General features: G+C 66.9%; 205 protein-coding genes and 3 tRNA genes (2 of these 208 running past the window's edge). 111 read left to right on the forward strand and 97 right to left on the reverse strand.

Annotated features, from left to right (window positions below):
- Together ACFWF1_RS02195 and ACFWF1_RS02200 are read left to right on the forward strand one after the other, a co-directional pair.
- Positions 1–758, forward strand: the 3' portion of a protein-coding gene (locus ACFWF1_RS02195) for a DUF475 domain-containing protein (protein WP_379283347.1). It extends 343 nt beyond the left edge of the window; 758 of the gene's 1,101 nt are visible here — the last part of the coding sequence; its start codon lies beyond the left edge, outside the window; the stop codon is at positions 756–758.
- 107 nt (positions 759–865) lie between these two features.
- Positions 866–1,489, forward strand: coding sequence for a Tellurium resistance (locus tag ACFWF1_RS02200; protein WP_379283346.1), 624 nt, complete (start codon positions 866–868; stop codon positions 1,487–1,489).
- Positions 1,490–1,509: 20 nt separating this feature from the next.
- On the opposite strand, the gene ACFWF1_RS02205 is transcribed toward ACFWF1_RS02200, so the two are convergent.
- Positions 1,510–2,409, reverse strand: coding sequence for a DMT family transporter (locus ACFWF1_RS02205; RefSeq protein ID WP_379283344.1), 900 nt, complete (start codon positions 2,407–2,409; stop codon positions 1,510–1,512).
- 83 nt (positions 2,410–2,492) lie between these two features.
- Here ACFWF1_RS02205 and ACFWF1_RS02210 point away from each other — a divergent pair, with 83 nt between their 5' ends.
- Together ACFWF1_RS02210 and ACFWF1_RS02215 are read left to right on the forward strand one after the other, a co-directional pair.
- Positions 2,493–3,023 carry a CGNR zinc finger domain-containing protein gene (locus ACFWF1_RS02210; protein ID WP_379283343.1) on the forward strand — a complete coding sequence of 177 codons (531 nt, stop codon included), beginning with the start codon at positions 2,493–2,495 and terminating at the stop codon, positions 3,021–3,023.
- Positions 3,024–3,137: 114 nt separating this feature from the next.
- Complete coding sequence (locus ACFWF1_RS02215) at positions 3,138–3,854, forward strand: alpha/beta fold hydrolase (RefSeq protein WP_379283342.1); 717 nt, start codon at positions 3,138–3,140, stop codon at positions 3,852–3,854.
- Between the two features lie 8 nt (positions 3,855–3,862).
- On the opposite strand, the gene ACFWF1_RS02220 is transcribed toward ACFWF1_RS02215, so the two are convergent.
- From ACFWF1_RS02220 to ACFWF1_RS02240, 5 genes are all read right to left on the reverse strand, one after another.
- On the reverse strand, positions 3,863–7,468 hold the full coding sequence (locus ACFWF1_RS02220) for a BTAD domain-containing putative transcriptional regulator (protein ID WP_379283341.1): 3,606 nt from the start codon (positions 7,466–7,468) through the stop codon (positions 3,863–3,865).
- Between the two features lie 304 nt (positions 7,469–7,772).
- Positions 7,773–8,438, reverse strand: a complete 666-nt coding sequence (locus ACFWF1_RS02225; RefSeq protein ID WP_379283340.1) for a response regulator — start codon at positions 8,436–8,438, stop codon at positions 7,773–7,775.
- Positions 8,405–9,535 carry a sensor histidine kinase gene (locus tag ACFWF1_RS02230; RefSeq protein ID WP_379283339.1) on the reverse strand — a complete coding sequence of 377 codons (1,131 nt, stop codon included), beginning with the start codon at positions 9,533–9,535 and terminating at the stop codon, positions 8,405–8,407. Before ACFWF1_RS02230 ends, ACFWF1_RS02225 begins: the two co-directional genes overlap by 34 nt.
- Positions 9,536–9,539: 4 nt before the next feature.
- Entirely contained in the window at positions 9,540–10,037 is a 498-nt protein-coding gene (locus tag ACFWF1_RS02235) for a hypothetical protein (protein WP_379283338.1), read from the reverse strand.
- A 73-nt stretch (positions 10,038–10,110) separates the two neighbouring features.
- Positions 10,111–11,496: a glycosyltransferase family 87 protein gene (locus tag ACFWF1_RS02240; protein ID WP_379283337.1), complete on the reverse strand. Its 1,386-nt coding sequence runs from the start codon at positions 11,494–11,496 to the stop codon at positions 10,111–10,113.
- 170 nt (positions 11,497–11,666) lie between these two features.
- Between ACFWF1_RS02240 and rpsF the strand changes: the two genes are divergently transcribed.
- From rpsF to ACFWF1_RS02275, 7 genes are all read left to right on the forward strand, one after another.
- A complete protein-coding gene (gene rpsF, locus ACFWF1_RS02245) occupies positions 11,667–11,954 on the forward strand; it encodes a 30S ribosomal protein S6 (protein WP_150400327.1) in 288 nt (95 codons plus the stop codon).
- A gap of 89 nt (positions 11,955–12,043) precedes the next feature.
- A complete protein-coding gene (locus ACFWF1_RS02250; RefSeq protein WP_379283336.1) occupies positions 12,044–12,601 on the forward strand; it encodes a single-stranded DNA-binding protein in 558 nt (185 codons plus the stop codon).
- A 59-nt stretch (positions 12,602–12,660) separates the two neighbouring features.
- Complete coding sequence (gene rpsR / locus ACFWF1_RS02255; protein ID WP_014989074.1) at positions 12,661–12,912, forward strand: 30S ribosomal protein S18; 252 nt, start codon at positions 12,661–12,663, stop codon at positions 12,910–12,912.
- 17 nt (positions 12,913–12,929) lie between these two features.
- Positions 12,930–13,382 (forward strand): 50S ribosomal protein L9, encoded by a 453-nt coding sequence (gene rplI / locus ACFWF1_RS02260; protein WP_379283334.1) that lies wholly within the window; start codon positions 12,930–12,932, stop codon positions 13,380–13,382.
- A gap of 656 nt (positions 13,383–14,038) precedes the next feature.
- Positions 14,039–16,672 carry a replicative DNA helicase gene (gene dnaB, locus ACFWF1_RS02265; RefSeq protein WP_379283333.1) on the forward strand — a complete coding sequence of 878 codons (2,634 nt, stop codon included), beginning with the start codon at positions 14,039–14,041 and terminating at the stop codon, positions 16,670–16,672.
- A 155-nt stretch (positions 16,673–16,827) separates the two neighbouring features.
- Positions 16,828–17,745: an alpha/beta hydrolase gene (locus tag ACFWF1_RS02270; RefSeq protein WP_379283420.1), complete on the forward strand. Its 918-nt coding sequence runs from the start codon at positions 16,828–16,830 to the stop codon at positions 17,743–17,745.
- Positions 17,746–17,973: 228 nt separating this feature from the next.
- Complete coding sequence (locus ACFWF1_RS02275; RefSeq protein ID WP_379322148.1) at positions 17,974–18,495, forward strand: hypothetical protein; 522 nt, start codon at positions 17,974–17,976, stop codon at positions 18,493–18,495.
- 41 nt (positions 18,496–18,536) lie between these two features.
- Here ACFWF1_RS02275 and ACFWF1_RS02280 read toward each other — a convergent pair whose 3' ends face one another.
- On the reverse strand, positions 18,537–18,932 hold the full coding sequence (locus tag ACFWF1_RS02280) for a MerR family transcriptional regulator (RefSeq protein ID WP_379283331.1): 396 nt from the start codon (positions 18,930–18,932) through the stop codon (positions 18,537–18,539).
- A 69-nt stretch (positions 18,933–19,001) separates the two neighbouring features.
- On the opposite strand from ACFWF1_RS02280, the gene ACFWF1_RS02285 reads away from it, so the two are divergent.
- A complete protein-coding gene (locus ACFWF1_RS02285; RefSeq protein ID WP_379283330.1) occupies positions 19,002–19,730 on the forward strand; it encodes an SDR family oxidoreductase in 729 nt (242 codons plus the stop codon).
- Between the two features lie 106 nt (positions 19,731–19,836).
- On the opposite strand, the gene ACFWF1_RS02290 is transcribed toward ACFWF1_RS02285, so the two are convergent.
- The 3 genes from ACFWF1_RS02290 to ACFWF1_RS02300 form a co-directional block, all read right to left on the reverse strand.
- Complete coding sequence (locus ACFWF1_RS02290; RefSeq protein ID WP_379283329.1) at positions 19,837–20,463, reverse strand: hypothetical protein; 627 nt, start codon at positions 20,461–20,463, stop codon at positions 19,837–19,839.
- A gap of 106 nt (positions 20,464–20,569) precedes the next feature.
- Complete coding sequence (locus ACFWF1_RS02295) at positions 20,570–21,298, reverse strand: DUF6193 family natural product biosynthesis protein (RefSeq protein ID WP_379283328.1); 729 nt, start codon at positions 21,296–21,298, stop codon at positions 20,570–20,572.
- Positions 21,299–21,370: 72 nt separating this feature from the next.
- Positions 21,371–21,940, reverse strand: a complete 570-nt coding sequence (locus tag ACFWF1_RS02300; RefSeq protein WP_379283327.1) for a TetR/AcrR family transcriptional regulator — start codon at positions 21,938–21,940, stop codon at positions 21,371–21,373.
- Between the two features lie 81 nt (positions 21,941–22,021).
- Between ACFWF1_RS02300 and ACFWF1_RS02305 the strand changes: the two genes are divergently transcribed.
- Positions 22,022–22,951 (forward strand): NADP-dependent oxidoreductase, encoded by a 930-nt coding sequence (locus ACFWF1_RS02305; protein ID WP_379283325.1) that lies wholly within the window; start codon positions 22,022–22,024, stop codon positions 22,949–22,951.
- Between the two features lie 34 nt (positions 22,952–22,985).
- Here the strand turns inward: ACFWF1_RS02305 and ACFWF1_RS02310 are convergent, their stop codons facing one another.
- Entirely contained in the window at positions 22,986–23,876 is an 891-nt protein-coding gene (locus ACFWF1_RS02310; RefSeq protein WP_379283324.1) for a hypothetical protein, read from the reverse strand.
- Positions 23,877–24,001: 125 nt separating this feature from the next.
- Here ACFWF1_RS02310 and ACFWF1_RS02315 point away from each other — a divergent pair, with 125 nt between their 5' ends.
- Both ACFWF1_RS02315 and ACFWF1_RS02320 read left to right on the forward strand, forming a co-directional pair.
- A complete protein-coding gene (locus ACFWF1_RS02315; RefSeq protein WP_379283323.1) occupies positions 24,002–24,184 on the forward strand; it encodes a hypothetical protein in 183 nt (60 codons plus the stop codon).
- A 290-nt stretch (positions 24,185–24,474) separates the two neighbouring features.
- Complete coding sequence (locus tag ACFWF1_RS02320) at positions 24,475–24,960, forward strand: hypothetical protein (protein WP_379283322.1); 486 nt, start codon at positions 24,475–24,477, stop codon at positions 24,958–24,960.
- Positions 24,961–25,065: 105 nt separating this feature from the next.
- On the opposite strand, the gene ACFWF1_RS02325 is transcribed toward ACFWF1_RS02320, so the two are convergent.
- The 5 genes from ACFWF1_RS02325 to ACFWF1_RS02345 form a co-directional block, all read right to left on the reverse strand.
- Positions 25,066–25,554, reverse strand: a complete 489-nt coding sequence (locus tag ACFWF1_RS02325) for an SRPBCC domain-containing protein (RefSeq protein ID WP_379283321.1) — start codon at positions 25,552–25,554, stop codon at positions 25,066–25,068.
- A 91-nt stretch (positions 25,555–25,645) separates the two neighbouring features.
- Complete coding sequence (locus ACFWF1_RS02330; protein WP_379283320.1) at positions 25,646–26,863, reverse strand: RNA polymerase sigma factor; 1,218 nt, start codon at positions 26,861–26,863, stop codon at positions 25,646–25,648.
- Positions 26,860–27,195, reverse strand: coding sequence for a YciI family protein (locus tag ACFWF1_RS02335; RefSeq protein WP_379283319.1), 336 nt, complete (start codon positions 27,193–27,195; stop codon positions 26,860–26,862). The genes ACFWF1_RS02330 and ACFWF1_RS02335 overlap by 4 nt, the downstream gene beginning before the upstream one ends.
- Before the next feature lie 44 nt (positions 27,196–27,239).
- Complete coding sequence (locus ACFWF1_RS02340) at positions 27,240–28,079, reverse strand: class I SAM-dependent methyltransferase (RefSeq protein WP_379283318.1); 840 nt, start codon at positions 28,077–28,079, stop codon at positions 27,240–27,242.
- A 93-nt stretch (positions 28,080–28,172) separates the two neighbouring features.
- Positions 28,173–28,751: a helix-turn-helix domain-containing protein gene (locus ACFWF1_RS02345; protein ID WP_379283316.1), complete on the reverse strand. Its 579-nt coding sequence runs from the start codon at positions 28,749–28,751 to the stop codon at positions 28,173–28,175.
- Positions 28,752–28,847: 96 nt separating this feature from the next.
- Here ACFWF1_RS02345 and ACFWF1_RS02350 point away from each other — a divergent pair, with 96 nt between their 5' ends.
- Positions 28,848–30,440: an MFS transporter gene (locus ACFWF1_RS02350; protein WP_379283315.1), complete on the forward strand. Its 1,593-nt coding sequence runs from the start codon at positions 28,848–28,850 to the stop codon at positions 30,438–30,440.
- Between the two features lie 165 nt (positions 30,441–30,605).
- Complete coding sequence (locus ACFWF1_RS02355; RefSeq protein WP_379283313.1) at positions 30,606–31,253, forward strand: hypothetical protein; 648 nt, start codon at positions 30,606–30,608, stop codon at positions 31,251–31,253.
- 51 nt (positions 31,254–31,304) lie between these two features.
- Here the strand turns inward: ACFWF1_RS02355 and ACFWF1_RS02360 are convergent, their stop codons facing one another.
- Entirely contained in the window at positions 31,305–31,733 is a 429-nt protein-coding gene (locus tag ACFWF1_RS02360) for a hypothetical protein (RefSeq protein WP_379283312.1), read from the reverse strand.
- 66 nt (positions 31,734–31,799) lie between these two features.
- Here ACFWF1_RS02360 and ACFWF1_RS02365 point away from each other — a divergent pair, with 66 nt between their 5' ends.
- From ACFWF1_RS02365 to ACFWF1_RS02380, 4 genes are read left to right on the forward strand one after another with little or no spacing between them, the layout of a single operon-like run.
- Positions 31,800–32,117, forward strand: a complete 318-nt coding sequence (locus ACFWF1_RS02365) for a WXG100 family type VII secretion target (protein WP_379283310.1) — start codon at positions 31,800–31,802, stop codon at positions 32,115–32,117.
- Positions 32,114–32,401 carry a WXG100 family type VII secretion target gene (locus ACFWF1_RS02370; RefSeq protein WP_379283309.1) on the forward strand — a complete coding sequence of 96 codons (288 nt, stop codon included), beginning with the start codon at positions 32,114–32,116 and terminating at the stop codon, positions 32,399–32,401. The genes ACFWF1_RS02365 and ACFWF1_RS02370 overlap by 4 nt, the downstream gene beginning before the upstream one ends.
- A 15-nt stretch (positions 32,402–32,416) precedes the next feature.
- Positions 32,417–33,763, forward strand: a complete 1,347-nt coding sequence (locus tag ACFWF1_RS02375) for a putative toxin (RefSeq protein WP_379283308.1) — start codon at positions 32,417–32,419, stop codon at positions 33,761–33,763.
- On the forward strand, positions 33,760–34,458 hold the full coding sequence (locus tag ACFWF1_RS02380; RefSeq protein WP_379283307.1) for a HEAT repeat domain-containing protein: 699 nt from the start codon (positions 33,760–33,762) through the stop codon (positions 34,456–34,458). Before ACFWF1_RS02375 ends, ACFWF1_RS02380 begins: the two co-directional genes overlap by 4 nt.
- A gap of 7 nt (positions 34,459–34,465) precedes the next feature.
- Here ACFWF1_RS02380 and eccCb read toward each other — a convergent pair whose 3' ends face one another.
- Positions 34,466–38,815, reverse strand: a complete 4,350-nt coding sequence (gene eccCb / locus ACFWF1_RS02385; protein WP_379283306.1) for a type VII secretion protein EccCb — start codon at positions 38,813–38,815, stop codon at positions 34,466–34,468.
- Positions 38,808–39,176: a hypothetical protein gene (locus ACFWF1_RS02390; protein ID WP_379283305.1), complete on the reverse strand. Its 369-nt coding sequence runs from the start codon at positions 39,174–39,176 to the stop codon at positions 38,808–38,810. Before ACFWF1_RS02390 ends, eccCb begins: the two co-directional genes overlap by 8 nt.
- Before the next feature lie 180 nt (positions 39,177–39,356).
- On the opposite strand from ACFWF1_RS02390, the gene ACFWF1_RS02395 reads away from it, so the two are divergent.
- Positions 39,357–40,205: a hypothetical protein gene (locus ACFWF1_RS02395; RefSeq protein ID WP_379283304.1), complete on the forward strand. Its 849-nt coding sequence runs from the start codon at positions 39,357–39,359 to the stop codon at positions 40,203–40,205.
- Between the two features lie 4 nt (positions 40,206–40,209).
- Here ACFWF1_RS02395 and ACFWF1_RS02400 read toward each other — a convergent pair whose 3' ends face one another.
- The 5 genes from ACFWF1_RS02400 to ACFWF1_RS02420 all read right to left on the reverse strand — a co-directional run bounded on the left by ACFWF1_RS02400 (position 40,210) and on the right by ACFWF1_RS02420 (position 45,621).
- On the reverse strand, positions 40,210–41,196 hold the full coding sequence (locus ACFWF1_RS02400; RefSeq protein WP_379283303.1) for an SCO2521 family protein: 987 nt from the start codon (positions 41,194–41,196) through the stop codon (positions 40,210–40,212).
- Between the two features lies 1 nt (position 41,197).
- Positions 41,198–42,226 (reverse strand): SCO2522 family protein, encoded by a 1,029-nt coding sequence (locus ACFWF1_RS02405; protein WP_379283302.1) that lies wholly within the window; start codon positions 42,224–42,226, stop codon positions 41,198–41,200.
- Between the two features lie 2 nt (positions 42,227–42,228).
- A complete protein-coding gene (locus ACFWF1_RS02410) occupies positions 42,229–43,158 on the reverse strand; it encodes an SCO2523 family variant P-loop protein (protein WP_379322149.1) in 930 nt (309 codons plus the stop codon).
- Position 43,159: 1 nt separating this feature from the next.
- Positions 43,160–45,037: an SCO2524 family protein gene (locus ACFWF1_RS02415; RefSeq protein ID WP_379283299.1), complete on the reverse strand. Its 1,878-nt coding sequence runs from the start codon at positions 45,035–45,037 to the stop codon at positions 43,160–43,162.
- A 272-nt stretch (positions 45,038–45,309) separates the two neighbouring features.
- The gene (locus ACFWF1_RS02420; RefSeq protein WP_379283298.1) at positions 45,310–45,621 is read right to left on the reverse strand and encodes a DUF2268 domain-containing putative Zn-dependent protease; all 312 of its coding nucleotides are present in this window, start codon (positions 45,619–45,621) and stop codon (positions 45,310–45,312) included.
- Between the two features lie 373 nt (positions 45,622–45,994).
- Here ACFWF1_RS02420 and ACFWF1_RS02425 point away from each other — a divergent pair, with 373 nt between their 5' ends.
- Positions 45,995–47,677 (forward strand): cutinase family protein, encoded by a 1,683-nt coding sequence (locus ACFWF1_RS02425; protein WP_379283297.1) that lies wholly within the window; start codon positions 45,995–45,997, stop codon positions 47,675–47,677.
- Positions 47,678–47,807: 130 nt separating this feature from the next.
- On the opposite strand, the gene ACFWF1_RS02430 is transcribed toward ACFWF1_RS02425, so the two are convergent.
- On the reverse strand, positions 47,808–48,950 hold the full coding sequence (locus ACFWF1_RS02430; RefSeq protein WP_379283296.1) for a N(5)-(carboxyethyl)ornithine synthase: 1,143 nt from the start codon (positions 48,948–48,950) through the stop codon (positions 47,808–47,810).
- A 196-nt stretch (positions 48,951–49,146) separates the two neighbouring features.
- Between ACFWF1_RS02430 and ACFWF1_RS02435 the strand changes: the two genes are divergently transcribed.
- The 6 genes from ACFWF1_RS02435 (at position 49,147) to ACFWF1_RS02460 (ending at position 55,015) form a co-directional block, all read left to right on the forward strand.
- Positions 49,147–49,881, forward strand: a complete 735-nt coding sequence (locus tag ACFWF1_RS02435; protein ID WP_379283295.1) for an arginase family protein — start codon at positions 49,147–49,149, stop codon at positions 49,879–49,881.
- Between the two features lie 174 nt (positions 49,882–50,055).
- On the forward strand, positions 50,056–51,093 hold the full coding sequence (locus ACFWF1_RS02440; RefSeq protein WP_379322150.1) for a DMT family transporter: 1,038 nt from the start codon (positions 50,056–50,058) through the stop codon (positions 51,091–51,093).
- Positions 51,086–51,490 (forward strand): nuclear transport factor 2 family protein, encoded by a 405-nt coding sequence (locus ACFWF1_RS02445; RefSeq protein ID WP_379283293.1) that lies wholly within the window; start codon positions 51,086–51,088, stop codon positions 51,488–51,490. The genes ACFWF1_RS02440 and ACFWF1_RS02445 overlap by 8 nt, the downstream gene beginning before the upstream one ends.
- 29 nt (positions 51,491–51,519) lie before the next feature.
- On the forward strand, positions 51,520–52,173 hold the full coding sequence (locus tag ACFWF1_RS02450; RefSeq protein ID WP_379283291.1) for a class I SAM-dependent DNA methyltransferase: 654 nt from the start codon (positions 51,520–51,522) through the stop codon (positions 52,171–52,173).
- 133 nt (positions 52,174–52,306) lie between these two features.
- Positions 52,307–53,662, forward strand: coding sequence for a wax ester/triacylglycerol synthase family O-acyltransferase (locus tag ACFWF1_RS02455; RefSeq protein WP_379283289.1), 1,356 nt, complete (start codon positions 52,307–52,309; stop codon positions 53,660–53,662).
- A 228-nt stretch (positions 53,663–53,890) separates the two neighbouring features.
- The gene (locus ACFWF1_RS02460) at positions 53,891–55,015 is read left to right on the forward strand and encodes an NAD(P)H-dependent flavin oxidoreductase (protein WP_379283288.1); all 1,125 of its coding nucleotides are present in this window, start codon (positions 53,891–53,893) and stop codon (positions 55,013–55,015) included.
- Here ACFWF1_RS02460 and ACFWF1_RS02465 read toward each other — a convergent pair whose 3' ends face one another.
- Positions 55,016–55,987, reverse strand: a complete 972-nt coding sequence (locus tag ACFWF1_RS02465) for a DUF5996 family protein (RefSeq protein WP_379283287.1) — start codon at positions 55,985–55,987, stop codon at positions 55,016–55,018.
- Between the two features lie 125 nt (positions 55,988–56,112).
- On the opposite strand from ACFWF1_RS02465, the gene ACFWF1_RS02470 reads away from it, so the two are divergent.
- Complete coding sequence (locus ACFWF1_RS02470; protein WP_379283286.1) at positions 56,113–56,706, forward strand: SRPBCC family protein; 594 nt, start codon at positions 56,113–56,115, stop codon at positions 56,704–56,706.
- A gap of 15 nt (positions 56,707–56,721) precedes the next feature.
- On the opposite strand, the gene ACFWF1_RS02475 is transcribed toward ACFWF1_RS02470, so the two are convergent.
- A complete protein-coding gene (locus tag ACFWF1_RS02475; RefSeq protein ID WP_379283285.1) occupies positions 56,722–58,059 on the reverse strand; it encodes an ABC1 kinase family protein in 1,338 nt (445 codons plus the stop codon).
- Positions 58,060–58,196: 137 nt separating this feature from the next.
- Entirely contained in the window at positions 58,197–58,973 is a 777-nt protein-coding gene (locus ACFWF1_RS02480) for a GntR family transcriptional regulator (protein ID WP_379283284.1), read from the reverse strand.
- Positions 58,974–59,079: 106 nt separating this feature from the next.
- On the opposite strand from ACFWF1_RS02480, the gene ACFWF1_RS02485 reads away from it, so the two are divergent.
- The 5 genes from ACFWF1_RS02485 (at position 59,080) to ACFWF1_RS02505 (ending at position 64,512) form a co-directional block, all read left to right on the forward strand.
- Positions 59,080–60,570 carry an ABC1 kinase family protein gene (locus ACFWF1_RS02485; RefSeq protein WP_379283283.1) on the forward strand — a complete coding sequence of 497 codons (1,491 nt, stop codon included), beginning with the start codon at positions 59,080–59,082 and terminating at the stop codon, positions 60,568–60,570.
- 127 nt (positions 60,571–60,697) lie between these two features.
- The gene (locus tag ACFWF1_RS02490; RefSeq protein WP_379283419.1) at positions 60,698–62,341 is read left to right on the forward strand and encodes a flavin-containing monooxygenase; all 1,644 of its coding nucleotides are present in this window, start codon (positions 60,698–60,700) and stop codon (positions 62,339–62,341) included.
- A gap of 14 nt (positions 62,342–62,355) precedes the next feature.
- Positions 62,356–62,730, forward strand: coding sequence for a hypothetical protein (locus tag ACFWF1_RS02495; protein ID WP_379283281.1), 375 nt, complete (start codon positions 62,356–62,358; stop codon positions 62,728–62,730).
- Between the two features lie 233 nt (positions 62,731–62,963).
- On the forward strand, positions 62,964–63,755 hold the full coding sequence (locus ACFWF1_RS02500; protein ID WP_379283280.1) for a 2OG-Fe(II) oxygenase family protein: 792 nt from the start codon (positions 62,964–62,966) through the stop codon (positions 63,753–63,755).
- Positions 63,742–64,512 (forward strand): SDR family NAD(P)-dependent oxidoreductase, encoded by a 771-nt coding sequence (locus ACFWF1_RS02505; RefSeq protein ID WP_379283279.1) that lies wholly within the window; start codon positions 63,742–63,744, stop codon positions 64,510–64,512. The genes ACFWF1_RS02500 and ACFWF1_RS02505 overlap by 14 nt, the downstream gene beginning before the upstream one ends.
- Here ACFWF1_RS02505 and ACFWF1_RS02510 read toward each other — a convergent pair whose 3' ends face one another.
- Both ACFWF1_RS02510 and ACFWF1_RS02515 read right to left on the reverse strand, forming a co-directional pair.
- Positions 64,513–65,349: an SDR family NAD(P)-dependent oxidoreductase gene (locus ACFWF1_RS02510; protein ID WP_379283277.1), complete on the reverse strand. Its 837-nt coding sequence runs from the start codon at positions 65,347–65,349 to the stop codon at positions 64,513–64,515.
- A gap of 22 nt (positions 65,350–65,371) precedes the next feature.
- The gene (locus tag ACFWF1_RS02515) at positions 65,372–66,265 is read right to left on the reverse strand and encodes a polysaccharide deacetylase family protein (RefSeq protein ID WP_379283276.1); all 894 of its coding nucleotides are present in this window, start codon (positions 66,263–66,265) and stop codon (positions 65,372–65,374) included.
- Between the two features lie 207 nt (positions 66,266–66,472).
- Here ACFWF1_RS02515 and ACFWF1_RS02520 point away from each other — a divergent pair, with 207 nt between their 5' ends.
- Together ACFWF1_RS02520 and ACFWF1_RS02525 are read left to right on the forward strand one after the other, a co-directional pair.
- On the forward strand, positions 66,473–68,845 hold the full coding sequence (locus tag ACFWF1_RS02520; protein ID WP_379283274.1) for a flippase-like domain-containing protein: 2,373 nt from the start codon (positions 66,473–66,475) through the stop codon (positions 68,843–68,845).
- A 334-nt stretch (positions 68,846–69,179) separates the two neighbouring features.
- Positions 69,180–69,761: a TetR/AcrR family transcriptional regulator gene (locus tag ACFWF1_RS02525; protein ID WP_379283273.1), complete on the forward strand. Its 582-nt coding sequence runs from the start codon at positions 69,180–69,182 to the stop codon at positions 69,759–69,761.
- Position 69,762: 1 nt separating this feature from the next.
- Here the strand turns inward: ACFWF1_RS02525 and ACFWF1_RS02530 are convergent, their stop codons facing one another.
- Positions 69,763–70,101: a cupin domain-containing protein gene (locus tag ACFWF1_RS02530; RefSeq protein WP_379283272.1), complete on the reverse strand. Its 339-nt coding sequence runs from the start codon at positions 70,099–70,101 to the stop codon at positions 69,763–69,765.
- A 64-nt stretch (positions 70,102–70,165) separates the two neighbouring features.
- On the opposite strand from ACFWF1_RS02530, the gene ACFWF1_RS02535 reads away from it, so the two are divergent.
- Positions 70,166–71,590: a PLP-dependent aminotransferase family protein gene (locus ACFWF1_RS02535; RefSeq protein WP_379283271.1), complete on the forward strand. Its 1,425-nt coding sequence runs from the start codon at positions 70,166–70,168 to the stop codon at positions 71,588–71,590.
- A gap of 84 nt (positions 71,591–71,674) precedes the next feature.
- Here ACFWF1_RS02535 and ACFWF1_RS02540 read toward each other — a convergent pair whose 3' ends face one another.
- On the reverse strand, positions 71,675–72,649 hold the full coding sequence (locus tag ACFWF1_RS02540) for an NAD(P)H-dependent flavin oxidoreductase (RefSeq protein WP_379283270.1): 975 nt from the start codon (positions 72,647–72,649) through the stop codon (positions 71,675–71,677).
- Between the two features lie 342 nt (positions 72,650–72,991).
- Between ACFWF1_RS02540 and fadD5 the strand changes: the two genes are divergently transcribed.
- The 8 genes from fadD5 (at position 72,992) to ACFWF1_RS02580 (ending at position 84,453) form a co-directional block, all read left to right on the forward strand.
- Positions 72,992–74,563, forward strand: a complete 1,572-nt coding sequence (gene fadD5, locus ACFWF1_RS02545) for a fatty-acid--CoA ligase FadD5 (protein ID WP_379283268.1) — start codon at positions 72,992–72,994, stop codon at positions 74,561–74,563.
- 28 nt (positions 74,564–74,591) lie between these two features.
- Positions 74,592–75,197, forward strand: coding sequence for a cysteine hydrolase (locus tag ACFWF1_RS02550; protein WP_379283267.1), 606 nt, complete (start codon positions 74,592–74,594; stop codon positions 75,195–75,197).
- A 120-nt stretch (positions 75,198–75,317) separates the two neighbouring features.
- The gene (locus ACFWF1_RS02555; protein ID WP_379283266.1) at positions 75,318–75,749 is read left to right on the forward strand and encodes a hypothetical protein; all 432 of its coding nucleotides are present in this window, start codon (positions 75,318–75,320) and stop codon (positions 75,747–75,749) included.
- 305 nt (positions 75,750–76,054) lie between these two features.
- Positions 76,055–76,294 carry an acyl carrier protein gene (locus ACFWF1_RS02560; RefSeq protein WP_379283265.1) on the forward strand — a complete coding sequence of 80 codons (240 nt, stop codon included), beginning with the start codon at positions 76,055–76,057 and terminating at the stop codon, positions 76,292–76,294.
- Entirely contained in the window at positions 76,291–81,153 is a 4,863-nt protein-coding gene (locus ACFWF1_RS02565; RefSeq protein ID WP_379283264.1) for a type I polyketide synthase, read from the forward strand. Before ACFWF1_RS02560 ends, ACFWF1_RS02565 begins: the two co-directional genes overlap by 4 nt.
- Positions 81,150–82,859 (forward strand): fatty acyl-AMP ligase, encoded by a 1,710-nt coding sequence (locus ACFWF1_RS02570; RefSeq protein ID WP_379283263.1) that lies wholly within the window; start codon positions 81,150–81,152, stop codon positions 82,857–82,859. The genes ACFWF1_RS02565 and ACFWF1_RS02570 overlap by 4 nt, the downstream gene beginning before the upstream one ends.
- Before the next feature lie 62 nt (positions 82,860–82,921).
- Positions 82,922–83,311, forward strand: a complete 390-nt coding sequence (locus ACFWF1_RS02575) for a hypothetical protein (RefSeq protein WP_379283262.1) — start codon at positions 82,922–82,924, stop codon at positions 83,309–83,311.
- Positions 83,308–84,453, forward strand: coding sequence for a cation:proton antiporter (locus tag ACFWF1_RS02580; protein ID WP_379283261.1), 1,146 nt, complete (start codon positions 83,308–83,310; stop codon positions 84,451–84,453). Before ACFWF1_RS02575 ends, ACFWF1_RS02580 begins: the two co-directional genes overlap by 4 nt.
- A gap of 110 nt (positions 84,454–84,563) precedes the next feature.
- Here the strand turns inward: ACFWF1_RS02580 and ACFWF1_RS02585 are convergent, their stop codons facing one another.
- From ACFWF1_RS02585 to ACFWF1_RS02600, 4 genes are all read right to left on the reverse strand, one after another.
- On the reverse strand, positions 84,564–85,220 hold the full coding sequence (locus ACFWF1_RS02585; protein ID WP_379283260.1) for a hypothetical protein: 657 nt from the start codon (positions 85,218–85,220) through the stop codon (positions 84,564–84,566).
- Between the two features lie 184 nt (positions 85,221–85,404).
- The gene (locus ACFWF1_RS02590; RefSeq protein WP_379283259.1) at positions 85,405–85,824 is read right to left on the reverse strand and encodes an RNA-binding S4 domain-containing protein; all 420 of its coding nucleotides are present in this window, start codon (positions 85,822–85,824) and stop codon (positions 85,405–85,407) included.
- Positions 85,825–85,827: 3 nt separating this feature from the next.
- Positions 85,828–86,463 carry an NlpC/P60 family protein gene (locus ACFWF1_RS02595; RefSeq protein ID WP_357380208.1) on the reverse strand — a complete coding sequence of 212 codons (636 nt, stop codon included), beginning with the start codon at positions 86,461–86,463 and terminating at the stop codon, positions 85,828–85,830.
- A gap of 406 nt (positions 86,464–86,869) precedes the next feature.
- A complete protein-coding gene (locus ACFWF1_RS02600; protein ID WP_379283258.1) occupies positions 86,870–87,148 on the reverse strand; it encodes a hypothetical protein in 279 nt (92 codons plus the stop codon).
- Positions 87,149–87,307: 159 nt separating this feature from the next.
- On the opposite strand from ACFWF1_RS02600, the gene ACFWF1_RS02605 reads away from it, so the two are divergent.
- The 4 genes from ACFWF1_RS02605 (at position 87,308) to ACFWF1_RS02620 (ending at position 92,529) form a co-directional block, all read left to right on the forward strand.
- Positions 87,308–88,489, forward strand: a complete 1,182-nt coding sequence (locus tag ACFWF1_RS02605; RefSeq protein WP_379283257.1) for an AAA family ATPase — start codon at positions 87,308–87,310, stop codon at positions 88,487–88,489.
- Positions 88,490–88,652: 163 nt separating this feature from the next.
- Positions 88,653–90,608 carry an acyl-CoA dehydrogenase family protein gene (locus tag ACFWF1_RS02610; protein ID WP_379283256.1) on the forward strand — a complete coding sequence of 652 codons (1,956 nt, stop codon included), beginning with the start codon at positions 88,653–88,655 and terminating at the stop codon, positions 90,606–90,608.
- A 410-nt stretch (positions 90,609–91,018) separates the two neighbouring features.
- On the forward strand, positions 91,019–91,984 hold the full coding sequence (locus ACFWF1_RS02615) for an alpha/beta fold hydrolase (RefSeq protein WP_379283255.1): 966 nt from the start codon (positions 91,019–91,021) through the stop codon (positions 91,982–91,984).
- Positions 91,985–92,241: 257 nt separating this feature from the next.
- Entirely contained in the window at positions 92,242–92,529 is a 288-nt protein-coding gene (locus ACFWF1_RS02620; RefSeq protein WP_379283254.1) for a hypothetical protein, read from the forward strand.
- Positions 92,530–92,594: 65 nt separating this feature from the next.
- Here the strand turns inward: ACFWF1_RS02620 and ACFWF1_RS02625 are convergent, their stop codons facing one another.
- The gene (locus tag ACFWF1_RS02625; protein WP_379283253.1) at positions 92,595–93,818 is read right to left on the reverse strand and encodes an acetyl-CoA C-acyltransferase; all 1,224 of its coding nucleotides are present in this window, start codon (positions 93,816–93,818) and stop codon (positions 92,595–92,597) included.
- Between the two features lie 387 nt (positions 93,819–94,205).
- Here ACFWF1_RS02625 and ACFWF1_RS02630 point away from each other — a divergent pair, with 387 nt between their 5' ends.
- Genes ACFWF1_RS02630 through ACFWF1_RS02640 form a run of 3 tightly spaced genes read left to right on the forward strand, consistent with a single transcriptional unit; the run spans position 94,206 to position 97,756 of the window.
- Positions 94,206–95,036, forward strand: coding sequence for a hypothetical protein (locus ACFWF1_RS02630; protein WP_379283251.1), 831 nt, complete (start codon positions 94,206–94,208; stop codon positions 95,034–95,036).
- A 30-nt stretch (positions 95,037–95,066) separates the two neighbouring features.
- Entirely contained in the window at positions 95,067–97,007 is a 1,941-nt protein-coding gene (locus ACFWF1_RS02635) for a fumarate reductase/succinate dehydrogenase flavoprotein subunit (protein WP_379283250.1), read from the forward strand.
- 2 nt (positions 97,008–97,009) lie between these two features.
- Positions 97,010–97,756: a succinate dehydrogenase/fumarate reductase iron-sulfur subunit gene (locus ACFWF1_RS02640; RefSeq protein ID WP_357380199.1), complete on the forward strand. Its 747-nt coding sequence runs from the start codon at positions 97,010–97,012 to the stop codon at positions 97,754–97,756.
- A 48-nt stretch (positions 97,757–97,804) separates the two neighbouring features.
- Here ACFWF1_RS02640 and ACFWF1_RS02645 read toward each other — a convergent pair whose 3' ends face one another.
- The 3 genes from ACFWF1_RS02645 to ACFWF1_RS02655 all read right to left on the reverse strand — a co-directional run bounded on the left by ACFWF1_RS02645 (position 97,805) and on the right by ACFWF1_RS02655 (position 99,237).
- The gene (locus ACFWF1_RS02645; RefSeq protein ID WP_379283249.1) at positions 97,805–97,942 is read right to left on the reverse strand and encodes a hypothetical protein; all 138 of its coding nucleotides are present in this window, start codon (positions 97,940–97,942) and stop codon (positions 97,805–97,807) included.
- A 110-nt stretch (positions 97,943–98,052) separates the two neighbouring features.
- Positions 98,053–98,277 carry a DUF397 domain-containing protein gene (locus tag ACFWF1_RS02650; RefSeq protein ID WP_379283247.1) on the reverse strand — a complete coding sequence of 75 codons (225 nt, stop codon included), beginning with the start codon at positions 98,275–98,277 and terminating at the stop codon, positions 98,053–98,055.
- A 60-nt stretch (positions 98,278–98,337) separates the two neighbouring features.
- The gene (locus ACFWF1_RS02655; protein WP_379283246.1) at positions 98,338–99,237 is read right to left on the reverse strand and encodes a helix-turn-helix domain-containing protein; all 900 of its coding nucleotides are present in this window, start codon (positions 99,235–99,237) and stop codon (positions 98,338–98,340) included.
- A 357-nt stretch (positions 99,238–99,594) separates the two neighbouring features.
- On the opposite strand from ACFWF1_RS02655, the gene ACFWF1_RS02660 reads away from it, so the two are divergent.
- From ACFWF1_RS02660 to ACFWF1_RS02670, 3 genes are all read left to right on the forward strand, one after another.
- Positions 99,595–99,915, forward strand: coding sequence for a hypothetical protein (locus ACFWF1_RS02660; protein WP_379283245.1), 321 nt, complete (start codon positions 99,595–99,597; stop codon positions 99,913–99,915).
- Complete coding sequence (locus ACFWF1_RS02665) at positions 99,915–100,121, forward strand: hypothetical protein (protein WP_357380194.1); 207 nt, start codon at positions 99,915–99,917, stop codon at positions 100,119–100,121. Before ACFWF1_RS02660 ends, ACFWF1_RS02665 begins: the two co-directional genes overlap by 1 nt.
- A gap of 100 nt (positions 100,122–100,221) precedes the next feature.
- Positions 100,222–101,715, forward strand: coding sequence for an alpha/beta fold hydrolase (locus ACFWF1_RS02670; protein ID WP_379283243.1), 1,494 nt, complete (start codon positions 100,222–100,224; stop codon positions 101,713–101,715).
- Positions 101,716–101,827: 112 nt separating this feature from the next.
- On the opposite strand, the gene ACFWF1_RS02675 is transcribed toward ACFWF1_RS02670, so the two are convergent.
- Positions 101,828–103,036 (reverse strand): NAD(P)/FAD-dependent oxidoreductase, encoded by a 1,209-nt coding sequence (locus ACFWF1_RS02675; protein ID WP_379283242.1) that lies wholly within the window; start codon positions 103,034–103,036, stop codon positions 101,828–101,830.
- 307 nt (positions 103,037–103,343) lie between these two features.
- The gene (locus ACFWF1_RS02680) at positions 103,344–105,224 is read right to left on the reverse strand and encodes an ABC transporter ATP-binding protein (protein WP_379283241.1); all 1,881 of its coding nucleotides are present in this window, start codon (positions 105,222–105,224) and stop codon (positions 103,344–103,346) included.
- Between the two features lie 140 nt (positions 105,225–105,364).
- On the opposite strand from ACFWF1_RS02680, the gene ACFWF1_RS02685 reads away from it, so the two are divergent.
- Entirely contained in the window at positions 105,365–108,205 is a 2,841-nt protein-coding gene (locus ACFWF1_RS02685) for an FAD-binding and (Fe-S)-binding domain-containing protein (RefSeq protein ID WP_379283240.1), read from the forward strand.
- Positions 108,206–108,569: 364 nt separating this feature from the next.
- Positions 108,570–109,517, forward strand: a complete 948-nt coding sequence (locus tag ACFWF1_RS02690; protein ID WP_379283239.1) for a DNA-3-methyladenine glycosylase family protein — start codon at positions 108,570–108,572, stop codon at positions 109,515–109,517.
- Positions 109,518–109,529: 12 nt separating this feature from the next.
- Here ACFWF1_RS02690 and ACFWF1_RS02695 read toward each other — a convergent pair whose 3' ends face one another.
- Positions 109,530–110,261 (reverse strand): TetR/AcrR family transcriptional regulator, encoded by a 732-nt coding sequence (locus tag ACFWF1_RS02695; RefSeq protein ID WP_379283238.1) that lies wholly within the window; start codon positions 110,259–110,261, stop codon positions 109,530–109,532.
- A 126-nt stretch (positions 110,262–110,387) separates the two neighbouring features.
- Between ACFWF1_RS02695 and ACFWF1_RS02700 the strand changes: the two genes are divergently transcribed.
- Entirely contained in the window at positions 110,388–111,896 is a 1,509-nt protein-coding gene (locus tag ACFWF1_RS02700) for a DHA2 family efflux MFS transporter permease subunit (RefSeq protein ID WP_379283237.1), read from the forward strand.
- Positions 111,897–111,968: 72 nt separating this feature from the next.
- Here the strand turns inward: ACFWF1_RS02700 and ACFWF1_RS02705 are convergent, their stop codons facing one another.
- Together ACFWF1_RS02705 and ACFWF1_RS02710 are read right to left on the reverse strand one after the other, a co-directional pair.
- A complete protein-coding gene (locus ACFWF1_RS02705) occupies positions 111,969–112,964 on the reverse strand; it encodes an oxidoreductase (RefSeq protein WP_379283236.1) in 996 nt (331 codons plus the stop codon).
- A gap of 73 nt (positions 112,965–113,037) precedes the next feature.
- Positions 113,038–113,979 carry an alpha/beta fold hydrolase gene (locus tag ACFWF1_RS02710; RefSeq protein ID WP_379283235.1) on the reverse strand — a complete coding sequence of 314 codons (942 nt, stop codon included), beginning with the start codon at positions 113,977–113,979 and terminating at the stop codon, positions 113,038–113,040.
- A 127-nt stretch (positions 113,980–114,106) separates the two neighbouring features.
- On the opposite strand from ACFWF1_RS02710, the gene ACFWF1_RS02715 reads away from it, so the two are divergent.
- Positions 114,107–114,676, forward strand: a complete 570-nt coding sequence (locus ACFWF1_RS02715) for a TetR/AcrR family transcriptional regulator (RefSeq protein ID WP_379283233.1) — start codon at positions 114,107–114,109, stop codon at positions 114,674–114,676.
- Between the two features lie 6 nt (positions 114,677–114,682).
- Here the strand turns inward: ACFWF1_RS02715 and ACFWF1_RS02720 are convergent, their stop codons facing one another.
- Positions 114,683–115,753 carry a DNA polymerase IV gene (locus tag ACFWF1_RS02720; protein ID WP_379283231.1) on the reverse strand — a complete coding sequence of 357 codons (1,071 nt, stop codon included), beginning with the start codon at positions 115,751–115,753 and terminating at the stop codon, positions 114,683–114,685.
- 114 nt (positions 115,754–115,867) lie between these two features.
- Here ACFWF1_RS02720 and ACFWF1_RS02725 point away from each other — a divergent pair, with 114 nt between their 5' ends.
- Positions 115,868–116,464 (forward strand): DUF1707 domain-containing protein, encoded by a 597-nt coding sequence (locus tag ACFWF1_RS02725; protein WP_379283230.1) that lies wholly within the window; start codon positions 115,868–115,870, stop codon positions 116,462–116,464.
- An 87-nt stretch (positions 116,465–116,551) separates the two neighbouring features.
- Here ACFWF1_RS02725 and ACFWF1_RS02730 read toward each other — a convergent pair whose 3' ends face one another.
- The 7 genes from ACFWF1_RS02730 to ACFWF1_RS02760 form a co-directional block, all read right to left on the reverse strand.
- A complete protein-coding gene (locus tag ACFWF1_RS02730; protein WP_379283229.1) occupies positions 116,552–118,171 on the reverse strand; it encodes an FAD-dependent monooxygenase in 1,620 nt (539 codons plus the stop codon).
- A 94-nt stretch (positions 118,172–118,265) separates the two neighbouring features.
- Positions 118,266–120,620, reverse strand: a complete 2,355-nt coding sequence (gene lon, locus ACFWF1_RS02735; RefSeq protein WP_379283418.1) for an endopeptidase La — start codon at positions 120,618–120,620, stop codon at positions 118,266–118,268.
- Between the two features lie 164 nt (positions 120,621–120,784).
- Positions 120,785–121,594 carry a nucleotidyl transferase AbiEii/AbiGii toxin family protein gene (locus ACFWF1_RS02740; RefSeq protein ID WP_379283228.1) on the reverse strand — a complete coding sequence of 270 codons (810 nt, stop codon included), beginning with the start codon at positions 121,592–121,594 and terminating at the stop codon, positions 120,785–120,787.
- A 110-nt stretch (positions 121,595–121,704) separates the two neighbouring features.
- Complete coding sequence (locus ACFWF1_RS02745; RefSeq protein ID WP_379283227.1) at positions 121,705–122,652, reverse strand: type IV toxin-antitoxin system AbiEi family antitoxin domain-containing protein; 948 nt, start codon at positions 122,650–122,652, stop codon at positions 121,705–121,707.
- A gap of 216 nt (positions 122,653–122,868) precedes the next feature.
- The gene (locus ACFWF1_RS02750) at positions 122,869–123,138 is read right to left on the reverse strand and encodes a Txe/YoeB family addiction module toxin (RefSeq protein WP_379283226.1); all 270 of its coding nucleotides are present in this window, start codon (positions 123,136–123,138) and stop codon (positions 122,869–122,871) included.
- A 4-nt stretch (positions 123,139–123,142) separates the two neighbouring features.
- Positions 123,143–123,754 (reverse strand): type II toxin-antitoxin system Phd/YefM family antitoxin, encoded by a 612-nt coding sequence (locus ACFWF1_RS02755; RefSeq protein WP_379283225.1) that lies wholly within the window; start codon positions 123,752–123,754, stop codon positions 123,143–123,145.
- Between the two features lie 92 nt (positions 123,755–123,846).
- Positions 123,847–124,413 carry a dihydrofolate reductase family protein gene (locus ACFWF1_RS02760; protein WP_379283224.1) on the reverse strand — a complete coding sequence of 189 codons (567 nt, stop codon included), beginning with the start codon at positions 124,411–124,413 and terminating at the stop codon, positions 123,847–123,849.
- A gap of 232 nt (positions 124,414–124,645) precedes the next feature.
- Here ACFWF1_RS02760 and ACFWF1_RS02765 point away from each other — a divergent pair, with 232 nt between their 5' ends.
- Entirely contained in the window at positions 124,646–125,188 is a 543-nt protein-coding gene (locus ACFWF1_RS02765) for a hypothetical protein (RefSeq protein ID WP_379283223.1), read from the forward strand.
- On the forward strand, positions 125,185–126,231 hold the full coding sequence (locus ACFWF1_RS02770) for a PrsW family intramembrane metalloprotease (protein WP_379283222.1): 1,047 nt from the start codon (positions 125,185–125,187) through the stop codon (positions 126,229–126,231). Before ACFWF1_RS02765 ends, ACFWF1_RS02770 begins: the two co-directional genes overlap by 4 nt.
- Positions 126,232–126,236: 5 nt before the next feature.
- Here ACFWF1_RS02770 and ACFWF1_RS02775 read toward each other — a convergent pair whose 3' ends face one another.
- The gene (locus tag ACFWF1_RS02775; protein WP_379283221.1) at positions 126,237–126,950 is read right to left on the reverse strand and encodes a cupin domain-containing protein; all 714 of its coding nucleotides are present in this window, start codon (positions 126,948–126,950) and stop codon (positions 126,237–126,239) included.
- Positions 126,951–127,152: 202 nt separating this feature from the next.
- On the opposite strand from ACFWF1_RS02775, the gene ACFWF1_RS02780 reads away from it, so the two are divergent.
- From ACFWF1_RS02780 to ACFWF1_RS02805, 6 genes are all read left to right on the forward strand, one after another.
- Positions 127,153–128,508 (forward strand): hypothetical protein, encoded by a 1,356-nt coding sequence (locus ACFWF1_RS02780; protein ID WP_379283219.1) that lies wholly within the window; start codon positions 127,153–127,155, stop codon positions 128,506–128,508.
- A gap of 126 nt (positions 128,509–128,634) precedes the next feature.
- Entirely contained in the window at positions 128,635–129,426 is a 792-nt protein-coding gene (locus ACFWF1_RS02785) for a TIGR03084 family metal-binding protein (protein WP_379283218.1), read from the forward strand.
- Positions 129,427–129,812: 386 nt separating this feature from the next.
- Positions 129,813–130,496: a hypothetical protein gene (locus tag ACFWF1_RS02790; RefSeq protein ID WP_379283217.1), complete on the forward strand. Its 684-nt coding sequence runs from the start codon at positions 129,813–129,815 to the stop codon at positions 130,494–130,496.
- 22 nt (positions 130,497–130,518) lie between these two features.
- Complete coding sequence (gene lhgO, locus ACFWF1_RS02795) at positions 130,519–131,709, forward strand: L-2-hydroxyglutarate oxidase (protein ID WP_379283215.1); 1,191 nt, start codon at positions 130,519–130,521, stop codon at positions 131,707–131,709.
- Between the two features lie 180 nt (positions 131,710–131,889).
- Positions 131,890–132,360: an SRPBCC family protein gene (locus ACFWF1_RS02800; protein ID WP_379283214.1), complete on the forward strand. Its 471-nt coding sequence runs from the start codon at positions 131,890–131,892 to the stop codon at positions 132,358–132,360.
- A gap of 10 nt (positions 132,361–132,370) precedes the next feature.
- The gene (locus tag ACFWF1_RS02805) at positions 132,371–132,943 is read left to right on the forward strand and encodes a ribonuclease H (RefSeq protein WP_379283213.1); all 573 of its coding nucleotides are present in this window, start codon (positions 132,371–132,373) and stop codon (positions 132,941–132,943) included.
- A gap of 80 nt (positions 132,944–133,023) precedes the next feature.
- Here the strand turns inward: ACFWF1_RS02805 and ACFWF1_RS02810 are convergent, their stop codons facing one another.
- The 9 genes from ACFWF1_RS02810 to ACFWF1_RS02850 all read right to left on the reverse strand — a co-directional run bounded on the left by ACFWF1_RS02810 (position 133,024) and on the right by ACFWF1_RS02850 (position 142,564).
- Positions 133,024–133,839, reverse strand: a complete 816-nt coding sequence (locus ACFWF1_RS02810) for a hypothetical protein (protein ID WP_379283212.1) — start codon at positions 133,837–133,839, stop codon at positions 133,024–133,026.
- 132 nt (positions 133,840–133,971) lie between these two features.
- Positions 133,972–135,144, reverse strand: coding sequence for an MlaD family protein (locus ACFWF1_RS02815; protein WP_379283211.1), 1,173 nt, complete (start codon positions 135,142–135,144; stop codon positions 133,972–133,974).
- Positions 135,141–136,232 carry an MCE family protein gene (locus ACFWF1_RS02820; RefSeq protein WP_379283209.1) on the reverse strand — a complete coding sequence of 364 codons (1,092 nt, stop codon included), beginning with the start codon at positions 136,230–136,232 and terminating at the stop codon, positions 135,141–135,143. The genes ACFWF1_RS02815 and ACFWF1_RS02820 overlap by 4 nt, the downstream gene beginning before the upstream one ends.
- 8 nt (positions 136,233–136,240) lie before the next feature.
- On the reverse strand, positions 136,241–137,350 hold the full coding sequence (locus ACFWF1_RS02825) for an MCE family protein (RefSeq protein ID WP_379283208.1): 1,110 nt from the start codon (positions 137,348–137,350) through the stop codon (positions 136,241–136,243).
- Positions 137,347–138,345 (reverse strand): MCE family protein, encoded by a 999-nt coding sequence (locus tag ACFWF1_RS02830; protein WP_379283206.1) that lies wholly within the window; start codon positions 138,343–138,345, stop codon positions 137,347–137,349. The genes ACFWF1_RS02825 and ACFWF1_RS02830 overlap by 4 nt, the downstream gene beginning before the upstream one ends.
- The gene (locus ACFWF1_RS02835; RefSeq protein WP_379283204.1) at positions 138,345–139,388 is read right to left on the reverse strand and encodes an MCE family protein; all 1,044 of its coding nucleotides are present in this window, start codon (positions 139,386–139,388) and stop codon (positions 138,345–138,347) included. Before ACFWF1_RS02835 ends, ACFWF1_RS02830 begins: the two co-directional genes overlap by 1 nt.
- On the reverse strand, positions 139,385–140,842 hold the full coding sequence (locus tag ACFWF1_RS02840; protein WP_379283203.1) for an MlaD family protein: 1,458 nt from the start codon (positions 140,840–140,842) through the stop codon (positions 139,385–139,387). The genes ACFWF1_RS02835 and ACFWF1_RS02840 overlap by 4 nt, the downstream gene beginning before the upstream one ends.
- A gap of 39 nt (positions 140,843–140,881) precedes the next feature.
- The gene (locus ACFWF1_RS02845; RefSeq protein ID WP_379283202.1) at positions 140,882–141,745 is read right to left on the reverse strand and encodes an ABC transporter permease; all 864 of its coding nucleotides are present in this window, start codon (positions 141,743–141,745) and stop codon (positions 140,882–140,884) included.
- Positions 141,746–142,564, reverse strand: a complete 819-nt coding sequence (locus ACFWF1_RS02850; RefSeq protein WP_379283201.1) for an MlaE family ABC transporter permease — start codon at positions 142,562–142,564, stop codon at positions 141,746–141,748.
- A 560-nt stretch (positions 142,565–143,124) separates the two neighbouring features.
- Between ACFWF1_RS02850 and ACFWF1_RS02855 the strand changes: the two genes are divergently transcribed.
- Entirely contained in the window at positions 143,125–143,799 is a 675-nt protein-coding gene (locus ACFWF1_RS02855; protein ID WP_379283200.1) for a serine protease, read from the forward strand.
- Positions 143,800–143,869: 70 nt separating this feature from the next.
- Here ACFWF1_RS02855 and ACFWF1_RS02860 read toward each other — a convergent pair whose 3' ends face one another.
- Together ACFWF1_RS02860 and ACFWF1_RS02865 are read right to left on the reverse strand one after the other, a co-directional pair.
- A complete protein-coding gene (locus tag ACFWF1_RS02860) occupies positions 143,870–145,333 on the reverse strand; it encodes an MFS transporter (RefSeq protein WP_379283199.1) in 1,464 nt (487 codons plus the stop codon).
- Positions 145,334–145,393: 60 nt separating this feature from the next.
- Complete coding sequence (locus tag ACFWF1_RS02865) at positions 145,394–146,014, reverse strand: hypothetical protein (RefSeq protein WP_379283198.1); 621 nt, start codon at positions 146,012–146,014, stop codon at positions 145,394–145,396.
- Between the two features lie 231 nt (positions 146,015–146,245).
- Between ACFWF1_RS02865 and ACFWF1_RS02870 the strand changes: the two genes are divergently transcribed.
- The 8 genes from ACFWF1_RS02870 to ACFWF1_RS02905 all read left to right on the forward strand — a co-directional run bounded on the left by ACFWF1_RS02870 (position 146,246) and on the right by ACFWF1_RS02905 (position 155,201).
- Positions 146,246–146,785 carry a DUF6764 family protein gene (locus ACFWF1_RS02870; RefSeq protein ID WP_379283196.1) on the forward strand — a complete coding sequence of 180 codons (540 nt, stop codon included), beginning with the start codon at positions 146,246–146,248 and terminating at the stop codon, positions 146,783–146,785.
- A gap of 49 nt (positions 146,786–146,834) precedes the next feature.
- Entirely contained in the window at positions 146,835–148,103 is a 1,269-nt protein-coding gene (locus ACFWF1_RS02875) for a serine hydrolase domain-containing protein (protein WP_379283417.1), read from the forward strand.
- 42 nt (positions 148,104–148,145) lie between these two features.
- The gene (locus ACFWF1_RS02880) at positions 148,146–149,537 is read left to right on the forward strand and encodes a cytochrome P450 (protein ID WP_379283195.1); all 1,392 of its coding nucleotides are present in this window, start codon (positions 148,146–148,148) and stop codon (positions 149,535–149,537) included.
- Between the two features lie 301 nt (positions 149,538–149,838).
- Positions 149,839–150,744, forward strand: coding sequence for a L,D-transpeptidase (locus tag ACFWF1_RS02885; protein WP_379283194.1), 906 nt, complete (start codon positions 149,839–149,841; stop codon positions 150,742–150,744).
- Between the two features lie 170 nt (positions 150,745–150,914).
- Positions 150,915–151,844, forward strand: coding sequence for a carbohydrate ABC transporter permease (locus ACFWF1_RS02890; protein WP_379283192.1), 930 nt, complete (start codon positions 150,915–150,917; stop codon positions 151,842–151,844).
- 50 nt (positions 151,845–151,894) lie between these two features.
- Complete coding sequence (locus ACFWF1_RS02895; protein ID WP_379283416.1) at positions 151,895–152,707, forward strand: carbohydrate ABC transporter permease; 813 nt, start codon at positions 151,895–151,897, stop codon at positions 152,705–152,707.
- A 16-nt stretch (positions 152,708–152,723) separates the two neighbouring features.
- Positions 152,724–154,052, forward strand: a complete 1,329-nt coding sequence (locus tag ACFWF1_RS02900) for an ABC transporter substrate-binding protein (RefSeq protein ID WP_379283191.1) — start codon at positions 152,724–152,726, stop codon at positions 154,050–154,052.
- Between the two features lie 69 nt (positions 154,053–154,121).
- Positions 154,122–155,201: an ABC transporter ATP-binding protein gene (locus tag ACFWF1_RS02905; protein WP_379283190.1), complete on the forward strand. Its 1,080-nt coding sequence runs from the start codon at positions 154,122–154,124 to the stop codon at positions 155,199–155,201.
- A gap of 46 nt (positions 155,202–155,247) precedes the next feature.
- Here ACFWF1_RS02905 and ACFWF1_RS02910 read toward each other — a convergent pair whose 3' ends face one another.
- The 3 genes from ACFWF1_RS02910 to ACFWF1_RS02920 all read right to left on the reverse strand — a co-directional run bounded on the left by ACFWF1_RS02910 (position 155,248) and on the right by ACFWF1_RS02920 (position 158,603).
- The gene (locus ACFWF1_RS02910) at positions 155,248–157,275 is read right to left on the reverse strand and encodes a M13 family metallopeptidase (protein ID WP_379283415.1); all 2,028 of its coding nucleotides are present in this window, start codon (positions 157,273–157,275) and stop codon (positions 155,248–155,250) included.
- A gap of 85 nt (positions 157,276–157,360) precedes the next feature.
- Entirely contained in the window at positions 157,361–157,741 is a 381-nt protein-coding gene (locus tag ACFWF1_RS02915; RefSeq protein WP_379283189.1) for a DUF397 domain-containing protein, read from the reverse strand.
- A gap of 10 nt (positions 157,742–157,751) precedes the next feature.
- On the reverse strand, positions 157,752–158,603 hold the full coding sequence (locus ACFWF1_RS02920; RefSeq protein WP_379283188.1) for a Scr1 family TA system antitoxin-like transcriptional regulator: 852 nt from the start codon (positions 158,601–158,603) through the stop codon (positions 157,752–157,754).
- Between the two features lie 136 nt (positions 158,604–158,739).
- Here ACFWF1_RS02920 and ACFWF1_RS02925 point away from each other — a divergent pair, with 136 nt between their 5' ends.
- Complete coding sequence (locus ACFWF1_RS02925) at positions 158,740–159,249, forward strand: hypothetical protein (RefSeq protein WP_379283187.1); 510 nt, start codon at positions 158,740–158,742, stop codon at positions 159,247–159,249.
- On the opposite strand, the gene ACFWF1_RS02930 is transcribed toward ACFWF1_RS02925, so the two are convergent.
- Both ACFWF1_RS02930 and ACFWF1_RS02935 read right to left on the reverse strand, forming a co-directional pair.
- Positions 159,236–159,730 carry a DUF4190 domain-containing protein gene (locus tag ACFWF1_RS02930; RefSeq protein ID WP_379283186.1) on the reverse strand — a complete coding sequence of 165 codons (495 nt, stop codon included), beginning with the start codon at positions 159,728–159,730 and terminating at the stop codon, positions 159,236–159,238. The two genes, ACFWF1_RS02925 and ACFWF1_RS02930, sit on opposite strands and share 14 nt — an antisense overlap.
- Positions 159,731–159,916: 186 nt before the next feature.
- Positions 159,917–160,678, reverse strand: a complete 762-nt coding sequence (locus tag ACFWF1_RS02935) for a pirin family protein (protein WP_379283185.1) — start codon at positions 160,676–160,678, stop codon at positions 159,917–159,919.
- Between the two features lie 336 nt (positions 160,679–161,014).
- On the opposite strand from ACFWF1_RS02935, the gene ACFWF1_RS02940 reads away from it, so the two are divergent.
- Positions 161,015–161,479 (forward strand): NUDIX domain-containing protein, encoded by a 465-nt coding sequence (locus ACFWF1_RS02940; RefSeq protein WP_379283183.1) that lies wholly within the window; start codon positions 161,015–161,017, stop codon positions 161,477–161,479.
- 37 nt (positions 161,480–161,516) lie between these two features.
- The gene (locus ACFWF1_RS02945) at positions 161,517–162,887 is read left to right on the forward strand and encodes an MFS transporter (RefSeq protein ID WP_379283182.1); all 1,371 of its coding nucleotides are present in this window, start codon (positions 161,517–161,519) and stop codon (positions 162,885–162,887) included.
- An 8-nt stretch (positions 162,888–162,895) separates the two neighbouring features.
- Here ACFWF1_RS02945 and ACFWF1_RS02950 read toward each other — a convergent pair whose 3' ends face one another.
- Complete coding sequence (locus tag ACFWF1_RS02950; protein WP_379283181.1) at positions 162,896–163,471, reverse strand: hypothetical protein; 576 nt, start codon at positions 163,469–163,471, stop codon at positions 162,896–162,898.
- 254 nt (positions 163,472–163,725) lie between these two features.
- On the opposite strand from ACFWF1_RS02950, the gene ACFWF1_RS02955 reads away from it, so the two are divergent.
- Positions 163,726–165,255 (forward strand): DUF4185 domain-containing protein, encoded by a 1,530-nt coding sequence (locus ACFWF1_RS02955; protein ID WP_379322151.1) that lies wholly within the window; start codon positions 163,726–163,728, stop codon positions 165,253–165,255.
- A 1-nt stretch (position 165,256) separates the two neighbouring features.
- Here ACFWF1_RS02955 and ACFWF1_RS02960 read toward each other — a convergent pair whose 3' ends face one another.
- Both ACFWF1_RS02960 and ACFWF1_RS02965 read right to left on the reverse strand, forming a co-directional pair.
- A complete protein-coding gene (locus tag ACFWF1_RS02960) occupies positions 165,257–165,955 on the reverse strand; it encodes an allophanate hydrolase subunit 1 (RefSeq protein ID WP_379283179.1) in 699 nt (232 codons plus the stop codon).
- 32 nt (positions 165,956–165,987) lie between these two features.
- Positions 165,988–166,743, reverse strand: coding sequence for a LamB/YcsF family protein (locus ACFWF1_RS02965; protein ID WP_379283178.1), 756 nt, complete (start codon positions 166,741–166,743; stop codon positions 165,988–165,990).
- A gap of 167 nt (positions 166,744–166,910) precedes the next feature.
- Here ACFWF1_RS02965 and ACFWF1_RS02970 point away from each other — a divergent pair, with 167 nt between their 5' ends.
- A complete protein-coding gene (locus ACFWF1_RS02970) occupies positions 166,911–167,726 on the forward strand; it encodes a hypothetical protein (RefSeq protein WP_379283177.1) in 816 nt (271 codons plus the stop codon).
- Here ACFWF1_RS02970 and ACFWF1_RS02975 read toward each other — a convergent pair.
- Positions 167,723–169,183: a CCA tRNA nucleotidyltransferase gene (locus tag ACFWF1_RS02975; protein WP_379283176.1), complete on the reverse strand. Its 1,461-nt coding sequence runs from the start codon at positions 169,181–169,183 to the stop codon at positions 167,723–167,725. The two genes, ACFWF1_RS02970 and ACFWF1_RS02975, sit on opposite strands and share 4 nt — an antisense overlap.
- Positions 169,184–169,282: 99 nt before the next feature.
- Between ACFWF1_RS02975 and ACFWF1_RS02980 the strand changes: the two genes are divergently transcribed.
- From ACFWF1_RS02980 to ACFWF1_RS03015, 8 genes are all read left to right on the forward strand, one after another.
- Positions 169,283–169,819, forward strand: a complete 537-nt coding sequence (locus tag ACFWF1_RS02980) for an NUDIX hydrolase (protein WP_107659875.1) — start codon at positions 169,283–169,285, stop codon at positions 169,817–169,819.
- Entirely contained in the window at positions 169,816–172,470 is a 2,655-nt protein-coding gene (locus tag ACFWF1_RS02985) for a hypothetical protein (protein ID WP_379283175.1), read from the forward strand. Before ACFWF1_RS02980 ends, ACFWF1_RS02985 begins: the two co-directional genes overlap by 4 nt.
- Positions 172,471–172,731: 261 nt before the next feature.
- Positions 172,732–177,138 (forward strand): lipid II flippase MurJ, encoded by a 4,407-nt coding sequence (locus tag ACFWF1_RS02990; protein ID WP_379283174.1) that lies wholly within the window; start codon positions 172,732–172,734, stop codon positions 177,136–177,138.
- A gap of 386 nt (positions 177,139–177,524) precedes the next feature.
- Complete coding sequence (sigM, locus tag ACFWF1_RS02995; RefSeq protein WP_379283173.1) at positions 177,525–178,085, forward strand: RNA polymerase sigma factor SigM; 561 nt, start codon at positions 177,525–177,527, stop codon at positions 178,083–178,085.
- Between the two features lie 102 nt (positions 178,086–178,187).
- Positions 178,188–178,979 carry a hypothetical protein gene (locus ACFWF1_RS03000; RefSeq protein ID WP_379283172.1) on the forward strand — a complete coding sequence of 264 codons (792 nt, stop codon included), beginning with the start codon at positions 178,188–178,190 and terminating at the stop codon, positions 178,977–178,979.
- A 153-nt stretch (positions 178,980–179,132) separates the two neighbouring features.
- Positions 179,133–180,119 carry a thioredoxin-disulfide reductase gene (gene trxB / locus ACFWF1_RS03005; RefSeq protein ID WP_379283171.1) on the forward strand — a complete coding sequence of 329 codons (987 nt, stop codon included), beginning with the start codon at positions 179,133–179,135 and terminating at the stop codon, positions 180,117–180,119.
- Between the two features lie 88 nt (positions 180,120–180,207).
- Entirely contained in the window at positions 180,208–180,546 is a 339-nt protein-coding gene (trxA, locus tag ACFWF1_RS03010) for a thioredoxin (RefSeq protein WP_150400455.1), read from the forward strand.
- A 189-nt stretch (positions 180,547–180,735) separates the two neighbouring features.
- Positions 180,736–181,929: an N-acetylmuramoyl-L-alanine amidase gene (locus ACFWF1_RS03015; RefSeq protein WP_379283170.1), complete on the forward strand. Its 1,194-nt coding sequence runs from the start codon at positions 180,736–180,738 to the stop codon at positions 181,927–181,929.
- A 62-nt stretch (positions 181,930–181,991) separates the two neighbouring features.
- Here ACFWF1_RS03015 and ACFWF1_RS03020 read toward each other — a convergent pair whose 3' ends face one another.
- The 9 genes from ACFWF1_RS03020 to rpmH form a co-directional block, all read right to left on the reverse strand.
- Complete coding sequence (locus ACFWF1_RS03020; RefSeq protein WP_379283414.1) at positions 181,992–182,726, reverse strand: GNAT family N-acetyltransferase; 735 nt, start codon at positions 182,724–182,726, stop codon at positions 181,992–181,994.
- Between the two features lie 294 nt (positions 182,727–183,020).
- Positions 183,021–184,070, reverse strand: a complete 1,050-nt coding sequence (locus tag ACFWF1_RS03025) for a ParB/RepB/Spo0J family partition protein (RefSeq protein ID WP_379283169.1) — start codon at positions 184,068–184,070, stop codon at positions 183,021–183,023.
- Between the two features lie 70 nt (positions 184,071–184,140).
- Positions 184,141–185,103, reverse strand: a complete 963-nt coding sequence (locus ACFWF1_RS03030; RefSeq protein ID WP_379283413.1) for a ParA family protein — start codon at positions 185,101–185,103, stop codon at positions 184,141–184,143.
- A 3,900-nt stretch (positions 185,104–189,003) separates the two neighbouring features.
- Positions 189,004–189,792, reverse strand: coding sequence for a 16S rRNA (guanine(527)-N(7))-methyltransferase RsmG (gene rsmG / locus ACFWF1_RS03035; protein ID WP_379283168.1), 789 nt, complete (start codon positions 189,790–189,792; stop codon positions 189,004–189,006).
- A gap of 155 nt (positions 189,793–189,947) precedes the next feature.
- Complete coding sequence (locus ACFWF1_RS03040; protein WP_379283167.1) at positions 189,948–190,499, reverse strand: protein jag; 552 nt, start codon at positions 190,497–190,499, stop codon at positions 189,948–189,950.
- 105 nt (positions 190,500–190,604) lie between these two features.
- Positions 190,605–191,699, reverse strand: a complete 1,095-nt coding sequence (gene yidC / locus ACFWF1_RS03045; protein WP_379283166.1) for a membrane protein insertase YidC — start codon at positions 191,697–191,699, stop codon at positions 190,605–190,607.
- A gap of 4 nt (positions 191,700–191,703) precedes the next feature.
- Positions 191,704–192,102: a membrane protein insertion efficiency factor YidD gene (gene yidD, locus ACFWF1_RS03050; RefSeq protein ID WP_379283165.1), complete on the reverse strand. Its 399-nt coding sequence runs from the start codon at positions 192,100–192,102 to the stop codon at positions 191,704–191,706.
- Positions 192,099–192,515: a ribonuclease P protein component gene (rnpA, locus tag ACFWF1_RS03055; protein ID WP_379283164.1), complete on the reverse strand. Its 417-nt coding sequence runs from the start codon at positions 192,513–192,515 to the stop codon at positions 192,099–192,101. The genes yidD and rnpA overlap by 4 nt, the downstream gene beginning before the upstream one ends.
- 18 nt (positions 192,516–192,533) lie before the next feature.
- Positions 192,534–192,677, reverse strand: coding sequence for a 50S ribosomal protein L34 (rpmH, locus tag ACFWF1_RS03060; protein WP_005516618.1), 144 nt, complete (start codon positions 192,675–192,677; stop codon positions 192,534–192,536).
- A gap of 666 nt (positions 192,678–193,343) precedes the next feature.
- Between rpmH and dnaA the strand changes: the two genes are divergently transcribed.
- Entirely contained in the window at positions 193,344–195,398 is a 2,055-nt protein-coding gene (gene dnaA / locus ACFWF1_RS03065) for a chromosomal replication initiator protein DnaA (protein WP_379322152.1), read from the forward strand.
- 972 nt (positions 195,399–196,370) lie between these two features.
- Positions 196,371–197,546: a DNA polymerase III subunit beta gene (dnaN, locus tag ACFWF1_RS03070; protein ID WP_357380130.1), complete on the forward strand. Its 1,176-nt coding sequence runs from the start codon at positions 196,371–196,373 to the stop codon at positions 197,544–197,546.
- Here the strand turns inward: dnaN and ACFWF1_RS03075 are convergent.
- Positions 197,513–197,776, reverse strand: a complete 264-nt coding sequence (locus tag ACFWF1_RS03075) for a hypothetical protein (RefSeq protein ID WP_379283162.1) — start codon at positions 197,774–197,776, stop codon at positions 197,513–197,515. The two genes, dnaN and ACFWF1_RS03075, sit on opposite strands and share 34 nt — an antisense overlap.
- On the opposite strand from ACFWF1_RS03075, the gene recF reads away from it, so the two are divergent.
- The 8 genes from recF to ACFWF1_RS03115 all read left to right on the forward strand — a co-directional run bounded on the left by recF (position 197,769) and on the right by ACFWF1_RS03115 (position 206,563).
- On the forward strand, positions 197,769–198,950 hold the full coding sequence (gene recF, locus ACFWF1_RS03080) for a DNA replication/repair protein RecF (protein ID WP_379283160.1): 1,182 nt from the start codon (positions 197,769–197,771) through the stop codon (positions 198,948–198,950). The two genes, ACFWF1_RS03075 and recF, sit on opposite strands and share 8 nt — an antisense overlap.
- 149 nt (positions 198,951–199,099) lie before the next feature.
- The gene (locus tag ACFWF1_RS03085) at positions 199,100–199,657 is read left to right on the forward strand and encodes a DUF721 family protein (protein ID WP_379283159.1); all 558 of its coding nucleotides are present in this window, start codon (positions 199,100–199,102) and stop codon (positions 199,655–199,657) included.
- Positions 199,658–200,251: 594 nt separating this feature from the next.
- The gene (gyrB, locus tag ACFWF1_RS03090; protein WP_379283158.1) at positions 200,252–202,306 is read left to right on the forward strand and encodes a DNA topoisomerase (ATP-hydrolyzing) subunit B; all 2,055 of its coding nucleotides are present in this window, start codon (positions 200,252–200,254) and stop codon (positions 202,304–202,306) included.
- 52 nt (positions 202,307–202,358) lie between these two features.
- Entirely contained in the window at positions 202,359–204,881 is a 2,523-nt protein-coding gene (gene gyrA / locus ACFWF1_RS03095; RefSeq protein WP_379283157.1) for a DNA gyrase subunit A, read from the forward strand.
- A 42-nt stretch (positions 204,882–204,923) separates the two neighbouring features.
- Entirely contained in the window at positions 204,924–206,081 is a 1,158-nt protein-coding gene (locus ACFWF1_RS03100) for a DUF3566 domain-containing protein (protein ID WP_379283156.1), read from the forward strand.
- A 195-nt stretch (positions 206,082–206,276) separates the two neighbouring features.
- Positions 206,277–206,350, forward strand: a tRNA-Ile gene (locus ACFWF1_RS03105).
- Between the two features lie 29 nt (positions 206,351–206,379).
- Entirely contained in the window at positions 206,380–206,487 is a 108-nt protein-coding gene (locus ACFWF1_RS03110; RefSeq protein ID WP_357380124.1) for a DLW-39 family protein, read from the forward strand.
- A 3-nt stretch (positions 206,488–206,490) separates the two neighbouring features.
- A tRNA-Ala gene (locus tag ACFWF1_RS03115) sits at positions 206,491–206,563 on the forward strand.
- Positions 206,564–206,850: 287 nt separating this feature from the next.
- On the opposite strand, the gene ACFWF1_RS03120 is transcribed toward ACFWF1_RS03115, so the two are convergent.
- Positions 206,851–208,041 carry a hypothetical protein gene (locus ACFWF1_RS03120; protein ID WP_379283155.1) on the reverse strand — a complete coding sequence of 397 codons (1,191 nt, stop codon included), beginning with the start codon at positions 208,039–208,041 and terminating at the stop codon, positions 206,851–206,853.
- Between the two features lie 39 nt (positions 208,042–208,080).
- The gene (locus tag ACFWF1_RS03125; RefSeq protein ID WP_379283154.1) at positions 208,081–208,791 is read right to left on the reverse strand and encodes a YoaK family protein; all 711 of its coding nucleotides are present in this window, start codon (positions 208,789–208,791) and stop codon (positions 208,081–208,083) included.
- Positions 208,792–209,039: 248 nt separating this feature from the next.
- On the opposite strand from ACFWF1_RS03125, the gene ACFWF1_RS03130 reads away from it, so the two are divergent.
- From ACFWF1_RS03130 to ACFWF1_RS03145, 4 genes are all read left to right on the forward strand, one after another.
- On the forward strand, positions 209,040–209,969 hold the full coding sequence (locus tag ACFWF1_RS03130; protein ID WP_379283153.1) for an acyl-CoA dehydrogenase family protein: 930 nt from the start codon (positions 209,040–209,042) through the stop codon (positions 209,967–209,969).
- 789 nt (positions 209,970–210,758) lie between these two features.
- Positions 210,759–211,190: a VOC family protein gene (locus tag ACFWF1_RS03135; RefSeq protein WP_379283152.1), complete on the forward strand. Its 432-nt coding sequence runs from the start codon at positions 210,759–210,761 to the stop codon at positions 211,188–211,190.
- Between the two features lie 129 nt (positions 211,191–211,319).
- A complete protein-coding gene (locus ACFWF1_RS03140) occupies positions 211,320–212,327 on the forward strand; it encodes an ATP-binding cassette domain-containing protein (RefSeq protein ID WP_379283150.1) in 1,008 nt (335 codons plus the stop codon).
- The gene (locus ACFWF1_RS03145) at positions 212,324–213,172 is read left to right on the forward strand and encodes an ABC transporter permease (protein WP_379283149.1); all 849 of its coding nucleotides are present in this window, start codon (positions 212,324–212,326) and stop codon (positions 213,170–213,172) included. Before ACFWF1_RS03140 ends, ACFWF1_RS03145 begins: the two co-directional genes overlap by 4 nt.
- 46 nt (positions 213,173–213,218) lie before the next feature.
- Here ACFWF1_RS03145 and ACFWF1_RS03150 read toward each other — a convergent pair whose 3' ends face one another.
- Entirely contained in the window at positions 213,219–213,431 is a 213-nt protein-coding gene (locus ACFWF1_RS03150) for a hypothetical protein (protein WP_379283148.1), read from the reverse strand.
- Positions 213,432–213,696: 265 nt separating this feature from the next.
- Between ACFWF1_RS03150 and ACFWF1_RS03155 the strand changes: the two genes are divergently transcribed.
- The gene (locus ACFWF1_RS03155; RefSeq protein WP_375907562.1) at positions 213,697–214,224 is read left to right on the forward strand and encodes a peptidylprolyl isomerase; all 528 of its coding nucleotides are present in this window, start codon (positions 213,697–213,699) and stop codon (positions 214,222–214,224) included.
- Between the two features lie 4 nt (positions 214,225–214,228).
- Positions 214,229–215,095 (forward strand): rhomboid family intramembrane serine protease, encoded by an 867-nt coding sequence (locus ACFWF1_RS03160; protein WP_379283147.1) that lies wholly within the window; start codon positions 214,229–214,231, stop codon positions 215,093–215,095.
- A gap of 166 nt (positions 215,096–215,261) precedes the next feature.
- Here the strand turns inward: ACFWF1_RS03160 and ACFWF1_RS03165 are convergent, their stop codons facing one another.
- On the reverse strand, positions 215,262–215,759 hold the full coding sequence (locus tag ACFWF1_RS03165) for a PH domain-containing protein (protein WP_379283146.1): 498 nt from the start codon (positions 215,757–215,759) through the stop codon (positions 215,262–215,264).
- Between the two features lie 120 nt (positions 215,760–215,879).
- Positions 215,880–216,143 carry a cell division protein CrgA gene (crgA, locus tag ACFWF1_RS03170; protein WP_357380114.1) on the reverse strand — a complete coding sequence of 88 codons (264 nt, stop codon included), beginning with the start codon at positions 216,141–216,143 and terminating at the stop codon, positions 215,880–215,882.
- A gap of 175 nt (positions 216,144–216,318) precedes the next feature.
- Here crgA and ACFWF1_RS03175 point away from each other — a divergent pair, with 175 nt between their 5' ends.
- A complete protein-coding gene (locus ACFWF1_RS03175) occupies positions 216,319–216,963 on the forward strand; it encodes an aminodeoxychorismate/anthranilate synthase component II (protein ID WP_379283145.1) in 645 nt (214 codons plus the stop codon).
- 414 nt (positions 216,964–217,377) lie between these two features.
- Positions 217,378–218,547 (forward strand): dihydrofolate reductase family protein, encoded by a 1,170-nt coding sequence (locus ACFWF1_RS03180; RefSeq protein WP_379283144.1) that lies wholly within the window; start codon positions 217,378–217,380, stop codon positions 218,545–218,547.
- On the opposite strand, the gene ACFWF1_RS03185 is transcribed toward ACFWF1_RS03180, so the two are convergent.
- The 8 genes from ACFWF1_RS03185 to ACFWF1_RS03220 form a co-directional block, all read right to left on the reverse strand.
- Positions 218,544–218,963 (reverse strand): CBS domain-containing protein, encoded by a 420-nt coding sequence (locus ACFWF1_RS03185; protein WP_379283143.1) that lies wholly within the window; start codon positions 218,961–218,963, stop codon positions 218,544–218,546. The genes ACFWF1_RS03180 and ACFWF1_RS03185 overlap by 4 nt on opposite strands.
- A 104-nt stretch (positions 218,964–219,067) precedes the next feature.
- The gene (pknB, locus tag ACFWF1_RS03190; RefSeq protein ID WP_379283142.1) at positions 219,068–220,972 is read right to left on the reverse strand and encodes a Stk1 family PASTA domain-containing Ser/Thr kinase; all 1,905 of its coding nucleotides are present in this window, start codon (positions 220,970–220,972) and stop codon (positions 219,068–219,070) included.
- Positions 220,969–222,498: a serine/threonine-protein kinase gene (locus ACFWF1_RS03195; protein ID WP_379283141.1), complete on the reverse strand. Its 1,530-nt coding sequence runs from the start codon at positions 222,496–222,498 to the stop codon at positions 220,969–220,971. The genes pknB and ACFWF1_RS03195 overlap by 4 nt, the downstream gene beginning before the upstream one ends.
- Positions 222,499–222,529: 31 nt before the next feature.
- On the reverse strand, positions 222,530–223,999 hold the full coding sequence (locus ACFWF1_RS03200; RefSeq protein ID WP_379283140.1) for a peptidoglycan D,D-transpeptidase FtsI family protein: 1,470 nt from the start codon (positions 223,997–223,999) through the stop codon (positions 222,530–222,532).
- Complete coding sequence (locus ACFWF1_RS03205) at positions 223,996–225,486, reverse strand: FtsW/RodA/SpoVE family cell cycle protein (RefSeq protein ID WP_379283139.1); 1,491 nt, start codon at positions 225,484–225,486, stop codon at positions 223,996–223,998. The genes ACFWF1_RS03200 and ACFWF1_RS03205 overlap by 4 nt, the downstream gene beginning before the upstream one ends.
- The gene (locus tag ACFWF1_RS03210) at positions 225,486–227,003 is read right to left on the reverse strand and encodes a PP2C family protein-serine/threonine phosphatase (RefSeq protein ID WP_379283138.1); all 1,518 of its coding nucleotides are present in this window, start codon (positions 227,001–227,003) and stop codon (positions 225,486–225,488) included. Before ACFWF1_RS03210 ends, ACFWF1_RS03205 begins: the two co-directional genes overlap by 1 nt.
- Positions 227,000–227,467, reverse strand: coding sequence for an FHA domain-containing protein (locus tag ACFWF1_RS03215; RefSeq protein WP_014980860.1), 468 nt, complete (start codon positions 227,465–227,467; stop codon positions 227,000–227,002). The genes ACFWF1_RS03210 and ACFWF1_RS03215 overlap by 4 nt, the downstream gene beginning before the upstream one ends.
- Before the next feature lie 205 nt (positions 227,468–227,672).
- Positions 227,673–229,085: an FhaA domain-containing protein gene (locus tag ACFWF1_RS03220; RefSeq protein WP_379283136.1), complete on the reverse strand. Its 1,413-nt coding sequence runs from the start codon at positions 229,083–229,085 to the stop codon at positions 227,673–227,675.
- A gap of 227 nt (positions 229,086–229,312) precedes the next feature.
- On the opposite strand from ACFWF1_RS03220, the gene ACFWF1_RS03225 reads away from it, so the two are divergent.
- Together ACFWF1_RS03225 and ACFWF1_RS03230 are read left to right on the forward strand one after the other, a co-directional pair.
- Positions 229,313–229,395 (forward strand) — tRNA-Leu (locus ACFWF1_RS03225).
- 585 nt (positions 229,396–229,980) lie between these two features.
- Positions 229,981–230,686 carry the 5' portion of an NAD-dependent epimerase/dehydratase family protein gene (locus ACFWF1_RS03230; RefSeq protein WP_379283135.1) on the forward strand. The gene runs 209 nt beyond the window's last position, so 706 of the gene's 915 nt are visible here — the first part of the coding sequence; its start codon is at positions 229,981–229,983; its stop codon lies beyond the right edge, outside the window.

Raw genomic sequence — 230,686 nt, forward strand, 5'->3', positions numbered from 1 at the left:
GCGACCCGAGCTACGAGACGCTGCTCACCGACGCGCATCCGCAGATCGCCGCGTTCGGCGGTATGTTCCTGCTGCTGCTGTTCTTGAACTTCATCTTCGAAGAGCGCGAGATCACCTGGCTGTCCTGGCTGGAGCGCCCGCTCGCCAAGCTCGGCAAGCTCGACATGTTCTCGGTGGTCGTCGCGGCCGTCGTGCTGGTCCTCACCGCGGAAGTGATCGCCGCCGACGACAAGCGCGCCACCGTCCTCATCTCCGGTCTGCTCGGCATGGTCGTCTATATCGTCGTCGACGGTCTCGGCTCGATGTTCCACACCGAGGAGCACTCCGAAGGCGGGCCGTCCGAGCTGGTCAAGGCGACGGGTAAGGCCGGGTTCTTCCTGTTCCTCTACCTCGAGGTGCTCGACGCGTCGTTCTCCTTCGACGGCGTGATCGGCGCGTTCGCCATCACCTCCGACCCGATCATCATCGCGCTCGGCCTCGGCCTGATCGGTGCCATGTTCGTCCGCTCGATCACCGTCTACCTGGTGCGCAAGGGCACGCTGTCGGAGTACGTGTACCTGGAGCACGGCGCGCACTGGGCGATCGGTGCGCTGGCGATCATCCTGTTCGTCTCGATCGGCGTGCACATCAACGAGATCATCACCGGTCTGGTCGGCGTCGCGTTCATCGGTGCGGCGTTCATTACCAGCGTCATTCGCAACCGGCGTGAAGACGACGAAAAAGTGGACAGCGAACGAGAGCCCACCCCGGTAGGCTGATTTCGGCAAGCAAGCCGAAGAATCGTGCGGCAGCGGCCACTCCCTCGGGAGGACCGCTGCCGCTCTCATATCTGTGTCATGCACTCTGCCCGAGGGGGATCACGCCGATGGCGAACGACAGCAACGCCGGTGGGGTCAACCTATCGAAGGTGACCCTGTCGAAGGCGACGCCGAGCATCAACCTCACCAAACCCGGTGAGCAGCAAGGGACCATGCGGGTCAACCTGAACTGGTCCACCGGTTCGAAGGGTTTCTTCCGCCGGGCCAAGCCGGTCGATCTCGACCTCGGCTGCCTCTACGAACTGGCCAACGGCACCAAGGGCGTGGTGCAGGCGATCGGCAACAACTTCGGCACGCTCGACGCCGAGCCGTTCATCAAGCTCGACGGCGACGACCGCAGCGGCGCCGCGGCCGGCGGCGAGAACATGCACATCAATCTCGCTCGGCCCGAACTGTTCCGGCGCGTGCTGATCTTCGCCTTCATCTACGAGGGCGTGCCGAACTGGGCCGCCGCCGACGGTGTCGTGACACTGTTCCCCACCGCGGGCCCGCAGATCGAGGTCCGCCTCGACTCCCCCGTGGACGGCGCCCGCTCCTGCGCGATCGCGCTGCTGCAGAACCAGGGCAGCGGTATCACCGTGCACCGGGAGGTGCACTACATCAACGGCGCGCAGAAAGAGATCGACGAGGCCTACCGCTGGGGCATGAACTGGCACAGCGCCCGCAAGTAACTCAGCGCCCGCAAAGTAACTCAGCGCGCCGCGACCGCGAGGCGTGGTTCGGGAGTGGGCACCGCCGACGGTTTGCGTGAGGCGAAGACCAGGCCGATCAGACCTACCCCGAGTCCGGCAATGGTCAACGGCCGCAACGGTTGATCGATCAGCAGCCAGGCGAGCAGCGCGGTCACCGCGGGGGTGGCGAAGAACAGCCTGCCGACCCTGGTGGCATCCCAGCGCTGGAGCATCGAGTTCAGCAATAGGAACGCGACCATCGAGTTCACCAGCACCATCCAGGTGAGTGATCCGGCGAATCTGGTCACATCCATCACGTGCAGCTGACCGGTCAGCCAGGCCAGCACACCGGCGACCGGCGCGCTCACGACCACGTGCACCGCGGTGGCCGCCCGGGAATCGACCTCGGGCACGAAGCGCTTCTGATACACCGTGCCGATGCTCAAGCCGAGCAACCCGATCACGCAGAGCAGCAAGCCGATCCGGGAAAAGTTCGACTGATCCATGACCGCCATCGCGACGCCGACGCCGCCGATGCCGAAGCCGAACCACTGCCGCGCGGTGACCGTCTCGCCCAGCACCCCGGCGAACAACGCGATAACCACCGGATTCAAGCCCTGCACCAGCGCGATGACCGCGCCGGACACGTGCTCGCCCATCGCCGTGTAGAACGCACCGAACTGCACCGCCTGCATCAGCAACCCGGCGACCGCGACGTGGCGCCACTGACGGCCGCGCGGCCAGGTCGCGCGCACGGCGAAGGCATAGCCGATGAGCAGGACGCCGGCGATCGCGTAGCGCGCGAACAACACCATCATCGGCGGTGCGGCACCGACGCCGACGATCCCGGCGATGAACGCACTGCTCCACAGCACGACGAACAGCGGCTGTGCGGCCACCGACATGAACTGAGCCTTCACGAGCCCTCCTGAGCTAACCGCCTTAGATGGTTACTACCGTGACAGCTCGACACGTAACCTGTCAAGGTGGTTACTATGAGAAGGTGTTCACCTTCGTCAGCGGTAACCTCGCCCTGGATTTCGCGGGCACGGTCAAGGCCAGGACCGGCTCGTTCGACGATGCCCTCGACGCGCCCGCGGCCCTGGCCGACTGGCTGGTCGCCGCCGAGTTGCTCGACCGCGCGCCCGACTGCGACGCGGCGACCCTCGACCGCGCCGTGCGTTTGCGCGAGGCCGCGTACCGCATGGCCGTCGCGGTATCCCTCGGCGAACCACTCGCCGAGGCCGACCGTCGCATCGTGAACGACTGCGCCACAGGCGAACTCCCCGCGATCAGCCTGCGGCCCGACGGCACCGTCACCCGAACCGGCACGCCCGCCGCCGCACTCACCGCGATCGCCCGCTCCGCCGTCGAACTCCTCGGCGGCTCGGCCACGATCAAGGAATGCGGCCGCCCCGAATGCACCCGCCTCTACATCGACGCCTCCCGCGGCGGCACCCGCCGCTGGTGCGATATGACGATCTGCGGCAACCGCGTCAAGAGCGCGGCCTTCCGCGCACGGCACGCCGAATGACGCGCTGACCAGCGCGTTCGGTGGACATTCAGACCACGTTCAGTCGGCTCCCGATGCTGTAGGCGATCGATCGCCTACCCGTTCCGGCGATCCGACACGAACTGGAGGAAGCCGATGACCACCCCGAATGTGCTGCTCGTGCACGGCGCTTGGGCCGACGGGTCCTGCTGGAACAAGGTGATCGAGCGCCTGCTCGACCGGGGCTTCGACACCGTGGTGGCCAGCCAGCTGCCGCTGCGTGGCTTCGCCGGCGACGTAGCCGCCGTCACCCGCGACCTGGACGCGCTGACCGGGCCGACGATCCTGGTCGGTCACTCCTACGGTGGCGCGGTGATCAGCCAGGCCGGTTCGGGCCGGGCCGACGTCACCGGTCTGGTGTTCGTTGCCGCGTTCGCGCCTGTCGCGGGCCAGTCCGCGTTCCAGCTCAACCAGGAATTCGGGCAGGAGCTGCCCAGCGGTGCGGATCTGGTGAACATCGGCGCCGAGGACACCCCGGACCTGATCATCGCCCGCGACCGCTACCACGTCGACTTCGCCGCCGACGCCGACCCGCGCGAGGCCGCGCTGCTCGCCGCCACCCAGAAGCCGACTTCCGTTCTCTCCCTTGCCGGTTCGGGCGCCGCGACACCCGCGTGGGAGACGCTGCGGGACAACACCTGGTACCAGATCTCGGAGTTGGACGCGATGATCCACCCGGATCTGGAGACCAAGATGGCGTATCAGGTGGCGACCGAGGACCACATCGTGTCGCTGGCCACCGGGCACGCGTCGATGGTCACCGAGCCGGACGCGATCGCCGACCTCATCGCGCGGGCCGCCGCCGGTCGGTGAGGCTGCCGTCAGCCGGTGGTCACGCCATCGGCTGAGGGCATGGCCGCCGCCGCTCCGAGCGGGTCCCCGATCAGTTCGAGATATCTTGTGGCGCCGATGGTTGCGGCATGCGAGCGGGCTTCCCGGCGTAGCTCGGCGGCGCACTCGACGGCACCGTCATCGTGCCGGACCGCGGCCAGCTCCAGCAACGCCGGGATCAGCTCTACCGGCGAGGCATAGCGGCGCAGCTGGGCGACGGCCTGGTCGAGCAGCTCCGCGTCCACGCCGTCCGGGGCGGCCGAAGCCATTGCGCGCAAAGCCCTTCCGATGGTGCCCGGGGTATCCCACTGCCGGGCCAGTTCGAGTTCCGCGGCGGCGAGTGCGCGGGCCTGCTCGTGCTCACCGAGGCGCACGAGGTCCATGGCCGCGGAACTGCGCCACGGGATGTGGGCCGGGTTGCGAATGCCGACGGCGGCGACCCGGCGTCCGCAGTCGAGGTAGTGCGCGATCGCCTGGCGGGAATCGCCACGAGCGGTGCAGAGCATGCCCTTGACGTGGAGGACCACGGTCCACTCCCAGGTTTCCGGATTGGCGTGGTCGGTCACGCTGTCGAGCCACCGCTCGGCCTCGGTCAGTCGGCCGAGCCCGAGCAGGGCATGCGCGTATTGGGCGACCAATGCCAGTGGCGGACGGATGGATTCGTCGCCGAGGATGCCGACGGTCGGCGCGACCTCACGCAGCGCCTGCCGGTAGTCACCGCAGCGCAGCAGCACTTCCGAGCGCAGGATGAGGCGATAGACGTCGATGGTGCCGAAGTGGTGATCCCTGCGCTGTTCGCTGAGTTGCTTGGCCGACGCGAGGTCGCCGGACCACATGGACAGGTGCGCGAGGAGACCGATCAGCTGCTGCGGCAACACATCCCAGCCGCGGGCCGGATCCGGTCCGGCCGGGAAACGGGCGAGCGTCTCGCGTGCGGAGTGCCGGGCGCCGAAGGCGTCGTCCCAGGTGAGCACCGCCGTGGTGATCTGATCGGTCGATGCGGTGGCACGTAGCTCGGCGATGAAGTCGTGCCACGTCGTCGAGGTCAACCCCGCGACTGCCCACGACGCGGCCCGAATATTCTTGGCTGCCAGCGGGTCTCGCTCCTCGGTCTCGGCAAGTACCGCGCCGATCAGCGCCATCGCGGCACCGGCCTGCCATCGCGTCGACATCGTCCAGGCCAGCGGGATGAGCGCGGTCGGCGCGACGCGGCGGTCGCGCTGACTGTGCAGCGCTTCCTCCAGGTGGGCGCGAGCCGCGGCCGGGTTGGTCCACAACTCGAGCTGGCCGAGGCGGACGAGGATGTCGTCGCGGCCTTCGGGGGTGGTGATCCGCAAAGCCGCCGCCAGTTGTCGGACGGCGTCGGCGATCAGGCCGTGACGCAGGCATTCCTCGGCCGCGTCCAGTAACACCACCGTCCATCGCGAATAGCGCACCCCGACCAGGTCGGCCAGGTAGGCCGCGACCTGCCTGGCCGAATATCCGGCGCTGCGTGCCTGCTCGGCGGCGGCGATCCGGATCCGATCCGTGTCGCCGCGGCCACCGAGCCAGCGAATCGTGTTGCCGATCAAGGGATGCCGGAAAACCGGCGGTTCGACCGAAGCCAAAATGCCGGTGGTGGCGAGTAATTCGCAACGGTGGCGCACCACGCAGACCGGTTCGGCACAGGCCGCGGCGAGCACCTCGATGGTCGGTGTGACATCTTGCAGCACGGCAAGCGCGCGGAGCATGGTGACCCCACCCGGCGAGTACCGGTCGAGCAGCCGGTTGATCGAACGCGAATAGCAGCCCTCCGGTAGGTATTCCGGAATGCGGCCGTGGTCGCGGAGTGCGGCGAGGTCGGTGATCAACGCGCCGGCCAGCAACGGGACGTTGCCCGAAGCCCGCTGGATATCGGCGTCCAGCCCCGGCGGGCATACGGTGTCGGTGCGTCGTTCGTACAGTCCCTCGATCGCGGCGACGCTGAGTCCGCTCGGCCGCAACACCGCCACCGCGATCGGCTCCAGCCGTGCGTGCAGCGCGAGAATCGCCGGCTCCCAGGAGCGTTCGTCCAGCGTCAGCACGATGAGCACCGGCATGCCGCGCAGTCGCGGTGCCAGCGCGGTCAGTACGCGCGCGGCACGCTCGTCCAACTGTTCCGCGCCGTCTACCAGGACGACCAGCGGTCTCGCTGCCGCGTCCCGAATCAGTGTGGCGGACAAAGCTTCTACTACCTGGGCGTCGGTGTCGTCCCGCGATATCGCGGCGCCGAGCAGTTCCGAGACCAGGCTGACCGGCGCTGTGCCGTCACATGACGGCAGCAGGTCCACCCTGCGTGCACCGGGCACCCGCCGGGCGACCTCGTCCAGCAGTTGCGTCTTTCCGAAGCCGGGGCGTCCCGAGATCACCACCAGCCCACCGTTACCCGCGGCCGCGCGCTCCGTCCACGCCGCGATTCTGGTCAACTCCTGGTCACGCTCGAATACGACCGGCGCTGCCGAATCTGGTTTTGGCGCAGGCCACAGGGCTCCCACCATTGCCAGGCGGTGTTCGGCTCCGTTCACCATCGTTTCAGCCGACAGTTCTTGTGCAGCAAGTTCTTCCGACGAGATGACAGTCGAGCGCGACTCGATTGCGGCCACCGTGCGCCGAACTGCGCGTACCGGGTTATCTGCCGAGTCGGCCGTGGCCTCGCCATCGGTCCGGCCCGACATTTCGGCAGCTGGAGTTCGGGGCTCGCCAGCCACTGACCCGTCTGCCAGCACTTCGACAGGGGTGGTCCCGGTTGCCGGCGCGAGCGCGGCGACAGAGCTCGCCGGTCGCCCAACACTTTCACCCGCCAGGATCTGCTTGTGCAGCGCGCGAAGCGCTTCGCCCGGCTCCACGCCGAGCTGATCCACCAGCAGATTCCGGGTCTCGCGGTAGACATCGAGCGCTTCGGACTGGCGACCGTGCGAGTACAGCGCGCGCATCAACATCGCCCGCGGACGTTCGCGCAGTGGATGTTCCGCGGTCAGCATGCGCAGACGATCGATCGCCTCATCGGAACGACCAAGTGCGACAACAACATCGAGACTGTCCTCGACAACGGCCAGCCGCCGCTCGGCCAGCCCGGCCCGCTGTCGTTGCGCGAAGGGCCCGGGCAGCCCGGCCAAAGGTTCGCCGGAATACAGCGCAAGTGCCTGCGCGTACCGGTTTTCGGCGCGCACCCCATCGCCCACCTCGCGCGCTCGAGCCGCCTCGCCGACCAACCGGTCGAACACACCGAGATCGGTCTGCTCGTCCTCGATCCGCAGCTGATATCCGCCATGCCCGGACAGCAGCACAGCAGGCGGCGTCCGCGGCTTGCGGTCCGGTTCGAGCACTCGGCGCAACGCCGACACGTAGGTCTGGATCACGCCGACCCCACTGGCCGGCGGCACACCGTCGTACAACGCGGCGAGCAGGCTCGACGCCGACACCCACTGCCGCCGCCGGAACGCCAGGACACACAGCACCGCCCGCCGCTGCGGCGGACCGAGCGGGAGAACCTGTCCGCCAAGGTGCGCTTCCACCCCGTTGAGCAGCGTCAACCGCAGCACATCGGGCACGGGTGTGCCCGTGTCCGCGTGATCCATCCGTTCGCCACCGCCTCGATGTGTCGCCTGACCCCGAATCAGGGTAAGCGGACCGGCGTCCAGTCAGCACGACGCAGCCGCGGCGCATAGCTCGGCCCGCACCGAGGTGACCGGGCCCGACCGCCAACCCAACCTCTTCCTGAGCTGGGCATTCAGCAATCTGTGGGCAGTCGGCGACCACACCGCGATCCTGAAGGGCAGTGACACACCTCGCAGCGCAAAACCAGGAGTCGAAGCGACCGACCCCCTCGGCAGTCGAGGCGACCATCTATTACGTGGCAACCACAGCATGACCGGACTCGGGCTAGCTCAAGCCGAGCCGGTGGGCCTGGGCGATCGCCTGTGGCCGGTCGCGTACGTGCAGCTTCGCGAACAGCGAGTTGATGTGGCTTTTGACGGTGCTGACACCGATGAACAGTTCCTTGGCGATTTCGGAATTGTTGTGCCCCTTGGCTATCAACCTCAACACATCGAGTTCCCTTGCGCTGAGTCCTAATTCAGCCGCATCGGACGGGCCCGCCACCGACGACAGTGAAGCGACGAGACGCTGGCCGACCTCTGCGGCAAAGGTGGCCTGTCCGCCGGCGACGGCGCGAATGGCCGTGGCGATCTCGCGGCGGCCCGCGTCCTTGGTCAAATACCCTCGCGCACCGGCACGCAACGCGCCCGCGATCGATTCGTCGTCGGCGTAGGTGGTCAGCACCAGCACCGCGGTTTCGGGGTGATCCGAGGTGATCGCCGCGGTGGCGGCGACACCGTCCAGGATCGGCATCCGCAAATCCATCAGGACGACATCGGGCGCGAGACGGCTCACCAGCTCGACCGCTTCGGCACCGTCACGAGCCTCGCCGACCACCTCGATATCCGGCAGCAGCGAAAGCACGGTGGTCAACCCTTCCCGCACGATCGTCTGATCGTCGGCGACCACCACCGTGATCACCTGCGCGGCACCGTCATTCGCACTGTCCACCGGTCACCTGCCTTTCCCGCCTCGACCGTGCCGCCCAGTGCGCCGATCCGCTCGCGCATACCGAGCAGGCCCGCGCCCATCCCCGAAGCCGACAGGAGCCCGATCCGATCGGACAGCGGATTCGACGCGACCAGCTCCACCTGCTCCGCGCCGACCCGCAGCCGCACCACGACCTCCGCGCCCGGCGCGTGCTTGCGGGCATTGGTCAGCGACTCCTGCACGCCGCGCAGCAGCGCCACGTTCACCTGCTCGCCGAGGTGCTGGGTGTCACCCTCCAAGCGTAGGTTCACCCGCCCGCCCGCCGCACGATGTTCAGCCACCAGTACGTCGAATTCTGTTGGTAGATCAATTCTTTCGGCCCGCAACGCGCCGACGACCTGTCTCGCATCAGCCAATCCTGATGCCGCCAGCTCCCGCGAGGCGCGGACCTTGTCGGCCGCCCGTTCCGTCTCGCCCGCCTCCAGCAGCGCGTCAGCCGCGTCGAGCTGCAGCACCAGCCCGCCCAGGGTGTGCGCGAGCACGTCGTGCACCTCGCGGGCGATCCGCCCGCGCTCGGTCAGCGCGGCGGCACGGTCCCGCTCCGCGCGAATCTCGCGGCTCTGCTGCACCAGCAGCCGATTCTGTTCGGCGGTGACCCGGAACTGCCTGCGGCTCAGGCCGAGTAGCGCCACCAACAGCACACCGGCCAGCGTCCCGAGGTAGGCGCTCGGCGTGTGGTCGGCCGCCACCGACGACACCCCCACCGCGATCAGCTCGACGCCGATGATCAACGCCCCGAACAGGATCGAGTGCTGCACCAGGGCGAACCCGGCGAACGCGGCGACGAGCAGCGGGACCAGCGAGGCGCCCGCCTGCGCGACGGTCAGGCCACCGCACACCGCCATCACCAGGAGCGCGGCCCTGCTCAACCACGGCCTGCCTCGGGGATCCGCCGCCAACACCAGCATTGCGAGCCCGGCAAGACCGATCAGGACCAGGACCGCAATCCCCTGCCGCGATACCTGGTCATCGCGCAGCAGCACACCCATGGCGATGACCCCGGTCAGGCGCAGCAGCCTGACCGGGGTCGTCGGTGTGATGTCCGCGCCGGGCAGCATTCGCTCAGTCTGCCCGAACCATCGTGCGCGGCCCGGTCAGCCGTTCCGCCCGCGTCGAGATGACCAGCATGCGGCCGAGCCGGTTCACCGCGAGCAGCGCGATGATCGCGCCGACCGAAACGGCCGCCGACGCGCCGATGTCGACCGCGACCACGTCCACTCCGATGCGCACCGCGATCAGCACCACCCACAGCGCCGAGGCGACGACGCCGGTGCGCACCATCAGTTGCCCGTCCTGCCGACTGAACTTCGACAGCACACCCATCAGCGCGCCGACCCCGAGCCCGAGCACACCCTCGAAGACCAGCAGCGCGATGTCTACGGTGTGCACCGCGGGGGCGTTGTCCGAGGATGAGAAGAGCATTACGCCGACGATGCCGAGCACCAGCGGCCCGCGCCACATCCGCGCCGGATCGAAGGGCCGCCACTGATTCTGTCGATAGATGATCCAGCCGAGTATCGCGATCACCAGCACGGCGGTGAGCAAGTTGTTCGAGGTCATGCCCGTAAGACTCCGCGAATCGCCGGTTGCCCGGCACCACCCGAGGGTGGAAGAGCGGGTGGAATCCGCCGGTCTACCCGACCGGGATCAGCTCACCCGGCGCGAACCTCGGCACCGGCGGCGGCACCGGCCGGAAGCCGCGCGGCAGCGCACGCAGAAACAGGAAGAACAACGCGACCAACAGCACCGCCCGGCCCCACACCCCGAACTGCACGACCTTCTCCATCTGCTCCGCGGGCCGGCCCGTGCCGAGCGCGTAGAAGTAGCGGAACACGCCGATCCCGAGCGCCGCGTCGGCGACCAGGTACGCGCCGATCGCCGTCCACGGCACCTCGAGCAGCACCAGGAACGGCACCAGCCACAGCGTGTACTGCGGCGAATGCACCTTGTGGAACAACAGGAATCCACACAGCATCGCGCCGCTCACCCCGACCCACGGGAACACACCCGTCGCGAGATAGCGCTTCCAGCCGAGCCACATGGCGAGCGCGAACGCGGCAAGCACCAGCACGGGCGAGGCGACCGAAACGACCTGCTGGAACAGCGCCTCGCTCTGCGTGTCCGCGCCGAACAGCGGCCGAAGTCCCCAGTACCAAATGGAATTCGTGGTGATGTCGGCCTGCCGCAGCTGCTGGAAGGTGATCGACGCGCGCCAGCCCTCGTATCCGGCCAGCGCGAACGGCAGGTTCACCGCGATCACCGTGCCGAGGGCCGCGCCCGCCGTCAGCAGCGCGCCGCGCACATCCATCCGCCGCTCGCCGGGCTCGCGTTCGACACCGCCGGTGAGCACGTACGCTAGCAGTGGCAGCACGAAAATTCCTGGATAGAGCTTCAAGCAGAACCCGAGGCCGAGCAGGATCGCGGCCAGAATTCCCCTGGTACGCAACGAATATCGGGTCAAGGTCGCGACCACATAGACCGCGGCGACGGCCGTGAAAACCACCGGCAGTTCCCAGTTGTGGAAGGCGTAGAGCACCAGCGGTGGCCCCGCCGCCCACAGCAGCGCCGCACGGCCCGCGAGCCGGGCCAGCATCCAGGCGGTCAGCAGCGCGAACGGCGCGAGCAGCAGCGCGGAATGCCGCAGGAAGTCGGCGTCGTTGTGCGCGCCCAGCGCACCGAGCCACATCAAAGTGCCGCTGAGCACCGGGTATTCGACCGCGCCGCCGACCAGCGTGCCGTCGTCGGTGATACCGCCGTGCACGTACGGGAAGACATGCTCGTTGATGTCGCGGCCGAGCCAGAGGAACTGGATATCGGAGTAACAAACATCCGAATCCTTGTCGGTATCGAATACCGAGCTGCGACCGTCCGCGCTGAACGGCGCACCCGCACACCGCGCCTTGTTCGCATACCCGAGCACGAGCGTGAGCCCGCACAGCACCAGCACCACCGCCGCCAGCGCCGCGCGACGGCCGACGCGGCGCGCGATCAGGTCGCTGCTGGCGAGTCCGGTCGGCATGTGGACCACCCTAAGCGGCGAGATACGTCAATGCCCGCGTTCCCTCGCCGATGGGATCGATTTCGGTGGTCAGGGGCGGTTCATGTAGCCTAGTCGGGTTGCTGACGCAACGACCCTCCTGCCACGGAGAGCCCGTGGCCGTTTCCTAGTCCACAGGAGGTGATTGGTCCGTGCGTCATTACGAAGTGATGGTTATCCTCGATCCCAGTCTGGACGAGCGCACCGTAGCCCCGTCTCTCGAGACGATGCTCACCGTGGTTCGTACCGAAGGCGGCAAGGTCGACAAGGTCGATATCTGGGGCCGCCGCAGGCTGGCCTACGAGATCGCCAAGCAGGCCGAGGGCATCTACGCGGTGGTCGATCTGACCGCGGAGCCCGCGACCGTGAGCGAACTCGACCGCCAGCTCGGCCTGAACGAGTCGGTGCTGCGCACCAAGGTTCTGCGCCACGACAAGTAGTCCCGCAACCCTCGATTGCGTCGGTGTCTATCTCTAGGCTCTAGCGCAACTAGCGAGATGCGGACTGCACCCCGAGCAGGAGGAACCACATGGCAGGCGACACGGTCATCACCGTCATCGGAAACTTGACGGCCGACCCCGAGCTTCGATTCACGCCCGCGGGAGCGGCGGTGGCCAACTTCACCGTCGCGTCGACACCCCGGATGTTCGACCGTAATTCGAACGAATGGAAAGACGGCGAAGCGCTTTTCCTGCGCTGCAATATCTGGCGCGAGGCTGCGGAAAATGTCGCCGAAAGCCTGACCCGAGGTTCCCGAGTCATCGTGAGTGGGCGGCTGAAGCAGCGCTCCTACGAAACCGCTCAGGGTGAGAAGCGCACCGTCGTCGAGCTCGAGGTCGACGAGGTCGGCCCCTCGTTGAAGTACGCCACCGCGAAGGTCAACAAGACCAGTCGCGGCGGCGGTGGTGGCGGCGGAGGCTTCGGGTCCGGCGGCAGCGGTGGCTCCGGCGGTGGCGGCAACGCCCCGGCCGGCTCCGGTGGCGGCGGTGGACGTTCCGGCGGTGCCGAGGACGATCCCTGGGGCAGTGCGCCCGCGGCAGGCTCCTTCGGGGGCGGCGGCCGCGTAGATGACGAACCGCCGTTCTGATAACGGCAATTCATAGGTCTGCCTCGCGTGGACCATCACTGATTACGGAGTAAAAGACCATGCCTAAAGCGCCAGCGCGCGAAAAGGTGCTCAAGAAGAAGGCCTGCGCATTCTGCAAGGAAGCCAAGTCCGGAATCGTCAACATCGATTACAAGGACACGGCACTGCTGCGTAAGTACGTCAGCGATCGCGGCAAGATCCGCGCCCGCCGCGTCACCGGCAACTGCGTGCAGCACCAGCGTGACATCGCGGTTGCCGTCAAGAACTCGCGTGAGGTGGCCCTGCTTCCTTACGTGTCGACGGCTCGCTGAGTAAGGGAGACACGCAAATGAAGTTGATTCTGACTGCAGACGTGGACAACCTCGGTGCGCCCGGCGACACCGTCGAGGTCAAGGACGGCTACGGCCGTAACTTCCTGCTGCCGCGCGGACTGGCCATCGTCGCCAGCCGTGGGGCCGAGAAGCAGGTCGCGGGCATCCGCCGGGCCCAGGACGCGCGCAAGGTGCGCGACCTGGATCACGCCAACGAACTGAAGCAGGCCATCGAGAACCTCGATGCCGTCGCGCTTTCGGTGAAGACGGCGGGCACCGGCAAGCTGTTCGGCTCGGTGACCCAGGCGGATGTCGCCTCGGCCATCAAGTCGGCCGGCGGGCCCGTGGTCGACAAGCGCAGCATCGAGCTGCCGAAGTCGCACATCAAGTCGACCGGCAAGCACGGCGTCGTGGTGCACCTGCACCCGGACGTGGTGGCCAAGTTCGACCTCACGGTCGCTGCCAGCTGATATAGCACCACTGCGAAGGCCACTCCCGTGTTCGGCACGGGGGTGGTCTTCGGCTGTGCGACGCTGCCCACTTTTCTGAGTAACTAATTGTTTGCCCTATAGGCAGCTCTGCCATACGGAACATTCTTGGCAAATCATTGCTGGTCACCGGGGTTCCCGGTGGCGGGCCTGTGGATTACTCAGGAAACCGACCGGTGGCAATGTGATTCAGCTCATAACCGTTACCCGTGCTGTTAACTCAACACGCCCGGCCGTTCAACTTGGCCGACACGCCGCGACTTTATTCATCCACACGTGGATAGATCAGGAAATCGATATCTATCTGCGGGTTTTCGTAGGATGACCTGGGTTTTCCCCAAGTAGTACACAGGGGGTGCACACAGTTAGGTGAACAGTCCCCAACTTATCCACAGGTGTGTGCACAGTACGGTTTGTTGACCGCCCTCAGGTCGCCTAGGTTCGTCGCTACGACGTGAAACAAGCGGCCCCGAACGTCCGGATCCATCGATATCGCAACGGTAGCTGGAACTCGCAGGTGGCACCAACCATCACGCGGGTGGCAACCGCTGCCCTGCGGCAGACGTGTCGGAGCCCGAGAGTGGGACCAATCATCAATAGGGTGAGCCCGGTAGGTGGAGAGAGGACGGTCGAGTCTCATGGCAGTCGTCGATGACCGAGGGCACGCGAACTATCCGCCCGAGCCGCCCGGCGAGGACTTCGGGCGCCAGCCACCGCACGACATGGCGGCCGAGCAGTCCGTGCTCGGCGGCATGCTGCTGAGCAAGGACGCGATCGCCGACGTCATCGAGGTGATGCGCCCCGGCGACTTCTACCGTCCCGCACACCAGCTCATCTACGACACCATCCTCGACCTCTACGGTCGCGGCGAACCCGCCGACCCGGTGACCGTCTCGGCCGGCCTGGACCGCCGCGGCGAACTCAAGCGAATCGGCGGACCGCCCTACCTCGTCACCCTCACCCAGACCGTCCCCACCGCGGCCAACGCTAGCTTCTACGCCGAGATCGTCGCCGAAAAGGCCATCCTGCGCCGCCTCGTCGAGGCAGGCACCCGGATCGTCCAGTACGGCTACGCCGGCGCGGACGGCCAGGACGTCGCCGAGGTCGTCGACCGCGCGCAAGCCGAGATCTACGAGGTCACCGAACGCCGCACCACCGAAGACTTCCTCCCCCTCGAGGAACTCCTGCAGCCCACGATGGACGAAATCGACTCCATCGCCAGCCGCGGCGGCATCTCCCTCGGCGTCCCCACCGGCTTCACCGAACTAGACGAACTCACCAACGGCCTCCACCCAGGCCAAATGATCATCGTCGCGGCCCGACCCGGCGTCGGAAAAGCCCTCGCCCTCGACACTCCCCTGCCGACTCCCACCGGCTGGACCACCATGGGCGAAGTCCGCGTCGGCGACGAACTCCTCGACGCCAACGGCCGCCCCACCCGCGTCGTAGCCGCCACCGATATCCTCACCGACCGCCCGTGCTACGAGGTCGAATTCTCCGACGGCACAGTGCTCGTCGCCGACGAGGAACACCAATGGCTCACTGTCACCAGAGCCTCTCGGCGATCCGCGCAGCAGGCGGCGACCGGCTACAACCGTTATCGCAATCAGCGCACCTTCGCTGCGGTCCGCACTACCGGCGACATCGCGAGCACGCTGCGCTGTGACACTGCCGATCGCAGGCTCAATCACTCCGTCACCAATGCGCAGCCGCTCCAGTTGCCGACTCGCGATCTGTTGGTGCCGCCATACACCCTCGGTGCCTGGCTCGGAGACGGTACTTCAGCAGCCGCACAGCTGACTTCGGCCGATCCGGAGATCGTCGCCCGCATCGAAGCGGAAGGACTGGTGGCACTCCCGTCGCAGTCCGCATACCTGCGCTATCACCTGCAGCTGCCTGCTGATGAGCCGATCTCGTCGCGCGAATGCGTGGTGTGCGGAGCCGAGTTCGTTCCGTTCACCAGCGAGGTTCGTACCTGCGGCCGTTCGTGCGGCGGCAAGGCGCGGTTCCTTTCCGCCCCGGTCGCCGCGCCGACCTGCGCGTATTGCGGTGGCCCGTCGATCGGCCTCCGCTTGTGCCAGTCGTGCCGAAACACGGTGGGCAGCGTGCAAGCTCGGCTGCGGACGATCGGTGTGCTCGGCGACAAACACATTCCGATGCAGTATCTCCGATCCGCCGAGGCACAGCGCCGCGCGCTGCTCGCGGGTTTGCTGGATACCGATGGCACTGTGACCCATGGCGGTTCGGTCCAATTCAGCGTCACCAACGAGCGGTTGTTCCGAGACGTTCAGGAGCTTGTTGTCAGCCTCGGATACCGCTGCCACGTCTCCACGAAGCGGGTTCGTGGCCGGTCCGAGAGTTCGTCGACCGCTTACACAATGACGTTCGCCACCGACGACGAAGTATTCGGCCTATACCGAAAGGCGCTCCTGCACAAGGAACGCCGAGCGAGCCGCAGCACCGCGCGATCCGGTTCGCGCTACATCGTGGACGTCCGTCGCATCGACAGCGTGCCCGTCCGCTGCGTCGAGGTCGACAACGCCGACCATCTGTACCTGGCCGGGCGTTCGATGGTGCCGACGCACAACTCCACGCTCGGCATGGATTTCATGCGCAGTTGCTCGATCAAGCATGGGATGCCCAGCGTTATTTTCTCGCTGGAGATGAGTAAAACGGAAATTGTCATGCGTCTGTTGTCTGCCGAGGCGAAGATCAAGCTCGGCGATATGCGCGCCGGGCGGATGAGTGATGACGACTGGACCAAACTGGCGCGGCGGATGAGTGAGATCAGTGAGGCTCCGCTGTTCGTCGACGACTCGCCGAACTTGACCATGATGGAGATTCGTGCGAAGGCGCGACGGCTCAAACAGCGCCATGATCTGAAACTTGTTGTGGTGGACTACCTCCAGCTGATGTCCTCGGGTAAGAAGGTCGAATCCCGGCAGCAGGAAGTCTCGGACTTCTCGCGAAGTCTGAAGCTGCTCGCCAAGGAACTCGAGGTCCCGGTGATCGCGATCAGCCAGCTGAACCGTGGTCCCGAACAACGAACCGACAAGCGCCCCATGGTGTCCGACCTTCGCGAATCGGGCAGCCTGGAACAAGATGCCGACATGGTCATCCTGCTGCACCGCCCGGACGCCATCGAACGAGACGACCCGCGCGGCGGCGAAGCCGACCTGATCGTCGGCAAACACCGTAACGGCCCAACCGCCACCATCACCGTCGCCCACCAGCTGCATTTGAGCCGGTTCGTGGATATGGCCCGCGGCTAGGAAGCAAAATTCGGGTTCGACGATGTTGCCGTCGATGATCGTCGCGATGCTGGCCGCTCGGTGCGTAATCTTCGTCAGTTGCCTTCCACAGCAGGAGGATTCAGGTTGGCGCGGGCGGCGGTGTCGAGAGCAGCACAGTCGGTACGGTGGTATCCGTGCACCTCGGACTGGCCACTCTGATCGATCCTCGCCTCCGGCTTCTCGTTGCCGAGTCACGCGCCTTCTATGAAAAGCGCGCGGCCGGAAGGGGTCCGAACAGTTCGGCGGAGCTTCGCATAGTCCGAGCCGGTGTCGCCGAGCCTGCCCCAGCAAGTCCGCCAGCCGTCGAAGAGCTCGTCGTCGTCGACGGACGCAGCGTCCCACTGCGGATCCACACTCCCGTCGACACGGCGGTGAAAGGCGTGTTCCTGGAGATCCACGGGGGCGGTTTCTACATGGGGTCGGCCGCTGGCAGCGACGTCCGCAACCGCCAGCTCGCCGACGCACTCGGCGTCGTGGTCGCGAGCGTGGACTATCGGCTAGCGCCCGAATATCCGTGGCCAGCCGCTCCGGACGATTGCGAAACCGCCGCGCTCTGGCTCGTCGAGCACGCCCGGCACCGTTTCGGCACAGCGGAACTCGCTATCGGCGGCTTTTCGGCTGGCGCAACACTGGCGATGACGACGCTGCTGCGCCTGCGTGATCGGGGGGTAGCCGCATTCAACTGTGCTGTGCTGCAATTCGGGACCTATGACCTGAGTGCACATACACCGGCTGGACGTCTGATCGCCGACGAGTACTTCCTCGAGGCCTACGCCGGGACGGCACCGGACCGCACAAACCCGGACCTCTCTCCGATCTACGCCGAACTCTCCAACCTGCCTCCGGTCCTCATGGTCGTCGGAGACGCCGACATCCTGCTTCAGGACAACCTGGCCATGGCCGCTCGGCTATCAGCCTCCGGTGCAGACATCGATCTCCGCGTCTACCCTGACTCGCCCCACGGGTTCACGGGACACCCGACCCGGATGGCGCAGGCCGCGCTCGACGACATCCACACATGGCTCGGCGGTCAGCTGAGCCCGACACCTTGAGCCGGCAATATCGACATCCACGCCTTCGCCGGTGTCACCCACCAGATCTGTCTAATAAGCGGAACCTGATCGAGGCAGGTGCACAACTCTGAGTGGTCAAGGGCCACTGGGCCGTCCGCGCGAAAGTAGGTCGGCTGTTAACGTGCCCGGATGGAGACTGTGGGGGAGTTCGTTGTCGGTGTCGATACCGTAGCGGTTCAGAAAGCCCGTCGTCGGACGCTCCGGTTGATGACGACATCGGTGATTGTGGAATTGGTAAGTGCGGTGGTGATTTCGGCGTTAGCAGGGCTCATGGTGTGGCTCGCCGGGCCGATCGGCCTCTTGCAGTTCGCGGTGGTGGCCGTCTTCATTTTCGGTGCGCAACGGACCCTCCGAAACCGGCGGCGTCTGCGAGACAAGTGGGCCGCCGAGGGCATTTGTCCCAACGCAATGCGGTTGTCCGCCAACGGCCTTCGGCTCAGTATCGACGGTGCGCCGGACTCCGTCTTTCTGCCTTGGGGCACTGTGCAAGGGTTACGGGTGCATCGATGGCGGGGCCAGCAGTTGCTGGTGGTCGACCTGATTCCCGGAGTAGGCGTTTCCACTTCCGGCGTTCACGGCCTTGACCACCCCGACGCACAAGCGATGCTCCGGAAACGGACCCACGGCACCACCGGCCTCCGGACCGCGGTGCGTATCCTCACCCAGCCGTTGCCGGCCATCGATCAGGCCGCAGCGTACTTCACCGCAGGACGGGTCCGCGTTCACTGAAGCAATGCCATCGCGCTACCGCTGACCTGCACAGTACGACTTCACGCAGGCCGGATCGGAGTTACGGCCATCCGGCTAGGGGCAGTTTGTATTTCGGTGCGTTGGTCGGCGGCGGTGATCAGGTCGTCGAGGCGGTGCAGGGCGTTGGTCATGGTGACGAGGTGGCCGGCGAGGCGGCTGCGCTCGGCGAGTAGTTCGTCGCGCTGGGTGGGGGTGGTGTGGCCGGTGTCGATGCAGGGCAACAGCTTTGCGATCGTGCGGCTGCCGAGTCCGGCCGCGTAGAACAGTTGGAAGATGCGTACCCGCTCGACCGCTTCCTCGGTGTAGACGCGCTGGCCGGAGGCGGTGCGCTCGGGGATGAGTAGTTGCTGTTCCTCGTAGTACCGCAGGGCGCGCACGCTGACACCGGCGCGGTGGGCGAGTTCTCCGATTCGCATGAGATGTGCCCTCTTTCACGCTGGATCGGCTTGCCTCTCACGCCGACGTCAGGTTTTAGCGTAGCGGTCATGGAACTCGAGAACTCGATCGCACTGGTGACCGGCGCCAATCGTGGCATCGGCCGACGCTTCGTCACTGAATTGCAGAGCCGGGGTGCGTTGAAGATCTATGCGGCAGCCCGCAATCCGGCGGAGGTGGATCAGCCCGGGGTGATACCGCTCCGGTTGGATGTCACCGACGATGCGTCCGTAACGGCCGCGGCGGCAGCGGCGGGTGACGTGACGCTGTTGATCAACAACGCCGGCATGTCGACGTTCGCGAAACTGGTCGACGGCGCGATGCCCGATATCCGGCAGGAGATGGAGACCAACTACTTCGGAACCTTGCGCATGGTGCGCGCCTTCGCACCGGTGCTGGCCGCGAACGGCGGGGGTGCGGTGCTCAATGTGCTGTCGGTGATGGCCTGGATGGCCTACGAACATTCCAACAGCTACTCCGCCGCCAAGGCCGCGGCCTGGGCGCTGACCAACGGCATCCGCCTCGAGCTCGCGGATCAGGGCACCCAGGTCACCGGACTGGCCATGGCCAGCGTCGATACCGACATGATGGCCGGTATCGACGTCGACAAGAGCGACCCGGCCCTGATCGCGCGCCGCGCACTCGACGGCGTGCGTGCGGGCGCCCTCGAGGTGCTGGCCGACGCGCAGACCGTGGCGTGGAAGGCGCGCCTCGGCGAGGATCCGGCACTGCTCTATCCGCAACTCGTCCGCCGAGAAAGCGCTCCAGTTCCGCGGTGACGAACTGCAGGTTGTCTTGTCCCGCATAGGTAACGTCCTCCGCGCGAGCGATGTCGGTCGCGCGGAGGACCGACCAGACCGCCGCACCGGCATGGATACACCGGGGTCAGGAGGCGGCGATGTCGACGACGAGCCGGGTAGGGCTGGTGAGACTGGTGACGTCGAATCCGACGCGCCCGCTGTTCACGCCGATGAACTGCCTGTGCACGCCTTCGAACGATCCCGCGGGAAAGACCTCCGCGATCGCAGGTTCGGGCGAGTAGACGGGCTGGTACCGCGGGCCGTCGAAGGACGACGACGCGTGGTCGATACTCACCAGCAGAATCGATTGCCCGTGGAGTGCGATCGGCTTTCCGGATCCGTCCCACGTCGCCTCGTCCACCCAGCTCACGTACCACCCCGGCTTTCCTGGGCCCTCGAGGTCGAAGACGACCCGGGTGAATCCAGGGTGTCGGCCCGTACGCACACCGGTGACCGTCAACGAGGAATCGTCAGAAGACTTGCTTTGTTTCGGACCGATGTCCGTGGGGACCTTCCTCGGCGGTTCGGTACCGCGGGCCGGTGGTGCCGGATTCGCCGACGGCGGGGCAGGTTGAGCGGGCGATGCCGAAGTGGCCGCACCGGTTTCATGGCTGCCGTCATGCGCGGTGGACGGCCCCGCGCCGGGGGCCGTCGAGCAGCCGGACAGCACGATGCCCACACCGACAGCGCAGATAAGGATTTGAGTTTTCATGCTTGTAGAACCCCCCTAACTCTCTATGCCCCAACGGCTTCAGGCGGTTGGCGCATCAACTAGCAGGGCCCAGCATCTCACCCAGGGAGCCGTCGACGAAACTCTCTTACCGAGGCGGGTGTACCCGGGAGTTGAGCTCCTCGGGTGACGGGACGCCGAGGCGGTCCATCTCGGCCACGCACACCCGGACCGCCTCAGCGGCGTCGTAAGTGATGTCGGGTTCGACACGCTTATCCGGAACGACCGTGAACCGTCCGTCGCCCGCCGACCGCACCCACGGTCCGGGCACCCGATACTCGTCCGCGGTCGGTCGAAACGACATCCACCACAGCGTCGTGAACGGGAACATCCGCCGCAACCGCGGCTCCAGCATCGCTGCCTCGATGAACTCGGCCAGGTCGTTCTCGTGATAAGTGTGTGCGCGGTACATCTGCCACATGAGCTCGATCCGGTCGCCACTGTCGTACGCGTCGGCAACGTCGACGAAGTCGGCGAACGGCCACGTGGCGGCCAGCTCCCGCGCGGTGGCGCCGCTGAGCCAGACCGCAGCAGATCCGGTGACCTCCGCCAGGTCGGTCGTGGCGAGCGCGCTCAGAGACGCCCATCTGAGTGTGTTCAGATCCGCCGCCCGCACTTTGTGCTGCACGCGGAACAGGCGTTTGTTCACAAACGGCATGATCTCCACTGCGCGGTCGTGCTTGCTGGCCGTGACCAGGAAGCCACTGAAGGCACCCTCAGCTTCGTACCTAGCGATAGCGCAGTCGACACACGCGGCCCAAAGTACGGCCTCGAGGCCACCTCCGTCGACCAGGTCCTGGTACAGCGATTCGACCATGCCGTCCAAGTTACTCGCGGCGCCGCCGTCGATGTCGGAATACCAACCCCTACAGGAGATTCCGAGCTGCGGTCAGCACAAGGCGCTGGCCGCTCGGACTTCGGTGAGGGTGCGTCGGGCGAGGTCACCGAAGTTGTCGTTGTTGGCCGGGTCGGTCCAGCGCTCGTAGGCGAGCTTCCAGGCGAGTGCGCCCAGTGCGGCTGCCACGCGGGCGGTCAGGGTGGGCACGCCGCGGCGCTCGAGTGCCTCGACCATCGCGGCGGTGAGACCTAGGCCCTTCAAGGCCTCACGTTCGCGCAGTTCAGGATGGGCGGCCAGCACGGCCCGCCGCCGCGCGCCGAACTCGCGGCGATCGGAGGTGAAGGCTTCGCGCCCGATCACGGTCAAGGCGTGCGCCACCGCGTCGAGCGGTCCGGCTTCGGCCGGTGCTGCGGCGATCCCGTCGACCAGTAGTCCGGTCATCGTGCCGCCGCCGAAGAGGACCTCCCGTTTGTCCGGGAAGTGCCGGAAGAAGGTGCTTTTCGTGAGCCCGGCGCGTTCGGCGATCTCGATCACCGTCGTGTTTTCGTAACCCTGTTCCTCGAACAGCTCGAGGGCAGCGACGACGAGTCGCTGCGAGGCGTTGGGTTGCCAGCGGGCCATGGCAAACATATTACGGGACTTGGTCCCGTCACTGAGCGTACAGTGATGGGACCAAGTCCCGTTAGGTTGTTGGAGGTAGTCATGAGCCGAGCCGTCATCTACGAAACATTCGGCGGTCCCGAGGTCCTGGAGCTGCGGGAGGTTCCGCAACCGCATGCCGGGCCACGCGCGGTCCGCGTCCGCGTCACGGCCGCCGGTCTGAATCCCATGGACTGGGGTATCGCCGCGCGCCCCGAGGCCGCAGCACAGTTCGGCATCACCGTGCCGTCCGGCTTCGGTTACGACTTCGCCGGTGTCATCGACGAAATCGGCGACGACGCTACGGGTTTCGCGGTAGGTGACCGCGTCTACGGTGGTGCGTTGGGTAGAGCCGTCGCCGATTTCGTGGTTGTCGAGACACCTACGACGGCAGCCGAAATGCTGTGGCACACACCAGAAGGCATCAGTGACGAGGTGGCAGCCACGCTCCCGGTGGCAGGTATGACCGCCGCCGCCGCGTTGGCCGCGATCGACCTGCGGTCCGGCGACACCGTCCTGATCGGCGGCGCCGCGGGCGGAGTGGGCGTGTTCGCCGTACAACTCGCGAAACTGGCCGGCGCCAAGGTAATCGGGACAGCCTCGGCGAGCACGTTCGAGTTCCTGCGCGGGTTCGGCACCGAGCCCGTGGCCTACGGCCCCGGATTGGCGGACCGAGTGCGGACGCTGGCTCCCGAGGGCATCACCGCGGCAACCGATCTGTTCGGCACCGAAACAGCCGAGACCGCACTCACACTCGGTGTACCACCCGAGCGAATCTCCACCGTAGCCGCAGGCCCCAACCCGCCCGGCGGCGTCCGCGCGACCGGCGGCCTCGATGCGAGCCCAGATGCCATGGCACACATCACCGCCGCGATCCTCGCAGGCACAATCACCGTCCCGATCGCCGCAACCTTCCCGATCGAGAAGATCCGCTACGCCGTAACCCAGCAAGCTGAACGCCACGTCCACGGCAAAATCGTGATCACGCTATAGACCGCGCGCCCACTGCCCGGTCGAAGCCAACCTGCTACCGGGGGCGCTCGGCGATCACTTCGATGGTGTCGGCGTCGATCAGTAGCAGCGACGGGACCAGTTCGCTGCTTGTGTCCGGGGAGGTGAGTACGGCTTGTCTGATTTCCTCGACCTGGCCTGAGCTCGCTCCTGCGATGAGGATATGGTCTGGGCTGATGAGGCCTACGATCAGTCGGTCTTCACCGACTTGCTCGGCGCACTTTTCGTGGAAATCGTCGAGCAGGATCGCCGATGCCACGCAGGGGCCGTCGCGCTCCATGGTGGCCATGGTGCCGAGCTCCTCGTCCGGGGCCACCTTGAAGGTGAGGCCGGACTTCACGTTCCCGAGGGCTTCGATTGCCAGCTCCTCGAGCTGCTCCTCGGTCATCGATTCGAACTTGCTCCGAGTCAGATGGGACATGCCGATCCGGCCGTCGGGCGTGGTCGTCACCGTGGCAAAACCGAAGTACAGCTTGCCATCGACCAGCGGCAGGGAGGCGGAAAACGGCAGCGGGTCGGCGGTGCTGTGCAGGATCGGCAGCCATTCGCCGACCTGCTCGGCCCGCACGAACATCTCCTCGCTCCGCTCGCGCTGCTTGATGTTCTCGACCTCGGCCATTACCTGCCCCGCGTGTTCGAGGGCGGCGCTCCAGTCCGGGCCCTCGGGACGCTCGAAGATGTGGGTGTACTCGGCTGCGGGGAACGTCTCGGCCAGGAAGTCCTGGTCGGTGCGGGAGGGCTGCCAAGTGCTATGCACTCTGGTCACGTCCGAAGACCGGAGCTGGCGCTCCCGCTGGGCTTGCTGCCACGCTTGCCGGACGGAGTCCTGGTCCTGGGCGGGCGCAGCCGCGCTGATGAGGTCGTCGTCGTTCGCATTCAGTTGGAAGACAACGACATTGAAGGTCATATCCGGTGCCACGTGCGGTGCCTCTACTCAGCGGCCGCACCGGTCCGGCACCGCAAAAGTAGGGGCTGGGGGGATTGCTCGGACATCGCTACCGTGGTTTGGCTTCCTAACCAAAGGAGATTGGTATGCGTATCAGAAACAGTGTGGCTGTATCGGTATCGGCTGCCGCTTTCGTCTTGACGGCGCTGGTGGCCGCGCCGACCGCGGGCGCGGATCCGGCACCCGCGCCTGCGCCGAGTTCGGGCAGCGCGAACCTGCAGTGCTTGATCCAAGTCATGATCCACGGCGAAGTTCCCGGGATCTGCTAGCGCGCCAACCGTTTCCGAGATCGCCGCGCCCGGCCCAGCACGTCACGCGTGAAACAGGTGCCGACTCCGAGGCCCTACAGCAATCGCTGTAGGGCCTCCTTAATTTCCAGAGGCACTACATTATGGCTGAGAAGACACAGCGTCCGGTGAAGCAGCCGGGCACTGGAACCTTTGTCGGACAACGTGAAAGCCGCAGTTCATAATTTGCGGTGCAGGGCTGCGGCTTTACACAGGGGGAGTTAAGTATGGGGCGGTCCCAGAAGTTGATCGGTGCCATGACACTGGTGTGGATGCTGGGCAGCGCGGTAGCGGCGATGGCCTTCGCGGGCGGTGTGCTGAACCTGATTTTCGCGATAGTCCAGTGGACTGACTCGGAAGTCGCCATGGCACTGTTTATTCCGATAAGCGTCCTGGTGGGTATCGGTGGATGGATGATCGTGCTGGCTGCCGCATGGCGGGTGCGCCGGAATTACCTGCGGCGGACCGGGGTCGCGATGTCCGCCGTGGTGGTCGAATCCGATCTGCGACGCAAGCACGGTCGGGCCATGTTCAATTTCGATTTGTGGCAGGTGCAGGTCGAAGCGCAGTTCCCGCACCCGGACTCGGGTACGGATGCGCGCGTCCAGAAGCGGTACTTCTATCCGCAATTCCGCGAGGTCAAAGCGCGTGCACTGGCCGAGCGACTGAGCATCGGCAGCTCGGTTCCCCTTGTGGTGCACAAGAATTACGCAGTATTCGATATTCCCAAACGACCCATCTGGGCCGATATCTGGTGACCGTGATAATCGGCACGTGATGGCGCTGCCGCACCGCGCGCTCAGGTCGAGCCTCGCGCCGAAGCGGAAGTGAATCTCGACCTGTCGCGGGACCTACGGGTTCGATCAGTACTTCGGGATCGGTTGTCCGGTGCCGGTGGCGATCAGTTGCGGCAGGCTTGTTTCGATGTAGAAGGTCCAGCCGCGTGAGCAGGCCTCGAAGCATTCGGATTTCGCGGCGGTCAGGCCCTCGTGGGTGAAGTGGAGGGTGGTGCCTTCCGATGTGCGGGTGATGTCGAAGATGACGTTGGTGTCGGTCCACTCGTGCTGGTCGTCGATGAAGGTCAGGTATGAATCCACGACGTGCCAGACCACTCGCTCGCCGGGCACGACCTCGGTGAGGCGGAATCGGCTGAAGCGGATGCCCTTCTTCTCCTTGGCCGTCTCACCCGCGTATTTGCTGTCGTCGGTGAAGAAGAACTCGTCGTGCAGGGCGGCGGTGGCGCCGATGATGTTCTCGCTCCACCACGCACGCACGGTGGTGATGGCGGCGAAGACCTCGTCGGGGGTGTGGTCGACCGTGATCGTGGCGGTCAGGTGATCGGTGTTCGACATCGTTCTTGCCTCTCTGTTCGGTGGTGTTTCCCCACCGACGAAGCAGGCCGCCGCAGATCGACATCGACCCGAATCTTTTTCGTGACGGAGCTCAGAGTTCGCGAAGGCGACCGGTCAGGTAGCGACGTTCGGCCTCGGTCGGCGCCAGCGTCAGCGCTTCTTCGTACGCCGCAGCGGCTTCGACCGAGCGGCCGGCCCGGCGGAGTAAATCGGCACGGGTCGCGGGTAGCAGGTAGTACCCCGCGAGCGTGCCGGACTCGGTGAGCTCATCGACCCGGGCCAGACCTGCCGGGATGCCGTCGGCCATGGCGATGGCCACGGCACGGTTGAGTTCCACCACCGGTGAGGGTGCCAACCGCGCGAGTTCCGTGTACAGGATGGCGATCTGCGGCCAGTCCGTGGCGGCCGCGTCGGGTGCGGTGGCATGGCACGCGGCGATCGCGGCCTGCACCTGATAGGGCCCGGCGCGTCGCATGGCGAGCGCTTCTTCGAGTGTCGCCACACCTTCGGCGATCAACGCACCATTCCACTGGGAACGGTCCTGGTGCTCCAGCGTGACCAGCACGCCGTCCTCGGTCCGCTGTGCCCGGCGCGCCTCGAGCAGGAGCATCAACGCCAGCAGGCCGCGCGGTTCCGGTTCGGACGGCAGCAGCCGGATCAGCACCCTGGCGAGGCGGATTCCCTCAGCGGTCAGTGCCCGGCTGCCGTCCGCCTCGTCATAGCCTTCGTTGCAGATCAGGTAGAGCACGGCTAGAACCGCTGACAATCGTTGCGGCAGTTGCTCTTCGGGTGGGACCCGGTACGGGATACCCGCCTCGACGATCTTCCGTTTGGCGCGCACCAGGCGTTGCGCCATCGTGGACTCGGCGGTCAAAAACGCTTTGGCGATCTCGGCGGTGCTCAGGCCGGCCAAGGTCCGCAACGTGAGGGCAACGCGAGCCGGAAACGGCAGCGCCGGATGACAGCAGGTGAAGATCAGCCGCAACCTGTCGTCCGAAATCTCTTCCGCAACAGGCACATCTGCGACCCGAGCCAGCACGGCGAGTTGACGCGCCTTCGCCGCTCCGACGGCGTCGCGGCGCAGCCGGTCGGTGGCCCGATTGCGCGCCGTCGTGGTGAGCCAGGCTCCAGGACGGCTGGGGACGCCGTCCCGCGGCCAGGTCGCCAGCGCCGCCGCGAACGCGTCCTGCGCACAATCTTCGGCCAGATCCCAATCACCGGTGAGCCCGATCAAAGTCGCGATGACCTGACCCCACTCGTCCCGGTACGCCGCCTCGACAGCGGCGCGAACACTTTCCGGCGCAGTCATTCCCACACGGGGCGGACTTCGACGCAACCCCAGCGTGCGTACGGATGACGCGCGGCAAGCTCGATCGCCTCATCCAGATCGGCGCATTCGATGATGTCGATTCCGCCGATGAAATCCTTGGTCTCCGCGAAAGGGCCATCGGCGACCAGGGTTTCGCCGTCGCGGACACGGACCGTCGTCGCGGACGCCACGGGTCGCAGCCGCGCCCCGCCGCGCATGGCGTCCCGTCTTTCCAGCTCCGCCGCGTACGCCTGATGCTCCGGATCCGCCGCGATCTCCGCGTTGGTCGGCGACACCGTCTCGTCGTCACAGATCAGCAGGACGTACTTCATCGCCTCAATATGCCCGACGCCGTGCACGATCGCACCGGCTTCCCCTACTTACGCGCGGCCCATACTGTGCGTTCGGTGCGTACCGCGAGGTCGTCACGGCGCAGGATGCTGTGCGGACTGTCGGTGTCGAGCAGTCGGTCGAGTGCGGCGAGGTCTTCGGCGGCGAGCGTCTCGGCGACGCTGATGCGGAGGCGTTGCAGGCTGCTGCGTGCGTAGCTGCCGACCGTCGGATTGCCGAGGCCTGCGATATCGACGGTGAAGGTGCGCGCACCTTCGATGGTGAAGCCTGCGTCGATCAGCTTCGGCCCCCAGTCGGCACCGCGGTGCGGGACGTGTTCGGCGTGGTAGCGGTCGCTCGCGGTGTGGCAGCGTTCTTCCAGGCCGGGCCGCTCGTCCGGGGCGTTCTCGGGCAGGAAACGGGGGAATCCGGCCAGCTCGACGACCGCGAACAGCCCGCCCGGCGCGAGGGTGTCGTGCACCTTGCGCAGTGCGCGGCCGGGGTGGGCCAGGTGGTGCATCGAGGCCGAAGCCCACACCAGGTCCGGCCTGCCGAGGTCGGGCCAGTCGTCGGTGTCGAGGTCGGCCCCTACGGTGCGCACGCGTTCCTGCACGCCTCGCGCACAGGCCTTTTCGCGCAGGCGAAGCAGATGACCGGCCGAGGTGTCGACCGCCGTGACATGTGCCTCCGGGAAACGGTCGAGCAGGGCGAACGTGCCCGCTCCGGTCCCGCAGCCGAGATCCACGATCTGGCGCGGGGGCGTCGCGATGGGCAGCCACCCGGTGATGGCGGCGATGCGCTCGGCGAGGACTTCCGCGTCCAGATCGAGAATCTCCGCCTGACCGTCAGTTTCGTGCTGCACCGTATGTGCGTGGTCATGAGACATATCAACACGCTATGACGATCATGCGCCTACAGCACGATTCCTTTCCGCATTGGCAAGAAGATGGTCGCTTACGGTGTCGAACGCGCAATGCGGTCACGCGTCGGAACCGCTCTCGGTGCGTTGATGGCCGCGACGGGCTTCGCGATCGAAGATCCCGAGGATCTCGCACGGACCGCCCGCGGTTCCGATGGCGTGCGGCAACATCGTGGGGAACTCAGCGGCCTGATTGGTCTCGATGCGGAAGCGGCGCTGGCCCAGCATGAGAATCGCGGTGCCGGACAGGACGACGAGCCACTCCCGGCCGGGATGCGCGCGCATGCGTGCTGGATTGTCGGGCGGCGGTTCGGTCATCCGTTGACGCACCACGCTCATGCCCGGATCGCCCTTGATGGACCAGCGCATCAGCCCATGCGCTCCGTCGATCATCGGGCTGGTGACGACGTCGTCGGAGGCGGTCTCGACGAGCTGATCCAGAGTGGTGTCCAGGGCTCGGGCGAGCGTGACGAGGCTGTCCAGTGCCAGTCGGCGCTGGCCGTTCTCGATGCGGCTGAGCGTGGACTGACTGAGCCGGGCGCGGCCCGCCAGTTCCTCCAACGACCAGCCCTGCGCCACCCGCAAAGCGCGAATGCGTTTGCGCACCAGGCTGTCCAGGTCGTCATCATTTTGCGCCATAGGCAAGATGCTATGCCTCTCATGCAAAGCACGGTTAGCTTCGGCGACAACGGGCCCGCTCCCCTGCCCCTTGCCTGCAGCTTTCGAGAGGAATCCATGAGTACGAACCAGCCAGCACTGGCCGCCGCCGAGGCGACCCACACACCGGACGCGCGTCAGCGGCGGATGATCCTGATCGCCGTCTGTGTCGCGTTGATGGCTGTCATCGCCTCGGTGTCCGGGTTGAACGTCGCCCAGCCCGACCTCGCGATCGAGTTCGGCGCCTCGCAGAGCACGATCCTGTGGATCATCAACATCTACACCCTAGCCCTGGCCGCGCTGCTGCTGCCGCTCGGCGCCCTCGGCGACCGGCTCGGTCGCAAGCCGATGCTGATCGCCGGACTGAGTGTGTTCGGTGTGGCCAGCGTGCTTGCCGGCCTTGCATCCTCGACCGAGGTCATGCTCGCCGCACGTGTGCTCAGCGGCGTCGGCGCGGCGATGATCATGCCGATCACCCTGGCCGTGATCACCGCTACCTTCCCCGAAGCGGAACGCAGCCGGGCGATCGGCGTCTGGACCGGCGTCGCTGGGGGCGGCGGCATCCTCGGTATGTTCCTTTCCGCCGCCTTGGTCGACGTGGCCAGTTGGCGGTGGCTGTTCGTCCTGCCCGTGGCGCTGGTTATCGTGGCGCTCGCGATGGCGCTGCGCTCAGTCCCCAACTCCCGTGAGACCTCGGGACACGCCTTCGACACCGGTGGTGCGCTGACCTCGATCGTCGCCGTGGTCGCGCTCATTTTCGTCCTGCAGGAGGGACCGGAACGCGGCTGGACCGCCCCCGCCACTCTGATCAGCCTCGTCGTCGGAATCGTCGCCACGGTCGGCTTCGTGATCTGGGAGCAGCGTCGCCAGGAGACCGCGCTGCTGGACGTCCGCCTCTTCCGCCAGCGTGACCTGGCCAGCGGCTCGCTCACCCTGCTTGCGGTTTTCGGTGTGCAGGCGGGCATCTTCGTGGTCCTGTTCCCGTTCTTCCAGGCCGTGCTCGGCTGGTCGGGACTGCTGTCCACCGTCGGGTTCATGCCCATGGCCGTGCTGATGATGATGGCCTCCGGCCTCGCCCCAAAGCTCGCCGCGCGCATCGGTTCTCGTTCGACCATGGCCACGGGCATCGCCCTGTCCGGCGCCGGTCTGGCACTCATGGCAGGCCTCGTCTCCGTCGACGGCGGCTACCTGTCCATCCTGCCCGGCATGCTCATCATGGGCCTCGGCATGGGCCTGTCGATGACCCCCGCCACCGAGGCCATCACCAGCTCGCTGCCGCAGGAACGCCAGGGTGTCGCCTCCGCACTCAACGACGTCACCCGCGAATTCGGCACCGCACTCGGCGTAGCCCTACTCGGCGCCCTCCTCTCCGCCGGCTACCGCAACGCCATCGATGACAAGCTCGGCGGCATCCCCGCCGATGCCGCCGGCACCGCACGAGAAGGCGTCGCCAACGCCGTTGCCGCAGCGAACAACACAGGCTCCCAGGCCCCAACGCTGATCCAAGCCGCCCAGCAGTCCTTCGTCGACGGCTGGCAGCAAGCCATGTGGGCAGGCGTCATCGTCATGTCCGCCCTGCTCCTCTACCTGCTCGCCCGAGGTCCGAAGAGCAAGGTCGGCCCGACCGCTCCCACAGACCCAGTCAGGGGAGGTGCCGCAGCCGCGAAGTGAGCTCCCTTGCCACCGGTCCGCGTGACCCGGACCGGTGGCAACCGCCAAACCTATTGAGACCTACAGTTGCTGTACTCAAGTCCGCGGGTGAGGATCGAGGAGATGCCGGGTGGGGAACAGGTGCACGCTGATCGGACCCGCGAACATAGTGCAGGTGTCGATCCGGTGAGTCGACAGCGTGACGGCGTGCTTCGATCCGTGCCGATGGCCGTTGTGGCACTGGCGATACTTGTCGCATGCAGCCCGCCCGAAGCCGATCCACCGCCGACCTCGATCGCAGCGAAAACCGCACCGGCAGTGGACTACTCGTGCGACGCCAACGCCGCGACCGGCCGGGTCTTCACCAGCGACCGCGTACCCGAACAGCCGTTCCGCGTGCTGGTTCCCGAACTGCCGGGCTGGCGGCGCACCGACGGCGCCGGGACTGACACCAGCGGACTGTCCATCCAACGCAGAGATCAGCTCCCGGGCGACTTCCACAGTCCCACCGCGACGATCACCGTCAACCGGCTCGGGCCCACCGCTACCGTGGCGGCAGCCGTGGACATGATGCGCCGGACCGCGCAGGCAACGCCCGGCTGGCATACCCGCGACGATGTCCCGATCACCGCCTGTGGCCAGAACGGTGGAAAAGTCACCGGAACCTTCACACTCGCCCAGGTCGAATGGTGGGAGGACCACCGCCTCATCGTCTGCGCCTGCGACGGCGCGATCCATCCAGTCTTGTTGGTGGCTCGGGCAAAGCAGGCCGACCTGGACCGGCTCGGTGCCGACCTCAGCACCATCCTCGACGGCGTCCAGATCTTGTCGTGAGATCGATCCCATGCCCGAGTACACCGGTAGTTCCGGAATCGAGACGTCCGGTCAGGCCCACAGCCTGCCGGTGCCGACCGCGCCGTCGGCCGCATTGAAGTCGATCCGGAGTTCGTCCGGAGTCGCCGTGTAGGGCACCAGCACGTCGACGGCGGGGCCATCCCGGTGTTCGAGAACGGTTTTGATGGCGCTACCCGTGAACGGCGCGGACACAGTGACGTCGAACACAGTAGCCCGCGCGCGCAGGGTGCTCCGATCCGCGCCGGTTTCCATTGCGCTGGTAGCTGTTTGCTCGCCACCGTCCGCGCGCGGCTGGGCGAGCCTGCGCAGGGTTTTCCGACCGGTCTGGTCTATCACCAGCATGAACGGCGCGAAAGAGTCCGATTCCGCGAGGATTTGGGCCGCGGCGTCGACTCCGTCGCGCAGCAGCGTGTCGTAGTCGTCCTGCACCTGCGGCGGGGCTTGGGCACGCCAATCCATTCGGACACACCTTGCTCGAGCGAACTACGCGTCGTTAGGCTTTTCCCGGTTGTACGGGGGTTGGGTATGAGTTTACAAGTCGATCCAGCGGTGCTCCGGCAAGGCGCGGTCGAGCTGCGGGTACAGCGTGGATTGCTCGATGACGTCTTGACCGGCATCCGGGCCGAGCACGCCCGGCTCAGGGAGATGTGGTCCGGACGGTCCGCGGACTACGTGACCTCGCTCTGGGACGAGTTGGCCCCACGCATCGGTACCCATATCGACGAGCTGAACCGACAGGCCACCAGCTTGACCACGGCCGCCGATACCTTTGTCGCCCAGGACGAACGGTTCAGCAACCAGATCACGGCGACGGCGACCACGTCGAGTCTGGACCTCCCGTGACAGCTCGACGCTACGACCTGGACGCCATGCAGGCCTTCATCGACGTGCTGGACAAGGCGATCGCCGCCGTCGGAGAGCACGGTACGAAGACGAAGACCATCGCCGACGGTGTGCTTGCCCAGTTCAGTGGCGCTGCCGCCCAAGCTTTTTCCGACAGTCAGCGCGAATGGCTTTCCGGCACCACCACGCTCGTCGATGAGCTGCGCGCGATACGCGAAAAGATCGCGCTCGTACACAGCAACTATCTACAGGCCGAGCAGGCCAACAAGGAGATGCGCTCGTGAACACCGGGGCTCTCGATGACCACAGTTGACGCCGACACGTACTTCCGGGTCGGCGACGGGTTGATAAAGATCAGCACGCTCTTGGAAGGTCTGTTGCGCGCGCTCGATAAAGGCCTCACCGTCTCGCAGTCGGCCGGTCTGTATCCGTACGGCGGCCCAAGTTGGGGGCGCAGTTTCGACCAGTCGGCGGCCGACATCTTCGAGGCCGGGTCGACCGCCGCGATGGCGTGCAACGCGCTCGGCATCCAGATCTGCACCGCCGGCCAGAACCTCATCCGAAGCGAAAACAGCTCGCACCCTGGCACGCCCGACCCCATTCCGGATATCCAGAAAGGGACAACGCTGACGATGAACCTGCACCCCACGCAGCTGTCGATCGGCGGCACCGAGGGCAATCCAGACCACTGGTCGCTGGTCGAGGCCGAGGTGACCCGCAAATGGGCGGACTGCGACGAGAAACGGATCGGCGACGCGGGCTCGCTGATGACGTGGTACAGCACCACGACAAAGGATTACGCGACCCAGCTGTACACCAGCGTCACCACGCTCTTCCCCGCCGATGCCCAGCGCGACGACCCGATCCTGGCCGAATACGTCGATGACACCGGCGCTGTGTGCCGGGCCATCCAGGCGCACTCCGACGGCGCCTCCTACCTGGGCCTCGCCTGTACACAAGTCGCGGCGACCGCAAAATCGGCCAAGGACGATTGCCGGACGTCGTTGAATCTCCTCTCGGTCATTCTCGCCTCCTATGCGGCCGACAAACTCGCTGCGGAACGGCTGCCCGCGAGCGATGGAGCCGAGGCCGCGATCGACGCGTTGATCACCTCGAACAAGACCGAGTACGCGAAGGCCATCTCCGACCGGCTCGGCGATATCGAGACCAAGGTCGCCGAGGCGGTGCAGTCGAACACCGGAATCTACGACCTGGTGAGCACCGAGACCGCCGCCCTCGAGTCGATCCTCGGCCGAACTCCGCGCAGCACGAAATACATCGGCGGCCGTGACATCCAACAGAACAGCGCGGCCGGTGACGAAGGGGAAAGGCGCGCTGGGATCGACCCGAACGCGCCGAAGCGCAAGATCACGATCTTGGACCGCGACGACGACGATCATTCGGCGATCCCCGATCGCATCGACGATACGAACCGGCAGCTCACCGAAGTCAAGAACACCAACAGCATCGTCGATGCGAAGAAGCAGCTGCTCATCGAGGAGCAATGGGCCAGGGACAACGGCTACACCATGACGCTGATCGTCGATCACCGGACGGTTATCAACGACCCCGATATCCAGGGCATGATTGATACCGGACAGATCGAATTGATTCGGATGGAACTGGACGACGGACCACCCAAATGACCATCAGGTATGCGCGGATGCCGTATGGGAGCGAAAACGGCGGCACCGAGTGGATGAATGACCTGCCTGCCCGCTATACGGATGGCGAGCGCGGGTTCGATCGTCGGATCATGACGGATCTCGCCGCGGTCGGTGTGCCTTGCTACACGCTGGATGATCTGTCCAACGGTCCACGGACGATCCCGCCCGGTATACCGATCTTCGTCGACTGGATGGCGAATCTCGAGGCTCGGATTCCGGGGCCGGAAACCGAGCATCGGTCCGCGATTCGGTCCGGGCTCATCCGCAACCTCATTGACCCGGCCGCCCGCGGTAATCAAGAGGCCATCGAGCTGCTGATTGCTCAGGTTCGCCGCAGGCCGCCGATTCCGGAGCGGATGCAGACCTGGGCGTGCGAGGCTTTGCGGCTGATCGCGGGGCCGAAGAACTTCACCCAGATCGCCGATCTGCTCGCGGAATTGCCGACGGGGACCGCGATGCTGCCGTTGGTCGAGTACCTCGGCAAGGTCAAGACAGCCGAATCACGAGATACCGCAGTGCGTTATCTCGACGGGCCCGCGCGTGGATACGCGATCAAGGCGCTGGTTCAGATGAAGGCGACCGGCGTGCGGCACCTGATCGAACCGCTGGTGAATGACCGGGCCGCCTCGGTGCGTAAGCAGGCCGAGCGGGCGATGCAGAAGCTGCCGTCCTAGCTCGGTTTCATTGGGGTGGCGGCAGATAGGCGATCTGGATTCGTTGGGGCTCTTGGGATCTGGTGACGAGGGTGCCTCGGCCCGGGGGGAGGGTGGTGGCGCGGAGGTCGCCGCCGAAGAGTTTGCCTTCTTCGGTGGGGGCGCTCATGAGTAGGGCGGTGGCGGATACTTCGTGGAGTCGGGCGAGCAGGGTGCCGTGTAGTGCTCTGGCCAGGCCGGTCGCGCGGCGGGCGATGATCAGGTGCAGGCCGACGTCGTGGGCGGTTGGCAAGAACTCCAGGAGCGGCTCCAAGGGGTCGTCGCCGTCGGTGACGATCAGGTCGTGATCGTCGACGACGACGTAGCACTCGGGGCCGGTCCACCAGGCGCGGTCGCGGAGTTGGCTCGGGCCGATCTCGGGGCCAGGGAGGCGGGTGGTGAGGAGGTGACACAGCTGGTCGATCACGTCCGGAACCGTTGCCGCCGAAGCGCAATAGGCGGTCAGGCGGTTCGGGTCGACGGCGTGCAGCAGGGTTCTGCGATAGTCGATCAGCAGGATGTGGGCCTGCTCAGGAGTCGAGTTCTCGGTGAGGCCGAGCAGAATATTGTGCAGCAGTGTGGTTTTGCCGCAGCCTTGGTCGGCGAACGCCATGAGATGCGGGTGGGCGTCGAAATCCAGTATGAGCGGGGACAATTCGTTCTCGCCGAGGCCGACCGCCAGGTGCGTCACGTCCTGCGCGACACCGGCGTGCAGCGCCGACCGCAGCACGTGCGCGCGGGGGATCTCGAGTGGCAGCAGCCGTACCTCGGGGGCTTGTCGCGAACCATAGATCGTTCGCAACTGCCGGGCGGCCGCGGCGATACCGGCCGGCAGTTGCTTCGGGTCGGTGCTCGAGTCCAGCCGGGGCAGGGCGATGAGCAGGTGCAGTTTGTCGGGGGAAAGGCCGCGGCCCGGCCGATCGGGTGGCACCGTTCCCGCTGCCTGACGGTCCAGTTGGGAGTCGGCGGGGTCGCCGAGCCGCAGTTCGATCAGGGTGCCGACCATGTCGGGTAGCGCGAGCCGGGTCCTGGTCCACGGCGGCAGCGTGACCACGACGTGGACGCCGTAGCGAGGTCCCTGCGTCGCGATGGTGATGATGGCCTGCTCTAGTGCCGGATAATCCTGCTGGACGACATCGAGTCCGTCGACCATCAGGAAGACGTCGCCGTACCGGTCCGCCGAGATCGGGTCGGCGGCTTGTCTTTCCAGTGACGCCTCGGTCAATCGCGCTTTGCGGGAACGGAATTCGTGCATCGAGGCGATACCGAGCTCGCGGAACCGCTGTTCCCGGCGGCCGACGAGCCCGGCGACCTCGGCGACGGTGCGGCGCACGCGATCCGAGTCGCGCCGCCCGGCAACAGATCCCACGTGGGGGAACTCGGCCAGCCCGGCCAGGGCGCCACCGAGATCCAGGCAGTAGAACTGCACCTGCTCGGGTGTGTGCGTGGCCGCGGCGGCCACCATCAGCGTCCGGAGCGCGGTCGACTTCCCCGATCGCGGACCACCGACGATCGCGATGTGACCGGAACTGTCCGACAGGTCCGCGCACAGCACCTCGCGGTAATGCTTGCGCGGCACATCGACGACGCCGATCGGCAGCCGCAGCAGTCCGGGCCCGTCCGTCGACGACGGTGAATTACGCTGTCGCAAAAGCATTCCCACCGTCGGTGAGTCGCTCAACGGGTCGGTCCACACCCGATGTGCCGCCGATCCGTGCCTGCCGAGCGCGACGGCGAGCGATTCCGAGACCGGGCGATCAACCGGCCCGGTATCGCCGTCACCGGGAACGGACGGCCCCGGACCGGACGCGTACGCGGCCCGGAAGCGGGTAGCGGTGCTGGTGCCGATGCGCAGATACCCGTAGCCGGGCACCCTCGGCAGGTGATAGGCGTCGGTGGTGCCCAGCACCAGTCGCGATTCGGCGGGCGAAAAGGTGCGCAGCGCAATGCGATACGAGAGGTAGCTGTCCAGCGCACGCAACCGCCACTCGTCCGGGCGCTGAGTGCCGAGCAACAGATGCATGCCGAGCGACCGGCCGAGGCGCCCGATCCGAACCAGCACATCGACGAATGTCGAAGTCCCGGAAAGCAATTCCACGAACTCCTCGATCACGATCACCAGCACGGGCAGCGGCGGCAGCGCCGCTCCGCCCGCGCGGGCCTGCTCGTATTCGCCGATGGTGGTGTACGGACCGCTCTCTTCGAGCTGCCTGCGCCGTCGGTCGATCTCGCCGTCGAGCACATCCTCCAGCCGTTCCCGCAGATAGAGGTCCTGTTCCACATTCCGGACATGTCCGGCCAGGTGCCGCAGGCTGGTCAGCGGCTGGAACGTCGCACCGTTCTTGAAGTCGACGAGCAGGAAGTTCACCTGATCCGGGCTGTGCCGCAACGCCAGTCCGAGCACGACGGTCCGCAGCAGCTCCGATTTGCCCGAGCCGATCGCACCGACCACCAGCCCGTGCGGCCCCATACCGCCCTCGGCACCCTGTTTGAGGTCGAGCAGCACCGGGTCGCCGGGTCGCGTCGCGCCGATGGGGATGCGCAGCGACTCGCGCGCGGGGCGTTCGCGCCACCACTGGCCGATGTCGAACACCGAGACATCGTCGAGGCCGTGCAGTGCGGCGAAGTCGGCCTCGACCTCGGGCCCGGTCGATCCGAGCCCCGCGGCCGTGTGCCGTGCCCGCAGGCGAGCGACGAGATCCGCAGCGCCATCGGTGACATCGTCCACCATCGCGGGGTCGGCGGGTGGCTCACGAATATCAGGTACCGCGATCCGGAACGGTTGTTGCTGGTGCAGCGCCCACCCTGGACCTTCCGGCAGGCGCACCGCGAGCTCCGGATCGATGTGTGAATCGCGCGGCTGATGCATGCGCAGCTCGATCTGGACGGCCAGCAGCCTGGCCATCCAGTCCGGCACCTCGTTCCAGTCCCGCACGGTGGCGATCACGTGCACGGCGTATTCCGGACCGGCATCGGCGATGCGCCGCACCGCATCCGCGGCCTTGGGCAGCAGCTCCGCGAAATCGTCCCAGCGGTCGAGCACCAGGAACAGATCCGGCACCGGCCCCTCGGGCAGTGCGTCGCGGGCCGCCCGCAGGCTGGCCGGTGAGTCGATATTGTGCTTGCGGTACAGCCGCTTCCGGTGGCTGATCTCCTCCAGCATGCGTTGCAGCAGGGCGGCGACCTGCTCGGGCTCGTCGTCGCAAACCACGTCGGCGACGTGCGGCAGCTCGCGCATCGAGCCCAGCCGATTGCTGGATTCCAGGACGTGCACGCGCGCTTCGTCCGGCGAATGGGTCAGGACCAGCGACGCCACCAAGGTGCGCAGCAGCGTGCTCTTGCCGGAGCCCGGACGACCGACGACCAGCAGGCCGTTGTCCGGCCCGGCGAACTCGAGCTGCACGATATCGCCGACGGTGCCGTCCGGTCGGCGTTGCCTGCCGATCGGTACGGCCAGTTTGCCGGTGCCCCACCAGCTTTCCGCCCGCAGCCCGGCGTCCGCCACCTGCTCCAAACGCCCGAGCAGGCTGCCGAGCAGCACCCGATCGCCGCCATCGCTCGCGCCCGCGGTCCGGCGTCGGGTGCGGGCGATGTAGACCTCGTCGTTCAAAAAGCCGTAGTGGCTTGGTGTTTGACGATCGGTGCGGCGACGCACCTCGTCGCTGACATACGTCCATAGATCGTGCGTGCTGATCTCGCCGGTCCCGTTGCCCGCCAGCCCGGTGGTGGTGATGCCGTTGACGATCGCGGCGGTGAACATCGACAGCGGTACGGAATCATCAGCGGCGGAACGAATTCCGTCCTCGGCGATCTGCACGCCGGTGCAGGCGGTCATCACGCATATCCCGTCGCCGGTGACCAGGTGCTCGCCCACGCCGTCGTCGATGCCGCCGACCGCCTTGATCACGTCATTGCCGAGGAACGCGCCGCTGTAACAGCAATCGAGCAGGATGATCTTGGCCGCGGCGCTCGACTCGCGGATCAGCTCCTTGATGAACGCGGACGACACCGCGGAACTGCTCGGCAGGTTCGGATCGGTGTTGCAGGCGGCCAGATACAGATTGCGGCTGGTGCGGAAGCCGTGGCCCGAGTAATAGAACAGCACGAGATCTTCCGGGCCCGCATTACGGAACAGCCGCTCGATGCTGCGCTCGATCTCCGTCTTCGACTCGTTGACGAGTATTTCGGCGGGCTGGAACGCACCAATGCTCGGGTCGTGCAACAGGTTTCGCAGCTCTCTGGCATCCGAGACCGGCGCGTAGAGCTGCGAGATCGACGTCGAGTAGAAGGTGTCGTTGGCGACGAACAGCGCGATCCGGCGACCCCGCGGGCTAGTCATCGGCGAATAGACTCCGCAACTGATCGACGACACCGTCGACCTGTCCATCGGTCGGCCGGACGATGGTGACGTCGCGGTCGCCGTTGCGCACGGTGACCGATTCCGCGCGGCCGCGGGCCAGGAAGCGCAGGACGATATCGCGGATCGCCCAGGCGGTAGTGCTCAGCGTACCTCCGGATACCAGCAGCTGCCCGATTTCCACCGCGGTACCGGATTTGGTGCCGGGACTGCCGGTTGTCGTCACCGCACCGACCGTTAGTCCGGAGACCTCCCGTAGCTCGTCGGCCAGTTCGTCGGCCAGGCGATCCAGCTGCTGCGTTTCCCGCGAACCGGCCGTGACGATGAACAACACGTCGGCCATGGCTTGCCTCCCCGTCTCACCCCGCCGCATGATGCGGCACAACAACATTCTAGCTACGCGCCTGCCCGTGAACACGGCAAACGATGGGTGGGCTTGCACCTCCGAGAGAACGTCGGCTCAATTGTCGGATCGCGTTATGGTGGCGGTGCGCCGAAAAACGACGTCGATGGTGGGGCTGTAGTGGATGAGCAACAACAGGATTCGCATTTCGCCCGCTCGATGTTCACCCGGGTTGACCGGCATGCCAAGGCGTACGCCGATCTGGACCTGTATCCGTTCTTGACGAAGAACTGGGTCGACCGCAGGCGAGAAGGCGAACAGGACCTGCTGGATTCGTTCAACCGCCACGTCGAGGCCGTCATCGCCGGGTACGACCCGCCCGGCATTCGACGGCGCAGCGACAGCCTGCTGTTCGCACGCGCGTACGCAGACCTCGGCAAGGCGTCCGACTCGGCGACGCGGGTCGCTCCGGAAGTATTGGCCGCTTTGTTCGCCGCCGAGGTCGAATACCGCGGCCCACTGAAGTTGAGCCGCACCCAAAGCCGACGGCTGGCCGAGGTCTACGAACAGCTCGGCGGCCTGCTGGCGTTCGACCTGCCCGGTCATGCGGCGCTGTCGTTCCGGCGGGCGTGGAGCCTGTACCGCCAGGACGGCGATACCGATGCGGAGGACCGCTGCGGCCTGAACCTGGCGCGGGCGAAGCGGTGGGCACAGCCGGTCCGGTGGCGTCGCTTCGTCGGCTATTTCTCGGACCTGGTGTGCGGCTACGGTTATCGCCCGTATCGGATGCTGCTGTGGATCATTCTCCAGGTCGCATTGTCGATTGTGGTCGTGCGTGCGCTGTCCACCGAGTCGACCCTGTCGATCGTCTACGACTGCGCCATGAATTATCTGAATCCCCTCGGCCCCGCGGATACCGCGGGGCTCGACGGGACCGATCAGCTGGTGTTCGTGGTGGAGGCGTACGCGGGCGTGCTATCGACGTCGGTGTTCTTCGCGCTGCTGGTGCGACGCTGGTTTCGGCTCTGAGAACTCACCAGTCGTGGCTGATGATCTTGGAATGCCGCAGCGCCTTGAGCGTCGCGGTGGTCATGCGGTCGCGCAATTGCCCGACCCGGGCGGTCCATTGCCGGGTGAAGCCGGGATCGGTCTCCAGGTCCGTCCACAGCTGACGCAGCTGCGGTGCGGTGTGCGCGCCCGGCATCCACAGCGGCACCAGCTGATCCAGCAACGGCACCAGCTGGTCCAGCAGCGCGTCGGTCTCGTGATCGTTGCGCGCCGCGCGATCGGCCACCTGGCCTATCGTGGTCAGCAGCCAATCGTGGATCGCGAGATCCTCACAGAACCGTTGCGCCGCAGCGACATCCGTATCGGAAAGGGTAAGCCGAACCGTTCGCAGCGTGTTGCCCGCGAGGTGAAAGGCGAAGCGGGGCGGTTGCTCTGCCGCAGCGCCGACCTCGACGGCCCAGCGCAGCCGGGTGGTGCCCGCCCGGAACGGCATTTTCTGATCCAGCCGGGGATCCACCCTGGCGAAGGTCGACATCCGCTGGCTGATCGAGGTCAGATCGAGCTTGTCGTCGCCGTGCGAGCGCAGATGCCCGTCCACCACCCGGCCGGCCGGGTCGCTGCCGAGCCTGCTCACCGCGTCCACGGTTCCCGGCCTGCTCAGGTAGTACGACCAGGGCTGCCGCTCCACCGCGCGCATCACCCGGGTCTGCGACGAGCCCTGCAGCACCCGGCCACCGATCACGACCGTGCGCGACGCCACCGTGCCGATCACGTGAATGTGCTTGCCCGACACCGGAATCAGGTTGCAGTCGACGCCCTCGAAACGATTCGGCGAGACCACCAACGGCATCGGCCGCTCCCTGGACGTCACCGTGAGGCCGCGCTGTACCGCGCTCAGCAGTTCGATACACGCCGCGGTGTCCAGCACGTGCTGTGACGGCAGCAGACAGGTGTGTATCTCGCCGAGCACGACCAGCGGCGTGTCCTCCGAATTCGCTTGTGCCTGCGCCATATCAGGCCTTACCGGCGCGCGGGCGCTTGGCGACCTCGTCGACGAACATGTGCGACAGCCGTCCGGTGATCTCCCGCGGCATCGCGATCCCCTCCGCATCGGCGCGAATGATCGCCTTGTTCAACACTTCCTGATCGATCACGATGTGATCGAGGATGGTCTGCACCGCATGTTCGATCTTCACATACTCGCGCGGCAGGATGGACAGTGCTCGATACGCCTCGAACGGCGCGGCATGAGGGTTCAACTGGATGACCGACGGCATCTCCCACCAGCTCGCCGGCCAGCTCGCACCGCGGGGTTGCGGCTCGACCACCGCCCTGCCCTCGTAGCGGACCATGCCCAGGCGCAGCAGCTGCCAGATCGAGGCAAGGAAGGGGCACGACCAGCGGGTGTGCTCCTCGCCGTCCTTGTTGATCTGGGTGTTCCACAGCTCGATGTCGAGGAAGATCGTGTGTTCCCGGCTCGCGAACTCCTCCGGGCGGCGATACGCCGCCGTCACCTGCATCGCCTGCTCCGAGTCGTGTTCGGAGGAGCGGCGTCCGTTGCACAGCCAGCCGGACTCGACGTCGGGCGGACGCTGGCCCGTCGTCTGCTTCAACGGTTCGGCGACCACCCAGGACGCGACCATCTCGGCCAGCGGGATCTGCTGCCCGGTCAGGCGGCCGTCGACATACAGCGGTGTCTCCCAGCACCCGGCCTCGCGCGCGAGGTAGTCGATGCGCAGCCCGCATGTGTCGGCGATGCCGAGCACCTTGTCCAGAATCTCACTGGGGTCGGTGTTCGACCCGAAGTAGTCGTCGACCAGGAAGCAGGTGCTCACCCGCGCCGAGTTGCCGTATTCCGCCTCGGCTTCGGCGGTATGCAGCTCGACCAGCCGGGCTACCCGCTGGAAATGCGCGCGGATCTTCTCTTCCCCGTCGAGCAGGCTCTTCATGTAGAAGTGCCCGGTCTCGATGGACAGGTGCGCGAATTTCACCCCGGCGGTCTGGACCTGCTCGGCCGCCTCGCTGTACACAGTGGCGTTCATCGTCAGAAGAGCCTCTCCCACGTCGCGTCGTCCATGAGTTCAACGGCCAACTCCGTGAAGGCGTTCACGGTTTCCTCGTTGGCGATCTTCGCGTCGACGTCGGCGTCGAGGATCAGCTGCTCACGCCACTGCAGCACCGGTTCCATCGGTGTCGTGCCGAGCGTGACGCTGGAGCCCAATTGATTGGCCAGGGCGAGCTGTTCGAGCGCCTCGTTCTGCTTACGCAACCAAGCCCACTGCGGCCCACGGTCCTTGTCGCCGGAGCCCTCGTTCGTCGACGGCACCGCGGTACGGATATAGCGCACCGACTCGAGCAGGTCACCGACGTCGTGGCCGCATTTCTGCCCCGCCTCCAGCAATCCGTTCGGGCCGTGCACCAGGCCGTTCGCCGCGAGGATATGTTGGCGGGTCCATCGGTGGAAGACAAGCCACCGCGCCGCCACCTCACGCAGGGGTTCGGCGGCCGTGGCGCGCAGCACTATCTCCAATGCCGCCGATCGGCCCGCGCTGAGATCGACGAAGGTGACATCGAATTCCTGCTGGCAGATCATCAGGAGCTCGACGCACTGCTTCACCACCTGCGCGGACGCGGGGAACTCGCCACCGCCGCGATCCCCGGGGAACAGGGTGAGCTGGTAGGGATGCCGAAGTGCGTGCAGGTCTTTGCGATTGGTCTCCGACCGGATATCGCACCTGGCCGGTATGGTGATCCGGCCGTTCAGGTATTCGTGCAATCCCTGCTTGCCGGATACGCCGCGATCCATTTTCTCGATCTCGAACAGGGCACCCGAAGTCGGTGAGCCGAAATCGAAGTCGAGATACGCGACGCTTTTACCGTCCACACTGAGCCGGTAGGCGATATTGCAGCTCGTCACCGAACGGCCGGTGCCGCCCTTGTCCGAGGTGGAGAAGACAAGTATGCGTTCGCTCAACCTATTCACCCCTCATGGCATCGAGGCCGGCGACTTCGAGCCCGTCCAATTCACGCAGCGCGTCGACACAGAGACTGAATGCCGTGGCCGGACGTTCATCGATCAATCTGCTCGCCCGCACCAGATTCTTTTCTATGTTCTCCAACGCCCGGCGATTCGGCGTGTTGTCCCGCTCGCTGAGCTCCAGGAATTTTTGATTGAGCAGATGGTCGGCCTCGTCGAGCAGTTCCAGCGCACGGGTCAGCGACGTCGGGGACCGGAACGGCGGATTCTGGTAGGACGATTCGGCGACGACCAGACATTCGATGATGCGCTCGGTGAAATACCAGGAGGGTTCCTGCGGCAGGTCCGAATCGGGCGGCACCACCTCGCCGGTCGGCGATGGTTCCACGAAAACCCGTAGGGCGTCGTCCCACAGACCCTTGGCCGGAATACGTTGAAAGGCACGCAATTCCAGATGGTCCATGGTCAACTGTGCCAGTTCCAGCAGCTGCCTGCGGGTGGACAGCGTGCGCGACAGCTGGGCCGCCTGCAGCGTCCGTTTCAGCAACATGGGTGCGTAGTCCGACACCGCCCAGTACAGCAGCGGGCCGTCGTCGATGGCCTCGGTACCGTTCAATCGCAGCAGCACCCCGGGAACGTGCAGGCGGCGCGCGGGATCGTTCTCGGTCAGCCTGCGGGTGATCCGGCCGCGGCGCGCCAGCTCATCGAAAATTCGTGTGGCCCTGTTGAGGTCGTCGTCATCGGCTTCGCGGGCAATGAGGTCCTGGATCAGCAGGCCGGAAACGCAGAGGCTGAAATAGTCCGACTCCTCGCCGTCGGAGGTGCGCCACGGAATGTCCTCGAGTGGCCAATCCCCTTCGCCGAAACGAGCCATCGCCGACCAATAGCGTTGCGCCAGGTCCCAGCGCAATTGCAGCGCGTCGGCCAAGCGGCGCTGGTCCGCGTCGAGCAGGTCGAGCTCGCGGGTGCGCGGCTGGGTCAGGTCGTTGATGCCGTCCAACGCGGTAATGGTGAAATACAGATACGGACGCCCGACCGCGAAACCCTCCGACTTGGCGATCGGCACGTCGATGAAGTCGATGACCTCGGCTCCTTCGACCACGCCCCAGCTCCAGCCGCACTCGAACATCAGCGCCGTGCTGGCGAGGTCGGCCTGCGGCGTCTTGTTGAGCGTGACGTCTCGGAGCAGCCGGCCGCGGACCCGCTCGAGCCGTTTGGCCAGGCCCGCGACGATCGTCTCGTCTTCGGCCCCGGTCTGATTGAACATGCTGAGCATCGCCGCGCCCGTGTCGGTCTCCGGATCCACCGACTGCACCACGAAGCTGCGCACCAGTCCGACCATGGCCGCGGTGAGTCGCTTGTTGAGCCGGGCCTGCACCGGCTTGATCAGCCGCTCCAGCCGCTGCTGGTCGCCGGCACCGATCGAATCCTGCAGCGCGCGCAGGTATTGCAGCCCGGCCAGGCAGACGGTGAGCGACATCGAGTAGGAATCGACCACGTCGACCGCGCGCTGTCGCTCGTTCGCCTCGGCCCCCTCGGTGGCTCGCAGGTAGCTGCCGCCCGAGAAGATCGGCTGATCGTCGCGTTCGTAGCGCCGCAGATACTCGTCCATCACCTCGACGATCTTGAGGCCGATGCGGCGTTCGCGGCCAAGAGGTTTGAGCGTCGTCCGGACATCGTCGGCGATCCGGTCGGGGTTGTGCAGCGAGAAGCTATCGATCTGGGTGGCGGGGTAGAGCAGACACAACAGTTGCTCGGCGTCACTGATGGAGTTGGAGCCGTCGCGCCCGCCCCAGACCCAGGTGTCGTCGTGATAGCAGGCGGCCAGCAGTGAACTCCAGACATTCAGTATCTGGCGCCGTGGCTGGATTCTCATTGATCGCAGCCTTTCTGTCGTCTCAGAGGACTCGCATGAGAACAGAGCGCCCGGCAATAGCCGACCGCCCAGTTTCTTTATCCGGTTAGTCTCCACGCGGACAACATCGTTCGCGGCCATCTGCTGACCTGAGCAACACCTATTGCCTGCAACAGAAGCGTATCGCGGTCACCCGTGACACGTGCAATAACCGTGGTTACCAGCTGCCACGGACGGGACCAGGGAGACAGGTCGAGTTCTTTGCTAAGGATTTGCGCCTAGAAATGGTGCGGTTACCGAAAGCATTGCGCGACAGACTTTCCGCTAGCGACCCCGCGTCGCCAATTCGACGACGTCCGCGGCGTCGACGAGCAGCGCATCGGGCGCATGCTGTCCGGTGCGCACGAGATACGCGTCCACGAGCCGCCGATCACCTTGTCGTACACCGCGTCATCGGACAGCGACGGCACGCCGATGCGGGTATAGCCGAGGTCGCCGTACAGGTGCCTGGCGAACGCGTCCGCGAGGCCCTCGCTGACGACGTATTCACCGACCGTCACGGTTGCCGGATCCCACCGCACGTTGCTGTAGCGATCCGATCCCACGCCTGCGCGTCAGGTAGGGCTTCCAGCCCGGCCAGGGCTCCCTCGACCTCGCGGCCGGCGCGGAACCCGCCGCTCGTGTGGTGCAATGTCACTTTTCCGCCATATGAGCGGTTTTCGACACCGCGAAGATCGAAATTCGCCGATTCCATTACCCCGGTATTCACCAGGTGTAGCCGACCTCAACAGGAATGGTCGATGCCCCCATCAATGGGGGCAAATGCCGTTGCCACCGCGTGACCCGACCGTGTCCGGCGTCGCCTTATGGACTCGACACCGTAACGCTCACCTCCCCTTTTCCGACGTCCTTGGTGACGCACGGCCTCGGGGGGCCTGCCCGTCCAACATGCCGGTAATTGGAATGGGGAAACAGGACATGGATTTTCGCGGGTTCTTCGCCCGACATCGCATCGCCTCGGCGGTCGCCGCGCCCGCGGTGCTCGGCGTCGCGGCGATCGTCGCGACCACGTTCGCGCTGACGTCGTCGCCGCAAACCAGGGATACGCAGCTCACCTCGTCGGTCACCGAGTGCCACGACATGGTCAGCATCTCGGTGGCGGGCCGTAACGACACACCGAAGCAGGGCACGACGAAGCTGCTGGTCGACGCCAACGGCAACGAACTGCCCGCCGCGCTGGCAGGTGACTACAACAGCGAGTGGGTCGATCCGGTGGTCAACCCGGCCGCCGGTGCCGTCGATCCCGGCTCCTACGCCGCCGTCTACATCGCCTATCCGGCGAACCTGGCGACCTATGAGGACGCCGTCAACACCGGTGCCGCGAATACCGAGCAGGTGATGCGGGAGATCTCGCAGGCGTGCCCGAACACCAAGTTCTCCATCGTCGGCTACAGCGAGGGCGCCGACGTCGTGCGCCGGGTCGCGATGAAGGTCGGGCATCAGGAGGCAGGCAAGGACGGCGCATACGGGATCGTCGATCCGGCCAAGGTCGTCGGCGTGGTCATCATCGCCGACGCCGGTCGCTCGGCGGGCGACGGGCCGTTCCCCGGCGCGAAGGACCCGAGCCATCCCGACGGCTTCGACCAGAACTACCAGAACGGCAAGAACCCGACGCCGGGCCAGGGCGCCCTGCCGGGTACCAGCGGTGACTTCGGCGCGCTGAACGGCAAGATCGCGTCGTTCTGCTCCGACGGTGACCTCACTTGCTCTGCGCCGCAGAACATTTCATTGCTGCAGTTGGTGGTGAACGTCGGACGCCAGCTCAATGGCGACGCGCTCCAGAACGAAGGACTCACGCCGGCGACCGGACAGGACGTCGCGGTGGTGCTCGGCCGGATCGCGCTTGCCGCGTTCGCCGACATCTCGTCGCAGCCGAACTGGCTCAAGAGCGACGAGACGTTCCTCCAGGTGCTGCTGAAGGTGTCGGATCCGAACTACAAGCCGGGCCAGGCGCCGAAGGAACCGGTGGCGAAGGCGGACGCGATCGCGGCCGACAACATGTCGCCGCTGGCCTACCTGCCGCAGAAGATCCTGAACGAGATCATCGGTCTCATCGTGACCAACCAGAACACCATCCCGGTGATCATGAGCGATCCGTACAAGCAGACCCTCGGCCCGGACCACACCGGTCACCACTTCGACTACTGGCACGACGCGGACCCGGCCAACGGTAAGCCGATGACCTCCGCCGAGTACGCGGCCGCGTGGATCACCCACCTGGCGCAGCAGGCCCAGGCGGGCAAGAAGGTCGACACCACCGCCAAGCCGACCGAGGCCGACCTGGCCGCCGCTTACAAGGCGGCAGCGCCCACCTCGACGTCGCCGACGGCAACGCCGACCAAGAGCGCGACGCCCACCAGCACCACCACCAGTGCCGCTCCCACCACGAGCAGCACCGCGACAACCCCGTCGCCGACAACTACTGCGGCACCGACCACCACCTCGACCATCCCGGTGACACCGCAGGCAATCAACGCACCGGCTCCGACCTCGGCCACACCGACCGAGACCACGGCGCCGACCACCACTCCGACCACCACCTCCGCGGCACCGACCACGACCAGCGTCACGCCGACGCCCACCACCAGCGCCGTCGGTTAACTGAATCCAAAAAGACCCTGCCCCACGCACTTCGCGTCGGGCAGGGTCTTTTGCTGTCAGCAAGCTCGCGGCGCAGTGCGCCGAATTGACCTGTGACACAGAACAATTCCGACTGCGGAACGACCAGGGATCAGACGACCGCGTAAGGGTAGGCGGCAGCGCGGTTCTGGAAGGAGAGGATGCGGAGGTTCTGCACTCGCCCGTCCCGGATTTCGATGGCGCGGCGGACGGTTTCGCTGCCGTCCCAGGCGTCGGGGCCCGCCATCACGATGGGCAGATATTCGAGCAGGGCCTCGGAGTTTTCCCAGGTGGCGGAGTTCCACAGGAAGGACGGGCTGTGGTCGACGCCGTAGTAGTGCAGGTCCTCGCCGATGGTGAACATGGGGTCGGTGAACGAGGTGGGGCGGGCCCATTCGAAACCCATGCCCTCGTCGCACGAGACATCGACGAACAGGGTGCCGCGAGCGAACAGCGGTAAATCCTCGTTCAGCACGAACATCAGCGGTTCTTCGGTGTCCTGCAGGATGCAGTTGACCACCACGTCGTACTGGGCGAGCACCTCGGCCAGCGGTCCGGGTTCCGGCGCCTTCAGGGCGAGAGTCCGGCTCGGGTTCGCGGGATCGCGCTCGAAATGCTGCATCCGCACCGAGGCGAACGGCGAGGCGACGGCGGAGACGCTGCGCTGGGTCAGCACCGTGACGTCGCTGATGCCCATCGCGTTGAGCGCGCGCACCGCACCGCGGGCGGTGGCGCCGAAGCTGATCACCGCGGCCCGCATCCGGCGCCCGTAGTCGCCGCTGGATCCGCGCAGCTGCAGCGCGTGCAGCACCGAGCAATAGCCGGCCAGCTCGTTGTTCTTGTGGAAGACGTGGACGCTGAAGTTGCCCTCCTTCGTCCAGTGATTCATCGCCTCCCAGGCGATCAGGGTCAGCCCGCGATCGACGGCCAGCTGGGTCATCCGCTGGTCCTGCACGCAATGCGGCCATCCCCAGACGATCTGTCCGGCGCGCAGGTGCTCCAGGTCCTCGGGCATCGGCTTGGGCAACAACAGCACATCACACTCGGCGAACAGTTCCTCGCGGCTGCGTTGTCCGGCGACCAGCGGGGCGAGGTGCTCATCGGTGTAACCGAATCGGTCGCCGTAGCCGCGCTCGAGGAAAACTCGCTCGCGAAGCCCCGGATCGATCCGGTCCAGGTGCGCCGGATGGATCGCCAACCGGTGCTCGTCCTCCTTGCGGGAGGTCGCGACTACACCGATCGTCAGTTGCTTCACCAAGTGAGCCTACGCGCATCCAGCCGCCATGACCTGCCGCATCTGGGCCGGTCAGCGCCACGATCACCCGGTCCGGAGCGCGGATCGACACCGAAAGCGGCTCGGCCACATCGCCGAATCCTCCCGCCGCGCCGCGACGCCGGAGCCGCGCAATAATCGGGTGCCTGCCGTGGGCCGCCGAATTAGGCTCGGGCCCATGCGTTTTCTCGTCCCCTACCACCTCGACGAGTACCTGCCGGATCTGGATGCACCGGTGACCCCGGACGAAGTGATCAGCCCCGAACTGCCGGACGTCGACGACCCGTGGGCGCGTATGGCGGTGTTGTACGACACCGTCGCGGAGCAGGTGGCGGCGTCCATCCGCCGCGCCGAACACCCTGCGGTGGTCGCGTCCGGCGACTGCACCACCTCGCTCGGCGTCGTGGCCGGACTGCAGCGGGCCGGATTCGACCCGGCGATCGTCTGGTTCGACGCGCACGGCGACGTCCAGACGCTGGAGACTTCCACCTCCGGCTACCTCGGCGGCATGCCGTTGCGAATGCTCACCGGATACGGCAGGCACCTGATCGCCGATCGAATCGGCTTGCGCGACATCCCCGAGGAACGCGCCATCCTGGTCGACGGCCGCGATCTCGATCCGCCGGAAGCGGAGTTCCTGCGCACGGCGCGGATCCGGCAGCGCAGCGTGGACGACCTCGGCGAGCTGCCGGACGGCCCGCTCTACCTGCATCTCGACTGCGATGTGATCGATCCGGGCGACCTGCCGGGACTGCTCTTCCCCGCGCCGGGCGGGCCGAGCCTGGCAACAGTCTCCGGTGCCATCCGGAGCATCGTGGACACCGGCCGAGTCGCCGCATTCGGGCTGGCCTGTACGTGGCACAACGATCGAGGCGCCGCCGCCCACCTGCGCCCACTTGTCGACTCCGTCTGAGGCCGAAAAGCGCTGATGCCCCGAGTAGTAGGGGCAAGTGGCCTGGTCCATGCCCTGAGAAGTGGATCTGTCGGATGATCGGACCCGCGGTCTAAGCTCCCGTTTGATCGAAAGCGAGTGGAGCATGCCAGTTACTACGTCCCCCCTTGTTCTGTGCCGACGGGCGGTCGCGCGATGACGCGGCGCGGCTGGGCGCTGTTCCTCGCGATGGGCGTGATCTGGGGCGTGCCCTACGCGATGATCCGCATCGCGGTGGCGGACTTCGATCCGGTGGTCGTCGCGTTCGCCAGAACGTTGATCGGTGCGCTGGTGCTGTTGCCGATCGCGTTGTACACCAAGGCATTAGGGCCGGTATTCCGGCGGTGGCGGCCGCTGCTGTTGTACACGGTGGTGGAGATCGTCGGTCCGTGGTTGTTCATCGGATTCGCGGAGACCACGCTGAACAGCTCGACCGTCGGGCTGCTGATCGCGGCCGTCCCGTTGATCGCGGTGGTCATCGTGACCAAGCTCGGCCAGGACCGCTTCGACCGGCGCCGGGTCACCGGGCTGATGGTCGGATTCGCCGGCGTCGCCGCGTTGGTCGGCCTGGATATCGACCTGTCCAATCCCGCGGCCCTCGGCGCGATCGCGTTGACCACCATCGGGTATGCGGTCGGGCCGATCGTGATCAACCGGGCGCTGGCCGACCTGCCGCCGCTCGGCGTGGTGACCGCGTCGCTGATCATCGCCGCCGTGGTCTACGCGCCGTTCGCGGCCTGGCGCAGACCGGCCAGCTATCCCGCCGACGCCACGCTGTCCGTCGTCGGCCTCGCGCTGATCTGCACCGCCGCCGCGTTCCTGTTGTTCTTCGCGCTCATCTCGGAGGTCGGCCCGGCCCGCGCGACGGTGATCACCTACATCAATCCCGCGGTGGCCATCGTGCTCGGCGTCGCGGCGCTCGGCGAACCACTCACCGCGGGCATGGCGATCGGCTTCCCGCTGGTGATCCTCGGTTCGATCCTCGGCACCGCCCGCAGTCGCGAGGTACCGGAGGAGTCGCTGTGCACCACCCCCGCGGCGCCCGAGGCGGCCACCATTACCCGCGAGGTAATCGACCGCGTCGACGGTCGCGGCCAGAATGATGCGCGTGCCGCCTCGACCGGAGGCGAGCCGGACCTCGAAAGGATCGACCTTGTCGCCGACGACGTCCACCACCCACAGCGTGGTGGCTGAATTGTTGCGCCGCATCGGTTCCGGCGATGCCGACGCCATCGCCGAGCTGTATGCCGACGAGGTGGACTGGAAGCTGGACTGGCCGGCGGCCGAGCACGGCCGGGCCGCGACACCGTGGATTCGGCACCGGTCGACGGGCGCCGAGTCGGCCGCCCACTTCCGCTCGATCGCCGAACATCATGTGCCGGAAGAGGCGGCGACCGAGATCGAGCGCATCCTCGTCGACGGCGCGGACGCGGTGGTGCTCGGCGAGATCCGGCAGACCGCGCGCAGCACCGGGCGTGCCTATCGGGCGCGGTTCGCGCTGCACCTCACCGTCGAGGCGGGCCTGGTCACCAGGCATCATGTCTACGAGGACAGCCTGGCCGTCGCGCAAGCCTTCGAGGCCGGCGCCTGAACCACTCCGGCGAAGTGGATGATGTTGGGGTGGTTGGAAATACGAACGCCCCCGCCGACGTCGACAACACCCGCAACGCCTACAACGACATCGCCGATGTCTATGCGGAATTCGTCAAGAACCATCTCGACAAGCAGCCGCACGATCGCGCCATGCTGGCCGTATTCGCGGAACTGTTGCAGGCCAAGGGATCCGGTGCCGTGGCCGACATCGGTTGTGGCGAAGGACGACTCACAGCACACCTGCACGGCCTCGGCCTACCGGCCTTCGGCATCGATCTGTCACCGGCGATGATCGCCCTTGCCCGGCAGCAGTATCCGGAGCTGTCCTTCGCCGAGGGTTCGATGGAGCAGCTGGCGCTCGGCGATGCCAGCGTGCGCGGGCTGGTCGCGTGGTACTCGTTCATCCATCTGCCGCCCGAACGGATGCCGGAGGTGTTGGCCGAGTTCTATCGGGTACTCGAAGTGGAAGGGCACGCGCTGCTTGCCTTCTTCGCGACCGATACACCCGGCACGGTGGAAGCGTTCGACCACAAGGTGGCTCGCGCCTACCGCTGGTCACCGGAGCGACTTGCCGCACTGTTGCGGGACGCCGGATTCACGGTGCACACCCGAATGGTCCGGGAGCCGGATCCGGGCGAACGATTCCAGCAGGCCTACTTACTGGTATCAAAGCTTCGCTAAAGACAGCGCAGCGACCGTCCGGACCAGGTAACTTGGTTGTGTCGCGCAGGATTCATGGCTGCGCGCGGGCCCGCCCGACAACGTGGTCGATTCGATTACACACCACCACCTGTCGTCAGGGGGCGACCACACCATGGATCTCATCGCACCGATTGATGCTGTCTTCCTGCTCGCCGAATCCCGCGAACACCCGATGCATGTCGGCTCGCTTCAGCTCTTCGAGGCGCCCGACGACGCCGGGCCCGACTTCGCCGGGCAGATCTTCGAGAAGTTGCTGGCCTGCAAGGACATCGACTCGACCTTCCGTTCGCGCCCGGCCACCCTGTTCGGCGCCCCGCAAATGGCGTGGACCAGGGAGGACGACGTCGAGCTCGAATACCACGTGCGCCGTCTCGCGCTGCCGCGTCCCGGCCGGATGGATCAACTGGTCGAGCTCGCCTCCCGGCTGCACAGCAACCTGCTCGACCGGCATCGCCCGCTGTGGGAGGTCTACCTCATCGAGGGCCTCGCCGACGGCCGCTTCGCCGTCTACTCGAAGATGCACCACGCCCTGATCGACGGAGTCTCCGCGCAACGCGTGATGCAGCGAACGCTGACCAGCGAACCGACCGCGGACGAGGCCAAGGTCCCGTGGAATCTGCCGAGGACGCCGCGCAAACCCGCGGCCGAGTCCGGCTCCGGACTGCGCGGCGCGGCCCGAAACCTGTTGTCGGCGGCCGCATCCGGGCCGACGCTGCTGCGCACCGCCCGCTCCGTGCTGCTCCAGCAACAGCTGACCATGCCGTTCGAGGCGCCGCGCACCATGTTCAACGTGCCCATCGGCGGCGCCCGCCGCACCGTGGTCCGCTCCTGGCCGCTGGAGCGGATCAAGCAGGTCAAGAAGGCGACAGGGTCGACCATCAACGACGTGGTGCTCACTATGTCGGCCGGTGCGCTGCGCGCCTATCTCGACGAGCGAGATGCCTTGCCGGACAAGCCATTGATCGCCATGGTGCCGATGTCGCTGCGCTCGGCCGACGATGTCGAGACCAACGGCGTGAAGGTCGGCGCCGTGCTGTGCAACCTCGGCACCGACATCGCCGATCCGCTGGACCGGCTACGCGTGGTCAGCGAATCGATGCGCAAGAGCAAGGACGTGTACGGCTCGCTGTCGAGCCTGCAGACGATGGCGCTGTCCGCGCTCATGGTCAGCCCGATCGCGCTCAGCCTGCTGCCCGGTCTGGTCCCGCTGACCAATCCGGCGTTCAACATCGTCATCTCGAACGTGCCCGGCCCGCGCGAGCCGATGTACTGGAACGGCGCCCGCCTCGACGCCACCTACCCGATGTCGATCCCGTTCGACGGCCAGGCGGTGAACATCACGCTGACCAGCAACGCGGGCAATCTCGACTTCGGCCTGGTCGGCTGCCGACGCAGCGTCCCCGAACTCCCCCGGCTGCTCGACCACCTGGAGAACGCGCTGAGCGAGCTGGAGGAAGCCGCCGTCTGAAAGAGGTCTGCCCAGCAAAACTAGAACGTGTTACTGTCAAAGAATGGTGCACGACCAGTCGAGGACGCCGCGGCCGTGTCATGGCGATAGTTACGGCCCGCGGCTGATTCGACGAGTCGGGATCCGAGCATGCTCCGGATCGCACCGCGGACAATTATGTAACTCGTTCTAGGACAAGCTGCGGTGCGTCGTTCGCGGCGCCGCGGCAGCGAGGGAGACCAGCACGCCATGCGTACCGAAATCTGCGAACGGCTCGGGATCGAATTCCCCATCTTCGCGTTCACCCACTGCCGCGACGTGGCGGCCGCGGTCAGCAATGCCGGCGGACTCGGCGTGCTCGGTGCGGTCGGCTTCACGGCCGAGGAGTTAGAGGTCGAGCTGAGCTGGCTCGACGAACATGTGCACGGCGTGTACGGCGTCGACCTGGTGATCCCGAGCAAATACGAGGGCAAGGGCATCGACGGCCTCACCCCCGACGAGCTGGAAGCCAAACTGGCGGAACTGGTTCCGCACGGCCACCGCGATTTCGCCGAGAAGATCCTGGCCGACCACGGCGTGCCCGCGCTGCCCGACGGCGAGCGGCACAACCAGCTGCTCGGCTGGACCGCGACGACCGCGGCACCGCAGGTCGAGGTGATCCTGCGGCACCCGAAGGCCAAGCTGGTCGCCAATGCCCTCGGCACCCCGCCCGACGACGTGATCAAGCAGGTGCAGGACTCCGGCCGGCTCATCGGCGCGCTGTGCGGCTCGGTGAAACACGCGCTCAACCACAAGAACGCGGGCCTGGACTTCGTGGTCTGCCAGGGCACCGAGGGCGGCGGGCACTGCGGCGAGATCTCCTCGCTGGTGCTGTGGCCGCAGGTGATCGACGCCGTCGGCGACCTGCCGGTGCTCGCCGCGGGCGGCGTCGGCAACGGCCGCCAGGTGGCGGCGGCGCTGGCGATGGGCGCGGCGGGTGCGTGGACCGGCTCGCTGTGGCTGACCGTCGAGGAGGCGAATGTGCCGCCCGCGCAGATGCAGACCTATATCGACGCGTCCAGCCACGACACCGTGCGCTCGCGCTCGTGGACCGGCAAGCCGTGCCGGATGCTGCGCAACGACTGGACCGACGCCTGGGAGCAGGCCGACACCCCGGACCCGCTGCCCATGCCGCTGCAGATGATGGTGGCACTGGACGGCGTCAAGCGCGGACACCGCTATCCCGAGGCCGCCAAGGACGTGAACTTCAACCCGGTCGGCCAGGTGGTCGGCATGATGACCAAGGTCGAGCGTTCCGCCGACGTGGTGAATCGGCTGATCCAAGAGTACGTCGAGGCCTGCGACCGGCTGAACAAACTCAACGGCAGTCTGTAGCTATTCCGGCCATTCCGGCCAGCCCTTTTCGCGCAGCACCGGGTCGGTGACGCCGCCCCAGCAGGTGAGCTGGTCGGTGTCCCACCCGGCCAGCTCGGCGCCGTTCGCGTAGACGGACTGGAAGAACTCGAGTGCGGCGCCGACCGGGTCGGCGGTCGCGCGGGCGGCGTCGTACGGGTAGTAGGCCGAGTGGCCCGCGCCGGAGGCGACCCAGTGGGCGGCCGCCGGGGTCAGTGGACGTTCGGCCAGTCCGGCGGGTTCGGGTGCGGTGTAGGAGTAGAAGGTCGGCTCGGGCACCTTGTCGTCGCCGAACCAGAATCCGGAACTGATCACCTCGCGGGAGTACGCCTCGCGGGTCACCGAATCCACCGTCTCGGGCAGCTCGATGTGCCGCGGCGAGAAACGCTGCACCGCGATATCGAAGGTGTGCCAGAACAATTGGACCGGGCTGATCTTGCCGGAGTAGGTCGCGCTGAACTCCTCCAGCACCCGCCCGACCTGGCTCTGCACCCGAAAAGCGTGCTGCGCCTTAGCCGCGTCGTAGTCACGGTGCTCGTCGTCGTCCTCGAACGGCCGGCGCACGTCCGGCAGATCGAACGGATGTGGATGCGCGAGAACGACATCCACGTCCAGATCGCGCAGGCCGTTCATCACATCACCGTAGAAGGTGGCCACCGACTGGTCGATGAGGTCGATCTCGACCTGTGTCCCCTGATCCGTCGCGATCCGCAGCACATGATCGAAGAAGTCGAACGCGCAGGTGAACACCGGGCCGTTGCGGGCTGAGCCGAGCGGGACAGTGGTCCAGCCGCGTGCGGTGAGCCGATAGGTCATATGCCACCAGTGGTTGCGCCGGACGCCTTTCGCCAGCGCCACCTTGCCCACGATCTGGGCGAAGCGATGCAGTGTCTCCTTGGTTGGCCGCCAGGACTCCAGCGGAATCGCGGGCAACGGCTCGAATGAGACGGTCATGGGGAAAACGGTACGCCGGTAACCCTGCTAGTTCTGCGAGCCGAGCCGCTTCCCGAGAGTCACACTTCATTGTCTGAGACAGTGTAGTCTCTGCGAATGGCCCACTGCTATACAGGCTTCGCCGCATGACGATCTGGATCATCATCGCCGCCGTATTGGTTGTCCTCGCCCTTGCCGGAGCGGCAACGCTCGTCGTACTGCGGCACTGGACCAAGGCGACGCTCGCGGGCGGCGGCACTGCGCTGAAACCGATCAGCGCAGGCAAACTCCGGCACTTCGTCGACAACAAGGCGGCGTTCGTGGTCACCGCCGAGCGCACCTTCGACGCGGCACCGGATCGGGTGTGGGCCGCGCTCGACACCAACGGACTGTTCTCCTGGCTGCCGTTGATCAACGGCATGCGCTACCGCGACCAAGGCCACACCGTCGGCGCCACCCGTGTCTTCGACGGTTTGCTGGTGGCCGGCGCGGAACAGGTGGTCGCGCGGGAGGAGGGTCATCGGCTCGCACTGACCGCGACCACCTCCTCGGTGCCGTTCGTCATGAAGTCGATCGTCGAGGAATACGCGCTCAGCCCAACGGATTCCGGCGCGACGACACTCACCTGGACACTGGCCGCGCAACCGCGCTTCGGGTGGTTGCTGCCGTATCAGCTCTTCGCCCCGCTGGCCCGTCCGCTCGCCCGGTGGAGCCTGGGCGGACTGGCCACTCGAATCTGATTCGATCGATTCGCGCTAAGCGGCGGCGCCGTCTTCGCCGAAACCCGGCAGCCAGCGGGAAACCAGCTCGACGAACGGACCTTCCGCGTCGAGCTGGGCACACACCCCGACGACGCCGGCGAACACCCGGCCGAGCATGGCCAGCTCCGGAATCTCGGTGGGCGCTTTCACCGCCCGCGTATTGGTCAGCGACACGTTCTTCATGTCGAGTGCGCGAGCGGTGTGCCCCTGCAACAGTTCTCGGCTGATGTGCACGCTGTCACCGCTGAGCTGCGCCACGATCGGCGCGACCAGCCGCTCGATCGGGCCGAGCTCCAGCGCGTGACCCGGACGCACGAAACCGTTGTCCCGCAGCACGATTACCAACCGGTCGTAGTCCTCCTGCATCGCGCAGCGGGCCAGCTCACCGATCACCGCCGGAATCCCCTCCGGGAGTGCGATCGATGCGCCGAAGTCGATGACCCCCAGGCGACCGTCGTCGAGCAGCTGGAAGTTCCCCGGATGCGGGTCACAGTGCAGATAGCCGGCCCGCACCGGCGAGGACAGCGAGAACTCGACCAGCAGTCGTCCCGCCCGATCCCGCTGCGCCTTGGTGCCATCGACGATGATCTTCGCCAGCGGGGTGGCATGCATCCATTCGGAGACAAGCACTTTCGGTGCGCTCGCGATCACCTTGGGTATCTGGAAGGACGGGTCGCCCGCGAACACCTTGGCGAAGCGCCGCTGGTGATCCGCCTCGATCCGGTAGTCGAGCTCGTCGGCGGTGCGGTCGATGAACTCCGCGATCAGCGACTTGGCGTCCGCGCCGGGCAGCATGAGACCGAAAGCGCCGGAGAACATCTGGAGCATCTTCAGGTCCGACATCAATGCCGTGTCGGCACCCGGATACTGCACCTTCACCGCGACGGTGCGGCCGTCGCGCCACACGGCCCGGTGCACCTGCCCAATGCTGGCGGCGGCGACCGGCTCGTCGTCGAACTCGGTGAAGCGCTCGCGCCAGCGGGTGCCGAGTTGTTCGGTGAGCATCCGGTGCACCGAACTGGTCGGCATCGGCGGCGCCTGCGACTGCAGCCGGGTGAGCGCCTCGCGGTAGCGGTCCGCGAAGCGCGGCGGGATGCTGGCCTCGGCCACGCTCAACGCCTGGCCGAGCTTCATCGCGCCGCCCTTGAGCTCGCCGAGCACCGCGAACATCTGATCCGCAGCCTTGTCGATGAGCTCGTCGTCGAGTTCGCCGCGCGGTACGCCGGTCATCATCGCGCGACCGGTGGCGGTGACCCGGCGGGCCATGATGCCCATCGGCAGCCCGGCCAATTTCGCCGACCGCGCCAAACCCTTACGCCTACTGCCTGCCATGGTTACCTCGCTTCGGTGCGTACCGCCTACCCTATTCTGTCTGAGACAGCGAAGCAATGGGGCGATACGTCAGCGGCCGCAGAATTCCGGGCGCGAAAAAGCGGCACATGCCGGGCGTGACCGGGCGATGCGCACCGTCAGGCGGTGGCCGCGTGTCCCGCGTCGGTTTGCTCGTCGGATGCGCCGACCAGCTCGTCGAAGCGAATGATCACCTTCTCGTGATACATCCCGAACAGGTCCTCGAACAGCGCCACCTGCGCCTCGGACGGCCCGGAACCGGAGTCCCACACCGCCGCGAGCGCCCGCCAGACCAGCACGTGCAGGTCCGGCGCGCCCGCGAAGAACGCCTCGACCGCCTCCGGCACCTCGAGCACCATCTCGCCGACCGAGTTCAGAATCGCCCGCTGCATGGTGAGGCCGAGCGCGGTGAGCAGCCTGCGCACCAGGCCGACCTCGATGGCCAGAATCTGGCGCAGGTCCGGATCGTCCTGCCGGGCAATGGCTTCGAGCTTGTCGATCTCGGCCTTGAGTTCGGCCTGATCGATCGCCTGATCGCTGCCCGTGTAGGCGAGCAGCGTCTCCATCACGATGCCGCGCTCGACGTCGACGATGTCGCGGAACATCTCTATCGCGATGTCCGGCATCGGAATCGAGAAACGGAACAGCTGCCGGTACACATCGACGCCGCCCGCCTCGCGGACGTCCCGAATGGTGAAACCCTTGCCGCGGCGCGCCTCGACGAACCCGTTTGTCTCCAGCCGCCCCAGCGTCAGCTGCGCGGTCGCCCGGTTCATATCGAACTCTTCGGCTACCTGGCGCACGGACGGCATGAGGTCCCCCGGCTGATACTCCCCCGCGGCAACCCGGCGTGCCAACTCATCGGCAACGTCGGCGACTACCGTCTGGGATCCCATCGAAGTCACCTTTCGACTACGTTAGATTACGTCCCAGACAGTCTAAGCCCTACTGTGCCAGACTGCACGTGTGCAACACTGGTCCGCGCACAGTGTGAGGTGAGTCATGGCGATCCGGCGCAGCGGCGACAGTTCTGACGAGGGTTCAACGGGCAGGCGCTCCCGCCTGTTCGCGTCGAGGTCCGACGGCAAACCCCCAGTTCGCGCTACTGTTCGCAATGCCAAGCTGGCCGCGCTGCCGCTGGCCTTCGCCGGACGGCAGGCCGCGGGCGTCGGCAAGCGGGCACTCGGCAGATCGTCCGAAGAAGTCAATCGAGACATCCAGATGCGCACCGCCCAGCACATGTTCGAGGTACTCGGCGAGCTGAAGGGCTGCGCCGCGAAACTCGGTCAGCTGCTTGCCATTTACGAACTCGCGCTGCCGCCGGAGATCGCCGAGCCGTACCGGATCGCACTGAGCCAGCTGCAGGACGCGGCGCCGATCATGCTGCCCAAAACCGTGCACGAGGCGATCGCGGCCAGCATGGGCGAGGACTGGCGCTGGCATTTCCGCGAATTCGACGACCGGCGCGCGGCGGCGGCCTCGCTCGGCCAGGTGCACCGCGCGGTGTGGCACGACGGCAGGCAGGTCGCGGTCAAGGTGATGTACCCCGGTGGCAGACAGGCCGTCGAAGGCGATCTCGAGCAACTGCGCCGGATCTCGCATCTGGCCACCGTTTTCCTGCCCGGCGCCGACGTCAAGGCGGTCACCGAGGCGATCTGCGACTGCGTGCGCGAGGAACTGGACTACGCGGCCGAGGCCGAGCATCAGCGCACCTTCGCCGCTGCCTACGCCGACGATCCGGAATTCTATGTGCCGCAGGTGATCGCGCAGCGCGGCGACGTGTTGATCACCGAGTGGGTCGAGGGCACCCCGCTCACCCGCATCGTGGCCGCCGGTGCGCAGGCCGAGCGTGATCGCGTCGGCATGCTGATGGTCCGCTTCGTCACCTCGGGCTGGGGACGGCACGGACTGCTCTACGCCGACCCGCATCCCGGCAACTTCCGGGTGCTGCCGGACGGACGGCTCGGCGTGGTCGACTTCGGGGCCTGCTGCGCTTGGCCGCCAGAGGGTTTCGAGGAACTGGCGCTGGATTACTGCAAGGCCTTCTTCAACGGCGGTGGGCCGGAGAAGCTGGAGGTGGCGACCCGGCGGCACGGGTTCGTCACGACCGGGCGCGCCTTCGACGTCGAAGAGCTCTACGCCATCGTCGAACCGTGCAGTGAACCGTTCAAGCACGCGACGTATCGGATGACGACGCCCTGGCTGCGCAAGCAGGTGTTGCGCACCACCAACCCGCGGCTGTCGAATGTGGTGCGCGAGATGACCATGCCCGCCTACTTCACCCCGTTCGCCAGGGCCGCGCTCACCCTGATCGGCGTGCTGAGCCAGTTGGAGACCGAGGGCCCGTACCGCGAGGAGATCCTGCGCTGGATGCCGGGTCTGGCCGCGGCGCTCGGGACCGTCGACGAGCCCGACCCGGATCGTCCGGTGGACTTGGCCGCGGCACGCAAGCGGCGAAACGACACGGACAACCGGCAGATGTCGGTCGGCTGATCAGGTAGCTCGCAGACAAAGTCCTCGCCTCGTGGGCGGGTGCTTTCTGCCGTACGCAGATCTGGTCACACTGTCCCAGACAGTGCTATCGTCGATGTAGCACTACCAACGGAGGTACACCGTGTCGATAGCACCTGCGCAGGCGGCGCACTCGCGTTCGGTCGAACAACCCGATTTCGAAGTCGTCGTGATCGGCGCGGGCTTCGGCGGCATCGGGATGGGCGTCGAACTCCGCAAGGCCGGAATCCACAACTTTCTGATCGTCGACAAGAACAGCGATATCGGCGGCACCTGGCAGGCCAATACCTATCCCGGTGTGGCGGTGGACATTCCGTCGGTTTACTACAGCTTCTCCTACGAGCCGCCCAAGGTGTGGTCGCGCATGTTCGCGCCGGGCGCCGAGGTGAAGGCCTACGCCGACCAGGTGGTCGACCGGTACGGGTTGCGGTCGCGAATCCTGTTGAACACCAAGGTGGTCGGCGGCGAGTGGGATGAGCGGCATCATCTCTGGCGCGGCAAGCTCGACACCGGCCAGGTGGTGACCTCGCGGTTCGTCGTCGGCGCCGTCGGCGGCCTGGAGGTGCCGAAGATGCCCGACATCGAGGGCATCGACAAGTTCGGCGGCAAGATCGTGCACACCGCGCAGTGGGACCACGACTACGACTACGCGGGCAAGCGAATCGCCGTCATCGGGACGGGTGCCACTGCGCTGCAACTGATTCCGGAGATGGCCGACATCGCGACGAACCTCACCGTGTTCCAGCGGCGGCCGATCTGGGTCGCCCCGAAACCGGACTTCCCGATTCCGGCGTTCGCGAAGAACATCATGGTCAATGTGGGTCCGCTGCGCCGGCTACTGCGCGCGGCGGTGACGCTCGGCATCGACTTCGGCATCTCCGGTGTCGGGGTGTTCCACAGCCAGATTCCCGGCGTGGTCAAGCTCGCCCAGCGCGGCGGCGGTGCGCTGTATCGGGCGCAGCTGCCGGGCAATGCCGAACTGGCGCAACGGTTGACGCCGGATTACGCGCCGGGCTGCAAGCGCCCGTCGGTGTCGAACCGGTACCTGCGCACGTTCACCCGGGACCACGTCGAGCTGGTCACCGACCCGATCGAGAAGGTCACCAAGACCGGCGTGGTCACCGCGGACGGGGTGCTGCGCAAGGCCGATGTGCTGGTGTGCGCCACCGGATTCCGGGTGATGGACAAGGGCTTCACGCCGCCGTATCCGCTGGCCGGCCGGGACGGCCTCGATCTCGGCGAGTTCTGGGACCGCAACCACTACCAGGCGTACCAGGGCGTGACGGTGCCGAAGTTCCCGAATCTGTTCCTGATCACCGGGCCGTACGGGTTCGCGGCAGGCTCCTATCTCGCGATGATCGAGTGCACCACCAGGCACGCGGCCAGGGCGATCAAGGAGGCGCGCAGGCGCGGCGCCACGGCGGTGGAGATCAAACAGGAACCGCACGACGCCTACTTCCAGCAGTGCGTGCGGCGCGGGTCGCAGACGATGTGGCTGTCCGACGCGTGTGCCGACTCCAATACGTATTACGTCAACTATCAGGGCGACCCGGCGGCGATTCGGCCGAGTACACATCTCGAAATGTGGTGGGGGAACAAGCATTTCCCGTTCGATCACTACGCGTTCACCAAGCTGGCGGGAGACACTGCCGCCACGTACACCGGCGGCATCGAGGACGTCCGGCCGGACTCGTTCACCAACGAGGACCTCGCCGAGTTCTTCCGCAGCCGCAGACTGAGCGTCCGCACCTAATGCCGAGGAGAAACATGCGCAGCAGCAGCCGTCGCAAGCGGCGCAAGGCGACTCGGGCGCTCGCGGCGGGCAAGCCACCCCAGCATCCCGTCGTGCTCACCGCACGGACCCCGGACAGCCTGCGCGCGCGGGCATTCGGGCTCGGGCTGGCCGGGACCGGCGCGGCACACTTCACGGCGCCGCGCGCCTTCGATCCGCTGACCGCGCGAGCCTTTCCCCGCGCCACCCGCCGCTGGACCTACCGCAATGGATTGACCGAAATGGTGCTGGGACTGGCGATCACGTTCCGCCGCAGCAGGCCGATCGGCTCGGTCGGCTTCATCGCCTACCTCGCGTTCCTCGGCGCGCGTCTCTCGGGCGCGCGGCCCGCCGGCGAATCTCTGCCGTAGTCGATGCGACCGTGATCCGGCTGATCATGGTGCCCGCACTGATGCAGATCATGGGGTGCTGGAACTGGTGGTTCCCGCGCCTCAGCGCCAGCTGATCGAGCCTGTCCAGACGCCGCCCCGGTCCAACCTCTCGCACCGCCCTCCGTCGCTCGCGCACAAAACGAACACCACCTGCGCGCGGCGATATCCGGGCAATATGATCGCGAGTGGTTCGATCGGGAGGGAGTGATGATGTGACAACCGAGTCGGTACTGGAAGCGCCGGCGCGGCCGGAGCGGTTCGCGGATCTGTTCGCCCATCGGCGCTGGATCCGGCGCAGTCAGCCGTTCCCGCACGTGTACGCCAGGGACGTGTTCGTGCCGGAGTTCTATCAGCGGATGACCGATGATCTGGCGCGCGTCCAGCGCGATCGCCCCGAATTGGCCGGTCAGGTCGCGACGAACTACAGCGCCGACGGGATCCGCCTCGCCGATCTGCGCGACACCTCGCTCGCGGTGTTCACCTCCCGCGAGTGGCACGATCTGGTCGCCGGGATCGGCGGCGTCACCGCGACCGGTGACGTCGAGGGTTCGGTGCACCATCATTCGCCGGGCGCGCCGTACGGGTGGCCGCACAACGATCTCAATCCCGCGTGGTTCCCCGGCGAAGCGCCCGGCCCCGATGAGGTGCGGCTGCCGGGCGGCGGGGTAGATACCAAATTCGGTACGCGCGAGGCGGGTGTGGTCGCCCGCGAGTCGGTGCGCGCGGTCGCGATGCTGTTCTATTTCGGCAACCCCGGCTGGCAGCCGGGCGACGGCGGCGAGACCGCGCTCTACGACCACATCGCCGAGGGCGACAAGCTGCCGGAGCTGACCCTCGTTCCGCCGCTGGACAATTCGCTCATCCTGTTCGAGGTCACGCCGCGCACCTGGCACACCTTCGCGGGCGGCAACACCAAGGACCGCAACAGCGTGGTCATGTGGGTGCACCGGACCAAGGACGAAGCGATCGAGCGTTGGGGAGGAGATCGCATTGTCTACTGGTGAACGCCGGGTCTGCCTGATCACGGGCGCGGGCGGCACGCTCGGCAACGTGTTCTGCCGCTCCTACTACACCGACTACGACATCGTCGCCGTCTGCCGCACCCGCACGCCCGCGGTGCCGTCGCAGCTCGAGTGGTTCGTCGATCCGCTGGAGCCGGGAAAGACGGTGCCGGAGAACGATTCGCGCGTCTACGTGGTTCGCGCCGATCTCACCGCGCCGGGCGAGGTGGAGCGGGTGGTCGACCTCGCGCTCGCCCGGTTCGGCAAGGTCGATCTGCTGGTCAACAATGCGGCGCACGTCCAGCTGCAGCCGCGCGGCATCGTCGACGGCGATGCCGCGCTGGAGCAGTTCGATCCGCATTTCACGCTGAATGTCGCTGTGCCGCTGCGGTTTTCGGCGCGGCTGGCGCAGCGGTGCTGGCTGCACGCCGGGCCGGAGAATCGCGCGGCGAACCGGAACATCGTCAATGTCTCCAGCATCTCCGGATCGGAGGTGTACCCGGGACAGACGCTGTACTCGGCGTCCAAGGCCGCGCTCAATCAGCTGACCAGGAACATCGCCGACGAGTTCGCCGAGTTCGGGGTGCGCGCCAATGGCATTGCGCCCAACAGCTTTCCGGCGCTGGTACCCACCGAGCAGGTCGCGCAGGCGATCGTCGAACTCGACCGTGGCAGCTACACCGGCGGTGTGTTCGGCGTCGGCGTGGAGCCCGAGGCGGAGGGCAGCCGCCACGAACAACTCGCCGAGGCCGAACAGTAACTACCCGGTGACCCGCTCGGACATCTCCCACAGCTGTTGCGCGAGAGCGGGATCCACCGCCTGCCTGTTGCTGGGCGGCTCCAGCTTGAACCGGTGGAAATATTGCCCGTTGATCTCGTCCGACGTGGTCACCAAGTGCACCAACGGTTCCGAGCCCTTGTCCGGCCGGATGAAGAACGGCTTGGACAGTGGGGATCGGATGAGCCGGCCGAGGCCCAGCGGCGCCTGGTCGTACACGTGGGTGGCGACCGCACCGGGATGGAAGGCGGCGGTGACCACCCCGGTGCCCGCGGTGCGGCGGGCCAGCTCCCTGGTGAACAGGATGTTCGCCAGCTTCGACGCGGCGTAGGCGCCCATCTGGTTGAACGAGCCCGACGTCGCGTTGACGGTGTCGAGATTCAGCCTGGCCATCCGGTAGGTCGTGCTGGCCGTGTTGATCACCCTGGCCTGCGACTGCACCAGCCGGTCGAGCAGCAGGGCGGTCAGCAGGAACGGGGACAGGTGGTTGACCTGGAAGGTCAGCTCGTTGCCGTCGTCGGTGGCGGTGCGCTTGGGCCAGGAGCCGCCCGCGTTGTTGGCGAGCACGTCGATGCGCGGATAGCGGTCGAGCAGTTGGCCGGCGAGCTTGCGCACCTCGTCGAAGCGGGCGAAGTCGGCGATGAACGGCTCGGCACCCGCCTCGGCCGCCACCGCCGCCGTCCGTTCCGGCGAGCGGCCGACCACCGCGACGGTGGCACCCCGCGCGGCCAGCGTCGCGACCGCCTCGGCGCCGATGCCGGAGCTCGCGCCGGTCACCACCACGGTCTTCCCGGTCAGATCCTGGTCCTGCACAGCCATCCCTGCCTCCTGAACATTGGGGCTAACTGACCTGATCGTCTTCGGCGCGGGCAGATTCGGCAAGAGCACCCGCGAAATGCCCGGCGATCTCGTCGGTGGTGGTCAGCCACACGCCGGGATGATTCGTCACGTACTCGAGCGCCTGATCCAGATACTTGGCCCGGAATGCCTGGCCGATCACGAACGGGTGCAGCGCGAGCGCCAGCACCCGGCCACTCTCGGCCGATTCCGCGTAGAGCTGGTCGAGCTGATCCTTGACGATCCGCACGAAGTCGGGCCCGCTGGTCCCCTTGCCGAGGAACAGCGTGTTGTCGTTCAACTCGACCGTGTACGGAACGCTCAGCAGCCCCGGCACATTCAGTGGATACGGTTGGTCGTCGTTGGTCCAGTCGAGCACATAGTTCAGGCCGAGCTCGGCCAACAGCGCCGGGGTGTGGAAGGTTTCGGTGAGCGCGGGCCCCATCCAGCCGCGCGGCCTGCGACCGGTGGCCCGCTCGATGGTCTCGACGACCTCGGTGAGATAGCCGCGCTCCTCCTCGATCGTCATGCCGGCCTGGAAGATCGAGTTGTTCTTGCCATGTGCCAGCCAGGCCCAGTCCCTGGCCAGGCCCGCCGCGATGATCTGCGGATTGTGCTGGACCACATCGGAATTGAGCAGCACGCTGGCGCGGATCCGGTGCCGGTCCAGTATCTCCGTCAGGCGCCAGATGCCGACCCGAGGGCCGTAATCGCGCCAGCCGTAGTTCAACGGATCGGGGGCGAGGCCCGCGGTACCGGGAAAGATGCTCGTCGAGGGCCGGTCCACCTGATAGTGCTCGACGTTGAGGCCGACATAAAAGGCCACCCGCGCGCTACCGGGCCACTGAATCGGCGCGCGCTCGGTGATCGGGCTGTAGTCGTAGAGCTCGTTGTCCATGCCGTCAATTCTCAAACCTGACACCAGTGTCACGTTCAACCTCCGCATGGCGTGAGATACCGCACAGCGCACCGGACCAGCCGACATTTGGCCTGGGCGCGCGCGGCGTGTTGGTGTGTATCGTGCACGCCGGTCTCCTGCATACTCACCGAAAGGGTGAGCGAGGGTGGCCGACGCAGCTCCAACTCGATCCGAAAGTGCCGATATATGCGAGTCGATGGGCGGGAAATCCCGGTTACGGGCAACCTGCTACAGCCGCTTATCCGGCGGACGAGTGACATCATCCGCGTCGTCTTGGCGGCGGTGTGGGTGGCGATCGTCGTTGCCGCGTCGGTGATCACCCGGCCGGAATGGCTTGCGTTGGAACGTTCGGTATCCAACATCGTCGGATTCCTGAATCCCGACCAATCGAACCTGGTCTATCTCGTCTACGGCATGGCGATCCTGGCGTTGCCGTTCGCCATCTTGCTCGAGCTGATCATCGGCAGGCAGTGGAAGCTGCTGGCCGGTTACGCGGCGGCGGGCCTGACCGCCGGCCTGCTGCTCTCGATCACCGGTACCGGCCTGTCCGCGCCGAAATGGCATCTGCAGGTGCCGGATCGGCTCGATACCTTCTTGTCGCAGTTCCTGGACGATCCGCGCTGGATCGCGATGCTGGCGGCCGTGCTGACGGTGTCGAGTCCGTGGCTGCCCAACCGTCCCCGGCGGTATCTGTGGTTCCTGCTGCTGGCGTTCGCGCCGATCCACCTGGTGGTCAGCACGGTGGTGCCCGCGCGGGCGATGTTCGGGCTGGCCGTGGGCTGGCTGGTCGGCGCGGTCATCGTGCTCGTCGTCGGCACGCCCGCGCTGGAGGTGCCGCTCGATGCCGCGGTGCGCGTGCTGGCCAAACGCGGGCACACGGTCACCAGATTCACCGTGGTGCATCCGGCCGGGCGCGGCCCGCTGGTCCTGGCCGCCGCCATCGACGGGCCGGAACGCGGGCTCGTCATCGAGATGTACGGCAAGAACCAGCGCAGCTTCGGCGCGCTGCGCCAGCTGTGGCGCTGGCTCACCTTCCGCGCCAGCGAAACCGCGGCCCTGCACGGATCCATGCATCGCGCCGTCGAGCATCGCGCGCTGATGGCGCTCGCGGTCGGCGAACTCGGCCTGGCGAGCAGCACGCCGGTCGCCGTCGCGGCGCTGGACCGGGGCTGGATGCTGCACGCACACACCATGCCGAAGGGCACCCGGATCAGCGAGGCGCCCGTCGAGCAGCTGGCCGGAGTGTGGAAGTCGCTCGACGACCTGCACCGAGGCCAGATCTCGCACGGTGACCTGCGCCCGACCGAGATCCGAATCCACAACGGCACCACGCTTTTCGGCGGATTCGCCAGCTCCGAATACGGCGCCTCGCTCAAGCAGCAGCAATCCGACATCGCGCAGCTGCTGGTGTCGACCACCGCGATCTTCGGCAAGGAACCCGCGGTCAGCGCGGCCATCGAAGCCCTCGGCGAGCAGCCGGTACTCGCCGCCGCGAGCCGGCTCACCAAGTCCGCCATGCCCGCCGGACTACGCAAGACGGTCCCGGATTGGAAGGACGCGCTGGGCGCCGCGCGCGACGAGGTGCGCAAGCAGACCGGCCAGGATCGGATCCAGGCCGAGCAGATCACCCGGTTCACCCGCAACCAGATCATCCAGCTGGTGCTGCTGATCGGGCTGGTCTACGTTGCCTACCCGTTCATCAGCGCGGTGCCGACCTTCTTCACCCAGCTGAAGTCGGCCAACTGGTGGTGGGCCCTGCTCGGGCTCGCGGTCTCCTGCCTGACCTATATCGGTGCGGCGGCGGCACTGTGGGCCTGTGCGTCCGGCGCGGTGAGTTTCAAGAATCTGGTGATCATGCAGATCGCCAATACCTTCGCCGCGACCACCACCCCGGCCAGGGTGGGCGGGCTCGCATTGAGCGTGCGATTCCTGCAGAAGGGCGGCGTCGGCACAGTACGCGCCACCGCGGCGGTGGCGCTGCAGCAGGCGGTGCAGGTGATCACCCACCTCTGTCTGCTCGCCGTGTTCAGCGTCGCGGCGGGCACCTCCGCGGACCTTTCCCACTTCGTCCCCGACGCCACGGTGTTGTATCTGATCGCCGGTGTCGGCGTCGGCATCATCGGCACCTTCATGTTCGTGCCGAAATTGCGACACTGGCTGAACAATTCGGTGCGCCCGCAATTACAGGAGGTGCTCAGCGAGCTCGCCGACCTGGCGCGCGATCCCAAGCGTTTCTCGGTGATCATTCTCGGCTGCGCCGCGATCACCCTCGGCATGGCCGGTGCACTGTGGGCCAGCGTGGAAGCCTTCGGCGGCGGCACCACCTTCATCACCGTCACCATCGTCACCATGATCGGCGGCACGCTGGCCTCGGCGGCGCCCACCCCCGGCGGCGTCGGCGCGGTCGAGGCAGCGCTGATCGGTGGCCTCGGCGCGTTCAACGTGCCACTGGACATCGCGGTCCCGTCGGTCCTGCTCTATCGCGTACTCACCTGCTGGCTGCCGGTGCTCTGCGGCTGGTTCACGATGCGCTGGATGGCGTCGAAGGACATGATCTAGCCACCGATTCCTTTGGTAGCGAACAGCACTCCCGTCGCGGAGGCCCCCAGATCGAAGCAAGCATCGGGAAGCGTCGGTATTGTGCGGCACCGAGTTCGAATCGGCATTTTGTCGCATCCATCGCCTCGAATGCGCGGTAACTCCGTGACTTGGTAAGCAGAACACCGGTTTCGGTGTCATGGTGGCCCTGTCGAATGGAAGACTAGGGTGCGTTTTTGGTCATGTGTTCATGGTCGGGAGGGGGCCGCCACTTCGACCAGAGGCAAAACCACGGAAACCGTTCCATTCGGGACGGATTCGCGACATTTGTACGGGAGGCACATTGTCGTCGGAAGTGAAAAGGCTGACGGGCAGCACGGATCGCCGGGTCCGGCGGACCAAAAGCCTGCTCCATCGGGCGTTGATCGAACTCATGCTCGAGCGCGGCTACGACCGAATCTCGGTGCGGGACATACTGCACCGGGCCGACGTCGGACGGTCCACGTTCTATGCGCACTTCCGCGACAAGGACGACCTGCTGCTGTTGAGCAGCACCGACTATCTGCGTGCCGCGGTGACCGCGCCGGGCACCGAAACCGGTGCCGACGCGACGCCACTCGCGCCGGTGCACACGCTGTTCCAGCTGGCCGCCGCGAATCCTGAGGTGTATCAAGCCTTACTCGGCCGCAAGAGCGGTGCCCTGCTGCTGCGGACGACGCGGGAAATGGTCGCCGAGATCCTCGCCGAGCGCCTTGCCGAGCTGCTCGACATGGACCAGGCCGAATTCGATTCGACCGTCACGTTCCTGTCCTGGGGCGTGGTCGGCGTGCTCGGTGCGATCGCCGACGCGGACCCGCCGGTGGCGCCCACCGAGGCATATCAACGCCTGGAACAACTGATCGGACCCGGCCTGTCCGGGCGGGTCCGATCAGTCTGACTCAGTTGCCGTATTGCGCGGTCTCCGGGCGCTCGATCAACAGGGCGTGCGCGGGCTGCTCGGCGACAGGCCGGTGCCGGACGCTCTTGGGCACCACGAACAGTTCGCCGGGGTGCAAAGTGACCGGGTCCTGCCCGGCCAGCTCGATCCGGAACGAGCCGTCCCAGCACAGGAACAGTTCGTCCTCGTCGTGGTGGTGCCACGGGAATTCGCCCGCCAGCTGGGCGACGCGGACCACGGTGTCGTTGACGACGGCCAGCTCGCGCTGCTGGAAGGGACCGGGCAGCCCGGCGACCACGTCCGCGATCGACACCGGACCGGTGATTCTTGCTGCTGTCATGGCGGTAATCGTCGAACGGCCGTCGTCGCGAGGCCATGGCCAATCGGGCAGAATTGGTTTGGATATGGACCCAATCAATGTCGCCGAACGCCTCGGCCGCTGGTCGGCGGGCCGTGGCGCGCTGTACGCACTGCTGGCCGCGCGACTGCGTGACCTGATCGATGACGATGAGCTGCCCGCGGGCACAACGCTGCCGCCGGACCGGGTGCTGGCCGGCACGCTGGCGGTGGGTCGCAGCACCGTGGTCGCCGCCTACGACCTGCTGCAGTCCGAAGGCCGGATCGTCCGTCGGCAGGGCAGCGGGACCCGGGTGGCCGGGCAGCCGCTCGCCAGGCCCGCCGAAACCACCAGTGCGCCGGTCTTTCTCGACCTGCTCGAGCCGCGCGCCGACGTGATTCCGCTGGCCTGCGCGGCACCCGACTCGCCACCGGCGGAACTGACCGAGTGCTACGCCCGAATCCTGCCCGAGCTCGCCGCGACGACCGGCGATATCGGCTACTACCCGACCGGCCATCCGCGACTGCGGCACGCCGTCGCCGAGTACTACCGAAACCGGGGCGTGCCAACCACTTTCGAGCAGATCCTGGTGACCGCCGGTGGGCAGCAGGCGCTTTCGCTCCTGGCCCGGTGTTTCCTCCAGCCGGGCGACCGGGTGCTGATGGAAGCGCCGAGCTCGCCGCCCGCGCTCGAAGCCTTTCGCGCGGAAGCGGCTGTGGCCCAAGGCCTTTCCCCTGGGCTCGACGGATTCGCCGCGGCCGCGCGCGAGCATCGCCCCGCGCTCGCCTATGTGATTCCCACGTTTCAGAACCCGACCGGTTCGGTGCTGCCACCGCTGGCCCGCATACGGCTGGCGGAAACCGCTGCCGCGCTGGGCGTTCCGCTGATCGAAGACGAGGTGCTCGCCGAGCTCGGCTTTCCCGGGTTCAGCACGCCGCCGCCGCTGGCGGCCCACTCGGACGCGGTGATCACGGTCGGCTCGCTGAGCAAGACGGTGTGGGGCGGACTCCGCGTCGGCTGGGTCCGTGCCGCGGCATCGACCATCGCCCGCCTCGCCCGAATCCGCGCGGTACACGACCTCGGCGGCGACGTGCCGACCCAATTGGCCGCCGCCGAACTGATGCCACGCCTGGCCACGGTCTGCGCCCGACTCGCACCCGAACGAAAGGCCAGACACGACCACCTACGCGCCGAATTCGCTCGCCTACTACCGGATTGGCACGCCCCAGCGGTAGCAGGCGGCCAAACCCTCTGGGTACGCCTGCCTTACGGCGACGGCACCTCCTTCGCCCAGGCCGCCCTCCGCCACGGCGTCGCAATCCTGCCCGGCAGCGGCCTCGACCCCATCGGCACCAGCGACCACCACGTCCGCATCCACTACCTACACCCGCCGGACACCCTCACCGAAGCAGCCCGCCGCCTCACCGAAGCCTGGCGCACCTACCGTCCCCCAACCCACCCAATCCCAGCACCCCCAACCCTAGCGATGTAGCACCTGACGTACGAAACACGCTCTTGGCGCATGCTGCAACGTGCGTCAAGAGCGTGCTTCGTACGTGAAGTCGGCGAGAAGGGTTCAGGCGACGACGGTTTGGGTTAGGCGGGTGGTAATGAGGGTTTCGGCTTCGGTGACGATGCGGGTGATGAGGTCTTCACAGGTGGGGATGTCGTGGATGAGGCCCTGGACCTGGCCCGCGCTCCAGATGCCTGCGTCGAGGTCGCCCTCCTCGAAGACGCGGCGGCCGCGGGCGCCGGCCACCAGGTCGCGGACGTCGTCGAAAGTGCCGCCCGCCCTTTCGATCTCGACGACCTTGCGGCTGATCTCGTTGTCGGCGACGCGCGCGGTGTTGTGCATGGTGCGGAAGATGAGCTGGGTGTCGCGTTCGGTGTGCGCGACGATCTGTTCCTTGACCTTCTGGTGCACCGCGGACTCCTGGGTGCACAGGAAGCGGGTGCCCATGTTGATGCCGTCCGCGCCGAGCGCGAGGGCGGCGACCAGGCCGCTGGCATCGGCGAAACCGCCGGAGGCCACCATCGGAATGTCGAGCACCCGGGCGGCGGCGGGGATCAGGATCAGGCCGGGCACGTCGTCCTCGCCGGGGTGGCCCGCGCATTCGAAGCCGTCGATGCTGACGCCGTCGACGCCGATCCGCTGCGCCTTGAGCGCATGCCGCACGCTGGTGCACTTGTGCAGCACCTTGATACCCGCGTCCTGGTAGTACGGCAGGAACGGCTCCGGATTGCTGCCCGCCGTTTCGACGATCTTGACGCCGCTGTCGATGATCGCCTGCACGTACTCCGCGTACGGCGGCGGGTTGATCGACGGCAGGATGGTGACGTTCACGCCGAACGGCTGGTCGGTCAGCTCCCTGGTGCGGGCGATCTCGCGGCGCAGGTCGTCCGGTGTCGGCTGGGTGAGCGCGGTGATGAAGCCGAGCCCGCCCGCGTTGGCGACCGCCGCGACGAGTTCGGCCCGGCCGACCCACATCATGCCGCCCTGCACGATCGGGTGTCGCACGCCGAAGGTCTCGGTGAACCTGGTCCGCAGCATTGCGCTTCTCCTCTGCCTCGCGCGGGCGTACCAGTTCGCCCGAAGACCTGAATGGTGACACGAGGATCCACTCGGGTTCAACCCATAAGTAAGCCGACATTCGCATCGTCACGTCGATCCCGAGACGTTCTCACCGCGACCGAACAACCAGGAGTGGCCGCAAAGTAGCAGTTGAAGCTGCTTTTGCTGAGCCGGGTGCCGCATCGCCCAGATTAACCGCGGTTCATCTCCCGAACCCTTGCCGTCACGTTAAGTTAGTTGATATTCTGCGCTCAGTTCAGCCCGTCACAGTTGTCTGCCGGCCCGGTCGACGCAGGTGACGGTGCGAGAGGAGTTCGTGGCATGACCACCCGTGCGCAGGCGCTCGACGAGCCGCTCCGGTCGCGGCGCAATCACTGGAACAACCAGATCGCCGTGCACGCGCAGATGCGCCCGGACGCGGTCGCGCTGCGGTTCCGCGGCGCCGACACCACCTGGCGGCAGCTGCACGAGCGCTCGCTGCGGTTCGCCGACGCGCTGGCCCGCCGCGGTGTCGGCTTCGGTGACCGGGTGCTGATCCTCGCGCTGAACTACCCCGAATACGTGGAGGCGGTGTTCGGCATCAACGCGCTCGGCGCGATCGCGGTGCCGGTCAACTTCCGCCTCACCCCGCCCGAGGTCGCCTACATCGTCAGCGACAGCGGCGCGAAGGCGATCGTCACCGACACCGTGCTGCTGCCGCTCGCCACCGCCGTGCAGTCGCAATCCGCCACGCTGGAAACGTGTTTCGTGATCGGCGGGCCGAGCGCGGACGGCGTATTCGGCTTCGAGGACGTGCTGGCCGAGGGCGGTGACCCGCATACCCCGATCGACATCCCCGAGGACACGCCCTCGCTGATCATGTACACCTCGGGCACCACCGGCAGCCCGAAGGGCGCCATCCTCTCCTACGCGAACATGAATTCCCAAGCGCTGACGGTCATTCGGGCACTCGCCACCGAGCAAAGCTCGATCGGCTTCTGCACCTCGCCGCTGTTCCACATCGCCGGACTCGGCAGTCTCGCACCGTGTTTCCTGCTCGGCGCGAAGACCGTGCTGCATCCGCTCGGCGCGTTCGACGCCACCGAATTCCTCGACGCGGTCGAGCGGGAGCAGGCGACCAGCGCGTTCTGCGTGCCCGCGCAGTGGCAGGCCATCTGCGCCGAACCCAGGGTCAAGGAGCGCAAGCTCGCGCTGACCGCGCTCAGCTGGGGCGCCGCGCCCGCCTCCGACACGGTGCTGCGGGCGATGGCCGACTGCTTCCCGAACGCGTTCAACGTCGCGGTGTTCGGGCAGACCGAGATGTCACCGATCACCTGCGTGCTCGACGGCAAGGACGCGCTGCGCAAGCTCGGCTCGGTCGGCAAGCCCATCCCGACCATTCAGGCCAGGGTCGTCGACGACGAGATGAACGATGTCGCGCCCGGTGAGATCGGCGAAATCGTCTATCGCGGGCCGACACTCATGCAGGGCTACTGGAACAAGCCCGAGGCGACGGCGGAGGCGTTCGCCGGCGGCTGGTTCCACTCCGGCGACCTGGTCAGCCAGGACGAGGAGGGCTTCGTCTGGGTGGTGGACCGCAAGAAGGACATGATCATCTCCGGCGGCGAGAACATCTACTGCGCCGAGGTGGAGAACGTGCTCTTCGCGCATCCGCAGATCCGCGAGGCCGCGGTGATCGGCCGGGCGCACGAGAAGTGGGGCGAGGTGCCGGTCGCCGTTGTCGCGCTGAACAATCCGGAGGACGAGCTGACGCTGGACGAGCTGACGGTGTTCCTCAACGACAACCTGGCGCGCTACAAGCATCCCAAGGATCTGGTGCTCGTCGCGGAACTTCCGCGCAATGCCAGCGGCAAGGTCGCGAAAGTTCAACTGCGCAAGGATTACTCGAGCTGACGTCAGTACCCGCAGGTAGGGTCGGGAGATGGCGATCCCTCGTATCCGCGCGGCCGTGCTCGCGTTGCACTGGCAGGTGAATGTGATCAAGCCCGAAGGCTTCTTCGGGCCCATGCTCGCGGCGCCGGTCGCGGCCAGCGGGGTCGTCGCGCGCGCGGTGGACTTCCACGAAGCCGCCGCCGCACAGGGCGTTCCGGTGATCTGCACCCGCTTCACCATTCCGGTCGGCGAGGGTGAGCTGGTACGCAACACCGGCTTCATGCGATCGGTGGGCGCGGCGCAGACCGAGTTCCGGCCGGATTCACCTGGCGCTCAGCTCATCCCGGAGGTAGCCGGACAGGCCACCGAGGTATTCGACAACCAGAAGCTGTCCGGGCTGGCGGGCAGCAAACTGGCGGACTGGTTCGCCGGGCAGGGCATCGACACCCTGTTCGTCACGGGTGTCGCGACCAATCTGACCGTGGAGCAGACCGCGCGGCACGCGACCGATCTCGGCTTCACCGTGCATCCCGTGGCCGACTGCACCGCCGCGGCCAGCGCGGAAACGCACGAGGCGGCGCTGGCCAATCTCGAGCTCGTCACCGCTGGTTCGCTGTCCGTGACGCGGGCGCTGGAGTTGATCACCCGCCGTTGATCTCGGTCCGGACGAGTGGCGCCGGGCCGGAATGGGTATTGGCAACAGGACCGCTATGGCCGAATCTCGGTGCCGCCGCGCCGACTCGGTCGCTTCGCCAAGAGATCAGGAGCCAACTCGGTGAAACTCACCAACCTCGGGATCGTCGCCGCCACCGCCCTCGCGGTCGTCGCCGGTGCGACCGGTTGCAGTAAGGCCGCCACGGAGGATCACACGGTGCACGCCATCGGCACCTCCGCCACCACCTCGGCCACCGCGGCGCCCATCCGCACCACCGAGGCGAGTAAACAAGCCCCGGCCGCCGTGGCGGACGTCGACTGCGGCCCGGTCACCGACGCGGGCGGCGGCACCCGCACCGTCATCGCCGTGGGCACCCCGGCCGGCCGCGTCGGCTGCACCGAAGCGATCAATGTCGCGACGACCTACGCGACGACGGTCAGCAACACCGACACCCAGACGATCGAGGGCTGGCAGTGCAGCGCCCAGCCCGACCCGGCCACACCGTCCAGCTGCACCAAGGACGGTTTGATCATCGGCCTGCGTGCCAGCTGATGTGCTGATAAGGCGCCGGACCCCAGCAGGGTCCGGCGGTCGCCGATCGGGGCGTGGCCGATGGCCGCCCGCAACAGCGCCCCAGCGTTCGGAGCGTGCCGGGGCGTCCATCGGCCGGCCGGGTGGAGTTTTCGCTCACGTCGCAACGGTAAGTAATCGGCCTTGTCGGCGGTGCGGGACGCAGGCCGCGCAAAAGACTCTTCTCCATAGTGCGATATCTCGGCATAATCGCGGGGGGTGTACCTGGGCGGTCGAGACGAGCCGCCGCTGCGGGGGTAGTGCGTCTCGGGATGGATCGGAGCTCGATGGTACGCAGTCGTGCGGCGCTCACGACCACGGCGATAGCGGCCGTGGCCGAGCTGCTCGGCGTCGACGCGACCGCCGTCTGCACCGACGCGCCGTTTTCCGATCTGGGCCTCAGCTCCACCCAGCTGGCCCGGCTGACGGCGCGGCTGGAGGATGCGATGGGGGTCGAGGTTTCGCTGACCGCGATCTACGACTACCCCGACATAGACCAATTGGTCGAGTATCTCGCGATGCGATGACCGGGATATCCATCGTCGGGATCGGCTGCCGGGTACCGGGAGCCGAGGGCGGCGACGAGTTCTGGCGGCTGCTGCTGGCCGGACGCGATGCCACCGGGCCGCCACCGGCCGGGCGGCTCGGCAGCAGGCACGGCGGATATCTGGCCGGTGTCGACGCATTCGACAACGAGTGGTTCGCCCTCACCGACCGGGAGACCGCGCTGCTCGACCCGCAGCAGCGGCTGGCCATGGAGGTCGCGGTCGAGGCCATCGACGATGCCGGGATCGGCTACCGCACCAAGGGTTCCGGTGCGGCGGTGGTGTTCGGCGTCGGCGGCTACGACCACGGCATCGCGGTGCTCGGCCGGGACGGCTTCGACGCACGCTACGCGGTCACCGGTGCCGCGCTCGGCATCATCGCCAACCGCCTGTCCTATGTGCTCGATCTGCGCGGGCCCAGCCTGGTGCTGGACACCGCGTGCTCGTCGTCGCTGGCCGCCGTCGATGTGGCGGTGCGGCTGCTCGCCGACGACGCGGTGCCCTTCGCGATCGTCGGCGGTGTCAATCTGACGTTGCTGCCGCATGCCTCGAACTACCTGGCGGCGGCCGGATTCCTGGCGCCGGACGGACGCGCCAAGCCGTTCGATGTCACCGCGGACGGCTTCGCACGCGGCGAAGGCTGTGCCGTGGTGATCCTGCAGCGCACCGAAGACGCGGTGCGCGAGGGCAATCGGGTGTACGCGGAGATCGCGGGCACGGCGGTCGGTTCGGATGGGCGTTCCAACGGGCTCTACGCACCGAACGGTCGCGCGCAGCAGGACACGGTGCGCGCCGCGTGGTCGCGCGCCGAGCTCGATCCACGGACCGCCGGATATCTCGAATGTCACGGCACCGGAACGCCATTGGGCGATGCGGTGGAGGTCGGCGCGCTGGCAGCCGTTGTCGCACAGGATATTTCGGAGCACACCCCGCCGATCTGGATAGGCTCCGTGAAGTCCACTATCGGACACCTGGAGGCAGCCGCAGGCGTCACCGGGCTGATCAAGGCGGCGCTGACCATCCACCACGGCGTCATCGCGCCCACCGTCGGATTCCACACCGAGAACCCACTGCTGAAGCTGGCCGAGCGCGGCCTGCGGGTGCCGACCGCGCCCATCGACTGGAGCACGGTGCCGCTCGGTGCACGCCGGGCGGGTGTCAGCTCGTTCGGCTTCGGCGGCACCAACGTGCACGCGGTGCTGCGCGGCGTCGAGGTTCCCCGAGTTGTCCGCGGCGACGACCCGCCGGTGCTGATCCCGGTCACCGGTCGCGACGCCGCGGAACTGGGCACCCAGGCCCTCCGGTTCGCCGAACGGCTCGAACTCGGCGGCGAGCCACTGCGCGAATTCGCCTCCGCGGCCGCCAGATTGCTGCCCGCGCGCATGCGAGCATGCGTGCTGGTGCGTGACCGCGGCGACGCGGTGCGGCAGCTGCGGGCAGTCGCGCAAGGCGATTCGAGTACGGCGGTGCTCGGTCCGTCCACGACACGGCGGCAGGGTGGCGTGCTGTTCCTGTTCGCCGGGCACGGCGGGCAGCATCCCGCGATGGGCCGGGCGCTCGCGGCCCGGCACAGCGCTTTCGCCGCCGCGTTGGCCGAGGCCGCCGACGCGATCGTCGCGGCCGGTGGGCCTCGGGTCTGGACGCCGCGGCACGGGTTCGCGACAGCGGCGTCAGGCAATGGGAGCACCGGAAACGGCTCGCCCGCTACGGCATTCGCGCAACCCGCGATCTTCGCGTTCCAGGTGGCGCTGGCGGAGTTGCTGGCGGCGTGGGGCATTCGGCCGGACGCGGTGGCCGGGCACGGACTCGGCGAGATCGCCGCCGCGGTCGCCGGCGGCGGGCTGTCGCTGTCGGATGCGGCGCTGATCGTGGTGCGGCGCAGCAGGATCCCGGCCGGACCGGAGGGCCGGACGGCGATGGCACTGCTGTCGGCGGCACCGCACGAGGCGGCGAAGCTGGTAGAGCCGATGCGCGCGCAGGTGGAGATCGCGGCGGTCAACGGACCACGGTCGGTGATCGTCTGCGGCACACCGCGCTACATCGATACGCTGGTCCGGCGGGCCAAGCGCCGGGATATGTCCGCGCTGCGGATCACCGATGACTCCACCACGTACCGCCCACTGGTCGACGCAGTGCCGCCGGAATTCGTCGAAGCGCTCGCGGAACTGAAGCCGATGACACCGCATGTCCCCCTGTATTCCACCGCCCGCCGTGCCGAATTGATCACCACGGCAGTCATGGATGGCGCGTACTGGGCCGCGAATGCCTCGAGAGCAGTCGAACTCGCTGCCGCGCTGGAGCGCGCCGCCGCCGATGGGCTGTCCACCGTGCTGGAAATCGCGCCGCATCCGACGCTGAACCAGGCCGTCCAGGAGTATCCCGATTTCCGCGACGCCACGCACCCGGTGGCGACCCGTGACGACGAGGCGGGTGAGTTCCTCAGCTGCCTGGCTCGGCTGCATCTCGAAGGCCGGCAGGTCGACTGGTCCGCACAGGGCCCGTTCCGCATCGTGCCGCCGCGAGCGTGGCGCAAACGCCGGTTCCCCCTGATCACCACTCCCACGGAGCCGGATGACGCCGAATCCGGTTTTCCCCCTGACGATCTCACCGATCACGTGATCAACGGTGTGCCGACGGTGCCCGTGGCGTTCTGGCTGCGCAGGCTGCTGCATTTGGCGCATACCGACTCCGGAGCAGCGACGATGCTCACCGACTTCGTGGTGTACGAACGCACCGAGCTCTCGGCTCTGCCGCAGGTACGCTATCGCAGGCATGGCGACGGAGGTCTACGGGCGGAGGCCACGGAGGCCGCAGCGCTGGCATCGGCGCGGCCCGGCGGTGACCCCACACCCGCGGATATCGTCGCATGGATGCGGGTAGTGGATGCCAACCGGGCTGGACGACATCGCATGCGGATGATCGCGCCCGCCGCCTTCTACACCGAACTGCGCGGGCGGCGGCTCGAGTACGGGCCACGCTTCCAGGTGCTGCGCGGCATCGCGACGGGGCCGGACAGTGCCATCGGTCTGTTCGACGTCGCCGAATTGCACCACACCGCAACGTTGAACGGCTGTCTGCAGTTGCTCGCCGCGACCGTATACGACGATCTGCCCGCCGAGCTGATCCCGCTGCCGATCGGCCTCGAATCCGGCTGGCTGTCCGCCGAACCGAACCGGACCGTCCTCGAAGCCCACGCGTTCCTGCGCGAGCGAACGGCCACCGGACTCACCGGCGATGTCATCGGCACCGACCAGCACGGGGTGCCGTGTCTCGCGTTGTCCGGCGTGCGAATCCGGTTCGCCGGACCGGATGCGCCCGCCCACGTCGTCGCGGCACCGCGCGCCGCTGAGCGCCCTCCGCCCTTCCGGCAGCAGATTTGGCAGACACCAGAGCTAATCGGCCTCGACGAGTCCGGCGGTCCGAATGTCGAGCGCGCCTTGGTGATCGGCGGCTCGGGTCTGGCCGAACGATTGGCCGACGCGCTCGCGGCCACGCTGCCCACCGAACGGCTGGCCCGCGAGCCCGATGCCGCGCGACCCCTCATCACCGCCTTGCCGATCGGGCATACCGGCCGGGCGCACACCGCGGTCGTCCTCGTGTGGCCGACCGAAACAGATTCGTCAGCAACACAATCCGACCCCATCGGCCCCGGCCGCAGCGCCGCCGCGACGACCTGCCGCGTCCTCGATCTGCTCCAGCGGGTGCACGCCGACGACGGCACCGCGTCCTTGACGATCGTGTTGCCGGAACCCGTCATGCCGAAGCCACAGCACGGTGATCCCGATGTGCTCGCCGCCCCGCACGCGATCGCCGGTCTGGTGCGGTCCCTGCAGCTGGAATCCCACCGCACGGTGCGCCTGATCTGGGCGGACGCGGATACTCGTAGCCTCGCACCGCTCGGCCAACTCATCGCGGAGAGTGCCGCGACCCAGATTCCCGACGAATTGCGCCTCCGGGCAGGCGAACTCGCTGTCCGCCGGTTCACACCCGCGCGACTCCGGTCGACCCCGGCCACCATCGATGCCACCGGCACCTACGTCGTCACCGGCGGATTGGGCCTGGTCGGCGCGGTCGCGGTGCGCTGGCTGCTCGATGCCGGAGCCCGCGACGTCGTGGTGCTCACCCGCGCGCCACGCCCGGTGCCGCCGCTGCTCGACGGGCTGGAGGACCGGATCGTCGTGGTGCGTTGCGATGCCGCCGACCGGCGCGATCTGGCCAACGCGCTCAACGACATCCGCGAATGCGGCTCGACCATTCGCGGCGTCGTGCACGCGGCGGGCACGACCGCCGACGCCGCCTTCGACGCGATCACACCCGGGCAGCTGACCATGCAGTTCTCACCCAAACTGACCGCGGCAGGCAACCTGATCCACCTCACCGCGGCCGACCCGACCGACTTCATTCTGCTGTTCTCCGCCGCCACCGGCGCGCTCGGCGGGCCGGGCCGGGCCGCCGAGGCCGCCGCCAACGCGGCGATGGACTCGCTCGCGCTGACGTATCCGGGTCGGGGCGTACTCAGCATCGGCTGGGGCCGGTGGGCGCCGGGTTCGCCGGTGCGACAGGCAGGTATCGCCGCCTTCGACACCCGGTACGGTGCCGCGCTGCTGTCGGAGGTGCTGCGGTACGCCGGGACGTACCTGTCGGCAGTGGACTACATTCCGACGGCAGACTCCGCGCCCCTGCCGCGGCGACTGTCGAATCTGCTTGCCCCCATGAGCTCTTCGGTCGACCCGAAGCCGGTGGTCGAGCCTCGGCCACACATCGACCCGCCGACGTTCTCGATACCGCCACTCGATCCGACCGGCCCGCTAGTCGTCGCACACACCGGCGAGGCCACGTGACCCCGGGCAACAGCCTCGCCGCGCGGGTCGCCGAGTTGGCCGCGACCCGTCCGGACGACATCGCGTACACCGAGCTGCGGTACCGGATGCAGGAGCGGATACCCGTCTCCCTCACCTACGCCCGCTTGCATTCCGCCGCAGGCGAACTCGCCGACCGCGTCCGGGACGGGAGCGCGCCGGGTGACCGGGTCGCCATCCTCTGTGCGCACGGACTCGACTATGCCGTCGCGTTTCTCGCCTGCCTGTACAGCAATCGCATTGCGGTGCCGTTGTTTCCGGCGGCGGGCACGCGCAACAAGGACCGGCTGCTCGCGGTGCTCGCCGACGCGCGACCGACGCTGGCGCTGCTGTCGTATGGCGACTCGACCAGCGCGGCCGTGCTCGGCCCCATGCTCGGCCAGGTGGCCGAGCTGCCCTCGGATGTCACCGCACCGTCGGCGGATTCGACCGAACCGATCGTCGAACCGCTGCGCGCCGAACTCGCCTACCTGCAATACACCTCGGGCTCGACCCAGTCGCCGGCCGGCGTCCGGGTCACCCACGCGAACATGACCACGGCGCTGGAACAGCTGCGGCAGGCCCTGACGCCGCGCAATCCGATCCTGACCTGGCTGCCGTTCTTCCACGACATGGGCCTCATCCTCGGCATGGCACTGCCGCTCTACTGCGGTGTGCACGGGTTGACCATGTCGCCCGCGGAATTCGCGAAGCGGCCGATCCGGTGGCTGCGCGCCGTCAGCGACTACCACGCCGGCATTACCGGCGGACCCAATTTCGGTTTGGCCCTTTCCGTTTCGGCGACGACGCGGCAGGAGCGGGCCGGGCTCGACCTGTCCGGGCTCGACATGCTGCTCAACGGCTCCGAGCCGATCCGGCCCGAGGCGCTCACCGAATTCACCGAGGCCTTCGCCGAATACGGCTTCCGGCACCGCGCGCACACGCCCGGCTTCGGCCTGGCCGAGGCGACGCTGACCGTGACCATCTGCGACTGGCGGGACGAACCGGTGGTGCGGCAGTTCGACCGCAGCGCGCTCGCCGAAGGCCGGGCGGTGCCGCCGACCGCCGAGACGCACCCGCTCGGCGCTACCCCGCTCGTCGGCTGCGGCGCGCCGGTCGGCCAGGACGTGCGCATCGTGCACCCGGTGTCCTGCGCCGAGCTGCCCACCGGCCGGGTCGGCGAGGTCTGGGTCGCGGGCGCGAACGTGTGCGACGGCTACTACGGCAGGCCCGACGCCACCGCTGAGGCGTTCCACGCCACCCTGCGCGGCAGCGACGCCCGCTGGTTGCGCACCGGCGACCTCGGCTTCTGGTTCGATGACCAGCTCTTCATCGCGGGCAGGCGCAAAGACGTCATCGTCGTCGACGGCCGCAATCACTTTCCGGGTGACATCGAGGCGACGGTCGAGGCCTGCGCCATCGAGATCCGGCCGGGGCACGTGACGGCGTTCGGGCACGACGACGGACGCCGCGAAGACCTGGTGATCGTCGCCGAACTGCGCATCGTCGAGGCCATCGAACCCGCCGAACTCTCGGTGCTCGCCCGCCGGATCCGCACCGCGGTCGCGGCCGCGCACGAGGTGATACCCGGCTCGGTCATGCTGGTCGAGCCGGGCCGCATCCCCAAGACCACCAGTGGCAAACTGCGCCGCGGCGAATGCCGGGCCCGCTATATCGCCGGTCAGCTCGACCCGGTGGCGATGATCTGAGCTCGCCCGAAACACCGGCGAGGTCCCGCTGATCCGGCCCGTCGGCCGCGATGATGAGGCGCATGGCAAGCGACACCATCTCCGTGCAGTGGAAAGACACTCCCGAGGAACACGACTATCCGGCAGCCGCCGACTACCTGGAGCTGCTGGCCGGGCCGAAGGTCGTCAGTGCCGTGGTGGACGACCTGCGGGCCGCCCCCATCGTGCACAAGAAGGCCAAGGACATTCTGCGCGCGGCCCGGCTGGAGCTGCTGCCGCCGGAGAATCCGCATGTCCGGCGGGATTTGATCAAGATCAACAATGGTAAGGCGCTGTCGCCGATCCTGTTGGTGCGCGGCGATTTCCGCACCGGGACGCCGATGGTGATCGCCGACGGCTACCACCGAGTCTGCGCGATCCACTGGGCGGACGAGAACATGGCCATTCCGGCGAAGATAGCCGCCATGCCGTGACCTTCTCCATCCTCGCGCTCGTCCTCGCGCTCGGCCTGTGCGGGCCGCTGCTCGCGCTGCGCAGTTCCTGGCACGTGCCGGTGATCCTCGGCGAAATAGTCGCCGGAATCGTCTTCGGCGCCACCGGGTTCGGCGTGCTGCACAGCGCCGACCCGATCTTCACCTTCCTTGCGGACATGGGCTTCGCGGTGGTCATGTTCGTCGCGGGAACCCATGTGCCGGTGCGTGATCCGGCGGTGCGGTCCGCGCTCGGCGTCGGCGCGGTACGCGCGGTGCTGGTCGGATTGCTCGCTGCCGCAGCGGGTTTCACCATTGCGCACTGGTTCGATACCGGGCACGGCGCGATGTACGCGGTGCTGCTCGCCTCCTCGTCGGCGGCGCTGGTGCTGCCGATCATCGACTCGCTCGGCCTGCAGGGTAAGCCGGTGCTCGCGTTGACCGCGCAGGTCGCGATCGCCGATACCGCCTGCGTTGTCGCACTGCCGTTGGCCATCGCTCCGGGCAATGCCGGTCGCGCGGCGCTCGGCGCGCTGGCGGTCGCCGCCTGCGGGGTCGTGCTCTTCGTGCTGTTGCGGTGGCTGGCGGTGTCGGGTGTGCGGCGCCGGGCGCATCGGTTGTCCGAGGACCGCAAGCTCGCGCTGGAACTGCGGGTGAGTCTCGCCGTGCTATTCGCGCTGTGTGCCGTGGCCACCCAGACCAAAGTGTCGATCATGTTGGCAGGCTTCGCCGCCGGGCTCGCGGTAGCCGCGATCGGCGAGCCGCGCCGGGTGGCTCGTCAACTGTTCGCGATCAATGACGGATTCCTCGGCCCGCTATTCTTCGTCTGGCTCGGCGCTCGGCTCAACCTGCGCGACTTCGGCGAGCATCCGCGGCTCATCGCCCTCGGCCTGGCACTCGGCATCGGCGCGGTACTCGTTCACTTAGTGCCCCGGCTGATCGGCCAGCCGGTCGGCTACGGCGCACTCGCGGCGGCGCAGATCGGCGTTCCGGTCGCCGCAGTCACCGTCGGCACCGAACTGCAGGTACTGGTGCCAGGAGAGGCGGCCGCCCTGATGCTCGGCGCACTGTGTACGATCGCCGCAGCCGCAGTGGCGGCGAATCGCCTGGCCGCACAGGCTCCGAAAGAGGCTGCCGCACAGTAGCGTTCACTCTTAGCCGAGTAGCCGATCGGGCCGCCGTGACCACCGACGACGAACCCGATCGACTACCCGCGCCGCACTTGCCGAACGACCGGTGTCGTCAGCAGTCCGAGCTAGTTGTCTCGATCGGATCCTTCATCGATCCCTTGCCGTTTCTGCTCGTCCTTCAGCGCCTTGCGCATCTTCATCATCTTCTGGTCATAGAAGTCGATGATCTGGGATTCCTCGGTGAACTTCAGCTTGGTACCCCACTTCTCCGTCTGCGCCTTGAGCGCGGCGGTCCAGTCGGCTTTGAACTCCTCGTTGCTGCACATCAGGAACCGCCACGTACGCAAGCCGTCCATGTCGGTGAAATACGAAGGTACTGGGTACTTTCGATGCTCACCCAGCAGCAGGATCCGGGTGACCACCACCGGATCCTGCACGGACTCGAGCGGCGTCATGCGGTATCCCTCCCAGTACTCCCGCATCGCGGTGTCACTGAACTGGGCCTTCGCGTTCTTCCGGCCCGTGCCGGCGGCAGTGCCCGGCGGATCCTCCCTCGGGTCGATGGCGCCCTCACCCTTGCCGATGTCGCACAGCGTGCCCGCGATCCACACCCAAACGCTGAAGTTGTTCTTGAAGTTGCTGGCCTCCGCGCTTTCCGCGCTTTCGATCTGTGCCTTGTCCTGTTCTTTCGGTCGCGCGGGCTCCGCATGCGCCGGCGCGGCGCCGATGACGAACAAGGCCGAGAATCCGGCCGCCATGAGCGCGGGTATGCGTGAAAGCATCAGTCCTCCTACGGATCGCCATGCACGTGACATGCCGCAGTCTCGGATCGAGGCGCGACGCCGTGGTTCGATTCCGCTCGGAAGAGCTTTACCGAGGGGCCGAGGCCACCTTCCTATTCGGTGCCGCGGGCGCTAAAGATCGGATCGTGGGAGAACTGGCGACTCCGGCGGACGACAGACGCGCTCACTCGTCGGCGCGACCGAGTAGCCGATCGGTCTCGCGCCGTTCGCGTTTGGTGGGTCGGCCGGAGCCGCGGTCCCGGCGCGGCATGGTGGCGAGGATCTCGCGGGAGGGCGGCGGCGGGCTGCGGTCGATCAGGCATTGCGCGGCGAGGGGCGCACTGACGCGCTTGGTGACGATCTGCTCGACGATCACGATGCGTTCGATGCCGCTGATGCGGATGCGCACCTCATCGCCGGGCTTGACCGACTGGGCGGGCTTGGCCGCCGCGCCGTTGACGCGGACGTGCCCACCCCGGCAGGCCTCGGCGGCAGCGGATCTGGTTTTGAACAGGCGCACGGCCCAAGTCCATGAATCGACTCGGGCCTGCGTCGCGGTGCTCTTGTTTCCGCTTACGCGGATGCCGTTTTCGGCGGGGGTCACTCGTTAGACGATACGGCGTGCGGTGACGATATCGCCCTGGCGGAGCGGGGTGTAGGAGACGGGCGAGCCGGACTGAACGGCGTTGAGCAGCTTGCCGTCACCCGCGTAGATGCCGACGTGGCCGCCACCGTTGGTCACGACGATGTCGCCGGGCTGCAGGTTCTGGAACGCCACCGGAGCGCCGACGTGCGACTGCTCGAAGCTGGTGCGGGGGAGTTCGACGCCGGCCTGACGGTAGGCCCACTGGACCAGACCCGAGCAGTCGAAGTTGGAGGGTCCTGCGGCGCCCCAGGAGTACATCGCACCGACCTTGGTCTTGGCGGCGTCGAGCGCGATATCGCTGGCACTGGGTGCGGGATTGAACAGACCGGGCATGTTCGGCGCGAAGTTCGGGATGCCGGGCGCCGCCTGCTGCTGCGGTGCGCCGGGAACCTGCGCGTTCGGCATGGCCGACACGGCCTGCTGGATCTGCTGGTTGAGTTGCTGGACGGGCGCCTCGTATTCCTGTGGCACAGGAACATCGAAGTTGCCGAGTCCGGGGAGGTTGATGGTTGCCGCCATCGCGGGGATCGCGGGCATCGCGCCGGTTGTCGCGGCCACCGCGCCCATGACGAGGGCACCCTTGACGGAATTCGGCAAGCGCGAATCCCGCTGCATGCTGTGTTTACCCACCGAGCTACGTCTCCGATCTTCGTACTCTCCCGCCGACCGGTGAGCGACCAGAAAATGGCCGCAAGGAATCACCCAGACGAACACTGTGGGTGTTCCCGGCACGGCAGGCGGGAAGATGGCCCCGACGGCCGCTAAGGCGGTAACTGTGTGGCGCCGCTTCTCTTTCGAAACGACAGGACTCCACTAAGTCACGAAGAGATTACGATGCCGACGCGGTGTTGTCCAGCGCAACGACCTGGTAGTTTTCCGGTCCCGACAAACTCCCTGGACGATCGCCCGGAATCCCGACACGCCCATCGGGTCACGACACGATATCGGCGAATAAGTGTCTGTTACCGATCGGTGGCAAATGTCCGAATCGTCCGCTGGGAATTCAGGATTCGCGACCGTTCGAGGCTTCGCCGTCGCGTTCGGCGAGCGCCTGCTCGAGTTCGGCGATCCGGCGCCGCGCGTCGGCGAGCCCGACTTCGAGCTGGCCGAGCGCCATCACCAACGGCCCGACCGCGAGGTCGGCCACCAGCTGCGGATCGTCGTAGCCGCGCTCTATCGCCACCAGGATGTTGGCGCGGATGCGCCGCGCCACCGTCGCGCCGGCCGGCACGTTCCAGGATTCGACCACCTCGGCGGTGGTCGGCGTGGGCTCGTCGGACATGACCCTCCGATACTCGCTGGAAACGCCACCAGCGTAATGACTTCCGTGCCCATCTCAACCGGGCGAGAGCAATCGTGCAATACCGGCCGCTAGCAATATCTAGGACACGCCGTAGATACGGACAGATTTCGCGGACATAACGCGCTACGGTGTTAGGGCATGGACCCCGTGCGGAATCCGTATGCTCCCGGAGCCGGACAGCGCCCACCCGAATTAGCCGGGCGCGACAAGCAACTCACCGCTTTCGACATCGTGCTGGAGCGCATCGCGCGCGGCCGCCCCGAACGCAGCGTCATGCTCACCGGCCTGCGTGGCGTCGGAAAAACGGTGCTGCTCAATCAACTTCGCTCCACCGCCATCTCGCGCGGCTGGGGCACCGGCAAGATCGAGGCGCGACCCGATCAGGAACTGCGCAGGCCGCTGTCTTCCGCGCTGCACATGGCCGTCCGCGCCATCGCGATGTCGCACCGCAATCCGGAGCGGGTCGACGACTTCCTCGGCATCCTCAAGGCTTTCGCGCTGCGCGCCACCGCGGACAAGGGGATGCGGGAACGCTGGCAACCCGGCATCGACGTGCCCGCGGTCACCGGCCGCGCGGATTCCGGCGATATCGAGATCGACCTGGTCGAGCTGCTGGTCGAAGCGGCGGCGCTGGCCAGCGAAATCGGCGTCGGCATCGCGATTTTCATCGATGAGATGCAGGATCTCGGGCCCGCCGACATCTCCGCGATCTGCGGGGCCTGCCACGAATTGAGCCAGGACACCGCGCCGCTCATCGTGGTCGGCGCCGGACTGCCGCACCTACCCGCGGTGCTGTCCGCGTCGAAGAGTTACTCCGAGCGACTGTTCAGTTATCACCGTATCGATCGACTCGACCGCGAATCGGCCGACCTCGCGCTGATCGCGCCCGCCGAGCGCGAGGAGGTGAAGTTCACCGACGAAGCGCTGGATGCGCTGTACCACAAGGCGGATGGTTATCCGTACTTCGTGCAGGCCTACGGCAAAGCGGCCTGGGATCAGGCGCCGGAGAGTCCGATCTCGGCCGAGGATGTCGAGGTGGCCGCGCCGACCGCGGAGGAGGAGTTGGCGGTCGGCTTCTTCGGCTCCCGTTACGAACGGGCAACACCAGCCGAGCGAGAGTACATGCGCGCCATGGCCGATCTGGCCGGCGACGACGGTCCGGTGGCCACCTCGGCGGTGGCCAGCGAACTCGGCCGCAAGCCCGCCTCGCTCTCGCCCGCCCGGGACGGACTGATCAAGAAGGGCCTGATCTATTCGGCCGAGCGCGGCACCATCGGATTCACCGTGCCGCACTTCGGTCGCTACTTGCGCAGCGTGTGAGTTAGAAAATCGGGCAATACGAACACCGGGAAATAGCCTCGTATTAGCTTGTCTACCAAGATCATTAGAGATCGATAGAAATCAATCGACCTGCAGCCCTACCGGCCGGTAACTAAAGTTCCTACACTCGAATGTGATCCTGATCACGTCCGAGGAGGACATCATGGCGACAGCCGCGAAAGTCGACGCCACCGAAGAGCAGGCCCGCGCACTGGTCGAGGAATCCCGCGAAACCAGCTGGGCCAAACCATCGTTCGCGAAGGAGATGTTTCTCGGTAGGTTCCGGCTCGATCTGATCCACCCCTACCCCCAGCCGGGGGCCGAGGACGCCGCCCGCACCGCGGCCTACCTGGCCAAGCTGCGCCCGTTCTGCGAATCCATCGACGGGCGGGTGATCGAGGCGGAGGGCCGGATCCCGGACGAGTACGTCAAGGGGCTCGCCGAGCTCGGCTGCTTCGGCCTGAAGATTCCGGAATCCTATGGCGGACAGGGCCTTTCCCAGTTCGGCTACAACCGTGCGCTGATGCTGGTCGGCTCGGCGCACCCCAGCCTCGGCGTGCTGCTCTCGGCGCACCAGTCCATCGGCGTGCCCGAGCCGCTGAAGCTGGCGGGCACCGACGAGCAGAAGGCCGAGTTCCTGCCCCGCTGCGCCGCGGGCGCGGTGAGCGCATTCCTGCTCACCGAGCCCGACGTCGGCTCCGACCCGGCCAGGATGGCGAGTACCGCGACCCCGATCGAGGACGGCACCGCCTACCAGCTCAACGGCGTCAAGCTGTGGACCACCAACGGTGTGGTCGCCGAGCTGCTGGTGGTGATGGCCAGGGTGCCCAAGAGCGAGGGGCATCGCGGCGGCATCTCCGCGTTCGTGGTCGAGGCCGATTCGCCGGGCATCACGGTGGAGCGGCGCAATGCGTTCATGGGCCTGCGCGGCATCGAGAACGGCGTCACCAGGATGTACAACGTGCGGGTGCCGAGGGCCAATCTCATCGGCCGCGAGGGCGACGGCCTGAAGATCGCGCTCACCACCCTCAACGCGGGCAGGCTCGCCATCCCGGCGCTGTGCACCGCGTCGGCGAAGTGGTCGCTGAAGATCGCCAGGGAGTGGAGCACGGAGCGGGTGCAGTGGGGCAGGCCGGTCGGCGAGCACGAGGCGGTCGGTCAGAAGATATCCTTCATCGCCGCAACCACTTACGCGTTGGAGGCGGCGCTCGATCTGTCCGCCGCCATGTGCGACGAGGCGCGCAACGACATTCGGATCGAGGCGGCGCTGGCCAAGCTCTGGGCCAGCGAAATGAGCTGCACCATCGCCGATGAGCTGGTGCAGATCCGGGGCGGGCGCGGCTACGAGACGGCGGCCTCGCTCGAGGCCCGTGGCGAACGCGCGGTCGGTGCCGAACAGCTGGTCCGCGATCTGCGGATCAACCGCATCTTCGAGGGTTCCAGCGAGATCATGCGGCTGCTCATCGCCAGGGAGATGGCCGATGCGCACATGTCCGCCGCGGGTGCCCTGGTGGACCGCAACGCCGAGTTCAAGGACAAGGCCAAGGCGGCGGCCGGTGCGACCGGCTTCTATGCCAAGTGGTTCCCGCAGCTCGCGGTCGGCTCGGGCACCGTGCCCGCGACCTATACCGAATTCGGCACGCTGGCAAAGCATCTGCGGTTCGTCGAGCGCAGCGCGCGCAAGCAGGCCAGGTCGCTGATGTACGCGATGGGCCGCTGGCAGGCGGGGCTGGAGTACAAGCAGAACTTCCTCGGCCGGATCGTCGACATCGGCGCCGAGCTGTTCGCGATGTCCGCAGCCTGCATGCGAGCGCAGTCGTTGCGCACCGCGAACGCGCCGGAGGCCACCGCGGCAACCGAACTCGCGGACGCCTTCTGCAAACAGTCCAGGGTCCGGGTCCGCAGGCTGTTCGACGCGCTCTGGGACAACACCGACGACGACGACCGCACATTGTCCCGCGGCGTCCTCACCGGCCGCTACACCTGGCTCGAGGAAGGCGTGTTCGATCCGAGCGAGGGCACCGGTCCATGGATCGCCGAATGGCAGTTGGGTCCATCGACCGAAGAGAACCTGCTGCGCCCGTTCCTGCCATCCACGCGCAGCCACTCGGCCCCCTGACCTGAACCGCGCCATCGGGCGTCACGTTCTGCGACGAACGTGACGTCCGCTGCTGCCGTCATAGGCGAATATCCATATGTATCGGCAAATTACTAGATAGCAGTAGATTCCCATGACAAGGGAGGGATGACTGCTCCGTAGCCGAATCTAGGGCACTCTAGGGAATCCGATCGATGGGCCTATACCCGGCAAGCGAGGGCTGATCATGGCTCTCTACCGGAATCTAGGGCTCGACCTAGTGATTCGTAGATTCTCCGATCGTCGAGGATCGCGCGGCCCGTACATGCATACCGTGCGTCGGTTGCACAACTTGTCCATAACGCCAGGTATGAGCTGGTAACGCGGGGGAAATGTATATCGACAACCGGGCAAGAACGCTCCGCAAGGATGCACCCTCCTAGGAGGACGTCATGTCCACGACGATTTCGCGCTGCGCCGCCGATTACGACGGTCACCGGGTCACGGTGTCGGCCGAGGACGGTGTCCCGATCTCGGTTCGCGCCTTCGGGACCGATTCCGCGTCACTCACCGTGGTCTTCGTGCACGGGCACTGTCTGCGCACCGAGTCCTGGTCCTTCCTCCGTGACGAACTGCTGCGGCAGTGGGGCGCCGAGACGAGGATGGTCTTCTACGACCATCGCGGCCACGGCGAATCCGGCGAGGCGCACCCGTCGACGTACACCATCGACCAGCTCGGCCGCGATCTCGACACCGTGCTGCGGACGGTCGCACCGACCGGGCCGGTGATCCTGATCGGGCATTCGATGGGTGCGATGGTGGTGCTGGCCTACTCCCGGCTGTTCCCCGAAACGATCGGCACCCGAATCGTCGGTGTCGGCCTGATCGCCGGTGCCGCGAACGGTCTCACCGAGGTGGGGCTCGGCCGGTTCCTGAAGCGGCGCGCGGTGAACTCGCTGCAGGTGGCCGTGGTGCGCGCGCCGCGCGTCATGCAGGGCTCGAAGCGGCTGTCCCGCAGGCTCTTCGAGCCGATCATGCGCGCGGCCAATACCGGCACCAGGCGGGTGAATCCGCGGATGGTCGCGGTCGCCACCGCCATGCTGAACGACACGCCGCTGCTGACCATGTCGAGCTTCCTCGCCTCGCTGATCACCTTCGACGAAACCGCGACCCTGCACCGGCTCGGCACCATCCCCGCGCTGGTGCTGGCAGGCACCGCCGACATCGTGGTGCCGTTCGCGCACTCGGTGGTGCTCGCCTCGCAGCTGGCCGGTTCGCAGCTGGTTCCGCTGGAAGGCGCCGGGCACAGCGTGATCTTCGAGCGGGCCGAGGAGGTGGCGCTGTCCATCGTCGGTCTGGTCGATCAGGTGGTCGCCGGGATGCGCGGGCAGGGGCCGGAGTACGCCGTCGCCGGATGAATGCTGGGCGGTCCCGGATCACCGAAATTGACCGATCGGTGGTTCACACCAAGCGCGACCGCCGGGCTCGAGCAACAATTGGGCGAACTGCCGAACTTTGGCAGCTGACGAGCCAGATCTGAATTCTTTCTGTACTGTGTTAAAGATCACGTTGTGTGGTGAGTCACACGACTTGGTGCAGCGCGCTTCCAGGCAGACCATGGAAGTACCCGTTACCCACCGAGTTCGCAGGTCTGCCAGGAACACAGGAGGTATCGATGACACGCAGCGAAATCGCTGAACTCCGCTACACGGTCGGCCAGCTCCGGCAATCCATCGGCGCACTGCGGGCCCACTACGGCGACGCCAATATGGTGCGGCGGCTGGAGAACGACCTCGAGCGGCTCGTCATCGACGCCGACGAGCTCGAGCAGTCACCGCCGCCCGAGGTACACCGCCGCCCGCAGGACACCATCTACGTCCCGGACAGCAAGTCCGACGAGGCGGCCTGGATGGGCGCACAGGACGAGGGCTTGGGCTTCCACTCCCGCCCGAGAACCAAGTAGCGCAAGACCGAACTTCGCGGGCCCGGTCCGTGCCGGCGGGCCCGCGAAGTGCCGTTCACACACGGTCAGGCGCGGTGCCGCCCGAAGCGGCGGGCGGGGCGGGCGCCGTGGAAGCGGGCGCCGCGAGGGGTCTCGACGATGGGGGCGGCCCCGGCCGATTCGAATAGTGCGGCGATGCCGTGGTCGTGGCCGAGGGCGATCGCCTCCAGGCCGTAATTGCCGCCGGTGCGGGACAGTTCGTGCAGCATCGTGGTCATGATCCGCAGGCCGGTGGCGCCGACCGGATGCCCGAGGGCGATGGCCGAGCCGTTCACGTTGAGCCGGTCGCGCGGATCGAAATCCCATTCCCGGGCCAGCGCAAGCACTTCCACCGCGAAACCCTCGTTCACCTCGACCAGATCGATGTCGTCGAGGGTGATCCCGGTCCGGCCGAGCAGCTTGGCGACGGCCGGTGCCGCGCCGAGAGTGGCGGTCTCCGAATCACATCCGGCCGCGGCCCAGCCGACCAGATACGCCATCGGCGTCAGGCCGAGATCCACTAGACGATCCTCCGCGACAACCAGACAGGCCGACGCGCCATGCCGATGGGCGCTCATATTGCCCGAGGTGACCACGCCGTTCGCGAGCAGCGGGCGCAGCGCGGCCAGGGTGTAGGTGGAGACATCGTCGCGTAAACCCTCGTCACGCAGAATGCGGTGTCCGCCAGTGCCTTCGAGACCCGGGTCGGCCCAACCCGGCTCATCCACCACACCGACCGGGATCACCTCGGCGGCGAAGTTGCCCTGCCGCCAGGCGCGCGCGGCCTTGCGATGGCTCGCCACGGCGAACTCGTCGGCCTCGATCCGGCTGATGCCGTAGTAGCGCGCCAAGTCCTCGGCGTTCATCAGATCGGACGTAGTCGCTGATTCCCCATGGCAGGCAACGGCATCCGCGGCGCACTCGACACCGCCTGCCACCACCACATCGGCCGCGCCGGTCTGCACCATCATGGCCGCGGTGATCACCGCCTGCAGGCCACTGCCGCAGCGTCGATCGGTCAGAAAACCGGGAACGGCGAAGGGCAGACCCGCGCCGCGCGCGGCCAGCCTGCTCAACTCCGGCCCGGTAGCCAGACCCCCGTCGATACACGCCATGGCGACGTCCTCGATCCGCATCGGGTCGATCCCGGAGCGTTCGATCACCGCCGACAGCACCGTCGAAGCCATCCATTCCGGCGGCATTCCGGACAGCGCACCCCCCTCGATCCCACTCGGCGTACGCACCGGCGCAACGATCGCGGCTCTTCTCATCTTGGTTCTCCTTCTCCCGGCCAAGTCCGGCGCGACGTGGGCATCGGCGCACGTCAGCGGGTACATCTCGAGGAAAGAGGACCACAATTATGTTGCCTCCGTGTGACAACCGGCGCGTCGGTATTTCGACTTCAGGTTTCGTTTAGTCGGGACGCCCTCGAATGCTGTTCTGTTTTAGTCGAGTTCGAAGAGTTAGCGGTCGGTTCACCGCTCGACGGCAGCTGTTGAAGTGACATCCAATGTGGCGCAAATCACGGGCATCCGGCTGGGTCCGGTATGCCGGGACCCCGCTCGAGCGATAGCGGGGGTGTCGTATGGTGCTGGGCATCACATTCGATTTGCGGAGGTATCGATGACCAACCGCACAGCAGAGCGAGGCATCCACCTGTGAGTGCCGCACCGACCACCAGCCCCGAAACGGGGAACGGTGTCTTCAGCAAGACCAGGGCCCGAATCTCAGAACGCACGCTGCGCACCGACCGATGGTGGGTTCCACCACTGGTCACGGTGCTCGGACTGGGCGCGTTCGTTATCTACGCGACGATCAGATCCTATGTGCGAACGGCATATTGGGTTCCGGACTACCACTACCTGACGCCGTTCTACTCGCCGTGCCTGAGCACCTCGTGCGTCGAGGGCGCCAGCCACTTCGGCACGCCGTTCGGCGACTTGCCGGTGATCCTGCCGCTCGGCTTCGTGGTGCTGCCGTTCCTGCTCGGCTTCCGGCTGACCTGCTACTACTACCGCAAGGCCTACTACCGGGCCGTGTGGTTCTCCCCGCCGGCCTGCGCGGTCGCCGAGCCGCACGCCAAGTACACCGGCGAGACCAGGCTGCCGCTGATCATCCAGAACGCGCACCGCTACTTCTTCTATGTGGCCATTGTGGTTTCGCTGATCAACACCTACGACGCGATCGCCGCGTTCCACGGCAAGGACGGCGGCTTCGGGCTCGGTCTCGGCAACTTCGTGCTGTGGCTCAACGTGATCCTGCTGTGGGCGTACACGCTGTCCTGCCATTCCTGCCGGCACATCGCGGGCGGCCGGCTCAAGCACTTCTCCGCCCATCCGGTGCGCTACTGGTTCTGGACCCAGGTCTCCAAACTGAACACCCGGCACATGGCGCTGGCCTGGACCACCCTCGGCACCCTCGTGCTGACCGACTTCTACGTCATGTTGGTTGCCAGCAAGACGATTTCGGACTTGCGGTTCATCAACTGATCCGTCCCAACCCCAGGAGTATTCGCGGCCATGCCAGAAGTAGAACGGCACAAGTACGACGTCGTCGTCATCGGGGCCGGTGGCGCAGGATTGCGCGCGGTGATCGAGGCCAGAGAACACGGCCACTCCGTCGCGGTGGTGTGCAAATCCTTGTTCGGCAAGGCGCACACCGTGATGGCCGAGGGCGGCTGCGCCGCGTCGATGGGCAATGCCAACGAAAAGGACAACTGGCAAACGCATTTCAAGGACACGATGCGTGGCGGCAAGTTCCTGAACAACTGGCGCATGGCCGAACTGCATGCCCAGGAGGCACCCGACCGGGTGTGGGAACTGGAAACCTATGGGGCACTGTTCGATCGGACCGCCGACGGCCGGATCAGCCAGCGCAACTTCGGCGGCCACACCTATCCGCGGCTCGCGCACGTCGGTGACCGCACCGGCCTGGAAATCATCCGCACCATGCAGCAGAAGATCGTCTCGCTGCAGCAGGAGGATTTCGCGGCGACCAACGACTACGAGTCGCGCATCAAGGTCTTCTCCGAATGCACCATCACCGAACTGCTGAAGGACGGCGACCGTATTTCCGGCGCGTTCGGCTACTGGCGCGAATCCGGTCGCTTCATCCTGTTCGAAACGCCCGCAGTGGTTTTGGCGACCGGCGGCATCGGCAAGTCGTACAAGGTGACCTCGAATTCGTGGGAGTACACCGGCGACGGCCACGCGCTCGCGCTGCGGGCCGGGGCGACGCTGATCAACATGGAGTTCCTGCAGTTCCACCCGACCGGCATGGTCTGGCCGCCCAGCGTCAAGGGCATCCTGGTCACCGAGGGTGTGCGCGGCGACGGCGGCGTCTTGAAGAACACCGACGGCAAGCGGTTCATGTTCGACTACATCCCGCCGGTCTTCAAGGGGCAGTACGCCGAGACCGAGGAGGAGGCCGATCAGTGGTTGCGCGACAACGACTCCGCGCGCCGCACCCCTGACCTGCTGCCGCGTGACGAGGTGGCGCGCGCGATCAACGAGGAGGTCAAGGCCGGTCGCGGCACACCGCACGGCGGCGTCTTCCTCGATATCGCCTCGCGGATGCCCGCCGACGAGATCAAGCGCCGGCTGCCGTCCATGCACCACCAGTTCAAAGAGCTTGCGGACGTGGACATTACGGCGGAGCCGATGGAGGTCGGGCCGACCTGTCACTACGTGATGGGCGGTGTCGAGGTCGATCCCGATACCGGGGCGGCGACGGTGCCCGGCTTGTTCGCCGCGGGTGAGTGTTCCGGCGGCATGCACGGCTCCAACCGGCTCGGCGGCAACTCGCTGTCGGACCTGCTGGTGTTCGGCCGCCGGGCCGGGCTCGGCGCCGCCGCGTACGTCGAGCAGCTCGGCGAGCGGCCGGCGATCACCGACGCCGACATCACCGCGGCCGCGAAAGTCGCGCTCGCGCCGTTCGATCCGCCCGCCGACGGCGCGGGCGAGAACCCGTACACCCTGCACACCGATCTGCAGCAGACGATGAACGACCTGGTCGGCATCATCCGCAAGGAGCACGAGGTGCGGGAGGCGCTGACCAAGCTCGACCAGCTGCGGGCCCGGTTCAAGCAGGTCACCGTCGAGGGGCACCGGCAGTTCAACCCGGGCTGGCACCTCGCGCTGGATCTGGAGAACATGCTGCTGGTCAGCGAGTGCGTCGCGAAGGCGGCGTTGCTGCGCACCGAGAGCCGCGGCGGGCACACCCGCGACGATCACCCGGCGATGGATCCCGACTGGCGCAACAAGCTGCTGGTCTGCTCGGTGGATCCGAGCACGGCGGGCGAGACGATCCCCGATGTCACTGTGACGCCCAAGGATCAGACCCCGATGCGGCCGGAGCTGCTCGCCCTGTTCGACCTGAGCGAGCTGGAGAAGTACTACACCCCGGGCGAAACCGCCGGGCATCCGGCGGCGGCCGGGCAATCGACAGAGGGAAAGGCGTAGCGATGGGTTACGACGCCAAATTCCGCGTGTGGCGCGGCGACCTCGACGGCGGTGAGCTGCACGACTTCACCGTGGCGGTGAACGAGGGCGAGGTGGTGCTCGACATCATCCACCGGCTGCAGGCCACCCAGGCGCCCGATCTGGCGGTGCGCTGGAACTGCAAGGCGGGCAAGTGCGGTTCCTGCTCGGCCGAGGTGAACGGGCGGCCGCGCCTGCTGTGCATGACCCGGATGTCCACCTTCACCGAGGCCGAGGTGATCACGGTGACTCCGATGCGCACCTTCCCGGTGATCAAGGACCTGGTCACCGACGTGTCCTTCAATTACCAGAAGGCCAGGGAGATCCCGTCGTTCACGCCGCCCGCGGATCTCAAGCCGGGTGACTACCGGATGAAGCAGATCGATGTGGAGCGCTCGCAGGAGTTCCGCAAATGCATCGAATGCTTCCTGTGCCAGAACACCTGTCACGTGGTGCGCGACCACGAGGAGAACAAGACCTCGTTCGCCGGGCCGCGGTTCCTGATGCGGATCGCGGAGCTGGAGATGCATCCGCTCGACGTCGGCGATCGGCGCGATCTGGCGCAGGACGAGCAGGGGCTCGGGCTGTGCAATATCACCAAATGCTGCACCGAGGTCTGCCCCGAGCACATCAAGATCACCGACAATGCGTTGATCCCGATGAAGGAGCGCGTGGCGGATCATAAATACGATCCGCTGGTGTGGCTGGGCAACAAGCTGTTTCGTCGCTGACGAGGTGGACTCCGGCCGGGCGTTGACCTCGGCCGGAGCACGCGCCCTTTACAACATCGTCACCACACCGACGGCGACAACTCCGACGAGTACGCCGATGAACAATGCGGACACCAGCGAGCCGGTGAGGATGAACAGCCCGATCGTCGTCACGGCAAACAGCAACGCGACGATCAGCCATTCCACCCAATCACCAGGTCGCAATTTCTTGTACCGGGAGTGGGAGCCTTTGAGCCCACGGTCCACAAAGAGTGGTCTACCCGATTGTTATCCAAGCGAAACTTAACGCGGCCGAGCTATTGCGGACGGTCGAACTCGCCGTCGTGCACGCCCGCCGTGAACGCGGCCCACTCGGCCGGGGTGAAGACCAGCACCGGACCGTCCGGGTTCTTGCCGTCGCGCAGGCCGACATGACCGTCCGCGAGCAGGGCCACCTCGACGCTGTCCTTGCCTTCGCCCTCGCCCGCTTTGCGCCACGCCGCACCGGCGAGGTCGACATTCGCGCCATTATTGATGCTCACGACAAAAGGCTCCTTCGTTAGCAGTGCACGTAAACTATTGCGCCCCAATTAGATCGATACTCACACCGCGAACTCTTTGGCCACCTGCCGGAGCAGCTGTCGGCTGCTCTGGATATCCAGCGCGGCGTGCTGCAGGCTCTGGTGTGCCCGATGGTACCGCTGCACATCGACCGGTCTTTCCAGATACAGGTCTCCGGTGAATCCCTCCACGTACACCACCGGCGGCTCGACCGGCTGCCCCTTGCCGTCGGTGCCGAACTCCAGCACGGTGAACGGGCCGGTGGGATCCCCGAGCGGAATGCCCGCCGTGAACGGCAGAATGCGCACCGAGACATTGTCGCTGGTGCTCAAGTCCGCGAGGTGTCGTAGCTGGGCCGCCATCACTTTCACGCCACCGACCACGCGGCGCAGCACCGATTCGTGCAACACCACGGCAACCTTCGCGGGGGCGGCCCGCCTGGTGATCAACGCCTGCCGCTGCAACCGCAGTTGGACGCGTCGCTCCAATTCGGACTCGGAATCGTTCGGATAGCCGAGACGATGCAGGGTCCTGGCGTAGTCCGCCGTCTGCAGCAGACCGAGCACCAGTTCCGATTGGTAGGAACTCAGTTGCTGGGCCGATGCCTCCAAACCCACGTAGACGTCGAAGTTTTCGGGGATCAGGTCGCCGTAGGCGTGCCACCAGCTCTTGACCGCGGCCTGCTGGGCCAGGCCCTTGAGGCCGTCGGCCAGGTCCTCGTGGATGCCGTAGATGCGGCACAGTTCCTGGATGTCGATGGTGCGGATCCGATCGGCCTGCCCCTTCTCCAGGCGCTGCAAAGTGCTTGCGCCCCACTCCATCAGCCGTGAGGCCTCGGCGATGGTGAGGCCGGCCTGGGTGCGCCAGTCGCGCAGGTACCGGCCGAGCTGCCTGCGCGGTAGGGTGGAGGAGACGCCCTCGATACCGGTCGGTTTGTCCAACCCGGGCAGTCGCTCCGAACTCGTTGACGCTCTTGCCGAACTCGCTGACACAGCACGCTCCGTTCTGTGTTCGGCTGCTCACCCGTGACTTTCCGGGGGCAACCAGCAAGCTCGGTTCCCCGTCACTTCGCTTGGGCAGCGGGCTCTTTCGTCCACTATGGAGAATCCTCCCCTCCCGGCTGGTTTTCGTGCTGGGAATTCGCGCGAAATCTTTGGATATCCATCGCGGGCGTTGTTTCATACCCCCGGCAATGGTGTGCTGGAAGTATGCCCGGACGGATCGAACGCCATCCTCGGCGTCGCCGCCTCGACACTTCCGGGCACTGGAGCACGAGTCGCCCGCAGGAACGAGGAGTCATGGCTGTACATGTCATTGCGTCGTCCTTGATGACCAGCGATCTCACCGCGCATCGCGCGCGCAGCGTCGGGCACGGGAGCTGGGTGGTTTCCTACCTGCCCGGCCGCACCCTGACGTGCGCGCAAGCCGTGGCCGCGCTGCGGGTTGCCGAGGTGGTGCCCGCGCTGCTCGACCTGGTCGGCGACCTCGCCGACGAGGTCGGGCTGACCGCGCTGGAGGCGGTCGGCATGGCGGTGCGGCAATCCTCCTGGCCGGAGGAACGTCCGCACCCGGCCCGGCCGCGCTGGAGCGTCGGCGCGCATCCGGCGGGAGTCGCCTGATGCAGCTCACCAATCTGAATATGCATGTGGCGGCCATGCTGGCCTGCGGCACCGATCCGGGCGTGCTGAATATCGACCAGGCCCATGCGGCGATGCAGTTGCACCTCGATTGCACGGTGGACCGGTGCCGGGTGCGGCGGCGGGCGCGGGCGACGCTGGTCGAGGCGGGCCGCTGCGTGCTGGACGAGCGGGCGCTGCCGTCCTGAGCCAGACCTGACCGAAACGGAGCCGATCCACTACCGTTCTCTGCGCGACAAGTTTGTGCGAGAGGCGAGTGTGGTGTTGGTTCGGGTATTCCGGCGATCGGTGGCAGTGGTTGCGGTTTCGGTGCTGGCCGCGGTGCCGGTATACAGCAATGCGGCTCCAGCCGGTGATACGCGACCCGGCGGCATGGAACGGTTCTATGGCCAGCAGTTGCAGTGGCATCCCTGCGAGATCTCGAATCTGGACAAAGCCGGCGGCGAATGTGCCGATGTGCAGGTGCCGCTCGACTACGGACGGCTGGACGGCCGGACCATGACCGTGGCGATCTCCCGGGTCAAGGCCACCGATCCGGCTCGGCGCCAAGGGATTCTGCTGGCCAACCCCGGCGGGCCCGGCGGCGAAGGACTGGACAGTATCGATCTGCTCGGCGATGTGCTGACGCCGGACGTCACGGCGACGCACGACCTGATCGGGATGGATCCGCGCGGGGTCGGGGAGTCGGGGCGGAGTCCGCGGTGCGGCTGGCCGGTCGGCGAGATGATCCGCTCGGCGGGTCTGGATCCGCTCGGGTTCGTGCACGACACCGTGCAGTCGGTGGGTATGGCGGCAGGCTGCCTGATCCATGACCCGGAAATGATGCGGCAGTTCACCACTCGCAATACCGCCAGGGACATGGACGTCGTGCGCGGCGTGCTCGGCGAGCAGACGATCGACTACTTCGGGCTGTCCTACGGTACCTACCTCGGCGCGGTGTTCACGCAGATGTTCCCCGAGCGCAGCGGGCGGATCGTGCTGGACAGCGCGATCGATCCGGACCGGTATTGGGAAGGGCTCGTGCAGGATTGGGGTCCGGCGAACGAGCGCGCCCTGGACGACTGGGCGACCTGGGCCGCGACGAAGGACGACACCTATCGCCTCGGTGCGACGCCACAGCAGGTACGGGCCACGGTGGAGGGACTGGTGCGCAGCGTCGCGCGGCAGCCGGTCGTCTTCGACGGCTTCGCGGTCGACGATCACTGGCTGCCGTTCCTGCTGCACGGGATGCTGATGAACTTCCGGCTGAACGAGAAGCTGGCCGACGTGGTGCGGGAGATCGCCGATGCCGTGGGCGGCCCGCCGGCGAAGGCGCGGACGCCGTGGCTCAAGGCGATTGTCGAGTCACTGCGCGACGGCGAGGATTCGACGTTGGCGCAGATCGCCTGCGGAGACGTTGGGGCGCCGCGAGATCCGGGCTGGTACTGGCGCAACATCGAGGAGACCCGGGCGACGCAGCCGGTGTTCGGGGCGTTGGCGAGCAACATTCAGCCGTGCGCGTTCTGGGCGGGGCCGGTCGAACCGGCCACCGTGGTGCGCAACGCGGTGCCCGCGCTCATCCTGAATTCGACCGGCGATCCGCGGACTCCGTACGGCCATGCGGTTCGGCTGCATCAGGACATGTCCGGGTCGCGGCTGGTCACATTGCAGGATGTGCGGATTCACATGACATTTCGGCCGGGGCTCAGTGCCTGTGTCAACGGTGCGATCAATACCTACTTCGGTGCGGGGACGTTGCCTGCGGAGGACACGACTTGCTATGCGGATCAAGCGAGTCAGTAGCAGGCAGCGTCAGTATCGCAATTCGACGAACAGCGGTCCGTTCGGTTATCTCCACAGCGGGATATCGGAATTCCACCGCGAAGGGTAATTCCTTGGCGAGTTGCCTTGGCGGTCAATGCGAAACAGTCAGATCGACAGGATCGGTGTACGGATTGTCGTCGACCCATAGTCGGCCGTCGGCGAATCGGGTCGACCGGAACGGTGTGAGATCGACCAGCTTCGGGGCGCCGTCGGTGATCCACTCGGCCAGGCAGATGCCGATCGCCGGAGCGGTTTTGAAGGAGGTGCCACTGTCTCCGGTCATCACCCAGAGACCAGCGACGGCCGCTACCTGATCGATGATGGGATGGCCGTCCGGGCTGCGCATATAGGTACCGGCCCAGCCACCGCGCATTGTCGCCGCGGCAAAGCCCGGGAAGCGGTGCGCCATAGCAACTCTGGCGCGGGTGATCGCCGCAGCGTCGATGGTTTCGTCGACTTCGTCCGGATCGGTCGGGCGGGCCGCGGATCCGACGCCGACCAGTGTCGCGGCACCCGCCTCCGGCCGGAACCAGGAGCCGCGGGCCGAGTCGACGATGACCCGATGCTTGCGTTCGTGGTCGACGGCGGCGGGCCAGCGGAAGATCACCACCTGGGTGCGCACCGGGACCAGGCCGAAGTCGAGACCGAGCGGGTGCAGCAGTTGATCGGACCACGCACCGGCGGCGAGCACGGCGGTCCCCGTGGAGATCGGTCCCGCCGACGTGACAACGCCGGTGACGCGGTCGCCGCGCGTCACGATCTCCGTCGCGGGTGTCTCGGTCAGGATCGTCACGCCGAGTTCCCTTGCGGCCGCGGCGAAACCGTAGAGCGCGCCGTTGGGATCGGCGACACCCGAACCGGGCTCGAACGCCGCGACGGTCAGATCATCGGTGCGGATCAGCGGTTCGATCGCGCGCAGCTCATCGGCGGTGACGACGCTCGTTTCGATGCCGATCGCCTGCTGCGCCATGACATTCGCGCGCAGCTGTGGTTCGTCCCTTGGTGCCACCAGGCGCAGGAAGCCGACCGGATCGAAGCCGGGCGAGCCCGCGCCGACCTCGTCCTCCCAGGAGCGGAAGACGCGCAGGCTTTCGTGGGCGAGGCGGGCCTCGGGGACATTCGCGTAATGGCAGCGAATGAGCGCACCTGATTTCCCGGTCGCGCCCGCGCCCAACTGTTCCCGTTCGACCACGACAACGTCGCGGATGCCCCGTTTCGCCAATTGCAAGGCGGCCGATACGCCGACAATACCGCCGCCGATAATCACCACATCGGCCGTTTTCGGCTGCTGGACCGCCATTACCGTCCTTTCGCTCGTCGCGCGCTTTCTCCGACCGCAGAAAGAACATACGCGCGGCTACTCAGTGGATGCCGCACCTCGATATGTTGCCTATCGGTGTGTCGGAATCGGTGGTGCCGAACGGTTTATGACTTCGATCGCCGCGTCACGAGAGCGATGGCCCCGATCAATCCAATACCCGTTATCCCAGACCGGGTTTATCACATGGCGATGGTTACTGCCCTGCGAGCCAGCTGCGGAACACCTTCGCACGGCGGCCCAATCGCTGAGTGTCTTTGCCGCACTCAGCGATTGGGCCGTGCCCTGGTCAGGCGGCTGCCGTCGCCGGTTCGTCGGCGAACTGGGTACGGTACAGCTCGGCGTAGCGGCCCTCTTCGGCCAAGAGCTCAGTGTGTGTGCCGCGCTCGATGATTCGGCCGTCCTCCATCACCAGGATCTGGTCGGCGGCGCGGATGGTGGACAGGCGGTGCGCGATCACCAGGGCGGTCCGGCCCGCCAGGGCCTCCGAGAGTGCTTCCTGCACCGCGGCTTCCGAGGTGGAGTCGAGCGAGGCGGTGGCTTCGTCCAGGATCACCACGCGCGGCTGCTTGAGCAGCAGGCGGGCGATGGTGAGGCGCTGGCGTTCACCGCCGGAGAGGCGGTAGCCGCGCTCGCCGACCACGGTGTCCAGGCCGTCCGACAGCGAGTCGACCAGGTCGCGTAACCGGGCCCGCTGCAACGCGTCCCACAGTTCCGACTCCTGCGCCTCCGGGCGGGCGAGCAGCAGGTTGGCCCGGATGGTGTCATGGAACAGGTGCCCGTCCTGGGTGACCAGCCCGACCGTCTCCCTGATCGACTGGGTGGTCAGGTCGCGCACGTCGGTGCCGTTCAGCCGGACCGCGCCGCCGTCCACGTCGTACAACCGGGAAACCAGCTGGGCGACAGTGGATTTACCGGCGCCCGACGAACCGACCAGCGCGATGAGCTGGCCGGGCTCGGCGCGCAGCGACACGCTGTGCAGTACGTCGACGCCGCCGCGGGTGTCCAGGGTCGCGACGTCCTCCAGCGAGGCCAGCGACACCTTGTCGGCGGACGGGTAGCCGAACGTCACGTTGTCCAGCTCGACAGCGACCGGGCCGTCCGGCACCCGCACGGCGTCCGGCGCGTCCTCGATCAGCGGCTTCAGGTCGAGCACCTCGAAGACCCGCTCGAAGCTCACCAGCGCGGCCATGACCTCCATCCGGGCGCTGGCCAGCGCGGTCAGTGGCGTGTAGAGCCTGGTCAGCAGCAGCGACAGGGCCACGACGGCACCGGCGTCCAACTGTCCGCGCAGCGCGTACCAGCCGCCGAGCCCGTAGACCAGGGCGACCGCCAGCGCCGACACCAGGGTGAGCGAGGTGACGAAAATGGTCTGCAGCATCGAAGTCCGCACGCCGATGTCGCGCACCCGCCGCGCCCGCACCTCGAACTCGCCGGATTCCTGCTGCGGACGACCGAAGAGTTTCACCAGCGTCGCGCCGGGCGCGGAGAACCGCTCGGTCATCTGGGTGCTCATGGCGGCGTTCAACTTGGCGGCCTCGCGCTGCATATCGGCCAGCCGATTGCCCATGCGCCGGGCGGGCAGCACGAACACCGGCAGCAGGACCAGTGCGATCAGGGTGATCTGCCAGGAGATGCTGAGCATCACGCCGAGGGTGAGCGCGAGGGTCACCAGGTTGGCGACCACGCCGGAGAGGGTGTCGCTGAACGCGCGCTGGGCGCCGATCACGTCGTTGTTCAGCCTGCTGACCAGTGCGCCGGTGCGGGTCCTGGTGAAAAACGCGATCGGCATCTTCTGCACGTGATCGAAGACGGCGGTGCGCAGATCCAGGATCAGGCCCTCACCGATGCGCGAGGACAGCCAGCGGATGCCCAACCCGAGCGCGGCGTCGAAGACGGCGAGAACCGCGATGATCAGCGCGAGGGTGACCACCACCCGCGGCGCCGAACCGCCGATGATGTTGTTGACCACCCGGCCCGCCAGCACCGGCGTGGCCACCGCGAGCAGCGCCGAGACGACGCTGAACAGCAGGAACACGCCGATCCGGCGCCGATGTGGCGCGGCGAAGCGGAGAATGCGCCGCGCGGTGGCCAGACTGAACTGCCGCTGCTCCTGCGGCGCGTTGGCCCGCCGGTACATCTGGCTCCAAGCCACCGATTCGATACTCATTGGTCTCCCTCTCGCTCCCCACCCATCAAAGCCCTCGGCACTGACACTAAGACCTCAACAAAGGTTGAGAGCAAGTCGTTTCCGTCAGGTTCCGATTCCGCGCTCAGCGAAATTTCCGTACTCGCGCCTAGGCTGACCAGGTGACCAAGGACCGGTTGGTGGAGGTGCTGGGCGGCAGGCTAGACGGTGAGGTCGACGCCTCCGAACGTCGGCGGGCGGAGTATTCGTCGGACGCCTCCAATTATCGCGTACCGCCGCGGGCCGTCGTCTTTCCCCGGACGGACGAGGACGTGGCCATCGCGCTGGAGGTCGCCACGGAGCACGGACTGTCGGTCACCGCGCGCGGTGGCGGCACCTCGGTGGCGGGCAATGCCATCGGACCCGGCCTGGTGCTGGATTTCAGCAGGCATATGAATCGGATCCTGGAGGTGGATCCGCAGGCCCGGATCGCGCGGGTGCAGCCCGGTGTCGTGCTGTCGGAATTGCAGCGCGCGGCTCGACCGCACGAGCTGCGGTTCGGGCCGGATCCGTCCACGCAGAACCGCTGCACGCTCGGCGGCATGATCGGCAACAATGCCTGCGGCCCGCGCGCGGTCGCCTGGGGACGCACCTCGGACACGGTGCGGGAACTGCGGATTCTCGACGGCACGGGCGTCGAGCGGACGCTCGCGAACGAGCTGTCGGTGCTGCCGGGACTGGCCGAGTTCACCGGCACGCAGCTCGCGGTGCTGCGCACCGAACTCGGTCGCTTCGAACGTCAGGCCTCCGGCTATGGGCTCGAACATCTACTGCCCGAACGTGGTTCGGCGGTGGCGAAGGCGTTCGTCGGATCCGAGGGCACCTGCGGTCTGCTGCTCGACGCGACGGTCGAGCTGGTCGCACTGCCGAAGGCCGCAGTGCTGACCGTGCTCGGCTATCCCGATATCGCCACCGCCGCGGACAACGTCGCCGCGGTGATGGCGTGCAAGCCCACCGCGGTCGAGGGCATCGACGCGCGGCTCGTCGATACGGTCCGGGCCCATCGCGGCACCGTTCCCGACCTGCCGCGCGGCGGCGGATGGCTGTTCGTGGAGACCGCGGGCGATACACCCGCCGAGGCGCTGGCCATCGCCGAACAACTGCGCGGGTCCGTCGACGCATTGGACTCCCGCATCGTCACCGATCCCGTTGCGGCAGCCGCACTCTGGCACATCCGCGCGGACGGTGCGGGCCTGGCCGGCCGCACGCCGGACGGACAACCTGCCTGGCCCGGCTGGGAGGACGCGGCGGTGCCGCCGGAGCGGCTCGGCGACTATCTCCGCGATTTCGCCGACCTGACGCATGAGCACGGTGTGGATGGATTGCTGTACGGGCACATCGGTGACGGCTGCATCCACGTGCGGCTCGACCTGCCGATCGCCGATGCGCCGCAACGCTTTCGGCGGTTCATCTTCGACGCCGCCGAACTGGTGGTGCGATACGGCGGTTCGCTGTCCGGCGAGCACGGCGACGGTCGTGCTCGCTCGGAGTTGCTCTCGGTCATGTACTCCCGCCAGGTGCTCGACGTATTCGCCGGATTCAAGGCCCTTTTCGATCCCGCCGATGTGTTGAACCCCGGAGTGCTCGTCGCGCCCCGGCCGATCGACGCCGACCTGCGACTGGTCGGGTTACCACTGGTACCCGCCTCGGGCGGCTTCGCCTTCCCACACGATCACGGCGATCTGAGTACGGCGGTGCATCGCTGCGTCGGAGTCGGCAAGTGCCGCGCCGATACCGGCGCGACCGGCGGTTTCATGTGCCCGTCGTATCTCGCCACCAAGGACGAGAAGGACAGCACCCGCGGCCGGGCCAGGGTATTGCAGGAGGTGGTCCGCGGTGCGCTGCCGTGGTCGTCCGAGGCGGTCGCCGAATCGCTCGATCTGTGCCTGTCCTGCAAAGCATGTCGCTCCGACTGCCCGGCGGGCGTCGACGTGGCCACGTATAAAGCCGAGGCGTTGTACCGCCGATACCGGCACCGTCCACGGCCGCTCGACCACTACTCGCTCGGCTGGTTGCCGCGCTGGCTGACCGTGGCGACCCGGCTGCCGCGTGCCGCCAATGCGCTGGCGGACAACTCGGTGCTGCGCCGGATCGGATTGCGCGCGGCGGGCATCGACCCGCGCCGAGAGGTACCGCGATTGGCGGAGCGCAGCTTTCGCCGCGGGTGGCGTGACCTCGGCGGAGTTGTCCCGCCCGCGGTATCGGCGGCCGGACTCGATGCGGCCGAAAGTCCTATCGCCACAGCGGAAGCCGATACCGATCGGCCCGAAGTGATGCTGTGGGTCGACACCTTCACCGACGCCTTCGATCCCGAGATAGCCCTGGCGGCGGCGCAATTGGTGCAGTCGCTCGGTTACCGGGTGCGCATTCCCGCGCGACGCGTGTGCTGCGGGCTCACCTGGATCAGCACCGGGCAACTGGACGGCGCCCGCGCGCGGCTGCGCGCCACGCTGGACGCGCTGGATGAGCATGTGCGCGGCGGCGGCATCGTGGTCGGGCTGGAACCGTCCTGTACCGCGGTGCTGCGGTCGGATCTGCCCGAACTGCTACCGGAGGACCCGCGCGCGGCGGCCACCGCACGCGCGGTGCGCACGCTCGCCGAGTTCCTGGCCGAACAATCGGACTGGCGACCGCCGCAATGGCCGGGCCGGACCGTGCTGGTTCAGCCGCATTGTCATCACCATGCGATTCTCGGATTCGAGACCGATCGCCAACTATTAGCCACAATGGGAATCAATGTGACTGAAATCACCGGCTGTTGCGGGCTCGCGGGAAACTTCGGAATGCAGCGGGACCATTACGACATTTCGGTCGCGGTGGCCGAGAACGGCCTGCTAGCCGCGTTACGGACCGCCGACAGCGAGTCGACTTTCCTCGCGGACGGCTTCTCCTGCCGTACCCAGGCCGCGCAATTGGCCGGCCGCCGAAGCCGCCACCTGGCCCAACTCCTGTTGGAGCGGTGAGACTTTCGCGCCCTCGCCGGGATGTGCCGGTCGCGGCGAGTGCGCGAGACCGGTCAGCTGCCGAACGGCAGGGTGCCCGGCGGAATCTGATAACCCGAACTGCCTGCGGAAACGCCGCCCCAGGCGGCGAGCAACCAGTTGAGCAAGTTGGTGATCATTCGATACCTCCATGTGGCGACTGCCAGCTGTTTGCCGATCGAAACCAATATCGCCACGTTCATTCTTAGCGTTACAAAATACCGGGTACCTGCGATGATGCATATTCGGCATCGGATAGCGGCGAATTGTGTTGCGCGCGAATAGTTTCTCGACCGAGCGTGGACGGGTGCGTATTCCGGGCCGCGCCATCGGGCAGAATGGTCCGATGCGTAACGCGATGGCCGAGCCGGTAGGTGAGCCGACCGGTCTGGCCAGGACCGTGACGTCCGACCACCCGATCGACCTGGCGTGCACCATCGCGCCGCTGCGTCGCGGCACCGGCGATCCGTGCCACCAGACGACCGCCGACGGCGCGCACTGGCACGCCTCACGCATGTCGTCGGGCCCGGTCACCTACCGATTGACGCAGTCAGGACCATCCGCGGTGCAGGGCCACGCCTGGGGTCCGGGCGCCGAGGAATTCCTCGACGGACTCGACCACATGCTGTGCCTGGACGAGGACATGGACGGCTTCGTCCCGGACCATCCCAAGATCGTCGAGGCGCATCGGCGGTTCCCCGGTTTGCGGATGCTGCGCACCGGGCTGGTGCTCGAGTCGCTGATTCCCGCGGTGCTGGAGCAGAAGGTGCACACCATCTCGGCCCGCAGCTCGTGGCGAAAGCTGGTGCGGCAGTTCGGCGATCCCGCACCCGGCCCGGCGCCGGAGGGCCTGCGGTTGCCGCCCGACGCCGAAACCTGGCGCCGAGTGCCGTCCTGGGCGTTCCACCGGGCCAATGTCGGTCCGCAGCGGGCGCAGACGATCGTGCGGGTTGCCAGGGTGGCCAGCTCATTGGAGCGAGCCGCCGGCGTCGACCCGGCCGAGGCCGCCCGCAGGCTGCGAACGATCGCGGGGGTCGGCGTGTGGACGGCCGCCGAGACCGCGCAGCGCGCGTTCGGCGACGCGGATGCGTTGTCGGTCGGCGACTTTCATCTCGCGGCCATCGTCGGCTGGACCCTGCTCGGCCACCCGATCGATGACGACACGATGGTCGAATACCTGGAACCGCTTCGGCCGCACCGCTATCGAGCGGTGCGGCTGCTGGAGGTCAGCGGGCAGGCGCACAAGCCGAAGTTCGGTCCGCGCACGCCGCTCACCGATCACACCTGGCACTGACGCGATCGTCGGTTACGGGTTCCGGCGGGGCTCCAGCCCGTCCAGCACTCGGTCGAGCCCATAGTCGAACCGGCGGTCGCGGGTCTGCGCTGGATCGGTGTCCCAGCCCACCTCCGGCATCCCCTCCTGCAATTGCGGGAAGTCCTTGGCGGCCTGTTCGGCCGCGGGCCGCAGGCTGGCGAGCAACTCCGGCTCGGTCTGGCCGCTGCGGACGAGCAGACTCAGCCACGCAGCCTCGGTAACACCGACGCCGATGACGTAGCCGAGCAGCACCGTGATGGCGTCGGCGACCTCGTCGGCGGGGAAGCCACCCACGCCGAAGATGACGGCCATGCGCTCGTTCATCCGCATCACATTCGGACCGAGATAGGACATTCCGACCTGGCCGAGAGTCGAGGCGATCCACGGATGACGCAGGATCATCGCGCGTAGCTCGGCGGCGAAGTGTGCCGCCGCGTCGCGCCAGCCCGCGGCATCAGCGATCTCCGGCATGCGGATCTCGCCGTAGACCTCGTCGACGACCAGCTCGATGAGCTCGTCCCGGTTGGCGACGTGCCGGTAGAGCGAAGTTGCGCCGGCATTCAGGCGGGCACCGAGCTGGCGCATAGTGAGCGCCTCCAACCCCTCGGCATCCAGCAGGCCGACCGCCTCGGCCACGATCTGCTCCCTGGTCAGCGCGGGCTGTTCCCGGCCCTTGCGCGGACGCGTCCACACCGATCCGACCTGCTGCTTTTCGACGGCCACGTCGACTCCCTTCCGTTGCCACCAGCTTAGCGCACAATGTTCGCACTTGCGAACGTCTCGAAAGTCTGCGTACAGTGTTCGCAACAGCAGAACGACGTACGCAACACCGTGAGAAGAGAGTTACCGATGGACGCGATCGAGACCCGCAACCCGAGACGCTGGTGGATTCTGATCGTGCTGTGCCTCAGCACGCTGGTCCTGGTCATCGACAATTTCGTGCTGGCGGTCGCGGTGCCGGCACTGGCCGAGGATCTGAACGCGAGCGCCCAGGACATCCAGTGGATCCTCGACTCCTACATCCTGGTTTTCGCGGGCCTGCTGCTCACCTCGGGCAGCCTCGCCGACCGGTTCGGCAGGCGGCGGGTGATGCTGATCGGCCTCGTCCTGTTCGGCGTCGCCTCGCTCGGGGCCACGCTGGCCGCGAGCCCGATCGAGATGATCGTGGCCCGCACCGTGATGGGCATCGGTGGCGCGCTGGTGTTGCCGAGCACGCTGTCGATCCTGATCACCGTGTTCGACGACGAGGAGCGGCGCAAGGCGATGAGCTTCTGGAGTGCCGCCTCGGTGCTCGGTCTGGTCGGCGGTCCGGTGCTCGGTGGTGCGTTGATCGCGCACTTCTGGTGGGGCGCGGCGTTTTTGATCAACATTCCGGTCACGGCGGTCGCCATCATCGCGGCGGTGGTGCTGATGCCGGAATCCAAGGGGCCGTGGACCAAGCCGGATGTGCCCGGTGCGGTGCTGTCCATGGTCGGGATGGTCGCGCTGGTCTGGACCATCATCGAATTCCCCAAGGGCGGTTTCGATCACGCGTCCACACTCGTCACGCTGGCCATCGCCGTCGTAAGCCTGGTCGCGTTCATCGTGTGGGAGAAGCGCGTCGAGCATCCGATGGTGCCGCTGGACCTGTTCCGCAACCGCGACTTCGCCGGTGGCAGTCTGTCGCTGACGCTGGTCCAGGTCGCCAATGGTGGTCTGCTGCTGGTACTTACCCAGTACCTACAGTTCGTGCTCGGCTACTCGCCGACCAAGGCCGGGCTGGCGTTCATTCCGATGATGGCCGCCTCCATCGTGTTCAACGGGCTGGGTGCCGGTCTGGGCAGCAAGGTCGGCAACCGCACGCTGGCCGTCACCGGCATGCTCGTCTCGACCGTCGGGCTCGGTCTGCTGGCCGGTTTGTCCGCGGACAGTGGATTCGGCGTGCTGTCCATTGCGCTGGTGGTACTCGGTGCCGGTGCGGGCCTCGCGCAGCCTGCGGCCATCGCGGCGCTGATGGGTGCGGTGCCGCCGGAGCAGGCCGGTGTCGGGTCCGCGCTGAACGACACCATTCAGCAAGCGGGAGCCGCCCTCGGCATCGCGGTGCTCGGCAGCATCCTGTCCAGCACCTTCACCCGCAGCATGCCGGATTCGACCCCAGAGCTGGCCCGGCATTCGATCGGCGACGCGCTGGCGCTGGCCGCTCGCACCGGCGACAGCGAACTCCTCGGCACGGCGCGGGAAGCGTTCACCACCGCCATGTCGGTCAGCTTCATCGCGGGCGGTGCCGGAATCCTGGCGGGGGCGATTGTCGCGCTGTTCGTCATGCGCAACAACAAGACCGCTCCGGCGGAGGTGCTCGAAGAGGCACTCGTCCAGTAGGACAACCGAATACAGCAAAAGACCGGCTCGATGATCGAGCCGGTCTTTCGGTGTCTATCTCGTACTGTCCGTTCAGAATTCGCCGAGGACGTTGAAGACGGTGCGCCCGGTGTGGGTGCCGTTCTGGATCGAATGCAAAACCTCGGCCGCGTCGGTGATCGACGCGAACTGGGTGAGCGACGAAAGATGTTGCGGGCGCAGCTCGTTGGCGAGGCGGGTCCACAGTTCGCGCCGCTTCTCGATCGGGACGAACACCGAATCGATGCCGAGCAGCGCGACGCCGCGCAGGATGAACGGCAGCACGGTGGTCGGCAGGCCGGAGCCGCCGGTCAGGCCGCTGACCGCGACCGCGCCGCCGTAGCCGATGGCGCTGAGGATGTAGGCGAGCGACTTGCCGCCGACACTGTCCACCGCGGCGGCCCAGCGGGCCTTGTTCAGCGGGCGCGGCTTGGCGTCGGGATCCTCGGGCAGGCGGCCGATGATCTCGTTGGCGCCTAGTTCGCTGAGCAGATCGCCCGCGTCGGCTTTGCCGGTCGAGGCGATGATCTCGAAGCCGAGCCCAGACAGGATGTCGATGCTCACGCTGCCGACGCCGCCGGTCGCGCCGGTGACCAGCACCGAGCCCGTCTCCGGGGTGATGCCCCGGTCCAGCAGCGACTGCACGCTCAGTCCCGCGGTGAAGCCTGCGGTGCCGAGCGCGGCGGCGTCCCTGGGGCTCAAGCCGTCCAGCTTCACCACCCAGTCGGCGGGCACCCTGGCGTATTCGGCGAACCCGCCATTCTGCGAGACACCGATGTCGTAGCCGTGCGCCACCACCAGGTCACCCGGGGCGAAGTCGTCGTCCTCCGACGAAACCACCTCGCCGGTGATGTCGATGCCGGGAATGATCGGATACTTGCGCACCACCCCACCCCCGGGCGTGATCGCCAACCCGTCCTTGTAGTTCGCGCTGGAGAAGTGCACCTTGATCGTGACCTCACCAGCACCGAGGAATTCCTCCCCGACCTCCTGCTTGGTCAGCACGATCCCGCTATCCGATTCATGCGCCACCATCGCCCAGAACTCCATGCCGACGAGCATACGATCGCCGGGCCGCACCCGCGCAGCTCCCGTCGTCGGCGCCGCGCGGGTGCGGGGTGGCTCAGTCGCGGAGGAAGCCGATCAATTCTCGGGTGACGGCGTCCGGCCGGTCGACGTGGACGAAGTGTGACGCCTGGTCGAGCCAGACCGACTTTGCCGAGGGGACAAGCTCTTCCAGGGCTCGCCCCATGCTGGGCGAGACGATCGGATCGTGCGCCGTGCCGTACATGATCATCAGCGGGATCGGGAACGGGCGGTTGTCGTCGCGCAGGCCGCGTAGCCGGTCTGCGGTGTTGCGAAGGTCGTTCGGGCGCAACGCATCCTGCAGATAACGCACGAAGGTTCGCGAACGATCGCGGCGCGCCAGCGGCTCGCCGTAGATCCGCGCCTCCTCCAAGGACTTCAAGGTTCCGTCGTAATAGTGGGTCCGGTAGTGCGCCCAGCGCAACGGCGAACGACGGACATACGCCGCCAATCCGGCGGCCACACCGGGTATCGCGAGCACCGCGCGCAGCGCTCGGTGCCGGAACTCCGGCAGCACCGGCGAATGGATCAGCACCACCCGCTCGAAGGACGACGGGTCGTCGAGGGCGCGGCGCAGCACGAAACATCCGCCGAGCGAATTGCCCACCACGGCACAGCCTTCGATGCCGAGGGCGCGCTGGAACTCGCCGATCCAGGTCGCCAGCGCCGGGCCGCTGTACTTCCGGTCGACCGGCCCGTCGCTGCGACCGCCGCCGGGCAAGTCGACGGCGATCACCCGAAAGTGCTCACCGAGCCCGGCCAGGACATACCGCCACGAATAGCTGGCGGTCATGAGTCCATGAATGAGCAGCAGGGGCGGCCCGTCCCCCACCGTCCGGTAGTGCACACGGATCCGGCCGAACGGCACCGAGTCCATCGCCACATCGACCTGATCGGCCTCGAAATACGGGTGCGGCAGCCTCGGGTATTCCGGCAGCTCCCGGTATCGGAGCTGCTGGAAACCGCTGGAATGTGCCATGACAATCAACCCCCACTCGCTGATCGCATCGCCTAGTCGCGGCGTACGCGATAGTGTGTTGTTCGTTCGAACGAACAACACCACCGTAAGTGGCTGCCACCCGATCAGCAAGGGGACCGACCAACACATGCCAGGCCCGGCAAACACCCGCGAACGCATCGTCATGGCCGCCCTGCGGATCATCGGAACCGTCGGCGTGGCAGGGCTGACCAACCGCCGCATCGCCGCCGAGGCCGGGCTCTCGCTCGGCTCGATCACCTATCACTTCGACACCCAGGACGACCTGCTGCGGGCAGGCCTGCTGACCTTCATCGCCGAGGAGTCACGCAGATTCACCGAGCTCGCCGACCGGTTTCAAGCGGGCGAAATCGGCCTGGAGCAGGCGGGTGCCCTGCTCGGCAGCATCGCGACGGATACCAGCTTCGGCGTCGATCACACCGCATGGTTCGAGCTGTACCTGCAGGCAGGACGCGAACCGGAATTGCACGAGGCCGCCAACGCGTGCTTCGCGGCCTACGATCGGCTCGCCACCTCGGTACTGCAGGCGATGGGCGTCCCGGCTGCCGCCGATTTCGCCGAAATGAGTGTCGCCTTGCTGACGGGCATGCAGTTGCGCCGGCTGGCCACCGGGAGTAATCCCGACCGCCTGGTCGAAGCGCTGACCCGGTTCGTCCGCACCATCTCGACGAAGGATTGACCCGGTCTATTCCGGGACGAGTTCTAGGCGGACGCCGAGGAGGCGGACGGGGCGGTCGAGGGGGAAGCGGTCAACTATGCGGAGGGCGGTTTCGGTGATTTGGGTGGGGTCGATGGTGGGGGTTGGCAGTTTTTCTTGTTTGCTGCGGGTGTAGAAGGTGTTGGTGCGGACGGTGACCGAGACTCGGGTGCCGATGCGGCCTGCCTCGGCCATTTCCTCGGCTACCTCGGTGGCCAGGCGGGCGACCTGGGCGCGGATTTCGGCGGGGTCGGTGAGATCGTGCGGGAAGGTTTCGGATTTGCTGCGGCCCACCGGGATCCGGGGTTCGGTGGTGACGTCGGTGTCGCCTTTGCCGTGGCCGAGGACCCACAGGTAGGGGCCGGTGTTCGGGCCGAATTCGGCGGCGAGACGGGACCGGTCGGCGGCCATCAGGTCGGCGACGGTGTTGACGCCGAGGTCGGCGAGGCGGGTGGCGATTCGAGTGCCGATGCCCCACAACGCATTTGTCGGGCGGTGCGCCATGACCTCGGTCCAGTTCGCGGCGGTGAGACGGAAGACTCCGGCGGCCGCACCCGCGCCGGTGGCCGGACCGGCGGCCGACTTGCCGGTGGATTTGGCGAAGCCGGTGGCGAGCTTGGCGGTGAGCTTGTTGTCGCCGATGCCGATCGAGCAGGAAAGCTCCAATTGCTCGATGGCGCTGCGGATTTCGTGGGCCAGCGCCTCCGGATCTGCGGTGTCGGTGGCGAGGAACGCCTCGTCCCAGCCCCACACCTCGACACGGCCGGGGAAGCTGCGCAGCAGCGACATGACCTCGTCGGACGCCTCCTCGTAGCTGGCCATGTCCAACGGCAGGAACACGCCCTCGGGACACTTGCGCTGGGCGCTGCGCAGCGCCATCCCGGCCCGCACACCGAACGCCCGTGCCGGGTAGGACGCGCAGGTGACCACCTTGCGCGGCTCGGTGGGGTCGCCGTTACCGCCGACGATGACCGGCAGGCCGCGCAGCTCCGGGTGGCGGCGGAACTCCACCGCCGCCTGGAACTGATCGAGATCGACATGCAACAGCCATCTGGCCATAAGACCGTCTTACCCCACCTGTGTGACAGGCAGCCGAAATACCGGTCCGACGGCGGCGCCGAACGGGATCATGGCCGTACGATTTCCCTGAGCACGAACAAGGGGAGCAGACCGATGACCGATGCGCAGGACGAACCTGTCGCGCTGCCCGCGGTTCGGGTCGCGGACACCGACCGGGAAGTCGCGGTACGCAGGCTGCACATCGCGGTGACCGAGGGTCGCCTGGATGTGCTGGAACTGGACCGGCGACTCGTCCGGGCCTACTCGGCCCAGACCAGCGCCGAACTGGTCGCGGTCACCGCGGACCTGCCCACGGCCACCGAGCCGGTCGAGTTGCGCACCGGCAGTGGATCGCGGGACAAGCGCGGGCAGTGGATCGTCCCGGCCGAGCTCATCGCCGAGTGTCGGTCCGGCAGTATCACTCTCGACTTCACAGAGGCGCTCTGCGCACACAGCGAGATCGCGCTGCACGCGACCGCCGGCTCCGGCAGCATCAAGCTGATCGTGCCGCGCGGGTGGCGAGTCGATGTCGATCGGGTGCGGACAAAGAGCGGCAGCGTCACGAACCGCGCGACCGAGCCGCTGCTGCCCGGTGCGCCGGTGCTGCGGGTCGATGGGAAGGTCGGCTCCGGTTCCCTCAGCGTGCGGTACCCACGGCCGCCGCGCCGGTCCTTCCTGGCCTGGCTGCTCCGCCGGCCACGCCCGGCCTGACCCACCGATCGCCCTCGGACGGCGCGACCGAGAGATCGCAGGTGGTTGACCGGTCGCCCGTGCCGGTCGTCCGCATTACCACCCAGATCAGGCACCGGCGGCTGCGTCATCGAAAGACCTTGCATCGCTGGGCAACCCGCCGACGATGCGGCACAGCGCCGCAGTGAGTGTGCTCGGGTACAGCTCTTCGTCGGAGCGAGCGGCGACGATCCCGTCCGGCCGGACGAGCAGCGCGCCGCCCTCGGGCAAGCCGGTGCGCGCGAACCATTCGGCGACGGGTAGCGCGTGCACCGTGATGTCGATTCCGGTGTCCCACTGGGCTGCGCCGACCGCATCGCGCCACGCGGCCGAGGTGCCGGTGACCAGCAGCGCGAAGCCGGGACCGTTCAGATCCAGCGTCGAGATCCGCTGCGACCCGTCGATCCACAGATGCGGCACCCGGGTACCGACCTGGCCGGTCAGCTGGTCGACGTGCGGCGTCTCGCCGGTGCCGCCCAGGACGGCGGCCGAGGTGTACCGGTACCGGGACATCACCGTGTTGGTGCTCAGCTGACTGGCGAGATCGGCTGCGTTGTCCGGGGTTTCGATGCCGTAGCGGGTGGCGAAGTCGGTGCCGAGCCGAGCTTGCTCGGCCGCGATCAGTGCGCGCGGGCGACGCTCGGGCTGGTAGCTGTCGAGCAGTGCGGGCGCTGCCGTGCCGGACAATACCCCCGCCAGTTTCCAGATCAGGTTGTGCGCGTCCGCGATTCCGGTGTTGGCGCCGTAACCGCCCCACGGCGCGTGCCGGTGTGCGGCGTCGCCGACCAGGAAGACCCGGCCGCGGCGGTACTCGTCCGCGACGAAAACACCGGTGTCCCATGCGGTTTTCGCCAGCACCTCGACCTCGATGCCGGGAACGCCGATCGCGGCACGAACCAGCTCGGCACAACGCTCTGCCGGATAGTCGGCGAGATCCGTACGCGCGGCATCGTATTCGAGGTGGAACGACCACTCGGGGTTTTTGTTCTTCGCCAGCACCAGTCCACGCACCTCGTCGTTGACGATCTCGCACTGGCTGAACGTGCGACCGTTCAGTACCTCGGCGAGGTCGGTCCGCACGAAAAGGTTGAGGTAATGGTGCGTCGGCGGCAGCTCCCAGGCGGTGATGCCGAGCGCTCGCCGGATCGGGCTGCCCGCGCCGTCGGCGGCGATGAGGTAGTCGGCCTGGACGGTCGAGGTAGCGCCGGTCTGATCCCGCAGCGTGGCGGTGACACCGCCGTCGGTGGCCTCGAAGTCGCTCAGCTCCACCCCGAAACGCAGGTCACCGCCGCGCTGGCGGGCCACCTCGGTGAGCAGCGGCTCCAGCTGAACCTGCGGCAGAAAACAGAAGCTGGACGGACTCGGCTCCGGGTTCTGCAGGCTCTTCATGAAATTGGCCAGCTCGAGCTGCTCGGCGGTCAGCAGCGTGGCGCCCCGGCTCGCGCCGCCGAACCGGCCCGCCCGCAACGCGGACGCGGCGGCCCGCTGGACCCGATCCTCGACGCCGAGCTGCCGGAACAGCTCGACGGTCCGGGTGTGCACGCCGCGCGAGCGTGGCAGCACCGACACACCGGTCCGCTTCTCGACGAGCACGAAGGGCACCGCGTGATATTCGAGGAAGAGCGCGGCGGACAGTCCGACCAGACCACCGCCGACGATGAGAACGGGTACTTGCTCCGTCGAAGTCATGCACCGATGTTGTGCCCGTCCGCTTGCACCGCCCTTGCATGCCGATTACACGAGAAAGGCCGGGCACCCGAGGTGCCCGGCCCTTTCCCGCACGTCAGGCGGTGGCCGCGAAGGCCCGTCCGTCCAGCGCGGGCTCGGCGACCGGCTCGATGGCGTAGGCCAGGATGTCGGCCACGTCGGCGACGGGGCGAACCTCCAGTGCGGCAAGCACTTCGGCCGGGACGTCGTCCAGGTCCGGCTCGTTGCGGGCCGGGATGAACACCGTCTTCAGGCCGGCCCGCTGAGCGGCGAGCAGCTTCTGCTTGACACCGCCGATCGGCAGCACCCGCCCGTTCAGCGTGACCTCGCCGGTCATGCCGACATCGGCGCGCACCTGCCTGCCCAGTGCCAGCGACACCAGCGCGGTGACCATGGTGACACCCGCCGACGGCCCGTCCTTGGGGACCGCGCCCGCCGGGAAGTGCACGTGGATATTGCGATCCAGCACCGACGGTTCGATGCCGATCTCCTCCAGGTGCGAGCGCACGTAGGTCAATGCGATCTGCGCGGACTCCTTCATCACGTCGCCGAGCTGACCGGTCAGGGTCAGCGAGCGCTCACCCTCCGCGGCGTTGGCCTCGATGTAGAGGACATCGCCGCCGAGGCCGGTGACCGCGAGGCCGGTCGCCACACCCGGGACCGCGGTGCGTTCCACCGAGTCGGGGGTGAAGCGTGGGCGGCCCAGGTACTCCTTCAGATCACCCACGTCGATCGTCAGCGAATGCTGCGGGCCGGACTTCAGCAATGAGTCGTAACCCAGCTCGGATTCGTAGCCGAGATCGGCTGGGGTCGAACCCGGTCCGTCCTCGGACAGCCGAGTCGCGGCCTTACGCAACGCCTTCGCGATCAGGCGCTCCATCTGCCGCACCCCGGCTTCCCGGGTGTAGTTGGCGGCGATCTCGCGCAGCGCCTCGTCGGTGACGGTCACCTCGTCGGTGGTCAGCGCGTTGCGCTCCAGCTGCCTCGGCACCAGGAAGTCGCGGGCGATGCCGACCTTGTCGTCCTCGGTGTAGCCGTCGACGGTGATCAGCTCCATCCGGTCCAGCAGCGGGCCGGGGATGGTGTCCATGACGTTGGCGGTCGCGATGAACAGCACGTCGGACAGGTCCAGGTCCAGATCCAGGTAGTGATCGCGGAACGTGTGGTTCTGCGCCGGGTCCAGCACCTCCAGCAGCGCGGCCGCCGGGTCGCCACGGAAATCCGAGCCGACCTTGTCGATCTCGTCCAGCAGGACAACGGGATTCATCGAACCCGCCTCCTTGATGGCGCGGACGATCCGGCCGGGCAGCGCGCCGACGTAGGTGCGCCGGTGGCCACGGATCTCGGCCTCGTCGCGCACGCCACCCAGGGCGACGCGGACGAACTTGCGGCCCATGGCGCGGGCCACCGATTCGCCGAGCGAGGTCTTGCCGACACCGGGCGGGCCGACCAGCGCGAGCACCGCCCCGGAGCCGCGGCCGCCGACGACGTCGAGCCCACGCGAGGCTCGCCGGGAACGCACCGCCAGGTACTCGACCATCCGGTCCTTGACCTCGTCCAGGCCGTGGTGATCGGCGTCGAGCACCGCGCGAGCGGCCGAAACATCGGTGCTGTCAGTGGTTTTCACCGTCCACGGCAGCTCGAGCACGGTGTCCAGCCAGGTCCGGATCCAACCGGTCTCCGGGCTCTGATCGCTGGACCGCTCCAGCCTGCCGACCTCGCGCAGCGCCTCTTCGCGGACGTTGTCCGGCAGGTCGGCCTGCTCGACCCTGGTGCGGTAGTCGTCGGCGCCGTCGGGCTCGCCCTCGCCGAGTTCCTTGCGGATCGCGTTGAGCTGCTGGCGCAGCAGGAACTCGCGCTGGCTCTTCTCCAGACCCTCGCGGACGTCGTCACTGATCTTCTCGGTGACCTCGGCCTCGGCGATATGGTCCTTGGTCCATTCGATCAGCGTGTTCAACCGCTGGGTGACGTCGGGGGTTTGCAGCAGTTCACGCTTCTGATCGTCGGTCAGGTACGGCGCGTAGCCCGCGGTGTCGGCGATCGCCGACGGATCGGTCAGCTGATTGACCGCGTCGATGATCTGCCAGGCCTCACGGCGCTGCAGGACCGAGACGACCAGCTTCTTGTATTCGGCGGCAAGCTCTTTCGTCCGGCCGTCCGGCGCGGGGATCTCGACCGGCTCGGCCTCGACCCACAGCGCGGCACCCGGCCCGGTCACCCCGTGCCCGATCTTCGCGCGCCGTTCCGCCTTCAGCACGGCCGCCGGTGCGCCACCGCGCATCCGGCCGACCTGTTCGATAGTGGCGACCACACCGTAGGAGGCGTAGCCCTCGGTGAGCCGCGGCGCCAGCAGCACCGCGTCGGTCTTGGCCGCGCGCGCGGCATCGATGGCAGCCTGCGCCGATTCGTCCAGTTCGATGGGCACGACCATGCCCGGCAGCACGATCGGATCGGTCAGGAACAGCACCGGCAGGTTCTGTGGTGTAGTCACGTGTTCGACCCTTCCAAAAGTTGAGCGATACCAACTCAACCCCGCCCCTTCCCCCTTTGTTCCGAATACCTCCCCACGTTCGCTGTGGGCGAAGAAGTCGAACATCAGAACTGACGGCGCTGATCCCACTTCCGGCTGCTCGGATTCCACGTACCTGCGGTGATGGTGCCATCGAGCAGCGAGTTCAAGCACTCGCCGAGGCATTCCAGGGCAGCGTCGAGTCGACTCAGCTCAGTGGGCAAAGTGGTGGTGCGAGCCAGTTCGCCGTACCCGGCGACCCATTCCGGTCCTGGGGATCGAACCTCGCCCGGCAGCTCCAGAAACATCCTCCGCACACACTGAATCTCCAGTGCCGCGATGGTCTGGCCGGCGTCGAACGCGAACTCTCGGGTAATAAGCAGCAGATCTACCAGGTCACGCCATCGAGTGGACGGGGTGTGCCCCTCGGGCCCATGGCGTTCATACATCGCGGCGACCTTGTCGGCGATCTGATCCGCCAAGGGATAACAAGAAAATTCCGGAAGAGCGGCAACATCATCGATCTCGACAACCGGGGTCGGTGTGATGCGGTCGATGTCACCGACGAGTTCACGATGTACCGCAAGGTCGACAGGAAACGCCTGCAGCTTGGTCACACCCATATAAGGGGTGGCCTTCAGCTTCATACCTTCGGTGGCTCCCAGGAAGTCGCGGCCTTTGATCTCGATCTGGAAGACGAACGGGTCCATCGTCGAGACCGCCGTTCCGAGCTGGCGGAGTTCATCGACCGCACGGTCAAGACCGGCATCTAGATGGAGTAGATCGATATCGCGACTCTGCCGAGCACCAGGCAAACGGACCAGCAGACCACCACCGCCCTTCAGGATCCACGGCGCGGCCGGATCGATGAATACGCGGCCGAGGAAGCGCTGCATGAAAAACTCTCGTAGCAGCTGCTCCGACGGCCGACCGAGCACTCGAGCCTGTTTCTTGATCCGCTGGTTGAGCGCGTTCTTGAAGGCAGAGCCGCTCTTGTATGTCGGGGTCACAGTTCTTCACCGGCCTGTTGGCTGTCGTCGGCTGATGGTTCGGATTCGCCGTTGATCATTTCCAGCGCCCGCTCCATGGCCTGGAGCTTGGACTGAAATTCAGGGCTACCGAGCGTCGCGTTGATTTTCTCGAGCGTCTGATCGAAATCGCGCAATCTGGTGCGGACTTCGGGGCTACTCGGTGCCCAGGGGTGGTCGATCATCGAATCGGCCGAGCTCGGCGTCCGCAAGTCAGAACCGTGTGCCGCCGTGTTCCTGCGATGTCGCGCGGCCCAGGCCAGGTCGAGCGCGGATCGTGGAACGCCGGCCTGTGCGATGAACAACTCGACCAATGCGGTTCCCGCGCCGATGGCGGCTCCGTAGTGGTGAGCGTAGGGCCGCAGCGCGATAGCCAACTCGCTGATGGTCGTGCCGCCGGCATAGATGGCGTCACGGGCGATGGCGGCGAGATGTCCACCATCGATGTGAGCCGCAGCGAGATCGACAACTGTGCGCAAAGGTCGGGTGACCGGCAGCCCTGCCGACAACTCCCAATCCTCGCGACCCAGCGTTTCGATATGAAACCGCACATCGGGACTACGGGTGCTGCGCCGACGAGGAACGATGAACTCGTGGAAGTCGGCATCGAGGTCGCCTAACTCGAGCAGTCGGGCAGCCGACCGATGCGACACGACACCCATCGGTACCGGATCACCCACGCGATCACCGGCCAATCGTTTCGGCTCCAGCGCGAGCCATTCGGCCCGGATCGACTCCTCCGGAGCCTCCGGCAACCCGGCAAGGCGGTAGACCCCTTGCCTGAGGCGGACGATCAGGGCACTGTCAGCAAGGCGCTTGACCCGCTGCGGGTTGATGCCGGCAGCACCTGCCTGCGCGGTGGTGAACAGCCCCCATTGAGACTCAGCCAGCTCAGCGAGTCCTAGAAGTCGTTCATCACTACGCATGCATCAAAAATAACATTTTGTGCCGCGATAGTGAGGCACTGGTTGTAACTTTTGACGTCCATCAAGGATGTTCCGGGGCGCAACCCTCAAGCTGGCAGGTCGGTCTTGTGACAATTAGCTCGCTGTGCTTGACCGATTGAGGTCTGGGGAGGGCCACTCAGGGCCGTACTTCCCCACGTTCGCTGTGGGCGAAGAAGTCGACGCGAATCGCGCGAACTAGTCGTCGTAGCGGCTTCCCACCTGCACGACCACAACCTCGGTATCGGTGACGTAGTAGATCAACCGGTGCTCGTGGCTGATCCGTCGCGACCAGTGCCCGGCAAGCTCATATCTCAGCGGCTCGGGCTTGCCAATTCCAGCGAACGGATCTGCAAGTACGGCGTTGATCGTCTTGTTCGCCGCCTTCAGTACCGCACGATCCCGCGGCAGCCAGGATGAATAGCTACACCACCCCTGGGCGGTGAACGTCAACTTTCGATCAGGCACGACATCACGCCTTCCGTCGGCGCGGACGAACACGCTGGTCCATCCCGGTCGTGTCGTCCGGCTCGTCGGTCAACAACGACACGAGGTTGTTCTCAGCTACACGAGACTGCAACTCATCCATGAAGCGCTTGAAGCGATCTGCGGAGTTGGTTGCTCCGGCGTCGTCGGCATAGATCTTCTCCGCGATCGCCCACAGCGCCGCACCCGGCGCAACCGCGTATCGCTTCGCGCCCTCGACAAGAAGCTTGTCCGGAGCGTCGTCATCGGTGGCAGATTCGTTGTAGAACTTAGGCTCGATCGCCCAGACCACGTCACCGCGCCGGAGCGTGAAGGTGCGAGTCGGCGGCTCTGTCGACGTCTCGTCGTCCGGGTCGATCAGGGCATGAGCTTCCGTGCGTCCTGCACGAGCGTCCTCGGCAGAAGCCAGCAATTGCGCGCCTCCGTGGGTTTGGAGCACGTACAACGTCTCCATGATCGAGTTCCAATCGGACTCGGCCACCAACACGGCGTTCTCGCCGGTCTTCGTGACGACCGTCACCTGATCGTGGTCGTCGTTGACCTTCTTCACCATTCCGAATAGGTCCTGACGAACGGTCGAGATCGGTAGCGCCGACATCGGCAATCACCCCTTTAGAAGTCGTACAACATATCGTACGCCTTAATTCGTACAACATGTCGTACAACCTCAGAAGCGAGCGTACATGCAGCTCAGGAGGTTTTTGGGGCGTAGTGGAGGGCGGTGATGCCGCAGGCGAAGGGGGTGGCGGCGACTGTGGTGAGGGGGGTGTAGGCGCCGGGGGCGAAGACGGGGAGGCCGGTGCCGATGGCGGTGGGGTTGGTGAAGAGGTGGAGTTCGTCGATTAGGTGGGCGGCGATGAGGGTGGAGACGAGGGTGCCGCCGCCGTAGACGATGAGGTCGCCGCCGGGTTGGTTCTTGAGGTCGGTGATGAGTTTGGTGAGGTCGCCGCCTGCGACTGTGGTGTTGTCCCAGGGGGACTCGGTGAGGGTGTTGGAGATGACGATTTTGGGGGTGTTGTTCATCCAGTCGATGGTGGCCTGGTCTTCGCCGTCGGCTTCGGTGCGGGTGGACCAGGTGGGGATGAAACCTTCGGCGAGGTTGCGGCCGAGGAGGATGGTGTCGACGGAGGACATGAGGGTGGCGATGTAGGTGGCTACGTCGGGGGTCCAGGGGAAGGTCATCCAGTCCATTTCGCCGTTCGGGCCGGACATGTAGCCGTCGATGGTGGTTTGGACCTGGAGCTTGAGCTTGCGCATCGGGTTTCCTTTTCTAAGGGCGGCTTGGGGCCTGCCGTTCTGATGTGTCTTTACTGTGCTGGAAGCGGTTTACGGATTGTTTACGGTCCGCTGCGGGTTGGCGCGGCGGGTGCGGTGCGGTGGGCGTGTTCGCGGGCAAACTACGGCGGCTGGCTTATCGTTGAGCTGGCTGCGCCGCTGGTCGGTGGCAGTTTTTCGATGGGCGCAGCGGACCCTCGATGGGAGCATGTGCATGAGTTGGCCGATCCGGACCGGGCATGACTGGCGACAGGCCGGACTGGTGATCGCGGTGGTCGCGGCGTTGCTCGCGGTGCCGTCGGCGGTCGCCGCGCTGGTACCGACCAGGGAGACGGCGGTTGCCCCGGATGCGGAGATCAAGCTGACTGCGCCGGGGGAGGAGCCCGACACGGTCGGTTTCGGTGGGGTCGGCGGGTGGCGGCGCAGGCCGACGGGGGATCAGACGACGGCCGTGCTGATCGCTCCGGATGGTTCGCGACTGGCGGTCAGCGTGATCGACGGCGTCACGGACTTCGCCGACGCGGCGGACTGGCGATTGAAAGTGCTTGGTGCGCAGGGCTTCAAGGCGGATTTCGACGGCGGGGAGGTCAAGACGCCGAACGGCTTCAGCGGCCGGACCTGCCGCGGCACGGACCGCGCCGGGGTGTGCGCGATCGTCGGCAACGAGAAACTGGCGGTCACGCTGGTGCTCATCGGTGACGACGCCACGTTCCCGGAGCTGACGCCGGTCCTGCAAACGCTGACGGTGCAACGATGAAGTGGTTCCAGCCGAAGTCGGCGCTGTTCTGGGCTTACTGTCTGATCTCGTTCCTGGGGCTGGCCGGGCTGGTGCTCCAATTGGCCCCGGTGGCCGCGCTGACCTGGCGCGACATCCTGGTCGGCCTACCGTTCACCCTCGCGACGCTGCTCGTATTCGGTTGGCTTGTCCTGCATTTGGATCGACTGCGGGCGCGACGGCGGATCCGGACACCGCTGGTCATGGGCTTTCTCTGGGGCGCGCTCGCCGGGCCCGGCATCGCCATGTTCGCCAACGACAACAACATGCGCATCATTCAGAACCTGGCGGGCGACGCGTTCGCGATCGACTGGCAGGCACCGATTTCGGCCGCGATCGTGGAGGAGGCGGTCAAGGGTATCGGCGTGTTCGCCGTCGCGTGGCTCGCCCGGCCACTGCTGAATCGGCCGATGCACGGCCTGCTGCTGGGCGGCTGCACCGGCCTCGGCTTCCAGGTCGTCGAGAACATCACCTACTCGGCCAACGCCGGATTGCTGTCGACACAGGACAATTCGGCGACCGCGGTGCTGGTCGGCATCGTGCGACTGCTCACCGGCATCACCTCGCACTGGATGCTGACCGCGCTCGCCGGCATCGGCATCGTGCTGGCGGTGGCGCGATCGGATTGGCCGGCCGGTCGGCGCGCGCAGGTCTTCGTCATGTTCTATCTGCTCGGTGCCGCACTGCATTTCGGTTGGGACGCGCCGAGCCCGGCGAACATTCCGGTGGGCTCGATCCTCGCCAGGACGATCCTGTACATCCTGATCTTCGCCGTCGTCTACACCTGGGTGGTGCACACCGAACGGCAGTGGTTCCGCGCGGTGGTCAACTGGGCGGTGACGCGGGGGATCGCGCCGGCCGGTGAGCTGAGCACGTTGATCTCGCGTCGAAGCCGACGCCGAGCCCGTAAAGCGGAACAGCTGAGCGGCCAGTACCGCCGTCGCCATCAGGTGCGGCGGCAGCGCGTGCTACTCGACTGGGTCCAGGACACCGGCGCGGGATCGGGCATTCGTATCCCGGTGTGAGGCAACTACTTACGCCTGGTGATCACCACCGGCTGCACCTCGGTCGGCACGTTGGCGAACGCGGCGACCGGAACGCCGAACGCGGCCGCGAGAATCTCCCTCGGCAGCGAATTCACGGTGGCCACGATGCCGATGTCGTCGTTGGGTTCCTGCGCGCTGGTGTTGAAAACCACCAGGACCTGCAGGGACTGTTCGGTGCTCGAGTTGCCGAAGTAATGGAAGAAGCCCTGCGGCACGAACACCAGATCGCCCTGCTTCGCCTCGAAGACATCGTTGCGATAGGTGCCGTCGGGATGGGTGCCGAGCATCGTCCAGTCGGCCTTGCCGGAAATGATGTAGTTGAGTTCCCACGCGGTCGGATGCCAATGCGGCTCGCGGATGCCGCCGACCTCGAGCTCGACGAAATAGACCGACGCGTGCTGGCCGGTGAGCACCGGAAAGGTGCCCTCGTGCGCGCCGCGCAACGTGCCGCCGTCGTATCGGTCCGGCTCGGCCGCGGTCAGGTGGTACAGATGCGAGTCGGTGTCCAGCTTGGTATCGGCCGCCGACGCGGGCATCGCGTTGCCCTGCTCGGCTCGGGCCGACCCGCCCACCGTCGCGGCGAGCGCCCCGCCGAGGGCCGCGCCACCGAGGGCGGCGCCGGTGCCGATGATCCGGCGGCGGCTGAGCCGCTCGTCGTCCTCGCTCGGTAGCTCGTCGGGCACTGGGTTTTCGGACACGCGACCTCCTGCGACGTCGGCGGTCGGCGACCGCGCGTGGGGGATGTCAGGCTCACGCCCAGGTCCAGCTCGGGCGCGCTCATGGTAGCCCCGCCGCGCCACCGTGTGCCCGCGTTGACACTCGCTCCGGCGCAATGACAATGTTGGGGCCTTGATACCTCATACCGGCGGTTCCGTCGGTTCGGCCTAGGGAGATCCATCGATGAGTTCACTCGCCGCCGGCGTGTTCATCGATTGGGAAGATCTGACGGGCCAGTCCAAGTTCGTGGTCGATCTGGTGACGTTCCCGATCTTCAGCGCGCTGGCGGGCTGGCTGACCAACTGGACCGGCGTGCTGATGTTGTTCTGGCCGGAGCGATTTCGCGGCTTCCGCATCCCGGGCCTGTATCTGCTCTATCCGTATTTCCCGCGGCGGGTGCAGGTGCTGCCGACCTTCTCCGGGGACGGGCAGCAGCTCGGATTCCAAGGCTTCATCCCGGCACGGGCCGAGAAGATGGCCAGCATCTGCGTCGACAAGGCGCTGATGCGGATCGGCAGCCCGCGCGACTTCATCCACGAACTCGACCTGGACGGCATCGCCGACTACGTCGCGGTGCTCGCCCGCAAGCAGGTGCAGCCGCTGGTCGACGAGCTGATGAACCGGGAGAACCCCGACCTGTGGCGGAGCGTGCCGCGCGCGGCCAAGCAGATCATCTACCAGCGGGTGGATCGGGAGATGCCCGCGCTGTCGCGGCGCGCGTTCGAATCGCTGGGCGACAACGTCGATCAGCTGATCGATATCAAGAGCTTCGTCATCCGGTATCTGCAGGACAACCCCGGCATCCTCAAGGATCTGACGACCACCATCGCGGCGCCGGAGCTGCGCTTCATGGTCCGGATCGGCCTGCTCGGCGCGCCGTTCGGCCTGCTGCTCGCGCTGTATATGCATGTGCACCAGCACATTCCGGTGCTGGGCTGGGTGCCTGGCTGGGTGATCGTGCTGCTCGCCTCGGCGGCGATCGGCGTGATCGTCAATGTCATCGCGGTCAAGATGGTGTTCGAGCCCGGCGACCCGCAGCCCTGGTACAAGTACCTGTGGCAGCAGGCGCTGCTGGCCAAGCGGCAGCCGCAGGCGGCGACCGACCTCGCGCACATCCTGGCCTACCAGGTGCTCACCCTGCCGAACCTGTCGCGGGAACTACTGGACGGTCCCAACGGCGACAAGACCCGCCAGCTGCTGGAACGGCTCGTTTCCGACGAGATCCACCGGCAGCTCGGCCCGACCACCTCGTTCGTCCGCGCGGCGCTCGGGCGTCGCCAGTTCGACAACCTCAAGGCGGGCGCGGCCGGTGCCGCCGTCGGGCTCGCGCCGAGCCTGGCCGAGGACGAGGAATTCATCCTGGAGCAGGCCAAGACCATCGATGTGTTCGCGGCCCGCAAGCTTCGGCAGCTGACGCCGGGGGAGTTCATGGAGATGTTCTATGCCTCGGTCGAACAGGACGCGTGGCTGCTCTATCTCCATGGCGCGGTGCTCGGGTTGGCCGTCGGCGCCTCGCATCTGATCATTTTCGGCTGGTAGCCAAGCCTTCTGGGCAGTCGGTCCAAATACAAGCACGCGTGCTTGCATTTTTCGGCGGCCGCTGCGATGCTGAACCGCGACGGCACACGAGGTGGTGTGCGTTCGACCGATCGGGCAGGGGAACAGATGGCTGACCTCGAGGCGCTGCTCAACGATTTCGCCGACGAGTGCGCGGACCTGGAACGCCTCGTCACCCCGCTGGCGGCGGCCGATTGGGCCCGCCTGACACCTGCGGCAGGCTGGACCATTGCCCATCAGATCGGCCATCTGGCCTGGACCGACGAGGTCGCCACGCTCGCCGCCGCCGATGACGAGGGCTTCCAGCGACTGGTGGCCGAGGCCGCGCCCAAGGCGACGACCTTTGTCGACGAGGCCGCCGAAGAAGCAGCGACCACGCCGCCCGCGGAGCTACTGGATCGGTGGCACCGCGGCCAGCAGGCCCTCACCGACGCACTGCGCGTGGTCCCCGCGGGCAGCAAGCTGCCGTGGTTCGGCCCGCCGATGAGCGCGGCCTCGATGATCACCGCCCGCATCATGGAAACCTGGGCACACGGCCAGGACGTGGCCGACGCGCTCGGCATCACCCGCACCCCCACCGCGCGGCTGCGCACCGTGGCCCACATCGGCGCGCGGACCAGGAACTACGCCTACACCGTGCATGGAAAGACCCCGCCGGCGGCCGAATTCCGGATCGAGCTCACCGCGCCCGACGGCACGATCTGGTCATGGGGACCCGAGGACGCCGCGCAGCGGGTGACCGGACCGGCCCTCGATTTCTGCCTGCTGGTGACCCAGCGCCGCCACCCCGACGACCTCGCGATCGAGACGGTCGGCGCGGACGCGGCGGAATGGCTTACCCTCGCACAGGCTTTCGCGGGACCGACGGGAACGGGGCGCACGGCGGGGCAATTCGCCTGACACTTCGCCCGAAACAGCAGCGACGGCCGGATGCGTACATCCGGCCGTCGCCCACCCGACCCGATCCATAGTTTCGGGAGCGGGCGAGCGTCACACTTGGGTGCGCCGTTCGTGTCGGCCGGACGCCATTGGCCGGGTGTCTCGATGTGGCAGTCGAGGATGACGCTCGCCAGCTAAAGAACTATTTACCCGGCCTTGAGGTGCCGGAAACATAAACAATCGACGAATTCGGCGTCGATTCGTCGGCCGATCCGTCGCGGAGTGTGATCCTGCTCTCCCCGAGGCAATGCCCCGTACGGCCGCGCCGTAACCTGGACAACCGTACGGCTTTCAACGATGTGGGCCGCGCTGCCAGGGGGAGCATGGGGCGCAGGAAGGAACACATCGTGACCAGAAACAAGCAGGTTCAAATCGCCAAGCACGCCGCGATCGTCCTCGCGGGTGCCGCCAGCCTCAGCCTCACCGTGATCGCCGGTTCCTACATCGTGCACCAGATGGCCGATCTCAACCGGACCGGCGATGCCGCCGCACCACCCGCGCACGCCGTCGAGGATTCGACCGGCGGGGCCGACTGGACGGACACCGTGCTGACGAGCGGCCACCATGAACTGCCCGCCGTATTCACCTGGCACTCAGCAGATGTTGTCGTGCCGACTCCGAAAGCGGCTGACCACCACCCTGATTCGGCGGTCGTCTCGCACCCGCGCACCGTCGGCGGGACACTGCTGATCGGCGACGCCTACGTTGACGCGCAGGTGGCCGCCGTGCGCACCGACACGATCTCGATCACCGTCGGCACCAACGCCTTCACCATGCTGACCGGCCACACCCCGCTCGACGAGCACTCGAAGTCCGCGGGCGTGACCCAGCTGCGCACCGAATTCGACACGCGCAGTGGCGAAGTCGTGCTGATGCTGACCGATCCGGCACTCGGCGACCACGACCTGCGCGTCAACCGCACCCCGGCACCGAACACCAAACCCGCGCCGGACCCGACCGCGGTGCACGAACCGACCACGACGGATCCGGCGAGCACGCACCGCGGCACGGAACCGACCGTGGCGGTGTAACTCTCGGCCTACTGTTCTCGGTATGCCGAACAGTACGTACGACTTCTGTGTGATCGGCGGTGGCATCGTCGGGGTGGCGACGGCGCATCGAATTCTGCACCGCCATCCCGGCGCGACCCTCGTGCTGCTGGAGAAGGCCGGCGCGCTGGCCACCCACCAGACCGGGCACAACAGCGGCGTCATCCACTCGGGCATCTACTATCCGCCGGACAGCCTGAAGGCGCGACTGTGCCGCCGCGGCGCCGCGTGGACCAAGAAATTCGCTGCGGCACAAGGAATTCCGTTCGAGGTGTGCGGCAAGCTGCTGGTCGCCACGGACGCGGCCGAGCGGCGCAGGATGCTGGCGCTGCACGAGCGGTCGGTCGCCAACGGCGTCGCGGTCGAGCTGCTCGACGCCGCCGAACTCCGCCGGCGCGAGCCGAGGGTGACCGGGGTCGGCGCGCTGTTCGTGCCGGACACCGGCATCGTCGACTACACCGCCATCACCACCGCGCTGGCCGACGAGGTTCGTTCGGCGGGCGGGCAATTGGTCTTCGGCGCCGAGATCACCTCGCTCACCGAAACCGACGCCACGGTCACCGCCGCGGGGCCGACCGGGTCGTGGACGGCCCGCACCCTGGTGGCGTGCGCGGGGCTGCAGGCCGATCGACTGGCCCGAATGGCCGGACTGCGCAACGATTTCCGGATCGTTCCGTTCCGCGGCGAGTATTACCAGCTGCCGCCGGAGCGGGCCGGGCTGGTGCGCACGCTGATCTATCCGATCCCCGATCCCACGCTGCCCTTCCTCGGCGTGCATCTGAGTCCGACCATCGACGGCACGCTGACCGTCGGCCCGAACGCGGTGCTCGGGCTGGCCAGGGAGGGCTATCGCAAGGGCAGTTTCGACGCCAGGGACGCGCGGGCGGTGCTCGGTTTTCCCGGTGTGCACCGGGTGGCTGCGGCGAATGTCCGGACCGGGCTGCGCGAACTGCGCAACTCGCTGTTCAAGCGGGGTTATCTGGCCGAATGCCGGCGCTACTGTCCCGAGCTGACCCTGGCCGATCTGCGGCCACGCGAGGCGGGCATCCGCGCGCAGGCGGTGCTGCGCGACGGAACGCTGGTGCACGACTTCATGATCGAGCGCACGCCGCGCTCGGTGCACGTACTCAACGCACCGTCGCCGGCGGCCACCTCGGCCATGCCGATCGCCGAGCACATCGTCGATCAACTATGAGCAGATAAACGGCCCCAGAACAAAACCGATCGGTCCAATCCAGCTATTGACCAGCCATGAGCAACCAAGCAACCGCCCGGTAGCAATGTGGAAAACCGGCACACCAAATACCGCGCAACCGCTCCAATAAAGAGGAGAGCTGTAGTACTTTTAACGCCAGTCGTGGAACAGGGAGGGCCTATGGGCCACATCAAGTACGCGAGTGACGTCGGGGCGCCGGTCGAGGTGGCATTCACCTATACGGACAACCATCTGTTCGTACCGGACTGGATGTTCGCGGTCGCCGCCTTCGAGCCGACCGGCGAACTCGACTCCGGCCTCGGCGCCCGCTTCACGACCAGCACACGACTGGTGCTCTGGCGGCCGACGATGACATGCGAGGTCACCGAATATCGTCGCAACGTGGTGATCGGGTATACGCTGCGTGGGCGTTTGTCCGGGACCCTGACGCTGCGCTTCGATCCGCTCGGATACGGGCGGTCGGTGCTGACGTCCGAGGCGGAGTACAGCCCCCCGCGTGGCTTGCTGGGGCGCCTCTGTGTCGGTCTGGTGGATTCCGCCGTGAAATCGGCGCTCCGCCGCACCGAGTCCCAATTGCGAAGGGAGATAGAAGAATTCCACGGTACCGATCTTGTCGGTCGGATTGCGTAGGGTGCCAGCCATGATCATCGTGAGCACCGACGGATCCTGCCTCCGCAACCCCGGCGGCGCCATCGGCTGGGCTTGGGTCAATCATCAGGGCTCCTCGTCGAGCGGCGGCGGCCCGTCCGGCACCAATCAGGTGGCGGAGCTACGCGCGGTGCTGGAGGCGATTCTCGCCCATCCCGGCGCCGAACCCCTACTGATCGAGAGTGATTCGCTCTACGCGATCAAATGCGCGTCGGAATGGATCTCCAGTTGGCGGCTCAACGGCTGGCGCACCTCCACCGGTGGCGCCGTGAAGAACGTCGAACTCATCCGGCAGATCGATAAATCCATCGCCAGCAGGCCCGGCCCGGTCCGGTTCCGTTGGGTCCGTGGACATGTCGGCAACTACTTCAACGAGCAGGCCGACGCGCTTGCCGGTGAGGCGGCTCGGAAGGTGGCCGCGACCACGGCCGTCGCCGAGGCGAACACCGCGGAACTTCCCGCGGTGACTGTGGAAGAAACGCCGGCGGCGCCGGAAGCGCCGATCGACCAGGCCGCGGGGAAGGCGGCCGCGCCGTCGGCGCCGCAGACTCTGATGCTGTTCTGATCCGGCAGCGCGGATAACGAACTGCCCGAATGACCTCCGGCGGTGGTGGCTCGGCCCACCGCCGGAGGCACTCGTTATGGCTAGTTGCCCGGAGCCGGGGCAGGCGCGGGCTGCCCACCCGGAGCAGGCGCACCCGGTGTCGGGGCACCAGGGGCGGGCGCACCGGGCAGCCCGGTACCGGTACCCGAACCCTTGAGCATCGGCGAATCGAGCTTCTCGACCAGCCACTTGTCGCCGGACTTGGTCAGCTGCGCGATCACCACGACGAACTGCCGCTCCGGCGTCGTCTGGGTGAAGTTGGTGCGGTACTGGGTGAGCGTGACGAGCACCTTGGCCTCGGTCTTGTCACCGGACTGGTAACCGCACTGCACGTCGTCGACCCAGGACTTCACCTGCGCCTGCACCATGGCGTCCTTGAGCGCCTTGGTCGCGTCGTCGAACTCCTTCAGGAATTCGCCGCTCGCACCGGACTTCACCTTGGTGAAGTAGTCGTCGAGGTTCTTGGTGTAGTCGTAGATCGAGACGTCCTTGCCGAAGTTGCAGCCGGCCGCCGTCGCATCGTGGATGGCGTCGATCTTCTCGCCGCGGTCCTTGCCCTGCAGGAAGAACACCACCACCGCGGTGATCGCGGCCACCGCGAGCACGCCCGCCACGAACGCGGCGATCACCGGCAGCGAGGTGGACCGACCCGAGGTTGCGGGACTGCCCGCGCCCTTACCGAGATCGGTTTTCGGCGCCTCATCGACCTTTTCGGTCGCTACCTTGCCGGACTTCGACGGCTCGGAGTCCGCCTTCGACAGTTCGGGCTTCGCCACCGCGGCAGCCTCGGCCTTATCGGCCGTGGTGTCCGCAGTGGTCTCGGCATCCTTGTTGGTGTCGGCGTCGTCGGTGGACATCGATACAAACCTGCACTTTCCCGGCGCGCGGGCGCACCGATCGACTGACGGGCCCGCATCTCGGGCGAACCGTACGCGTTCTCTCGGCGAGTATGCCCGGACCCACGGTTTCGCCGTGGGACCGGGGGCATCTCACTTCACCGGGGGCAGGGTCCGCTCGTTCGGATCCACACCCGGCGGCATATGCGCGCCGTTGTTCGGCACATCGGGTCGCGGCGCATTCGCCGCGCCACGGATTTCGGAACCGGGCGGCGGGTTCTCGCAGTAGTTCCACTTGCGAATCGTGCCGTCCTGGACGACTTCGTTGCGCAGCTGCGTCACGTTGTAGGTGCAGTACGGCCGCGGCCAGATGTCGATGATCGCGTGGAACTCGCCGTCGTGCGCGGGCACACCCAGCGCGTCCGCGCCGAGCGCGAGCGAGGGGAACAGCGCGCGCAACGCGGGCAGGCGCAGCTGCGCGGCCTTGGTCATCGCCGCGAAATTCGTGGCCAGGCTGGTGATCGGGTCGCTGGTCTTGTCGAGCACCGCACCGAGGCTGCTCAGCTGTCCCGGCGCCTTCTCCAGGATGCCCTGCAGTTCGGCGTTGGCATTGTTGAACTGGCTGAACAGCGTGCCGGAGTTGCGGGTCAGCGTGCCGAGGTCGGGCTGGGCGTTCGAGGTGGTGTCGGCGATGGTGCGCAGGTTGGCGATCAGGTTGGTGGTCTGCGGCAGCAGACTGTCGAAGCCGGCCATGGCCAGGCTGATGCCATTGACCATGCCGCGCAACTGATCCGGGCCGCCGCTGAGCGCGGTGTCGAGCTCGCGCAGGATGACGCCGAACTTGTCCGGATCGACCTGCGCGATGAGCGCGCTGGAGTTGTCCAGGACCGACCAGATCGGGGTCGGCGTCTTGATCTTGTCCGCGTCGAACTTGATCACCGCGCCGTCGCCGAGGAACGGCGCCTGCTCGGTGCCGGGACGGAAGTCGATGTACTGCTCGCCCGCACCGGAGAGGGCCTGCACCGAGATCGCGGTGTCGACCGGGATCTTGTACTTGCTCTCGATCTCGGCCGCCGCGGCGATGGCCTGCCCGCGATCGGTCAGCTTGATCGAGGCGACCTTGCCGACCCGATAGCCGCGCAGGGTCACGTCGTTGCCCGGCTGCAGCCCGCCCGAGCGGTCCAGGTTCACCGTCACGGTGTAGGTGGACTTGAGCGGATTCACCCGCATGATGCTGATCATCAGGTAGCTGGCGCCGATCAGGAACACCAGCACCAGGCCGATGCTCGACAGCACCAGCTTGTGCTGCATCAGTTTCGCCATCATCGGTGACCCCCCTGCACTCGACCCTGCACGATCTGCAGGACCTGGATCAGGCTGCCCGCTAGGTCTTGGATATCGCGCAGATCCTGGAATCCGCCGTGTTGCGGATCGGTCAGCGCGCTGAGGTCGAGGTTGGTCGCGGTGGCGTAGACGGCGAAGCTCTTGCCGCGGAAGGTGGCATCGACCTTGGGCCGGATCACCTTCAGCCGATCGAGCAGGATGCCGAGGTTGTCGCCGGTGTTGGCCAGCGCGTCCATCAGCTGATGGGTGTTGTCGAGCAGGCTGCCCAGCTGCTGGCCGGAGGTGTCGGCGTAATCGCCGAGCGCGGCACTGGTGGTGGACACCTTGGTCAGCAAATCGCCGATGGCCCTGTTGTTCTCGGCGATCGCGCCGATCATCTGCGGCAGCGTGTCGGCCACCTGACCGAGCTCACCGCGGCGGGCCTCGATGGTGTTGGCCAGCGCGCCGAACTCGTTCAGCACGCCGTCGACCTTCGCGCTGTTGTCGTTCAAACTGCCGACCACGCCGGTCATTTCCTTGATCAGATGCGACAACTCACCGCCGCGCCCGCCGACGATCGAGTCCAGCTCCGAGGTCAGCTTGCTCAAGCTGGCGACGCCACCACCGTTGAACAGCATCGAGATCGAGATCAGCAGCTGCTCGACGGTCGCACCCGCCGAGGTCTTGTCCAGGCCCAAAGTGTCACCGTCGTGCAGCATGTTCGTGCCCGGTTCGGTCTTCGGCTTGGACACCGCGACGAACACATCGCCGAGCGGGGTGGCCTGACGCAGCTCGGCGGTGCTGTCCTTGGGCAGCTCGATGTCCTTGCTGATGGTCAGGTCGACGACCGCCTGGAAGTTCTTGGTCTTGATGTTGGAGACCACGCCGACATCGGAGCCGCCGATCTTCACCTTCGCCTGGTCCGGCAGGTTCAGCGCGTTCTCGAAAACCGCGTGCACAGTGTAGGTTTCGCCGGACACACCGGGCTTGGGCAGTGGCAGTTTCTCCACCGTGAGACCGCAGCCCGAGGTGATGCCGACACCGGCCACCGCCGCGACGGCGATCAGCGCGCGGCGTGCCTTGATTGTCATTCGGTACGTCATTTCGTCAGTCCGAGCAGCGCGGCGGTGAGACCGTAGTCGGGCCCGAAGTCCTGCATGTTCCCGGTTCGGCACCCGTCTGCCTTCATCTGGATCCGCTCGCAGAACAGGCTCACCAGTTCGCCGCTCAGCGTGGTGCCGATGAGCGCGCTCAGCCGGACGTAGCCGTGCTCGCGATTCATGATGTTGTTGACGTTCTGGAAGACCATCGGTGCCACGTCGACGATTTCGGTGAGGCCGTAGGCGTTGTCGCGCAGCTGCTGGGTGACCTTGGTCAGCCCGGCCAGGCTGCCCGCCAGTTGATCCTGATGCTGGGCGAGGGTGGTGCTGGTGTTGTTCAGGAAGTCGTTGATCTGATTCAGCGTCGCCTGCAGGCCGGGCGCCTGATCGGCGAGCAGGCCGGTCATCTGGGTCATCCGGTTGCTGAAGTCGCGCACCGACTGGTCATTGTCGGCCAGCATCGTGGTGAGCTCGTTGAGCTTGACGATGATGTTGGAGACCGCGTCCTTGTTGTCCACGCCGACCTTCAGCGCGCCGGACAGCGCGTTGAGGGTGTCACGCATCTTCTCGCCGTTGCCGTTCACCATCGGGTACAGCACCCGGCCCGAGAGCGGGCCGATCCCTTCGCTGCCCGGTTCCGGCTTGAGCGCGGCGGCGAACTGATCGATGGTCTTGATCATCGTGTCGAGTTCGACCGGGGTCTTGGTCTTGGCCAGCGGCAGGTGCGCGCCGTCGGCCAGGGTGTCGCCCTTGGTGTAGACGGGGGTGAGCTCGACGTGCCGGTCGGTGACGATGGACGGCGAGATGATCGCGGCCATCGCGTCTTTCGGGATCTTCACGTCCTTGTCGATGGACATGTGCACCTCGATGAAGGTGCTCTTCGGCACGATCTTCTCGACCTTGCCCACGTCCAACCCGAGCACGGTGATCGGGTTGCCCTCGTAGATGCCCGCGATGTTCTCGAAGTCCGCGGTGACCTGAATCGTCTGGCCGAGCGCGTTGTTCACCGAACTCGGCACCAGCGAGCAGCTGCCGACGGCCAGGGCGGCGGCGCTGACCACGAGCATCTTGGCGATGGTCCGTACCTTGACGGCCTTCAGGAAGGTCATCCCTGGCACCCCTCTATAACTTGAGCGAAGCACAGCCAGTTGTCCGGGAAGATCCATGGCAGCCCGACGCTGCCGTACGGTCCGTTGCCGCCCCAGGAGTTCGCCAGGTAGCGCACCGTCGGCGGCATCAGCGACAGCAGTCGGTCGAGGTTGTCCTTGTTCTTCTGCAAGCCCTCGGACATGGTGTTCAGCTGCTCGATGGTCGGGCCGAGCTGGTTGTCGTTCTGCGCGCCGATCTGCTGGAGCTGTTTGGTCAGCGACGCGACATTGTCGAGCAGCTGGCGCAGCAGACCCTGACGCTCCATCACCCGATTCGCGATGGCCTCGCCCTGGGTGATCACCAGCAGCACGCTGTTGCGGTTGTCGCCGAGGATCTGGGTGACCCGGTTCAGATCCTTGAGCAGGCTGTCGACCTCGTCCTTGCGGGTGTCCATCACCTTGGCCAGGGCGCCGACGCTGTCCAGCGCCTGCGCCATCAGCTGCGGGGAATCGCCCATCTGCTGGTTGATCAGGTTCAGCGAGTCGGACAGCTTCTTGGTGTCGAGGGCCTCGAACTTCGGCGTGCCCTCCTGCACCACGTCGGCCAGGTTGTACGGAACCGCGGTGTTGGACACCGGGATTCGGCCGCCCTTCAGGCCGGAGCCGTCGCCGGGATCCAGATCGACGTACCTGGCGCCGAGCAGCGTGGCCATCTTGATCGAGGCGCGCGCGTCGGGGCCGAGCTTCACGCCGTTGTCGATGCTCAGCGTCAGCAGCACGTGGTCGCCCTCGAGCTTCGCGCCGTCCACCCGGCCGCTGGTCACGCCCGCGACGTTTACCCGGTCGCCGACCTTTATCCCGGCGGCCTGCACGAACTCGGCCTTGATCGACTGCTCGCCGACGCCGACCAGCTTGACCGCGCTGGACGCGAGCAGCAGCGCGACGATCAGCGCACCGCCGAGAATGCCCAGCCAGAAGTAGCGGTTGGCGGCGAATCTTGCCTTCATCTTCGTCATCACGGGCGGCACACCGCCGAGTGCGAAGTGCCACCGATCTGCGAGAACAGCCCGCGCGGGAACAGCACGCCGTAAAGCGAGACATCCAAGCCGCACAGGTAGGCGTTGGCGTAGCCGCCCTCCTCGGTGTGCCTGCCCGCCGCCGAAATGATGTTCGGCAGGTCGATCGCGGCCTGATCCAGCTTGGCGCCATTGGCGAGCAGCAGGGTCAGCGCGGCGCTGGTGGAGTTCTGGGCGGCCTGCAGCTTCGGCTGGATCTGATCGACCATGCCGACCAGCGAGCTGGTGGCGTTGGCGATCTGCACCGTCGAGGTCTGCAGCGACTGCCCCTGCTCGTACAACCCGCCGATCAAGGCCCGGGTCTGGGTCACCAGGGTCTCCAATTCATCACCTCGTCTGGCCAACCCCGCCATCACACCGGAGAGGTTGGCGATCACATCGGACAGGATCGCATCGCGGCGCTGGAAGTCGGTGGCCAGCTGCGCGGCCTGAACGATGAACGCGCTCAACGAGACTCCGTCACCCTGCAACGCCTGGATGAAGGTTTCCGAAAGGCGGTTCACCTGCTCGGGCTGCAGCGCCTGGAACAGCGGCTGAAAACCGTTGAGCAGGCCCGAAACGTCGAACGACGGCTCGGTCCGGTCCAGCGGAATCGACGCGTTGTTCTTCAGCTGCGCCGGGCTGGACGACTTGCCCGGCGCCAAGGCCACATACCGCTGGCCGATCAAGTTCTGGTAGCGGACAAGGGCTTTGGTGTCGTCGAACAGCGTCTGATCCCGCTGCACGACGAAGGTCACCTTGGCCACTTGCTTTTTCGACTTCGGGTCCCGTTCGAGCGCGATCTTGTCGATCTTGCCGACCCGCACACCGGCCATTCGGATGTCGTCGCCTTCGTGCAAGCCGAGCACGTCGGTGAAGGTCGCCGAATAGGTATTGGTGTCGCCATCCACGATGCGCGCCAAAGTGTTCCAGACGAGCACCGTGACAAGGATGGAAACGATCGCAAAGATGCCGAAGCCGATCAGCGGTTTACGAATACTCATCGGCCAACCCGGTTTTCGGCCACGTGCATGGTCCCGCCCTTCAAAATCGAGCTCAGCAGCAGGTATTCGGCGGTGGTCGGTTGACGGCCGAGCAACATGGCGATGGCCGCGTCACCCTGGTAGGAGATATCGCCCGCGGCCGGGATGCGCGCGGCGGCCGGTGCCACGGGGCCGGGAGCCGGTGCGGGCGCCGGAGCCGGCGGCTGACCGAGGCCGGGCAGCATCGGGAACAGACCCTCGAGCGGCGTGCCCGCGAACGGACGCGGCGCGGCGGGCACGATGCCCTCGGCGGGCCGCGAATCCGGCGTGGTGACACCGGGAATCACCGGCAGGCCCGGCATCGGCACCACCGGCGGCAGACCGGCGGCAGACTCGAGCGCCCTCGGCCGCAGGTTGTCCGGCAGCGGCGGCAGCTCGTTCACCGCGGGCGCGGTGGCACAGCTCGGTCCGGCCAGCTCGCCGTAGCGCGGGCAGTCGGCCACCGTGTACGGCTTGTACGGGGTGAGCGTGATGCCCGCGTCCCAGCGTTGCTGCTGCTGCGGACCCCAGGTGAAGGTGGAATCCATCCGGCGGGTCATCTCGCTGAGATTCAGGATCGTCTGGGTGATCGCGTTCGGGTCGGCGGCCACCGCGCCGAACATGTCGCTGGTGCCCGCGGTGACCTGCTTGCCGACGTCGCCGTTGCGGGCGAACAGATCGTTCACGACATCGACCGTGCTGCTCGTCCCGGTGATCAGCGCGACGAGCTCGCTGCGCCGATCGGCGATGGTGCGCGCGGTCTGCACCGAGGTGCCGAGCACGTCGAGCAGTTCCGGCGAGGATTCGTTCAGCGCGTGGAACGAGCTGGAGAAGTCGCCGAGCATCACGCCGAGGTTCGGGATCGCGTCGTCGACCGACTGCAGCCAGTGGTCGAACCGCTCGACGGTCGAGCCGGGCATCCGGCCGCTGCCGTCGAGCGCCTGGGACAGCGTGCCGAGCACGCGACCGAACTGCACCGGATCGATCCGGTCGAGGATGTTGCGCACCGTGGTGAGCGTGTCCTGCAGCGCGAGCGTGCCCTTGCTGCGGTCTTCCTCGATGATCGAGCCGTCGTGCAGGTACTGGTCCGCCGGTCCGTTGAAGACCAGCTCGACCGAGGTGACGGCGAACAGGTTGCTCGGCACCACCCGGGCGGTGACGTTGGCGGGCACGCCCTTGGCGAACTCCGGCTTCACCTCGATCTGCACCTTCTGCAGCTCGCCCTTGGCCGCGACCTCGACCTGCTTGACGGCGCCGACCAGCACGCCGCGGAACTTCACGTCGGCCTGCGAGGGCAGACCGTCACCGGTGGTGGTGAGGTTCGCCGTGACGTTCACCTTGTCGACGAAGTAGCCCTGGTAGCGCAGCGTCAGGAAGCCGAGCACCAGCGCGAGCACGAGCAGGCCGGCCAGGCCCGCGACAAGCAGCTGACGCATCGTGGGTCCACGCCCACTGGGATCGATGATCATCTGGTGCTACCCCGAGATCCTGATGCCGGGGTTGATGCCCCAGATCGCCAATGTCATGAACAGGTTCGCGAAGACGACGGCGATGATGCACACCTTGATCGCCCGGCCGGCCGCGACGCCGACGCCCTCCGGTCCGCCGGAGGCGAAGAAGCCGTAGTAGCACTGGATGAACGTGGTGATCGCGACGAACAGGATCGCCTTGAGCAGCGAGTAGATCACGTCGGTCGGCACCAGGAATTGGTAGAAGTAGTGCTGGTAGGTGCCGCTGGCGGTGCCGCCGATCAGCTGCACGGTCAGCGAGCAGGAGATGTAGGCCATGGCCAGGCCGAGGCAGTACAGCGGGATGATGGCGACCATCGCCGCGAACATCCTGGTGCTGATCAGGTAGGGCAGCGGCCGGATCGCGATGGACTCCAGCGCGTCGATCTCCTCGGAGATGCGCATGGCGCCCAGTTGCGCGGTGAACCGGCAGCCCGCCTGCGCGGCGAAGGCGATGGTAGCGAGCAGCGGGCCGAGTTCGCGCGTGGTGGCGAAGGCGGAGATGGCGCCGGTGATCGGGCTGAGCCCCAACAGGTTCAGCGAGTTGTAGCCCTGGATGCCGACGGTCATCCCGCCGAACGCGCTGAGGATGACCACCACGCCGATGGTGCCGCCGCCGACGACCAGGTTCCCGTTGCCCCAGCTGACGTCGGAGAGCAGCCGCCACACTTCCTTGGGATAGTGCTTGAGCGCCAACGGGATCGAGCCGATCGAGCGCAGCAGGAAGAACACCTGGTGGCCCAGCCGGGCGAGCAGGTCGACCGGCGCGTTCGCGGACTTGCGAAGTTGCTGGAACGGCCGCAGTAGCGGGGGAACATATGTCGACGACACTCAGACCACCTGTGACGGGAACAGTGCGTTGTACACCTGGGTGATGACGAGATTCACGCCGAACAACATGATGGCGGAACTCACCACCGCGGAATTCACCGCGTTGGCCACGCCGCCGGGGCCACCACGAGCGTTCAATCCGTTGTCGCAGGCGATGATTGCGGCGAGTAGCCCGAAAATCAACGATTTGACCAGCGCGACAAAGAGATCGGTAGTAACCGCGAACGACGAGAACGTGCCGATGTAGGAACCCGGCGTACCGTTCTGCGCGAAAATGTTGAAGATGTAACCAGTCAAGAATCCGACAAAAACGACGAAGCCACAGAGCAGCACACTGACCAGCATCGCCGCGCCGAGCCGGGGGGCGACCAGCCTGCGCATCGGGTCGACGCCCATCACCTTCATCGCGTCGATCTCTTCGCGGATGGTGCGCGAGCCGAGATCGGCGCATACGGCGGAGCCGACGGCGCCGGCGATCATCAGCGAGGTGACGAGGGGAGCGCCCTGCTGAATGATGCCGAGGCCGTTGGCCGCGCCGATGAACGAGGTCGCGCCGACCTGGCCTGCGATCGAGCCGACCTGGATCGATACGATGACACCGATCGGGATGGCGACCAGCAGCGTTGGCGCGGCGGAGACACTCGCCATGAACGCGCACTGGCGGATGAACTCTTGAAAGGGGAAGCGGCGCCGGAAGATTGCGATGAACAGTTCGGCGACCGCCGCGATCCCCATGGTGATCTGGCGGCCGAAGGTCTCCAGCGAAGCCTTCGGATGGTCGGCCCAGTAACCCTTGGTCCAATCGACCGCATCACTCATCCGTGATCCTGTTGGAGGACTCTTGGTCGACTGCACTGGCTAACCCCTCTCGACGCCGGTTGGCTGCCCCGACGACTTGTTTGCTTGACGCACCTTACTACGTAGTAAGCCAGAACACACCACCCTCCTGTGATTGCAGTCATAGACCTCGGTCACTGTGCGCTAAACGCTATGACGCAGGCCACCGGCATTGGGTCGGCGCCCAAAAAGGTGGGTGGATCTTCTGGAACAAGTTACAGGTCAACCCGGCGAATCCCCCGCCCAGACATCATCATGACGCTAATTTATTCGGAAAGAGTTCATTCAAAATCGCATTTGTTTCCGGAACCGAACAGAACGGGCTGTACTACTGTTCGAGTACAAACTCGAGGCGGCCATCGACCTTTTTCATAGCCGGTCGCTATTATTACAAATAAGAGACATAATGTGCTTATGTCTAAAAATGGGGTTAAGGCTCGCCCGCATGGACACCCCGAAGTAGATGACGCGCCCGGACCCGAATACTGACACGATGGGTGCGACAGATTGATATCGTGCGGGCTTCCGACGTCTGGAGGGACATGTTCAGCAAACTCGCCAAGGTGGCCACCGCCGCCTTCGCCGTAGCCCTCGGTGCGGCGCTACTCGGGACGGGCGCGGGGGCCGCTCAGGCCGAGCCGGGCCCGCCGGTCGTGGGTGGTGGATCCGGCATCATCATCGATAACCAATTCGAGTGCACCGTAACCACCGTCGGCCACGACAACGCGGGGCGGCTCGTCGGCCTGACCGCGGGCCACTGCGGTGATCCCGGTGCCGAGGTTTTCGCGGAGGCCAACCGTGGCGCCGGCGTGATCGGCCGGTTCGTCTACTCCAACCATGATCTCGACTACGCCGTGATCCAGTTCGAGCCGGGCAAGATCGTCCCGGTGAACCGGGTCGGCAACGTCACGATCACCGGGCTCGGCGCACCCGCGGCGTTCCCGAACATCGTGTGCAAGGAAGGCCGCACCACCGGCAACACCTGCGGCATCAGCTGGGGCGACGTGTTCGGGTCGAACATGGAGACCTGGAGTCAGATGTGCGTCGTCGAAGGCGATTCCGGCGCGCCGGTCGTCATCGGCTCCACCCTCGTCGGCATGGTGAACGCCTACCTGGCCATGGCCTGCTTCGGCCCCGAGGTCGGCACCAACATGAGCACCATCATGGATGACATCAACGCCCGCGGCGGCGTCGGCGCAGGTTATCTGCCTATATAGCTCTCGACCAGACACAAGAAACTGAGCGGGCGCACGGTTGATCGAACCGGCTGCGCCCGCTCATTTTTCGTTAGCGGGCCGGTTTGTCGTCATGAACCGCCGGGGCAAGAGCCGGTCCGGCCACCGCGCACTGCGGCATGCAGTCGACACTGTCCAGGGTCGCGGGGCGGCGGGGCTGCCGGAGCAGTGCGGCCGCGAGTACCGAACCGGCGAGCAGCAGGCCGACACAGATCCACATGGCGGTGCCGAAGCCGTGGTTGAAGGCGACCGGATCGCCCAGGGCACCAGAGATTCCGGCCAGGCCGGGCAGGGCCGCGACGGCGAGCAGTTGCGCGGTCCGCGCGACGGCGTTGTTCACCCCGGACGCGATGCCCGCCTCGCTGGACGGCACCGCGCCGAGCACGGCCCCGGTGAGCGGGGCGACCAGCGCCGCGAGACCGAAACCGAAGACGAGCACGCCGGGCAGCACATCGGTGAGATACGCGGTGTCCGGCCCGATCCGCAGCAGCAGCACCAGGCCGCCCGCGGCGAGCAGCGGACCGACCGTCATCGGAATGCGCGGCCCATGCTGCTGCGCCCAGCGGCCGGCGGGCGCCGAGAGCACCAGCATGATCAGCGTGATCGGCACCGTCGCCACGCCCGACATCAGCGGTGAATATCCCGCCACCAACTGCAATTCCAGAATCAACAGGAAGAACACGCCGCCGAGCGCCGCATAGACCGCGAGGGTGACCAGGTTGGCCGCGGTGAACACCCGCGACGCGAACAGCACCGGCGGCACCAGCGGATGGTCGCTGCGCATCTCGATCACCACGAACGCGGCGAGCAGCAGCACGCCCGCCACGATCAGCAGCGGCATGGTCTCGATCAGACCGAAGGTCAGCGCGCCCAGCGCGAGCGCGACCACCACGGCGCCCGGCACGTCCAGCCGTGCCTTGGCATTCGGATCATGGCTCTCCGGCACGTGTTTCAGCGCGACGAGCACCACGACGAGGGCAAGCGGCACATTGATGAAGAAGATGGCGCGCCAGCCGGCCAGCTCGATCAGCCAGCCGCCGAGGAACGGCCCGAACGCGCCGGCCACCCCGCCGAAGCCCGACCACAGCCCGATCGCCGCGCCTTGATCACGCCGGTCGATGGAGGAGGAGATCAGCGCGAGACTGCCCGGCGTCAGCATGGCGCCCGCGATGCCCTGCAGGATGCGCGCGAACACCAGCATCTCGATGTTCATCGCGGCGCCGCACAGCACCGAGGCCACCGCGAAACCGATGGTGCCCCAGACGAACACCTTGCGCCTGCCGAGCCGGTCGCCGAGCGAGCCGCCGAGCAGGATGAACGAGGCCAGCGTCAGCGTGTACCCGTTCAATGTCCATTGCAGCCCGGCCACATCGGTATCCAGCGACTCGCCGATGCGGGGCAGCGCGATATTGACGACGGTGGCATCGAGCGAGGCCACCGACGAACCGAGGATGGTGGCCAGCAGAATCCAGCGGCCGGTGGTGGATTTCAGCCGGGGTAGATCAGTCGTGCTCACCGACCCAACTTAGCTGCCCGGCGCCCGGTTGCCGGGCAGTTCACGCTGGGCGCAACGGTGTCAGATCTCTTGGACGCAGACGACGAAGTGGCGCTGCTCGTAGACGTATCCGGTGCCGCTGCCGCAGACGTTCACGTCGTCGGCGCCTTCCACCCGCTTGACCACCTTGACGCCCTTGACCGGCGAGGCGCCGGTGCAGTCGACCCGCTTGGGGTCGTCCCCGCCGACGTCCATGCAGCCGCCGACCACCCAGTCGATGTCGAGGCAGTACGCGCCCTGTTCGATGCCGTTGAGGGTCTCGGCGTAGTAGTTGTCGGCGTCGCCGACGCACTGCGTGCTCTTCGGCGCCTTGCCGATCACCTTGTAGTTCGCCGCGCGGCTACCGCAGGACGCCTTCGCGATGGTGGCGCTCGAGGTGGTGCCGCCGAGGGTGACGCAATCGCCCTCGTTGGCCTGGAAGTCGGTGTTGCCGCCCTTGCTGGTCGGCGTCGGCTTGCCGGTGGTCGGCCGGCCCGACGAGGGCTTCGGTGTGCTGGTGATCGAGACGGCGTTGATGGTGCCGTTGTCCACCGCGGGCTGCGCGTGACCGCTGACCGTCGAATTGCAGCCGACCAGCGCCAGTGCGGCGGCCGCGATGAATGTCGCGAACACGACACGACCCCAGGTCAGTTGACCAGACACGAAACAGTCCTCCCGAGCTGTCACGCTCCGAACTCACGCCCCCGTAAGAATCCGAAGTAAACAAAATAAAGCTGTGCTTGAAATACACGCCATGCATACACCATGGAACGCGCACACGTCGACTCGACCGTGCGGCCTCGCGCATTCGCGACTCGCAAGCGCTCTGTGGAATCGAGGTTCCAGCAACCGATCTGAGTACAGTAGGGTTTCAGAGTTCGAGAGGAGGTACCCGTGAAGCTGATCAGCGTGATCGTCTGCTCGGCCGCCGCGGTTATCACCTCCCTTGTAGTGCCGGCCGTCGCCTCAGCTACCGATGCGCATTGCACTTCGGAAAACGGGACGGACATCACAATCATCGACGGGCGCACCGCCTGTCGCGCCGCTACCGACCTGCTCGGACAGGCGAAATCCCTGGGTATCGACGGTGTCGGCTATGCGAGCGCCACCGCCGGGGCCACCGCGGTCGGTGTCGGCGTGCGCGGTGGCGTCGGCGCCAGCAACGGTGCGGGCGGGATGCCCATCGCGATCGGCATCGGCCAGGACGCGATCGCGCTGAGTTCCATTGACAGCGAAGAGGTTTCGCAGAGCCCCGGCGTGCCGGTGGTCGCGATATCGGTCGCGCTGGACGGGTCGCGGGCCGGCGCGCAGAGCGCCGATCACACCGTGGTGTGCCTCGGCGGCGGGGCGTTCGCCTGGAATTCGCGGACCGGCGACACCTGCCTGAGCACGCCCTTCGGCCGCTGGCAGACCCCGGCGCAGCAGCTACCCTGAGGGACGCACCGCGATCGGTGGGTCAGGAGGTGACCTCATGGTTTCGGCAATGGCAGCGGGCGGCTTCGACGCCGCCGACTCGGCGAACGGCAAGCTCGCCGCGCCCAAAGAGATGCTGGTCGACCCGCGGTTCATCCGCCTGGCCGATCAATTCTTCGGCATGTTCAGTCAGCCGAATCGGGGCGGCGGTGCCCTGGCCGTCTATCTCGACGACAAGCCCGTGGTGGATATCTGGGGCGGCTGGGCCGGTAAGGATCGGCGCTGGAACGGCGACACCGTCGCGCTGACCTTCTCCACCGGCAAGGGCGTCGCCTCCACCGTGGTGCACCGGCTGGCCGAACGCGGCCTGATCGACTACGACGCGCCGGTCGCCCGGTACTGGCCCGAATTCGCCGCGCACGGCAAGGACGACATCACCGTGCGCGATGTGCTCTCGCACCGCGCCGGACTACATCGGGTACGCGGCCTGGTTCCCGGCCGCGAGGGCATCCTCGACTACGACGCGGTGATCCGGGCGCTGGCCGACAGTCCACCGGACCCGCGCCGCATCCGCACCTCCGGCTATCACGCGATCACCTTCGGCTGGCTGGTCGCCGAGATCGTGCAGCGCGTCACCGGCGATCCGTTCATCGACGTGGTGCGCCGGGAGATCGCCGAGCCGCTCGGCCTCGACGAATTCTGGTTCCGGGTACCGGAATCCGAGCGCTATCGGATCGCCAAGATCTTCCCGCACCTCAGCCCGCCCGGAATCCGCTGGAACACCGCGTCGTCGGTGCTGTCCTGGGTGCGCCCGATCCGCGGACTGGCCGAGGCGGGTATGCCGGAGAGCTTCGACGAGCTGGTCCGCGACCCACGGGTGCACGATGCGGTGATGCCCGGCTGGAACGGCGTCTTCTCGGCGCGGGCGCTGGCCAGGATGTATGGGGCGCTGGCCAACCAGGGCCGGGTTTTCGTGCCTGGCACCGGCGAGACGGTGCAGTTCCTGCGGCCGGAGACGATCGAGACCATCAACCAGGTGCAGCCCGCCGAGAGCCGTGACTATGTGCTCGGGCTGCCGCTGCGGTTCACCCTCGGATATCACCGCCCGGTGCTGATGTCCAAGCAGCAGCCGCGAAAAGCGTTCGGGCACTACGGCGTCGGCGGGTCGGGTGCTTACGCCGATCCGGAACTGGGCATGTCGATCGCCTTCGTCACCAACCGGCTCGGCAACGCGGTGACCGCGCTCGGCGACGCTCGGCTGGCTCGGTTGGCGGCGACCGCCCGAAATACGGTGCGCAGGGCCAAGCCCACCGTTGTGGTCGACGAGACCGATACCTAGGCCGCATCGAACCCACGGACCGGCGAGTTCGTACCTATAGATATGGACGTGGGCACAGCCGCGCCCGGCACCGATGTGCCGCGGCCGCCACGGCTGATCGTGCTGCACGCACTGGCCGCGGGGATCGACTTCGAGCGGTACTTCCGCTGGCGCCGGGCGCGCGACGGGGATCCGTTCTTCGTGCGCTTTCCCGGGTTCGGGGCGGGACTGTTCACCGGCACGGCCGCGGGTGCGCGCGAGCTGTTCCGTGCGCCGGTCGACACGCTCGAACCGCCGCGGCCGAATCCGATCGAGCCGCTGGTCGGCACGGCGTCGTTGATCCTCGCCTCGGGTGAGCGGCATCGTCGCGATCGGGCGCTGCTGGCGCCGGCCTTTCACGGGGCGCGGATCCGTGCGTACGGGGAGATCATCCGGGATTCGGTGCTCCAGGAGATCGAGGGAGGCACCGGCCAGGCCTGGCGGCCCGGCGTGCGGATCGACTCGCGGGCGGCGGCGCGGGCGATCACGCTGCGGGTGATCCTGGAGGCAGTGTTCGGCGTGGACAGCCACGAGCGCCGGGCCGAATACACCAGGGCGGTGGACGAATTCCTCAATGCCTTCTCCGGGCCGCTGATGCTGGTGCCGCTGCTGCGCCACGGGCTGTTCGGGCAGGCGCCGTGGGATCGGTTCGTCGCGGCCCGTGCGCGGCTGGACCGGTTGATCCGCGACGACATCGCGCACCGGCGAACGGTCAGCGGGCGACTGAGCACCGACATCCTCGGCATGTTGCTGAGCACGCACTACGACGACGGCACCGCGATCACCGACGACGACCTGTGCGAGCAACTGCGCACGCTGCTGGTCGCCGGGCACGAAACCACCGCAACCACGCTGGTCTGGGCGCTGTTCCACCTGCACCGCGAGCCGGCCACGCTGGTCCGGCTGCGCGCGGAGTTGCGCGCCGCCGGACCCGAGGCCGGCCCGGTCGAGCTGGCCCGGCTGCCCTATCTGGACGCGGTGTGTCAAGAGACGCTGCGCCTGCACCCCGCGGTGCCGATCGTGGTGCGCAGGCTGACCGCGCCGTACACGCTGCGCGGGGTCGACTTGGCGGCGGGCGACACGATGGGGGTCGCGGTGCCGCTGCTGCACTCGGATCCGCAGGTGTGGCCCGATGCGCAGCGATTCCAGCCGGAGCGGTTCCTCGACCGCAAATACAGCCCGTTCGAGTTCGCGCCGTTCGGCGGCGGGCACCGGCGCTGCGTCGGCGCCTCGCTGGCGGACTACGAACTGCGAATCGCGTTGGCTACCATCGTGACTCGAGTGCGGTTGCGATTGGCCCCTCGGTATGCGAACGGCCGTGCGCCAATGTCGGTGCCGCACAACATAGCAACCGGTCCGCATCGCCCGATTCCGTTCGTCGTCGAGAGTGATTTACATCACGAAGACGTTTGTTAACACCGGCAAAGCGACCTACCTGCGGCATCGATCGACAGACCGGACTCGCCGACGTGACCGGTACCTTTCAGGAAGCCGGACGACCACCGCCGGGTTATGTGACGGCTACCACACCGAACGGTATGAACGAATCATTATGAAACGCAACTGGCTTCGAGCCGCACCGGGACGGTAGGAAGGAGGTCGGGTCGGGCCGTCAATACCCGTGGGGTGAGCTCTGCCCGCTCCACGCCGATGAGAGATCTCGTGGCACGCGTGCGTCTGCGCGGGTGCGGCGAGAGATGGAATGGACGAGAAACCTATGCATGTCGCTTCGCACACCGGGTCGCTACCTGCCCACCGCAGGGGAGCACAGCTACCCCGCAGGCTGCGGGCCGGCGCCCTGTTGTCCGCGACGATCGCGGCGGCGGGCGTCCTGCTGGTCGCACCCGCGGGCGCCGACCCGTTCCCGTTCGGTTCCGGTTCCGCCGGTTCCGCGACGGACCCGGCGCCGCAGCAGCCGAACTTCGCGCCGCCGTCGATCAACATCGCCGACGGCGAGGTCGTCGGGGTCGCGCAGCCGATCATCATCAACTTCAAGGACCCGGTGCCCGATCACGGCGCCGCCGAAAAGTTCATCAAGGTCACCTCGTCGAAGGACGCGCCGGGCCACTTCTACTGGCGCGGCGACAAGCAGGTGCGCTGGCGGCCGAACGAGTTCTGGCCGGACAACACCGACGTGACCGTCGAGGCGGGCGGCACCCGCAGCGCCTTCAAGATCGGCGACGCGTTCGTCAGCACCGCCGACGACAACACGCACATGATCACCATCACCCGCAACGGTGAGGAGGTGAAGACGATGCCGACCTCGATGGGCAAGACCAAGCACGAGACCCCGAACGGCACCTACGTGGTTGGCGAGCAGCTGCGCAAGATGATCATGGATTCGTCCACCTACGGTGTGCCGACCACCGACCCCGAGGGCTACAAGCTCGAGGTCGAGTACGCGACCCGCATCTCCAACAGCGGCATCTTCGTGCACGCCGCCCCGTGGTCGGTCGGCCAGCAGGGCAACTCCAACTCCAGCCACGGCTGCCTCAACGTGAGCACCGAGAACGCCAAGTGGTTCATGGAGAACTCGCGCAAGGGCGACCCGGTGGTCATCGTGAACACCAAGGGCGGCTCGATCGGCACCAGCGACGGCCTGGCCGGAGACTGGAACGACTAGCTAACGCGCACAACCGAAGACACGTCATCGAGCCGAACATTACGATCAATTAGCTGATTTGCTGATCGTGATGTTCGGCTTCTTGATTCACTTGGCCCGTGCTCGAGAAGTTCAGCGTCCGGCAGGATAGCGTTAACCGATTGTTTGCTCCTGTCCGTAGAGTGCGCGACGTGCGAGCGAAGCCGGAACGAGTATTACCCCAACCGCGCGGACGCGGTTTGCGGAACCGGCCCTGGCAGGATTACGCCCTGTTCCTGGTGCTCGTGGTCCCGAATCTCGCGCTGCTGACGGTGTTCGTCTATCGGCCGCTGATCGACAACATCCGGCTCTCGTTCTACGACTGGAACATCTCCGATCCGGTGGCCACCTTCATCGGGGTGCGCAACTACACCGAATGGTGGGGGCGGTCGGACTCCTGGGACATCGTCACCAACACGGTGGTGTTCACTCTCGCCGCGGTGGTCGGCAGCATGGTGCTCGGCCTCGCGCTGGCGCTGCTGCTGGACCGGAAGCTGTTCGGCCGCAATGTGGTCCGCTCGGCGATCTTCGCGCCGTTCGTGATCTCCGGCGCCGCCATCGGCGTCGCCTTCCAGTTCATCTTCGATCCGAGCTTCGGCCTGGTCCAGGATGTGCTGCACCGCTTGGGCGTCGACAATGTGCCGGACTTCTACCAGAACCCGCACTGGGCGCTGTTCATGGTGACGGTGACCTACATCTGGAAGAACCTCGGCTACAGCTTCGTCATCTATCTGGCCGCGCTGCAAGGGGTTCGGGCCGAGCTGATGGAGGCGGCCGAGATGGACGGCGCGAGCCGGTGGACCACCTTCACCAAGGTGCTATTGCCGCAGCTGCGGCCGACCACGTTCTTCCTGTCCATCACGGTGCTGCTGAATTCGTTGCAGGTCTTCGACATCATCAACGTGATGACCCGCGGCGGGCCGCTCGGCACCGGCACCACCACGATGGTCTACCAGGTCTACGAAGAGTCTTTCCGTAACTTCCGCGCCGGGTATGGCGCGACCGTGGCCACCATCATGTTCGTGGTGCTGCTGGTCGTCACGCTGGTGCAGGTTCGCGTCATGGATCGGAATGAGCAGTGAAAAGCGCAGGCGCTGAAACGGTTTCCCATCAACGTCGCCAGCGCGGGGTGATGCTGCTCGGCTACGCCGCCATGGTGTGCGTGCTGATCATCGTCGGCGTCCCGCTGTTCTGGATCTTCATCACCTCGTTCAAGGCGCGCCCGGACATCTATGTGCAGCCCGCGGTGTACTGGCCGCACAGCTGGCATCCGGAGAACTACGCCGACGCCACCACCAAGCTGCCGTTCTGGACCTTCCTGCGCAACTCGCTGATCGTCACCGGGATCATCGCCGCGGTGAAGTTCGTGCTCGGCGTGCTGAGCGCGTACGGGCTGGTGTTCCTGCGCTTTCCGGGCAAGACCGCGGTGTTCCTGATCATCATCGCGGCGCTGATGGTGCCCAACCAGATCACGGTGATCTCGAACTACGCCCTGGTCGCCCAGCTCGGCTGGCGGAACTCGTTCCAGGGCATCATCATTCCGCTGTGCGGCGTGGCCTTCGGCACCTTCCTGATGCGCAACCACTTCCTGTCGCTGCCCTCGGAGGTGATCGAGGCGGCCAGGATGGACGGCGCGAGCTGGTGGCGGCTGCTCACCAAGGTGGTGCTGCCGATGTCCGGGCCGACCATGGTCGCGTTCGCGGTGGTCACCCTGGTCAACGAGTGGAACGAGTACCTCTGGCCGTTCCTGATGGCCGACGACACCTCGGTCGCGACGCTGCCCGTCGGCCTCACCCTGCTGCAGAACACCGAAAATCCGAGCGTCACCAACTGGGGGCCGGTGATGGCGGGCACATTGCTGACCATGCTGCCGATTCTCGTGGTGTTCCTGCTACTGCAACGCCACATGATCAAAGGCCTCACCTCTGGTGCGGTCAAGGGTTAGATACAGGAGAAATCACGTGTCCACTTCTCAGTTCCCCGCGCTGTCCCGGCGCGGCTTCATCGGGCTGGCCGGCGCCGTCGCCGCCGGCGCGGCACTGACCGCGTGCGCGGGCACCGGCGGTGGCGCCAAGCAGACCGGCGACGGCAAGACGCTGACCTTCTGGTCCAACCACCCCGGCACCTCGAAGGACATCGAGACCGAGCTGATCAACCGGTTCCAGGCGAAGTACCCCGACCTGAAGGTGAACCTGGTCGACGCGGGCAAGAACTACGAGGAGGTGTCGCAGAAGTTCAACGCGGCGCTGTCCGGCGGCGACCTGCCCGACATCGTGGTGCTCTCGGATGTCTGGTGGTTCAACTACGCGCTCAACGGCACCATCGAACCGCTCGACGCGCACTTCGGCGACGCGGGCGTCAAGCTCGACGACTACGTCGACTCGCTGGCCTCGGACTACCTGTTCAACGGCAAGCATTACGCGCTGCCCTACGCCCGCTCGACGCCGCTGTTCTATTACAACAAGGACGTGTGGAGCAAGGCCGGGCTGCCGGACCGCGGCCCGCAGAGCTGGCCGGAGTTCGACGAGTGGGGCCCCAAGCTGCAAGAGGTCGTCGGCGCGGGCAAGCTCGCACACGGCTGGGGTGACGCGAAGAACTACCTGGCCTGGACCTACCAGGGACCCAACTGGACCTTCGGCGGCGCGTACTCCGACCAGTGGAAGCTGAAGTTCACCGACCCGGGCACCATCAAGGCGGGCACCTTCTTCCGCGACATGATCAACACCAAGAAGTACGCGGGCATCAACCCGCAGATCGCCGTCGACTTCGGCGCCGGCGTGATCGCCTCCACCATCGCCTCGACCGGCGACCTGCGCGGCATCACCAAGAACGCGGCGGGCAAGCTGGAGTTCGGCACCGCCTTCCTGCCGCACCCGAACGGGCCCGGCGTCACCACCGGCGGCGCGGGCCTGGCCATTCCGTCGCGCATCTCCGATGAGCGGAAGGTGAACGCGCTCAAGTTCATCGAGTTCATCACCAACGCGCAGAACACCGCGTACTTCTCGCAGGGCACCGGGTACATGCCGGTGCGCAAGTCGGCCACCGCCGACCCGAGCGAGCAGGACTTCCTGGCCAAGAACCCGACCTCCAAGGTCGCCATCGACCAGCTCGCGGTGACCAAGTCGCAGGACTACGCCCGGGTGTTCGTGCCGGGTGGCGACCAGATCATCGGCACCGGACTGGAGCAGATCGGGCTGCAGAACGCCGATCCGGCAACCGTTTTCGCCAATGTCACCAGTCAGCTGCAGGCGATCATCGACCGGCAGATCACGCCGAAGCTGCCCAAGTAATACCCGCACCCCGGTGGCGGCCACCTAGCGTGGCCGCCACCGTGAGTTCACACGAGGAGATCGACGCCCATGGCCACAGTGCAGTTCGACGGGGTGACGCACCTGTATCCCGGTGCTTCGGCACCGGCCGTCGACAGCCTGGAAATCGACATCGCCGACGGGGAGTTCATCGTGCTCGTCGGGCCATCGGGCTGCGGCAAGTCGACCAGCCTGCGCATGCTGGCCGGGCTGGAATCGGTGGAGGCCGGTCGAATCCTGATCGGCGGCAAGGACGTCACCGGTCTGCCGCCGCGGGCCAGGGATGTGGCGATGGTATTCCAGAGCTACGCGCTGTACCCGAATATGACCGTCGCGGAGAACATGGGCTTCGCGCTGCGCAACGCGGGCATGAGCAAGGCCGACACCCTGGTGCGAGTGCAGGAAGCGGCGAAGATGCTGGAGCTCGAGCAGCTGCTCGACCGCAAACCGGCGAAACTGTCCGGCGGACAACGGCAACGGGTCGCGATGGGCCGGGCGATCGTGCGCAGGCCGCAGGTGTTCTGCATGGACGAGCCGCTGTCCAACCTGGACGCGAAACTGCGCGTCAGCACCCGGTCGCAGATCGCCGCGCTGCAGAAGCGGCTCGGCACCACCACGGTCTACGTCACCCACGATCAGGTGGAGGCGATGACCATGGGCGACCGGGTCGCGGTGCTGCTCGACGGCAAATTGCAGCAGATCGCCGCGCCCCGTGAGCTTTACGACAACCCGGTGAACACCTTCGTCGCCGGTTTCATCGGCTCGCCCGGCATGAACCTGCTGGAGGCGCCGGTGCGCGACGGCGACGCGGTGCTCGATGATCTGCGAATTCCCGTGCCCCGCACCGCGAAGACCGGCGACCGGGTGATTGTCGGCATTCGACCGGAATCGTGGGAGGTGACCACCGAGGACGGCGCTCTCACGGTGGCCGCCGAACTGCTCGAGGAACTCGGCGCGGAGTCGTTCGTCTACAGCCACGGCGTGGCTGCGGACTGGAACAGCCGCTCCGGCAAGGTGGTTGCCCGCGTCGACCGCCGGTTCCAGGTCGCGCTGGGCGATCAGCTGCGCCTGCGGCCCAAGCTCGACGACGTGTTCTTCTTCGACGCGGACACCGAGCAGCGGCTGCGCTGACCGGGCGAGGGCATTACCCGGTAATGCCCTCGCCCGAGTCCTCGAACTACCAGATCTTCACGCGCTCCGCCGGATCCAGATACAACGCGTCGCCCGAGCCGACCTCGAACGCCTCGTGGAAGCTGTCGATGTTGCGAACCACTGCGTTGCAACGGAATTCGGGCGGCGAGTGCGGGTCGACGGCGAGGCGGCGGATGGCCTCCTCGCTGCGGGCCTTGGTGCGCCAGACCTGAGCCCAGCCGTAGAAGACGCGTTGCAGGCCGGTGAGGCCGTCGAGCTCAGGGGCTTCGGCGCCGTCGAGGGAGATCTTGTAGGCCTGTAGCGCGATGGACAGGCCGCCGAGGTCGCCGATGTTCTCGCCGATGGTGAATTCACCGTTGACGGTGTGCTCGTCGGACAGTTCCTTCGGCGAGAGCACGTTGTACTGGTCGATCAACGCCTTGGTGCGCTTGCCGAATTCGGCGCGGTCGTCGTCGGTCCACCAGTCGACCATGTTGCCGTCGCCGTCGTACTTGGCGCCCTGGTCGTCGAAGCCGTGGCCGATCTCGTGGCCGATCACCGCGCCGATGCCGCCGTAGTTGGCGGCGTCGTCGGCGTTCATGTCGAACATCGGCGGCTGCAGAATCGCTGCGGGAAAGACGATTTCGTTCATGCCCGGGTTGTAGTAGGCGTTCACGGTCTGCGGCGTCATGAACCACTCGTCGTGATCGACCGGGCCACCGAGCTTGTTCAGGTCGCGATCATGATCGGCGGCATAGCCGTTGCGGTAGTTGCCGACCAGGTCGGCCGGGTCGATCACCACGTCGGAGTAGTCGCGCCACTTGTCCGGGTAACCGATCTTCGGCGTGAACTTCTCCAGCTTGGCCAGCGCGGCCGCCCTGGTGTCGGCACCCATCCAGTCCAGCTCCGCGATATTGCGGCGGTAGGCCTCCTGCAGGTTGGCGACCAGTTCCACCATTTTGGCCTTGGCCGCCGGCGGGAAGTGTTCGGCGACATACAGTTTGCCGACCGCCTCACCGAGCAGGTCCTGCACCAGCGAGACGCCGCGCTTCCAGCGTTCCCGAATCTCCTGGGCGCCGGTCAGCGTGCGGCCCGCGAAGGCGAAGTTCTCCTCGATCAGCGCATCGGTGAGATACGGTGCGCGCGAACGGATCAGCCGCCAGGCGGCCCATGCCTGCCAGTCGGCCAGCGATTCCGCCGACCACACTTCATTGAACGTGCTCAGGTAATCCGGCTGGCGGACAATGACTTCGGCGAACAGGTCGGGGCCGGACCGGTCGACGCCCTCGGCCAGTGCCGAAGTCCACGCCGCCCAATCGAATTCGGGATAGTCGGCGACCAGCGCGTCGAAGGTGGCCGGGTTGTAGCTGCGTTCGGCGTCGCGGCGGCGGACCACGTCCCAGTGCCCGGCGGCGAGCTTGCGCTCCAGCTCGAACACCCGCTGCCCGACCGTGTCCAGGTCCGGCGGGAGCAGCGCGGCGATCCGGGGATCGGCGGCGGCCAGCGCGAACATGCGGCCGATGTGCGCGATGTATTCGGCGCGGATCTCGGCGGATTCGTCCTGGCGGTAGTACGCCTCGTCGGGTAGCCCGATGCCGGACTGCGAGGCATGCACCAGGTAGCGAGCGGAGTTCTTGTCGTCGGTGTCGACGTAAAAGCCGATCGCGCCGCTGACGCCGGTGCGCTGCAGCCTGCCGAGCAGGGCCGCGAACGCGCTGCGATCGGTGATCGCGTAGATGGCGGCGAGCTCGGCCGAGATCGGCGCGAGCCCGGCGGCGGCCACGGTGTCGGTGTCCATGAAGCTGGCGAACAGGTCGCCGATCTTGCGGGCATCGGTACCCGGCTCGGCCAACTCGGCGGCGGCGTTCTGAATGATCACCTGCACGTCCCGCTCGGCCTGGTCGTACAGCGTGCGCAACGCGCCGTCCACCGCGCGGTCGGCCGGTATTTCGTGATCGGCCAGCCATTTGCCGTTGACATGCGCGAACAGGTCATCCTGCACCCGCACGCCCTGGTCTAGATAGGACAGATCGATACCGGAGGGACTGCTCAACTCGGAAGTCACGATCTCCAGTATGCCGACGATGCGGGAAAGTCGGCCCCCGGCCGCGAACGGCCGGGGGTAAGCGGTCAATCGTGGAGGAAGAACACTGCGTCGTTCAGACGGTGAGCGCGATGCGGTCGAACTCGCCGTCGTGCGCGCCCAGCAGGAAGGCGTCCCATTCCTGCGGGGTGTAGCCGAGCACGGTCGAGCCGTGCCGCAGCAGGGTGTGACCGTCGGCGGCGGTGTGCGCGGTCAGCGCGCCGGGCGTTCGGCCCGACGTGCGCACGGTGTCGAGGAATGCGGTCCATTCCCGCGCGGAGACGGTGATGATCGGTTCGTCGGCCGGCGGGTTGGCGGGATTGCGGCGGTATTTGCTGTCGCGGACGAGCACCGCATCACCATCGAAGCGGACCTCGACACATTGGTTGCCGTTGTTCGATCTTGTCGACCGGAACCAGTCGGTGTAAACCGACCGGGGAGTAACGGTGGTGGCCATGGGCAGGATTTTACACTCGGGCATACCGTCTGATCAGGGTCGATGACTCGACACGGTCCAGCGATTGCTCCAGTGCGCGCACGTAAGCGAAGCTCAGATCGCGCACCAGTTCCGGGTCGTCGACCGCCCCGCCGAACACGGCGCTCTCCGCCCAGCCGAACGTCGGCAGCTGCTCACCCGCGAAGTCGATCAGGTGGAAACTCGACCCGCCGAGCACCGCGCCCGCGGTCGCGGCGAACGGGATGACCCGCACCTCGACGGTGTCGAGCTCGTCGATCAGCTCGGCCAGATGAGTCAACTGCGCACGCAGCACGTCCGGGCCGCCGGTCTGCTGCAACAGGGTGCCCTCGCCGATTACCGCGGTGAGCTCGACCGGTTCCTTGCCGCGCAGCCGTTCCTGCCGGTGCAGCCGAATCGCGACCAGCTGTTCCACCTGGACCGGACGGATCATCACGTCGGCGCTGATCAGCGCGCGGGCATACGCCTCGGTCTGCAGCAGGCCGGGCACCACCAGGCTGTCGTAGCTGCGGATGCTCTGCGCGCCGTATTCCATGCCGTACAGCCGCTGCAGTTCGGGACCGATCAGCGCCGACGACCTGGTCCACCAGCCGCGCTGCTTGCTGGCGTCCAGCAGGGCGAGCAGCTCCGCGCGCTCCTCGGCCTCCACCTCGAGCAGCTCGAGCACCGGGCCGATGGTGTTGCCGGTGAGCACGCGCCTGCCCTTCTCCACATGCGACCAGTTGGCCGGGGTGAAACCGACCCGCTTGGCGAAACCCGCCGAATCGAAGCCGCGCTGTTCGCGCAGTTCCCGCAGCCGCAACACCAATTCCCACCGGGCAACGGCGGGCGAGACGGGTGCCATGACAGGCGATCGTACGCGGGTTCGACGCACCGGCGTGTGACTATTGTCAATGCAGGAGTGCGGCATTAGGGTCGGGTTTCAGCGGTCGATTCACTCCCCCTTCACGCGATCCACCCGCATCGAGGCGAGGTTCGTCATGAGTTTGTCCCGCACTGAATCCGGCAGTCACCCTGCATCGTCCGACTACACGACGATGCAGGACGCCATTGCCCGCTGCCGCCGCTACCGCAAGGACCACGGGCTGTACGGCGTGGTCGATCCGGCGCTGGGACGAATCATGCTGGAGGTAGGCGCGGTCGGTGCCGTCGTCATGCCCGCCGCGCTCGGTCGCCGGGTGCGGGCGCGGCTGATCGAGGAGGCACCCGAGGACCGGGCCGGACCGATCGTCGGGCACCCGCGCTCGGACCGGTGGACCTTCCTGACCGGCCCGACCGACAACTCCTACCTGGACACCGAGCTGTTCGCCGACCTGTTCCGGGTCTGCGCCTCGGTCGCACTGCCCGGCAGCAACATCGTGCTGCCCTCGCCCGCCGACGAGGGCAGCGGCTACCGCAAGTGGATTGCCCCGCCCGAGAGCGACTTTCGCCCGGAGATGGGCGACGTCCTGGCCGCCACCCGGGCCTGCGCGGCGATCAGCGGGGCGTAGGTGCGGGCGTGAGGGTGACGCTGTATTTGTCCTCGAGCTTCTGATTCCATTCGCGCTCGCACTGGTCGAGCTTGGTCTGATCGCCGTTCGCCTTGTTCACGCAGTCGACGAAGTCCTTGCCGCCACTGTTGACGAAGAAGCTGTAGCCGACGATGGTGACCACGATGGCACCGATCAGGCCGAGCGCGCCGAGGATCAGTCCGGTAATCGCCATGCCCCCGCCGCCCGCGCGACCCGACCGGGTCTTCACCAGCGCGACGATGCCGAAGATGATGGCGAAGGCGCCGAACAGGTAGCCGCCGACCAGCGTCCAGAAACTCAGCAAGGCCAGGATGCCGAGCACCAGCGCGGTGATCGCCAGGCCCTTGCCCTTCGGCGACTCCTGCCAGTACGCGGGCTGGCCAGGCTGACCGGGCTGACCGCCCGGCGGCGGGTACCCGGCGGGCGGCGGGTATTGGCCGGGAGGCGGATATTGCGACATGGACTTCCTCTCCGTCGGTGCCTCACGCCGCTCGATCCGGACCGGGTGGTCCGGCGGGTGCGCGGGGATCGCCTACTGATCGCCCGCGCTACGGGCGGATGTTAATGCGAGGTATGCCCATTTTGTCGTAACCCGGCGGACTGCGTTCACTGGACGCGCCCGGTCGCAGCGATTTCGGCGCTCCGCCTACTGCGCGCCCAGGCGGGCGTGCATCTCCCAGACCAGGATCTCCGACGGCCTGCGGGCGATGACGCGCTGGCCGCCGGTCCTGGTCAGCCGGACCGCGTCGCCCTCGTCCAGGGTGCCGACGCCCTCCATCTCCACCTCGCCGTTGGCGACGAAAACGTGCAGGTAGGGGGCGTCGGGCAGGTCGATGGCCTGCTCGGGATCGCCGGACATCCTGGCCACGTGGAACGCCGCGTGGCTGCTGTTGATGGCGATGGCGGTGCGGTCGCGGTAGCGCGGCAAGCCCGCGGCCACCGTCACCAGGCCGCCGGTCGCGAGCGCGTCATCGATCTCGAGCTGTTGATAGCCGGGGGTCAGTCCCGGCTCGTCGGGGACCACCCACATCTGCACGAAATGCACCGGCTCGTCGTGCTCGGCGCCGTCGATGCGCCACGCGTCGTTCTTCTCCGAGTGCAGGATGCCGGTGCCCGCGCTCATCCGCTGCGCGAGACCCGGATAGATGATGCCGCTGTGGCCGAGCGAATCCTGGTGCACCAGGCTGCCGCCGAGCACCCAGGTGACGATCTCCATGTCCCGGTGCGGGTGGGTGTCGAAGCCCTGACCGGGGGAGACGACATCGTCGTTGTTCACCAGCAGCAGGCCGTGGTGGGTGTTGTCTGGATCGTAGTGCTCCCCGAACGAGAACGAATGCTTCGAATCCAGCCAGGACACCCGCGTCTTCATGCGGTCGCCTGCTCGATGGACGTCGATGTGTGGTGTCATGAGCGAACGAAGTGAGCGAGTCATGTTGCAGCGTGCGGCACGCAAGCCGGAGCCGAGCGCCAGCGAGGCGCAGGCTGGAGTGTGGACATCAAGTCCTCCTCTCGGGACCGTGCACCGATCACCTTTCAGGGTAGGAGCACCTACGGCGCGGTACTCCACATTCCTAGTAAATTGTCCTGCACTCGGCATTTTACGCGAGCGACCAGCGGGTGAACGTCAGGCGAGCAGAACCAACCGGTACGTCGAAACGGTGGGCGAACACGGGATGCGCCGGTGCGGTTTCCGGGCCGGATTCGTAAAATGATGCGCCGCAATGCAACCGGAGGTGACGAACAGATGCGACCCGAGGCACTCGCGCGCATCGAGCGCCAACTCCGCAGCGAGGCGCGGCGCGACGGTATCGCGCATTTCGTCGTCGGCGTCGCGGTGTTCCGCGACCGCAAACTGCTGGTGGTGCGCCGGGTACCAGACGACTATCACGGCGGCATGTACGAACTACCCGGCGGCGGAGTCGAACCCGGCGAGACCTTCGCCGAATGCGTCGAACGCGAGCTGTTCGAGGAAACCGGCCTGCGGGTGCGCCGCATCACCGACTTCCTCGGCGGCATCGACTACGCCACCAGAACCAAGTCCAGGGTGCGCAAATACAGCTTCGTGGTGGACGTCGAACCGGGCGAGATAGCCCTGGAACCCGGCGAACACGACGCCTTCGCCTGGATCGACGCCGACGCCCTGGACGATCTCCCGATGGCCCCCGACATGCGCGAGGCGGTCAGCGCCCTGGTCACCGACGCGCACTGATTCGGCGCGTTCGCGCCGCGACCAGTACCCTCGCGGCGTGTCCACTGGTCGCTCGGAGAGCTCCATTCCCTCGGACGAGCGGCCGCAGTCGCTGTGGACGGCGCTGCGCGAAAGTCCCGGTGTGTTGCGCCTGGCCGTCGTGCGGTTCACCGGGCAGTTCGGCGACGGGATGTTCCAAGCGGCGCTGTCGGGGGCGATTCTGTTCAATCCCGAGCGGCAGACCGATCCGCTGGCCATCGCCGCCGGATTCGCGGTGCTGTTGTTGCCGTATTCGCTGATCGGGCCGTATGCGGGGGCGCTGCTGGATCGGTGGGATCGGCGCACGGTGTTGCTGGTGGCGAATGTGGCGCGGGCGGTGCTGATCGCGCTGGTGTGTGCGGGGCTGCTCGCCGGGATCGGGGAGACGCCGCTGCTGTTGCTCGCGCTGGCGGTGGTCGGGATCAGCCGATTCGTGTTGTCCGGCGTGTCGGCGGCCTTGCCGAGGGTGCTCGCCCAGCACTGGCTGGTACCGATGAATTCGGTGCTCGCGACGGTGGCCTCGGGCTGTGCGGGGATCGGCGCGGCCACCTCGGTGGCGGTGATCGGGCTGATCGGCGCGGGCGATTTCGCCTCGGCGGTGGCGGTCGCGGTGAGCGGCATCGGGTCGGTGGTCAGCGCGGTGCTCGCGGCCGGGTTCACGCCGCGGGTACTCGGACCGGACGCGAGCGCGACGGCGAGCGAGAGCGCGCTGCGTGCCATTGCCACCGGTCTGCGCACGGGTGCGACGGCGGTGTGGGGGTCGGTGCAGGTGACCACGGCGATGCTGGGCATCGGGACGCATCGAATCGTGTTCGGGCTCAACACCTTGATCATGGTGCTGGTGCTGCGGCAGGCGCCTGCGGATGGTTCCGGGTTGAACAGCGGGCTGCTCGGTTTCGGCGTGGCCATCGCCGCCACCGCGTCCGGCATGCTGGTGGCGGCTGTTGTCGCGCCGCTGCTGATTCCGCGGCTCGGCCGGTCGAAGACGGTGCTGGCGGGACTGCTGACCGCGACGGTGGTGCAGTTGACGCTGGTCACCCCGATCGGTATCGCGGACGCGGGGTCGGCCGTGCCACGCGCGCATCAGCTGCTGCTGGTCGGGGCGTTCCTGCTCGGGCTGGCCGGGCAGACGATCAAGCTGACCGGCGACGCGACGATGCAGATCGATATCGACGACGCGCGACGCGGGCAGGTATTCGCGTTGCAGGACACGGTGTTCAATATCGCGTTCATCCTGGCGATTGCCGCTGCGGCCCTGGTTATCCCGGACGACGGTCGGTCATTGCCGGTGATTGTGGCCGGCGCCGGAATCTATTGCGCGGGTATTGCCGCCATCGCACTCAATATGCGACGGCGAAAGATCGGCGATGCGCCGACGAATAATCGGTGAGGTCGAATTCAGGTGATGATCGGATCGTCGTCGAGGTGGCGGCCGGTCGGATTCATCCATTGGGCCAGGTAGCCGGGTAGGTCGTCCGGGGGTCGGTGTGACGGTGGCGCGTCGGTGAGCGAGGGATGATCGGGCACCGACGATTGGTCGGCGTCGAAACCCGCGGGCCCCGGCATCGAATCCGGCTGGCCGGCAACGGCATCGGTGTGCTGCTCGGCCATCATGTGCTGGACCGTCATCTGCTCGTCCGCCGGCTGCTCGGTGCGCACGATCCAGCCCAGCGGCTCGCTGATGGCGTCGGAGGCGGTGCCGGTGATGGGGTGATTCCAGGTGCCCAGCCCGGTCGGGTCGGTATAGAAGTGGTCCAAGACGCCGTCGTCGTCCAGATCCAGGGCCGCCACGTCGGCGATGCCGGAACCACAGGTGTCCCACATGGCGTCGTCGGCGAAGCCGTCGCCGTCGAAGTCGAGCCGGATCGCGTCGGCCGCGGCCGAGGCCGGTCCGGCCAATTCCAAATCGGCCTGGCTGTGCCAGACGTGCACCGTGCCGTCGCCCGTACCGAATACGTACTCGATCTCGTTCATAGGTGTTTGGACGCGCGCGACCGACATTCGGTTCCCTATTTCTCACTCGTAATTCCGGTACGTTCGTTTCGCTTCCGCCCGATTCGATAGGAGTCAGCCAGCCATGGGTTTTCCGGCGCAGCATCCCGATAACGCGCGAAACCTACTAGCCGGGTGGGTAACCCGGCCGTATCCGCGCACTCGGATCGCCGAATAGCCCGGCCCCGCTCGACGTGACGCGCCGCCTCGGCCTCCAATCCTCTTGTGCACCGGCCTTGTTCGGTGCGCTGCTCGGCGGGTTGCTCACTCTGCCGATCCCGGCCGCACATGCAGCTCCGTTTCCGTGGGCGCCGTCGCCGGTGAACAGCTGCGGTGAGGTCGGTTTCGATCCACTCAATCGTGAGCGCGATCCCGCGCTGCCCCCGTTGCCGCCGGTGGTGCTGCCGGAACGTATCGATATCCCGGTGCCGATCCCGCAGCTCACGCCGATCACGGTGCCCGGACCGGCACCGGACAACACCAGGATCGACGCGGTGCCGCCGGCCGCCGATCCGTGCCACACCCCGTGCCCCGACATCCGCGACATCTCGAAATCGCCTGAGCAGGACCCGGATCCGAGCCCGGCCCCGGAGACCGGCAACCGGCCGAGTTCGGGCGACCCGATCAAGGTGCCGCACATCGAGTTCAAGCCGGAGATCGAGCCGATCCCGGTACCGGTGCCCGGCGGCCCCGGCGTCGAGCCGCAGCCCGCACCGCCGCCGGTGGTACACCCCGCCGAGCCGGGTCCGCCGGCCGCGCCGGTGGCCGAGCCGCGCGTCACGTCGGTGGACCTGGCCGGCCAGGTCACCGGGCACGGCTCACAGAATCGCACCGACCTGCGCTGGCAGGTGGACGGCACCGACCTCGGCGTGATGTGGGAAACGAAGCCGGGTGAGGTCGCCGTGGTCTTCGGCGACACCTTCGGCAAGGGCTGGCAGGCGGGCGGCGCCGGGCGCGACGACCAGGACTGGCGCAGCAACGTGCTGGGGTACAGCACCGATCGCGAGCTGTCCGACGGACTTTCGCTGGACAGCATGGTGCAGGACAGCCGCTGCCACGCCGCCGAGATCCTGGACAGCCGCAAGCTCAAGAACTGGGAGACGACCACCATTCCGACCTCCGGCTTCGCCCTCGGCGATCGCCAGTACCTGAGCTACATGTCGGTGAATCGGTGGAGCCGGATTCCCGGCCTGTGGTCGAACAACTACGGCGGGCTCGCCTACTCCGACGACAACGGCCGCACCTGGACCAAGGATCAGCATGCCAAGTGGGACAACCTCTTCGGCGTCGGCCGCTTCCAGGTCGCGGCGATGGTGCCGCAGGGTGACTACGTCTATATGTTCGGCACGCCCAACGGACGCGTCGGCGTGATCGGGCTGGCGCGGGTACCGAAGGACGACGTGCTCAACACCTCGGCCTACCAGTACTGGGTCAACGGCAGCTGGGCGCCCGCGGCCGAAAACCAGGCGACGCCACTGGTTCCCGGCCTGGCCAGCGAGGTGTCCGTACGCTACGACCGGGACAACGCGCAGTGGCAGATGGTGTACCTCGACTCCGCCCGCGGTGCGATCGTGGTGCGCAATGCGGCGGTCCCGCAGGGCAACTGGACTGAGGCGGTCACTTTGCTGTCCACCAACGACTATCCGAAGTCCTACGGCGGCTTCATTCATCCGTGGTCGACCGGTAAGGACCTGTACTTCACCATTTCGTCCTGGGACAGCTACAACGTGTATCTCATGCACGCCCAGCTGGATTCGGCGAACTGAGCTAACCCTCCGCGACGAAACGGACGAAACCGCCCGCGCGGATCAGCGAGGGCGGATCGCGATCCACGTCCCACATCCGCAGGTCGGTGGTTCCGATGAGGTGCCAGCCGCCCGGGGTGCTGCGCGGGTAGACGGCCGAATATCCGCCGGCCAGGGCGACCGCGCCCGCCGGGATGGTGGTGCGGGACTCTGGTCGGCGCGGCACGGTCAATCGGGCGTCGGGCGACTCCAGATAGCCGAAGCCGGGGGCGAATCCGACGAAGGCGCACCGCCAGACCGTCCCCGTGTGTTCGGCGATCACCTCCGCCTCGGTCCGGTCGAGCAGTCGCGCGACCTCGGCGAGGTCGGCGCCGTCGTAGCGCACCGGGACGAGCAGGGGATCGCCCGGAGAATCGTTGTCCGGCAGTGTTCCACGGGAAACAATGTCCGAATCCTTTGCTGCCGTGGACCGTTGCAGCTCGCGCAGCAGCGTCCCGATCTGCCGGCGGACGGATTCCGCGTGCTCCGGCGAAAGCAGCGTCACGAGAACGGTTTCGGCGGCGGGCAGGACGTCTTGCGCACCCTCGGGCACGCGGACGCGCAGGGCCGCAACCAGTTTCGCTACCTCGTCGTGGTGGGGCGGCAGCACGAGCACAGCGCCATCGCCCGCCGCCCGGATCAGTCGATCCGGGTCGAAATCCGCTGATGCCGAATCGCTCATCGCGCCACTCGCCGAACGGCTGCCGACCATACTCAGCAGAACGACTCGACCGGCACCCCGACCTCGTCCAAGGCGCTACGAATGAGCCGAGCCATCTCGACGGCGGCGGGGGTATCGCCGTGCACGCAGATGCTGGCCGCGCGCACCGTGACCTCGCCGGAACCGTCGACCGTGCGCGCCGTACCCGACGTGGCGATCGAAACAGCTTGTGTGACGGCCGGATCGGTACTGAGAACGGCACCGGGAACCCCGCGCGGGGCAAGCGTGCCGCCCGGCGTGTACGCGCGATCGGCGAAGCCCTCACCGACGAAACGCACCTTCGCGGCCTCGGCCGCGTGTTCCAGCTGAGATCCGGCGGGACCGAGCAGCGCCAGCTCCGGGTCGTAGTCGACGATCGCGGCCAGCACCGCGTCCGCGAACTGCCGCTCCCGCGAGGCCGAATGGTAGAGCGCACCATGCGGTTTCACGTAGCGCACCCGATCGCCCGCCGCCTTGGCGAACGCGTCGAGACTGCCGATCTGATACAACACCTCGTCCCGCAGCTCAGCGGGGTTCATGGTCACCTCGCGGCGGCCGAACCCGGCCAGATCGCGGTAGCCGACGTGCGCACCGATCCTGACCCCCTTTTCCACGGCGAGCCCGCAGGTCCGGCGCATGATCGAGGGGTCGCCCGCATGGAACCCGCAGGCGATGTTGGCGCTGGTGACGATGTCGAGCATCGCCGCGTCGTCGCCCATCTGCCACGGACCGAAGCCCTCGCCGAGATCACTGTTCAGATCCAGCGGCATATGCACCCTTTCCATGGCGGTGTGTCGGAGACAGCACCCCGATTGTCGTGGTGACGGTGCGTCACAAGCAAGAATGCCCGGTCAGCGGGTTGCCCTCGGCGGTGAACGCGACCTGGGTCACAGCACGATGGTTCAGTTCAGCGTCGGCAAGTACGCTCGGACCAATCATGGCCACGTATTTCGATCCGAAGTCCTGGTCGCCGCTACGGGCCGTCGAGCTCGGCAAGCGCCTGTTCGAGCAGTCCTGGCTGGAGCAGTGGATCACCGTCACCACCTCCTGGGTGGACGCGGGCGCCGACCTCGGTGCGGGCACCGTCACGGCGCTGCTGCCGGATGCCCTGATGACCGTGCTCAGCGAGGGCATTCTGAGCCGGTTCGGCGGGCAGGAGGTCAGCGCCACCCTGCTCGGCCACGACCTGCACGCCACCCTGCAGGTGTTGAAGGTCCGGCGGCGCGGCGCGCACTTCCAGACCAAGACCGTGCTGTCGCGGCTGCGCTGGGACAACCATCCGATCGAGGCCGTGACCGTGATCGCGCACGGGGTCCGGCTGATTCCCGGCGTGCCGACGAAGGTGCGGACCGCCCAGCTCGACCTGGAGGGCACCGTCACCACGGCCGCGCTGGTCGGTTGGATCAACAGCCAGCCACTGGACTGGGTGCTGGATATAGATGACAGCGGACTGATCCGCGCCAAGCACCGGCGCCGACGGCTGACCGCGCTGGTGGACGCCTCGGTGACGGACAACCGGGTCACCGTCGACCTGCATCGCGCCACCTGGCTCGGCCTGCGGATGCCGCGCCGGATGATCGGCACCCCGGCGCTGCTGCTGGAGCAGCTACCGAATCAGGCGCGCATCGTGCACGCCACCCGCGAGGGCGACCTGGTCCGCTTCCGGATCGAACTGCCGGAGATCACCGGCTCGTTCGACCTGGCCCAGATCCGCTCCGCCATCGTCACCGGAACGACGCTGATCGTCTTCTAGCCCTGGGCTTTCCACCATTCCCGCAAGGCCGCCTCCGCCTCGTCGCGGGTCATCGGGCCGCGATCCAGCCGCAGTTCCTTGAGATACCGCCACGCCTTGCCGACCTCGGGACCCGGTGGCACGCCGAGCAATTCCATGATCGCGTTGCCGTCCAGGTCCGGACGGACCTTGGCCAGATCCTCCTGCTCCTGCAGGGTCGCGATCCGCGACTCCAGATCGTCATAGGTGCCGCGCAACGCGGCGGCCCGGCGCTTGTTGCGGGTGGTGCAGTCGGCGCGGACCAGTTTGTGCAGGCGGGGGAGCAGCTCGTCGGCATCGGTGACGTAGCGGCGCACCGCGGAATCGGTCCACTGGCCCTTGCCGTAGCCGTGAAAACGCAAGTGCAGGAACACCAGCCGGGCCACGTCCTCGGTGAACTGCTTGGGGTACTTCAGCGCCCGCATCCGCTTGCGCACCATCTTCGCGCCGACCACCTCGTGGTGGTGGAAGCTGACACCGCCACCCGGCTCGTTGCGTTTGGTGTCCGGCTTGCCGATGTCGTGCAGCAGCGCGGCCCAGCGCAGCACCAGGTCCGGGTCGCCCTCCTCCAGGTCGATGGCCTGCTGCAGCACGGTGAGCGAATGCCAGTAGACGTCCTTGTGCTGGTGATGCTCGTCGATCTCCAGCTTCATCGCGGGCACCTCGGGCAGCACCCGCTGAGCCAGCCCGGTCTCGCACATGATGTTGATGCCGTCGATCGGGTGCGCGCCGCCGATCAGCTTGTCCAGCTCCACCCGGACCCGTTCGGCGGTGATCCGATCGATCTGATCAGCCATCGCGGTGATCGCCGCGTGCACCCGCGGCTGCAGCTCGAAGCCGAGCTGGGAGACGAAACGGGCGGCGCGCAGCATTCGCAGCGGGTCGTCGTTGAACGAATCCTCCGGCGCCGCAGGCGTATCCAGCAGGCCGGCGAGCAGCGCGTCCATCCCGCCGAGCGGGTCGACGAATTCCAGCGAACCGTCCGCGCCGATCCGCACCGCCATCGCGTTGACGGTGAAGTCGCGGCGCACCAGGTCGTCGTCGAGATTGTCGCCGAAGGTGACCTCGGGATTGCGGGATACCCGGTCGTAGTTGTCGCTGCGGAAAGTGGTGATCTCCAGCTGCTGGCCGCGCTTGGACCCGCTGACCGTGCCGAACGCCAAACCGCCGGTGTCCCACAGATGATCGGCCCAGCCGCGCAACAGTTCCTGCACCTGCTCGGGCCGCGCGTCGGTGGTGAAGTCCAGATCGGTGCCGAGCCGACCGAGTACCGCGTCGCGCACGCTGCCGCCGACCAGGTACAGCTCATAGCCCCGCGCCGCGAACATCTCGCCGAGCGGTTCCAGTACATCCGACAGCCTGCCAAGCGTCACCGCCGCGGCAGCCAGCAATCGGGTACGTCTATCCAGCTCTGCGTCCTCGGACTCGGTCGAAACCACGAATCAGCAGCTTACCGAGCCCTGGCAACCGAGATTCCAGCGCAGTGTCGGATGCGCGGGGCGTGCGTCAGCGCAAATCCAACACAGTAGGATTGCTTGGTGTCTCCGGCCGATCGTGCGAACAGTCGACGCCGCCAGCCTCGGCGCCGCGGTTCGGCGGCCAACGCGGCGAAACCGCGCATGCGCACGGTCCGGGAAACCTCAGCCGGCGGGCTTGTCGTCGACGGCCTGGACGGCCCGCGGGAAAAACGCAGCGCGGCCCTGATCGGGCGGACGGATCGGCGCGGGCGGTTGCTGTGGTCGCTGCCGAAGGGGCACATCGAAGAGGGGGAAACCTCCGAGCAAACCGCGATCCGTGAGGTGGCCGAGGAGACCGGCATCAACGGGGTGGTGGTCGCCGAACTGGGCAGCATCGACTACTGGTTCGTCACCGATGGGCGGCGGGTACACAAAACCGTGCATCATTATCTACTGCGTTCCACCGGCGGCGAACTGTCCGACGCCGACGTGGAGGTCACTCAAGTGGCGTGGGTGCCGTTGAGCGAGTTGAATTCTCGACTGGCGTACGCGGACGAACGCCGGTTGGCCGAGGTGGCGAACAAGCTGATCGACCGGATGGAGACCGGCAAGCGATGACCCAGACTTTTCGGCATCGCGCAGCGATTCCGTTGGGGGTGGTGGCCGGGCGACGGGTCGGCCTGTCGGGTCGGCTGTTCCGGATCATCGTTGCGGTCCTGATCACCCTGGGTTCGGCGACCGCACTGCTGGCGCCCGCGGCGCACGCGCAGCCCACCGGTACCGGGACTACGTCGGGGCCGAAATTCCTGAAGCTGTCGCTGGATTCGGTGACGCCGACCGCGGTCACCACGACCAGCGATCCGACGCTCACCGTGTCGGGCTCGATCATGAACATCGGCGATCGCATGGTGAAGGACGTCACCGTCCGGGTGCAGCGCGCGGCCGTGGTCACGGCACCACGCGACCTGCGCGCGACGTTGCAGCAGGATCAGATCAATTACGCGGTGAACGGCGACTTCGAGGACGTGGTGCCGCAGCTCGACAAGGGCGAGCGCACCAAATTCACCGTGACCATCCCGCTGCGCCCCGGCGCGAGCACCACCAAACGCTCGCTGAACATCAGCGAACCGGGGGTCTACCCGCTGCTGTTGAACGTGAACGGCAAACCGGACTACGGCAATCAGGCCCGGCTCGACGACGCCAGGTTCCTGCTTCCGGTGCTCGGCGTGCCGCCCGCGTCGAAGGGCACCGACGCGCCCGACGCGAGTCAGGCGGTCACCGCGCCGACCGACGCGCCGGTGGCGACGACGGTGCTGTGGCCGCTGGCCGACCGGCCGCGCGTGGTCGCGGGCATCCCCGGATCAGCGGAGAGCAAGGTCGAACTCACCGACGACGAGCTGGCCGCCTCGCTCGCCAAAGGCGGCCGCCTCGATCAGCTGCTCGGCGCGTTGGAGACCGTGTTCGACACCACGCCGACCCGCGACCGTGCCCTGGCCGCCTCGGTGTGCCTCGCGGTCGATCCCGATCTACTGGTCACGGTGCAGGCGATGACCAAGGGTTATCGGGTGCTGGCCAGTCCGTCGGATCCGGAAGGCGCGACGCGGGCGGGTACCGGTGCGGCCCAGGCGCAGACGTGGCTGGACCGGCTGCGTGCCCTCGCCGGCACGATGTGCACCGTGGCACTGCCGTTCGCGCAGGTCGACCTCGACGCGCTGGCCGCGGTGAACGATCCGGACCTCTCGGCCAGGGCGATGAACGCGCCCGCCGAAATCGTCGACTCGATTCTGGCCACCAAGTCGGTGCGCGGCGTGAGCCTGCCGGATTCCGGCAGCATCGACAATGGTGCGGGAATCCTGTTGCGCAGCCACGGTTTCGGCACGGCCGTGCTCGCCGACGCCGCCGTCACGCCGGAGGGCACGGCGGGTACGTCGGAGCCGGCGGCGCCGACCACCGGCCGCGGCGACAGCAAAAACCAGCCGACCTCGAACCAGACCACGGTGAGCCAGACCTCGGATGTCGCGGACCCGGACGTGGTTCGACTGCCCGCGGTCACCGCGCCCGTCCCGCCGCCTGCCGCGCCGACGCCCGCCAATCCGGCTGCGCCGAACGGGAATCCGGCAGCCGCCCCGGCCGTCGATCCGGCGCTGCACGTCACGTCGTTCGATATCTGGTCCGCAACCGCGCTTGCCGCACTCGGCTCGAACCCGCCGACGCCCTCGTTCACCCCCGCCAAGGTCCGCTACGAGGTCAGCAACGACTCCCGCGTAGCCCGGTTGCAGGACGCGCTCGGCGCGATCTCCTGGTCCGCGCTGAATCCGCAGCCGAATCAGCCGCGTTCCCTGCTGCTCGTCCCGCCGCAGCAGTGGAGTGCGAGCAAGGACGAGGGCACCAGCCTGCTGCGGCAGATCGAACTGCTGGTGCGCAGCAACCTCGCGGCGCCGCGCCCGTTCCAGGACCTGGTGCAACAGCCGCCGGACCCGCAGCCATACGAGCTCGACTATCTGCCGCAGGCCGCGGCCGACGCGGTGCCGGACCGGTTCATCGCGCCGGTGGCCGATCAAGGCCGCCGGATCAGCGAGCTGATGCGCGCGCTGGTCGAGGTGCCGGAGGCCGATCCGACGCCGCGCCAATTCCTCGACCCGCTGCGCGACGACCTGATCCGGGTGCTGAGCCTGTCCGATCGGCGCACCGGCGACGCCACCGCGGCCGATACTTTCGCCCAGCGCCGGACCGATCAGACCACCAAGGCGCTGGACAACATCTACCACTCGGTGACCGTGTTACCGCCCGGCGGTGTCTACACCCTCGCGTCCGAGCAGAGCCCGTTGCTGCTGGTCGCGCGGAACAACTTGCCGGTGTCCATCCGGATCAAGTTCCGCATCGAGGCGCCGCACGAGGCGAAGATCACCGACCTCGGCGAGCAGCAGCTGCCGCCGAGGGGGACACGCTCGTTCCAAATCCCGACCGAGGTGAGCGACAGCCGTAACCTGGTAATTCCGATCTCCCTTACCACACCGGACGGCATCCCGCTGGGGAATGCCACCTCGGTTTCGGTGCGCTCGAACGCCTATGGTCAAACCCTGGCAATAATTACCGCGTGTGCCGGAGTACTGCTGTTCCTGTTGGCCGGGCGCCGCTTGTGGCGCCGGTTCCGCGGGCAGCCGGACCCGGCCGACGAAGGTTTCGATCCGAGCACCCGGCGCCGGGTCAATCGATACCGGCGGGCCAAGAACCGCGTAATACAGCAGGAGCAGCAGGAGGCACAGTGAGCGACGGTGAGCTAGCGCCGTCAGTTGTGTCACCGGCCGCGTCCACCGGATTTGGACGTCCGACAAACCACAGTGGCAGAGTGGAGGACAATCGCGGAAGGCTCGCGCCGGCGCAGGGGCGGTGTGAGTAATGGGCAGTACCAGGAGGAACGGTGAGCGATTCAGCCTTGACACCGCTCGCCGAGCCGACCGGGATGCGCGGCCTCGCGCATTCGCGACACGCAAGCGCTCTGAACTGCCGGGCCGGGCGCAGGAGGCATGATGAGCGACGATGACTCATCGGCGCATCGGCCTCGATCCGATCGGCGAGACTGGCCACCGGCCCGTCGGGCGCCGGTCGCGCCATGGGAACGGCTACCGCCGCAGGCGGAGGCCGAGGACCCGGACATGAACGCGGGCCCCTACGAAGCGCCACCACCCCGAGTGCCGCACATCAGCAGGCCCTCGGCGCCGCCACAGCCGTGGCCGGGCCAGCGCATGCCGCCCGGGCCACCGCAACGGCCACCGGGCCCGCCGCAACGGCCCGCACCCGCACCGCACCCCGGACAGCGGCAATATCCAGCGCCGCCGCCCGCGCAGCCTCGCCCGATCCCGCCCGCCCAGCGACCAGGGCCGCCGCCCGGTCAATCCGGCGCGATGCCGGCCAGCCCGCCGCGACCCGCGCCCGGTCAGTCCGGACAGCTGCCGACCAGCGCACCGCGACCGGCACCCGCGCGTCCCGCGCCCGGTCAGTCGGGCCCGATCCCGACCAGCGCACCACGTCCCGGACCGCCGCCGTCGGGCCCGATTCCCGTTGCGCCGCAGTCCAGCCGGATGCCACCGCCGCGCTACGCCCCGCCGCAGGCGCGCCCGGAGCCGTACCCACCGCCGCACCGTCGCGCACCCGCAGCGGTCGCCGAGCCCGCCGAGGTAGGCAATCGGCCACGGACGCACGAGTTCCCGGCCGCCACGAAGACGGCCGAGCGGCCGAATTCGAGCGCGCGACTGCTGAGCGACTCCGGATCGATGGCGGTGGTGACCCTGCTCAGCCGGGTCACCGGCTTCGGTAAACAGCTGCTGCTGCTGACCGTGCTCGGCCCGGCCATCGCATCGGCGTTCACCGTGGCCAGCCAGATCCCGAACATGATCGCCGAACTGGTCCTCGGCGCGGTGCTCACCGCGATCGTGGTGCCGACCCTGGTGCGCGCGGAACAGGAGGACGCCGACCACGGGGTGGCCTTCGTCCGGCGACTCGTCACGGCGGCGTTCGTGGTGCTCGCCACCGCAGCGCTGCTGGCCACGGCCGCCGCGCCGCTGCTGACCACCTACGTGTTCCTGTCCGACGACGGCAAGGTCAATACCGGGCTGACCACGGCCCTGGCCTTCCTGTTGTTGCCCGCGATCCTCTTCTACGGCATGTCCGCCCTGCTGACGGCCATCCTCAATACCCGGCAGCAGTTCAAGCCCGGTGTCTGGGCACCCGTGCTGAACAACCTCGTCGTGCTGAGCGTGCTCGGTCTCTATGTGCTGATGCCGGGCGAGATCAGCCTGAATCCGGTGCGGATGGGCGAACCGAAACTGCTGGTACTCGGCGTCGGCGTGACGCTCGGCGTGGTGGTGCAGGCGGTGAGCCTGGTGCCCGCGATCCGGCGCGAGCACATCGATCTGCGCCCACTGTGGGGTGTCGACGCGCGGCTCAAGCAGTTCGGCGGGATGGGCGCGGCCATCATCCTGTACGTCCTGATCAGCCAGGCGGGGTTCGTCTTCGCCACCCGCATCTCCTCGCATGCCGATTCCGCGGGCCCGGCGATCTACAACAACGCCTGGTTGCTGCTGCAGCTGCCGTACGGCGTCCTCGGCGTCACGGTGCTCACCGCGATCATGCCGCGACTGAGTCGCAACGCCGCCGCCGACGACACCCCCGCGGTGGTCGACGACCTCTCCGCCGCCACCCGACTGACCATGATCGCCCTGCTGCCGGTGGTCACCTTCCTGACCCTGGCCGGCCCACAGGTCGGGCAGGCGCTCTATGGCTACGGCAACTTCGGCAGCGGCGACGCCGCCCGGCTCGGCCTCGCGGTCAGCTGGTCGGCCTTCTCGCTGATTCCCTACGCGCTGGTGCTGATTCATCTGCGCGTGTTCTACGCCAGGGAACAGGCCTGGATCCCGACCTGGATCATCCTCGGCATCACCGCCGCCAAGATCACCTTCTCGGCGATCGCGCCGATGGTCACCGATGCCGAGCACGTGGTGATCGCGCTGGGTGTGGCCAACGGTCTCGGCTTCGCGGTCGGCGCCGTGGTCGGCGGCTTCCTGCTGCACCGCAGTCTCGGCGATCTGCGGATGTCGAACGTGAGCCGGACGATCACCCGGGTCCTGTTCGCCTCGGTGGCCGGTGGTGCCGTGATGTGGATCGTGGACCGCGTGCTCGGACTCGACCGCCTGACCGCCTCGTTCGGCGGTCCCGGCTCGCTCATCCGGGTCGCGATCACCGCGATCGTCATGTTCTCGGTCGCCTTCGGCCTGATGCGCCTGGCCGGCGTCCCGGAGGTCGTCGCGATCACCGTCGCCATCTCCCGGCGCCTCGGCTGGACCCCGCCCGCACCCGATCTGGATCTCGACGGTCCGGTCGACGACTACGCGACTCAGGTATTGCGCAGGCCGGATCCGTATCTGGCATACCCTGGGTACGACCCGTACATGGATGCTCAGACCATGGTCTTGCCCGTGATCCGAGCCGATGCCGTTGACATCACCGGCATGGGCGAGTTCCCGTACCCTGTTCGGCAGAGAAGCACAAGTGGCGAAATCGCCGGAACCTCGACATACCAGGGCGAAGGAGGACCGAGGGTGAGCGACGACGCGGTGGGCGGCGCCCCGGCCGCTGATTCTTCCGGCAGCACGGCAGGCGGGCTTTCGACAGACGCACCGCCTCCCGTGGGCGAGCCGTCGGATCCCGCGTACGCGAACCGCGAGACCGGCACCGGTCCATCGGATCACGATGCGGCCGGGCCGGAGCACGAGGCGGCCCCGCAAGGACCGCACGATCGTCAGAGTCAGATACCGGCCCGCGATCCGATGTACGACACCGGAATGATCCCGATCGGGTCGCCGGAGATGCCGCCGCTCGGTGGCGAGAACCTCGGCTCGCGGCGCACGCCGCGCGGTCCGAAGCTGATTCCCGGCGCGTCGGTGGCCGGTGGCCGGTACCGGCTGCTCGCCGGGCACGGCGGGGCCCGCGGTCTCAAGTTCTGGCAGGCCCTCGACATCAAGCTCGACCGCGAGGTCGCGCTGACCTTCGTCGACGCCGACCAGAAGTCGAGCGAGAACTCCGGCCACGACGGCCCGCAGGCGATCCTGTCCCGCACGCTCCGGCTCGGGCGGATCAACTCACCCGGCCTGGCCCGGGTGCTCGACGTGGTGCGCGGCAGCTCCGGCGGCATCGTGGTGGCCGAGTGGACCCCCGGTCGCTCGCTGCGCGAGATGGCCGAGACGGTGCCGTCGCCGATCGGCGCCGCGCGGGCCATCCGCGCGCTGGCCTCGGCCGCCGAACTGGCCCATCGCGGCGGCGGATCGCTGTCCATCGACCACCCGGACCGGGTGCGGATCAGCGCCACCGGCGACGCGGTACTCGCCTTCCCCGGCACCCTGGCCGATTCGGACGCGCAGTCCGACGTACGCGGTCTCGGCGCCATGCTCTATGCCCTGATCACCGCCCGCTGGCCGATTCGCTCCGGTGGGGTCACCGGCACCGCCGCGACCGTCGGAGGGTTGCGGCTCGCCGATTTCGGCCCGGACGGCACCCCGGTGGAACCGCGCCAGATAAGACCCGAGGTGCCCTTCGAGATCTCGGCGGTCGCGGTGCGATCGCTGGAGTCGAACAAGGGCGTGCGCACCGCCGCGACCGTGCAGCACGTGCTCGAACAAGCGTCGGTGGTGGATCAAAAGACCGATTTCATTCCGGTGCTCCGGCTCGGACAGCGGCCGCCGTCGGCCCCCGACGAGTCGCTCGCCGACCCGGAATTGCTTGCGGCCGAACGCGAGAGATCCCAGCGGATGATGTGGATCATGGTCGGCCTGGGCATCCTGGCCGCGCTGGTGGTCGGCATCGTGATCTGGTGGATGGTCAGTGTTTTCGCGCCGGGCGCATCGGACGCCCCGCTCAACGAGCAGCGCAATATCGGCCTCACCACGAACAACAGCGCACCGGCCACGCCAGCGGCCGCCGGACCGACCGCCCCGTCGGGCGGGGTCCCGATTCCGGTGACCGGAGTGACAGTGTTCTCGCCGGAAGGCACCCCGGACGGCGTCGGCAACGTCAACGCGGTACTGGACCAGAATCCGGGCACGCTGTGGCGCACGGATCAGTACTTCCAGCAGTTCCCGGCGCTCAAGAAGGGCGTCGGGCTGCTATCGACGCTACCCAGTCCGGCCAAGTTGACGAACGTCTCGATCAACTCGCCGAGCCCGGGTACCACGGTGGAGATCCGCACCTCGCCGACCGCGCAACCGACACTGGATCAAACTCAGCTCATCGGCACGGCCAAGCTAGGCGACGGGGTCACCGACATTCCGGTACGCACCGATCAAGCCGCCCGCTACGTGCTCGTCTGGATCACCGGACTGGGCAACTCCGGCGGTCAGTTCCAAACCTCGATCGCAGATATCCGTTTCGACGCCGCGCCCTAGAGCGTGATTTCACTGGTAGCCACGCCTTAACGCGTGATTTCGCGAGTACATGGGTAACTCGCCGGGTACGGGCTAACCCGACCCATTCTCCTGCCGCAAGCCGCCAAATCTGCCGCTGCGCACCTAAGTCTGGCCTGAATCCGCGGAGAGGCGGACAAGCTTGCTGCCTAATCGCGCGGGACGATATGATCTGCTCGCGCTCTCAGCACAGGGGAGCTTCCCGGGTTCTGGTTTTTCGATCCTGGATGCTGCGAAATTTCGGTGATGGTCGTCCGTGTCCGTCGCCACCGTGAGCGCTGTCCAAGGGGTTGGCATTGTCGTCGGAACTGAACGAAGAAGTCCGCGGGGGGACATCGCGGCCTGCCGCGTACCGCGAGCGTTCGTTCGTGGGCGAGGACTACACCGATATCGAGCTGCTGCAGGCGCATGTGCGCGGCCAGCGGCACGCCTTCGCCGAGTTGCTGCGCAGGCACAACGATCATCTGTGGCAGACCGCCATGCGCACCTCCTACACCCGCGAGGACGCGGCGGATTCGCTACAGGACGCGCTGCTCTCGGCCCACCGCACGGCCGCGACCTTCCGGGCCGAGGCCGAGGTGCGCAGCTGGCTGCACGCGATCGTGGTGAACGCGTGCCTGGACCGGATCCGGCGCAACAAGATCCGCAAGGCGGTCTCACTCACCCCGGAGACGATGCCGGAACCCCGCGACGACCGGGACGCGGTCGCCGAACTGGAGATGTCGCTGGTGGTCGATCACGCGCTGTTCTCGCTGCCCCCGGATCAGCGGACCGCACTCGTTGCCATCGATCTCGAGGGGTATAGCGTGGCCGAAGCCGCCGCTATGCTCGGAGTCCCGGAGGGGACGATCAAGAGCCGCTGTGCCCGCGGGAGGCAGCGTCTGCAAGAACGATTGGAATTTCTGCGCGATCCGGGGAACCGGAGGTAGTTGAGATGCGTCATTAATAGTGACGGACCCGTAGACGATGTCCCTATAGTCCCCGTCCCCGAGGCGATCCCCGCGATGTCAGATGAGAACACTGGAGGTGCGATGGCAACCCGGTCGATGCCACAACCTCCGTTCTCGGCCGAGTTGCTCGCCGACCTGCACGCGGACAATGTGACGCCCGAGCTGCGGGAACAACTGTGGCCCGCGGTCCGCCAAGACGGCGACGCGCTGCGCTTCGTGCACGCCCTGGACGACGTGACCACCGAACTGCGCGCGCTCGGCCGGAGCGACCGGATCATCCACGCGATGCCGGACGACATCGCCGCCCGGCTCGAACAGTTCGTCGACGGTTTCGACCTGGACGAGGAGCCCACCGAGGCGGGCGCCACCATCTACCAGCTGCCGCGCTCGGCCGAGTCCGAAAACACCGAAGTCACCGTGGTTTCCACGCCGCCCGCCGTGCCGATCTCGCTGGATGAGCGCCGCCGCAGCCGGCTGCGCTGGTTCACCGCCGCAGCCGCCGCGGTGGCGGTCGTCGCCTGCGCCTCGATCGCGCTCACCGTGGTGCGTGGCAACGACGGCACCCCGTCGGCCCAGCCCACCTCGAACAGCGTCCCGCTCGGCGACGATCTCAACGCACCCGCGTTGCTCAGCGCACTCGGCCGCAACGACGCCACCGGCCTGCTCGGGAGCCCGGCCGCCAGGGAACGCTGCGTGCACGCCAACGGACTCGACCGCACCATCCTCGGCTCGAACAACTTCCGCTATCAGAACCAGGACGCGGTGCTGATCCTGCTCACCGGCCCGCGCACCCCGAAGATCACCGCGCTCATCGTCGGAACCGGTTGCACCACAGACGATCCGCAACGCCTCACCGTGCAGGACATCGGCTGAGTGACCCACGCGACAATCGCGCTCGCTGCCGCCTGAACGCCTCCGTCACCGCACTGAGCCGAACCTCACGTGGGACCGGGTCGGCCCAGGAACAATAGCCATTACCCTGTTGTTGACCGAGACGTCCATTGATTTCTCCCCCGGAAGGGCCTCATGAGTGCGCCAGTTCGCGACCTGATCATCGTCGGCTCCGGACCTGCCGGCTACACGGCTGCCGTGTACGCGGCCAGGGCCGAGCTGCAGCCGCTGGTGTTCGAAGGCACCCAGTTCGGCGGCGCCCTGATGACCACCACCGAGGTGGAGAACTTCCCCGGCTTCCGCGAGGGCATCATGGGCCCGGACCTGATGGAGGAGATGCGGGAGCAGGCCAAGCGCTTCGGTGCCGACATCCGCACCGAGGACGTGGACGCCCTCGACCTCAGCGGGCCGATCAAGACGGTCACCGTCGGTGACGAGACCTACCAGGCGTACGCGGTGATCCTGGCCATGGGCTCGGCCGCCCGCTACCTCAACGTGCCCGGTGAGCAGGAACTGCTCGGCCGCGGCGTGAGCGCCTGTGCCACCTGCGACGGCTTCTTCTTCAAGAACCAGGACATCGTCGTGGTCGGCGGCGGCGACTCCGCGATGGAGGAGGCCACCTTCCTCACCAAGTTCGCCGCCAGCGTCACCATCGTGCACCGGCGCGAGGAGTTCCGTGCCTCGCGCATCATGCTGGAGCGGGCCAAGGCCAACGAGAAGATCAAGTTCCGGCTCAACGCCGAGGTCGCCGAGGTCAAGGGCGACAGCAGCGTGACGAGCCTGGTGCTGCGCGACACCCGCACGGGGGAGACCTCCGAGCTGGCCGCGACCGGTCTGTTCGTCGCGATCGGCCACGATCCGCGCAGCGAGCTGGTCCGCGACCAGGTCGAGCTGGACGACGAGGGTTACGTGCAGGTGGTGCACCCGTCCACCGCAACCAAGGTGGCGGGCGTGTTCGCCGCAGGCGACCTGGTCGACCACACCTACCGCCAGGCGATCACGGCGGCCGGTACCGGCTGCCGCGCGGCCATCGACGCCGAGCGCTGGCTCGCCGAACAGGGCGATATCAGTTCCAACACCCTGGATCACGCGGGCCACACGGTCGCCGTGCCCGCCAACTGACCTCGCTCGTCCCCGTCGCCCGCGCTGCGGGCGACGGCCTGGGGCCCGCACTGATCCGTGAGCTCCGTCATTCAGCAAGGAGAATCCCATGTCCGACAGCGCCACCAAGAACACGATCACCGTCACCGACGCGACCTTCGCCGACGCCGTACTGCTCAGCGAGAAGCCCGTCCTCGTCGATTTCTGGGCCACCTGGTGCGGCCCGTGCAAGATGGTCGCCCCGGTGCTGGAGGAGATCGCGGGCACCCACGCGGACAAGCTGACCGTCGCGAAGGTGGACGTCGACGCCAATCCCGGCACCGCCCGCGATTACAAGATCCTGTCGCTGCCCACTATGATGCTGTTCCGCGGCGGTAAGCCGGTGAAACAGATCGTCGGTGCGAAGGGCAAAGCCGCCCTTTTGCGCGAACTCGACGGCGAAATCTGACACCTGTCGCGCAGATGCCGTAGGCGCCAAAGGCCGTCGAGAACCATCGACGCGCCGTAGGATGCCTGGACCCGGGAATGCCGAATTCCCGTCCGGGTCTGAGACAATCGACCGACACCGGTCGTGCGCAGGGTGTATCCCATCGCATGAGTGGGTACCCGGATTGACGGAAGGAAAGGGCTCTCACGCATGCACCGACTTCGTCACGGCGATAGCGGTCCAGCCGTAGCAGAGGTTCGGAGCACCCTGGCAAGTCTCGGGTTCTTACACGCACACGTCGATACCGAGCACGCCGACGCCCGCGAGTACTGGAAAGACACCGAGGCCTCCTTCGACCACCGGCTCGACTCGGCGGTCCGCGCGTTCCAGCAACATCGCGGGTTGCTCGTCGACGGTGTGGTCGGCCCGGCCACCTACCGAGCGCTGAAAGAGGCGTCCTATCGCCTCGGTGCGCGCACGCTGATCTATCAGCTCTCCGCACCGCTGTACGGCGACGACGTCGCGACGCTGCAGCGCAAGCTGCAAGACCTCGGCTTCTACGTGCATCGGGTCGACGGTTACTTCGGCCCGCACACGCACGAAGGACTCTCTTCCTTCCAGCGTGAGATCGGGCTGGCCGCCGACGGTATCTGTGGACCGGACACGCTCCGCTCGCTCGACCTGCTCGGCGCCCGCGTCACCGGCGGCAATCCGCATCGGATCGCCGAGGAAGAAGTGGTGCACCGGGCCGGGCCGCAGCTCACCGGCAAGCGCATCGTCATCGATCCTGGCCTGGGCGGACCCGACAAGGGACACCCGGTGCCGACCGAATTCGGCGAGGTGTACGAGTCGGAAATCCTGTGGGACTTGGCAAGTCGGCTCGAAGGCCGGATGGCGGCCACCGGCATGGAGACCTTCCTGTCGCGGCCGTGGGGTCGCAACCGGACCGACGCCGAGCGCGCCGACACCTCGAACACCTTCGACGCCGACCTGATGATCTCGCTGCGCTGCGCGACCAATCCGAGTCCGCTCGCCAACGGCGTCGCAGGCTTCTACTTCGGCAACTCGCACGGCTCGGCGTCGATGATCGGTCAGGTGCTGGCCGGCTTCATCCAGCGTGAGGTCGTCGCACGCACCTCGCTGCAGGACTGCCGGACGCACGCCAGGACCTGGGATCTGTTGCGGCTCACCAAGATGCCGACCGTCCAGATCGATATCGGTTATCTGACAAACGATTACGACGCCGCCGTGCTCACCAATCCCCGGATGCGCGACGTGATCGCCGAGGCCATCCTGATCTCGGTCAAGCGGCTGTACCTGCTCGGGCAGGATGACCAGCCCACGGGCACATACACTTTCGCGGAACTGCTGGCGGAGGAGCTTGCCGCCGCCGACCGCATGTAGCTCCGAGAACAAATCACCCCCTGCCGATCCGATCGGCAGGGGGTGTTTCTTTATAGAGATTCTCAGCGCACTCCGACGCGGGCCGGGGGAGTCATCGCCGCGGCGGCGAGCAGCTGGTCGAGCGCGCGCTCCACGTCTTCCTTCCACCCGTGATCGGAGTCGAGTTCCAGGCGCAGCCGCGGGAACCGGTGGTGCGGCGCGATCACCTTGAAACCGACCTCCTCCAGGAAGTCGGCCTCGATCATGCAGGTCTCCGGGGAGCACTCGGTCATCGAACCCGGTGCGTTCGCGCCGGAACCCTTGATCGGCGAGATGATCCGCTCCATCAACGTCATCGAACCGAAGCGTTCCGACAGTGCCTGCGACGGCGGATCGGACCGGATGCCGAACGCCTCCAGCGCGCGCACGCCGCGACGCACCAGATCGGCCACCACAGCCTGCATGAGCTGGTGGGCAACCTCGTTGTCCTGGTACGGGAATTCGGCCTGCAGCGTGGTCAGCAGGACCGCGTCCGGGCTCACCGGTGAGGTGGGGAAGAGGGTGGCGCGCGGCACCGCGCTCGGCGGCGAATACAGGGCACACCCCGCGACGTTGCCGTCGACGTTGGCCACCTGTCCACAGGAGCCCCACTCCAGCAGCACCGTGGAGAGCCAGGCCTCCTTTTCGAAGACCGGGTCGCTGAAGCCGCGGGAGTCCTCGGCGACAGCCGGATCCATCTCCCAGAACACGCAGCGCCGGGAGTGCGCGGGGAGCTTGTCCAGCTCGCCGAGGGTAAGTGCTGTGACGCTGGTCGACACTGCTCTGCTCAGCCTCCAGCTGTCCGATTCGTCCACGCTCATGTCCGCGCCTCGCTCGCGCTCGGCCCGAGCCTGCGCGAGGCACACTGACGCACGGTTCGCACTCTCACACCGCATCACTATGTTCTTGCCAGCAAGAATAAGCGATCAACAGAACCCGCCTCATTCCACGTCGCTGTGCTGTTGGTTAAGAACTTGTGTTGGTCCGTCCGGGAGATCGTGCGCTCCGCCGACTCGCGGAAATCACGCGCCGTCACAGTGACGTTTCGGCTCCCAGGGGCGTACCTGTCGCATTCACAAGTCTTTTTCTGTCACTTCCGTCACAAGCTGAGGGTTCTGGCCCATCAGGCTGGCAATGCGCTCGAGATCCTCGAGGGAGCCGAACTCGACGACGATCTTGCCCTTGCGCTTGCCCATGCTCACCATGACCCGCGTATCGAACGAATCAGCCAGCCGCTCCGCGAATCGCTGCATGCCCGCCGCGATCAACGGCTTGTGCTTCGGCTCCGGCGGCGCGGTCGGATCCGCGACCGGCTCCGGGGTCGTTTCCTGGTTTGCCAGGATGACGGCTTCCTCGGTGCTGCGGACGGATAGGCCCTCCGCCACAACGCGCTTGGCTAGTTCCTCTTGCGCGTCCACCCCGGCGGTCAGCCCGAGCAACGCTCGCGCGTGCCCGGCCGAAAGCACACCCGCCGCCACGCGACGCTGCACCGAGATCGGCAGCTTCAGCAACCGGATCATGTTGGTGACGGCGGACCGCGAACGACCGATGCGATCGGCGAGCACCTCATGGGTGACGCCGAACTCTTCCAGCAGCTGCTGATAGGCCGCCGCCTCTTCCAACGGGTTGAGCTGCACCCGGTGGATGTTCTCCAGCAGGGCATCGCGCAGCATCGACTCGTCGGCGGTCTCCCGGACGATCGCGGGGATCGCGGCCAGACCCGCCACCTGCGAAGCGCGCCACCGGCGTTCGCCCATCACGAGCTGATACTTGTCGACACCCGGCTCGACCCGACGCACCACGATCGGCTGCATCAGACCGAATTCCTTGATCGAGTGCACAAGCTCGTCCAGTGCCTCGGCCTCGAACACCTGACGCGGCTGCTTCGGGTTCGGCTCGATCTGCTCCGGCGGAATCTCGCGGTAGACCGCGCCGCCGGCGGCGAGGTCGTCGTCGGTCGGGTCGGGGACCCGATGCAGGTAGGCCGACGCGGGCTGCGGCCCGATCGGATCCAGACCGATGACGCTGGCCGCTTGACTGCTGAGCCCCGGCGCAGTCGCCGGTCCCGTCGGGATCAGCGCGGCAAGACCGCGCCCTAGCCCACCCTTCTTCGCCTGACTCATCGGTCTACAGACCCCTTCCTCGTTCCGCCACCAAACCGGGTCTTGCCGACCCGGCGCTCATTCAGCCAGCTCACTCCGCGGCTTCAGCGGCGGCCGCGGCATGCGCCAGCGCCGTCGCCTTGGCCGCCATTTCGCGCCCGGCATCGAGGTAGCTCATCGCGCCTCGGGAACCTGGATCGTAATCGAGCACCGTCATGCCGTAGCCCGGTGCCTCGGACACCTTCACACTGCGCGGAATCACCGACCGCAGCACCACGTCACCGAAGTGCCCGCGGACCTCCTCGGCGACCTGGTCGGCCAGCTTGGTCCGGCCGTCGTACATCGTGAGGATCACCGTCGACACATGCAGGTCCGGATTCAGGTGCGCCTGCACCAGACCGATATTGCGGAGCAGCTGCCCGACACCCTCCAGCGCGTAGTACTCACACTGGATCGGGATCAGCACCTCCTTGGCCGCGACCATCGCGTTGACGGTCAGCAGGCCGAGCGACGGCGGGCAGTCGATCATCACGTAGTCGATGTCGTAACCGGCGATATTGGCCTCCTGGATGGCGGCCTTGAGCCGACCCTCCCTGGCCACCATGGACACCAGTTCGATCTCCGCGCCGGCCAGATCGATCGTCGCCGGGATGCACAGCAGCCGCTCGTTGTGCGGGCTCTGCTGGATCGCGTCCTTGACCGACACCTCACCGATGAGTAGTTCGTAGCTGGACGGAACACCCGAGTGGTGCTCGATGCCCAGGGCGGTGCTGGCATTGCCCTGCGGGTCCAGATCGATCACGAGGACCGTCATCCCCTGATGCGCCAGAGCGGCCGCGAGATTCACCGCGGTGGTCGTCTTGCCGACGCCGCCCTTCTGATTGGCGATGGTGATGATGCGCTGCTCGTGCGGTTTCTGCACTGTCACCTTTCCTGGATGGAGAATCTGGCTGGCGCGTTGTGCTTCGGCCGCGATCGGGGTCTCGCTGGGGGAGATGTTCCCGAACGGTGTGCTTCCGAATGTCTCCGTGTCGAAATTGCTGGAGTCCAGCATTCCCGGCACGCGCGACGTAGTTTCCCGTGAAACATTCGCCGGACCGCTCGACATAGACAGCTCCTAACCCGAGAACTTCAGATCACGTGCTTCCGACGAGCGTCGGCGCCGTGTCATCAAACAGCTGGTGTCGGTACGAACATGATGCGCAACCGGGTTCGCGGCGCCCGATCGACCGAGCGGAGCACTCGTCGCGACACCAATTCCTCCGTGGCACCTACGCTCACGCCCGACGCCCACTAGCTTGCCAGCACCGAGCGCGATAAGAAAGCTGAATCGCGGCAATGCACACACGACACGCGAAACTGTCCCATTTCCACCCCCGATCCCCGATGTTTCACATGAAACACCGCGCCCGCCAACAGGGTTACGGGTCATCCCAAGCGGATTCGCGCCTGCGGACCTTGACAGGGCGACCCGAACCCACGCGCTCCGCTCACCATCGGCGAGCTTGATAGCTCTGCCGCGACGCGATCGGACGAGTGTCTGCCGATCAGCGAAGGGGCCGTGCAAGTTCCGCAGGGGCGATGCCCGGCCGATAGGTGCGAACCCGCAACAGAACCCGACCTGCCTACTCCTCGGGACAAGATCGCGACAAGTCGGGCTCGGCTGTCCCTGCCTCAGGGGCGCGTGGTCTGGTAAGCGCCAATCGGGGGAGCGCCAGCGCTAATCCTGCGGAGGCACGAGTCGACCCACGCGTGCGAATCGTTGCACCCAGATGCGTCCAATGCCGACCCCGCGCTGACTCGTACGCCAAGTCGCCGCCTCAGGAGGTCGCGCCATGCGCGCTGCAACCGACGCCTGGACGGTCCGATGGCTTCGGGGAAACTGCGTAGGGAGCCCTGCCGGGCAACGGACCAACATCGTGAATCCCCACAGGGCGCACGAGCGGACCGACACGGGTGGATCGCCAGGGACCGACGTACCTCTGGGGCATCGCGCGATCGAGCTCGGATCACTGCCTCCAACCCGGCCTCACGGTCTGGCCATAACCAACACGTCCCCGTGATCGAGACGGCCGAAGGGCTCCTAGGAGTTATTCACTAGTCCCCGCGACGCACAGATTTGGTTCCCCGTGAAACCGAGCGGGCGCGACCGAACCGTTGCGCGTTGGAAAGCGCAAGGAAAGGCTGAGCGAGTGTGAATCTCAATCGGCAGAGACTTGCGAGTCCACCGAGCGCACTAGATCCGGTCTGCGCGTACGGACCGCCACACAACCGATCCTCGCGCACTCTCTACGTCAGCGCGCACGAGGATCGGTTGCGCCGGAACGTGCCGATCGACGGAGCCGCATGCGGGAGCGCAACCGGCCCGGCGCAAAGCACAGGACAGCCCAGAGTCAGGATTGGGTCCGCCCGGCCGGTGTTGCCAGCAAGCGACCGCAACTCTGTTGGCCGTCCGTAGGTCTAGTGCGGACCGCGTGGGAACGAACCGAGGGGGAAGCGCGTGGCCGGGTCGACCGAGACTCGCGAGTGCACCTCTGGACCCCACATATGCCTCAGGTCCCCGCAAAGTTCGGATCGACTCAACATCTTCAGTTGGCCCGGCGGACCCGCGCGGTGCCTGCAATCGATGCCGCCTCGCTACCGTTCGCGGACTAGATGAGGACTGCGTGGGAACGAACCGGGCGAGCGCGCGGCCGGTCTATAGAGACTTACGATCGCGCGGCCGGAGCCGCGCACGCCACACGGCAGCACGCAGCCCAGATCGGTTCGGCCGCCGCTGTCGGCCCCCGACCGCGCAAGGCCCGCAAGTGACGCAGCCACTCGGGGACTGCGGGGGAGTCGTGTCGATTGGCGGAACCTCACGGGGGGACGCGCAGCCGATCCGGCACATACCGCGGATCGTCACGGATCGGGTTCGGCCGACTCAGGCAGCCCGAACACGCAAGGCCCACAAGTGACGCAGCCACTCGGGAACTGCCGGAGAGTCGAATCGACTGGTCGAACCTCCCAGGGAACGCGCAGCCGATCCGGCACACGCCGCGGATCGTCACGGATGGGTTCGGCCGGCTCAGTCAGCCCCGGCCGAGCGTCGCCCGCAATTTACGCGGCTTCGCGATTGCTCGCGGGCTTGGTGAACGTCAAGCGGAACTGCAGGGGAGTGCGTCCCGATCGACGGGCTCCTCGCCAGTTCTAGATCTGTGCGATCCGACCCGGCGCGCGGGCCTGACGAGGACGGCGGAACTGGCATGCGGACTGATGCAACGCGCTGAGGTCGAGCAGCGGGCTCGTCTTCCTCAACCGGTTTGTACGTGCCGACCTTTGGCCCGCCGTGCGTCGTGCCCCACTCGTCAAGCATCACCGCTCCCGATGTTTCATGTGAAACCATCCGACACGAACCCCAGGGAAGTCACCCATCTAAGGTTGGCGGCAGGGAGATTCTTGTCCCCAGCGAATCGCGCGGGCCGAGCGTCCACTGGCACATCCCGATGCAGCCGCTCTCGACCAACTCACGGGCTTGGGAGACGCCCAAAAGGAATTGGTCGAGGGAAGTGCCTCCTAGTCAACGGACGCCTCGCAAGTCCTTTGTGTGCGCAGTCTGGTCGGCCGGGGTGGACCGTCAAAGGCAACTCGACCGGCATCCGCCCTGACACCGTTCGCTGAGTTCCCGCATCGGACTCGGCTTCCGCAAACGGTTCTGCGCATGCCGATCCTTAGACCTCCACCGCGCATCGCATCCCGTGTGGCCCCGCCCCCGCGAGCGCGGCAGGCGCTCGCCGCCCCAATGTTTCATGTGAAACCGTCCGACACGACACTCCACCAAAGTCGCCCCATCCGTCCTTCCGACAGGGAGATTCGGCTCTTGATCGAGCGGGGTGCGCCGCGCGTAAACCCGGCACAATCCCAATTCAGGTTTCCTACCAGACGACCCGAAGCGACCTACGTTTCCCGTGAAACATCCAAGGCAGATCGATCCGCCTGCCTGCCGACGCGACCCGGCGACCCGGCGACCCGGCGACCCGGCGACCCGGCGACCCGGCGACCCGGCGACCCGGCGACCCGGCGACCCGGCGACCCGGCGACCCGGCGACGGAAAGCTAACGGCCTGATGCCGTTCCTGGCAATGGCTCGTGCACCTCAATCGTGCCGACAGATCTCGCAATCGCCGTGCAGAGCCACTCTCCGGAACATCATCGGCAGTAGAGCTTCCCACCTGTTTCCTAGACTGCTCACCACCGCAGGCAGGCCCACAACCAACTCGTTCCGTCACGTGACTCTTGCGCCAGAGGGTACCGGGACCACCCTCTCGAACGGCATCTACGGTCCGCGGTTCACATGAGACCACCAGGGCGCCTTGATCCGCCGGGCAGGCGATCGTCACCGACCGATCGGTGCATCACAGGCTTCCAATCCACCCGCGCTCGCGCTGCTCGATTCGGCGTTCCGATGCGACCCGCCTCGACCGCCGCCAAAGAAGTTTGGTTCGGGCTGGTCACTCCGCACTGACACATCTCGCTGCCCAATCCGCTCAGTGGGGTCGAGTCGGAGAGATTCCCGAGGCACCTCAGTCCCGTCCAAGTCCACGAGCCCGACCCGGCACCGACACGCGTGGGCGAACCGGTGTCGCGAGCATCAGACGTAGGTCGACGAGGACGGTCATTCCGAAACCGCCGGATGGTTCGATCGCCTGCGGTGGCACTCCACCGCGAAGCCACCGGCGCTGCCGGGGCAGCCGCGTCGTGGAGCGCTCAGCCTCCACACCTATCGCGGGTCCACCTCGAGAAGACCGCCCGCCATGGCGACAGATCGGATCCCGCGCTTCACCCCGAACGAGCGCAGTCAGCGATGCCACGGGAGAGTCAGTCGCGAACTCCCACTGCCCATGGCCGCAGTGAGATCCGTCGGATTCAAGCTGAGCCGCCCGCGGTGCACTGTGCTCGCGAGCAATTGCGCCGCCCTACTTCGACTTCCGAGCCCGATCCGGCGCCTCCGCACCAGCACGCTTCGCCGCCTTCGCCTCCCGGCGTGCGGTCGCATGCTCACTCCGCCGTCGTGGCGCTCGCTCGGCGCGGGGGAGGCGCTCGGCGCTGATGATCAACGTGGGGGTGGAGACGATTCCGGCACCGCATTCGACGACCGTCGCGTTACCGGCGCCCGCACGCTCCAGTGCCTCGCCGTCGCGGGCGAGTTCCTCGGCGGCGCTCACACCTTTGAGTGCGAGCATCTGGCCGTGGTCGCGTAGCAGGGGAAGGGACCACTGGGCAAGCTTGCCGAGGGGGGCTACCGCGCGGGAGGTGACTACGTCGGCGCCGCCTGCTTCCTTCAGGACGCCGGATTGTTCGGCCCGGCCGCGCACGACGGTGACGTCGAGTCCGGCCGCTTCGATGAATTCGCTCAGGAAGATGGTGCGACGCAGGAGTGGTTCGACCAGGGTGATGCGGAGGTCTGGGCGGGCGATCGCGAGGGGGATGCCGGGGAGTCCGGCGCCGCTGCCGATGTCGACGACGGACGCGCCTTCGGCGATCAGTTCGCCGATCACCGCGCAGTTGAGGATGTGGCGATCCCAGAGGCGGGGGACCTCGCGCGGGCCGATCAGTCCGCGCTCGACACCGGCGGTGGCGAGTGCCGCACAGTATCGGCGGGCGAGATCGAGTCGGTCGCCGAACACCACCGCGGCCGACGCCGGCGGTACCAGCTCGGCGGGCAACGCGGTGGTTTCACCGAGATCTCGTTCCACGTGAAACATCCTTCCGGACTCAGGTCGATCAGGGGATCGGCGACGCGCGGACAATCGGGTGCCGGACATGAACAAGGCCCCCGATCCGAAGACCAGAGGCCCTATCCAACCATTACCCGTCAGGGTGACGAAATACGCCGGGCCCTAACGTGTCTGGCTTTCGCTCAGGACGGAACAACCACAACATGCCGATTCGGCTCGACGCCCTCGCTCTCGCTGGCGACACCGTCGATGACCGACACCGCGTCGTGCACGATCTTGCGCTCGAACGGCGTCATGGGAGACAGCGACTCAGGGGCGCCCGACTCCAGCACCCGTTGCGCGGCGGCGGTACCGAGCGCGCTGAGGTCTTCCCGGCGCTTCGCGCGCCAGCCGGCCACGTCGAGCATCAGCCTGCTGCGCACACCGGTGGCCTGCTGCACCGCCAGCCGAGTCAACTCCTGTAGTGCGTCGAGCGTTTCGCCGTTGCGCCCCACCAGCTTTGACAGATCCCGGCCACCGTCGATGCTGACGATGGCACGGTCGCCCTCGACGTCGAGATCGATGTCGCCGTCGAAGTCGAGCACGTCGAGCAGCTGCTCGAGGTAGTCGCCCGCGATCTCGCCCTCTTCGATCAGGGCTTCCTCGGCATCGTTCACGACATCGTCGGCGTCCGTTCCGGCGTTCACCATCGTCGTCGCCACTGTGGCGTCCCCTCCGTCGGTCTCAACTGTCATTTGATTTCCTTCATCTGCTCATCGCGCTCGCCGTGCGCTCGCCGCCGGACGGTGCGCGATCAAGGGGTTGCTCAGCGTGGTGGCCGGCCGACCACCGAAATGCGATCAGCGGCGGCGCTTTTGGTTCGCCCTGCCTCGGTTGCCGCCCGGTCGCTTCTGGCCACCCGGCCGACGCTGCCCGGTGGTCTTCTTGGCGGTCCCGTTGGTCGAGGGCGTCGCGTCGACGGCGGTGTCCACCGCATCAACCGCGTCTTCGACCGCATCGGCTATCGGCTTCTTCCGCGTATTGACCGGCTTGGCACCGGGTTTCGGCGCGTTCTGCGCGCGCTGCTCCAGCTTGGCCTGTTTCTTCTCTTCCGCTTCGCGCTCCATGCGACCGAAGACGAGATGCTGCTGCCCGTAGGTCCAAATGTTATTGGAGACCCAGTACAGGAGGATGGCGATCGGCAAGAACGGACCACCGACGAGCACGCCGAGCGGGAAGACCCACAGCGCAAGCTTGTTCATCATCGCGGCCTGCGGGTTGGCGGCCGCCTCCGGCGTCTGCCTGGCGACCGAGGCGCGCGCGTTGAAGTGGGTCGCTAGACCGGCGATGATCATCAACGGGATGGCGACGACGGCGATGCTGACCTTGTTCGGCAGCCCGAGGCCGTCGATGGCGAAGGCGCGCAGCTCGGTGTCGGGGATGGTGATGAAGGACGAGATCGGCGCGCCGAAGAGACGGGCGCTCAGGAAGGACTGCACGTCGGCCGCATTGAACACGTAGTTCGGCGTGTTCGCGTTCTGGTCGATCGACATCGCCAGCTGGCCGAAACCGTGACCGGTCCGGTTGAACGAGCGCAGCACATGGAACAGACCGAGGAACACCGGCACCTGGGCGAGGATCGGCAGGCAGCCCATCAGCGGGTTGAAGCCGTGATCCTTCTGCAGCTTCTGCATCTCGGTCGCCATCTTCTGGCGATCGTTCTTGTACTTCTTCTGCAGCTCCTTGATCTGGGGCTGCAGTTCCTGCATCTGCTTGGTGGTGCGCACCTGCTTCACGAACGGCTTGTAGAGCAGCACACGCAGCGTGAATACCAGGAACACGACGGCGAGTGCCCAGGCGATGCCGCTGTCTTTACCGAGACCGGGCACCATCGAGAACGCCCGATGCCAGAACCACAAGATCCAGGACACCGGATAATAAATGAAGTCGAGCACGGCTCTATGCACTCCCGTCGTTCGTATCGCCGATCACCGCGCGCGGTGATCCTTTCCAAGCGTTCGGCTCCGACACCGGGTCGGCCTGCAGGTTGGCTTCCTGCGGCGCCGGATCGGTGGCTGCCACGGTCCCGGGCGCGGTGCGAACGGTGCTTCGCTTCCGCTCCGGAACGGGGTCCCACCCACCAGGGTGCCAGGGCGCACATTTGGCCAGACGCACGGCTGCCAATCCGAGGCCGATGAACAGCCCGCGCGTCCGCAATGCGGTGACCGCGTACTCGCTGCAGGTCGGGGTGAAACGGCACACCGGCATGCGGGTGGGGGAGACGTAGGTCCGATACAACTCGATCAGAAAGATCAGTGCATTCGCCGGTAGCCGGCCGATCTTCGCGGTGCCGCTCATGCCGATCCGACACCTGCCGCGCCGACACCGAGCTTGCGTATCGCGCCGCGCAGCTGGCGCAGCAGTTCCTCGGAGGAGGCGGCCGCGGCGCCGGGCAGCGCGCGAATCACGATGTCGGCGTCGACGGGCAACTCGGGGACTATCTGGAGGCACATATGACGCAGGCGGCGGGCCACACGGTGTCTGATCACCGCGTTGCCCACCGCCTTGCTGACGATCAGCCCGAAGCGTGGCCCGCCTACGCGGACCAGCGCGTCGGCTGGATCACCATGTCGTCCATTCACGTCCACAACTCCGTCATACCCGTGTGTGAGCACGTGTACGACCAGGTCGCGCCTCCCGATTCGCTGGCCGCGGCGCACCGTCCGGGAGAAGTCGGCACGATGATGCAACCGATACGGCTCAGGCAACACCCGAGCGTCCGCGGAGGATCAGGCAGTGAGTTCGGCGCGGCCCTTGCGGCGACGCGCCGAAACGATGGCGCGACCCGCACGGGTGCGCATCCGGAGACGGAAGCCGTGGACGCGCGCCCGACGACGGTTGTTCGGCTGGAACGTCCGCTTGCCCTTGGCCACGGTCAACACTCCTCGAGTCAGTGGGCACCAGTTAGTGCCCGAAGCTTTTTCGGTGAAACAGGTATTCGCGATGAATCGCAGGTCTGGTCATCATCGGCGCGTCGGTCTTGGCGCACAGTCGGTCGATCACGACCTACACGCGGTCAGCACAAGACCGCCACCGCACCAAAGGGTGACTGTACGAGGGTACTGATCGCCTCGGAGCGGGTCAAACTCGCCCCACCCGACCTGCCCCGAACGCCCGACCAGCACGAACCCGTTCGGCCCATCCCGAAGCTGTGCATATCACGGTCAGACCCTGTGGACATCAGCGTGAGTTCGTCCACACCCCTAGCCACGCCCGAGCGGATCAGCAACCTGCGTTGCCGGAGGGTTGCTACACAGTCGCAGGTCAGAGCGTTATCGGCGGGCCGCACAGCCGCATTTCACAACTCCCCAGGGTTCTCCACATCTGTGGATAATTGTGTGGAAAGACCCCTGGAGTGGCATATTCGTAGGGCCGACGGTGCCACGCCGCCGCCCGGAATGGGGATCCGGGCAGCGTCCGAACCGGTTACGGACGTACGCAGGATCACGGTACCGACCCGAGCATGGTCGTCACCACATGTTGTCCCCGCGTGCCCCGGCCGTCTGCTCCTATCGACCTACTTCCGGGGAGGAAACTGCATGGACGACGAGCAGAACGTGTTGGCCACGGTGTGGCCCGAGGTAGTTGCCGAGCTGACCACCGGCTCACCGGACGGTGCCATTCCGCCGGTGACCAGAGCGCAGCAGGCCTGGCTGAAACTGGTCAAGCCGCTGACGGTGGCGCAGGGATTCGCCCTGCTCTCGGTGCCTTCTTCGTTGGCTCAGGAGGCCATCGAACGCGATCTGCGCGAGCCGATCCTGCGGTCACTGGCCCGGCGCCTCGGCCCCCAGGTAGAGGGACTCGGCGTGCGCATCGCCGCGCCGACCGCCCCGAACAACGAGCGGACCGGCAACAACCCCAGGCATGCCCGGATGACGAGCATGCCGGAACGCCCGAGGAACGGCGGACCTCGCGACAACGGCCCCCGGGACAACGGACCTCGCGACAATGGCCCCCGGGACAACGGCCCCCGAGACAATGACCCGCGCGACAACGGACGCGGCCAGGGCGGTTATCCCGGCGAGTACCAAGGCCGCGACGAATACCAGCAACCGCGCTACGCCCAGTCCAACGACTACGCCCCGGCCCCCAGCTACAACGGCGGATCCGACTACTCCGACAACGAATACACACCGGATTACGCCGCCGCGGGCGAGTACGACCGCCAGGACTACGCCCGCGACGAATACCAGGGCCGCGACGAATACCCGGCCCCGGCCGAGATGCAGTCCGCCCCGAGGCACGAACCCACCCCCGCGCAACGCCGCGAACAGGGCCTGCCCCCACGCCGCGAATCCATCCCGCCCGGCCAGGAGTCCCTGTTCACCCCCGAACCCCGCCCGGCAGCCATGCGCGGTCCGGTCCGTGCGCCGGTGCGCGAGGCCGCGGAATCCGACGACCAGGGCTTGGCGGCCGCGCACGAGCCGGTCCGGGAATCCGACAGGTCCGTCCGGGAATCGGAGAACCCGCGCACCGATCGCGACGACGAACCCGTGGTCAACGCCCGTAATTCCTGGCCGACCTACTTCACCAAGTCGCAGGAGAGCGCCGCACCGTCGAGTTCCTCGGCCAGCCTGAACGCGAAGTACACCTTCGAGACGTTCGTCATCGGCGCGTCCAATCGCTTCGCCCATGCCGCCGCGGTCGCCATCGCGGAAGCACCGGCCCGCGCCTACAACCCCCTATTTGTCTGGGGCGCTTCGGGTTTGGGCAAGACGCACCTACTACACGCGGCCGGCCACTACGCCCAGCGGCTGTTCCCTGGCATGCGGGTGAAGTACGTCTCGACCGAAGAGTTCACCAACGACTTCATCAACAGCCTGCGTGACGACCGGAAGGTGGCGTTCAAGCGCCGCTACCGGGAGACCGACATCCTGCTGGTGGACGACATCCAGTTCATCGAGGGCAAGGAAGGTATCCAGGAGGAGTTCTTCCATACCTTCAACACCCTGCACAACGCCAACAAACAGATCGTCGTCTCCTCCGATCGCCCGCCCAAACAGCTGGCCACGCTGGAGGAACGGCTGCGGACCAGGTTCGAGTGGGGCCTGATCACCGATGTGCAACCGCCCGAGTTGGAGACGCGCATCGCGATCCTGCGCAAGAAGGCGCGGATGGACCGCCTCGATGTGCCGCACGACGTGATGGAACTGATCGCCACCAGGGTGGAACGCAATATCCGCGAGCTGGAAGGCGCGCTGATCCGGGTCACCGCGTTCGCGTCGCTGAACGGGCAGCCGCTGGATCTGCCGCTGGCCGAGGTGGTGCTGCGCGACCTGATGCCCGATACCGCGGCGCTGGAGATCAACGCGGCGACGATCATGGCCGTCACCGCCGAGTACTTCAACACCACGCTCGAGGAGCTGACCGGGCCGGGCAAGGCGCGGCCGTTGGCGCAGGCCAGGCAGATCGCCATGTATCTGTGCCGTGAGCTGACCGATCTGTCGCTGCCGAAGATCGGCCAGGCGTTCGGCCGGGACCACACCACGGTGATGTACGCGGAGAAAAAGATCCGCAAGGAGATGACCGAGCGGCGCCGGGTGTACGACCAGGTGCAAGAACTAACAGCCCGAATCAAGCAACGCTCGCGCTGAGTTTCACTAACACCCCCGCACCGCCCCTGACCTGGGGCGGTGCTTTTTTGTGCCCTGTGGATTCCTCGAGGAATCCTTGTGGAGTCCTCGAGTAAACAGCGAGTTGTGCACCGGATGGCTAACAGGCGTGGGGATGAACTGTGCGGCGTCCGCTAACAGGGTCTTATCCCCAGCTTCCCCAGGCGTTCTTGCGCACAGGCGGTGACCAGCACGGCAGTCGGTCACAGGGTTGGGGAATCCTCGAGGAGTCCATGTGGAGTCCTCGAGGATTCCTCGAGTTGTCCACGCATCGGTACACACGTGTGAACAACCGGGTGAATTCGGTGGAACAACTCGAGGAGCACTCGAGGATGAATATGGGACAACTTCGGAACTCCACAGACGCCCCTCGTTCATCCTCGAGACACCCCGCGGTCATCCCCACGGCACCACGCTCGCTGACCTGCGGATACGGCCTCGGTGCACAGATTCCACAGTGCCTACTACTACTTCAGTTCTTCTCCTAGAAGAACCTTCTTTAAAACAGGTGTGTGGAAAGTCGGGTTGAGGAGAGTCACGACTCGAACCGCTCCCGTCCACAGGCAAGGAGGCGAGCCGGAGCAGATCCTCGATCGACACTTCGGTCCGCAGACTCAGCAGTGCCTGACATCGATCAGTCGATCGATCCGAGCGCGGGTAGCTCGTCCATGCGAATCACGCGACTCGTCCACCCACGACTGGAGGATCTGTACACACCTGCCGCGCACGTATCGGCATGACCGAACATCGGGCCATCCAGAACCGCCGGAGGGTCGGGCTAGGCCAGGGGGCAAGTCGCGGGTACGGTTTGGTGTCGGTCGCCTGTGCCACACTTTCCATGGCGGCTGATCCACATCCTGCGCGAATCAACGTTGAACGAGCCGACAGGCTTGGAGGACGAATGTCCGGCCACCGCATAACAGCTCACGGAACTGGGAGAGGACAGATCGGGCGATGGAGCTTGCAAGCATGAAGTTTCGGGTCGCCCGAGAGGACTTCGCGGAATCCGTTGCCTGGGTGGCGCGTAGCCTCCCGTCCCGGCCGCCGGTCCCGGTGCTCGGTGGCGTGTTGCTCGTTGCCGACGAGGGCGGGCTGACCGTCTCCGGCTTCGACTACGAGGTCTCCGCGCAGATGCGCGTCGCCGCCGAGGTCGCCGGCCCCGGCGAGGTACTCGTCTCCGGCAGGCTGCTCGCCGACATCACCAAGTCGCTGTCGAACAAGCCGGTGGACGTGTCGGTCGACGGCACTCGCGTGCTGATCGCCTGTGGCAGTGCGAAGTTCTCGCTGCCGACCATGCCGGTCGAGGACTATCCCCAGCTTCCCGAGGTGCCGCAGCAGACCGGCGAGCTCAGCGTCGACGTGTTCGCCAATGCGGTCGGCCAGGTGGCCGTCGCGGCGGGCCGCGACGACACGCTGCCGATGCTCACCGGCATCCGGGTCGAGATCGAAGGCTCGAAGGTGGTGCTCGCGGCCACCGACCGATTCCGGCTCGCGGTCCGCCACATCGAGTGGTCGCCCGCCGACGCCGCCATCGAGACCTCGGTGCTCATCCCGGCCAGGACGCTGTCCGAGGCCGCCAAGACGCTCGGCGCTTCCGATGCGCCCGTGCAGCTTTCGCTCGGTACCGGTGCGGGCTCGGACGGCCTGCTCGGCATCGTGAACGCGGGCCGCCGGACTACCACGCGCCTGCTCGATGCCGAATTCCCCAAGTTCCGGCAGCTGCTGCCGAAGGAACACACCTCGATCGCCACCCTCCAGGTGTCCGTGCTGACAGAGGCCATCAAGCGCGTCGCGCTGGTCGCCGAGCGTGGCGCCCAGGTGCGGCTGGAGTTCTCCACCGAGGGCCTGCTGCTGTCCGCGGGCGGTGACGACGCCGGTCGGGCCGAGGAGTGGCTGGAGGCCGACTTCCGTGGCGAATCGCTGACCATCGCGTTCAATCCCGGCTACCTGATCGACGGCCTGTCCGCGTTGCACGCCGACCGGGTCACGTTCGGGTTCACCACGCCGAGCCGTCCCGCGGTGCTGCTGCCCGCCGTCGATGACGAGCCGAAGGTGCTCGAGTCGGGTGCGTTCGCGGCCCTGGACAGCCCGTACACCTACCTGCTGATGCCGGTCCGGCTGCCGGGCTGAGCAACTGTGCACGACCGCGAGCCGAGTTCGGCCATCGCCTCGGTCGCCGCGAAACCGATAGCGACGCTGCGGGATTCGGCGGCCAGGCGGGCGAACTCGGCAGCATTCATGCACAGCTCATCCACACACTGTGGTTGGGCGCCAACGGTTTCGGCGTCCGCGTCGAGGCGTTGTGCACAACTCGGGATGGCGGAACTCGCGCAGGTAGGGGCCAGGTAGCGGATGTTCATCAGAACACTGTCGCTGCGTGACTTCCGCTCCTGGGACCACGCGGAACTCGAATTATCCCCAGGCCGAACGGTTTTCCTCGGCTCGAACGGCAACGGCAAGACGAACCTGCTCGAGGCGATCGGCTACCTGGCCACCCTCGGCTCGCATCGGGTCGCGGCCGACGCGCCGATGATCAGGCTCGGCGCCGAGAAGGCGCGGATCGGTGCGTCCGTCGTCAACAGCGGCCGCGAACTGCGCATCGACATCGAGCTGAACCAGGGCACCGCCAACCGCGCGCAGATCAATCGCTCGCCGGCCCGGCGACCACGGGAGATACTCGGCATCCTGCAGACGGTGCTGTTCGCGCCGGAAGATCTCGCGCTGGTGCGCGGCGACCCCGGCGAGCGCCGGCGCTTCATGGACGAGCTGTGCACAGCCCGCCTGCCCAGGCTCGCCGCCGTCCGCAGCGATTACGACCGGGTGCTGCGCCAGCGCTCGGCTTTGTTGAAATCCGCTGGGCGGCAATCGAGATCGAAGGCGGACCTGAGCACCCTCGACGTGTGGGACGGTCACCTGGCCACGCACGCCTCGGTGCTGCTGACCTACCGGCTGCGCCTGGTGCACGACCTGTACCCGTACCTCGCCCAGGCCTATTCGTCGATCGCTCCCGAATCTCGTCCCGCCGCAATCGCTTACCGCAGCTCGACCCTGCCGCCCGAATTCCTGGACCCCGCAAGGGAACCCCAGCCGGACGACACCGAGGCGCTGGAAGCGATCATGCTGCGCGAGCTCGCCGCGGCCCGGCCGAAGGAGCTGGAGCGCGGTGTCTGCCTGGTCGGCCCGCACCGCGACGAGCTCGAGCTGAACCTCGGCGCGGCACCGGCCAAGGGGTTCGCCAGTCACGGCGAATCCTGGTCGTTCGCGCTGGCGCTGCGCCTGGGCGCGTTCGAGTTGCTGCGTGCCACCGGATCCGAACCCGTGCTGCTGCTCGACGATGTCTTCGCCGAACTCGACCGCCGCCGTCGCACCGCGCTCGCCGCCGTCGCGGCGGGTGCCGAACAGGTGTTGATCACCGCGGCGGTCCCGGAGGATGTGCCCGCCGAGCTCGCCGCCGTGCCGCTGCGGGTGGAAACCAGCGGCGGCCCGGACGGCCGGACCTCGCGGATCGCCGAGCCTGTCACGCCGGCTCCGTGACATTCGCACTATGACGTATGCACAGAAAAGCATGGTTATCAACAGGTCCTGTGGAGAACTGCTGCGTCCGTCACGTCGCCCGAGGCGGCTGTTTTGTCGGTGCCCTGTCGTAGAGTGACCGTCTGGCCGCGCGACACGAGAGGAGCCTGGTGACCGAGCAAAATGGCGCCGAACCGGCAGGGCAAGAGCCGGAGTTGCGCGGTGTCGATCTGGCCAGGCGGGCGCTCGAAGAGGCCCGCGCGGCGGCCAAGGCAAGTGGCAAGTCCGTCGGACAGGGGCGATCGTCCCCGCAGCGCAAGTTGCGAACAGGGGCGCGTCGGCGCAGCGGTTGGTCGGGCGCCGGGCCGGATCCGCGTGATCCCCAACTGTTCGGCAAGCTGACCGGCTCGCTCGCCAAGAATCGCGGCTGGTCCACCAAGGTCGCCGAGGGAATGGTGTTCGGTCGCTGGGCCGGCGTCGTCGGCGAGGACATCGCCTCGCATGCCACCCCGCTGACCCTGAAGGACAACGTGCTCAGCATCGCGGCCGAATCCACCGCGTGGGCAACCCAATTGCGGATGCTGCAGAGCCAGATCCTGGCGAAGATCAACGCCGCGGTCGGACCCGGTGTGGTGACCTCGCTGAAGATCACCGGCCCGGCGGCACCCAGCTGGCGCAAGGGCGAACGTCACGTCCGAGGCCGTGGACCGCGCGATACCTACGGGTAAGCCGACGCGTTCCACGTGAAACCGCGCATCGGTATAGCTCGGTGTGCCAACCGATTTCGGCCGAGCAGTAATAGCTGAACCTTTCCGGCAGCACCGTGCCGGCCTGCTCTCGACGACGGCCGAATCCCTCGCGACCTCGCCGCGCCACTGATATTTGATCTCCGGCCCTGTTCGGAGACTGATCCGCCGTCGAGAGCGGGCAACGCACATGATCTCGCAGGCGCTCTTGGTAACTTGTCGGCTACGCCCGACAGCCCCGAAATACCGGCATACCGCCCGGTGGCCGCAGGCCGCCCGGACAGCCCCTCGGTCCGCACCGCCCGAATCCTCCCAGAGGCGGGTTAAAGTCCCGAAGGGCGGAACAGACTCGCGACAATCCGATTTCTCGCATTCACGGAGCCGTCAGGGGTGTCGTAGGTGCACTGTAGGTTGGGTGTACCAGTAGGATGGTGACGTAACTAGCGGCGATCACCTTCGGTGCGTCCCGTACAGCCCGCGTGGCCCTGTATTTCTCGAGCAGTCATGGCCAGGGACCAACGCGTGCTGTGCAGTGCCTCGCCAGGAGGATCAGCAAGTAAGGAGAGCTACCGACCAGTGGCTGCCAACGACTCCAACGCATCGGGCTCGACCAACGCTACCTCGGGCAAGGCGGATTACGGCGCCTCGTCCATCACGGTCCTCGAGGGACTCGAGGCGGTCCGCAAGCGTCCCGGCATGTACATCGGTTCCACCGGTGAGCGTGGCCTGCACCACCTGATCTGGGAGGTCGTCGACAACTCCGTCGACGAGGCGATGGCCGGGTACGCATCCAAGGTCGAGGTCACCCTCCTCGCCGACGGCGGCGTCGAGGTGGTCGACGACGGCCGAGGCATTCCGGTGGCCATGCACGCGCAGGGCGTCCCGACCATCGAAGTGGTCATGACCCAGCTGCACGCGGGCGGCAAGTTCGACTCCGACTCCTACGCGGTGTCCGGTGGTCTGCACGGCGTCGGCATCTCCGTGGTGAACGCGCTGTCCTCCCAGCTCGAGGCGGAGATCGACCGCGACGGCTTCCACTGGACCCAGACGTACAAGGATTCGGTCCCCGGCAAGCTGCTCCAGGGTGACCCGTCCAAGAAGACCGGCACCACGATCCGCTTCTGGGCCGACCCGAACATCTTCGAGACCACCACCTACAACTTCGAGACGGTGGCCCGGCGGCTGCAGGAGATGGCGTTCCTGAACAAGGGACTCACCATCACCCTCACCGACGAGCGCGTCACCGACGCCGAGATCACCGACGATGTGGTCAGCGAGACGGCCGACGCGCCCAAGCACGCCGAGACCGAAGACGTCGCCGCGCCGGTCGAGCACAAGGTGAAGAAGCGCACCTACCACTACCCGGGTGGTCTGGAGGACTTCGTCCGCCACATCAACCGGACCAAGCAGCCGATCCACAACTCGGTCGTCGGCTTCACCGGCAAGGGCACCGGCCACGAGCTCGAGGTCGCGATGCAGTGGAACTCCGGCTACTCCGAGTCGGTGCACACCTTCGCCAACACCATCAACACCCACGAGGGCGGCACCCACGAAGAGGGCTTCCGCGCGGCGCTGACCACCGTGGTCAACAAGTACGCCAAGGACAAGAAGCTCCTCAAGGAAAAAGACGGCAACCTCACCGGTGACGACATCCGTGAGGGCCTGGCCGCCATCGTCAGCGTGAAGGTCTCCGAGCCGCAGTTCGAGGGCCAGACCAAGACCAAACTCGGCAACACCGAGGTCAAGTCGTTCGTGCAGAAGGCGTGCAACGAGCACCTCTCGCACTGGTTCGAGGCCAACCCGGCCGACGCGAAGACGATCGTGAACAAGGCGGTCTCCTCGGCGCAGGCGCGGGTCGCCGCCCGTAAGGCCAGGGAGTTGGTGCGCCGCAAGAGCGCGACCGACCTCGGCGGCCTCCCGGGCAAGCTGGCCGACTGCCGGTCCAAGGATCCGAGCAAGTCCGAGATTTACATCGTCGAGGGCGACTCCGCCGGTGGTTCGGCCAAGTCCGGCCGCGACTCGATGTACCAGGCGATCCTGCCGCTGCGCGGAAAGATCATCAACGTCGAGAAGGCGCGCATCGACCGCGTGCTCAAGAACAACGAAGTCCAGTCGATCATCACCGCGTTCGGCACCGGCATCCACGACGAGTTCGATATCGCCAAGCTGCGCTATCACAAGATCGTGCTGATGGCCGACGCCGACGTCGACGGCCAGCACATCGCGACGCTGCTGTTGACGCTGCTGTTCCGGTTCATGCGCCCGCTGGTCGAACAGGGGCACGTGTATCTGGCCCAGCCGCCGCTGTACAAGCTCAAGTGGCAGCGCAGCGATCCGGAGTTCGCCTACTCCGACCGCGAACGCGACGGTCTGCTCGAGGCCGGTCTGGCCTCCGGCAAGAAGATCAACAAGGAAGACGGCGTCCAGCGCTACAAAGGTCTCGGCGAGATGAACGCCAAGGAACTGTGGGAGACCACGATGGACCCCTCGGTGCGCGTGCTCAAGCTGGTCACCCTGGACGACGCGGCCGCGGCCGACGAGTTGTTCAGCGTGCTGATGGGCGAGGACGTAGAGGCCCGCCGCAGCTTTATCACCCGTAATGCCAAGGACGTTCGCTTCCTCGACGTATAAGCCGGTGCGCGTGTCACCTCACCGCAACCGCACCGCCCGCTAAGGAGACTTCATGACCGACACGACGCTGCCTCCGTACGGAGGCGCCGGCGGCGACCGGATCGACCCGGTCGACATCCAGCAGGAAATGCAGAACAGCTACATCGATTACGCGATGAGCGTGATCGTCGGCCGCGCGCTGCCCGAGGTGCGCGACGGCCTCAAGCCGGTGCACCGGCGCGTGCTGTATGCCATGTACGACAACGGGTATCGGCCCGATCGCGGCTATGTGAAGTCCGCCCGCCCGGTCGCCGAGACCATGGGTAACTACCACCCGCACGGCGACAGCTCGATCTACGACACCCTCGTGCGCATGGCGCAGCCGTGGTCGCTGCGTTATCCGCTGGTCGACGGCCAGGGCAACTTCGGTTCCCGCGGCAACGACGGCGCGGCCGCCATGCGATACACCGAGTGCAGGCTCACGCCGCTCGCGATGGAGATGCTGCGCGAGATCGACCACGAGACGGTCGATTTCGTGCCGAACTACGACGGTCGTTCGCAGGAACCGACCGTGCTGCCGAGCCGGGTGCCCGCGCTGCTGATGAACGGCAGCAACGGCATCGCGGTCGGCATGGCGACCAACATTCCGCCGCACAACCTGCGCGAGCTGGCCGAGGCGATCTACTGGGCGCTGGACAACTTCGACGCCGACGAAGAGTCGACCCTCGCGGCCTGTATCGAGCGGGTCAAGGGGCCGGACTTCCCGACCTACGGCCTCATCGTCGGCGGCCAGGGCATCCTCGACGCCTACTCCACCGGCCGCGGCTCGGTGCGGATGCGCGGTGTGGTCGAGATCGAGGAAGACAACAAGGGCCGCACCACGCTGGTCATCACCGAGCTGCCCTACCAGGTCAACACGGACAACTTCATCAACGCGATCGCCGAGCAGGTGCGCGACGGCAAGATCGCGGGCATCTCCGACATCCACGACGAGTCCTCGGACCGCGCGGGCATGCGGATCGTCGTCACCGTCAAGCGGGACGCCGTCGCCAAGGTCGTGCTGAACAACCTGTACAAGCACACCCAGCTGCAGACCAGCTTCGGCTGCAACATGCTCTCGATCGTCGACGGCGTGCCGCGCACCCTGCGGCTCGACCAGATGATCCGGCACTACGTCAAGCACCAGTTGGACGTCATCGTCCGGCGCACCAAGTACTTGCTGCGCAAGGCCGAGGAGCGGGCCCACATCCTGCGCGGCCTGGTCAAGGCGCTCGACGCGCTCGACGAGGTCATCGCGTTGATCCGGCGCTCGGCCAACACCGACACCGCGCGCACCGGCCTGATGCAGATGCTCGACATCGACGAGATCCAGGCGACCGCGATCCTCGACATGCAGCTGCGTCGTCTCTCGGCGTTGGAGCGGCAGAAGATCGTCGACGAGTTGGCCAAGATCGAACTCGAAATCGCCGACTTGAAGGACATCCTCGAAAAGCCGGAGCGCCAGCGTGCCATCGTGCGCGACGAGCTGGCCGAGATCGTCGAGAAGTACGGCGACGACCGGCGCACCCGGATCATCGCCGCCGACGGCGACGTGGCCGACGAGGACCTGATCGCCCGCGAGGACGTGGTCGTCACCATCACCGAGACCGGCTACGCCAAGCGCACCAAGACCGACCTCTACCGCAGCCAGAAGCGCGGCGGCAAGGGCGTGCAGGGCGCCGGGCTCAAGCAGGACGACCTGGTCAAGCACTTCTTCATCTCGTCGACGCACGACTGGCTGCTGTTCTTCACGAACAAGGGCCGGGTCTACCGCGCCAAGGCCTACGAGCTGCCCGAGGCCAGCCGCACCGCCCGCGGTCAGCACGTGGCCAACCTGCTCGCCTTCCAGCCGGACGAGAAGATCGCCCAGATCATTCAGCTGAAATCTTACGAAGACTCCCCATACCTGGTGCTCGCCACCAAGAATGGCCTCGTGAAGAAGTCGAAGCTGACCGATTTCGACTCCAACCGCACCGGCGGCATCGTCGCGGTGAACCTGCGCGACGAGGACGAATTGGTCGGCGCCGTGCTGTGCTCGTCTGAGGACGACCTGCTGCTGGTCTCGGCGCTGGGCCAGTCGATCCGGTTCTCCGCGACCGACGAGGCGCTGCGACCGATGGGCCGCGCCACCTCCGGCGTGCAGGGCATGCGGTTCAACGCCTCGGATGAACTCTTGTCGCTGAACGTTGTGCGCCCGGATACATATCTGCTGGTGGCCACCGCGGGCGGTTACGCTAAGCGGACTGCGATCGAGGAGTACACGGCACAGGGCCGGGGCGGTAAAGGCGTATTGACCGTCCAGTACGACCCCAAGCGTGGCACCCTTGTCGGTGCGCTCATCGTCGAGGACGAGGATGAGTTGTATGCGATCACATCCGGTGGTGGTGTCATCCGGACGGTGGCGAAGCAGGTTCGCAAGGCTGGACGACAGACCAAGGGCGTGCGATTGATGAACCTCGGCGAGGGCGATACGTTGCTTGCTATCGCGCGCAATGCCGACGAGCCCGATCCCGACCTGCTCGCCGGTGAAGACAGCGACACCGGTTCCTCCGAGTAGTAACCCAACAGCGGCGGCAACGAACGGATCTAAGGATTCCCATTGACCACTCCGAATCAGCCGAATGACGAGCGGCACCAGACGAACGGTGTGACCGAGCGGATCGCACCGTCCCCGATTCCGCCGCGGCCCATCCCGCGGCCGGGCTCGTCGGCCGATAACGGCCAGCCAGGTGGCGGCCAGCCGAACGGCGGCCAATCGGGTGGTGCGCAGTCCGCACCCGGCCAGCAGCACGGTGGCCAGCCGGGTGGTGCGCAGACCGGTGGTGGCCAGCAGGGCGGGCAGCAACGCGAAATGCAAGACAAGCAAGGCGATTTCGCGGGCCAGCCGAAGGGGTCGGAGCAGGCTCCCGGTCACACCGGGCAAGATCCGTTCGATCAGACTGTCCGCATGAACAACTCAGAGCCCGGCGCACCCGAGTCGGGGGATCAGTCCGGTGGCAACGGTGGTGGCCAATCGCCGTTCCAGGACGGCTGGGCACAACTGCCGCAGCGGGAACCACAGTCCAACCTGTACCGGCCCGGTCAGGCGCCGGTCACCGGACGCCCGACCGGCGCAGGCGCCCAGGGCGGTGGCGGCGGCGGCCTCGGCGGTGGCGTGACCAACGCGCGCACCACCGCCGACCTCGCGGCCAAGGCGGCCCGCAAGGAAGCCGCCATGGTGAAGTCCGTCGGCATCGACGGACCGACCCGCAGCATCGCCCGGCCCGAGCTGATCAAGGACATGCCGGACCTCTCCGAGATCCGGCATCCGCTGCCGCCGTCGGCCGAGCACACCGGCCCGCAGACACCCATCTCGCCCGCGGTGCCGGTCGCGGTCGCCGCGGCCGTCGCCACCGGCGAGCCGCTGCGGGCCACCGTGCAGATCCGCCGGATCGACCCGTGGTCGACGCTGAAGATCTCGCTCGTCATCAGCGTCGCCATGTTCTTCGTCTGGATGCTCGCCGTCGGCCTGCTCTACATCGTGCTCGAGGGCATGGGCGTGTGGGAACGGTTGAACAACACCTTCACCGACATGGTGTCCCAGGACAGCGGGTCGGTCGGCCTCATCGACGCAGGCACCGTCTTCGGGTACGCGGGCGTCATCGGGCTGATCAACGTGGTGCTGTTCACCGCGCTCGGCACCGTCGGCACGTTCATCTACAACCAGTGCTGCGATCTCGTCGGCGGCATCCAGGTGACCCTCGCCGACCCCGACTAGAACTTCGAACACCCAACGGCCGGCCTCGTCCCCCTCCACGGGACGATGCCGGCCGTTTTCGATGATCCGCACGCACACCCCGCCGACAGCCACCGCGAGCCCGACAGCAGCCCTGCTACCAGCCGTTTTGGAGGTAGTGCGAAAGGTCGGGTAATCTCTAGCCTCGGCTCAGGTGGAAGAACACAAGAGCCATACGGGCCTATAGCTCAGGCGGTTAGAGCGCTTCGCTGATAACGAAGAGGTCGGAGGTTCAAGTCCTCCTAGGCCCACTCCCGAACACGACAGTAGGGTGGGAACCATGAAGTTTCTTGTCACGGTAGGCGCCGTGATCGCGGTTCTCATCGGCATCTCCAAGCTCCGCCAGCGCAACGAGGCGGACATGTGGCACGAGGTCACCACCCGCTGACACGGGGCCTTAGCTCAATTGGCAGAGCACTGCCTTTGCAAGGCAGGGGTTAGGGGTTCGATTCCCCTAGGCTCCACTCCACTCGTGAACGAGCCCGGCACGCAAAAAGCGCGTGCCGGGCTCGTTTCGTTCGTATCTTGTGGGGGCGGAGCCCCCACACCCCACCCGGCGGGGCTTCGCCCCCCGGACCCCCTTCGCAGGTGAACTATTCGAGTCGGTCTGCCACTTGACGTGTAGTTGCCTGGTGTTGGATTTCGCTCGTCTAGTTGTTTCACGTGGAGCGGTGGGGTTGTTTGGGGGTGAGGTGAAAGATTCGGTGCCCCAGCTTTTCTCGGGGGTGGGCTGGTGGGGTGCTTTGTTGGTTCAGTGGGGGATTGCTGTTGCTTCTAGGCGGGCGAGGGTTTCTGGGGTGGGCCAGTGGCGGGCTTCGTAGCGGCGGGGGGTCATGTTGGGGATGGGGGTTAGGCCGGTGATTTCGGCTACTGCGGTGAAGGGGGCTTCGAAGAGGGTGGTCATTTCGCCGTTTTCTTCGGTGCAGAAGATGATTCGGTCGGCCTCGGGGAGGAGGTATTCGACGTCTTTTGCCCAGAGGGTGGCGGTGTAGGGGCCGGTGTCGGCGGATGCGTAGAGGAGCGAGCCGGCGAAGGCGGGGGCCAGGTTTTCGTGGTCGGGGTAGGCGAGGTGGCGGTCTGCGGCTTCCTCGAGGGCTGCGGACTGGGCGCCGTATTCGGTTATGGCCAAACCACATCGGGCGCGTAGGGCTAGGGCGCGGTGGCGGTGGTCGGGGGATTGGTCGAGGGGGATGACGGTGCCGTTGTCGTCGACCGTGTAGGCCTGGGGGGAGATGGGGCGGACGGCTTCTCGGTATTGCTGTTCGACCTGTTCGAAGAGGGGGGTCAGGTCGTCTAGGTCGGGGGCGATGATGAGGGTGTCTACGTCGGGGATGAAGGCGAGGGGGCGGTGGGTGCCGTCGCCGGAGCCTGCCAGCCAGCCGGGGACCAGGGGCCAGGAGGTGCAGTAGCCGTCGCCGTTGTCGGCGAAGCGGATGAGGCCCGAACCCTGGTATCCGGTGGAACCGACCAGGGCGGTGAGGTTTTCGCGGGCGGCGGCGAAGACTTCGTCGGCGCTGACGCCCCAGTCCCGCAAAGTCGCGGTGGAGACGATCGAGCGGGAGTGGGGTCGATCGACCGCGACCAACTCGTCCAGGAACGGGAAGGCGGGGCGGGTGATCGGCCGCATGCCGTCGACCGGCGAGCTGATCCCGAAGGTGTTGGGGCGCAGGATCGGTCGCAGCATGGCGCGGACCTCGGGCCAGGTGTCGGGGCCGTCGTCATCCTTGATGCTGGCGACGAAGTTGGCGATGCGCCCGTCCCGTTCGGCGGCCGGGAGTTGCGCGGTCTCCCGAAAGATATTGCTCAGGTACAGGTCCAGGCTGCCGACGATGATCTTGAAGTCGGCCGGGTGGTACTGCGCGTCGTGCTCGCCGATCACGGTCAGTTGGTGCAGGACGAGCGCTGCGAATTGGTCGGCGTCGGTCCCGAAATTCTCCTCCACGCGGCCACCGTAACCGGCGCGACCGACGAGTGCACGGAGTCAGTCGGTGGACAGCGGTCCGTGCCGATCGAGATGCAGGTAGGTGTAGCCGGTCACGATCAGGCAGACGACCGTGGCGGTGATGAGCATGGCCCACCCGGCGACGAGCAGGCTGAGCAGCCCGCCGAGCAGGGCGCCCAGCGCGAAGCTCAGGTAGAGCAGGAAGTAGCCGAGCCAGTCCGCGTAATCGCCGCCGCTCATGTGGCGTTCGATGCCCTGGGCCAGCTTCACCAAGGTGCCGGTGACGTAGCTCAGCGGCACGGACACCTCGCCGTCTTTCACGAACGAGGTGTTCAGTGCGCCGACGCCGAAGGCGACGAACAGGATCGGCACGAAGTCGATGGATGCGGTTTCCGGGTTCTGGAATCGCACGATGTCGATGATCGACGCGGTGGCCAGGCTCATCGTGGTGAGCAGGGTCGGCCCGTGTGGATGCCCGGACCAGTAGCGCCTGCGGCACCAGGAGGCGACCACTACGCCGCCGACGAACGACGCGAGCAACCCGGCCGCCGCGCCCGCGGTGTCGTTCTGGTTGTGGAAGTGGCCGAGGATGGCGCGCTCGGTGTTGCCGGTCATGAACGTGACGAAGTAGCCAGCGGTATGCATGAACGCGGCCGCGCCGATCAACCCGGCCAATCCGGCCAGTACCCAAGACAACCTGGCCTCATTGTCGAAAAGTGCCTTTTTGCGTGCTTCATCCGGTTTTGGCACAGGTCAGGCTCCTTTCGTAGCGGATGTGACTCCTTCAGTGTTACCGCTCGCCGGCGAATCGCGCATCCGCAGCGCCGTGGGTTGCCGGGTGATCACCGACGCCACGACGAGTGGACCGACGCGCCCGAGCTCCGGCGGTGGGTTCGGCGGTTGTCTCGGCAGACCAGCCCGCAGGCGCGGCCAGGAGCCGCGCGCATTGCCGTGTGACGGATAGCCGGGCGGACCGCGGCGCCGGTTACCGTGCAGGAGTGGACTCTGTGCTCGATTTCCTGCTGACCGAACCCATCCCGGCGACCCCGCTCGACGATATCGCCGCGGCCTGGACGCGACATCGGGTGGCCGCGAACCGATTCGACAAGCCGGTCGATGTCGCGCTGGCCGCCGGATTCGGCGCCGACCGGCTCGGTTACGCGTTCCTGTCCGGATATCAGGAGGCGTTGCGCGCGCTGATTCCCGATCTGTCGCCCGACGAGCTGGTCGCGTTGTGTGCGACCGAGGCGGGCGGCGGGCATCCGTCGGCGATCGAGACCACGCTGACCGAAGAGCTGGGCAGCGCCCGGCTCAACGGCACCAAAACCTTTGCCACGCTGGGTATGCTGGCGCACCGGCTGGTGGTGCTCGCCAGTGTCGGCACCGACGCGGACGGCCGGAATCGGTTGCGCGCCACCATGGTCGACGTCCGCGAGGCCGGGGTGCGCGTGACGAATCTGCCGGCCACTCCGTTCGCGCCGGAGATCCCGCACGCCATGGTGACGCTGACAGATGTTGCGGCAGTGGTGTTACCGGGCGACGGCTACCTGGACTACCTCAAGCCGTTCCGCACGATCGAGGACGTGCACGTGCTCGCGGCGGCGCTCGGCTGGCTGATTCGGGTGGCGCGTGCGTCGGGCTGGTCGCAGTCGGTGCTGCAGCAGCTACTCACTGCGGTGGCCGCGGTGCGCGGACTCGACATCGATGCCCCGAGTTCGCCGGGCGTCCATGTCGCGCTGGGTGGCGCGTTCGAATACTTCGGCCGGTTGCTGGCGGAGCTGGATTCCCTGTGGGCGTCCGTGGATTCGGTAACCAGGCAACGGTGGGAGCGGGACCGTCCGCTGCTCGCGATCGCCGGGCGGGTACGCGAGCAGCGGCTGGCTACGGCCTGGCGATCGGTGCGATCCGACGCCGATCCGGCGGTCTGACCTGCTCCAGAAATGGGGAGCGGGCCTCGGCGAAGGGGGGGAGTTAGCCGAGGCCCGCGTAAGGTCGGCCCGGGGGGGAGGGGCCGACTTGAATGATCCTACGCGATGATCCGCGATTGTGTGCGCGTGGGGAGGGCCACTTTTCGAAGATTTTTTGGGTGGGCTTACTTTCTGCTAGATCGGGGTCGTTTTGGGTACTCCGGCCACCCCTGCGGGCCACTGTTCGATGGTGGCCTGGTGTTTGCCAAAACCGCTGTTACGCAGGTTGATACCTAGTCTCGGCTGGATTTGGCCGAGGGTATCGAGAGCACTCGAAAACATGCCGACCGGTCGCTGTGTGGTGAGGATCGCTGTCGGATATGTGCGGTTCGCCGCGGCGGGTGAGAAAAGGCGCCGCGTGTCGTCTGCGCGGGCGCGTCCGCGGTGCCGAAATCTGTCGTACCCCGGTGCGAACATGTGTTCGTGTTCACCGGGGTCGAGGCGAGTCGCATCGGCCGAGCGACCAAGGCGCTCGGCCGCTTTCGTGTCGGCGCGCCCGGGCGCGAGTACCGAGCGGCCGGGAATCGGGTAGTCGGCTACCCGCGACCCGGCCCGGTGTCGCACGGGAGTATCGAACCGGTCGCACTTCGATCCGGCACCCCCGAGCACCGCCTGGATCGAGGTGCGACCTTTCGGCTGTTGCGGAGTGGAAAGCCGAGGCCGATTTTTGGGGCTGGGCAGCTCGCCAAAAACTCTGTACTTTGTAGAGAGAAAGCTTCGTCGCACGTCTGCACAGAAGGAATCGAGCGATTGCGCATCAACGCCTGCACCCTGTCCCTGACCGTGGCCGATATCGCCGCCACGCAACGATTCCTGGTCGATCACTTCGGCTACACCGAGGCAATCGCGGCCGACGGTTTCGTGTCGCTGACCCATCCGCAAGCGCCGCTGGGCATCGCGGTGCACGAGCTCGGTCTGGCGGTACTACCCGCGGAGCAACGGCATGTGCCCTCGCAGGGCGTCGCAATCGCCTTCACTGTCGATGACGCCGCGCGCGAGGAGGCGCGACTACGGGACGTCGGGGTGCCCATCACGTTGCCACTGATCGAACAACCCTGGGGCGAGAAGCTCTTCCAGGTGACCGACCCCAACGGAGTCATCGTGCAGGTTCTGGAATGGACGACGCCCGGTGCCGTCGAGCCGGGTCTTTCCGATGATCGAAAAACCGCACAAACCGGATGAAATTGTCGGTGGGTGGCGCAATACTGACTCGAGTATCGGAAATTGGTCCCGATCCAGCGAATTCGGTCGACGCCGGCGCACCGGCGTCGGGCAAATACATCCCATGAAAACTCACGACTCAGGAGAATCATGCCCGACGCAATAGTCGCCGAGGGACTGGTCAAACGCTACGGCGATCTGGTCGCCCTCGACGGACTCGACCTCGCGGTCCCGGAGGGGACCGTCACCGCGCTGCTCGGACCCAACGGCGCAGGTAAGACCACCACGGTCCGGGTGCTCAGCACCCTGCTCATACCCGACTCCGGTCGCGCCACCGTCGCGGGCATCGACGTGCTGCGCGATCCGCGGACGCTGCGCTCCCGGATCGGCGCGTCCGGCCAATACGCCGCGGTGGACGAATATCTCACCGGATTCGAGAATTTGGAAATGGTCGGGCGGCTGTATCACATGGGTGTGCAGCGCAGTAAAGAGCGAGCGCGCGAACTGCTCGACCGTTTCCGGCTCAGCGATGCCGCCGACCGTCCGGTGAAAACGTATTCCGGCGGTATGCGCAGGCGACTCGATCTGGCGGGCGCGTTGGTGGCCAAACCGCCGGTGCTGTTCCTCGACGAGCCGACCACCGGCCTGGATCCGCGGGCCAGGCTCGACCTGTGGGATGTCATCGAGGAGTTGGTCGCGGGCGGCACCACGCTGCTGCTCACCACCCAGCACATGGACGAGGCCGATCGGCTGGCCGACGCGATCGCGGTGATCGACCACGGCAAGGTGATCGCGCGTGGCACCGCCGACGAGCTCAAGACCATGGTCGGCGGCGACCGGATCGAGCTCACCGTGGACCATGCCGACAATCTCGATACCGCGGTGCGGGCGCTGAAAGACCTGGCGGACGGCGAGATTCACGTCGAGCCCGGGCTGCGCCGAATCATCGTCCCGGTCTCGGACGGCTCGCAGGCGCTGGTCGCGGCGATCGGCAAACTCGCCGAGCACGATGTGAAAATCCATGACGTCGGCCTGCGCCGGCCCTCGCTCGACGATGTGTTCCTCACCCTCACCGGGCACGAGGCGGAAGAACTGGTCAACGACAACGGCCGGGCCGCGGCCGGCGAACTCGAAGCGGCGGAAGGAAAGACGCGATGACCACGACGGCTCCGGTATACGACCGGCCCTCGCTCGGCGACCGGCTGTCGATGGTGGTCAGCGACAGCCTGACCATCGCGAAGCGCGGGGTCATCAAGATCAGGCGGGTACCCGACGTGCTGATCTTCTCGACGCTCTCGCCGATCATGTTCGTGCTGCTGTTCGCCTACATCTTCGGCGCGGCGATCGACGTGCCGGGCGTCTCCGGTGGGTATCGGGAGTTCTTGATCGCGGGCATCTTCGCGCAGACCGTAGTGTTCGGCGCGTCGTTCACCGGTTCCGCGCTGGCCGAGGACATGCAGAAGGGCATCATCGATCGGTTCCGGTCGCTGCCGATGGCGCCGTCCGCCGTGCTGATCGGCCGGACCCTCAGCGACGTGGTGATCAACGTGGTCAGCCTGACGGTGATGTCGCTGACCGGCCTGGTGGTCGGCTGGCGGATTCGCGGATCGTTCCTGGACGCGGTGCTGGCCTACGTGCTGCTCTTGCTGTTCGCCTACGCGGTGTCCTGGGTGATGGCCTTCGTCGGCCTGCTGGTCCGCGCACCGGAGGTCTTCAACAACGCCAGCTTCATCGTGGTGTTCCCGCTGACGTTCATCGGCAATACCTTCGTGCCGAGCGAGAAGCTGCCGACAGTGCTCCGGGTGATCGCCGAATGGAACCCGGTATCCGCGCTCACCCAGGCGACCCGCGACCTCTTCGGCAACACCAGCGACCTGGCCCCGGAGCCCACCGCCTGGTCGCTGCTGCATCCCGAAGTGACCACGCTGATCTGGGTGGTGGTGATCATGGTGATCTTCGTGCCGTTGGCGGTCGGGCAGTACAAGAAGACTGTCAGCCGCTGAGCAGCGAGGGGTGCTACCAACCCTGCGTCTCGGTGCTCAGATCGCGTCAGTTATCTCCGTGGGCCATTCCGTGGGCAACAGGAGCAGGCGCAGAGCCGTTGCGGGAGTAGCCGATGCGCGGCGGCGCCGGGGCGGGCGCGGGCGGCTGCGGCCGCTTGCTGCGGATCAGCAGGGCCACGGCACCCGCCAGCGCGACGGCGGCCGCGACAATGAGCCGGTTACGAGTACGTGCGGATACATGTAGGGGCCCCAAGGTCATTGGCCCATGCTGGCACAACCGGGCCGTTCATGCAGTAGCGCCAGCTCAGCGGCGTGCTCGGCGGTTCGGATCCGCTACCCATCCGCTCAGGTCGAGCAGCGGCGGGTGACCGACAGCTCAGCCTCGACGCGGCGGCGCAGGCTTTCGTTCATGCCCGGGTAACCCAGCGCGCGGACCCGGATCTCGACCACTCGGCGCAACCCGACACGAGTGGCACCGGTCGGTGCGCTGAAGTTCCGGGGCGGCGAGACCGTAGCATTGCGGCGTGACCTCACCGAATCAGACCGCTGTGGCGACGCTCCACACGAATCGCGGCGACATCAAGATCTCGCTCTTCGGTAACCACGCGCCCAAGACGGTCCGCAACTTCATCGGCCTCGCCGACGGTTCGGCGCCGTACACCACCGCGAACGCGAGCGGCGGCAGCACCGGCCCGTTCTACGACGGCGCCGTGTTCCACCGCGTGATGGCCGGGTTCATGATTCAGGGCGGGGATCCCACCGGCACCGGGCGCGGCGGACCCGGCTACGAGTTCGGCGACGAGTTCCACCCGGAACTGCGCTTCGACCGCGGCTACCTGCTGGCGATGGCCAATGCGGGGCCGGCCACCAACGGCTCGCAGTTCTTCATCACCGTCGGCGCGCAGCCGCACCTCAACCGCAAGCACAGCATCTTCGGCGAGGTCGTCGATCCGGAGTCGCGCAAGGTCGTCGACGCGATCGCCACCACCGCCACCGACCGCAACGACCGCCCCCTGGAATCCGTCGAAATCACCAAGATCACGATCGAATGAGGTTATGACCGCCCAGCCGCCTGCGCAGACGTGCGTTCGCCATCCCCAACGTCCGACCGGCCTGGCGTGTACGCGCTGCGGACGGCCCGCCTGCCCGGAATGCCTGCGTCCCGCGGCGGTCGGCCAGCACTGTGTCGACTGCCTCCGGCAAGAGCAGCGTGACGTGGCACCGGTGCGCACCGTCGCGGGTGCGCCGGTGGCCAGGGCGTCCCTGCCGTACGCGACCTACGCGCTGATCGCGATCAACGTCGCGATCTACGCGATCACCGCGGCACAGTCGAAGAGCCTGCTGGAGAACCGGACCTCGGCGCTGTTCCACGACTGGGTGCTCTTTCCGCCGTACGTCGCGGACGGCCAGTGGTTCCGGGTGATCGGTTCCGGCTTCCTGCACTACGGTCCGATCCACCTGCTGCTCAACATGTTCGCGCTGTACATGATCGGCCGGGATACCGAGCTGGTGCTCGGGCGGCTGCGTTACCTCGCGGTCTATCTCGTGTCGTTGCTCGGTGGCTCCGCCGCGGTGATGGCGTTCTCGCAGGACACCGCGACCGCGGGTGCCTCGGGCGCGGTGTACGGCCTGTTCGGCGCGATCACCGTGATCCTGATCCGGCTGCGGCAGAACCCGAATCAGATGCTGATCCTGATCGGCATCAACGTCTTCATCAGCTTCTCGCTGCCGGGCATCTCGCTGTGGGGACACCTCGGCGGACTGGCCGCAGGCACGATCGCGACGCTGGGCATCCTGTTCCTGCCCGGCTGGCTGCGCGCGACATCGCAAGGGACGGCTCGCCTCATCGGCTGGGTCGCCGTCGTGCTGGTCGCGCTGGTGGCGGTCGGCGTGATCGGCGCTACCGCAATGTCGCTGGCCTGATTCGCGATTCGCGGCTTCACGTGAAACACGAGGAGCCGCGCCACGGACGTGTCATCGGCTGCGCTTACTCCTGCCACCGCGCGCGATCGGTGCGCACACGAATTTACTGACCATCCCGTGACCGCAGCATCCGATGCGGCCTGTGCATAACTCCGCCCGGCGAGGGTCAGCGAGTGGTCTCGCCGGACAGCCGGAGGGTCTGCACGAGGGTGTCGTACACATCGTCGGGCCGGGTGCCGAGATCCCAGCGGCCGAAGATCAGCAGCCGTTCGGTGCCGTCGTGGTCGACGTCGATCTCCAGCATCGGCATCTTGCGACCCAGACGGCGATAGTCGACGACCCTGGCGCGGATGATCTGATCGCGGGCGTATTCGTCGGCGCCGAGCAGGTTGCGCACGACCAGGCGCGGGTCGGCGCCGGGGACCACGGTGAGCCGAGGACGCTGCCGGAAACCCAGCCCGGCCAGCACCAATAGGCCCGCCGCCGCCAATCCGACGAGTAGCCGACTGGCGGCCTCGTCGGCCAGGATCGCGGCAACGGCGAGGATGATGCCGCCACCGGTGACCGCGATGAGCGCGGGTGCCGGTGTGGTCCAGGCGAGGCGCGGGGTGGCGTCGCGCGAGTCGGGATCCAACGGCTGGGGATCGGGAGAATCAGGTGTCACGCGTCACTTTCCCCAATCGCTCCTCGAGTTGTCCACAGGTTCATCCACAGGTGTGCATGAATGACACGTCTGTAATCCAGATGTGGTGTCCGCGTTACCCGGAACAACCTAGATGTGGTGTCAACGCCACCGCATGGTCATGATCAGGCCGACGACCATGAGGCCGAATCCGATCAGGAAGTTCCAGGCGTTCAGGTCGCTCATCCAGCCGATGTGGTCGGCGGCGAGGTAGTAGACGAGCAGCCACGCCAGTCCGGCGAGCATGAACCCGAGCATGATGGTGACGTACCAGACCGGCGACGGCCCGACCTTCACCTTCACCGGCGTCCGGCTGGCAGGGTTGATCGTGTAGTCGGTCTTCTTCCGGACCTTCGACTTGGGCATGACGTCCTCGTATTTCGGCGTGCAGGTCGGTACCGGCGGGGCAGGCGCGTGTGGGGTCGTGCGGAGCTCGCTCGCCACGGTGGACGAGGGCTCTGGCGCCCTCCGGTGTGTCTCTAGGCTATCCCAACTGGTATTGGATGCGACGCGGCGCCGTGCGGGGACGTAATCTCGGACCATGCGTGTTCTCGTCGTCGACAATTACGACAGCTTCGTGTTCAACCTGGTCCAGTACCTCGGTCAGCTTGGCGTCGAGGCCGTGGTCTGGCGCAACGACGACGCGAACCTGGCCGATGTGGACGCGGTCGTCGCCGAATTCGACGGCATCCTGATCAGCCCCGGCCCCGGCACCCCCGATCGAGCGGGCCGCAGCATCGACCTGGTGCGCGCCTGCGCCGCCCAGGCCGTCCCGCTGCTCGGCGTGTGCCTGGGCCATCAGGCCATCGGCGAGGCCTTCGGTGCCACCGTGACTCGCGCGCCGGAGCTGCTGCACGGCAAGACCAGCTCGGTCTTCCACATCGGTGCGGGCGTGCTGGCCGGCCTGCCCGACCCGTTCACCGCCACCCGCTACCACTCGCTCACCGTGCTCGAGGAGACCCTGCCCGAGGAGATCGAGGTGCTCGGCCGCACCGAGACCGGCATCGTGATGGCGATGCGCCATCGCACCCTGCCGATCCACGGCGTGCAGTTCCATCCCGAATCGGTGCTGACTCAGGGCGGGCATCGGATGCTGGCCAACTGGCTCGGCAGCTGCGGCGAACGGCCGGCCGAGGGTTTGGTGGAGATGCTGGAGGCGGAGGTCGCGGCGCTGGTGCTGCAGTGAGTGCGCACCGGTGAGCGAACCAATGGCATCGCGGGCGTTCGCGCACGGCGGAGCCGACCGCCGGCGAGGTGCGGCCGTGAGTGTGCCGCAGCGTCGCGAACTGCGCGGCGCAGCTGCGTGGACCCATGATCAGCGAGTTGTCGGCCGAGGTGGCCCAGGCAGCGCGAAGTTGCGCGCCGTGTGGGCGCAGCCGCGGATGAGCGCAGGCAGCGAGCTATCAGTGCGTGGCGGCGGCACGACTGTGCGTGCGCGAGGGGTCGACATCGGCTCGCTAATGCGTGGCGAAGGTGAGTTCCAGCCCCGCGCGGCTATGGGTGGTCCGCTGGCATTTCGGCGGGGCGCGTTCGGTGTCGATCGTGCGAAGCCGCAGGTGCGGCGTAGGCAATGCAAGGCCGTTGTGGATGAGGTGCGGTTGTGAGTAACAGCGAGCAAGACGGCACTGTCGGCTCCCCAGCGCACGGCGTCACTCGTCCCCATGTGCTGCTTTCCGTCGCGGTGAGTGTCGACGGGTACATCGATGACGCGAGCGGCGACCGGCTGCGGTTGTCGGATGCGGCGGATTTCGATCGCGTCGACCAGGTGCGCGCGGATTCCGATGCGATCTTGATCGGGGCCGAGACGCTGCGCCGCGACAATCCCCGGCTGCTGGTCGACAGCGCCGAGCGCCGGGCGGCGCGGATCGCCGCGGGCAAGCCGGAGTTTCCGCTGAAGATCACCGTGACGGCCGGCGGTGAGCTGGATCCGGAGTTGCGGTTCTGGCATCACGGCGGCGACAAGCTCGTCTACACGACCGAGGCGGGGGCAAAGCGGCTCGCCGACAGCTTGTCCGGGCTCGCCGAAGTCGTTTCGCTCGGAACCGAACTCGACTTCGGCGTGCTGCTGGACGAACTGGGCCGCCGCGGCATCGCGCGCCTCATGGTCGAGGGCGGCACCCGCATCCACACCACCTTCCTCGCCGCCGACCTCGCGGACGAACTGCACCTGGCCGTCGCGCCCCTGCTGGTCGGCGACCCCGCAGCACCCCGATTCCTCGATGCCGCAAGCTTTCCCGGCACCCCGCACCGCCGCATGCGACTGGCCGACGTCAGTCAGGTCGGTGATATCGCGGTCCTGCGCTACCTCCCGAAGTCAGCAGGCCGGACCGACCAGGACTTCATGCGACGCGCTATCGAACTCGCGCGGCTCTGCCCGCCGAGCGAGACAGCGTTCTCCGTCGGCGCGGTAATCGTGGCCGATGGTGTGGAGATCGCCACCGGTTACTCGCGTGAGACCGATGCCAAGGTGCACGCCGAGGAATCCGCGCTGAACAAGCTCGACGCGGACGATCCCCGCCTCGCGCGGGCGACGATCTACACCACCCTCGAACCGTGTTCGCAGCGCGGCACGGCGTCCCGGCTGCCGTGCACCGACCGGATCCTGCGGGCGGGGATTCCCCGGGTGGTCCTCGCCTGGCGTGAACCCGCGACCTTCGTGACCAACTGCGTCGGCGTGGAAAAACTACGGGAGCACGGCGTCGAGGTGGTCGAGCTGACCGAGTTGGCGGAGGCGGCGATGGCGATGAACCGCCACCTCGAGCTGTCCTAGGGCCGACCGTAGAGCGCGGTGACGAATTCGCCGAGCTGGTTGTCGTCGAGGTGCCTGGCCAGGTCGGCCTCGCTGATCATGCCGACGAGACGCTTGTTGTCGATCACCGGCATCCGCTTGATCCGGTGCATCTCCATCGCGTCGAGCACATCCTCGACATCGGCGTCGGCGTCGACCCAGCGCGGCGTCGATTCGCACAGCTCGGCGGCGCGCGTGGTGGCCGGGGAACGGCCCTGCGCAATGCATTTCACGACGATGTCGCGATCGGTGATGATCCCGCACATCCGGTCGTTGTCGTCGGCGATGACGAGCGATCCCACGCCGAGTTCGGCCATCACCCTGGCGGCCTTGCCGACGGTCTCATCCTTGGAGATCCACTGTGCACCGGGTTTCATGATGTCCCTGGCGGTGGTCATGCGGGGCTACCTCCTCGTACTCAGCCGAGCTGAAGTGGGATGAAGCAGCCCCATTCTCCCGCCGATCACACCGACCGGTCTGTGTTTTTACGAAATGCGCCCTGTCACGGCGGACCGAGGACACCGACGCCGACGGCCACCGTCCCGTTCTTCGGGATCGAACCGCTGGCCGACGGCTGCTGGCTCAGGATCCGGCCGACGCTGCTGGTATCGAACGTGCCCTGCGGCGACTGGCTGATCTGGCTCTGCGTGCCGGTCCAACCCTCCGCACGCAGCTTGTCCACCGCCTGCGCGACCGTCAGCCCGACCAGCGACGGCATCTTGATCTGGTCGCTGGACACCTGAACGGTGACCGTCGAGCCCTTCTCGGCCGTCGCGCCGCCCGCGGGGCTGGTCGAGAGCACCTCGCCCTTGGGCCGCGACGACGGCACCTCTTGGATCTGGATCTTGAAGCCGGCGCTGTCCACCAGGTTCGGCTTGGCGACGTCGATGTCCTGCCCGATCACGTTCGGCACCCGGACCGACTCCGGACCGGAGCCGATGGTGATGACGATGGCCTTGTCGACGTCGACCCTGGAGCCCGCCGACGGATCCTGTCCGATGACCTTGTCGGTGTCCTGCGTGCTGGACGGCTTCTTCTGCACCTGCGGATCGATCTTCAGGTTGCTGTTGCGCAACGCCACTTCGGCTTCCTGCTGGCTCATCCCGTCGAGCTTGGGCACCTGAACCTGCGCGGGACCGGTGGACACCTGCAGCGTGATGGTGCTGCCCTTGTCCTGCCGGGAACCGCCGAGCGGCGCGGTGGAGATGACATTGCCGGTCGCGACCTTGCTGTCCGGCTTCTGCTGGATGGCGACCTTGAAGCCCGCCTGCTGCAACGCGTCCGTCGCCTGCTGCGAGGTCTTGCCCGAAAGGTCGGGCACGGCAACCTGATCCGGCTTGCTGCCCGGTCCGATCAGCACCCAGAACAGGGCGAGCAGCACGGCGACACCGGCGGCCGCGGCGATGCCGATATAGATGGTGCGGCGTGCGCCGCCGGACTCGGGCGGGCCCTGCTCGGCGGTGTCGTCGTCGCGTTCGACGGTGCGGTAGCTGCGCGGCGCGGGCTCGTTGGCGCCGAAGACGGTGGTGCGGTCCTCGTCGGTCATCACCATCGGGGCGATCGGCTTCTGCCCGCCGAGCACCCGGATCAGGTCGGCTCGCATCTCGGCCGCGCTCTGATAGCGGTTGGCCGGGTTCTTGCTCATCGCCTTGAGGATCACCGAGTCGAGCTCGCGCGGTATGCCGGGATGCACGTGCGACGGCAGCCGCGGATCCTCCCTGACGTGCTGGTAGGCCACCGCGACCGGCGAGTCACCGGTGAAAGGTGGCTCACCGGTGAGGATTTCGAACAGCACACAGCCGACGGAGTACACGTCGGACCGGGCGTCGACCGTCTCGCCGCGCGCCTGCTCGGGCGAAAGGTATTGCGCGGTACCGATCACCGCGGCGGTTTGCGTCATCGGGTTGGCGGCGTCGGCGATCGCCCGAGCGATGCCGAAGTCCATCACCTTCACCGCGCCGACCCGGTTGATCATGATGTTGGCGGGCTTCATGTCGCGGTGCACGATGCCGGCCTTGTGGCTGAAATCCAGTGCGGCACAGACATCCGCGACGACTTCCATGGCCCGGCGCGGCGGCAGCGGACCCTGGCCGCGCACGATATCGCGCAGCGTATCGCCCTCGACGTACTCCATCACGATATAGGGCAGCGGACCGTCGTCGACCTTGGCCTCGCCGGTGTCGTACACCGCGACGATGGCCGGATGATTCAACGCCGCGGCGTTCTGCGCCTCGCGCTTGAATCTCAGGTAGAAGGTGGGATCGCGGGCCAGATCGGCCCGCAGCACCTTGATCGCCACGTCCCGGCTGAGCCGCAGATCCCGCGCCTTGTGCACCTCGGACATGCCGCCGAACCCGATGATCTCGCCCAGCTCATAGCGGGAGGAGAGATTCTTCGGGGTCGTCATTGTTGTCCTTGCGAAGAGTTATTTGGCGCGCTCGGGGTAGCCGCGGGGTTCCGGGCACCGGGGTTGTTGTTCCCCGGAAATGGTATGTCGATGGTGGGGATTCGGGGCAGGGTGGTGGGCGGAGTCGTCGTCGGCTTCGTGGTCTTCGGCGGCGTCGTCGTGCTCGGCGGCGGTGTGGTCGTCGTCGGCTCGGGCGTCGTCGTCGGCGGTTCGGTGGTGGTGGTCGGCGCTTCGGTGGTGGTCACCACCGGCGGCGGAACAGGTTTGGGCGTCGTCGTGCTGGTCACCGGCGGCGGTGGCGGCTTGGGCGCGGGTGTGGACGAGGTGACCGGTGGGACCTTGGTATCAGGGTTCGTGTCGCCGCCGAACATCAGATAGAGCACGGCGGCGAGCAGCAGCACCGCACCGGCGCCGAGCGCGACCATCCACTTCTGAGTTGTGTTGAAGCGCTGGCCGTTACCCGGCGACACCTGGTTACCGCCGGTGCCCGGATTGAGCATCGTCGCGGGAGCCCCGGCTCCGTTGGCGTAGCCCGCGTTGCCGAGTGCCGCGCCGGCCGGCGCGGAGTAGTGCACCGTTGCGCCGTCGAAATCCGTTGGCGTGGAAGGAATCGCGACGGTCGGTCCGGGCGGCAGCACCCGGGTGGCACCGGTCATCGACAGCGACGGGTTGGCCCCGGTCGGCGTCGGTGGCCTGCGGCCGGCGCGCACCGCGGCCACCGCGTCGGCGAATTCGCCGCCGCGCGAATAGCGACCCTTCGGATCCTTGCCCATGGTGATTTCGATCAGCTCGCGCACGTTGGCGGGCAGGTCGCCCGGCATCGGCGGCGGCGTCTCGCGGACATGCTTCATCGCGACGGTGATCGCGCCGTCGCCGCTGAACGGCCGAGTGCCGGCCAGCGCCTCGTAGCCGACCACGCCGAGCGAGTACACGTCGCTGGCGGCGGTCGCGTCCTCGCCGACCGCCTGCTCCGGCGCGATGTACTGCGCGGTGCCCATCACCATGCCGGTCTTGGTCACCGGCGAGGCGTCCACGGCCTTGGCGATGCCGAAGTCGGTGATCTTCACCTGACCGGTCGGCGTCACCAGAATGTTGCCCGGCTTCACGTCGCGGTGCACCACACCGGCCCGATGCGCCACGTCCAGCGCCCGGCCGGTCTGCTCGAGCATGTCGAGCCCCTGCCCGACGGAGAGCCTGCCGAGCCGGTTCAGCACCGTGTTCAGCGGCTCGCCCTGGACCAGTTCCATGACCAGATAGGCGGTTTCGCTGCCCTGCGGGTCGGTGGTCTCGCCGTAGTCGTAGATGCCGGCGATCCCAGGGTGGTTCAGCTGGGCGGTGGTCCTGGCCTCGGTGCGGAACCGATGCCGGAACGTCGGGTCGGCGGAGAACTCCGATTTGAGCACCTTGACGGCCACCCGGCGATCGAGCCGGGTGTCCAGCGCCTCCCAGACCTGGCCCATGCCGCCGGTCGCGATCAGGCGTTGCAGGCGGTAGCGGTCGGCGATCATCGCACCGTTGTTCAGCATCCCCGTACCTTCACTCGCACATCCATATCGTTCAGCCGCCTCGCAGACCGGCGTCCAAGACCGCACGCGCGATCGGCGCGGCCACCTTGCCGCCGGTCGCGCCGAGTGCCCGGTCGCCGCCGTTCTCCACGATCACCGCGATGGCGATCTTCGGATTCTGCGCGGGCGCGAAGGCGATGTACCAGGCGTGCGGAGGGGTATTACGTGGATCGCTGCCGTGCTCGGCGGTGCCGGTCTTGGACGCGATCTGATAGCGGGCGGAGGACTGGCCACCGGTGGTGTTGTTCTCCGACGCGATCATCAGATTCGTCAGCTGTGACGCTACCTGGGCATTGAACGCTTGGCCGAGCGAGACCGGCTTGGTCTTGGACAATTCACTGAGGTCGGGCCCTTGCAGTTGGTCGATCAGGTGTGGCTCCATCCGGACGCCGCCGTTGGCCACGGTCGCCGCGATCACCGCGTTGTCCAGCGGCGTCAGGGCCACGTCCCGCTGCCCGATGGCGCTCTGGGCCATCGCGGCGTTGTCCGGGATGGTGCCGACGGTGCTCTCCGCGACCGGAATCGGGATGGACCGGTTCTCGCCGATGCCGAAGGCGGCGGCCTGGTCCTTCAGTTTCGCGGCGCCGACCTTGACGCCGAGTTCGGCGAACGCGGTGTTGCAGGAGAGGCGGAACGCGTCGGTCAGCGAGGCGGTCTGGCCCGAGCCGCAGGTCGAGCCGCCGTAGTTCTCCAGCGTGGTGCTGGTGCCCGGCAGCGTGATGTTCGGTGCCGCGGTGAATTGATCGTCCGGTGTCGCGATGTTGTTCGCCAGCGCGGCTGCGGTGAGCACCACCTTGAACGTGGAACCGGGCGGATAGGTCTGCGAGACAGCCCGATTCAGCATCGGCTGGCGTGGGTCCGCGTTCAGCGCCTCCCAGGTCTGGGTGCCGTGCGCGCCGTCGTGGCTGGACAGCTGGTTCGGGTCGTAGCTCGGGGTGGACACCATGGTGAGGATGCGGCCGGTGCTCGGCTCGATCGCGACCACCGAGCCGGTGAAGCCCTTGCTGGTCAGCTGGTCGTAGGCGACCTGCTGCATGGCCGGGTCGAGGGTGGTGAGCACGTTACCGCCGCGCGGATCGCGCCCGGACACCATGTCGATGAGCCGCTGCCCGAACAGGTGGCTGTCGGAGCCGTTGAGCACCGAATCCTCGGCCCGCTCCAAACCTGTTGTGCGGTACTGCATCGAGTAGAAGCCGGTGGCGGGCGCGTAGGCCTCGGGCGAGCTCGGGTAGGTGCGCAGGTACTTGTAGCGGTCTTCGGTGGCGACCGAGTTGGCCAGCACGGTGCCGCCCGCGGAGATCTGGCCACGCTGGCGGGAGTACTCGTCGAGCAGCACCCGGGAGTTGCGCGGGTCGGCGCGGTAGTCGTCGGCCTTGATCACCTGCACGTAGGTGGCGTTGAGCAGCAGCGCGACGATCATCACCATCACGGCGATGGCGACCCGGCGTAGCGGAGTGTTCACGTCGCGGGCCCCGCTTCCGGTCGGCCCGCTTCGGGCTTGCGCAACAGCTCGGTGGTCATCTCCGCGATCGGTGCGGCAGGCACGGCCTTGCGGGCCGGTGCCGGTGCGCGCGCCGCGTCCGAGACCTTGATCAGCAACGCGAGCAGCGCGTAGTTGGCCAGCAGCGACGAACCACCGTAGGACATGAACGGCGTGGTGAGACCGGTCAGCGGGATCAGCTTGGTGACACCGCCGACCACCACGAACAGCTGGATCGCGACGGTGAACGCCAGGCCGGCCGCCAGCAGCTTGCCGAAGCTGTCCCGCACGGCGAGCGCGGTGCGCAGGCCGCGCACGATGAACACCAGGAACAGCACCAGCACCGCGGTGAGCCCGATCAGGCCGAGCTCCTCGCCGATCGTGGTGATGATGAAGTCGGTCTTGGCGAAGGGCACCTTGTTGGGCCTGCCGCCGCCGAGCCCGGTACCCGCCAGCCCGCCGGTGGCCAGCCCGAACAGCGACTGGGAGATCTGGTAGCCGGTGTTGTTGTAGTCGTCGAACGGGTGCAACCAGACCTGGGTGCGCACCTTGACGTGGCTGAAGGTCTGGTAGGCGAAGAAGAATCCGAGGGTGAGCAGCGCGCCGCCGATGATCAGCCAGCCCACCCGCTCGGTGGCGATGTAGAGCATCACCAGCACCGTGCTGAAGATCAGCAGCGAGGTGCCGAGGTCCTTCTCGAAGACGAGCACGCCGACGCAGACGATCCAGACCACCACGATCGGGCCGAGGTCGCGCCCGCGCGGGAACTCCATGCCGAGCAGGTGCCGCCCGGCGGCGGTGAACAGGTCGCGCTTGGCCACCAGCACCGAGGCGAAGAAGATGATCAGCAGAATCTTCGCGAATTCCGCGGGCTGGATGCTGAATCCGGTGATCTTGATCCAGTTCTTCGAGCCGTTGATCTCGGAGAATCGGGCGGGCAGTGCCGCGGGCAGCGCCAGCGCGAGCAGCCCGACCAGGCCGAGGGTGTAGCCGTAGCGGGCCAGCGTCCGGTAATCCCGCAACACGATCAGCAGCACCACGAACACCACCATGCCGAGCGCGGTCCACAGGATCTGCTGGTTGGCGTCAGGGGAGGGCACCGGCAACGCGTTGTAGATCGCTTCCTGCTGATCGGCCAGGTCGAGCCGGTGGATCAGCACCAGCCCGAGACCGTTGAGCACCGCGACGATCGGCAGCAACAGCGGATCGGCGAACGGCGCGAACCGGCGCACCGCGAGATGCGCCACCCCGAACAAGGCGAGGAAGGCCAGCCCGTACTTGGCGATGTCCCAGGTGATCGACTGCTCTTGACTGGCCTCGACCAGGAACAGCGAGACCGTCGTGATCACCGCGGCGCCCGCGAGTAACAACAGTTCGATATTGCGTCGGGTGCTCGGCGGTGGCGCGGGAGCGAAGCCGCCGGGAGGACTGGGAAAAGCCCCAGCGGACGGCGGTGCCGGCGCGGACATCAGTCCGTCACCCGGCAGTTCTCCCCCGCGATCTGGGGGTTCGGCGACGCGGACGACGACGGAACCGGGGCCTCCGACTTCGTCGGCGTCTTGATCTCGGTGCCCCGTGCGTCACCGGTACCCGGCGCGGGCGGCGCCGGTTCGGGGGTCGGGGTGACCGCGGTGTTCGGGACAGGCGGCGCGAGCGAGGCTGGCGGTGCCGGATCAGGGATCGGCGTCGGCAGGACGCCGGGCTGCGGCACCGATGTCTTCGCCGGGCACGGCGGCAGCAGTTCGCCCTGCGCGACGGAGCGCATCTGCTCCTTGGCCCGATCCAGCGAACCGGGCGGCAGCCCCTTGCCGACCTGCTCGCGTCCGGTCTGCTTGAGGTCGGTGACCTTCAGCTGCTTGCAGGACGACGGCATATCGGCGCCGGGGTCGACCAGGGAGAGCTCCCCGGTCTTGGTGACGCAGCCGACCAGATTCACGTCGTGGATCGAATACCCGAGCACCGAGCCGGGTAGCCCGCGCAGGATCACCACCGAGCCGTTGTCGGCCCCGACGTAGTAGTTGCTGCGAATCATCTTGTAGCCGACCAGCAGTCCGACCCCGACGGCGATCACCAGCGCGAACGCCAGCACGATCCAGCGCAGCTTGCGCGCCTTGCCCTTCGGTTCCGGCTCCGGCGCGGCGGCGGCCCGGCGCGGCGCGGCCCGCGGCGGCCGCATGGCTGCCGCGCGTCCGGCCGCGGTATTCGGCGGCGGCGTGTCCTCGTCCACCCCGGACGCGGCACCGGCCACGATCGGATGGCTCTGGCCGTAATCGAGATCGATGACATCGGCGACGACGACCGTGACATTGTCCGGACCGCCGCTGCGCAACGCGAGTTCGATGAGCCGGTCGGCGCATTCGTCGGTGCTGCCCTCGCGCATGGTGTTCGCGATGGTCTCATCGCTCACCACATCGGACAGGCCGTCCGAGCACAGCAGATAACGATCCCCGGCCCGCGCCTCACGCATGATCAGCGTCGGCTCGATCTCGTTGCCGGTGAGCGCGCGCATGATCAGCGAGCGCTGCGGGTGCGTGTGCGCCTGCTCCGGCGTGATCCGGCCCTCGTCGACCAGTGACTGGACGAACGTGTCGTCCCTGGTGATCTGGGCCAGCTCGCCGCCGCGCAGCATGTACGCGCGGGAATCGCCGATATGCACCAGGCCGAGTTTCTTGCCTGCGAACAGGACCGCGGTGAGCGTGGTGCCCATCCCGTCGAGCTCGGGCTCCTCCTCGACCTGATCGGCGATGGCGGCATTGCCCTCCCTGGTCGCCGCGTCGAGCTTGCCGAGCAGATCGTCGCCGGGCTCGTCGTCGTCCAGGTGGGCGAGCGCGGCGATCATCAACTGCGACGCCACCTCGCCCGCGGCATGGCCACCCATCCCGTCGGCGAGCGCTAGTAAGCGCGCACCCGCGTAGACAGAGTCTTCATTGTTGCCTCGGACAAGTCCGCGGTCGCTACGCGCTGCGTAGCGGAGAACGAGAGTCACGATCGCAGCTCGATCACTGTTTTGCCGACACGGACAGGAGTGCCGAGCGGAACCCGCACGGCAGTGGTGACTTTCGCGCGATCGAGGTAGGTGCCGTTCGTCGAGCCGAGATCTTCGACGTACCAATCATCGCCACGCGGGGACAATCGCGCATGTCTTGTCGAGGCGTAATCATCGGTGAGCACCAGCGTGGAGTCGTCCGCACGCCCGATCAGCACCGGTTGGGTGCCTAGCGAGATGCGGGTGCCGGCGAGTGAACCTTGAGTCACCACAAGAAATTTGGCGCCCTTCTGGCCCCGGCTGAAGGAGGGCAGCACCGCGGAACCGCGTGCGGCCCTGGGCTGTATCCGTATGCCGGATGCCGCGTAGATGTCGCTGCGCAAGGTGCGCAGCACCGCCCACACGAACAACCACAACAGCAGCAGGAACCCCGCACGGGTCAGTTGCAGTATCAGTCCCTGCACGGCGTTCCACCTCCTGTTCGACCGTGTATGTCGGTGCCGTAGGTGCGGTTCGACCACCCCCACCAGCATGCTGGTCTTGCCGGCCCCGGTTCCGGTGCCGTGCGTGTGTTGGCAGCATCATAGGGCCGTAGGTCGAATTCGATCACGATACGACCGACGAATCCTCGATGGCCAAGTCGTGACCTGCATCGCGCAGCTTACGGGATCAGACGATACGGATCAGGATCTCGGAGTGCCCGGCGCGGATCACATCCCCGTCGGCGAGCTGCCAGTCTTGCACGGGAGAACCGTTGACCAGCGTGCCGTTGGTAGAACCCAGATCGGAAAGCATCGCGGTCTGCCCGTCCCAGCGGACCTCGATGTGCCTGCGCGAGACGCCGGTATCGGGCAGCCGGAAATGCGCGTCCTGGCCGCGGCCGATGATGTTGCTGCCCTCCCGCAACTGGTACGTGCGGCCGCTGCCGTCGTCGAGCTGCAGAGTCGCCGAGTAGCCCGAGCCCGCCTGCGGGGCAGCCGGATACGCGGGCGCGGCGCCATAGCCCGGCTGCGCGCCGTAACCCGGCTGCTGCGAGTAGGCCTGGCCGTAACCACCCTGGTCATCCTGACCATAGGCCCCCGGCTCCGCGTACGTCTGATCGCCGTAACCGGGCTCCTGGTAGCCCTGCTGGCCGTAGCCCGGCTGGGCATAGCCCTGGCCTTGCTGGCCGTAGGCCGGATCCGCGTATGCCTGATCGCCATAACCTTGCTGGGCGTAGCCCTGCTGCTGGCCGTAGCCCGGCTCCTGATAGCCAGGCTGGCCATAGGCGGCAGGCTCCTGGTATCCCGGCTGGCCGTACGCGGGCTCCTGATAACCGGGTTGGCCGTACGCGGGCTCCTGGTAGCCCTGCTGGCCGTAGCCGCGATCGGCGTAGCCCTGCTGCTGGCCGTAGCCCGGCTCCTGATAACCCGGCTGGCCGTACGCCTGGCCACCCTGCTGGTAGTCGTAGCCGTTCTGGTAGTCGCCGTAACCCTGCTGACCGTCGGGCGCCGCGCCACGCGCGTAATCCTCGCGGTACGCGCCGTTCTGCGCGCCGCCACGACCGGCAGGCGGTGGGGCGTACCCGCGGTTGCGTGGATCGGACTCCGCGGGCTCACGGCTCGGGTCATAGCCTGAGTTCTGCGTCATGGGGCCAGCTCCTGGTTGCGGGTGTGCAGGTCGTTGTGGCGTGGGTCCAGGGCCTGGAGCTGGTGAAGCTCCGCGACCGACGTCCGGGTCGACCCGGCCGCTTGCCCTGAACTGTCCGGTGTGCAGCGTAGGGGATGCCTCGAACGCCACGTGTACTTCGCCGTAGGTCTGCCAGCCTTGCTCGCGGATGTAATCCTGCAGGTGTTTGGCGAACGCGCGGGTGGTGAGGTCGTGATCGGCGTCCAACTGCTGGTGATCGGAGGAATTGATAGTGATCACATAACTGTTGGGAGCCAACAGGTGTCCGCCGTCGAGCTCTTGGACATGATCGGCGGCCTCACGTTGCAGCGCCGCCTCCACCTCCTGGGGCACGACGTTGCCGCCGAACACCCTGGCGAACACATCACCGACGGCGCCCTGGAGACGACGCTCGAACCGTGAAACGATGCCCATCTCGGCCTCCCTTCGGCGAGCGTCTCTTCAGCTGATTCGTAACAACGACACACGTGTATGGCGTGTCGCGTATCGAGCACGTTCATTGCATGATATCCACGATCGTCCACACCTGTAACTCTTGGCGCGATCAGCGGGTTCCCACGCTTGTCCAGCCCCCGCGTCACAGGCCCACACAGGCGATTTCGTGCTGACGCGAGGTGCGTGATACTGTCTCCGAGTCGCTCGGGCGAGTGGCGGAATGGCAGACGCGCTGGCTTCAGGTGCCAGTGTCCTTCGGGACGTGGGGGTTCAAGTCCCCCTTCGCCCACAGTAGTAGTTCGATAAAGCCGCAGGTCAGGGGTTTTTCCCTGACCTGCGGCTTTTTTTCGTCAACCGGGTTTCTTGACTGGGATGTTGACGTGGAGGCGACGCAATGTTGACGGGGTGTGGTCGGCGTCTCCGGGGACGGCTCCCCTTTCGGTTTCTAGATGTGAATTCGTCTGCCTCCTAGCTGGTTTCGCCTTTCGGGCTGTTGCGATCAACGAGGGGTATGAGGGGACTTCATGAAGCCCAGCGGCCTGACGGCGAGCACGCAGCAGGTCGATCGCCGACGCACCGACCACGAACTTGACAGTGTTAGAAAAATCTAGCTCTGCCAAAGCGCGGCGAGTCGCAGATAGCGTCGTGACTTGTGCGACGCAACAGTGAGCAAACAGGAAACTCGACGACGTAATTGCTACGAGCCCTTAGCTCACCGACGGGGTCGCAGCGTAATTCAACGTCAAGCACCGCCGACCTGAGGCCTGCCCGGCGGCCCAGGTTCAGGCCGATCGGTTTCCGAAAAAGCTATCAGTGAACTGTGTCCCTGATCTGAAATGAGTTCGGGACGCCTCTCCATATGAAGGACCCCATCATGGCCATGCATGTCGTTATCGGCGCCGGTTCCATCGGCACGAATGTCGCTCGCCTGCTCGCCGACCAAGGCGAGAGCGTCCGCATTGTCACGCGTAGCGGCTCGGGCCCGGACTATCCGCACGTCGAACGGGTCGCCGCGGATGCTTCCGACCCGGACCGCCTGACCGAACTGGCTCGCGGTGCGAAGGTGATTTATCACTGCGCGAACCCACCTTCCTACACAATGTGGGAGCGCTTGTTGCCGCCCATTCAGAATGCAGTGATCGCAGCCGCGAAAGCAAACGGGACCGTCCTGACTATTACCGGCAGCATGTACGCTTACGGCCCGCAGCCTGGCGGCATGATGAACGAATACACCCCCATGGCCGCCACTGGACATAAGGGTCGTCTTCGTAAACGGCTGTGGGAGCAGGCCCTGAACGCCGGGATTCGCACTGTGGAGGTTCGCGGCTCCGACTACATCGGCAGAGACTCGAATGGCCTGTATTCCATGCTCATCGAGCCGGCAATGAAGTCGGGCCGAGCAGCCTGGGTGCCGGCCGATCTGGACACGCCACATACCTTCACTTTCAACGGAGACATGGCTCAGGCCCTGGTCACACTCGGAAATGACGAGCGTGCGCTGGGTCAGGCGTGGCATGTGCCGTCGCCTCCGGCCATAAGCATCCGCGAACTGGCGCGGCGCTACGCCGCCGCTGCCGGTC

Origin of the sequence: Nocardia sp. NPDC060255 (assembly GCF_042727395.1) — a bacterium.
In the GTDB taxonomy this organism is placed as follows: Bacteria; Actinomycetota; Actinomycetes; order Mycobacteriales; family Mycobacteriaceae; genus Nocardia.

Excerpts from the sequence above, each read along its gene's own strand:
- ACFWF1_RS02740 (WP_379283228.1), bottom strand. The coding sequence starts at position 121,594 with ATGCAGCGCTTCCTCGGCCGCGTATTCATCGATCCGGCCGCGCCGTGG.
- ACFWF1_RS02820 (WP_379283209.1), bottom strand. The coding sequence starts at position 136,232 with ATGACAATCAAGGCACGCCGCGCGCTGATCGCCGTCGCGGCGGTGGCC.
- ACFWF1_RS03195 (WP_379283141.1), bottom strand. The coding sequence starts at position 222,498 with ATGCTGAACAACGGTGCGATGATCGCCGACCGCTACCGCCTGCAACGC.
- ACFWF1_RS02405 (WP_379283302.1), bottom strand. The coding sequence starts at position 42,226 with ATGAACGCCACTGTGTACAGCGAGGCGGCCGAGCAGGTCCAGACCGCC.
- ACFWF1_RS02720 (WP_379283231.1), bottom strand. The coding sequence starts at position 115,753 with ATGGCCAGATGGCTGTTGCATGTCGATCTCGATCAGTTCCAGGCGGCG.
- ACFWF1_RS03015 (WP_379283170.1), top strand. The coding sequence starts at position 180,736 with ATGCACCGACTTCGTCACGGCGATAGCGGTCCAGCCGTAGCAGAGGTT.
- ACFWF1_RS03025 (WP_379283169.1), bottom strand. The coding sequence starts at position 184,070 with ATGAGTCAGGCGAAGAAGGGTGGGCTAGGGCGCGGTCTTGCCGCGCTG.
- ACFWF1_RS03175 (WP_379283145.1), top strand. The coding sequence starts at position 216,319 with ATGCGTGTTCTCGTCGTCGACAATTACGACAGCTTCGTGTTCAACCTG.
- pknB (WP_379283142.1), bottom strand. The coding sequence starts at position 220,972 with ATGACGACCCCGAAGAATCTCTCCTCCCGCTATGAGCTGGGCGAGATC.
- ACFWF1_RS02640 (WP_357380199.1), top strand. The coding sequence starts at position 97,010 with ATGGGTTACGACGCCAAATTCCGCGTGTGGCGCGGCGACCTCGACGGC.
- ACFWF1_RS02365 (WP_379283310.1), top strand. The coding sequence starts at position 31,800 with ATGAGTTTACAAGTCGATCCAGCGGTGCTCCGGCAAGGCGCGGTCGAG.
- ACFWF1_RS02415 (WP_379283299.1), bottom strand. The coding sequence starts at position 45,037 with ATGAGAATCCAGCCACGGCGCCAGATACTGAATGTCTGGAGTTCACTG.
- ACFWF1_RS02540 (WP_379283270.1), bottom strand. The coding sequence starts at position 72,649 with ATGCTGCGGACCAGGTTCACCGAGACCTTCGGCGTGCGACACCCGATC.
- ACFWF1_RS02605 (WP_379283257.1), top strand. The coding sequence starts at position 87,308 with ATGGACCCCGTGCGGAATCCGTATGCTCCCGGAGCCGGACAGCGCCCA.
- ACFWF1_RS02310 (WP_379283324.1), bottom strand. The coding sequence starts at position 23,876 with ATGACCTTCAATGTCGTTGTCTTCCAACTGAATGCGAACGACGACGAC.
- ACFWF1_RS02785 (WP_379283218.1), top strand. The coding sequence starts at position 128,635 with ATGGCTGACCTCGAGGCGCTGCTCAACGATTTCGCCGACGAGTGCGCG.
- ACFWF1_RS02345 (WP_379283316.1), bottom strand. The coding sequence starts at position 28,751 with ATGGCGCAAAATGATGACGACCTGGACAGCCTGGTGCGCAAACGCATT.
- ACFWF1_RS02830 (WP_379283206.1), bottom strand. The coding sequence starts at position 138,345 with ATGACGAAGATGAAGGCAAGATTCGCCGCCAACCGCTACTTCTGGCTG.
- ACFWF1_RS02660 (WP_379283245.1), top strand. The coding sequence starts at position 99,595 with ATGGCTGTACATGTCATTGCGTCGTCCTTGATGACCAGCGATCTCACC.
- ACFWF1_RS02885 (WP_379283194.1), top strand. The coding sequence starts at position 149,839 with ATGCATGTCGCTTCGCACACCGGGTCGCTACCTGCCCACCGCAGGGGA.
- dnaN (WP_357380130.1), top strand. The coding sequence starts at position 196,371 with ATGGAGCTTGCAAGCATGAAGTTTCGGGTCGCCCGAGAGGACTTCGCG.
- ACFWF1_RS03075 (WP_379283162.1), bottom strand. The coding sequence starts at position 197,776 with ATGAACATCCGCTACCTGGCCCCTACCTGCGCGAGTTCCGCCATCCCG.
- recF (WP_379283160.1), top strand. The coding sequence starts at position 197,769 with ATGTTCATCAGAACACTGTCGCTGCGTGACTTCCGCTCCTGGGACCAC.
- ACFWF1_RS02325 (WP_379283321.1), bottom strand. The coding sequence starts at position 25,554 with ATGTCGAACACCGATCACCTGACCGCCACGATCACGGTCGACCACACC.
- ACFWF1_RS02560 (WP_379283265.1), top strand. The coding sequence starts at position 76,055 with ATGGTACGCAGTCGTGCGGCGCTCACGACCACGGCGATAGCGGCCGTG.
- ACFWF1_RS02940 (WP_379283183.1), top strand. The coding sequence starts at position 161,015 with ATGCGACCCGAGGCACTCGCGCGCATCGAGCGCCAACTCCGCAGCGAG.
- ACFWF1_RS02620 (WP_379283254.1), top strand. The coding sequence starts at position 92,242 with ATGACACGCAGCGAAATCGCTGAACTCCGCTACACGGTCGGCCAGCTC.
- ACFWF1_RS03150 (WP_379283148.1), bottom strand. The coding sequence starts at position 213,431 with ATGACCTTGGGGCCCCTACATGTATCCGCACGTACTCGTAACCGGCTC.
- ACFWF1_RS02745 (WP_379283227.1), bottom strand. The coding sequence starts at position 122,652 with ATGCGTAGTGATGAACGACTTCTAGGACTCGCTGAGCTGGCTGAGTCT.
- ACFWF1_RS02535 (WP_379283271.1), top strand. The coding sequence starts at position 70,166 with ATGGACCCAATCAATGTCGCCGAACGCCTCGGCCGCTGGTCGGCGGGC.
- ACFWF1_RS02675 (WP_379283242.1), bottom strand. The coding sequence starts at position 103,036 with ATGGCGGTCCAGCAGCCGAAAACGGCCGATGTGGTGATTATCGGCGGC.
- ACFWF1_RS02760 (WP_379283224.1), bottom strand. The coding sequence starts at position 124,413 with ATGCGCAAGCTCAAGCTCCAGGTCCAAACCACCATCGACGGCTACATG.
- ACFWF1_RS02295 (WP_379283328.1), bottom strand. The coding sequence starts at position 21,298 with ATGGTCGAATCGCTGTACCAGGACCTGGTCGACGGAGGTGGCCTCGAG.
- ACFWF1_RS02615 (WP_379283255.1), top strand. The coding sequence starts at position 91,019 with ATGTCCACGACGATTTCGCGCTGCGCCGCCGATTACGACGGTCACCGG.
- ACFWF1_RS02280 (WP_379283331.1), bottom strand. The coding sequence starts at position 18,932 with ATGCGAATCGGAGAACTCGCCCACCGCGCCGGTGTCAGCGTGCGCGCC.
- ACFWF1_RS02710 (WP_379283235.1), bottom strand. The coding sequence starts at position 113,979 with ATGGCACATTCCAGCGGTTTCCAGCAGCTCCGATACCGGGAGCTGCCG.
- ACFWF1_RS02495 (WP_379283281.1), top strand. The coding sequence starts at position 62,356 with ATGCGCAGCAGCAGCCGTCGCAAGCGGCGCAAGGCGACTCGGGCGCTC.
- ACFWF1_RS02835 (WP_379283204.1), bottom strand. The coding sequence starts at position 139,388 with ATGAGTATTCGTAAACCGCTGATCGGCTTCGGCATCTTTGCGATCGTT.
- ACFWF1_RS02340 (WP_379283318.1), bottom strand. The coding sequence starts at position 28,079 with ATGTCTCATGACCACGCACATACGGTGCAGCACGAAACTGACGGTCAG.
- ACFWF1_RS03030 (WP_379283413.1), bottom strand. The coding sequence starts at position 185,103 with ATGCTGGACTCCAGCAATTTCGACACGGAGACATTCGGAAGCACACCG.
- ACFWF1_RS02850 (WP_379283201.1), bottom strand. The coding sequence starts at position 142,564 with ATGAGTGATGCGGTCGATTGGACCAAGGGTTACTGGGCCGACCATCCG.
- ACFWF1_RS02515 (WP_379283276.1), bottom strand. The coding sequence starts at position 66,265 with ATGGACAACGAGCTCTACGACTACAGCCCGATCACCGAGCGCGCGCCG.
- ACFWF1_RS02765 (WP_379283223.1), top strand. The coding sequence starts at position 124,646 with ATGAGTTGGCCGATCCGGACCGGGCATGACTGGCGACAGGCCGGACTG.
- ACFWF1_RS03110 (WP_357380124.1), top strand. The coding sequence starts at position 206,380 with ATGAAGTTTCTTGTCACGGTAGGCGCCGTGATCGCGGTTCTCATCGGC.
- ACFWF1_RS02805 (WP_379283213.1), top strand. The coding sequence starts at position 132,371 with ATGATCATCGTGAGCACCGACGGATCCTGCCTCCGCAACCCCGGCGGC.
- ACFWF1_RS03205 (WP_379283139.1), bottom strand. The coding sequence starts at position 225,486 with ATGTCCGCGCCGGCACCGCCGTCCGCTGGGGCTTTTCCCAGTCCTCCC.
- trxB (WP_379283171.1), top strand. The coding sequence starts at position 179,133 with ATGAGTGCGCCAGTTCGCGACCTGATCATCGTCGGCTCCGGACCTGCC.
- ACFWF1_RS02920 (WP_379283188.1), bottom strand. The coding sequence starts at position 158,603 with ATGGCACCCGTCTCGCCCGCCGTTGCCCGGTGGGAATTGGTGTTGCGG.
- ACFWF1_RS02880 (WP_379283195.1), top strand. The coding sequence starts at position 148,146 with ATGGACGTGGGCACAGCCGCGCCCGGCACCGATGTGCCGCGGCCGCCA.
- ACFWF1_RS03000 (WP_379283172.1), top strand. The coding sequence starts at position 178,188 with ATGGCAACCCGGTCGATGCCACAACCTCCGTTCTCGGCCGAGTTGCTC.
- ACFWF1_RS02725 (WP_379283230.1), top strand. The coding sequence starts at position 115,868 with ATGACCGATGCGCAGGACGAACCTGTCGCGCTGCCCGCGGTTCGGGTC.
- ACFWF1_RS02460 (WP_379283288.1), top strand. The coding sequence starts at position 53,891 with ATGCGTACCGAAATCTGCGAACGGCTCGGGATCGAATTCCCCATCTTC.
- ACFWF1_RS02925 (WP_379283187.1), top strand. The coding sequence starts at position 158,740 with ATGAGTTTGTCCCGCACTGAATCCGGCAGTCACCCTGCATCGTCCGAC.
- ACFWF1_RS02360 (WP_379283312.1), bottom strand. The coding sequence starts at position 31,733 with ATGGATTGGCGTGCCCAAGCCCCGCCGCAGGTGCAGGACGACTACGAC.
- ACFWF1_RS02930 (WP_379283186.1), bottom strand. The coding sequence starts at position 159,730 with ATGTCGCAATATCCGCCTCCCGGCCAATACCCGCCGCCCGCCGGGTAC.
- ACFWF1_RS02800 (WP_379283214.1), top strand. The coding sequence starts at position 131,890 with ATGGGCCACATCAAGTACGCGAGTGACGTCGGGGCGCCGGTCGAGGTG.
- ACFWF1_RS02895 (WP_379283416.1), top strand. The coding sequence starts at position 151,895 with ATGCTGCTCGGCTACGCCGCCATGGTGTGCGTGCTGATCATCGTCGGC.
- trxA (WP_150400455.1), top strand. The coding sequence starts at position 180,208 with ATGTCCGACAGCGCCACCAAGAACACGATCACCGTCACCGACGCGACC.
- ACFWF1_RS02730 (WP_379283229.1), bottom strand. The coding sequence starts at position 118,171 with ATGACTTCGACGGAGCAAGTACCCGTTCTCATCGTCGGCGGTGGTCTG.
- ACFWF1_RS03145 (WP_379283149.1), top strand. The coding sequence starts at position 212,324 with ATGACCACGACGGCTCCGGTATACGACCGGCCCTCGCTCGGCGACCGG.
- ACFWF1_RS02455 (WP_379283289.1), top strand. The coding sequence starts at position 52,307 with ATGGATCTCATCGCACCGATTGATGCTGTCTTCCTGCTCGCCGAATCC.
- ACFWF1_RS02970 (WP_379283177.1), top strand. The coding sequence starts at position 166,911 with ATGGCCACGTATTTCGATCCGAAGTCCTGGTCGCCGCTACGGGCCGTC.
- ACFWF1_RS02915 (WP_379283189.1), bottom strand. The coding sequence starts at position 157,741 with ATGGCCACCACCGTTACTCCCCGGTCGGTTTACACCGACTGGTTCCGG.
- ACFWF1_RS02985 (WP_379283175.1), top strand. The coding sequence starts at position 169,816 with ATGACCCAGACTTTTCGGCATCGCGCAGCGATTCCGTTGGGGGTGGTG.
- ACFWF1_RS02380 (WP_379283307.1), top strand. The coding sequence starts at position 33,760 with ATGACCATCAGGTATGCGCGGATGCCGTATGGGAGCGAAAACGGCGGC.
- ACFWF1_RS02215 (WP_379283342.1), top strand. The coding sequence starts at position 3,138 with ATGACCACCCCGAATGTGCTGCTCGTGCACGGCGCTTGGGCCGACGGG.
- ACFWF1_RS02715 (WP_379283233.1), top strand. The coding sequence starts at position 114,107 with ATGCCAGGCCCGGCAAACACCCGCGAACGCATCGTCATGGCCGCCCTG.
- lon (WP_379283418.1), bottom strand. The coding sequence starts at position 120,620 with ATGGTCGTGCCCATCGAACTGGACGAATCGGCGCAGGCTGCCATCGAT.
- fadD5 (WP_379283268.1), top strand. The coding sequence starts at position 72,992 with ATGACCACCCGTGCGCAGGCGCTCGACGAGCCGCTCCGGTCGCGGCGC.
- ACFWF1_RS02990 (WP_379283174.1), top strand. The coding sequence starts at position 172,732 with ATGAGCGACGATGACTCATCGGCGCATCGGCCTCGATCCGATCGGCGA.
- ACFWF1_RS02350 (WP_379283315.1), top strand. The coding sequence starts at position 28,848 with ATGAGTACGAACCAGCCAGCACTGGCCGCCGCCGAGGCGACCCACACA.
- ACFWF1_RS02400 (WP_379283303.1), bottom strand. The coding sequence starts at position 41,196 with ATGGCGCAGGCACAAGCGAATTCGGAGGACACGCCGCTGGTCGTGCTC.
- ACFWF1_RS02550 (WP_379283267.1), top strand. The coding sequence starts at position 74,592 with ATGGCGATCCCTCGTATCCGCGCGGCCGTGCTCGCGTTGCACTGGCAG.
- ACFWF1_RS02565 (WP_379283264.1), top strand. The coding sequence starts at position 76,291 with ATGACCGGGATATCCATCGTCGGGATCGGCTGCCGGGTACCGGGAGCC.
- ACFWF1_RS02585 (WP_379283260.1), bottom strand. The coding sequence starts at position 85,220 with ATGCTTTCACGCATACCCGCGCTCATGGCGGCCGGATTCTCGGCCTTG.
- ACFWF1_RS02665 (WP_357380194.1), top strand. The coding sequence starts at position 99,915 with ATGCAGCTCACCAATCTGAATATGCATGTGGCGGCCATGCTGGCCTGC.
- ACFWF1_RS02705 (WP_379283236.1), bottom strand. The coding sequence starts at position 112,964 with ATGGAGTTCTGGGCGATGGTGGCGCATGAATCGGATAGCGGGATCGTG.
- gyrA (WP_379283157.1), top strand. The coding sequence starts at position 202,359 with ATGACCGACACGACGCTGCCTCCGTACGGAGGCGCCGGCGGCGACCGG.
- yidD (WP_379283165.1), bottom strand. The coding sequence starts at position 192,102 with ATGAGCGGCACCGCGAAGATCGGCCGGCTACCGGCGAATGCACTGATC.
- ACFWF1_RS02700 (WP_379283237.1), top strand. The coding sequence starts at position 110,388 with ATGGACGCGATCGAGACCCGCAACCCGAGACGCTGGTGGATTCTGATC.
- rplI (WP_379283334.1), top strand. The coding sequence starts at position 12,930 with ATGAAGTTGATTCTGACTGCAGACGTGGACAACCTCGGTGCGCCCGGC.
- ACFWF1_RS02950 (WP_379283181.1), bottom strand. The coding sequence starts at position 163,471 with ATGAACGAGATCGAGTACGTATTCGGTACGGGCGACGGCACGGTGCAC.
- ACFWF1_RS02315 (WP_379283323.1), top strand. The coding sequence starts at position 24,002 with ATGCGTATCAGAAACAGTGTGGCTGTATCGGTATCGGCTGCCGCTTTC.
- ACFWF1_RS03140 (WP_379283150.1), top strand. The coding sequence starts at position 211,320 with ATGCCCGACGCAATAGTCGCCGAGGGACTGGTCAAACGCTACGGCGAT.
- ACFWF1_RS02230 (WP_379283339.1), bottom strand. The coding sequence starts at position 9,535 with ATGCTGCCCGGCGCGGACATCACACCGACGACCCCGGTCAGGCTGCTG.
- ACFWF1_RS02680 (WP_379283241.1), bottom strand. The coding sequence starts at position 105,224 with ATGAGTATCGAATCGGTGGCTTGGAGCCAGATGTACCGGCGGGCCAAC.
- ACFWF1_RS02285 (WP_379283330.1), top strand. The coding sequence starts at position 19,002 with ATGGAACTCGAGAACTCGATCGCACTGGTGACCGGCGCCAATCGTGGC.
- ACFWF1_RS02435 (WP_379283295.1), top strand. The coding sequence starts at position 49,147 with ATGCGTTTTCTCGTCCCCTACCACCTCGACGAGTACCTGCCGGATCTG.
- crgA (WP_357380114.1), bottom strand. The coding sequence starts at position 216,143 with ATGCCCAAGTCGAAGGTCCGGAAGAAGACCGACTACACGATCAACCCT.
- ACFWF1_RS02510 (WP_379283277.1), bottom strand. The coding sequence starts at position 65,349 with ATGGCTGTGCAGGACCAGGATCTGACCGGGAAGACCGTGGTGGTGACC.
- lhgO (WP_379283215.1), top strand. The coding sequence starts at position 130,519 with ATGCCGAACAGTACGTACGACTTCTGTGTGATCGGCGGTGGCATCGTC.
- ACFWF1_RS02635 (WP_379283250.1), top strand. The coding sequence starts at position 95,067 with ATGCCAGAAGTAGAACGGCACAAGTACGACGTCGTCGTCATCGGGGCC.
- ACFWF1_RS02825 (WP_379283208.1), bottom strand. The coding sequence starts at position 137,350 with ATGACCTTCCTGAAGGCCGTCAAGGTACGGACCATCGCCAAGATGCTC.
- ACFWF1_RS02300 (WP_379283327.1), bottom strand. The coding sequence starts at position 21,940 with ATGGCCCGCTGGCAACCCAACGCCTCGCAGCGACTCGTCGTCGCTGCC.
- dnaA (WP_379322152.1), top strand. The coding sequence starts at position 193,344 with ATGGACGACGAGCAGAACGTGTTGGCCACGGTGTGGCCCGAGGTAGTT.
- ACFWF1_RS03185 (WP_379283143.1), bottom strand. The coding sequence starts at position 218,963 with ATGACCACCGCCAGGGACATCATGAAACCCGGTGCACAGTGGATCTCC.
- ACFWF1_RS02335 (WP_379283319.1), bottom strand. The coding sequence starts at position 27,195 with ATGAAGTACGTCCTGCTGATCTGTGACGACGAGACGGTGTCGCCGACC.
- ACFWF1_RS02290 (WP_379283329.1), bottom strand. The coding sequence starts at position 20,463 with ATGAAAACTCAAATCCTTATCTGCGCTGTCGGTGTGGGCATCGTGCTG.
- ACFWF1_RS02520 (WP_379283274.1), top strand. The coding sequence starts at position 66,473 with ATGCGAGTCGATGGGCGGGAAATCCCGGTTACGGGCAACCTGCTACAG.
- ACFWF1_RS02855 (WP_379283200.1), top strand. The coding sequence starts at position 143,125 with ATGTTCAGCAAACTCGCCAAGGTGGCCACCGCCGCCTTCGCCGTAGCC.
- ACFWF1_RS02320 (WP_379283322.1), top strand. The coding sequence starts at position 24,475 with ATGCTGGGCAGCGCGGTAGCGGCGATGGCCTTCGCGGGCGGTGTGCTG.
- ACFWF1_RS02305 (WP_379283325.1), top strand. The coding sequence starts at position 22,022 with ATGAGCCGAGCCGTCATCTACGAAACATTCGGCGGTCCCGAGGTCCTG.
- ACFWF1_RS02530 (WP_379283272.1), bottom strand. The coding sequence starts at position 70,101 with ATGACAGCAGCAAGAATCACCGGTCCGGTGTCGATCGCGGACGTGGTC.
- ACFWF1_RS02235 (WP_379283338.1), bottom strand. The coding sequence starts at position 10,037 with ATGACCTCGAACAACTTGCTCACCGCCGTGCTGGTGATCGCGATACTC.
- ACFWF1_RS02200 (WP_379283346.1), top strand. The coding sequence starts at position 866 with ATGGCGAACGACAGCAACGCCGGTGGGGTCAACCTATCGAAGGTGACC.
- ACFWF1_RS02875 (WP_379283417.1), top strand. The coding sequence starts at position 146,835 with ATGGCAGCGGGCGGCTTCGACGCCGCCGACTCGGCGAACGGCAAGCTC.
- ACFWF1_RS02810 (WP_379283212.1), bottom strand. The coding sequence starts at position 133,839 with ATGTCCACCGACGACGCCGACACCAACAAGGATGCCGAGACCACTGCG.
- eccCb (WP_379283306.1), bottom strand. The coding sequence starts at position 38,815 with ATGACTAGCCCGCGGGGTCGCCGGATCGCGCTGTTCGTCGCCAACGAC.
- ACFWF1_RS02770 (WP_379283222.1), top strand. The coding sequence starts at position 125,185 with ATGAAGTGGTTCCAGCCGAAGTCGGCGCTGTTCTGGGCTTACTGTCTG.
- ACFWF1_RS02485 (WP_379283283.1), top strand. The coding sequence starts at position 59,080 with ATGGCGATCCGGCGCAGCGGCGACAGTTCTGACGAGGGTTCAACGGGC.
- ACFWF1_RS02815 (WP_379283211.1), bottom strand. The coding sequence starts at position 135,144 with ATGATGGCGAAACTGATGCAGCACAAGCTGGTGCTGTCGAGCATCGGC.
- ACFWF1_RS02625 (WP_379283253.1), bottom strand. The coding sequence starts at position 93,818 with ATGAGAAGAGCCGCGATCGTTGCGCCGGTGCGTACGCCGAGTGGGATC.
- ACFWF1_RS02440 (WP_379322150.1), top strand. The coding sequence starts at position 50,056 with ATGACGCGGCGCGGCTGGGCGCTGTTCCTCGCGATGGGCGTGATCTGG.
- ACFWF1_RS02960 (WP_379283179.1), bottom strand. The coding sequence starts at position 165,955 with ATGAGCGATTCGGCATCAGCGGATTTCGACCCGGATCGACTGATCCGG.
- ACFWF1_RS02475 (WP_379283285.1), bottom strand. The coding sequence starts at position 58,059 with ATGGCAGGCAGTAGGCGTAAGGGTTTGGCGCGGTCGGCGAAATTGGCC.
- ACFWF1_RS02220 (WP_379283341.1), bottom strand. The coding sequence starts at position 7,468 with ATGGATCACGCGGACACGGGCACACCCGTGCCCGATGTGCTGCGGTTG.
- ACFWF1_RS02240 (WP_379283337.1), bottom strand. The coding sequence starts at position 11,496 with ATGCCGACCGGACTCGCCAGCAGCGACCTGATCGCGCGCCGCGTCGGC.
- ACFWF1_RS03160 (WP_379283147.1), top strand. The coding sequence starts at position 214,229 with ATGACCGCCCAGCCGCCTGCGCAGACGTGCGTTCGCCATCCCCAACGT.
- ACFWF1_RS02330 (WP_379283320.1), bottom strand. The coding sequence starts at position 26,863 with ATGACTGCGCCGGAAAGTGTTCGCGCCGCTGTCGAGGCGGCGTACCGG.
- rsmG (WP_379283168.1), bottom strand. The coding sequence starts at position 189,792 with ATGTTTCACGTGGAACGAGATCTCGGTGAAACCACCGCGTTGCCCGCC.
- ACFWF1_RS03220 (WP_379283136.1), bottom strand. The coding sequence starts at position 229,085 with ATGGGCATCGTTTCACGGTTCGAGCGTCGTCTCCAGGGCGCCGTCGGT.
- ACFWF1_RS02425 (WP_379283297.1), top strand. The coding sequence starts at position 45,995 with ATGGATTTTCGCGGGTTCTTCGCCCGACATCGCATCGCCTCGGCGGTC.
- ACFWF1_RS02690 (WP_379283239.1), top strand. The coding sequence starts at position 108,570 with ATGCGTAACGCGATGGCCGAGCCGGTAGGTGAGCCGACCGGTCTGGCC.
- ACFWF1_RS02275 (WP_379322148.1), top strand. The coding sequence starts at position 17,974 with ATGACGACATCGGTGATTGTGGAATTGGTAAGTGCGGTGGTGATTTCG.
- ACFWF1_RS02390 (WP_379283305.1), bottom strand. The coding sequence starts at position 39,176 with ATGGCCGACGTGTTGTTCATCGTCACGGCCGGTTCGCGGGAAACGCAG.
- ACFWF1_RS03040 (WP_379283167.1), bottom strand. The coding sequence starts at position 190,499 with ATGACAGTTGAGACCGACGGAGGGGACGCCACAGTGGCGACGACGATG.
- ACFWF1_RS02905 (WP_379283190.1), top strand. The coding sequence starts at position 154,122 with ATGGCCACAGTGCAGTTCGACGGGGTGACGCACCTGTATCCCGGTGCT.
- dnaB (WP_379283333.1), top strand. The coding sequence starts at position 14,039 with ATGGCAGTCGTCGATGACCGAGGGCACGCGAACTATCCGCCCGAGCCG.
- ACFWF1_RS02965 (WP_379283178.1), bottom strand. The coding sequence starts at position 166,743 with ATGCCGCTGGATCTGAACAGTGATCTCGGCGAGGGCTTCGGTCCGTGG.
- ACFWF1_RS02375 (WP_379283308.1), top strand. The coding sequence starts at position 32,417 with ATGACCACAGTTGACGCCGACACGTACTTCCGGGTCGGCGACGGGTTG.
- ACFWF1_RS02610 (WP_379283256.1), top strand. The coding sequence starts at position 88,653 with ATGGCGACAGCCGCGAAAGTCGACGCCACCGAAGAGCAGGCCCGCGCA.
- ACFWF1_RS02935 (WP_379283185.1), bottom strand. The coding sequence starts at position 160,678 with ATGACACCACACATCGACGTCCATCGAGCAGGCGACCGCATGAAGACG.
- ACFWF1_RS02755 (WP_379283225.1), bottom strand. The coding sequence starts at position 123,754 with ATGTCGGCGCTACCGATCTCGACCGTTCGTCAGGACCTATTCGGAATG.
- ACFWF1_RS02250 (WP_379283336.1), top strand. The coding sequence starts at position 12,044 with ATGGCAGGCGACACGGTCATCACCGTCATCGGAAACTTGACGGCCGAC.
- ACFWF1_RS02780 (WP_379283219.1), top strand. The coding sequence starts at position 127,153 with ATGAGTTCACTCGCCGCCGGCGTGTTCATCGATTGGGAAGATCTGACG.
- ACFWF1_RS02575 (WP_379283262.1), top strand. The coding sequence starts at position 82,922 with ATGGCAAGCGACACCATCTCCGTGCAGTGGAAAGACACTCCCGAGGAA.
- rpsR (WP_014989074.1), top strand. The coding sequence starts at position 12,661 with ATGCCTAAAGCGCCAGCGCGCGAAAAGGTGCTCAAGAAGAAGGCCTGC.
- ACFWF1_RS02470 (WP_379283286.1), top strand. The coding sequence starts at position 56,113 with ATGACGATCTGGATCATCATCGCCGCCGTATTGGTTGTCCTCGCCCTT.
- ACFWF1_RS02840 (WP_379283203.1), bottom strand. The coding sequence starts at position 140,842 with ATGCGTCAGCTGCTTGTCGCGGGCCTGGCCGGCCTGCTCGTGCTCGCG.
- ACFWF1_RS02600 (WP_379283258.1), bottom strand. The coding sequence starts at position 87,148 with ATGTCCGACGAGCCCACGCCGACCACCGCCGAGGTGGTCGAATCCTGG.
- ACFWF1_RS02480 (WP_379283284.1), bottom strand. The coding sequence starts at position 58,973 with ATGGGATCCCAGACGGTAGTCGCCGACGTTGCCGATGAGTTGGCACGC.
- ACFWF1_RS02465 (WP_379283287.1), bottom strand. The coding sequence starts at position 55,987 with ATGACCGTCTCATTCGAGCCGTTGCCCGCGATTCCGCTGGAGTCCTGG.